This window comes from Simplicispira sedimenti, from assembly GCF_022760965.1.
In the GTDB taxonomy this organism is placed as follows: domain Bacteria; phylum Pseudomonadota; class Gammaproteobacteria; order Burkholderiales; family Burkholderiaceae_C; genus Simplicispira; species Simplicispira sedimenti.
This window is the reverse complement of record NZ_JAKVIJ010000003.1, coordinates 113855-286782: the sequence shown is the minus strand read 5'-3', so window position 1 is coordinate 286782 and position 172928 is coordinate 113855. Positions and strand designations below refer to the sequence as shown.

The following is a 172928-nucleotide window of genomic DNA, read 5'->3' as shown; positions in this document are numbered from 1 at the left end:
GCACAGCGTAAAAAGGCCGCGTGAATCGTGGGTTAAGAGCTACACGAAACAGGGGCAAGGTCAGCAAAGGCAGCGCCGCTTGCGTGGCAGGCGGTGCGGCCACGGCGTGCATGCTGCACCAGGTACAGGGCTTCTTGAGATCGGCCAGGGTGCTGCTGCCCTCGTCGGGCAGCACATCGCCATCGGCCTGCACCCACAGCATGCCCGAGGCGGTACAGACCATCACAGCGCCCTCGGGGGCGGCACCCCCAGCCACCACGGCCTGCGCCAAGGTGGGCGCCAGTGCTCCAAATGCCACAGCCAGCATGGCCAGCAAGGCAATGCAGCGACGGCGGAGCTGGGAGGCGAACGTCGCGGCAGTGTAATCAAACGCTCGGCGCCGACCTTTGCGCCAGCGCAAGAGCCTGCGGCGCTATTTGCGCCGCGCCCGTGGGTGCGCCTGGTCGTACACCTTGGCCAGGTGCTGATAGTCCAGCCGGGTATAGACCTGCGTGGTGGTGATGCTGGCGTGCCCCAGCAGCTCCTGCACGGCGCGCAGGTCGCCGCTGCTTTGCAGCAGGTGGCTGGCAAAGGAGTGGCGCAGCATGTGCGGGTGCACCGGCGTGCTCAGCCCGGCGCGCTGGCTGCGCTGACGCAGGCGCAGCCAGATGGATTGGGCCGACAGGCGCGTGCCGCGCTGGCCCAGGAACAGCGCAGCGTCCAGCCGGCCAGGTGCAAACGGCGTGGCGCGCTGCGCCAGCCAGGCCTGCAGCGCCTGCAGCGCTGCCGCGCCCAGGGGCAGGCTGCGGCGCTTGCTGCCCTTGCCGCGCACATGCACTTCGGCGGCCTGCAGGTCGATCCAGCCGCGCCCCAGGCGCTCGGTGTCGGGGCCAGGGGCCACGTCCAGGCCTTCGAGCTCGCCCACGCGCAGGCCGCAGCCGTACAGCAGTTCGACCATGGCGGCATCGCGCGCCTCCAGCCAGGGGTCGGCGCCGTCTTCGGCATGGTCGGCCAGACGCACCGCATCGTCCACGCCCAGTGCCTTGGGCAAGGGCTTGGGGGCCTTGGGCGCACGCACGCCCTGCACGGGGTTGTGGTCGCTCAGGCCCTGGCGCGCCGCCCACAGGTAAAAGCCACGCCAGCCCGAGAGGATGAGCGCTATGCCGCGCCCGCTGCGCCCGCCCGCATGCATCTGCGCCACGGCGCGGCGGATGTGCGCGGTCTGCAGCTGCAACAGCGGCAAACCGACCTGTTCGGCCACCTGCTGCAGGCGCTGCAGATCCAACGTGTAGAGGGTGACGGTGCGCGCGGCCAGGCGCTTTTCCACGCGCACATGCTCGAGGTAGCGCAGGGTTTCGGGGGGCAGTGGCGCGGGGGCGGTCATGGGCTGGCCGCTTTGCAGGCCGCCCACGGCCCACGAATCCGGCGCGGCCCAGGCCAGCAGCCACCGCGCAAGGGCCGCCAGAATTCCACTGTGCAGGCGCTGGTGGCGTCCCCCTGCCCGCATCGCCCAGCGATGCGAGAGCGGGGGGAAGGCGCAAAGCGCCACAGGGGGGTGGTCACATCACCTCAAGCGCAGCAGCGCTGCGCTGGCGAGTTCTGCCATGCGCGCGAGGAAGTCGGTGCCCATGGTGGCGTCAAAGCGCTGCGGGTCGGGCGAGCCCAGCACCAGCAGACCGAAGGCGGGGGTGGCGCTGTCGATGGGGCCTTCGCGCAGGGGCAGCAGGGCCACGGACTGGGCGCTGTGCGCCACGGGTTCGGTCTCGCCCTCGGGCGTGACCAGCGCCTGGGGCAGCCACTGCGTGGGCTCGAAGCCCAGGTTGGGGCCGCAGAAGGGCATGGTCAGCGAGCTGGCAAAAGCCTGCGCATCTTCGCTGGCGCCCAGCGCAAAGTCGCAGTCGATGTAGGGCCCGGCCACGCCCCACACGCGCACGGCGGCCAGGGGCACGTCAAACAGGGCGCGGATGCTCTCGGTCACTTCGGTGGGCAGGTCGAACGGGTCGCGCACGGCGAGCAGGCGACCGGTCCACTGGTGCACCTTCTGGCCGATGGCGGCGTTTTCGGTGCCATGGCGCACCATTTCGATGATGCGCTGCTCCAGGCCCTTGATCTTCTCGCGCAGCATTTCGGCCTGGCGCTCCTGCAGGCTCACGGCGCGCTGGCCGTGCGGGCTGGTGAGCTGCACGCCCGCCAGCACCTCGGCATGGCGCTCGAAGAAGCCGGGTGTGCGCAGCAGGTATTCGGCGATGTCGTCTTCGGTGATGGGGGGAATGGCGTTGCTGGTGGTCATGGTGCGTCGGGAATGTCGATCTGGCCTTCGAACACGGTCACGGCGGGGCCGGTGAGGAACACGGAGTCGGCCTCCTGGCCGCTCCAGGCGATGGTGAGCAGGCCGCCGCGCGTCTGCACGTCCACGCGCGCATCGAGCAGCCCCAGGCGGATGCCCGCCGCCACGGCCGCGCAGGCGCCGGTGCCGCAGGCCAGGGTTTCGCCCGCACCGCGCTCGTACACGCGCAGGCGCACATGGCTGCGGTCCACCACTTGCAGGTAGCCCGCGTTCACGCGCTGCGGAAAACGGGTGTGGCACTCGATGAGCGGGCCGGTCTGCGCCACCGGGGCGGTGTCCACGTCCTCCACCAGTTGCACGGCATGCGGGTTGCCCATCGAGACAACTGCTATCAAAACAGTAGCTGCTGGCGCTTTCCCATCCAGCGCAAGAGGCCATTTTTTCCCTAAACCCTGGGGCACAGGCACCAGGCCTGCAGCGTCGAAGGGCACGCGCGCCGGATCGAACTGCGGGCGGCCCATGTCCACGGTGACGCGGCCGTCGGGGGTGAGTTCGGGTGCGATCACGCCCGACAGCGTCTGCACGCGGATGCGGTCCTTGGCGGTGAGCCCCTTGTCGCGCACATAGCGCGCAAAGCAGCGCGCGCCGTTGCCGCACTGCTCCACCTCGCCGCCGTCGGCGTTGTGGATCACGTATTCAAAGTCCAGGCCCGGCGCGGGCGCGGGGCGCACGGTCAGGATCTGGTCGGCCCCCACGCCGAAGTGGCGGTCGGCCAGAAAGCGGTAATGCGCGGGCGTGAGCCCCAGGCGTTCCTGGGTCTCGTCGAGCACGACAAAGTCATTGCCCGCACCCTGCATCTTGGTAAAGCGGATCTGCATGGCTTGGATTATCGTAGCTGTCGCAGCACCGTGGCACGGTGCCTTGTCCGGCTGTGTTTTTTCCGCAAGGAGCTTTCCGATGAATGACCTGAGCGCTTTCCCCATCACCCGCAAATGGCCGGCCCAGCACCCGGACCGCATCCAGCTCTACTCCCTGCCCACGCCCAACGGCGTGAAGGTGTCGATCATGCTGGTGGAAACCGGCCTGCCCTACGAGCCGCACCTGGTGAGCTTCGAGACCAACGACCAGCTCTCGCCCGAGTTCCTCTCACTCAACCCGAACAACAAGATCCCCGCCATCATCGACCCGCACGGCCCGGACGGCACGCCCTTTGCACTGTTCGAGTCGGGCGCCATCCTGGTGTACCTGGCGAGCAAGAGCGGGCGCTTTCTGCCCGCAGACACTGCCGCGCGCTTCGAGACGCTGCAATGGCTGATGTGGCAGATGGGCGGCGTGGGGCCCATGTTCGGCCAGCTCGGCTTCTTCCACAAGTTTGCGGGCAAGGACTACGAAGACAAACGCCCGCGCGACCGCTACGCAGCCGAATCCAAGCGCCTGCTGGGCGTGCTGGAGCAGCGCCTGACGGGCCGCCGTTGGGTCATGGGCGACGAGTACACCATTGCCGACATCGCCATCTTTCCCTGGGTGCGCAACCTGGTGGGCTTTTACGGCGCGGGCGAGCTGGTGGAGTTCGAGCGCTTCCCGCAGGTGCAGCGTGCGCTGGCGGCGTTCGTGGAGCGCCCGGCCGTGCAGCGCGGGCTGGCCATTCCCGCACGCGACTGAACTCACTCGATCCGCAGCACGTCGATCCGGGGCACTACGGCCAGCCGCGCAGGCAGGCCAATGGTGCCCACCCCCGCCGTCACGAACAGCGGCCCGGCCGGCGTGGTGTTCAGCCCCTCAAACCAGCCCTGTGCACTCATGCCGGGCAAGACCCAGTGGCGCGTGATCCAGGGCAGCATGATCTGGCCGCCGTGCGTGTGTCCGCTGAGCACCAGGCGGGCGCTGCCCGCAGGCAGCAGCGCTGCGGTGTCGGGCTGGTGCGCCAGTACCAGCCGCGGCACGGTCGGCGTCCCCGGCGGCAGCAGGCGGGCCACGTCGCCGCGCGAATCGCCGCCCCACAGGTCGCCCAGGCCCAGCACCTCCCAGCCCCGGAACAGCAGGCGCTGCCCTTCGAGCAGTTGCACGCCGTGGCCTTGCAACGCCTGGCGCAGCGCCGCCGCCAGCGGTGGCCCGGGCGCCCCGGTGTCGTGGTTGCCCAGCACGCCCCAGACCGGATGGCGCAAACGCGCAAACGGCGCCAGCAGCACGTGCAGATCGCGCGGCGGCTCGTAGGTCCAGTCGCCCGCCACCACCACGGCATCCACATCCAGCGCATTGAGCCGATCCACCAGCCGCTCGATCTGCCAGCCGCGCATGAACAGGCCGGCATGCACATCAGCCACCAGCGCCAGCCGCAGCGGCTGCGCCTGCACCGATGGCGACAACGGCAAGCGGTGCTCGCGCACGGTCAACAGGCGCGGCTCCACCAGGCCGCTGTAGGCCACCAAGGCCAGCGCCCCCAGCCATGCCAGCCGCGGCGCGCTGCGCCCTGCGGGCTGGCGCAGGCCCAGCAGCGCAGCGCCACACCAGGGAATCACCGCCCATACGGCCCAAAAAATCCACAACTTGACCAGCACGACGGTCTCTCGCCCGGGGTCGATCCAGCGCCCCTCCCGGTCCAGCCAGGCCAGCACCAGCGCAAGCGCCAGCCACACCCCGCCCAGGCCCAGCAACGCGCGCTGCAGCCGCGCAGTGCGGGGGCAAATACGCAATGATGGTGAGGAACGGTGCATCGTGGGGTGTTTGGGGTAGGCCCGGCATTGTGCCGCTGGCTCCTGCCCATAATGCAGCCATGACACGCCCCAGCCAGCTCCTGCACCCGCCCCGCCCGCCCGTCCCCGCCCTGCCCGCCGCCACCGTGCTGCTGCTGCGCGATGGGGCGCAGGGGCTGGAGGTGCTGATGACGCGCCGCTCGACGAAAGCCAGCTTCGCGCCCGGTGCCTACGTGTTCCCCGGCGGCGGCATCGACGCGCTCGATGCGCAATCGCACGCCACCGCCGCGCGCCGCGCCACGCAGAGCGACGAGCAGCTCACCGAGGCCATCGCCGCCATCCGCGAGAGCTTCGAGGAGCTGGGCGTGCTGCTGGCGCGCCACCCTGACGGCCGCTGGGCCGATGCCGACGACATCGCCGCACTCGATCGCCACGCCCCCTTCGCCGCGCAGTGCCAGGCGCGCGGCCTGCAACTGGCGGCCGACGCCGTGTTCACCCTGGCGCGCTGGATCACCGACCGCGACCTGCCCAAGCGCTTCGACGTGCCCTTCCTCGTGGCGCGCATGCCCGAGGGCCAGACGCCCGTGGCCGACGAGGCCGAGCAGTTCGAGCCCCAGTGGGTGCGCCCGCAGGAGGCGCTGGATCGGCACGCGGCTGGCGGCTTCTTCATGATCTTCCCGACCATCCGCACGCTGCAAAGGCTGGCGCAATTCAAGCGCGTGGACGACGTGCTGGCCGCCTGCGCCGTGAGCGAAGCCCCGCTGTGGACGAGCTGCCCGCGCGCCGGTCTGCTGGCCGGCAAGGAAGCGCGCTACATGGAAGACGAGATGCCCTTCGGCGAGCTGGCCCTGGTCTGCCCCGACGGGCAGATCGCCCACGCGCTGGACTGGCAGAGCGAGCGCCCGGTGCAGCTCTTGAAGAACGTGCAGCGCCTCACCGCCCCCAACCCCGGCGTGATGACCGGCCCCGGCACCAACAGCTACCTCGTGGGCGACCCGGCCACGGGCTACGTCGCCATCGACCCCGGCCCGGCGGACACCGAGCACCTGGAGCGCCTGTGGCGTGCGGCGGGCGGCGACATCCGCTGGATCGTCTGCACGCACTCGCACCCCGACCACTCGCCCGGCGCCGCGCCGTTGCAGCAGATGTGCCTGCGCGCGGGGCGCGCCGCGCCGCCCATCCTGGGCCGGCCCTCGGCCCCCACGGCGCGTGCCGACAGCCAGTTCACTCCCGACCGTTCGCTATCGAATGATGAGCTGCTAACGCTCACCGGTAAAGGGCTGGACGGCGAAATCACCCATACCCTGCAGGTGGTGCACACGCCAGGCCACGCGGCCAACCATGTGTGTCTGCTGCTGCGGGAAGACGGTCTGCTGTTCAGTGGCGACCACATCCTCAACGGCAGCACGACCATCATCAACCCGCCCGACGGCAACATGGCCGACTACCTCGACGCGCTCGACCGGCTCGACCAGCTGTGCGCCGAACACGGCGTGGAGTTCATCCTGCCCGCGCACGGCCATGTGCTGGGCGAGGCCCGCGCCGCCATCGCCCAACTCAAGGGCCACCGCCTGGCGCGCGAGGCCAAGGTCGTCGCCGCCATGCAGGCACTGCCCGAAGGCACGGTGGAGCAGTGGGTGGAACTGGCCTATGCCGACGTGCCGCCGCGCATGTGGCCGCTGGCGCAGCGCTCGCTGATCGCGCATGTGGAACGCATCCGCGCGCAGCAACCCGGCAACAACTGAACACCCCACCCTCTCCATTCAATGACCGACAAGAACCCTGACCCCAGCCACATCCGCCTGGCCAAACGCGTGGCCGAACAACTGGCCTGCTCGCGCAGCACCGCCGAGCAGTACATCGAAGGCGGCTTTGTGCGCGTGGAAGGCCAGGTGGTGGAACTCCCTGGCGCGCGCGTGCGCCCCGACCAGACAGTGACGGTAGAGAAAGACGCCAGCCTGCTGGAGCTCACCCCCGTCACCCTGCTGCTGCACAAGCCCCCAGGCTACGAAGCCGGACTGGGCCTGGACACCGGCGCGCCAGCGCACGGCAGCCGCAGCCAGGGCGCACCATCCGCCCTCACGCTGCTGAACGCGCAGAGCCACCTGCCCGAGGACGCTGCCGGCATCCGCGTGCTGCTGCGCCACTTCAAGCAGCTCGAATGCTTCACGCCGCTGCCCACGCCGGCCAGCGGGCTGGTGGTCTACACGCAGGACAAGCGCATCGCGCGCAAGCTGCAGGAGGACATCGAGACGCTGGAGCAGGAGTGCATCGTCGAGGTGGCGGGCCAGATCGCCGACAACGGCCTGAAAAAGCTCCGCCACGGCCTCTCGTTCAACGGCCGGCCGCTGCCCCCCATCAAGGTGAGCTGGCAAAACGAAACCAAGCTGCGCTTCGCGCTCAAGGGCATCCGCCCCGGCCAGATCCCGGCCATGTGCGAGGCCGTGGGCCTGCAGGTGCTGGCCATCAAGCGCATCCGCCTCGGCCGCGTGCCGCTGGCCAAGGTGCCCGAGGGGCAGTGGCGCTATCTGCAGCCGTGGGAAAAATTCTGACACCCCCCTGTGGCGCTGCGCGCCTTCCCCCCTCTCTCGGCTTCGCCGGGAGGGGGGACGCCCCCAGCGCGGCGGGGCGGCCCTTGCGCGGGGGCCGCTGGCCTGGGCCGTGGCAGAACCATCAAAAACCATAGCTAACCGCGCTGTGGACACAAGCGCTGCGGGCGCTTTCAGATCAAAATTCACACGCCACTGCTACACTGCCCGGCCATCCTGGAGGGAGACCATGGAACACCCACCCCGCAGCAACGCATCGGCGCAGGCGGCACCCTTGGAGTCAGCAGCCATCGACGCCCACCCGCTGGAGTTTTCCGGCCGCGGTGGGGAGTATTTCCGTGTCTGGATCGTCAACATACTGCTCAGCATCGTGACGCTGGGCCTGTACACCCCCTGGGCGCGCAGGCGCACGGTGCAGTATTTCTATGGCCACACGCTGGTGGCCGACAGCCCACTGGAATTCACGGCGCCGCAGCGCAAGATGGTGACAGGTTTTGTGCTGCTGGTCCTGCTCACGCTGGCCTACAACATCGCCGTGGACACTGGGCAGGACACGGCCGTGGCCTTGCTGCTGCTGGGCGGCGCAGTGCTGGCGCCCTACCTATGGGCCAGCGCCATGCGGTTTCGGTTGGGCAACACGCGCTGGCGCGGGCTGCGCCTGCGGTTTGCGGCGAGCTGGCGCGAGGTGTACAGCGCCAGTTGGCCGGTGTTTGCCATTGCGTTGGTGTGGATTGGGGTGGTGTTCGGGCTGCGCTGGGTGGCCCCCGAGCTGGCCCAGGCCCTGGACGGCGCCACCCCGGACGGCGACGAAAAAAGCAGCGCCATGCCCGCGCTGCCACCGGCGCTGTGGGCCTTGCTGCTGCTGGGCGTGGTGCTGTCGCTGCTGTTCTTCATTCGGCTGGAATACAACTACCAGAGCCTGCTGGTGCTGCGCACCCACCTGGGCGCCGAGGCCGGACGCTGGAAGCCGGTGTACATGGATTTCGTCAAGATCTGGCTGGCCACGGTGGGGGTGTTCCTGCTGTGCGTGCTGGGCATGGTGGCTCTGGTGACGCTGGCGGCGGGGGGCTCGGTGGCGCTGCTGGCGGGCCTGGGCAAGAACGCCGGGGTGTGGGTGTTCTTCCTGTTCCTGTTCGGCTTATTTGCACTGTTCATGCTCTTGCTGCTGGCCTCGGCACCCGCACGCGCCTACCGCGAGGCGCGCATGTTCCTGCTGCAATGGAACAACATCGGCGTGAGCCAGGTGGCCCGCTTTCGCTGCACGCTGAGTGTGCGCGGGTTTGTCTGGCTGCGCGTGCGCAACCTGCTGCTCACGCTGCTGACGCTGGGTTTTTACCGGCCCTTTGCGCGGGTGAGCGAGTACGCCATGAAGCTTGAATCGGTCACGCTGCACGTCAAAGGGGGCGTGGACCAGCTGGCAGGCCAAATGCTGCGCCACCAGGAGGGCGGGCTGGGCGATGCGCTGGCCGATGCGGCGGGGCTGGACCTGATCGGGTGATGGAGAACACCCCCCTGTGGCGCCTGCGGCGCCTTCCCCCCGCTCTCGAATCGCTGCGCGAATCGGGCAGGGGGACGCTCCCAGCGCTGCGGGGCGGCCCTTGCGCGGGAGCCCTGGGATGGGGCACGCCCGCTTCCAGCGGTGAGGGTGATGCACATCGCTGAGGAGGCAAGCAAGTGAACAGCTCTCACCAATACACCAGCGCGCCTCGACACCTGCTCCCGGGGCGCTGGTTTGACGGACGCAGCAGCCAGGCGCGGCCGGTGCTGGTGGGCTTGCGGGCCACGGCCCGGGGGCCGTCGCTGCACCTGCATCCGCTGTCGGCACCGGGCGCGGCGCCGGTGGTGTTTGCCCACCAGGACGTGGGCTGGCCCGAGGCCTGGAATGCGCGCCGCCCCCAGGCACGCGTGGTGGTGGACCTGCGCGATCACGGCAGCCTGGAAATCGACGCCGTGTCTGCCTGGCACGCGGCCCTGGCCGCAGCGGGCGCGCGCCCCGGCCTGGCCCAGCGCATGCAGACGCGCTGGAGCGTGCTGCTGGCCGTGCTGCTGGCCGCTGCCATCGGCCTGACCCTGTTCTACCGCTATGGCACACCGTGGATGGCCACACAGCTCACGCGCTGGGTGCCCGTGGGCTGGGAAGCCGCGCTGGCCGACCAAGGCCTGCAGCAGATGGACGATGGCCTGCTCAAGCCGAGCAAGCTGCCTCCCGAGCGCCAGGCGCAGCTGCGTGCACGTTTTGATGCGCTGGCCGGGCAGATCCCGCCCGCGCTGCAGCGCTACCCCGGCTACGCACCGCGGCTGCAGCTGGAATTCCGCTCCGGCCTGGGCGCCAACGCCTTTGCCCTGCCCGGCGGGCAGGTGGTGATGACCGATGGCCTGGTGCAGGCGGCCGCCAAGCAGGGCCTGGACGACGACGCGCTGGTGGGCGTGCTGGCGCACGAGATCGGCCATGTGGTGCACCGCCACACCACGCGCATGGTCGTGGAGCAAGGCGTGCTGCAAATGGGCCTGGGGCTGGCACTGGGCGATGTGTCGGGCGTGCTCTCCACGGGCGGCGCGCTGCTCACCGGGCTGCACTACCGGCGCAACCACGAGCGCGAGGCCGACTGCTTTGCCATCGACCTGATGCGCCACGCCGCCCTGCCCACGGCGCCCATGGGCACGCTGCTGCTGGCCATCGCGCACGACGAGGACGACGCTGAAGGCAGCCAGAAGTCCGGCGCGAGCCAGACCGCGCCCCAAAAGCAGGGCAAGGCCGAAGCCGCGCACCCGATCTGGTCGCTGCTGAGCAGCCACCCCGACACGGTGGAGCGCGCCCACGCGCTGCAGCAGGGGCAGTCGCCCCATTGCTCAGCGCCGTGACACATCAAAAATGAGAGCTGCCAGCGCTTGCCCCATAAGCGTTGGAGCCATTTTTGGCTAAAAAAGTGTGAAGCGCGCCGATAAGCCGGATTCTGTGCACTGCGGTTGCCCGCAGCGTGACCGCCATTACTCTGGGCCGGGGGTCGCCCACCCGGCTCGATGCTACCTACCCGCCAGCTCTGCGGAACCACATCAACGCTGGCCTACTTGGTATTGCTGCGCGTAGAGATTGCCCGTTTCACCCCCAGTGGTCTGCCTTGCGGCACTCCCCCGGGACTCGTCTCTGTTGCTCTGATCCTCACCTCACGGTGGGCAGCCGTTAGCTGCTACGCTGTCCTGTGCAGTCCGGACGTTCCTCCAGTGCCTGGTTTCCCAGATTGCACCAGCGGCGGTCTGGCGCGCTTCACGGGCGTGATTATCCTTGAACGCGATGCCCACAGCAGGTTTTGCCATGTGCGTTGGGCCGAGGCAGCGGGGGCACAGGCCGTCCTCTGTGCACTCTGGCTATCGAACCTCCATGGTTACAGCACCCGAACACCTCTACCTTCACAGCAACATCCAGAAGGCAATATTGAGCAATGACATCATCTATCACAAGCTACGCCCAACTCGAAGAGTTCGGCCGCACACGCCTATCGCCCAATTTCTTCATGCGCGAATTCCTGCAGAGTGAAATCGCCACCTGGCATGGCATGCGCAACGTTCCGGAAAACCCGGAGCGCGCCGTCTGGGCCGGACAGCAGTTGTGCAACCACCTGCTGGAGCCACTGCAAGCCACGTTTGGTCGTATCCACGTGCGCTCCGGGTACCGCTCGCCCGAAGTCAATGCTTTTGGCAACCAACACAAGCTCAATTGCGCAAGCAACGAGAAAAACTACGGCAGCCACATTTGGGACTACCCCACGGTCGAGGGGCACTATGGCGCCACGGCCTGCATCGTGATGCCTTGGCTGGTGGACTATGTTGAACGTGGTGGTCACTGGACGGCAATGGCTTGGTGGATACACGATCACCTGCCCTACAGCAGCCTGTATTTTTTCCCCAGACTGGCTGCCTTCAACATCAACTGGAGCGAGGCACCCGTGCGCCGGGTGGACAGCTACGCCGCACCCAAAGGCTGCCTGATTGCACCCGGCACCCCGGGCAAACCTGGGCTGAACGCGCAGAGCTACCCAGGATTTCCCGAGTTGCTGGGCAAGGTCATGCCATTCACGCCCACAAAATCACCTGCCGCTTCGCTGTGTGCCCCGCCTGCGGCCGCGCTGGCAAGCAGCATCGACAGTACAGCCAAGCCCTTGCACGCAACGTCGGCAGCGCCTGCTGCCGACAGCACCCCAGCACGAAGCTCGGCCGCCGGCGAGAAGGTTTATTACCGTGCGGTGCATACGATAACCAAGTGGCGAAAAGCAGCCAACCACAGCACCCTCGAATCCGCCATTCGTGGCCCCAATGGCGCAGCCGCACTATTTCGCGGCAAGGTGCGTATTGACTACGCAAAGCATGGGGAGCCGCTGTTCGCACTGGTGTGGCAAGAAGGATCATCCACCGGCTCTCTCATTCGTGCAGAAGCAGGGCAACCTGATGGCATCCGTGTGGTTTCCATTCCTGTGGGAAAGCTCAAGGAATTCGATGACCTTGACGGAGTGAGCGAACGGGAGCTCGCCTCATATTTCAGCCGCACTTGAAACAGCAATCCTTCCAACAAGGTACCGTATCCAGGCGAAAGAACCAGCACGACATCATCGGGCCAACGACAAGACCCAGGACGTGACGCTGAAGAAGCTCACCCGCAACAACCCTACTATGACGGCCAAGTTCTCTGAGCTGAAATACCCAGGCGAGGCGGACGAGCAATTGACCGGCCTCTTTGCTGGGTTGATGCGGCAACCCCATTGGTCGCATCCCAGACACTTGACGAATGAACACCTCTGCCTCCACCACCACGGCCTCCCACTTCGACACCGCCGCCCGCGACTGGGACCAGCGCCCCATGTCCCAACAACTGGCCGCCGTGCCGCCGCGCCTGCTGGCACACCTGCCCCTGGCGCCCACCGACCATGTGCTGGACTTTGGCGCGGGCACCGGCCTGCTCGCCACACAGATTGCGCCGCGGGTGGCGCAGGTCACGGCGCTGGACATGTCTGGCGCCATGCTGCAGGTGCTGGCCGACAAGGGCTTTGCCAACATCACACCGCACCAGGGCGACATCTTTGCCGGCCTGCCGGGGCGCTACCACGCCATCGTCAGCTGCATGGCCCTGCACCACGTGGCCGACACCACCGCACTGATGCAGGCCTTTGCCAGCGCCCTGCACCCCGGCGGGCGCGTGGCCCTGGTCGATCTGTACCAAGAAGACGGCAGCTTTCACGGCGACAACGAAGCCAAGGGCGTGCACCACTTCGGCTTTGGCCCTCAGGCCCTGCAGGCACAAGCCGAGCACGCAGGCCTGCGGGACGTAGCGTTCACCGAAATCCTGCGCATGCAGCACCGCAATGGGCGGGAGTACCCCTTGTTCTTGATGACGGCGCGCAAGCCCTGAAGCAGCTCACGCGCCCGCCACTTGCTCCCACGTCAGCCCAAACCGCGCCAGGTACTTGCGCAGGCGGTCGGCATCATTGACCACGGAACGCTGCGTGCGCGAGGCCTGGAACAGCACCCGCCCGGCATCCGACAGGCTGCGCGCACGCCGGCACACCCCGGCCACGGCCTGCAGTTGCAGGCGGTCAAACAGGTCCATGGCATCCCACACAGCAGCGCCCACCAAGGCCGGCAGCGCCGCTTCGCCATCGGGTGCGGTGGCAGCCCCCGCGCCCTGCGGTTGCCATAGCCAGCGCAGCCGTGCCACTTCGGCCTGCACCAGCGATTCGCCAATGCGGCCCGCTTCTGCCAGCGTGGCCAGCCGGGTCACACTGGCGGCCAGGTCGCGAAAGTTACCGCTCCACAGGGCTTCGGGGCCCGTGGCAAAGCGCAGGTACGCGGCCTTGGCCTCTTTGGTGAACCGCACCGCGCCGCCCAGCTCGGCGGCCACGCGCATAAGCAGGTAGTCCACATTGGGCTCGATGTCCTCGGGCCGCTGCGCCAGGCCGGGCAGCACATAGCTCCACAGGTTGATGCGCGCAAACAGGTCTTCGCGGAAGCGCCCGGCCGCCACCTCGGTGCGCAGGTCGCGGTTAGTACCCGCCACCAGCTGAAAGTCGCTCTCCACCTCACAGTCGCTGCCCATGGGGTAGAAGCGCTTTTCTTCCACGGCCTTGAGCAGCATGGCCTGCTCGTCCAGACCCAGCTCGCCTATTTCGTCGAGGAACAGCACACCCTGGTGCGCCGCACGCAGCAGGCCGGGCCGGTCAGCCGCCGCACCCGTGAAGGCGCCCTTCTTGTGGCCAAACAGGGTGGATGCCGCTCCGTCACCGCGCAGCGTGGCACAGTTCACTTCGACGAACTCGCCTGCCACCTGGTGGCGGGCTTTCTTCAGCTCAAACATGCGCCGCGCCAGATGCGACTTTCCGGCGCCCGTGGGCCCGGTGAACAGGATGGGCGCACGCGAGCGCACGGCCACGCGCTCCACCTCGTCGATCAGTCCGTTGAAGCGCGCATTGCGCGTGGCAATGCCGCTTTTCAAGAACTGCACCGCATCGCGCTGCTCTGCGCCAAAGCGCTGGGCAATCACGTCGTAGCGCGAGAGATCCAAGTCGATCAGCGCAATGCTGCCGGGGTTGCCCGCCTGCTGGCGCTTCGGGGGCGAAGTCTGCGCCAGCACGCCCGGAATACGGCGCGACTCCACCAGCAAGAACAGGCAGATCTGCGCTACGTGCGTACCCGTGGTGATGTGCGTCCAGTACTCCTCGCGCTCGGTGTCGAAGCGGTAGGTCTGCACCCAGTCAAACAGCTGCGCATACACCTCGCCAAAGTCCCACGGGTCGGCAATGGGCATGGGCACCAGGTTCACCGTGGTCTCGGGCGAGGCAAGAGCCATGTCGGCCTGCACGAGCTGGGCCAGGTCTTGGTGCGCAAGGGTGTAGAGCAACTCCAGCCGATCAATCACCACGTCTTCGTGCTGCACCAGCGACACGGTGGGGCGCCACTTCTCCCACCGCCCCGCGCCCCGGCCGGAGTCAAGCTGCGTGCCCAGAAAGCCGATCACCACCTTGCTTTTACGCATAGATATCAATCTATTTATTTAGTTTTAATTCTAGTACTCCCACATCACATAAATCAAAAGAATCCCTTTCAGGATTTTTTATCCATTCAAATCAACAAGTTACAAACCAGCGACACCCTAGCCACCCACCTGGCACGCATCTGGCAATAGACAAGGCATCCAGCGCAAGCGGTGACCGCTCACAGGCCGGGGTTGGGACAGAAGTCCGCCCCGCCGGTGCCGGAAATCCGGGACCTTCGGGCCCTGTCGATGCCCTGCATGCCGCACACCGCAAACACTGGATGACGGCACGGCTGCAGTAGCCACTCCGAAAGGACGTGCCTGGTGCGACTCCCGGCGTGTCACCACTGGTAGCTCAGTCTGGTAGAGCCCCGCCGAAAGGCGGTTGTCGCAGGTTCGATTCCTGCCCACGGTCGCAAGACCTTGATTGGAAGTACCGGTCGAAAGACCACCCGCCGAACGCGGGGAGCGGCCCCAGGGTTGCGTTTATCTGGACGCCGCCGCAAGACCCCGCCCCGTCAGCCGGTGGCGGTTTGTGCCAGCACCCGGCACAGCCCGCGCCCGCAGCCAGCCACGCTGCCGCCCCGCCTGCGGGGCAGCAGACAAGGCGCACTGCAGGGCCCTGGCTGTGCCCCCTGGCACCCCGCCATCGCTGTAACGGCAACCCGATACGACAACAAAGAAGAGAGAGAGGAAAAGAGATGCTGAAGATGTTTCAACGAGCCGTCGTGAAGAAAACCGAACGCGCCCTGCTGCTGCGTAACGGCAGCTTTGATCGCGTGCTGCACAGCGGTACCTACTGGCTCTTTGCGGGCACCGACGAGCTGCGTGTGGAGACCTTCGCCCTCGAACAACCCGCCTTCACCCACGGCCTGGCCGAATACCTGATGGCGCAGGAGCCTGCCGTGGTGGCAGCCGAGTTTGTGCAGGTGAAACTTTCGGAAACCGAAGTGGGCCTGCGCAGTGAAAACGGCGTGCTGGTCGAGATCCTGCCCCCCGGCACCCGCCGCCTGTATTGGAAAGGCCTGGTCGATGTGAGCGTGCAGGTGGTGGACCTGCAAGCTGGCGCCGATCTGCCCGCCGCGCTGGTGGCGCGATTGACGCAAACCCAGCTGCGCCAGCGCAGTGTGACCGGATTGGCCGGCGTGCTGCAGGTGCAGGTGCCCGAAGGCCAGTGCGCGCTGCTCACGGTGGACGGCAAGGTGGAGCGCCTGCTGACCGCTGGCACCTACGCGTTCTGGAAGTACGGCCGCACCATCGCCGTGGAGCTGGTGGACCTGCGCCTGCAAGCCGTGGAGGTATCGGGCCAGGACATCATGACCCGCGACAAGGTGGGCCTGCGCCTGAACCTGTGCGCCACCTACCGCTATGCCGATGTGCTGCGCGCCTTTGCCCAGTTGCAAAAGCCTGCCGATCACCTGTACCGCGAGCTGCAGTTTGCGCTGCGCGCCGCCGTGGGCACCCGCACGCTCGACGAACTGCTGGAGAACAAGACGGTGATCGACGAGGTGGTGACCGCACACATGGGCGCCAAGCTGCAGCCCTACGGCATGCAGCTGGAAAGCGTGGGCGTGAAGGACATCGTCCTGCCCGGCGAGATGAAAACCATCCTGACCCAGGTGGTGCAAGCCCAGAAGCAGGCCGAGGCCAACGTGATCCGCCGCCGCGAGGAAACCGCCGCCACGCGCTCGCTGCTCAACACCGCCAAGGTGATGGAGGACAACCCCGTCGCCCTGCGCATGAAGGAGCTGGAGACGCTGGAGCGCGTGGCCGAGCGCATCGACAAGATCTCGGTGTTTGGTGGCCTGGACCAGGTGCTGAATGGCCTGGTGAAGATGCACTGAAGCCCATGGCACAGTGCCAGGATCATGCAGACAAGATAAGAACAAGCAAGACGAAAGAACACCATGAACAACTACGAACAGTACGAAGTCCCGAACGGCGTCCCCGTGAAGATGTGGACCAACGGCGTGCCTGTGGAGGAAGACGCCAAGAACCAGCTGCGCAACATTGCCCGCCTGCCCATCGTCTTCAAGCATGTGGCGGTGATGCCCGATGTGCACTTGGGGATTGGCGCCACCATCGGCTCGGTGGTGCCCACGCTCAAGGCCATCATCCCCGCCGCAGTGGGCGTGGACCTGGGGTGCGGAATGATGGCGTGCAAGACCACGCTCACGGCCAGCGACCTGCCTGACAACCTGTCCGGCGTGCGCGCCGCCATCGAGCGCGCCGTGCCCGTGGGAATGACCCCCAAGCGCTTCGGCCGTGACAAGGGAAGCTGGGATACGCCGCCTGCAGAAACCGACCGCGCCTGGGCCGCGCTGGTGGATGAGTTCGACGAGATTTGCGAAGCGCACCCGCGCATCAAGAACACGAACAACTACAAGCACCTGGGAACGCTGGGAACGGGGAACCACTTCATCGAGATCTGCCTGGACGAACAGCAGTCCGTGTGGGTGATGCTGCACTGCGGCTCACGCGGGGTGGGGAACGCCATCGGCACCCACTTCATCGAACTGGCCAAGAAGGACGCTGAGCTGCACCAGCGCAACCTGCCGGACAAGGACCTGGCGTACTTTGAAGAAGGCGCGCAGTACTTCGGCGACTACGTGAAGGCCGTGGGGTGGGCGCAAAAGTTCGCCGCCGCCAACCGCGAAGTGATGATGGGCCGCGTGATTGCCGCGCTGCGCCAGGTCATCACCAAGCCGTTCGAGACCCACGTGGAAGCCGTGAACTGCCACCACAACTACGTGCAGCGCGAAACGCACTTCGGGCAGGACGTGTTCGTGACCCGCAAGGGCGCGGTGAGTGCCGAGCAAGGCAAGCTGGGGATCATCCCGGGGAGCATGGGGGCCAAGAGCTTCATCGTGCGCGGAAAAGGCAACCCCGAGAGCTTCAACAGCTGCAGTCACGGCGCAGGGCGAACCATGAGCCGCACCAAGGCCAAGAAACTGTTCACCGTGGAAGACCAGATCAAGGCGACCGAAGGCGTGGAATGCCGAAAGGACGCCGACGTGATCGATGAGATCCCGATGGCGTACAAGGACATCGACGCGGTGATGGCTGCGCAGGAAGACCTGGTGGAGGTGGTGTACACGCTCAAGCAGGTGGTGTGTGTGAAGGGGTGACCAAACATGAACGTCTACAAAGAGCAGGTAGAAACGCTCCAGAACCTGATGGTTGCACGAGCAACCGGCAACGACGAAAACGACGCCGACTATGTGAGGCTACGACAGGTCGTTTTGTCGGAGAAGCGATTTGACTCCCTGGCTCCAGGCTTCGTGAGAACCTGCCGAAGCCTGCCTCAGTTTTGGCAATTTATAAAAAGCAAGTACGCCACGTATGCCGAGCGAAGAGAGTACATATGGAGTGAGTTTCGCCCCCTTTTGGACTTGATTGAATCTGACCAGAACCATCCCGCTGATTCATTGGTCTCTGGGGCCGTGAAAAAAATGAACTCGGCGTACGCCCAAGCCGTATGGTCAAAAGCCCTTGATCGGAGGGCAGCAGATCCAGAGGGTGCAATTACTGTAGCTCGGACACTTCTTGAGTCGGTGTGCAAGCAAATTCTTGATGACTGCAACGTTGCACATGACGACAACCCCGACATGAACAAGCTGTATCGACTCACAGCAGAGGAGTTGCGAATAGCTCCGTCCCAACACACCGAACAAGTTTTCAAACAAATATTGGGAGGTTGCACGGCAGTCGTTGAGGGCCTAGCAGCGCTTCGAAATCGCTTGGGCGATGCCCATGGAAAGGGGAAGGTAGGCGTTCGACCCGCTGCGAGGCATGCAGAACTGGCAGTCAATCTCTCAGGCGCGTTAGCCATCTACTTACTTGCTACGCATGAGGCTCGCAAGGATGTACCGACCTAACGTGATCGGTGTCAAACCAGCCTTGATGAGAACAAAAAATATTGAATGAAGGTGCACTCACTAAACCTCGACGGCTCCACCGGCGAAGGCGGCGGCCAGATTCTGCGCACGGGCCTCGCCCTGTCCATGGTCACCGGTCGGCCGCTGCACATCACGCGCATTCGCGCCGGGCGGCCCAAGCCGGGCCTCATGCGCCAGCACCTGGCCTGCGTGCAGGCGGCCGTGGCCGTGTGCGGTGGGCGGGCTGAGGGGGCGGAGCTGAACTCGCAAACACTGCTGTTCACGCCCGGCGAAGTTCGATCGGGCGACTACCGTTTTCAGATCGCCACCGCAGGCAGTTGCCTGCTGGTGCTGCAAACCGTGTTGCCCGCGCTGATGCTGGCCGAAGCCCCCAGCAAGGTCGAATTGATGGGCGGCACGCACAACCCGATGGCGCCGCCGTTTGATTTTCTGGAGCGCGCCTTTGCCCCGTTGGTGCGGCGGCTGGGCGTGGGGCTGGAGCTGGATCTCAAACGCCGTGGCTTCTTTCCTGCGGGCGGTGGCGAGCTGGTGGCGCACATCGCGCCCGACCCGCAGGCGCTGGCTCCGGTGGATGTGCAGGAGCGCGGACCGCTGCTCGACGCCTGGGGCGAAGCGCTGGCGCCCGGCCTGGCACGCAGTATCGCGCCGCGTGAACTGGAGACGCTGGGCCAGCGCATGGGCTGGACGTTTGAGGCAGGCCAGCTGCGCCAGCCCCCCACGCGCCAGAACGAAGGTCCAGGCAACGCGCTGCTGGCAACGCTGGAGCATGCCCATGTCACCGAAGTCTTTTGCCAGCTGGGCGAACGCAGCCTGTCGGCCGAGCAAGTGGCCAAGCGCCTGGCGAATGAAATCCGTACCTACCAACGCAGCCACGGCGCGTTGGGCCCGCACCTGGCCGACCAATGGATGCTGCCCCTTGCGCTGGCCGTGTGGCGCAGTGGCCGGGCCGCCAGCTACACCTGCACCGAGGTCACGCTGCACACAGCCACCAATGCGCAGACCATTGCACTGGGTTTGCCCCTGCAGGTGCGGATCATCCCCGTGGAACGGGCGATGCGGGTAGAGATTGCCCCAGCGTAGCCTTGCCACGCCCTGGCATCGGCCTGCACTCCTGACGCACAGGCATATCCATATCGCCATGGCGGTAGAACACCTGGTTCAAAATGCAGGCCACACCCCTTGTCGCATTTCACTGGAGACGCCATGAAAGTTGAAAACGTTCTGCAAACCATTGGCAACACGCCGCACATCCGCATCAACCGCCTGTTTGGCGCGGGGGCCAATGTGTGGGTCAAGTCCGAGCGCGGCAACCCCGGTGGCTCGATCAAGGACCGCATCGCGCTGGCCATGATTGAAGACGCCGAGAAATCGGGCGCGCTGCAGCCCGGCGGCACCATCATCGAGCCCACCAGCGGCAACACTGGCGTGGGCCTGGCCATGGTGGCGGCCGTCAAGGGCTACAAGCTCATCCTCGTGATGCCCGACAGCATGAGCATCGAGCGCCGCCGCCTGATGCTGGCCTACGGCGCCAGCTTCGACCTCACGCCGCGCGAGAAGGGCATGAAGGGCGCCATCGCCCGGGCCGAGGAACTCAAGGCCCAAACACCCGGCGCCTGGATTCCGCAGCAGTTCGAGAACCCGGCCAACATCGACGTGCACGTGCGCGCCACGGCGCAGGAGATCCTGGCCGACTTCCCCGACGGGCTGGACGCGCTCATCACCGGCGTGGGCACGGGCGGCCACCTCACGGGCACGGCGCGCGTGCTGAAGGCCCGGTTCCCGCAGCTCAAGGTGTTCGCCGTCGAGCCCACGCTCTCGCCCGTGATCTCGGGCGGCCAGCCCGCGCCCCACCCCATCCAGGGCATTGGCGCGGGCTTCATCCCCAAGAACCTGGACACCGGCCTGCTTGATGGCGTGATCCAGGTCGATGCCGAAGCGGCACGCGAATTCGCCCGCCGCAGCGCACGCGAAGAAGGCATGCTGGTGGGCATCTCCAGCGGCGCCACGCTGGCCGCCATCGCCGCCAAACTGCCCGAGCTGCCGGCAGGTGCCCGGGTGCTGGGTTTCAACTACGACACGGGTGAGCGCTACCTCTCGGTGGAAGGCTTCCTGCCGACCTGAACAGGCCCGGAGCGCGGGCGTCCGCGCTCCCAAAATTCCTCCGGTCGGTAAAATTCGCGTCTCCGCATTGCCCTTGCCCGATCACCACGGGCCCGCAAGACCATGATCCGTCTCTCTGAAATCCGGCTGCCGCTGGGCGCGCTGCCCACCGATCCCGAAACCCACCCCGAGGCTGCGCTGCGCGCCGCTGCCGCTCAGGCGCTGGGCATCGCACCCGCCGGCATCGCCCACGTCCACGTCTTCAAGCGCAGCTTCGACGCGCGCAAGGTGGATCTGCTGGCGGTCTATATCGTCGATATCACCCTCACCGAGCCTGCCCAGGAAGCTGTGCTGCTGGCCCGGCACGCAGACCACCCCCACATCCAGCCCACCCCCGACATGGCCTGGCGCCCGGTGGGCCAGGCACCGGCCGGGCTGCGCGAGCGCCCGGTGGTGGTGGGTTTCGGGCCCTGCGGCATCTTCGCGGCGCTGGTGCTGGCGCAGATGGGCCTGCGGCCCATCGTGCTGGAGCGCGGCAAGACGGTGCGCGAGCGCACCAAGGACACCTGGGGCCTGTGGCGCAAGCGCGAACTGAACCCCGAGAGCAACGTGCAGTTCGGCGAAGGCGGCGCGGGCACGTTCTCGGACGGCAAGCTCTACAGCCAGATCAAGGACCCGCGCCACCTGGGCCGCAAGGTGATGGAGGAGTTCGTGCAGGCCGGAGCACCGCCCGAGATCCTGTACGTGGCGCACCCGCACATCGGCACCTTCAAGCTCGTGAAGGTGGTCGAGACGCTGCGCGAGCAGATCATCGCGCTGGGTGGCGAGGTGCGCTTCCAGCAACGCGTGACCGATGTGCTGATCGAGCAGGACGGCACCGGCCAACGCCAGCTGCGCGGCCTGCGCGTACTCGATCTGGCCACGGGCCAGACCCACGAGCTGGAGGCGCGCCATGTGGTGATGGCGCTGGGCCACAGCGCGCGCGACACCTTTGCCATGCTGCACGAGCGCGGCGTGCACATGCAGGCCAAGCCGTTCTCGGTGGGCTTTCGCATCGAGCACCCGCAGGGCGTGATCGACCGCGCGCGCTGGGGCCGCCACGCGGGCCACCCGCTGCTGGGCGCGGCCGACTACAAGCTGGTGCACCACGCCAGCAATGGCCGCACGGCCTACAGCTTCTGCATGTGCCCCGGCGGCACCGTGGTGGCCGCCACCAGCGAACCCGGCCGCGTGGTGACCAACGGCATGAGCCAGTATTCGCGCAACGAGCGCAACGCCAACGCGGGCATGGTGGTGGGCATTGATCCGCAGGACTACCCCACCGATCCCGCGGCCTTCGAGGCCGCGCTTGGCGCCACCCATGGCGTGGAGGCACTCCAGGATGGCCAGTACCACCCGCTGGCGGGCATCGTGCTGCAGCGTCAACTGGAATCGAACGCCTACGTGCTTGGCGGCGGCTACTACAACGCGCCGGGCCAGCTCGTGGGCGACTTTATCGCGGGCCGCCCCTCCAAGGCACTGGGCAGCGTGGAGCCCTCATACAAGCCCGGCGTGACGCCCTGCGACCTGCGCGAAGCCCTGCCCGGCTACGCCACCGAGGCGCTGCGCGAGGCCCTGCCAGCCTTCGGCCGCAAGATCAAGGGCTTCGACATGCACGACGCCGTGCTCACCGGCGTGGAGACGCGCACCTCGTCACCGCTCAAGATCGGTCGGGGCGAGGACTTCCAGAGCCTCAACACCGCCGGCCTGTACCCGGCGGGTGAAGGCGCGAGCTATGCGGGGGGCATCCTCTCGGCGGGGGTGGACGGCATCAAGGTGGGTGAAGCGGTCGCGCGGAGCATTCTGACAACCCCCTGAGGCGCTGCGCACCTTCCCCCTTCTCTCGGCTATCGCCGGGAAGGGGGGCGCCACCAGCGCCTGGACTCGGAGCACTGGCGGCCCTTGCGCGGTGGCCGCTGGCCTGGGCCGCGCCAGTAGCATTCGCTGCAGGAGGTGCGAAGCGCCAAGCAAAAGCGCCAGGGGCCGAAGCCACCTGGCGCTTGTTGGGGTATCGGAGCGGCCGGGCCGCCATCAACCCTGGTTCTGCATGTTCTGCAAGGCCGCAATGCGCTCTTCGATGGGCGGGTGGGTGCTGAACAGTTTGCCAATGCCCCCGGCAATGCCCATGGCGGCCATGCTCTTGGGAAGCTCTTGCGTGTGCACGCCGCCCAGGCGGGCCAGGGCATTGATCATGGGCTGGCGGCGGCCCATGAGCTGGGCGGCACCGGCGTCGGCACGGAATTCGCGCTGGCGCGAGAACCAGGCCACGATGATGGCTGCCAGGAAACCAAGCACGATGTCCAGCACGATGGTCGTGACCATGTAGCCGATGCCGGGGCCGGAGCTGTTCTCGTCGTTCTTGCGCAGAAAGCTGTCCACGGCATAGCCAATCACGCGCGAGAGGAACACCACGAAGGTGTTCATCACACCCTGGATCAGCGTCATGGTGACCATGTCGCCGTTGGCGATGTGCGCTACCTCGTGGCCGATGACGGCCTCGACTTCCTCGTGCGTCATGTTCTGCAGCAGGCCGGTGGACACCGCCACCAGGGCCGAGTTCTTGAACGCACCGGTGGCAAAGGCGTTGGGGTCGCCCTCGAAGATGCCGACCTCGGGCATGCCGATGCCTGCCTTGTCGGCAAACTTGCGCACGGTCTCGACGATCCAGGCCTCATCGGCAGAGCGCGTGCCGTCAATGATCTGCACCCCGGCGCTCCACTTGGCCATGGGCTTGCTCATGAGCAGCGAGATGATGGCGCCGCCAAAACCCATGATGAAGGCGAAACCCAGCAGCGCGCCAAGGTTCAGCCCGTTGGCGGTGAGATAGCGGTTCACGCCGAGCAGGCTGGCCACGATGCCAAGCACGGCCACCACGGCGATGTTGGTCAGCAGGAACAGGATGATGCGTTTCATGGTGCTCCACAAAAAAGTGGTCGGTTGTCGGAACTGGATGGATCACATGGGGGTGGCCCGGCAATCCTTCAAGCCGCGCCGGACAAAGCCCGGAGCGCGGCTTACTAGAGACCCATCATAAAAGGAAAGGTTCGCCCAGGCAGGCCTGAGGATTTCAGTTTGCTATAATTTTTATAGCTACTTGCGCTTATAAATAGGGCACCGCAGCGTGATTTCGTTTAAACCTGAACACATTTCCAGGGCAGCGCCTCTCCGGCACGCAACGGCTTGAGTTCGGCCTCGCCGAAGGCGAAATGCTCGGGGGGCGTCCAGCTTTCGCGGCGCAGGGTGATGGTGCCCTGGTTGCGCGGCAGGCCGTAGAAGTCCGGGCCGTGGAAGCTGGCGAAACCTTCCAGCTTGTCGAGCGCCCCAGCGTTGTCGAAGGCCTCGGCGTACATCTCCATGGCCGCATGGGCCGTGTAGCAACCCGCGCAGCCGCTGGCGTGCTCCTTGAGGTGCGCAGGGTGCGGCGCGCTGTCGGTGCCCAGGAAGAACTTGGGGCTGCCGCTGGTAGCGGCCTGCACCAGCGCCTGGCGGTGGGTTTCGCGCTTGAGCACCGGCAGGCAGTAGTAGTGCGGACGGATGCCGCCGGTGAAGATGGCATTGCGGTTGTACAGCAGGTGGTGCGCGGTGAGCGTGGCCGCGGTGAAGCGGTCCGCCTCCTGCACGTACTGCGCGGCTTCCTTGGTGGTGATGTGCTCGAAGACGATCTTCAGCTCGGGGAAGTCGCGGCGCAGCGGGATGAGCTGCTGCTCGATGAACACGGCCTCGCGGTCGAACAGGTCGATGTCGGGGCTGGTCACTTCGCCGTGCACCAGCAACAGCAGGCCGGCCTTCTGCATGGCTTCGAGCGTCTTGTAGGTCTTGCGCAGGTCGGTCACGCCCGCATCGCTGTTGGTGGTGGCGCCTGCGGGATACAGTTTGGCAGCGACGACGCCCGCGTCCTTGGCGCGCGCAATCTCATCGGGCGGCAGGTTGTCGGTAAGGTAGAGCGTCATCAGCGGTTCGAACGCCACGCCCTGCGGCACGGCCGCCAGGATGCGCTGCTTGTACTCCAGCGCCTGCTGCGCCGTGGTCACGGGCGGGCGCAGGTTGGGCATGATGATGGCGCGGCCGAACTGAGCGGCGGTGTGCGGCACCACGGTGTGCAGCGGCGCACCGTCGCGCACATGCAGATGCCAGTCGTCGGGGCGGGTGATCGTGAGGGTGTTTGGGGCAGCGGTCATGTCTGCCATTGTCCCATCACTGCCCCCGCCACGGCATCTGGCGGGGCCGCCATGCGTCGCTCGGGTCGGGCCTATTCGGGGTCGAACCCGGCCAGATCCAGGGCTTCGCGCAGCGAATCGAGCGCGTCGCGCACGAGGAAGGTTTCCGCATCGTCGCGGGAGCATGCCCGGATGGCCTCATGGCTGATGCGCTTGACGAACTGCGCCAGCGCCTGGGCATTTTCGGGCGTGAGTTCGGCGGTGATGACCACGGGTTGCGACATATTCAAGTTCTAGTTCTGGCCCGGAGGCCTATGCCGGGAGATTCCGGCCCTGCACATCTTACTGGCCCAAAACACAGCGGCACCCGAAGGTGCCGCCGAAGCATGGTGCCAGGTGCTCAGTGCTGAAGGATCTTGTTGAGAAAATCCTTGGTGCGCGGCTGGCGCGCGTCGGGGTTGCCGAAGAACTCCTCCTTGGAGCAGTCCTCCAGAATCTTGCCGCCTACGTCCATGAAGATCACGCGGTTGCTCACGCGCTTGGCAAAGCCCATTTCGTGCGTCACGCACATCATGGTCATGCCCTCGTTGGCCAGGCCCACCATCACGTCCAGCACTTCGCCCACCATCTCGGGGTCGAGCGCGGAGGTGGGCTCGTCGAACAGCATGACGATGGGGTCCATGCTCAGTGCACGGGCAATCGCCACGCGCTGCTGCTGACCACCCGAGAGCTGACCGGGGAACTTGTCCTTGTGGGCGATCAGGCCCACGCGCTCCAGCATCTTGAGGCCGCGCTTCTTGGCGTCGTCGGCACTGCGGCCCAGCACCTTGATCTGCGCGATGGTGAGGTTGTCCGTCACCGACAGGTGGGGAAACAGCTCGAAGTGCTGGAACACCATGCCCACGCGCGAGCGCAGCTTGGGCAGGTCGGTCTTGGGGTCATGGATGGCCGTGCCGTCCACCCAGATCTCGCCCTTCTGGATGGGTTCGAGCGCGTTGATGGTCTTGATGAGCGTGGACTTGCCCGAGCCCGACGGGCCGCACACCACCACCACCTCGCCCTTGCTGATGCGGGTGGAACAGTCGTTGAGCACCTGGAAGGAGCCGTACCACTTGGAAACGTTCTTGAGTTCGATCATTGTTGAAATTCCTCACGCGGTGGCCATCAGCGAATGATGGCGATCTTTTGGTGCAGTCGCTTGACCGTCCAGGACAGGGCGTAGCAAATGATGAAGTAGAGCACCGCCGCCGCCAGATAGGCTTCGATGGGGCGCCCGAAGTTCTTGCCAGCCACCTCGAAGCCCTTGAGCATGTCGTAGGCGCCGATGGCATAGACCAGCGAGGTGTCCTGGAACAGGATGATGGTCTGCGTGAGCAGCACCGGCAGCATGTTGCGGAAAGCCTGTGGCAGGATCACGAGCTTCATGTTCTGGCCATAGGTCATGCCCAGTGCCTGGCCCGCGAACACCTGACCACGCGGGATGGACTGGATGCCCGCACGCATGATCTCGCTGAAGTAGGCCGCCTCGAAGGCAATGAAAGTCACCACGGCCGAGACCTCGGCCCCGATGGGCTTGCCGATGATGGCGGGCACGAGCAGGAAGAACCACAGGATCACCATCACCAGCGGAATGCTGCGCATGCCGTTGACGTAGATGGTGGCCGGAACGACCAGCCATTTCTTGCCGGACAGACGCATGAGTGCCAGCACCGTACCGAACAGAATGCCGCCGATGGTCGCCACCACGGTGAGCATCACGCTGAAGTACAGGCCCTTGAGCACGAAGTTGCTGATCAGGTCCCAGTTGTAGAAGGAAAAGTCCAGAGCGAGGTTCATGTCAGTGGCCTCCCGATCCGCCAGCCACGATCAGGCCGGGCACGCGCGAGCGCTTCTCGACAAAGGCCATGACGCGGTTGATGGCAAAGGCCGAAACGATGTACAGACCCGTGACGGCCAGGTACACCTCGATGCCGCGCGAGGTCTCTTCCTGCGCCTGCATGGCGAACATGGTGAGTTCCGCCACCGACACGGCGAAGGCCACCGAAGAGTTCTTGAAGATGTTCATCGTCTCGCTGGTCAGCGGCGGAATGATGATGCGAAACGCCATGGGCAAGAGCACATAGCGGTAGGTCTGAAAGGTGGTGAAACCCATGGCCATGCCCGCATAGCGCTGGCCACGCGGCAATGCCTGAATGCCCGAACGCACCTGCTCGGCGATACGCGCCGAGGTGAAGAAACCCAGCGCCAGCACCACAAGAACAAAACCGGACACACCCCGCATCACCGGGAACAGCGTGGGTACCACGTGGTACCACAAGAAAATCTGCACCAGCAGCGGGATGTTGCGAAACAGCTCCACCCACGCGTTCCCCAGGCGAACGACCATGGGTCTGTCCTGCAGGGTACGCAAAGTGCCCACCAGCGAACCCACCACCAAGGCCAAAGCCAAGGCCAGCACCGATACCGACACCGTCCAACCCCATGCTGACAGCATCCAGTCCAGGTAGGTGATGTCGCCGCCCTTGCCAAAGCAGCCTTGAATCGCCTCCCTTGTCAGCGTGTCCTCGCAGAACACCTGCCAATCCCAGCTCATAGGATGATTCCTTATTCAATATGACGCTGCAGGCATCTCGGCCCGCATGCGCCCAACAAAAAAGCCCCTTCAAACCGGTGGTCCGAAGGGGCGGCTCCTACCCAGGATTACTTCTTGGCGTAGTCTTCCATGGGCTTGTCGTTGGGGTTGGCCCAAGCGTCCTTGGTGGCTGCGGACAGGGGCAGGCCAATGGCCAGGTTGGTGGGAGGCACGGGCTGCATGAACCACTTGTCATACAGCTTGGCGAGCGAACCGTCCTTGATCTGGCGCTTGATGGAGTCGTCCACAGCCTTCTTGAAGGCGGGGTCGTCCTTGCGCAGCATGCAGGCGATGGGCTCGACGTTCAGCACTTCACCCACAATCTTGAAGTCGGCGGGGGTCTTGGCCTTGGAGATGTTGGCGGCCAGGATGGAACCGTCCATCACGAAGGCGTCGGCACGACCGGTTTCCAGCATCAGGAAGCTGTCTGCATGGTCCTTGCCATAGACTTCCTTGAAGTCCACGCCACCGGCACGCTCGTGCTTGCGCAGGGTCTGCACCGAGGTGGTGCCCGTGGTGGTGGCCACGGTCTTGCCGTTCAGGTCCTTGACCGAAGTGATGCCCGAATTGGCCTTGACGGCCATGCGCACTTCTTCCACGTAGGTGGTGACGGCAAAGGCCACGTCCTTCTGGCGCGCCGCGTTGTTGGTGGTGGAGCCACACTCCAGATCCACCGTACCGTTGGTCACCAGCGGAATACGGTTCTGCGAGGTCACGGGCTGGTACTTGATCTCCAGCTTGGCCAGGCCGAGCTGCTTTTGCAGGTCGGCAATGATGACTTCGGCCATTTCGGTGTGGAAGCCGACGTACTTGCCACCACCCAGGGTGTAGGACAGGCCCGAGGACTCGCGCACGCCCAGGGTGATGCTGCCAGCGCCTTTGATCTTGGCCAGTGTGTCGTTGGCTTGCGCCATGGCAGTGCCAGCGGCCAGCAGGGTGATGGCAGCAGCAAGCAGGGGTTTCTTCATGATTGTCTCCTTGTGGGTCAACGAAAAAAACGGATGGGTCGGTGCGATTATCTGCCCAGGCCCGCCAAGCCTGCGCAAACGCCACACCATCGTAACCGGCAACGCGCTAAGCGCGGCGCCCGGATTCAGAAAGGAACATGGTCGGTCGGGTACTTCCAGAAGTCGCGCAGCAGGTAGCTGACGGGCATGTTCAGAGCCGTGCCCTTGGGCGGGATGGGGCGCAGAAACCACTTGTCGTAGATGTCATAGATGTCACGGCTGGTGATCAGGCGACGCATCTCCTCGTCCACCACCTTCTTGAACGCGACATCGTTCTTGGGCAGCATGATGGCCAGGGGCTCGGTGGTCAGGAAGCGCCCCACCACCTTCAGCGCCTTGGGATCAGGCCGGTTGGCGGCCAAACCGAACAGCAGCACATCGTCCATCAGAAACGCATCGGCCTCGCCTTTTTCTACCATTTCAAGCGCTCTGGCGTGGTCCGGCGCCTCCACGATGGTCAGGCCCATCAGGCGCTCGCGGTTGGCCTGCTCTACCGCCTTGAGCGGCGTGGTGCCCTTGGTGGACACCAGTTTTCTACCCGTCAGGTCTTCAATGCGGTCCACCGGGCTGGACGCCTTCACCAGGAGGCGCGCCCCGGTGATGAAGTGGGGAATGGTGAAACCGACCTTCTGGCGCCGCTCGGCATTGTTGGTGGTGGAGCCGCATTCCAGGTCGGCCTTGCCCTCTTCCACCATGGTGATGCGGTTGGCCGGCGTGACCATGAGGAACTCCACCGGCATGTCCTTCATGCCTGTTTTCTTGCGCACCGCGTCGGCAATGCGCAGGCACAGGTCCACGGCGTAACCGACCGGTTTGCCATCCACCATGTAAGAAAACGGCACCGAGGATTCACGGTGCGCCACCACCAGCTTGCCGCCTCCAGCGACACGCTCCAGCACCGTTTGCGCAGGCACCGCAGCGGCGCTGCACAGCAGCGCAAGACAAGCGGCAAAGGTCCTGATGGTGGTCATGCTGACTCCCCGTCGGATGGTGAATGGTGCAGCGCCAAGGCACTGCGGATGCGCTCAGACACAGAGCAGCACAGCCTGCTCCGGTCCCCGAAAAAAACCCAAGGCGCGGATGGTAAGTCCCGCATTCACGCATTGCCAATGCTGAATCCGCGCACAACTATGAAAAATATTTATACAAGCCCCGCACCCGCCTGCACCTGCAAATACTCCCACAGAGCCTGGGCAGTGCCCTTGGCGGTTTCCTTGCCCGAGGGTTTCTCTCGGTAGGCGCGTACATCCATCACCATCTGCAGTTCTGTCGCACCCGGCGGTACAGCGCTGACCAGACGGCGCGCCTTCAATTCCTTTTTGACCGCGCTGTAGGGCAAGAAGGCCACGCCCTGCCCCTCCAGCGCCATGGCCTTGAGGCCTTCGGCCATGTCGGTCTCGTACACCCGGTCCAGATGGATGGGCGTGCCCGACTGCTTGAGGATCAACTCCGTCACACGCCCCAGGTACGCCCCTGGCGCATAGCCCAGGTAGGGCAAGGGCTGGCCCGGCTTTCCGGGCAAGCAATGCAAGGGCTTGCCGTCCGCATCGGGACGACTGTAAGGCGCCAGCACCTCCTGCCCCAAGCTGACCATCTCGTAGCGATCGGCGTCCAGTTGGAAGGGCTGAGAATCATGGTGGTAGGTGATGAGCAGATCGCAACTGCCTTCGACCAGGCGCATCAGCGCATCGTGCACGTTCAGGGCAATGAGCCGGCTCTTGAACGGCCCGAACTTCGTGCGCAGGCTCGACACCCAGGCCGGGAAGAAGGTGAACGCCAACGTGTGCGGCACGGCGAACTCGATCATGTCCTGGCTTGACGTGCTGTGTGCGCGCAGCATGGCGCGGGTGTTCTGCAGCGCCTGCAGGATTTCCAGCGACTGGTCGTACAGCGTCTTGCCGGCCCCCGTCAGCCGGGTGGGGTAGGAGCTGCGGTCCACCAGATCGGTCCCCGCCCAGGCCTCCAGCGCCTGGATGCGGCGCGAGAAAGCCGGTTGCGTGACATGCCGCAGTTGCGCCGATCGGCTGAAACTGCGCGTCTCGGCCAAGCTCACAAAATCCTCAAGCCATTTGGTTTCCATGGGTGGATTATCTGCCTGCGCTATGCCACAGCCATAGGTGCAAGCGCGCATGCTCCGGGATGCGGAGCATCGCGCTGCAAGTCGCCGCATAATGGCCACGCAGCATCTGCAGCGCTCACCACGCGCACCCAGCGCTTCCTGCACCACCGAAACATGGTCGGTCACGGCAGCGCCGCTTTTCCGCGCTCTCCCTGACTTTCCGACACCATGTCCACCACACCCTCCCCCGGGCCCGATCCCGCTGCGCCGGCAGCGGACACCCCCTCCCCCGACGAGCCCCGCTCGCTGCGCATCGAAGACTGGCTCACCGTGATCGTGATGGCGCTGCTGGCCCTGATCACCTTCGCCAACGTGCTGGTACGCTACTTCACCAGTTCCTCGTTCGCCTGGACGGAAGAAATCTCTGTGTTCCTGATGATCGTGCTGGCCCTGGTGGCCGGTTCGGCCGCCGTGGCGCGCGACATGCACATCCGCATCGAATGGTTCGCCGAGGGCGGCTCGTTCGCGCGCCGCCGTGCCCTGGCGCGCTTTGGCGCGCTGATGGTGGCGCTGCTGTTCGGCACCATCGCCGTGCTGAGCGTGCGCGTGGTCTGGGACGACTACCGCTTCGAGGAAACCTCTCCCGGCATCGGCGTGCCCCAGTGGTGGTACTCGGCGTGGCTTCCGGTGTTCTCGGCATTGATCACCTGGCGCGCCCTCGGCCTGTTCTGGCGGCGCGGCAAGAAGCCTCCCGTGGAGTTTCTGGACACCGCAGGCTCTGCCGGGCCAGAGGAGCGCCAGCCATGATCGCCACCCTGCTGTTCGTGGCCTTCCTGGCCATGATGTTCGTGGGCGTGCCCATCGGTGCCGCCCTGGGCCTGGCGGGCGCGGCCGCCATCGCGCTGGCCAATGCCGAGACGCAGTGGTTCGGCCTGCTGGCCGTGCCGCAGAACTTCTACGCCGGCCTGGGCAAGTACCCGTTGCTGGCCATTCCCATGTTCGTGCTCGTGGGCTCGATCTTCGACCGCTCGGGCGTGGCGCTGCGCCTGGTGAACTTTGCCGTCTCCATGGTCGGTCGCGGCCCCGGCATGCTGCCGCTGGTGGCCATCGCCGTGGCCATGTTCCTCGGCGGCATCTCCGGTTCGGGCCCGGCCAACGCAGCCGCCGTGGGCGGCGTGATGATCGCCGCCATGTCGCGCGCGGGTTACCCCGGCAGCTTCTCGGCCAGCGTGGTGGGCGCGGCGGCAGCCACCGACATCCTGATCCCGCCCTCAGTCGCCTTCATCATCTACTCGGTGCTGGTGCCCGGCGCCTCGGTGCCCGCGCTGTTCGCCGCCGGCATGGTGCCCGGCGTGCTGGCGGGCGTGGCATTGATCGTGCCGGCCGTCTGGATGGCGCGCAGGCACCGCATGGGCGCCCTGGAGGCCGATATGCCACGCCCACCGTTCTGGAAGAGCCTGCGCGAAGCCTCCTGGGGCCTGGCCGCGCCGGTACTGATCCTCGGGGGCATGCGCGCGGGCTGGTTCACGCCCACCGAAGCGGCCGTGGTGGCCGTGTTCTACGGCCTGTTCGTGGGCATGGTGATCCACCGCACGATCTCGGTGCGCGACCTGTTCCCCATCCTGCGCGAAGCGGGCGAACTCTCGGCGGTGATCCTGATCGTGGTCTCGCTCGCGGGCATCTTCGCGTATTCGCTCTCCACGCTGGGCGTGATTGACCCGGTGGCCACGGCCATCGTGAACTCGGGCCTGGGTGAGTACGGCGTGCTGGCGCTGCTGATCCTGCTGCTCATCACCGTGGGTATGTTCCTTGATGGCATCTCCATCTTCCTGATCTTCGTGCCGCTCTTGCTGCCCATCATGCAGCACTACCAGTGGGACCCGGTGTGGTTCGGCGTCATCCTCACGCTCAAGGTGGCGCTGGGCCAGTTCACGCCGCCGCTGGCCGTGAACCTCATGGTCTCGTGCCGCATCGCTGGCGTGCGCATGGAGTCCACCGTGCGCTGGGTCGGCCCCATGCTGCTGGCCATGTTCCTCGTGATGGTGGCCGTGATCGCCTTCCCGCAGCTCGCGCTGTGGCTGCCCGCCCAACTGGGCTATTGAATTTTTCCCAAGGAGACTGAAAGCATGAAACTGCGTACCTTCCTCACCACCGCCGTGGCCGCCGCCGCGGCCCTGGCCTTCACCGCGCCCGCCGCCCTGGCGCAGACCGCCTACAAGAGCGAATACCGGATGTCGCTCGTGCTCGGCCCGGCCTTTCCCTGGGGCAAGGGCGGCGAGCTGTGGGCCAACAAGGTGCGCGAACGCACCCAGGGCCGCATCAACATCAAGCTCTACCCCGGCGTGTCGCTGATCCAGGGCGACCAGACGCGCGAGTTCTCCGCACTGCGCCAGGGCGTGATCGACATGGCCGTGGGCTCGACCATCAACTGGTCGCCCCAGGTCAAGCAGCTCAACCTGTTCTCGCTGCCCTTCCTGATGCCCGACTATGCCGCCATCGACGCCCTGACCCAGGGCGAGGTGGGCAAGAGCCTGTTCCAGACGCTGGACAAGGCCGGCGTGGTGCCCCTGGCCTGGGGCGAGAACGGCTACCGCGAGATCTCCAACTCCAAGAAGGAGATCAAGAGCCCGGCCGACCTCAAGGGCATGAAGATCCGCGTGGTGGGCTCGCCGCTGTTCCTTGACACCTTCACCGCGCTGGGCGCCAACCCCACGCAAATGAGCTGGTCGGATGCCCAACCCGCCATGGCCAGCGGCGCCGTGGACGGCCAGGAAAACCCCCTGTCCATCTTCACCGCCGCCAAGCTGCACACTGTGTCGCAAAAGTACCTGACGCTGTGGGGCTACATCGCCGATCCGCTGATCTTCGTGGTGAACAAGGACATCTGGAACAGCTGGACGCCCGCCGACCGCGAGATCGTGAAGCAAGCCGCCATCGACGCCGGCAAGGAACAGATCGCCCTGGCCCGCAAGGGCGTGGTCGAGGCCGACAAGCCGCTGCTCAAGGACATCGCCGCCAACGGCGTGACCGTGACCCAGCTGACCCCCGCCGAGCGCGAGGAGTTCGTCAAGGCCACGCGCCCGGTGTACGCCAAGTGGAAGGGCCAGATCGGCGCCGACCTGGTGAATGCCGCCGAGAAGGCGATTGCCGCCCGCAAGCCCTGAACGGCTCGCACCGCGTCAACCCCAAGCCCCGCATAGCGGGGCTTTTTGCTACATTTTTAATAGCTGTTAGCGCTTATATTACGGGCGCCAGAGGCCAAAAACACCTCAAACCTCCAGCGCCTCGCCGGACTGCTGCAGCGCCCACATGCGTGCATAGCGCCCGCCCGCCGCCAACAGCGCGGCGTGCGTGCCGCGCTCGACAATGCGGCCCGCGTCCATGACCAGAATTTCGTGCGCATCCACCACGGTGGAGAGGCGGTGCGCGATCACCAGCGCGGTCTTGCCCTGCGCCACCTGGCGCAGCTCGGCCTGGATGGCGCGCTCGTTGGCCGAATCCAGCGCGCTGGTGGCCTCGTCGAAGATCAGGATGGGCGGGTTCTTCAGCAGCGTGCGCGCAATGGCCACGCGCTGCTTCTCGCCGCCCGAGAGCTTGAGCCCGCGCTCGCCCACCATGGTGGCGTAGCCCTTGGGCGTGGCGGCGATGAAGCCATGGATGTGCGCCGCGCGTGCGGCCTGCTCCACCTCATCCTGCGAGGCGTCCGGGCGACCGTAGGCGATGTTGTAGGCCACGGTGTCGTTGAACAGCACCGTGTCCTGCGGCACGATGCCGATGGCGCGGCGCAGGCTTTCCTGCGTCACGCTGCGGATGTCCTGCCCGGCAATGCAGATGCGCCCGGCCTGCACGTCATAGAAGCGGAACAGCAGGCGCGAGAGGGTGGACTTGCCAGCGCCCGAGGGCCCGACCACGGCCACCGTCTTGCCTGCCGGAATCTCGAAGCTCACCCCATTGAGGATAGGGCGGCTGGGCTCATAGGCAAAGTGCACGTCCTCGAACCGCACCGTGGGCGCAGCCAGCCCTGTCAGCGCGGTGGCGCCTGGGGCGTCGGCCACTTCGCGCTCCCGGTCCATGAGGGTGAACATCTTGTCCAGGTCGGTCAGGCTCTGCTTGATCTCGCGGTAGATCACGCCCAGGAAGTTGAGCGGGATGTAGATCTGGATCATGAAGGCATTGACCATGACCAGATCGCCCAGCGTCAGCCGCCCCTCGGCCACGCCCTGCGTGGCGCGCCAGAGCATGGCCACCAGCCCGATGGCGATGATGAGCTGTTGCCCGGTGTTGAGCAGGGACAGCGTGCTCTGGCTCTTGAGGCGCGCACGCCGCAGGCGCTCCAGGCTCTCGTCGTAGCGCCGCGCCTCGAACTGCTCGTTGTTGAAGTACTTGACCGTCTCGTAGTTGAGCAGCGAATCGACCGCCTTGGTGTGCGCGGCCGAATCAAACTCGTTGGCCTCGCGCCGGAACTGGGTGCGCCACTCGGTCACCAGCACGGTGTAGGCGATGTAGCACAGCAACGCCGTGAGCGTGATGACGGCAAACCCCACATCGAAGCGCGTGCCCAGCACCGTGAGCACCAGCAGCACCTCGACCAGGGTGGCCAGAATGTTGAACAGCGCAAACGACACCAGCGACTCGATGCCGCGCACACCGCGCTCGATATCGCGCGTCATGCCGCCGGTCTGGCGCTCCAGGTGAAAACGCAGGCTCAGCCCATGCAGGTGTTGAAAGGTCTGCAGCGCAATGCTGCGCGCCGCGCCGTGCGTGGCCTTGGCAAACACCAGTTCGCGCAGCTCATTGAACAGCGAGGTGGACAGGCGCAGCATCCCGTAGGCCAGCAGCAGGCCCACGGGCACCACCAGCAGCGCCGTGGCGGCCCCCGCAGGCACATCCATGGCATCCACCAGTTGCTTGAGCAGCAGCGGCACGCCCACGTTGGCCAGCTTGGCGCCGACCATGAAGGCGATGGCGGCCAGCACCCGGCCCTTGTATTGCCACAGGTAGGGCAGCAGGCGGCCCAGTGTGGCCCAGTCGGAGCGCGGGCGGGCGGGTTCGAGGGGCGAAGGGGGGGGAGCAGATTCGCCGTGGCGGCGCATGGGAGACAATCCAAAGATCAGACAACACCCGAGATTGTGCCCATGTCCCAGCATTCCGACCGTCCCGCTGCCACTTTACCCACCGACAAGGAGCTGGTGCTCAAGGTCATCCCCATGCCCGCCGACACCAACGGCAATGGCGACATCTTTGGCGGCTGGGTGATGGCACAGGTGGACCTGGCAGGCTCTGTTCTGCCCGCGCGGCTGGCCCAGGGCCGCATGGCCACGGTGGCGGTCAATGAATTCATCTTCAGGCACCCGGTGCGCGTGGGCGACATCCTGTCGCTCTACGCCAGCGTGACGCGCGTGGGCCGCACCTCCATCACCGTGGAAGTGGAGGTGTTTGCCGAGCGCTTTGCCCAGCAGGGTGACTACGTGAAGGTGACCGAGGCGCGCCTGACCTATGTGGCCATTGACAGCGAAGGGCGCCCACGCCCAGTGCCGCAGGCGCAGGCGCAGGCGCAGGCGCAGGGCACAGCCTAAAACCGCGAAAAATCCGGCGGGCGCTTCTCGATAAAGGCCATCACCGCCTCGGCCAGTTCGGGCGACTGCACGCTGTGCTGCAGGGCTTCGCCCTCGGCAGCCAGCGCGGCCTGCAGCGCCGCCTGGTGGCCCTGGCGCAGCAGGCGCTTGGCGCTTGCCACGGGGCCCGGTGCCAATTGCGCCAGGGCCTCTGCCGTCTGGCGCGCACGGGCCAGTTCCTGGCCTGCGGGTTCCACAGTGGTGAGCAAACCGGCGCGCAGCGCGGTATCGGCGTCAAACGGCTCACCCAACAGCACGAGCTGGCTGGCCAGGCGCATGCCGGCATTCATGGGCAACAGGTAGCTGGAGCCGAACTCGGGCACCAGCCCCAGGCGCGCGAAGGGCAGTTGAAAACGCGTGCCCTGGGCCGCATGCACAAAATCGCAATGCAGCAGCAGCGTGCTGCCGCCGCCAATGGCCAGGCCATGCACCGCCGCCACGATGGGCTTGTCGAACGTCGTCAGGCGGCGCAGCAGGCGCGAGAGCGCCGATTTCTCGTAGCCCTCGGCCAGCAGGCCGTGCTGCACGCTCTTGAGGTTGGCACCCGAGCAAAAGGCATCGCCCTCGGCGCTGAGCAGCACCACGCGCACGCCGGGGTCTTCGGCAGCGCGGGCCAGGTGGGCCTCCAGCGCGTCGAACCAGGCATCGTCCATGAGGTTGCGCACACCTGCCTGGCCAAAGCGCAGGTGCAAGACCTTGTTCTCGGTGGTGGTCTGGAAGGAAAGGCTCATGCCGGGGTCTCCAAGGGTTGGGCGGAAAGGTGGAAGGGCTCTGCGGCGGGCGGCCCCAAAAACAAGGCCAGCGCCTGCTGCGCCAGCGCATCGAGCGACAGGGGGCCATCGGGCCGGTACCACTGCACCGCCCAGTTGAGCGCGCCCAGAATGAACAGGCGCGCCAGCGGTGGCGCTGTGCACAGCCGCCCCTGCTGGTGCAAGGCCTGCAGCACGGGCATCCAGGGGGCCTCGTACACGGTCTTGAGGCGTGCGATGGAGTGGCGCTGCTCCGGCGTGAGCGAGCGCCATTCGTACAGCATCACGGGGATGAAGTCGCCCTCGGGGCCGAACAGGATTTCAAAATGGTGGCGCACCAAGGCAGCCAGGCGCTCTTGCGGCAGCGCATCGGCGCACACGCCATCGAGTGCCGCCTGCTGGCTGCGCACGGCATGCTCCATGCCTTCGTGCATGACGGCGTGCAGCAACGCGCTCTTGCTCTCGAAATGGTAGAAGGGCGAGCCGCTTTGCATGCCCGCTGCGGCCGCGATGTCGCGCGTGCTGACGGCGGCGAAGCCCCGGCTGCGGAACAGGCGGGCCGCGCCGCGCAGCAATTCGCGGCGGCGGTTGCCTTCGTCGCGCGCATCGGGCAGCTTGCGCGGACGCCCCCGGGCGCGCCGGGGCGCCTCGGGAGAATCTGTGCCCTGCGCATCCATGCCCGGCACCTTAGCCGGGTTTCAGGATTTCAGCAAGCAAATGCTTGGCAAAAACCCGTCATGCGGCCAGGGCGCTGGCAGGCTCGGGCCGGGCGCGGGTCAAGGCAGCGCCCGTGCCCATTTCCACCTCGCCGCTGAGCTGGCCGCCCTCCTCGATCACCAGCTTGCCATAGCGCACCTTGCCGCTGACCTTGCCGGTGCCGTGGATCACGAGCTTGTGGCGTGCCGTGAGCGTGCCGCTGAACTCGCCCCGGATCTCGGCAATATCGATCTCTGCGGCGCCACGGAATGCGCCCTGCTCGGCGATCTGGATCACGCGCGAATCCATGGTGGCCTCGACCGTGCCCTCCACCACCAAGGTGTCGCAGTCGGTGATCTCCACCCCCTTGAGCTTGATGTTGGGGCCTACCGTGAGCTTGCTGCCCACGGGTTCCGTGCTGCTTTTGGGGGCGCTGCTGGCCACCGGCGCAGTCGCTGTTGGCGCGCTGGTGGATGGCGCCACCCCATTGCTGTGGTGGTGCGGCTGCGCCGCAGAGGGTGAGCGGGGGGCCAGGGCGTCGGGTTCGCGCCTGCCGAAGAAGGGGTTTTGCACAGCCATCGTTTCTCCTTGGGACAAAAGTCCATCCTAGAAGCCACGCACTGGTAAAACACCGCGCATTGCGCAAGATCGGTAACCAGGTGGTTCAGGCGTTGCATGCGCTTGCAACGCTTGCAGCCCCATACAGTTGTGGCGGGGTCAGGACACGATGTACGCCGCTGCGCCCGAAGACAGCAGTTTGCCGTCGGCGCCCAGAAACTCCATGCGCGTGGTGGCCACGCGCGAGCCCAGGCGCAGCACTTCGGCGCGCAGCTCAAAGTGCGTGCCGATGCCAGGGCGCAGGTAGTCGATGCGCAAATCGATGGTGCCCAGCTTGGCAAAGCGGTGCAGGCGCTGCAGGGGCTCTTCGTCCATGTGGCGCGCGCCGATGGCGGCCATCACCGCCAGGCCGCCCATGGCGTCGAGCCCGGCGCTGATGACACCGCCGTGGATACGGTTGTGCGCGAAGTGCCCGATCAGCTCGGGCTTCATCTCGATGCGACCCGCCACGCGCTCGGCCTCCATGCGGACAATCTTGAGCCCCAGCACCTGATTGAACACGATACGTTCCTCGAAGATCGTCTTGAGCCCGGCGATGAACTCGGGCTCGAACGGCGGCGGGGTGGCGGTGGATTTGGTCATGGAGGTATTGGCTTGTGCCCGGTGCTGCAATTGCTATTATTTTAATAGCTGCTTACGCTTTATTGGCGGGCGCAAACGGCCAATTTTCCTTGAATGACTGATTCAGCACTGGCTGAAGTCTGGCTTGCGCTTCTGCATGAACGCGGTGAAGGCTTCACGGGCAGCGGGTTCGCCCAGCATGCGCCCGAAGCTGTCCCCCTCGATGGCCATGCGTTCGAGCACGGGGGCGGTCTGGCCCAGCTTCATCAGGCGTTTGGTCTCGACCAGCGAAGACAGTGGTTTGCCCGCGAGCTTGCGCGCCTGCGCTTGCGCCACGGCGTTGCATTCGGTGGGCGGCACCACGCGGTTGACCAGCCCGACCTCCAGCGCTGCCTCGGCCATGAAGGGCTCGCCCAGCAGCAGTGCCTCTGCGGCACGGTGGTAGCCCAGCAACTGCGGCGCCAGCAGGCTGGACGCAGCCTCGGGGCACAGGCCCAGGTTCACGAAGGGCATGGAGAAGGCTGCGTTGTCCCCCGCATAGACCAGGTCACAGTGGAACAGCATGGTCGTACCGATGCCCACGGCCGGGCCGCACACGGCGGCGATCACCGGCTTGGGGAAGCTGGCGATGGCGCGCAGGAAGCGGAACACCGGCGAATCCTGCGAGGACGGCGGCTGCTGCAGAAAGTCGCCAATATCGTTGCCCGCGCTGAAGACCGTGGGGTCGCCCTGCAGCACCACCACGCGCACGCTGGCGTCCTGCGCAGCAGCTTCCAGCGCATCGGCCAGCGCCGCATACATGGCGCGGGTGATGGAGTTCTTCTTGTCCACACGGTGGAAGGTCAGGGTCATGACGCCTGCATCGGCGTGCACGAGGATGTCGTTCTGCGGTTCGCTCATGGGAAATCCTTGCGAGGGCGCGCTGGCCTTATTCTTTGTAATAGACGATCTGGTGGCTGGTGGCGAGCATGGTGCCCGCCTCGTTCCACAGCTGGGCGGTCTGGTCGAAAAAGCCGTTGCGAAACTCCTGCGCGCGCGCCTGGCCCAGCACATAGCCCGTGCCCGTGGCCTGCAGTTGCGGCGCGCTGGCATGGAAGTACACCGTGATGGACACGGTGCCTGCGGGCACATGCACGGCGCGGCGCAGCCATACGCGCGGAAAGAACACGTCGGCCAGCGCCGCCAGCCCACAGAAGTCAAGCACACGCTCGGGCGTGTTGCGCATCCACAGCTGCGTGAGGCTGCTGTCGCCCTGGCCGTTCCACTGCCGGGGCAAGGCACCGGCCACGGGCCGCAGGTCGTAACGGTTGAACCATTCGACGCCCGGCACCGGCGGCACGGGCTGCAGCGTGTCGGGCCGGGGCACCTCGGGCATGGGCATGTCGGCCAGGCTCCAGGTGTCGCGGCGCGCCGCCGTGACCGCCGTGGCCGTGGTGGTGACCACGGGCTCGCCGTCGGCACCGGTCTGCACGATGGACACGTTCCAGTGCTGGGTCGAACGGTTGGTGCGCACCGGAGTCGCATCAACCGTGAACGGCCCGGTGGTGGGCGCCCCGGCGTAGTTGACCGTGAGCGACAGGGGCTCACCCAACAAGCGGGGATGCAGCAGGATGGCGCGCAGCGCCGTGGCCGCGGTGATGCCGCCAAAGGGCCCGACCATGTTCCAGTAGGCTGGGTGTGTCTGGCCCCGGTAGTGGCCCTCGGCCAAGGTGTCGAGCACCAGGGCCTGATCAAAGGAATGGGGTGTCGTCATGGTGCCGAGTGTGCCGTGAAATGCGCCGTCCCACCGTCATGCCGGTGACTGCGCCGCCGGGCGAGCCAGCGCCGCCAGGTCGGCCGCCGCACGCGGCCACAGGCTTTGGCGGAACTGCTCGCGGAAAAACCCGAAATGCCCGATGCGCAGCGCCTTCACGTCCTGCGGTGCGATGCGCTCGACGCGCGTGGGCGCGTTGCTGTAGAGGTTGACGAGGGCCTGCGTGCCGCGCAGCGTCATCAGTTCGTCGTCGCTCATCGACAGCGCCAGCACCGGAAAGCGCACTGCGCCATAGCGCTGTGCCACCTCGGGGCCCTCGGCGCCCACGCTGTAGGTGGGGTTCAGGCACCAGCGGCGCCATTGCAGGATCACGCCGGCAGGCAGGTCGCCCACTTTGCGCAGCTTGCGGCCAGGGAAGTAGCCGCACAGGCGAGTAGCCAGCGGCACCAGCACCCACCAGAAGTACGGCACCATGCGCTTGAGGCGCGGGGCGTTGTCGCGCCAGTAGCCGCTGCCGGCCGCCACGCTGAGCAGGCCGTCCACCTGGCCGGGGTTGCGCAGCAGGCCGGGCAGTTGCGCGCCCAGGCTGTGGCCCAGCAGGTACAAAGGTTGTTCAGGCAGCGCCGCGCGGGCCGCCGCAATCACGGCCTCGTAGTCACGCGCCCAGTCGAACAGGTCGGCGCGCACCTCGCGCATGGGGCCGACGAGCGAATCGCCATGACCCCGGTAATCGAACGTGGTGACGCGAAAGCCCTGCTGCGCCAGCCACTGGGCGAACGATGCGTAGTAGTCCTGCCGCACCCCCATGGCCCCGCCGATGACCACGCTGGCGCGCGCTGTGCCCTCGGGCTCGAACACGCACAGCGCCACGCTGACGCCTTCATCGACCCGCAAGGTCTGTTTGTTCATGCTGTGTCTCCTTGTGTCACACCGTTCTGCGCCGGTTTGATGCCAGAAACCATGGAGGAGCAGGTAGCTCCCCTCAGCCCTTGAGAGTGTTCATACCCTGCCCTCAAGGGCGTAGCGAGCGGGATCAGCTGCTAGGCGGACGGAGCACAGGAACCGGAACGTACTTGCGGTACGTGAGGATTCCGAGCACCGCCCAACGACGCAGATGACCCGCGCAGTAGCCAGTTAAACCGCTTCAAAAATTCCTGCGGCGCCTTGGCCTGTTCCCACGCACATCGTGACCATGCCGTACTTCAGCTTGTGGCGGCGCAGTGCGTGCACCACGGTGGCGGCGCGGATGGCGCCGGTGGCGCCCAGCGGGTGGCCCAGGGCGATGGCGCCGCCCATGGGGTTGACCTTGGCGGGGTCCAGGCCCAGGGTGTTGACCACGGCAAGCGACTGGGCGGCAAAGGCTTCGTTCAGCTCGTACCAGCCGATGTCCTCGCTCTTGAGGCCGGCGTAGCGCAGCGCGGCGGGAATGGCCTCGATGGGGCCGATACCCATGATTTCGGGCGGCACGCCGCGTGCGGCGTAGCTCACGAAGCGCGCCAGCGGCGTGAGGCCGAACTGTTTGACGGCCTTCTCGCTGGCCAGGATCAGCGCACCTGCGCCGTCACTGGTCTGCGAGCTGTTGCCGGCCGTCACGCTGCCGCGCGCGGCGAACACGGGCCGGAGCTTGGCCAGGCCTTCGAGCGAGGTGTCGGGGCGGGGGCCTTCGTCCAGGTTCACGGTGCGGGTCTTGGTGATGACTTCCCCGGTGGCCAGGTTGGGCACGCGCTCCAGCACTTCGATGGGGGTGATTTCGTCGGTGAATTCGCCCGCCTGCTGCGCCTTGATGGCGCGCATGTGCGACTCCAGCGCGAAGGCGTCCTGCATCTCGCGCGTCACCTTCCACTGCTGGGCCACCTTCTCGGCCGTCAGGCCCATGCCGTAGGCAATGCCGACGTTCTCGTCCTTGGCGAACACCTCGGGATTGAACGAGGGCTTGCCACCACCCATGGGCACCATGCTCATGGACTCGGCACCACCGGCGATCATCACGTCGGCCTCGCCCACGCGGATGCGGTCGGCGGCCATCTGGATGGCCGTGACGCCCGAAGCACAGAAACGGTTGACGGTGACGCCGCCCACCGGGTGGCTGAATGCCAGGCCGGTGGCGATACGTGCCATGTTCATGCCCTGCTCGCCTTCGGGGAAGGAGCAGCCGATGATGGCGTCTTCGATCGCCTTGGGGTCCAGCGTGGGGACTTGCAGCATGGCGCTCTTGATGGCGGCGACCAGCAGCTCGTCAGGACGGGTGTTGCGGAAATAGCCGCGGCCCGAACGCCCGATGGGCGTGCGCGTGGCGGCAACGATGTAGGCGTCTTGGACTTGTTTCATGATGGGATCCTTACCTTTGGGGTGTGGCGGCAGGGGCCGCCGGGGCACTGGTTTTGCTCTTGCTGGCGGGCACCCAGGCCCAGATGAATTCGCACTCAATGGGCTGCGCGCCGGATTCGTCGCTCACCTGCACGGCCACGGTGACTTCGCCTTTGTCGCTTTGCTGCATGAGCGTGCGCTGCTCATCGGTGAGCGTGGCCACTGCGCGCAGGGCGCCCTGGGCACGCCGCTTGAAGGCCACACGCAGCTCCTTGGCCAGGGGCAGGCAGTCGTCGCGCACGTTCATGCCCACCACCATGCCGGTGGCCGTCTCGGCCAGCAGCGTCATGGCGGCGGCGTGCACGCCGTGGATGTGGTTCTGCACCCGGCGCTGGTTGGCCACGGCCACTTCCACGCGCTGGGGCGTCAGCTCAAGGTACTGCAGGCCTGCCGTGCCGGTGAAGGGCACGGCGCGGCGCAGCACCAGGTTGCGCGCCCAGGGCCGCACTGCGGCGGGCACCCGGTCGAGCTGGCCCATGGTGCGGGCCAGCCGGTTGGGCCGCGCGGTGGAAGGGGTGGCTGCAGCGCTCATGTCAGTTGCGAACCGGTTTGCCGGTGGACAGCATGCCCATGATGCGTTCCTGGGTCTTGGGGTGGTCGAGCAGGCTGCAGAAGGCCTTGCGCTCCAGCGCCATGAGGTATTCCTCGTTCACCAAGGTCCCGGCCTCGACCTCGCCGCCACACACCACACCCGCGATCAGGCTGGCAATGTGGAAGTCGTGCGCGCTGATGAAGCCGCCGTCACGCATGTTGACCAGCTGCGCCTTGATGGTGGCAATGCCGCTGCGACCGGCCACGGGGAACAGGCGCTTGTGCGGTGCACGGTAGCCGCTGGCAAACATGGCCTTGGCTTCGTTGATGGCAACGAACAGCAGCTCGTCCTTGTGCGCCACAACCACGTCGCTCTCCAGCAGGTAGCCGAGCTTGCGCGACTCCAGCGCACTGGTGCCCACCTTGGCCATGGCCGCGGCGGTGAAGCCTTCGGTCAGGAAGGGCAGTACGTCCTTGGAGGTGGACAAGGCCATGTTCTCGGCGGCACGGCGGGCGATGTAGGTCAGGCCGCCCGCGCCGGGCACCAGGCCCACGCCCACTTCGACCAGGCCGATGTAGCTTTCCATGGCCGCCACGCGCTTGCTGGAATAGATGGCCAGCTCACAGCCACCGCCCAGGGCGATGCCACGGATGGCGGACACCACGGGCACGTTGGAGTAGCGCAGCGCCAGCATGGCCTTCTGCAGCTCGGCCTCGGCACCTTCCACGGCCTTGGAGCCGCCCATCATGAAGGCGGGCAGCATGGACTGCAGGTCGGCACCGGCAGAGAACATCTCGTCCGGCGACCAGACCACCAGACCCTGGTAGCTTTCCTCGGCCATGGCCTGGGCCTTGAGCAGGCCCTCGATCACGCCGCCGCCAATGGCGTGCATCTTGGTCTTGATGGAGGCGATGAGCACCGCCTCGTCCAGCGTCCACAGGCGAATGGATTCGTCCTCGAACAGCGTGGTGCCCGCCGTCTTGGCGCTGGGTGCGTTGGCGCCCAGCACGCTCTCGGGGAAGTGCTGGCGCGCATACACGGGCAGGCTGCGCGGGGCCACGAACTGGCCGGTGGTGGGGTTGAACGAGCCCTCGGGCTGGTGCACACCGCCGCGCTCGGCCACGGGGCCCTTGAACACCCACTCGGGCAGGGGCGCCTTGCACAGTGCCTTGCCAGCGTCGATGTCCTCCTGGACCATCTTGGCGACTTCCAGCCAGCCTGCTTCTTGCCACAGCTCGAAGGGGCCCTGCTTCATGCCAAAGCCCCAGCGCATGCAGAAGTCCACATCGCGGGCGTTGTCGGCGATCGAAGCCAGGTGTACGGCAGCGTAGTGGAAGCTGTTGCGCAGAATGGCCCACAGGAACTGGCCTTGCGCGCCTTCGGCGTTGCGCAGGAGCTTCAGGCGCTCGGCTGCGGGCTTCTTGAGCATGCGGGCATAGACCTCGTCGGCCTTCTGGCCTGCGGGCACATAGTCCTTGCTCGCCAGGTCGAAGCGCAGCACATCGCGGCCCACCTTCTTGAAGAAGCCGGCCTTGGTCTTCTGGCCCAGGTTGCCCATTTCCAGCAGGGTCTTGAGCACTTCGGGCGTGGCAAAGCTGGCGTAGAAGGGGTCGGTCTCGGCCGAGAGCGTGTCCTGCAGCGTCTTGATGACGTGGGCCATGGTGTCCAGGCCCACCACATCGGCGGTGCGGAAGGTGCCGCTCGATGCGCGGCCCAGCTTCTTGCCGGTGAGGTCATCGACCACGTCGTAAGTCAGGCCGAAGTTCTCGACCTCCTTCATGGTGGCCAGCATGCCGGCGATGCCCACGCGGTTGGCGATGAAGTTGGGCGAATCCTTGGCACGCACCACGCCCTTGCCCAGCGTGCTGGTGACAAAGGCCTCGAGCGCGTCGAGGTAGCGCGCTTCGGTCGTGGGGGTGTTGATCAGCTCCACCAACGCCATGTAGCGCGGCGGGTTGAAGAAGTGGATGCCGCAGAAACGCGGCTTGATCGCGTCGGGCAGCGCCTCGGACAGCTTGGTGATCGACAGGCCCGAGGTATTGGACGCCACAATGGTCTGTGCGCCAATGAAGGGTGCGATCTTCTTGTACAGGTCCAGCTTCCAGTCCATGCGCTCGGCAATGGCCTCGATGATGAGGTCGCAGTCGCGCAGTTGCTCCAGATGCTCTTCATAGTTGGCCTGACCGATCAATGCGGCGTCGTCCGCCACACCCAGCGGTGCGGGCTTGAGCTTCTTGAGGTTGTCGATCGCCTTGGTGACGATGCCGTTCTTCGGGCCTTCCTTGGCCGGCAGGTCGAACAGCACCACCGGCACCTTGACGTTGACCAGGTGCGCAGCAATCTGCGCGCCCATCACGCCAGCGCCGAGCACGGCGACTTTCTTCACTTGAAATCGGGACATGGTTTTCGTTCCTTGTTGATGGCCCGACCGCGCTCTGCGCAGGCCAGGCCTGTGCCCTTACTGCACCCGGGTCCAGGTCTGCGTGCGGCCAAACGGCCCAAAGGAGCCACGCACTTCGAGCTTCTTGCCGCCCTCGGTGGGCGTAAGGCGCAACGTGTAGTTGCGGCCGTTCTCGGGGTCGAGAATCTTGCCGCCTTCCCACACGTCCTTGCCCTCGGCCTTCTTGGCGCCACGGATGATCTCCAGGCCCAGGAGCGGCTTGTCCTTGCGATCGTCATCGCATTCCTTGCACACGTCCTCGGGCTTGGCGTCCTTGGTCAGGCGCTTTTCGATGGTGCCATTCAGCACACCCGCACCATTGGCCTGGATGCGGATCTCGGCCTTGGCCTCGCCGGTCTTGTCATCCACGTTGCGCCAGAGGCCTTCGGGCGTCATCTGCGCCCATGAAGGGGCGGAAGTTACTACAAAAATGATAGCTGCTATCGCTTTATTCATGGGCGTCTCCTTAGGTTTATATATCGATTTCAGGCCAGTGCCAGGTCGGTATCCATCAGCACCTTGCTGCCAGTGCGGGCGGTGCGCATGGCCGTCGCCGTCTCGGGGAAGAGCTTGGCGAAGTAGAAGCGCGCCGTCTGCAGCTTGGCCTGGTAGAACGGATCCTGGTTGCCTTCGGCAATTTTGCGCAGCGCGACCTGGGCCATGCGTGCGAAAAAGTAACCAAACACCAGGTGACCCATCACACGCAGGTAGTCCACGGCGGCGGCGCCCACTTCGTCGGGGTTCTGGAAGCCCTTGAAGCCGATCTCGGTGGTGAACTTGGTCATCTGGTCACCCAGGTAGGCGATGGGATTGACGAACTCGGCCATCTTTTCGTTCACGCCCTCTTCGGCCACCAGTTGTGCCACCAGCTTGCCGAACTTGCGCAGCGTGGCGCCGTTGTTCGACAGCACCTTGCGGCCCAGCAGGTCCAGCGACTGGATGGTGTTGGTGCCTTCATAGATCATGTTGATGCGGTTGTCGCGCACATACTGCTCCATGCCCCATTCCTTGATGAAGCCATGGCCGCCGAAAACCTGCATGCAGGCGTTGGTGGCGATGTGGCCGTTGTCCGTCAGGAAGGCCTTGGCGATGGGGGTGAGCAGCGCGAGCAGGTCACCGCTGTCCTTGCGCACCTTCTCGTCGGGGTGGTGGTGCTCCTTCTCCAGCAGCATGGCGCAGAAGGCTTCCAGTGCACGGCCACCTTCGGCGTAGGCCTTGGCCGTGAGCAACATCTTGCGCACGTCGGGGTGCACGATGATGGGGTCGGCAGGCTGGTCCTTGGCCTTGGGGCCGGTCAGCGAGCGCATCTGGATGCGGTCCTTGGCGTAGGCCAGTGCGTTCTGGTAGGCGACTTCGGTCAGGCCCAGGGACTGGTTGCCCACGCCCAGGCGGGCGGCGTTCATCATCACGAACATGCCCTGCATGCCCTTGTTGGGCTGGCCAACCATGGTGCCCACGGCGCCTTCGAGCGTCATCTGGCAGGTGGCGCTGGCCTTGATGCCCATCTTGTGCTCCAGACCGGAGCAGTAGATGCCGTTGCGCTCGCCGACGGAGCCGTCCTTGTTCACATGGAACTTGGGCACGATGAACAGGCTGATGCCCTTGATGCCGGGAGGCGCATCGGGGAGGCGGGCCAGCACCAGGTGGATGATGTTCTCGGCCATGTCATGCTCGCCGGCGCTGATGAAGATCTTGTTGCCGGTGATCTTGTAGGTGCCGTCGGCCTGGGGTTCGGCCTTGGTGCGCATCAGGCCCAGGTCGGTGCCGCAGTGGGGTTCGGTCAGGCACATGGTGCCGGTCCACTCGCCGCTGGTCATCTTGGGCAGGTAGGTGGACTTTTGCTCGGGCGTGCCGTGCGCTTCCAGCGCGGCGTAGGCGCCGTGCGTCAGGCCGGGGTACATGGTCCAGGCCTGGTTGGCGCTGTTGAGCATTTCGTAGAACAGCGTGTTGACCACGAAGGGCAGGCCCTGGCCGCCGTATTCCGGATCGCAACCCAGTGCCGCCCAGCCACCCTCGACATACTGCGCGTAGGCTTCCTTGAAACCCTTGGGCGTGGTCACCGCGTGGGTGGTGTTGTCCAGGGTGCAGCCTTCGGCGTCGCCCGAAGCGTTGAGCGGGAAAGTCACCTCGGCCGCAAACTTGCCGCCTTCTTCCAGCACCGCATTGATGGTGTCGGCGTCAATGTCCGCGTGCTTGGGGATCTGCTTGAGCTCGTCCACGACGTTGAACACTTCGTGGATCACGAACTGCATGTCGCGCAGCGGCGGCGTGTAAGAGGGCATGGGACTACTCCTTGGAGGTTGGGTGAGAAACAGGGGAAGGCACCGCCGCAGGCGCAGCTGCGCTGAAGCGGGCCAGGATGTTGTCGAAACCGGTGAGCGCACGGGCGATCGAGCCGGGGTTCTTGAGGAAGCGCGCCTCGTAGTGCAGCGCCAAAATCAGGCCATGGACCTCGAACAGCATCTGGTCTTCGACCACATCGCTGCGGATCTGTCCCAGATCCTTGGCCTGGGTGATGGCACGCTTCATGGCCGCGTGCCAGGTCAGCACCGAATGCGCGAGCGCATCGCGCACGGGCCCGGTACGGTCATCGAACTCGATGGCACCGCTGATGTAGATGCAGCCCGAGTCGATTTCGATGGAAGTGCGCTTCATCCAGTTGTCGAACAGCGCGCGCAGGCGCTGCACGCCGCGCGGCGCCGACATGGCGGGGTAGAACACTTCCTGCTCGAAGCAGTGGTGGTATTCGCGGATCACCGAAACCTGCAGCTCTTCGCGCGAACCGAAATGGGCGAACACGCCGGACTTGCTCATGCCCATCACGTCGGCCAATGCACCGATGGACAGGCCTTCGAGCCCGATGTGGGTGGCCAGGCCCAGCGCGGCCTCGATGATGGCCTGCTTGGTCTGCTGGCCCTTCTGCAGCGCGCGCGCACCGCCCGAACGCGTACGTGTCGCGCGGGGTTTGGCACTGGTAGGTTCGGTGGCAGGCATGCTTCAGATAAAAACGAACGATCGTTCTATTCTGCAGCAATTTCTTACCAGCGCCTATCCCCCCCCGAAAAATAGAGAGACTCCTCCAACCGAACGTGGCAGGCCTGCCACCCACCGCGCTCACAGCAGTCGGGCCAGACTCTCCTGCAAATGCTCGGTCGGCAGGCGGCGCTGCCCCGTGCGCACAAAGCGCTGCAGCCGCCCCAGCGCAAAGGCCACCCAGACACTGGCGGCCACCTGCGCATCCACCGTAGGCGTGGCCGATCCCGCCTGCCCGGCGGCAGGCCGCAGGCACTGGCGCAGGTGGGACTCGATGCGATCAAAGAACTGGTTCATGCGGGCCTGCAGGCGCTCATGCTCCAGCACCAGGGCATCGCCCACCATCACCCGGGCCAGGCCAGGGTTGCGCTCGCCAAACTGCAGCAGCAGGGCCACCACGCGCGCGGCCTGCTGGGGGCCATCGGCCGATGCGGTCGCGGGGGCATCGCCCTCGCGACCCACGATCTGCACCACGCGCGTCAACACCGCGTCCTCGATGTAGTCGATGAGTGCTTCAAACATCTGCGCCTTGCTGGCGAAATGGCGATACAGCGCCGCTTCGCTCACGTCCAGGCGGGCGGCCAGCGCGGCGGTGGTGATGCGCTCCGCGCCCGGTTGCTCCAGCATGGCGGCCAGTGCCTGCAGGATTTGCTCACGCCGCTCGCCGGGGCGTGGTCTGCGCCGAGGCTCCGCCTCACGCGCCGCAGAGTCAGTGGGATCAAGGCCAGCGGGCGTAGGGTCAGGGCTGTTCATGGCGGTGTGGGAAAAACACGTCGGGGCATTCTCGCACGCTCATGTCGGCACACTCCCCCTCTCGACCGCAGCGAACACCAAGGTCACGCGCAGGCCCTTGCCTCCCGCTCCCGGCTCCAGCACCAGAGAGCTGCCATGGGTGCGTGCAATCTCCTCGGCAATGGGCAGCCCCAGGCCCGAGCCCTCGCCCCCGGTCCCCGGAACGCGGTAAAAGCGCTGCAGCACATGGGATACCTCCTGCTGGGGTACGCCAGGCCCGTCGTCTTCCACCTGCAGAAAAGCCGCAGGCCTTCCCGCCAGGTCGGTCAGTGTGGCGCAGCGAATGGTCACCGAGCCTGCGGCCGGGGTGTATTTGATGGCGTTGTCCACCAGGTTGGACAGCAGCTCGCGCAACAACCAGTCGTGGCCGGACACATGCACCGGCTGCGCATCCAGGCCCAGGTCGATGCCCTTGCCGGTTGCGGCGTCGAGGTACAGCTCCAGCATGTTTTCACACAGATCCTTGAGATCCACGCGCTGCATGGGCTGGGCGTTCATGCTGCGTGCGTCTGCCCGGGACAGGGCCAGCAACTGGTGCGCCAGTTGCGAGGTACGGCGCGTGGCATCGCGCAGCTTCTCGATCTCGGACGCTTTCAAAGTAATAGCACCTTGCGCTTGCCCCACCTGCCCTGGGAGCACTTTTTTATCTACCAACCGGGCATTTGCAGGCGCCTTGGCGGCCGAGCGGGCCAGCAAGGCCCAGGCTTCCACCTGCGCCTGCAAGCCCGCCAGCGGAGTGCGCAACTGGTGTGCGGCATCGGCCACGAACCGGCGCTGGCTGTCGGCCTGGGCGTTGACCAGGTTGAACAGCCGATTGAGCGAATGCACCAGGGGCCGTACCTCGGCGGGTGACGCCGCCTCGTCGATGGGACTGAGGTCGCGCGGAGAACGCCGCTCCACCGCATCGGCCAGATCGACCAGGGGCTTGAACGCCCGCCCCACCGCCCAGTGGATGGCCAGCCCTGCGGCCACCACCAGCAGCAGGTTGGGCAGGAGCACGCGCAGCAGCAGTTGCTGCGCCCATTGCTGGCGTGGGTCCGTGCCGTCGGCCAAAGCCACCACCAGCTCCCCCGCCCCCGTACGCCCGCGTTGCACCGCCACGCGGTAGGTCACGCCCCCCTCCTCGACGCTGTGAAACTCCGGCTCGCCGGTTTCAGGCACGGTGGTGCGCACCCAGTCATCGCCCAGCAGCAAATTGCCGGAGAGGTCGCGCACGCTGTAGCCCGTATAGGAGGCATTGCTGCGCAGAAAGTCTTCGATCGGGGGCGCCATCAGCCACACCACGGGCTGCGACTCACCCACCCCCGGTGCCAGCACCGAATCGGCCAGCGCCGGCAACAAGCGCAAGAGGCGTTGATCGTGCCGCATGGCGGCCTCGTCGGCCGAACGGTAGTCCATCCACACCCCCAGCAGCGCCAGAGTGCACAGCGGCAGCAACAGCAGCAGCAGCAGCCGGTTGCGCAGATCGGAGGTCATGCCCTGCAGGCGTCGGCGCAGCATGGCCAAACTTGCGGTCCGCGGCTCAAGAAACTTGCAGTTCCAGCCGGTAGCCAAAGCCCCGGATGGATCGCAGCGCCACGCCATGCGGTTCGAGCTTGCCGCGCAGGCGCGAGACATACACCTCGACCGCATTGGGGGTGATTTCCTTGTCCCAGCCGGTCAGTGCCTGCAAGAGCTTGTCCTTGCTGGCGGGCTTGGGAGCGTGGACCATCAGGTACTCCAGCACCGTCCACTCACGCGGCCCGAGCTCAATGGGCTGCAGTGGCGCATCGGGCTGCAAGCGGATGCCCACCCAGCGGTTGGCTGTATCCAGCTCCAGCGGACCAAAGTTGAGCACTGCCGAATTGGCCGCCTGCGAGCGGCGCAGCAGCGCCCGCAGCCGCGCCAGCAACTCGGGCAGCTCAAAGGGCTTGACCATGTAGTCGTCGGCGCCCAGGTCCAGCCCCTGCACCCGGTCGTGCAAGGCGTCGCGCGCCGTGAGTATCAGCACCGGCATGTCCCTGCTGGCCATGTCCGGGCGGCGCATGCGCCGCGTCAGCTCCAGCCCATCCATGCCTGGAAGCCCGATATCGACCACCGCCACATCGAAGGTTTCCCGCTGCAGCACCTCTTCGGCCCGCTCGCCGCTGCCCACCCAATCGACGGCATAACCCGCCTCGGTCAGCCCCAGCTTGATGCCGCTGGCCACCATGATGTCGTCTTCGACCAAAAGAAGGCGCATGGTTCATCCTCAGCGTTCAAAGAGGTGCATGGGGAAGGCCCATGCACCAGGCACAGCGCTTGCACTGGGCGCCCCCAGGCCAGGGCCGCCGTGCAAGGGCCGCCCCGCCGCACGGGCGGCGTCCCCCTTCCCGGCTCGCGCAGCGAGACGAGAGAAGGGGGAAGCGGCGCAGCCGCACAGGGGGTTGTTCATGCTAATGACTACGGATCATCGTGCCATAGGCCTGCTCGGTCAGGATCTCCAGCAGCATGGCGTGCGGCACACGGCCGTCGATGATGTGCACGGCGTTCACACCTGCCTTGGCGGCATCCAGCGCGCCCGCAATCTTGGGCAACATGCCGCCGCTGATGGTGCCATCGGCAAACAGCTCGTCAATACGGCGCGCTGTCAGATCGGTCAGCAGCTTGCCCTCCTTGTCCAACACGCCAGGCGTGTTGGTCAGCAGCAGGAGCTTCTCGGCCTTGAGCACCTCGGCCAGCTTGCTGGCCACCACGTCGGCGTTGATGTTGTAGCTTTCGTTGTGCTCGCCAAAACCGATGGGGCTGATGACCGGGATGAAAGCATCGTCCTGCAGCGCCTTGACCACGCTGGGATCGATGGACACGATATCGCCCACCTGACCCACGTCGTGCTCCACCTCGGGGTTCTTGTTGTCCACCATCTTGAGCTTGCGCGCGCGGATCATGCCGCCATCCCGCCCCGTCAGGCCCACGGCCTTGCCGCCCACCTGGTTGATCAGGCCCACGATGTCCTGCTGCACCTCGCCCGCCAGCACCCACTCGACCACCTCCATCGTCTCGGCGTCGGTCACGCGCATGCCCTGGATGAACTGGCCCTTTTTGCCCAAGCGGTTGAGGGCGGTCTCGATCTGCGGCCCGCCACCATGCACCACCACGGGGTTGATCCCCACGAGCTTGAGCAGCACCACATCCTCGGCAAAGTCCTGCTGCAGGGCCGGGTCGGTCATGGCGTTACCGCCGTACTTGATGACCATGGTCTTGCCATGGAACTTGCGGATGTAGGGCAGCGCCTGCGCCAGGATCTCAGCCTTGTCGCGCGGTGCAATCGAAAGAAGGGTTTCAGTGGTCATGGATACGGCCGCTTTCAGCACGAAGAGGGAATCGTGCAAATTGTGCCGCAAACCAGACCCACGTCAGTGGCGCAGCCAGGCAGGCACCTTGAAGCGCACAATGGCCAAGTATGCGGTCACATAGGTCACCACAAACAGTGCGCAAAACACCATCAGCACCCAGGTGTTGCTCCAGAACAGCACTGCAGGCACCACGGTGAGCAAGGTAAACCCCCACAGGTACGGCGAAGTGCGGTTGTTGCGCATGAGCATGCGGCGCGACTCATCGTCGTGAAACACGCTGCGCACGATACGGCGGTAGATCAACTGGTGGAAATGCAGCGCATCGGCCACGCCGGGCGACACTCCGCGCACCCACTTGCGGTATATCGAAAACACCGTCTCCCACACCGGGTAGATCAGCAGCAGCATGGGAAACCAGGGAGATACCGCCGGATTGCGCTGCACCAGAGACAGACTCGCCAGCGCAATCACCACACCCCAGATGTAGGCCCCCCCGTCGCCGGCAAACAACATGCCTCGCGGGTAGTTCCAAAGCAAGAACCCTGCCGTGGCCGCCGCCGTGGTCACCAGCAGCGCTGCCAGGGCCCGGTCACCCACCTGCAGCGCCACATGCGCCAGCGCCAGGCACACGATCAAGGCCACCATGCCTGCCAGTCCGTTGTATCCGTCGATGATATTGAAGGCATGCGGCAGGCCCGCCACCGCAAGCAGCACCACCAAGCTCCCCACCCAGGGGACCATGGGCAGCCAGGCATCCAGCCAGTCGAGACCAGTACGCGGCACCTCCAAACCCACCAATAGCAACGCCAGAATTCCGGAGGCTGCGGTGAGCGCAAGGCGATATCGAACGGCCAGACGCTGCGTCAGGTCCTCGGCAATCCCTCCCACGGCCGATGGCAACAAGGCGGCCATCCAAGCATAGACCCAGGTGTCCAGGCGCACTGACGCGTAGTCACCCAACAGGGTTTGAACCACCCCCAAGGACCACGCCACCAGCGCACCCAACAAGATGGCAACCCCTCCAAGCCGGGGTACGTCTCCATGATGAAACCGCTGAGGCATGCCGTTGCCATAGACCGCCGCATGACTGCGCACCCACCGGACGATAAAACCCGCAGCCAGCGCCGCGACGACAAATGCCACCAGAGAGAGCCAAATCATGGAGCGCCGATGTTACCTGCACCCGCCCCAGACGCAGGTAACGCATTGCAAGCCCAACGGTACGCCGGCGACCGCCACAAACGCAGCAGACTGGCTACATGCCACCGCAAATGATCCCATCGCCTACGGCTGGCCCTTTGCCCGGCATGCACGATTTGCACAGGCGCCCTCACCAAGGAATAGCCCGCCTGACGCAGGCGCAGGCACAGATCCACATCCTCGCAGTACATGAAATAGCGCTCGTCAAACCCGCCCACAGCCACCCAAGCTTCCCTGGGCAGCACCATGCATGCGGCGTTGACCCAATCCACACGCGATTCCTTCTTTCCCAATACACGACGTCGCCAAAGCGCTGTTGGTGTAGGTAATTCACGTTCGCTGTCCTGCATCACCCCCAGCTCATTTACCTGAACCGGATAGGCACAGCCCACCCCCGGCTTGGCGGCGTACATCGCGAGCCAATAAAAGAGCTGTGAATCCTCAAGTCGGACATCCGGATTGAGCAAGCATACATAGCCCTCCGGAACATCCTGGAGCGCTCTGTTGTGATTACGTCCAAAGCCAAGTGGAAGCTCATTCCGTCGGACTTCCAAAACAAACGGGAAGCACTCTTCCGAAAGAGCCTCCAGCATTGGCTCCGGCACATTCAAAGTCAATACCACTCTGGATATCAGACCGCCTTCCACCTGAGACAAATCCGCCAACAGTTGCCGAACCTGTGAACCATGTCCGTGGCTCACAACCGACAGAACCAGGTCACCCTGGAAGGGCATTTCAATAGAGGACATCCGCAGCATTGTCTACCAGCGCAGCCTCGAGGACGCATCGACACTTTCCCATGCAGATTCCGTCAAAGCCATAATTTGACAATATGACGACCCCCCACTCAGAACACCATGTGTATCGGCGAAGCATCACAAGCGCCGAAAGATCCTCGCTGACGGTACTGGCAAGCCATGTTTCACCAAGATCCATGGTGCTCGATCTGGGTTGTGGTAGCGGCGCACTTGGTGAGCACCTGTCTTCGGTGAAATTCTGCACTGTCGATGGCGCCACGTTCAACCGGGAAGAAGCGGCCTGCGCCCAAAAACACTATCGCCGAGTCGATGTCATCGACCTTGAGGTCGCCGATTTGACCACCCTGTTCCCTCAGGGACACTACGACGCCGTGGTTTGCGCCGACGTTCTGGAGCATCTCCGACATCCTGAAAAGGTGCTGACAGCAATCCGCAGCCTTCTGAAACCTGATGGGAAACTGCTGATCTCGGTTCCCAATGCTGGCTATTGCGGGTTGCTGGCCGAGCTGTTGCAGGGTGAATTTAAATACCGAGAAGAGGGCTTGCTGGATCGAACTCACCTGCGGTTTTACACCCGGCAGTCGCTGCTTCGGTTCCTGTCGGAGGAGCACTGGACGGTGGATCTTCTGGATACCATCACGCTCAAAGTACCGGACTCCGAGTTCTCGGTGGCGTTTGATCTGCTCCCACCCGCCGTATCGCGGTATCTTCTGGCGACGCCCGATGCGCAAGTCTATCAGTTCATCGGGATTGCAAGCCCCCGCACGACAGCGGGGCGCCAGGCCATTCCCACCCAGCACCCCTGCCAAACCTCGCCCGTCCAGGCCTACTTCACCGCCCAGCTGTATCTGGGGCGAAGTGGCACCTACAGCGAAAACGAGAAAATCACCGGGCGTGGTGAGATGGGTCGGAGCAGACAAACACTGATCTTCCCCTTGCCACACTCCGGCGATGGGCTGACCGAATTGAGACTGGATCCGGCCGACCGCCCAGGTTTCATGCATCTGTACCGACTAACGCTACGCGATGCGCACGGCAATCCCCAGTGGCAATGGATGGCCGAAAGCAACGATGCGAGTCTACTCAAGCAAGCGCGGCACGACCAGATTGTCTGGAACCTGCCGATGCCCGGCGTCAGCAATGCCGCCCTGCTGCTTCTGGTGGGAGACGATCCGTGGATCAAACTCCCCATCCACCCTGGCATTCTGAAGCAGTGCCTGGAAACACCAGGCGCCCAACTGGAAGTGGACGCAGGCTGGCCCATGTCAGCAGACTATCTGGCGCTGTCTTCGACGGTGCGCTCGCTCACGGAGCGCAGCACACACCTCGAAGCAAGCCTGAGCAAGGCGCGCACCGAAGCCACAGTGGCGACAACCACAGTGCAGCAACTCAGGCTGTCACTGCAAGCAGCGCTTCAGCAGCCAGAAATCCTGTTGCACGAACTGGAACACTCACGCGCACTGTATTCAGCGCTGGAGGAGCACGTTCGCCGTATTGAAACATCAACAGCCTACCGCGCGACTCGCCCATTGGTGCGCGCAAAAATGCGCCTCACGCAGTGGCGGCACGCAAACGATCCGACGCCTCCCATGGAGGCCACCAGCCCTGCCCCACAGCACACCGAAGCCCCCCCCGAAACGCATAGTGAGGCTCCAGCGCCGGCACTCGCCCCTGCGGAGCCTGCCAGCATGGTGGACATCATCGTCCCTGTGTACCGAGGCCTTCGGGACACCCAGGTTTGCATCGAATCGGTGCTGCAAAGCACTGTGCGCACCCCGTTCCGGCTTGTCATCATCAACGACGCCAGTCCAGAGCCGGACATTCAATCCTGGCTGGAGCGCAAGGCCCAGGAAGACGGTCGCATCCTGCTCCTGAAAAACGACAGAAACCTGGGTTTTGTGGGAACCGTGAATCGAGGAATGTCTCTCGATCAGCGCAATGACATCCTCCTGCTCAACAGCGATACGGAGGTCGCCAACGACTGGCTCGACCGGCTGCGCCATGCAGCGTATTCGGCGCCCAACGTGGCAACCGTCACACCTTTTTCCAACAACGCTACCATTTGCAGCTACCCAAGATTCTGTGCGGACAACGAACTGCCCCCAGGATACGACACCCGATCGCTGGACCAGCTGTTTGCTCAGACCCACGCACACACCGCGCTGGACATTCCCACCGGCGTGGGTTTCTGCATGTACATCCGTCGGGACTGCCTTGAGCAGGTTGGCCTGTTCGATGCCGAACGATTTGGCCTGGGCTATGGAGAGGAAAACGACTTCTGCCAACGTGCCTTGCAAAACGGATGGCGCAATCTGCACGCACTCGACATCTTTGTGCGCCACACCGGAGGCGTGAGTTTTGGCGACGCCAAGAGCCCGCGCGAGCTGCAGGCACAGAAAACGCTGCAGCAACTCCACCCACACTACGAGAGCAGCGTCCAGGCCTTCGTGTCCAGCGACCCCGCACGACCATTCCGAGAAGCCATAGACCTGCAGCGTCTGCAGCGCCACCCCTCCCCCAGAGTGCTGTTCATTGTGCATTCGCTGGGCGGCGGCACGCTGCGACACACCAAAGAACTGGCGGAATATTTCCTGGGCAGACTGACCACGTTGCAGCTCATGCCCCTGGAAAACCACCACCTGCAACTCGAATGGCTTGCGCCTGGCGAAAGCATGCAGTGGATATTCCATTGGCCAACCCAATCCGAGAGGCTCCTGGAGCTACTGCGCACACTGCACATTGAACGCGTGCACTTCCATCACATCCTGGGCCTTGACCCGGAAATCATGTGCTTGCCCAACCACCTGGGGGTTCCCTACGACTTTACCGCCCACGACTACTACACCGCATGCCCGCAGATCGCCTTGGTGACCAGCGCAAAGACATACTGCCAGGAACGGGGCACAGAGCAATGCAACGGCTGCCTGCAGGAGCGCCCTGCCCCCACCGGAGAAGGCATCATGGACTGGCGCCTTCGCCATGCTTGCTTCCTGCAGGGGGCCGACAACGTACTTGCGCCCAGCCGCGACGCGGCCCGCAGATTGGCTCGGTACTTTCCCACTGCCAAGGTTCGGTTCGCACCGCACCTGGACATCAGTGACGCCACCCCACTGCCCAAGCCTTGCCCCCACCCCATCGCAGAAACCGCAAACCTGCGCGTACTGGTACTGGGCGCCGTGGGAGAAATCAAGGGTGCAGACGTCTTGGAAGCCACTGCACTGGAAGCAGCGCGACAGGACGCGCCTATCGAATTTCACCTGATGGGCTACGCCCACCGCAAACTCCAGACCCAGCCCCACGCCAGCCTGAGCGTCCATGGAGCCTACAACGATGCCGATCTCCAGCGTCTGCTGGTGCGAATGAAGCCCGACCTGGTATGGTTCCCCGCTGTGTGGCCAGAAACCTACAGCTACACACTCAGCGCCTGCCTGTTGGCGGGCGTTGCCGTGGTGGCTCCAAACCTCGGTTCCTTCCCGGAGCGCCTGAACTGCCGACACTGGACCTGGCTGATGCCCTGGAACACCCCCCCACTGGCCTGGCTCGATTTCTTTCTGCGTTTGCGCGAACAGCATTTTTGTACCGCACAAGAACCCCCAGTGGCGCCCGCCTTCCCCCCTGCGCCTGAAGACGCGTTCATCCAAAGTTGGTCTTACGACCAAGACTATCTGCGCCCGTTCGAGCGACTCCGCAAGAACAGCGACAATCCAGCCTGAAAAATTCCAAAGCAGCCGCACAGCAGCCCCCCCGAGGGGCCGCGGAGCGGCTGTTGCCGCATTGCGAAATCGGAGAACCTGAACGTGACCCCCCCCCTCAAAACCTTGCTGGACGCACCACGCAAGGCCTTTCTATTGGCGCGCAGCTTTCTTCGCCTCGCTCAGAACAGGCCCATGCTGCGCAGCAACCTGCGACACATGCGCAACGCATGGCGCGAAGGTGGCCTGCAACACTTCAAGGGTGCACTGCTGAGCATTCCCCCCAAGGTTGACGCCGATACCTGGCGCATGTACCAGCACCTTTTGCAAACCCATGTCCGGCCCAAGATTGAACAGCACCTCCTGGACCACGGTGCACCGGTCAAGATATCGATCATCCTGCCCACCTACAACACACCGGCCGCGCTGCTCAAGGCAACCCTCAAATCCGTCAAGACCCAGCTCTACCCCAACTGGGAGCTGTGCATCGTGGACGACTGCTCCACCCAGCCCCATGTGCACAAAATCCTGCAAGAATTTGCCGCCCACGACCCGCGGGTGAAGCTCCACCTGAGTTCCAAGAACCAAGGCGTATCCAGAACCTCCAACCAGGCCATTGCCATGGCCACGGGGCCCTTTGTGGTGCTGCTGGACCACGACGACCTGCTGGAGCCCCAGGCCTTGTTCCGGGTGGCACAGGCCGTGCTGCATGACGACCCTGACCTGCTCTACTCCGACGAGATCATGATCTCCGAAGACGGCAAGAAGATGCTCTACCACGCGCATCGGCCGGCTTTTTCTCCCGAATACCTGCGCGGACACCCCTATATCGTGCACCTTGCGGGCTTTCGCACCCAACTGCTGCGGGATCTGGGCGGCTTCGACGAAAAACTGAGCATCTCGCAAGACTACGACCTGATCCTGCGCGCCAGCGAACGCGCCCAGACCATCGTGCATCTGCCAGAAATTCTCTACCAATGGCGCGTGGTCGAGTCCTCATCCGGGCACACCAAATCCAGCGAAGTCATGGACACCTCCGTGCAGATACTGCAACGCCACCTGGACCGCACCGGCACCCGTGGCAAGGTGGCGCCGGGCGCAGGATTCAACTTCTTTGAAACACGCTACCCGCTGCAAGACGGGCTGCGCACCGCCATCGTCATTCCCACCAAGAACCACGGCGAACTGGTGCGCCAGTGCATTGACAGCATCCGCCGTACGGTGCTTGAAGCCGACTACGAGATCATTCTCGTGGACCATGCCTCCACCGACCCCGAATCGGTTGCCTATTTCGAGAGCCTGAAGAGCCAGCCACACATGCGAGTGATGCGCTATGAAGGCCCCTTCAACTTTTCCACCATCAACAACTGGGCCATTGCGCAGTTGGAGCCCAGCTTCAGCCACTACCTGCTGTGCAACAACGACATCGAGGCGCTGGAGCCCGGGTGGCTGGAGCGCATGCTGGAACTGGCCCAGGATCCCACGGTGGGCATCGTGGGCGCCGAACTCCTGTACCCCGACCACCGCAGCATCCAGCACGCGGGCGTCTGCGTAGGCGCCTTTGGCATTGCCGAACACTACGGAAAATTTCTGGAAGTGGACCCCAAACAGCCGGACATCCGCTACCTGGGACGGCTGGCCATCCCCCACGAAATATCCGCCGTGACCGCTGCCTGCATGCTCATTCGCAAGGACGCTTTCGGCGCCGTGCAAGGGCTGGACCCCCAACTGGCCGTAGGGTTTGGCGACGTGGACCTGTGCCTGCGCGTACTGCAAAAGGGCTGGCGCATTCTGCAGTGCCCCCCGGCCATCCTGATCCACCACGAATCCTTCACCCGCGGCAAAAGCGTGGGCGAAGACCCGCACCCGGAAGACTCGGCAGCCTTCGTGGCGCGCTGGAGGGGCTTCCTGGACCAGGGCGACCCCTACCACAACCCCTGCCTGCTGCTGACCCAACACTCCTGGCACGTCAAGACCCCCATGCACTGCAGCTACGAGAGCCGCCGCAGGGTGTTTCGCCGCGATGGCGCCACAGGGCGGCAGCAACTCTCGCACCAGTGGCAGGCGTGACCCCCTCGCCCGGCAGCCCTGCGCAAGCCCCCCCCCTGGTACAAGGAGGGGTCACTGTGATTGTGGTCAACTGGAACAGCGGCCCCCTGCTGGTTCAGTGCATCCGGTGCCTGCAGGACCAGAGCCTGCCGCCCGAAGCCGTGCTGGTGGTGGACAACGCCAGCACCGACGATTCCCTGGCACAACTACCCACATGGGACCGGCTGACCGTGTTGCGCATGGACTGCAACCTCGGCTTTGCCGCCGGCAACAACCGCGCCCTGGAACTGTGCCAGACCGAATGGGTGGCACTGCTCAACCCCGACGCCTTCGCCGCACCCCAATGGCTGGAACAATTATTGCTTGGCGCCGCCCGACACCCCGACGCCGCCGCCCTGGGCTCGCGCCAGCTCTGCCACGAAAACCCCCACCTGCTGGACGGAACCGGCGATTGCTACCACCTGAGCGGCCTGGCCTGGCGCGAACACCATGGCCAGGCACAAACCCCCGCCCACCTGCACGAGCGCGAGATCTTTGCCCCCTGCGCCGCTGCCGCCCTGTACCGGCTGGCCGCCGTGCGCCAGGTGGGCGCTTTCGACGAAAGCTATTTTTGCTACTTTGAGGATGTGGATCTGGGTTTTCGTTTGCGCCTGGCCGGGCACACCGCCTGGTACCTGCCCCAGGCCGTGGTGCAACACGTAGGCAGCGCCACCACCGGCGGGCAACGCAGCGGCTTTGCCACCTACCACGGCCACCGCAACATGGCCTGGACCTTTGTAAAGAACATGCCAACCCCCCTGCTGTGGGCCCTGCTGCCCCTGCACCTGGGCGCGCATGCCGCCGCACTGGCTGTGCTGGCCCTGCGCGGACAGGCCGCCGTAGGGCTGCGCGCACGCTGGCACGCCCTGCGCGGCCTGCCAAGGGCCTGGCGCCAACGCCGCGCCATACAACACCAGCGCAAGGCCAGCCTGGGCAGCCTGTGGCGCGCCCTGGACAGGCGCCTGTGGCCCCGCCCACGTTGAGCCCGCAACACCACCGCGGCAGGAGTGTGCAAAAAACCACGCCCCAGCCACAAAACCCGCACCCCGCCACCCCGCAAGCCGCGCACCAACACCCCCTTGGGATACACTGCCCCTACCCGCGCAAGGCCAGGTGGTAGGCGCTGCCCCAAAGGGCGCAAACCACCCACCTCAGAAAATGTTGTTTTTTACAAACATCGCTTTCACAGGGTGCGGCACGGGTGTTGTACCCTTATTTGGCTGTGCTACCATGACGGAGCGTAATCAATCTTGGTAGTTGCGCTTTCAATTTTTAACTGGAGTTCATACATGAGAAAAAATCTTCTCGCCCTGAGCATTGCTGCCATGGTTGGTGGCCTGTCTGGTGCGGCCAACGCAGCTGTTTTGGTTAACACTGGCGCAGACTTGGCAGCCACCGCCACCACGCTGGCTGCTGCAGTCACGCCGGCTGTTGCCCTGAACCCGACGGTTACCGGTGTCGGTCACATCTTGGTTGTGCCCTATTTCACCACGCAAGGCACCAACGCCACGCTGCTGAACCTGGTCAACACTGACACCGTGAACGGCAAGGCAGTGAAGCTGCGCTTCCGTGGCGCCTCGAACTCTGACGACATTTTCGACATCACCATCTTCCTGTCGCCTGGCGACATGTGGACGGCCAACGTGTCGGCCAGCGGCGAACTGTCGGCGCTGACCACCTCTGACAACAGCTGCACGCTGCCATCCAAGGCTGACATCGTTGCACAGGGTGGCCTGTTCAAGACCGGTCGTGTCCTGGGTGCCGCCGCTTCTGAGACCCGCGAAGGCTACATCGAAATCCTGAACATGGCCGACATTCCGCCGGCCGCTGGTGCTACTACGCTGTTCACCGCCATCAAGCACGTTCCCAACGCCAGCGGCGTGGGCGTGGCTCCTTGCACGGCGGCAACGATGAACAATCAGGAATTCGACCTGCTTGCTGGTGACGCAACCCACGACCCCGTCGTGCGTGGTTACAGCTGGCCTACCGGCACGCTGATGGCCAACTGGACCATCGTGAACTTGGCCGACAAGGCTTCGTTCTCCGGTGAAGCCATTGCTGTTCGCGCCGAAACGGCTGGTGGCCTGCCTGCACAGGGCAACATCGTGTTCTTCCCACAGACCACCGACACGCCCACCTACCCCGCAGCTATCACTGTGGCCAACTACACGGCTGACCCCGTGCTGCGTCTGCCTGCATTCGCTGCTCAAGTCGCCAACTACGACTTCCCGGATCTGTCCACCCCCTATGCTGGCAACCCTGCTCCTGTCGCTCCTGCCGGGAACAGCGCCGACATGCAGGCTACGGCTCTGGCTGGTGCTCTGCAAACCACCCAAGTGGTCAACGAGTTCCTGACCGGCGGCATTGCCGACTTCGCGACCGACTGGGTGTTCTCCATGCCCACCCGCCGCTACGCTGTGGGTTTGAACTACGCTGCTGCTCCTGCTGCACGTCTGACGCTCAACGCTGGTGTGGTCAACCACTTCACCGCTGCCAACACGCTGTTGAACGCTACCGGTACGCAAGCCTGCGTGCTGCCAGGCGGCCCGCTGCGCGCATACGACCACGAAGAAAACACGAAGACCACCTTCGTGATTTCTCCTGATGTCGCTCTGCGCTTCTGCGGCGAAACCAGCGTGCTGTCCTTCAACAGCACCACCGGCTCGCAAGTGCTGGGTGCGAAGATCGCCACGATGAACATCAACGCAGGCTACGCTGCTGGCTGGTTGCGCATCAGCACCGCTGGTCTGGGCGCTGGTAACGGTCTGCCCATCGTGGGTTACGCTGCTGCCAAGGCCAAGGGTGTGAACCTGGGTGGCACTTGGGCTCACCGCACCGCCCGTTAATCCGGTCGGCTGCCTCTCAAAAAAGGCGGGGAATTTCCCCGCCTTTTTTTTATCCGATGCCCTGTGTTCACCATCTTCATCGTATTTGCACATGAATGCTGTCTCCCTTCATCGATTCTTGGCACGACTGAGCGCTGTGGGTTTGCTGCTCTCCCCTATAGTCCTGCGGGCAGAGGACAACGCCGTACTCATCAAAGGCGCTCAGGGCGTGACCGTTTCTGCACAAGATCTGCGCAATGACTTGCAGCGCATGCCAGCCGAAACTCAAGTGAAGTTACTCACCAACCTCTCGCAACTTCAGCAGCTTTTGGACAATATCTATCTGCGCCGAGCCGCCGCGCTGGATGCTGAAAAATCTGCTTTGGATAAACAGCCCGCCACGCAGGAAAAGTTGAAGCAGGCCCGCGAGAATGTCCTGGCAGAAGCCTGGGTTGGACAGGTGGACGCCTCTGTTCAGCCGAACGAAAAAGACCTGGATGCCTACGCGCGAAGCACCTACAAGGCCGAGCCCAAGCGCTTTGAAAACCCAGAGCAATTCCAGGCGCGGCATATTCTGATCATGGGCGCCTCCGACGATAACAAGGCCAAGGCGGAAAAGCTGCTGACAGATCTGAAAGCCGGGGCCAATTTCGAGGAACTGGCCAAGCAGCATTCCGGCGACCCGGGCAGCGCCGCAAAGGGTGGCGATTTGGGCTGGTTTCCCAAAGGCCGCATGGTCAAGGAGTTTGATGACGCACTGGACAGCCTGAAAAATCCTGGTGATCTCAGCGCTGTGGTGCAAACCCGTTTTGGTTACCACATCATCAAACTGGAAGGGCGCAAGTCGGCTGCAATGCGCGAGTTCAGCGAAGTGCGCTTGCAACTGCACAACGAGGCCAAGGTCAAGCTGACGCAGGAGGCGCGTGAGAAGGCCATTGGCAAACTACGAAGCCAAGCCCAAGGCGACACCGATGCGCTCAAGGCGTTTGTGGATGCGGAAAAGGCCAAGCGCAACTGATCCCGCTTTGGCACCACCAATCGTTCCGCTGGCACTTGCCAGCGGTTTTTTAGCAACCTTCTTCGCTAGCTCGGCACCATGCTCCTGGCCCAATTTCAGGCCTTGTGGCGCGCCCGCAGCCTGTGCTGGGTGATGACGCGCCGGGAAATCTCGGCGCGCTATGCCGGCACCGCCGCCGGTGTGTTGTGGGCCTATGTGCAGCCGCTGCTCACGGTGGCTGCCTATTACATAGTGTTTGACATCGTGTTTGCCATGCGCCTGGGCGAAAATGCGCCCACGCGCGCCGTGGGGGCCTTCCTGATCGTCGGCGCCTTGCCCTGGATGGCATTCTGCGACGCACTCGCCCGCGGAATGTCCAGCCTGGTGGAAGCCGGGGGTGTGCTGCAGAAGAATGCCCTGCCCCCCGTGCTCTTCCCCGCCCGCTCGGTGCTGGCCAGCATGCTGGTGCATGGCCCCCTCTTGCTGGCCCTGGCACTGGCCTATGGTCCCCAGCATCGGTATGGCGTTGCGCTGGTGGCGCTGCCTGCCCTGGTGGGCCTGCAGTTTCTGCTGTGCCTCGTTCTGGGTTACGCGCTGGCCATTCTTATGGCCGCCTTGCGCGACACAGCGCAAGTGGTGGGTTTCATGCTCTCCATCGGCATTTTCATGAGCCCTGTGCTGTTTCCCATGGCCATGTTTCCGGCCGATTGGCGCTGGGTCTTGTGGCTCAACCCCATGACCAGCCTGGTGCTGGGCTACCAATCGGTGCTGCTGCAAGGTCTGTGGCCTGATGCGCAGGTATGGCTGGGGGTACTGGCATGGTTGACAGTGTCGGCCGCTGCGCTGGCTGTGCTGCTGCGGCGCAGCCGCGACCAGTTGGTGGATTGGCTATGACACCGCCGGCAGCCACCCCAGGCAGCCCGGTGCTGCAGGCCCGGCATTTGGGCAAGGAATACAAGCTGTACGACTCTCCCCGGCAACGCCTTTGGTCCCTGTTGACTGGCGGCACACACCATCGCAGCCATTGGGCGCTCAAGGACGTCTCATTCACATTGGGGCGCGGGCAGTGTTTGGGCGTGGTGGGCAACAACGGTGCAGGCAAAAGCTCGCTGCTGAAACTGATTGCGGGCACCATGCAGCCATCGACCGGCACGGTGGAGCGCCAAGGGCGCATTACCGCCATTCTGGAGCTTGGCGCCGGCTTTCATCCCGACTTCACTGGCCGGGACAACCTGTACTTCGGTGCAAGCCTGATCGGCATTTCGGCTGCGGAGATGCGTGCCCTGGAGCCCGAGATTATTGCCTTCTCGGAGCTGGGCGAGGCCATTGATCGCCCCGTCAAAACCTATTCGTCCGGCATGACGGTGCGCCTGGCGTTTGCACTGGTGACGGCTGTCGAGCCCGATGTGTTGATCATCGACGAGGCTCTTGCGGTGGGGGACCAGCACTTCCAGAAGAAGTGCATCGAGCGCATCGACTCGTTCCGACGCAGTGGTTGCACCATTCTTTTCTGCTCTCACAGCCTTTACCACGTGCGTCAGTTGTGCGACGTGGCTTTGTGGCTCGATGGCGGACAGCAGAAAGCCTTTGGAGATACCGAGAGCGTGCTCTCGGTGTATGAAGCCCATGTGCGGGCCCAGGACAAGGCCACGCACGAAGCGGCATCCGCTGCGGCACAGGGCAGCGACGCGTCTGGACGCACTGCATCAGAACGCATGGACGATGCCACCGGGCCCGCGCGCATGGTGTCCGTGGAGGTGGCAGACTTGGCCGAAGGAACCCCCCCCCGCCTTGATGCAGAGGATTTGGTCATCACCCTGGTGGCCCGCGTACCCGCTGGGGAGCAACCCCATTTCGGCGTGATGCTGGAGCAAGCACACGGCGCAGGCATTACGTCGGCCGGCACGCTGAACGACGGCGTGAACCCCACACCGCTGGGTAATGGCCTGTGGCAAGCCAGGATACGGTTTACCGAGCTGCCGCTGCATTCTGGCGAGTACCTGGTCAGCGCCTTCCTGTTCGACTCGCAGGGGCTCATCGTTTACGAACAGTGGCTGCATTGCGCCAGTTTCAGGCACATCTACGCCCTGAGCACGCCAGGGCTGGTGCGTCTGCCACACCGCTGGGAGTAAGCCTGTGAGCCTTGCATCCCTGGTCCATCAGGCGCGCGTCAACGCCCGCGATGCCGTGGAGTTGGTGCTGATCCCGGCGTTGGCGGCCGTGTTGCCCTGGCCTCTGTGTTTCCGCATTTTCCGCTCGCTTGCCGGGCGCTTTTCCTGGCTGTACCGTGCATCCTGCGAATCGGCCTTGCGAGAAGCGCATGCCAGGGGCTGGGTGCCCGACGACCAGCAAGGCCAGTGGATTGCACGGCGCCGACTGGTGACCCTGGTGGATCATGCCGACATGTATCTGTCGGCCACGCGCTCCGATGCCTGGATGGCACGCCACCTGAAGGTGACCGGCACGTGGCCGCAGGCGAACGAGGCAGGTATCTTCTGCACCTTCCATTGGGGCGCAGGCATGTGGGGCCTACGCCATGCCGGAGTGGCCGGCATGCATGCCCATGCACTTGTGGCGGCGCTGGATGGAGCACACTTTGCTGGCAGGCCGGTACTGCACTGGTACGCACGCCGACGTACCGCTATGGTTGCACGCGCGTTGTGCGGGCCGGTGCTGGATGTGTCAGCCAGCCTGCGCCCCGCTTTGCGCGCGCTGCGCAACAAGGAACAGGTCATGGCTGCAATGGATGTGCCATCGGACCAGGTAGCTGCCAGCATCCCCGTGCGGATTGCGGGGCTGGAGGCCTTGGTTCCCAAGGCGCTGCTGCGTCTGGCGGTGGACCAGAAGGTGCCTGTGGCAATCTATCTCACAGGGCTTGATGCTGGTACGGGCCAGCGCTTTCTTTCCATTGAGCCGTTGGGTACCTTTGCTGACTTGGATGCACTGGCCCAGGCCGTCTTTGAGCGCCTGGATGAAGCCATCCGGACCGACAGCGCCGCATGGCATTTCTGGAGCGAGGCACCGAGATTCTTCGACCACGCTCGTTAAGCACTGTACAGTGCCGCATTTCACCCTGATATGCCCATCCTGCCATGAATGAACAACCCAACAGTGCCATCGCGGCCCGATCACCCACACTGGGTGATGTGCTGCGGGCCCACAAGGGACTGGGGCCAGGTTTTGACACGATGCGACTCGCGCTGTCACTTGCCATCATGGTGGTACACAGCGTCACGCTCATGCAGGGCATTGCATATTTTGACTACAGGCAGTGGTGGGGCTATCCGCTTTTTCTGGCACTGCTGCCCATGTTCTTTGGTTTGAGTGGCTTCCTGGTCACAGGCAGCGCAGTGCGCCTGCGCTCGACATCCAGGTTCATGCTCAATCGAGGGTTCCGCATCATTCCCGCGCTGGCAGTGGAGGTCACTTTATCGGCCATCGTTCTGGGGGCCATCGTGACCACGCTGCCCTTGGCAGAATACTTCACACATCCACAGTTCTGGGCCTATTTTCAGAACATCGTCGGAATCATTCACTTTGAATTGCCTGGAGTGTTTCTCGACAATCCGTTTCCGGGCACAGTGAATGGTAATCTCTGGACTTTGCAGCCAGAATATTATTGTTACCTGCTGCTGGGAGCACTGATGTGGAGCCGGGTTTTCTTTCGCACGCGTCTCTATCTATCGGTCATTGTATTTTTCTCTGCCGCGCTGATTCTTGCCGATGTCGGATGGAAATTCGGCCAACCCTTCTATGCCGTGTCCAGCACCCTGTTGGTTTTTTGCTTTTTTATCGGCAGCCTTATATTTTTGCTTTCTGAGCATATACCTTTCAATGGGCGCTTGGCCATTGCTGCAGCAGTGATCTACTGGATGCTGTCTGAGGTGCCAGGTGGTACGGCGCTTGCAATGTTACCGCTCTGCTATGTGATCGTATATTTGGGCATGTGCAAGATCCCGAAAATCAAGTATCTGGACCGGGGCGACTATTCCTACGGTATCTACCTCTACGGCTTCCCAATCCAACAAACACTGGCACATTACTTTCCGCAGGCTCTACCGTGGTGGGCCATGGGCGCCATTTCTATTGGCATCACTATTTTCTTTTCCATGCTTTCATGGCACTGGATAGAAAAACCAGTTCTTGCACTGAAAAATAAATTTTAATCTCTCGCAGGCCGCATATCCGATGTCAATACAGCTGAGCCTTCTGACCTTTTTGTGTGTGCTCGGCATTTCCGTTGGTCAACTGTTGTTCAAACTAGCTGCGCACGCACTTCCTCCCCATACGCAGGTGCTTGACTGGATTATGAATGGCTGGTTGATCGCAGCGCTCGTTATATATGGGTTGACCACGGTGGGATGGGTTTGGATACTGCGTCACGCTCCGCTTCACTTGGCCTATCCGTTCATGGGATTGGCGTTTTTGATTGTGCCAGTCTTGGCTTGGTTGTTTCTCGGTGAACCATTGCACTGGCGCACATTGGCTGGGGGCGCTTTGATTCTTGTCGGTGTGGCGCTGGCTTCGAATTGAGTAACGGGGGAGAGGAAATCGAGATGCGTATCGCTGTCGCCATTCCCTGCTTCAAGGTCACTCAGCATGTATTAAAAGTGATCGCCGCCATCGGCCCCGAAGTCGAAACGATCTATGCCGTTGACGACGCCTGCCCGGACGGTAGTGGCCGCCTCATTCAGGAGCAATGCCTTGATCCCCGTGTACGTGTGCTATTCAATCCTGAAAACCGCGGGGTAGGTGGAACCATGGTTGCCGCTTATGTGGCCGCCATTGCTGATGGCATGGATATCGTGGTGAAAATCGACGGTGACGGGCAGATGCCCCCGGCGATTCTCCCCTTGTTCATACGCCCCATTGTGCGTGGGAAAGCCGACTACACCAAAGGAAACCGCTTTTACCGACCGGAATCACTGCGCGGCATGCCAACCGTACGGTTGTTTGGCAATGCCGCGCTATCTTTCCTGACGAAGCTCAGTTGTGGCTACTGGAACGTGATGGACCCGACCAATGGCTACACTGCCATACATACTGGCGTACTGCGAAAATTACCACTTTCCAAAATAGAAAAACGGTATTTTTTTGAAACCGATATTCTCTACCATCTCAATACCATTCGCGCAGTGGTGCATGACGTCCCAATGGATTCAGTTTATGCAGACGAAAGCTCCAACCTAGAAGTAACCAAGGTACTCCCAGAATTTCTGTGCAAACACTTCTTGCGCCTTGCCAAGCGTTACGCCTATCTATACCTGCTGCGTGATTTCAATATCGGTAGCCTTTATAGTATTTTAGGCGCAGTGCTCTGTATGACAGGGCTTGTTTTCGGTGGAATACACTGGCTGCATAGCATTTCCACTGGGCAACCCGCTTCCAGCGGAACCGTCATGTTTGCGGCCCTGCCACTGATCATCGGCGTCCAGTTTTTGATCGCCTTTTTGCATTATGACGTGAGCAATGTGCCACGGGATCCCCTGAGTGCCGATCTCATTGAGGAACATTAACTGTCGTACGGCCAAATGCTCGGCCTCGCTTTGTTCTCAGGCCCGGGCAGCAATCGGGACCGCCCAGTCCATGGGCCAGAGTATTCCGTATTCCTCTACACGATCCGTATAAATACGGGTAGAGCGATAGCCAGCATCTTTCAAATTGCGCAGCAGATCAGATTCGGAAAACATACGCATTTCAAGCGTCATGCCATCTCCGCCGTGGAAGACGAGGTTTTCAAAGGTTTCGTGCTGACCGTCACGCGTGACGTTGTGCAGAACCCGCTTGCCATCGATTTCGCGAATATCGAACTGGTGCAGGTTCGGGAAATGCTCAACCGTTTCACCTTCTTTGACATAAGGAACGGTAAATATAAAAACACCATCGCTATTGAGCAAACGACGGCTGTTGCGAAAAGCTTGATCGAGCAAGAAAACAGGAATGTGCTCGAACACATCACTGGAAATCAAAAACCTCTGTCTTGCACAATCTTCATCTCGGATGTCCGTGATGTCCAATCGGGGGTGGGCATGGTAAAACGTGTTTTGATAGGCCAAACGCTCGGCCAGCGGCGTGGCGTACCCCTCCCAGTCGCTCATGCCCAAACCTGTGATCGTCTTGTCTGCTGGGAACTCAGGCAGAACCAACGGGCGGCCAAAAAGCTCCACGGACAAAGCATGAACAACCGCACGCATGCGCAAGCTGCTTCGGCAATGCACGCACGACTGGAATTCCCGATTCTGTACGTGGTGCAGCAGCACCCTGTGGTTTTCCTTGCCACAAACGTTGCACAGGAAATCAACCGAAGGTACTTCTCCAGCTTCCGGTGGCCTGCGGGTGGGTGCTGGCTTGCCGAACAAGCCCATGCAGCCATCCCGCAGCCGCCGGGCGGCGGTCTTCAGGGATTTTGATGGAACCACCAATTACCTTCGTCGTTGACCCAGATTTCCGTTACTTTTGTGGAAATTGGGGACGTAAATCCTCTGGCCACGACCTGCGTCTCGATTTGCAGCACGGCCTTGCAACGCTCGGCGCTTTCGCAGCTCACGGACTGCAGTTTGGCGGACAGCCACTGAGCGCCTTCACCAAAGCGGTTGATGTAGCTCTGTTGGCTGGTGATGGCACGCTGCGCCGGGCTGAGATAAGTGTATGCCTTGGCGTAGTCGCTTTTCAACAGCAAATCCCAGCGCTCCTGCGCACGTTTGCCGACCAGTTGGTCTGGCGCAGTGGTACCCATGCTGGCACAGCCAGCCATCAGGGTGGCGGCCACCATAACGGCGGCCCATAGTCCTGGGCGATGGGAAGTGACGGAAGTCTGACTCATGTTGATGGTTTCCTGTAGTGGTTATTGGTGTAACACAGAAGACTGCGGTGTTTCCGCATTGACAGGCGCCAGTTTGGGAAAGCGAGAAGGATCGAACTCACGCACCTGCGTCAGCCCTCGCATGCGATCACGCAAATCGTCGCTGACCTCTCGGATATCGATATCAGATCGAACCACCCTGGGGGTGATAACGACAAGAAGCTCGGTCCGAGCACCTTCGTTCGTGGTTGTGCCAAAAAGGTTCCCCACCACCGGAATAGCATGGAGCAATGGCACCCCAGACTTGGAGCTGGAACCGCGCTCCTGAATCAGCCCCCCCATGACGATGGATTCCCCAGAGCGTACCGCCACCTTGCTGGACAATTGCCGCTGCAAAAATGCACGCTGTTTGGTCACGTCATCGGGTGCACCGACATCGGTGACGGACTGATCGACCTGCAGGGTAACAATGTTTCCTGAATTGACGGAAGGTGTGACCAGCAGGTTCACCCCTGTGTCTTTGTATTGAATGTTGGTGGTGGTGACGGTGCCTTCCAGGTTGGTGGTCGTTCCTGACTGGATTGGCGTCTGTGTTCCCACCACAATTCCGGCGGTATGGTTGTCCAGTACCATCAAAGAGGGGCTGGCAAGCACTTTGACCGAGGTCTTGGCAGACAGCGCACTGAGAATGGCTCTTACGTTTCCTGCAGGGTTCTTCAGGGTGTAGGAAAAACCGCTGGTCGGTTTCAGGAAGTCTGTGGATGAACTCTGGTTGCTGCTCAGGCGCCCCAAACCGGAGTATCCCGAGGAAGATCGGCTGTCGCTGAACTCCCACTGCAATCCAAACTGCAAGTCGTCCGACAGCGTGACCTCGATGATGCTGGCCTCGATCATCACTTGTGTGGGCGGCAGATCCAGGCGCTTGAGAGTTGCCTCAATTTTTTTGTACTCGGAACGAGTGCCCCACACCAGTACGGAATTGTTGAGTTCGTCCGCCATCACGCGTACCGAACCCAGCGTGGCAGCTGCCGCAACCTGGCCTGCGGCGGTTTGGTTGCTGCGCCCAGCAGTCAGGCCCAAACCGCTGCCGGTGTTGCCGCCCAGCAATCCCGTGCCCGCACGATTACCCGTAGCCTGCCCAGCGGAAGAACCACCACCAAACATGCCCAGGCCTCCTGCCTGTCCCACGGTGCTGGCCGAGGTACTGGCGAGTCCGGGTGCCACACCTGTGGTTGCCGGTGTCACACCTTGGGCTCGGGCATCTCCAAATATACCCCCCAGCACCGTGGCCAGGTGCCGGGCATTGACGTTCTTGACCTGGTAAATGAAGAGTTGCGGCTCGGCGCTGTTGTCGTTGGGCTGATCAAGCCGCTCGATCCAGCGGCGTGCTTCATCCAGATAGGACGCACGCGGAGTGACCACAAGAATGCTGTTCAGGCGCTCGATGGGCATGATGCGCAACGCCCCGAACAGAGGGTTGGTATCGCCCAGCGACACGGCGGCTGGTGCAGTTCCTGACGCTTGCCCGGCGACACCTGCCGGGGTGGAGGACGCGGACGGAACGGTATTACCTGCACCCACGCTCATCAATCGCAGCGCCGACTCTACCTCTTTGATGGTTGCATGCTTGAGCGGGAACACCCCTACCGACATGCCCTTGAGCAGGTCCACATCGAATGTGGAAACCAGATCCAGCCAGCCTTCGGCTTGCGTTCGATTACCCGTGAGCACCAGGAGATTGCGCACGGTATCCACCCGCACTAACGCCTCAGGCTGCATGAGAGGCTTCAGGATGGCGGCCATTTCCGCAGCTCCAATGAACTGCAGCGGAACGACGATGGCGCCATGTCCGGGTGGCAAGGAGGCGCCTCCCGCAAGCCGCACCGCGCTGCCAATTCCTTTGAGAGCTTCGGCCTTGCCTACATGATAGGTGCCCCGGGCATCGCGCAACATCGCCAGACCATTGGCTTGCAGCGCGCTTTCCAGAAGGAAGGCGGCCTGGTCGGGCGCCACTGCTGCACGGGTGGACAGCGTCACCGCTCCATTCAATGGCGGGTGCAGCACGTAATCTGCTTTCAGCACATCGCCAAGGATGGTTCTAACCACCTCGGCCACCGGGGCCTCTTCGAAGTTGAACGCAATCGGCGCGCCATCAAAGACCTGTGCAGCCTTGGGCGTGGCAATGACGCGGTCCGTGCCGCGAAGAATGCGAGGTTCGGCGGGGGCATCGGGCATTTTCGAAGCATCTGCCTGTGGAGCCGATTCGGGCACAGGCATTTCCCCGGAAACAGCGCCCCCATCCCTTGCGGCAGCAGGCTGTGCCACCTGCGCCTGGGCCAGATGGCATGCAACTAAAGCGACAGCGGCAAATATGTATCGGTAGTAATTCATAGCAAACCAGGGTTGTCTCAAGGCGGCAGGCGCCTCATGGGCCAAATCGCCGCGTCATGGGCGCTGGGGCTGGAGTTGTAGCAGAAGCCGCACCCGTAGCCATGGGCGATGTTTGGGATGGCGAGGATGAGGTAGAGACAGGCTCCGTGGTTGACGGACTGGTGTTCACGGACGCCCGTACCAATGACAGGGTGCGCGTTTGATCACCGCTGACAAAGGTGACTGCACGCCTCTGGACCGACTGAAGCACCCAGCCATCCACGGCTTCATTCAGCCGGACCCGGCGATTTTTGCCTGCCACCTGAAGGATGGCGCCGCTGGTCTGTGCACCTTCGAAAACGCCCAGCAATCGCGCCGTGCTCAAATTGTCAGCGGGTACTGGCACTTCCGATGCCGCTGGAGGCGGTGGTCTGCGAGTGGAAGAAAACAGGGGGCGCTCAAGCATTGCCATGAGGCGCCCTGTTTCCACCGGCTTGCGGGCGGGCAACGAGGGCACCATGGCAAGGTAATCGGCAGTCACAGGTTCCGGGGGCTGCCAGTGCGCGTTGCGCAAGGTGCCATCGGGCTGGAACCACAGGGCCGCGAGGCCCACAGCCAGCAGGGCATTGATCACACATAGCAAAGCAAGCGCGTGCCGCTTCATGGCTTGCCTCTCAGAATCACCAAATTCAATTGGACTGCGAGTTTCTGCACGCCTTTCACAGGAGCGGCGGCGGCCTGAAGGACGAATCCTTCGGTGAGGATGGCGGGCTTCTGTTCATCCAGAGCCGCCAGAGCCAACTGCACGGCCATCATGTCCCCTTCTGCCCGTACTGCCAGGGGAATACGCTCAAAACTCATTTCTTCCTTGGCTGCCAGCACCTGGGTGCTGACGATCGACAGGCCCGCCGTGCTCAGCACACTGCGAATGCGTTGCTGAACATCATTGCCCACTTGGTTGGCATCCTGTCCTGCCGGGTGCAGGTATTGCGCCAAACGGTCCACCGCCTGGGTCTGGGCAAGGGCAAGGCTGTCCTTGTGGGCCATCAGGCCACTCAGCCGTGCATGGCGAGGCTCCACCTCCATGATGCGCTGCGTCGCCCACTGGTGCTTGTTATACAGATACCCCCCGACGAGGATCAAGGGCATCAAAACCAAGCCCAGCGTGGCAAGCACGACTGCCAGGTCGCGGCGTGCGATTTTCTTCATGGCTGTGCCTTGCTTGGGGTACTGATGGGCGCTGGCCGAGGGGTTTCAGAACCCGATGAAAACCTGCTCTTGCGGGGTGCGCTGGCACTGTCGGCGGCAGGTGTGGGAGAACTGGCTGCCGCAGGCGCAGTTGGCGCCGTTCCTGAAACGGACGCCGCCGGAACCAATGCAGCCGGGATAACAGGCGTCACCGCGCCACTAGATGCCACGGCTTGCACAACACTCGCACCCGCGACAGACCACACCGCAGGGTCAAGCTGAAATTCGATATTGAAGCTATCCAGGGAGGCCCCTGGATTGCGCACTGCCGCCACGGGCGCACGCACATCCTTGAAACCGGACTGCAAGCCCAGTTGCTGCATGAGAACCGCGGCATTGGCCGTCAGTCCGGTGATTCGAACCTTAAGCCCCTTGACCTCCATGCTCTGCAGCGATGTATCGTCAGGCAACACTTGTGTCAGTACTTCCAGCAGGCGAATGCCATCGGCCTGTTCAGACAGAACCTCACGCAACAGACCCATGCGCTCAATGGCCTGCATGAATGCTTCCCGCTGGGCCACCACAGGCATGGCACGGCTCTGAAGTTCCGAGTACCCGACCGCAGCCTCGATGGCACGCAGTCGTAACTGCGCTATGGGCGTCACTGCCATGGCCCCCACCAGCAGCAACGCTCCTAGCACCAAGCCATAACCGATACGCCGACGCAGTGCGGCATGCCGGGCTCGGCGGACCTCCCCCCAGCCAGCAAAGGCAATGGGGGTGCCTGCTCCGGAAAATGCCCAAACTTCCGGCACACCGTCTTTCAGACGCTCCTGCTGTTGCTCAAGAAAGCCCTGCACCTGCTTGCGCGAAGCAAGTACGGCGTCTACCAGCAGCCCACCCTCCGGGCGCACATGCACCACAAGACCCCACACCAGATCGGCAGCGGGAAATGGGCTGACGGTGGAAATCTCCAGCGCCACCGCCTGCGCGACTTGTGCGTCCGCCATGGTCGGCAGGCTCAGCGAGCGATGCAGCAGGCTATCGGCGGGTATTTCGATGGCAACGAATTGGGTTGAAGGAGCATGGTCCATTCCCACCAGCCGCACGCCATCCCAAACGGCCTCGGTACCGTCCGCCCGCAATACCCGCACCGGTACATCCGGCGTCAGCCACGCCAGCAGGGGCCAATGGTGCGCGCGTTGCCAAGTAGCCCGGAAATCGGACCAGAACTCGGCCAAGTCAAGACCGAATAGCTGCGGGGAGGTGGACATTGAGGGCATTGTCTGTGTTCTGCCGCACGTTCAGCGCGGTGCGATCATCCAGTGTTCAGCGTTGAAAATTCGCCACGGCATACCCGACACACTGTCTGGCCTCAAATCCACAAACCGCACTACCGCAACACCTCCGCCATCGGAAGATGCCACGCGGGCGTGGATGCGGTAGCGGGTGGTGGCGGATACGCTGATGAATTCACCATTCAGGACAGTGGTGTCTATTTCGCTGGGTCCTGCTCCGGCGTCTCGGCGCGACCGAATAGCCTGGGCATGTGAAACATTTCCTCCAGCAAGGACCACGAGCACTTCTTCCGGAGCCGCAAGGGGGTTGACCTTGCCGCTACCCTGTGCCTCAACGGTCATGAGCGGCGAAAGTCTAGCATACAGGTCGTAGTTCACTCCTGGCACTTGTAACAGGTCCTGGATGGCCTCAAAGCCCTGCTCACGACCAAAGATGTCGCGCCGGGTGCGCGCCTGGACCGTAGCGCCGGCCAGGTCCGTGGCCACCTGGGGTGAAAGCCCGCCGCCAACGGCATACATGCTGGCCAGCAAGAGCTCGGAGGCACGGTTGATGTCGATCAAACCATTCAAAGGGGTGATTTCGACAGGGATTGTTTTTCCAAGATAGCCGTACTCACGCACCACCTGCCTCGTCAGACGCTCACCAACCGCCACCATGTCCTGCAAGGCCAGCATGACGGCGGCTTCGCCCAGCGCCACGGACTCGACGGTCTGGCGCGAGGCACCCACGATACGCAACTCACTGCGCACGGACAGCTGCACGCCTCCGACCACGATGGCGAGCGCGGCAATGATCCAAAGCACGGCCACGAGCGCGATGCCCCCGATCGCCCTTGGTTCTGAGCGCGGTCGCATGGTCAATCGGTCCCCGAGGAGAAAGCACCACCACCCGAGCGTTCGCTGGACGGCAAGGCACGCATGACGATCACCCACAGGGGCCAGGCGCCATCCCATGTCTCAACATCAATCCGAATACGCGAAGGCAGGCTATCGACACGGCTCCAATTCGAAATCCATGTTGGAGCTGGCTGGCGACTGTCCTCGTAGCCAAGGACCAAGGACTTGACCCTGTTTGCCAACACCCGGCTTTCTGCCTGGCTCCAATCGAGCGGCAAACCACCACCATTCCAGGGCACAAACCGGATGACGAGTGCGGACGGGTCTTCTTGGGCGGCTTCAAGCGCCAGACGGAAAAAGTAACGTCCGCCAGCACCATGCCGCGCGGGCATGATGCCCACCCAGGCCACGGCATTGGCCTGTCCAGTGAAAAAATAGGGCGTGTCGCCCTCGCGCTGCACCTCTTTCATCCGCCGCATGGAAACCCTTCCGAGAGTGGCGCGCAAGAATCCATTGGCAATGCGGATCTCGTCCGCGCGCTCCGATCGGAGATCCATGCGCTCCTCAGTCTGCGCCATGGTCCGCAGCGCGGACACCATGCCCAGCATGAGCAGGGACAGCAAGGCCATCGCCACGAGCATTTCCACCAGGGTAAATCCACGAATACCCCCTCCATGCCTGCTCGCCAATGAGCTCATCGAGCGCCTCCAGCGACCAGGGGCTTCCGCTGTGGGCGCAAAGTACTCAGATGGAGCGAGCGTATCGCGTCGCGTTCGCCAATCCAGTCGATACGGATGTCCACCTGGTGCAGAACGGGCGCGCCAGGGTTGCGCCGACCCGCCTCCGTTTCCAGCGGAGCACTGCGCACGCTCCATGCATACCCAGCGGATTGCCCTTCTTCCGACCAGCCCTCGGCCGTGACGGCATCACGCACAGCCAATAGCGATTCGCCCAGCAACACGGCACGCTGGTAACGCTCGGCATCGGCCACATTGCGCGCACTGCCTCCAATAGCCTTGTAAAGGACACCCAGGCTCAGGGACAGAATGGAAAAGGCGACGAGCAATTCCAGCAAGGACATGCCCCGCATCCGGGAACGCAGAGAGGAGGTCATGGCGCTAGGGGGGTCTGGATCACGCGACCCGAAAGCCAGTCCACACGCAACCGCACCCCTGAGCCAGAAGCGGCGCGCACGACATCCACGCTTCCGCCCGTAGTACCGCCGTCGGACAGAAACCGGATCGCCGCCACGCCCGAGCGCATTTCGACATCCGCCACCGTTACCCCCAGTTGCACGGCTTCGGGGATGGCATGCCGCGCCCCGCCGTCGATCCCATAGGTCCGATGGCCCAGGTCTACTACAAAGCGCACATCGCCACGCCCCGTCATGGCCTGGTGGCGCGCGGTCCGCAGTTCGGAAACAATCGTCCGCACTGCATCGCGGTATTGCGCTGAATCCCGCAGGCGACCAAATGCCATCGGAGCCAGGCCGACCACCAGCGCCATAATGGCAAAAACCACCAGGAGCTCAACCAGCGTAAAGCCCCGCTCACGCCGCATAGTGCCCTAACCTTCTGCCTTGCTCAGTGCTTGTTCCGGATATCGGCCGCCTCGCCTTCACCGCCGGGAGCACCATCGGCACCCAGAGACAGAATCTCCATGCCCCCCTGGGAGCCCGGATTGACGTAGCGATAGGGATTGCCCCAGGGATCCTTGGGCAACTCCCCCTTGATGTACGGACCGGCCCAGCCGTTGGCGCTGGCTGGGCGCTTGATCAACGCATCCAGCCCCTCTTCGGTGGTGGGATAGCGACCCACATCCAGCTTGAACACCTCCAGGGTTTTATCAAAATCGGCAATCTGAATGCCTGCCGCCTTGACCTTGGCACTACCAAATTTGTTCATCACGGCCGGGCCGACCAGCCCCGCCAGCAGCGTGAGGATGGCCAGAACCACCAGCAATTCGATCAAGGTGAAGCCGCGGGCACGGCGGGCGACACTGCGGACAGAGGCTGCACGAAAAGGTGCCATGGGAGAAAACTCCTTCAATTGAGACATGTTATGCGGCAAGGTCATTGATCGACAGAATGCCCATCAGAATGGAAATGATGATGGCGGCGATCAGAAGCCCGAGAACCAAGATGAGGATCGGTTCGACCAGTGTAAGGAGGCGTTTGATACCTATTTCCACCTCACGGTTCAATATGGCAGCCAATTCCAACATCATCGGGCCGACACGGCCTGTTTCCTCGCCCACGCGGATGAGGTTGATGGCCAGTGGCTCGAAGATGCCCGCGGCCGAAATGGCCTGGACCACCTTACCGCCCTCCTTCACGATAGGAACGACACGTGCCAGCGACTGCTGCAACACCGTGTTGCCCACAGTTTCCGTGGCGATGTTCAAGGCTGCAAGCATGGGCACGCCATTGCCAAGCAGGGTGCCCAGCGAGCGGGAAAACAGCGTCAACTGGTATTTGAGCGCCAGACGACCCATGAAGGGCAGTCGCAGCAGGCGCGATTGCCACCAATGCCGCCCTGCCGGCGTCTTGAGCCACCGGAAAACCGACGCACCAGCCACCAGCAGCCCCATGCTGATGGGCAGGCCGTAACTGGAAAAAAGATGCCCTAGTTCCATGATCACGCGCGTGGGCAATGGCAATGCATCCCCCATATCCATGAACATTTTTTCGAACTGTGGAACCACGAAGCCCAGCATAGCCACCAGCGACAAAACCGCCACGCCCAGCAGAATGGCGGGATAGATGGTGGCCGAAACTACGCTGTCACGCAGCGCACGCTGGCGCTCCATATGCTCCACGAGGCGCGTCAGCACGGTCGCCATCTGCCCGCTGGCCTCACCTGAACGAACCATATTGACGTAGAAGTCGCCAAACAGATCTTTATTCTGGGCCAGCGCACGGCTGAGCGGCGTCCCGCCCTTGACGGCATCGAGCACGCCCTGCAGCAATGTGGTGACCGATGGCTTGTAGCTCATGTCGATGAGCACACGCAAGGAATTGTCGAGCGCCAGACCAGCACGCAGCATTATGGCCAGTTCGGAGGTGAACGCCAGAACATCGGCCTGTTTCACCGGCCCCTTGCCTGCGCGCCCCTGCGGCGCACCCGCCATCAGTTGCGCGGCGCCTTTGCCCGTGGCCTGCGACAGCGCGCCGGCACTGAGCACATCCTCGATGTACAGAGGCGTCAGCCCCTGCTCGCGCAATTGCTTCATGGCCAGGGCCTGCGTGGCGGCGCTCAGGCGACCATCGACCATCTGCCCCGATGTCGAGGCGGCGCGCCAGGTGAACTCAGGCATCGCTCTGGTCCTGCGTCACCCGGGCCAGCTCTTCCAGACAGGTATGACCCGCAGCCACCTTGCGCAGCCCATCCTCGTGCAGGCTGAGCATGCCGCCCTCTGCGGCCACCGCATTGAGCGCATTGGCATCCCTCCCATCCATGATGGCCTTGCGCATGGGCTCATCGAGCACCAGCAATTCATGGATACCCGTGCGCCCCCGATAGCCAGACTGGCGGCAATGTTCGCAGCCACGGGCCCGATAGATGGGCTGCTCAGGCGGGCAGAAACGAGCCAGCCCTGTACGCTCTCGCACCTCGGCCGAGGGCTCGTAAGGTTCCTTGCAATGGCTGCACAGGGTTCGCACCAGCCGCTGCGCCAACACACCATTGACCGCCGAGGTGATGAGATAACGCTCGACCCCCATGTCCTGCATGCGGATCACCGCTCCGGCCGCCGTGTTGGTATGCAATGTGGACAACACCAGATGCCCTGTCAGTGCCGATTGCACAGCGATCTGCGCAGTTTCGCCATCGCGCATTTCGCCGATCATGATGATGTCGGGATCCTGCCGCAGGATGGACCGCAACGCATTGGCAAATGTCAGATTGATTTGCGAATGCACCTGAATCTGATTGATTCCCTCCAGCTGGTACTCTACCGGATCCTCAACCGTGATGATTTTCTGCGTCTCCGCATTCAGCTTCGACAAGGCCGCATAGAGCGTGGTGGTCTTGCCAGAGCCAGTAGGTCCGGTGACGAGTAGGATTCCATGGGGCCGCACCAGCAAGGTATTGAAGCGTTCCAGCGTATCCGGAGCAAAGCCCATCTCTTCCAGCCCAAAACGCACACTGGCGCGATCGAGCACCCGCATGACCACGCTTTCACCATGCACCGTGGGCACAGTGGAAACACGCAAATCAAGCTCCCGTCCCTTGACACGGGTCTTGATGCGTCCATCCTGCGGCAAACGCCGCTCGGCAATGTCCAGATGGGCCAGCAGCTTGACCCGGGAGTTCACCGCCGCACTATGGCGCGGCGGCACGATCTCCCCCGCATGAATCACGCCATCGACCCGGTAACGCACATGCAAGCCGTCGTCAAAGGGCTCCAGATGGATGTCGGAAGCACGAAGGTCGATCACGCGGCCAATGATCGTATTGACCAGGCGGATGACAGGAGCCTCGCTGGCCAGATCCTTGAGGTGTTCGACAAAATCACCCGCATCACCGTCGCCCAGCCCCTCTGCGTCCTCCTCTACCACGGCATCTTCCATGGGCTGCGTGAGGGCCTTCTCTATATCGGAGTCTGTTCCTATATGGGGCCGGACCTGCAATCCGGTGGCCAGGCGAAGGGCCTTGATGACAAAGGCATCCTGTGGAACGGCCATGACCACATCCAGCAGGCCATCCTGTATGCCCAGCGGATATACCGCATTGGCATGCAAGAACCCTGGGAGCAGGCCAGGCACCTCCGGCATGAAATCCGGAAAGGCATCCGCTGCCACCAAAGGCACGGCCAACTGGCTGGACAACGCATGCACCACGTCCAGCTCGGAAACCAGCCCCAACCGCACCAGCACCCGCCCGAGCATGCTCCCCATTTCCTGCTGCGCAGCAAGGGCACGCTCCAGGTCGCGCGCACTGAGTTTGCCGGCGCGCACCAGCAACTCACCTATGCGCAGACGGCCCGAGGGCTCGGCAGGTTGTACAGGTACGGCTTGTGCGCTAAAGAGTTCGGTCATGAAAAGAGAAGCTGACATTGCCACCGTGCGACGGCATGGGCACGCAATCATAGCGACACGCAGACCAGATGGCCCCAGCCGCAGGAGGGTACGTTAGACTTTGTCGCCTCCTTCTGGCAACCGCTGCTATTCTCCGCAACCCCCATCAGCCCATGCACGCCAGCTCTCGTCAACTTCTGTCCATCACATTTGGCATGCTGGCCATCGTAACGCTCCCGCTGGCCATCTGGGAGTCTATCCAGCGGCTCTCGGCGCCGCCGCCCCTGCTACTGGCCCCCATGATGAACCTGACCGACCCGTGCATCCTGCCACGGGCAAGTTCGTCCCAGGAGCCACACGCTCTCGTAGCGCCCGGTTGTGATGGCACTCAAGGCTCGGCCGCACGTCTGGTCGAGTCCACGCTCGCACGGTCTTTCAAGCCCGATCAGCCCCTGAAACCATCCTACGAACTAGGCTACACACTGCAGATACCGTTGTTACGCCTATTTGACAAAAAAGCAGATGAATGGGTCATCAACCAGGGAGCGGTGCAGCGCTATGTGCGCACTTTGCGCGACACCGACCGCCCTGCCATCCTCTATCTATTTTCGACCCACTTCGGCGTCCACGCCCCTATAGAGCAGACATTGGCGCAATCCCCCGCCAATCTGGCCTCGACCCCCGAAGGCCCACTGCCCGCCGACAGCTATTACACGCTGCCGATCTTTCCCTGGAGCGTGGCCCGAATCGATAACGGCATCACCCATCGCCGCACCCAGGCCGTTGAAGCCATCCTTCAGGAGCTGTGCCTGCTGCAACCTGCGCATCGGGAGAAAATCCGGGGTATCACGCTCTTGGGCGAAGTGCACCACCTGTTCCCGAAGTTTGAAACCGGCATGGGCTTCGCTACACCCTACCTCGTTTCAGACTACAGCCAGGTTTCCCAAGAGGGTTTTCGGCATTTCCTGGCAAAGCGCTTTGGCGATATCGGCAAAATGAATGAGGCCCTGGCCGCTGACTACGCGGACTTTGCCGAAGTGTTCCCCCCATCCCGTGATATCCGCACGCAACCCCTGCGCCGCCGACAGGAACACATGGACTCTTATGCCCACGGATCTTTGCCGGTATCCGGCTGGGCACGGATTCTGGGGGGCCACAATCCGGCCTGGATACACATCTACCGCAATGGCGAACACCTGGGCCGGGTGCGCGCCAACCTGGGGCGCCAGGACGTGGTCGCCGCCCTTCCGGAGTTTGGATCGGCCGATGTGGGTTGGCGTTTCGATATGGACTTTACCTCCCTGCCCCCGGGAGTCCACCGCATTGATGTGGCCCTGGAAGAAGCGCCAGACCGGCTCGTCCACCTGGGTACACGGCATATCTCCATCCGAGACAAGGATCCGGCCCGCACCACTTCCTTGCCCATGAAGCCGCTGCCGGCCTTCGCAGCAATTCGCCCAACCACCCGCGCGCACATCGACACTCCCGTAGACCAGTCGACCTACTATTTCAATCCATTGGCGCCGCTGTGGCATGAGTTCCGTGGACGGCAGGTTCAACATTACCTTGAACACTTCGCGCGTGTGGTGAAGCGCTCATGCTTGGCCAAGGTTCCGACCTATGCGCACCAGATCATGCCCATGACCAACCCCAGTTGGGACGCAGAGAAGTTCGCCATTGACGCATCTCTCCAAGCATCAGCACTCCTGAAGCCCGGCGTCAGCCTGTATGGCGGTCCGACCCACGGCATCACCCTGTTTGACTGGCTTGCACGGACACGGCAGCAACACTATGGCATTACCGAATTCCACCCCCTGCGCCCCATGGCAGCACAGGATCTACACCACGCATTGATGGACCACCGGCAGCGCGGTGCACAGTTTCTGTCTTTCTTTCTCGAATCGGACTGGCCAGGCAGACCCAGCCACGCGGTGGAGAATATGTTCTCCATCGACGAGCGGAATCCGCAATTTGGCTCCGACCAGTTGCTCGGCGCCTTTCGGGAACTGGCCACGCAGAATTCCGGCACGCCCCTCCTCCGCCTTATCAATCCTTAGGACTTTTCATTCCCACTGACCACATGCGCTTCTGCAGAGTTGGCATACACCGTGCCCTGAAATTCCTGGCTTTGCTGCTTCTATGCCCATGGGCCTGGGCCCAGCAAGCCCCAGGCCAGGGCGCCCTCGATGTGGTGCGTTATCTGCCTGCAACGCATGAACTGTTCGTCAGTGGCTGGGCCGGGTCGACTCAGCCGAATGTTTTTGTCACAAGCGCCCGAATCGATGTGGGCGCTGCAACGGTCTACCGCGGGCGCATGCTGCCCATCGAACGTCCCGATGTGGTGGCCAACACGGGCCGCAATGACTGGCTCCCCTCTGGCTTCCAGGTTCAGGTGGGCTTGCCTACCTCTCTTCCATCCGGCGAACAGCCCATCGCCGTCTGGATACGCCTGAGCAACGGCATCGAGTTCTTGCTGTCGGCAACGAAAGCGACCCAGTCCATCCAGATCACGGGGCAGACGCCACCCTCCAGAGGCATCATGCTGATGCTCCTGGCCGCCATCCTGGCTCCCTTGCTGGCCCTTCTGACTCTCTCACGGATAGCCGCCTGGTCACCACGCCCCTGGGTTGCAACCTATGCCCCCTCTCTGTTCGGACTCACCGTACTTTTTTCGTTTTCCATCCTGGTGGCCACCGGCACCACAGGCTCCTCGCTGCCGCTGCTGCTTCACGAGGCACGTATTGCCCAAAGTGATACGGCCCGGTGGCTGGGCGATCTTCGCCCAATCCGCAGTGATGAATGGGAAGTGATCACGCCCATGGCCATCAGCCAGTCCACACACACCCCTCCCTTTCCCATGGTGAACCGCCATTACGGAGCCGATGGCCAGAACATGATGGTGATTGGCATGACAGGGGTGCCTGTCTGGCACATTTCCTCACTGGCCAAGCCCGCCACATGGGGATTCTTTCTGTTCGATCTGCGCTATGCGTTGGCATGGTATTGGTGGTTTCCTTTCTTCGCCTGCTTCACTGCCGTCTGGCTTCTTCTGCAGCGCTTTTTCGCCATGGACTGGCGGCAGGCGGCTGGCTGGTCCGCCAGCCTGGCCCTGGCTCCCTATTCGGTTGGCTTCTCGGGATGGCCCGCATACACCGTCTTTTTCCCTTTACTCTGCATGGTGGCCATGGAAAGGGTGCTGCACTCTCAACGCATGGCCAACGGCCTAGCCTGGGGAGGGCTACTGGGAACCGCGCTCACGGGTTACGTCCTGACGCTTTATCCTGCGTGGCAGATCGCCCTTGCCTATCTGCTTGCTCCTCTGGCGCTGGCGTGGCTCTGGCAACAACGCAGCATCCTCCGGTTCCAATCAGCCCAATGGGCAGGCCTAGCGGCCTCGCTGGGCATGACCGTGTTCCTGCTGGGATCCTGGTGGTTGGATGCCCAGGAAGCCGTGCACTGGGTGCGCGAGACCGTCTATCCCGGGCGACGCACGACGGGGGCAGGCGGTGACATCGATCCGTGGTTCCTGATCAAGGGTTTGATGAGCCCCGCTACCATGTATGGACCATCTCCATTGATGAATCCCAGCGATGCCGGCTCCTTCATCTTTCTCTTCATCCCCACCACAGTATGTGCACTGCTCGCGTGGTGGCACCGCCGCAAATTGGATACCATCGGAATCGCGCTGCTGGGTTATACCGCTCTTGCGTTCCTCTATCTGTTCATGGGAATGGACGCCACTGTGGCACGCCTCTCTCTCTGGGGCATGGTCCCCACCTACCGGATAGATATTGCACTGGCACTTGCCCAGGTGCTGACCATCGGATGGGTTGTGCATGCTCGCCCAGACGTCTCCCTCGCCTCAGCCCCACCCATCAAGAACCTCGCAATAGCCATAGGAGTTTTAACTGCCGCATTGGGTTGGTACCTGTTCCAAAAGCTGCCGACCTTGATTGCTATGGAGATCCCTCCCCCGATGGTGTGGATTTCATGCCTGGGTTGGGGAGGGCTCGGCTATCTGCTTATCGTACGCCAATATGGCCTGCTGGCTTTTCTTTTCTGCCTCTGGACCCTCTCCACCTCGCTACCATTCAACCCATTGGTCCACGCGCCCACAAGAATTGCGCTTGACCCAGCATTGTCTGCGTCGCTCCAGGAGAGCCATACCGCCCCCCGCGCCATGACCGCTGTGGTGGGAGAGCGTGCCTGGTCCATGCTTCTGCCCGCAGCAGGAGTGCCGGTGCTGAACAGCGTGCACTACCATCCGCCCCGCACGCTGTGGAAGGATCTGGACCCCACAGGTGAACACGCTGCACTGCACAACCGCTACCAGCGGTTGTTCCTGCGGGTGCAGGCCCTGCCCTCGGAAACAACCGCATACCGCATCCACACCCCCCGACTGGACGAGGTGGTGTTGACGTTGGACCCGGACCACTTTGATTTCAACCGGCTCAAGGTGCACACCGTAATCGCCGGACCTGCGGACAGCGCACTGTTGTCACGCAACGCAAGTCTGGAGCACGCAGGCTCAGGCCCTGACTGGACAGTGTTCAAGGTTCGGCCAGGCAAAAACCCTTGAAAAGAAATTCTCATTCAGCGAATGCGACCAGCGCTGCGGAAATTCGAGTAAACCCCGACGGACGCGCCTCAAGCGAACAATTCAGCGAGCTGCAATGACAATCCTGCGGCGTCTTTACCCGATAAAGCGGGTGGCAAGGCCAGGCCGGGCCACTCAATCCCAAGGGAAGGATCGTTCCACACAATGCAACGCTCATGCTGCGGCGCGTAGTAATCGGTGGTCTTGTAGAGGAAGTCTGCCGACTCGCTGAGTACCACGAAGCCATGGGCGAAGCCGGGCGGCACCCAGAGCTGGTGCTGGTTGTCCTCAGTCAGTTCCGCGCCCACCCATTGCCCGAAGGTGGGCGAGCTGCGACGGATGTCCACGGCCACATCGAACACGGCACCGCGCGCCACGCGCACCAGCTTGCCTTGGGGCTGCTGGATCTGGTAGTGCAGGCCGCGCAACACGCCCCGGCTGGAGCGGCTGTGGTTGTCCTGCACAAACTGGTGGTTGGTGCCTGTGGCTTCGTTGAAGGCTTTCTGATTGAAGCTCTCGAAGAAGAAACCGCGCGCGTCGCCGAACACCTTGGGTTCGATCAGCACCACCTCGGGGATGGACAACCGGGTCGCTTTCATCAGTACACCGTCTCTTTCAGCAGGCGCTGCAGGTATTGGCCGTAGCCGTTCTTGGCCAGTGGCTGGGCCAGGCGCTGGAGCTGTTCGTCGCCAATCCAGCGGCTGCGCCAGGCGATTTCCTCGGGGCAGGCGATCTTCAGGCCCTGGCGGTGTTCCAGCGTGGCGATGAACTGGCTGGCTTCGAGCAGGCTTTCGTGCGTGCCGGTGTCCAGCCAGGCGTAGCCCCGCCCCATGATCTCAACGTTGAGCTGGCCCTGCTCCAGGTACAGGCGGTTGAGGTCGGTGATCTCCAACTCGCCGCGCGGGCTGGGCTTCAGGCTCTTGGCGAGCTCCACCACCTGGTTGTCGTAAAAGTACAGGCCGGTGACGGCGTAGTTGCTTTTGGGCACCGGGGGCTTTTCTTCGAGCGAGAGCACCTTGCCCTGCGCGTCGAACTCCGCCACGCCATAGCGTTCGGGGTCGTGTACGTGGTAGGCGAACACGCTGGCGCCAGTACTGCGGCCATGGGCGTTGGCCAGCAGCTCGTGGAATTGGTGGCCGTAAAAGATGTTGTCGCCCAGCACCAGGGCGCTGGGTGCGTCACCCACAAACGACTCGCCGATCAGGAACGCCTGCGCCAGCCCGTCGGGACTGGGCTGCACGGCGTATTGCAGGCTGATGCCCCACTGGCTGCCGTCGCCCAGCAACTGTGCAAAGCGCGGGGTGTCCTGCGGCGTGCTGATGACCAGGATCTCGCGGATGCCCGCCAGCATGAGCGTGCTGAGCGGGTAGTAGATCATCGGTTTGTCGTACACCGGCAGCAACTGCTTGCTGATGGCCAGCGTGGCGGGGTGCAGGCGCGTGCCGGAGCCGCCAGCGAGGATGATGCCTTTGCGTGCTGTCATGGTCATGGGGGAGGTCAGAGGATTTCGGCGAGCATGCGCGCCACGCCGGTTTGCCAGTGCGGCAACTGCAGGCCGAAGGTGGTTTGCAGCTTGGCGGTAGCCAGCCGCGAGTTGTGCGGGCGCTTGGCGGGCGTGGGGAAGGCACTGGTGGGCACAGGCGCGACTTCTTTTGCTATGATTTTTATAGCTTGCTGCGCTTTGCTGGCGTGCTCCAGAACGAATTTCGCATAAGAATGCCAAGTGGTCTCACCCGCCGCCACGCAGTGGTACAGGCCGCCGTCCTGCGGTCGGTGCTGCAGGTGACGGATGGCGTGGGCCGTGACGTCGGCGAGCAGGTCGGCCCCCGTGGGCGCACCCCACTGGTCGTCGATGACGGTGAGGCGTTCGCGCTCCTGGCCCAGGCGCAGCATGGTCTTGGCAAAGTTGCCGCCGCGTGCGGCATAGACCCAGCTGGTGCGCAGAATCAAATGCTGGCAACCCGATTGCTGGATGCGTTGCTCGCCTTCCAGCTTGGTGGCACCGTACACCGACAGTGGTGCGGGCGTGTCGGTTTCGACCCAAGGCCGGGTACCGCTGCCGTCGAACACATAGTCGGTGCTGTAGTGCACCAGCCAGGCACCCAGGCGCGCGGCCTCCTCGGCCACGAGGCCGGGGGTGGTGGCGTTGAGCAGGCGCGCGAATTCTGGTTCGCTCTCGGCCTTGTCCACGGCGGTGTGGGCGGCGGCGTTGACGATGACCTGAGGGCGCAGCTGGCGCACGGTGTCGCGCACGCCCTCGGGGTTGGCAAAGTCACCGCAATGCGCTTGGCTGTCGAAATCCAGCGCCGTGACCTGGCCCAGCACGCTGAGGCTGCGCTGCAGCTCCCAACCGACCTGGCCGCCTTTTCCGAGCAGGAGGATGTTCATGCTCATGCGACGCTGCCCTCGCCCTCGTACTGCTTGGCCACCCAGTCGCGGTAGGCGCCGCTTTGCACCTGCGCCACCCAGTCGGGGTGGTCCAGGTACCACTGCACGGTCTTGCGGATGCCGGTGTCGAAGGTCTCGGCAGGTTTCCAGCCCAGCTCACGCTCGATCTTGCGCGCATCGATGGCATAGCGCCGGTCGTGGCCGGGGCGGTCCTTCACGTAGGTGATCTGGCTGCGGTAGCTCTGGCCGTCGGCACGCGGGCGCAACTCGTCCAGCAGGGCGCAGACCGTGTTCACGATGTCGATGTTGGGCTTCTCGTTCCAGCCGCCGACGTTGTAGGTTTCGCCCACAGTCCCGGCCTCCAGCACCCGCCGGATGGCGCTGCAGTGGTCCTTGACGTAGAGCCAGTCCCGGATCTGCATGCCGTCGCCGTACACCGGCAGGGGTTTGCCGGCCAGGGCGTTGACGATCATCAGCGGGATGAGCTTTTCCGGGAAGTGGTATGGCCCGTAGTTGTTGCTGCAGTTGGTCGTGAGGACCGGCATGCCATAGGTGTGGTGCCAGGCGCGCACGAGGTGGTCGCTGGCGGCTTTGCTGGCGCTGTAGGGGCTGTTGGGCTCGCAGTTGTGCGTTTCGGTGAACGCGGGCGCATCGGGTGCCAGGGTGCCGTACACCTCGTCGGTGCTCACGTGCAGGAAGCGAAATGCTTCTTTTTTTGTAGCATCCAGCGCTTGCCAGTAGTGCCTTGCTGCCTCCAAAAGCCTGAAAGTGCCGACCACGTTGGTCTGGATGAAGTCCTCGGGGCCGTGGATGGAGCGATCCACATGCGATTCGGCCGCAAAGTTGACGATGGCACGCGGCTGGTACTGCGCCAGCAGGCCATCGACCAGGGTGCGGTCACCGATGTCGCCCTGCACGAAGACATGGCGCGCATCGCCCTGCAGGCTGGCCAGGTTGTGCAGGTTGCCGGCATAGGTGAGCTTGTCGAGGTTGACGACGCCCTCCGGGTTGCCGGCAAGCCAGTCGAGTACGAAGTTGGCGCCGATGAAACCGGCGCCTCCGGTGACGAGGATCATGGGATGAACCAAAAATGTGCCGAGGGCAAAGTTTCGGATTATCCCACCGCACCTTGTTGCTGCTCGTAACCGCCAGCCCTGGGCGTGACGCTCAGAAGTGAATGCCGCGCATCATCTGCTGCAGCGCAACGGCTTCCGCCGACAGCTGCGGCTTGGCGCCCTTCTCTCCCTTGGCCGCGGACGAATCGGGGAACATGCGGAAACTGGCGTTCATGCCGATCTGCGCCACACGCGGCACCAGGGCATGCATTACCTGGCCCAGGATGCCCAGGCGCGTGGCGATGCGCACCGGCTTGAAGATGCAGGCCTGCGCCACCATGTCGGCCGCCTCCTCGGGGCTGAGCGTGGGCACGTTGTTGTAGATCTGCGTGGGCGCGATCATGGGCGTGCGCACCAGCGGCATGTTGATGGTGGTGAAGGTGATGCCCTGGTCGGCGAATTCGCTGGAGGCGCAGCGCGTCCAGGCATCCAGCGCCGCCTTGCTGGCCACGTAGGCCGAGAAGCGCGGGGCATTGGTCAGCACGCCGATGGAGCTGATGTTGACGATGTGGCCCTTGCGCTTTTCCACCATGGCAGGCAGCAACCCCATGGTCACACGCAGGCAGCCAAAGTAGTTGAGCTGCATGGTGCGCTCATAGTCGTGGAAGCGGTCGTAGCTGCTCTCGATGGCGCGGCGGATCGAGCGGCCCGCATTGTTGATCAGGAAGTCCACCCCGCCGTGGTCGGCAACGAGTTGCTGCACGAAGCGGTCACAGTCCTGCATGTCGGCAATGTCCACGGCGTAGGCGATGAACGCATGGCCCTTGTCCTTGGCTTCCTGGCAGGCGGCGTCGAGCTTGTCCTGGTCGCGTCCGCAGATGATGGTGGTGGCGCCCGCCTCGGCAAACTTGTGCGCCGTGGCCAGGCCAATGCCCGACGAGCCCCCCGTGACCAGCACCACCTTGCCCGCCACCGTGCCCTTGAGCGAGCGGTCGATGAACAGCTCGGGGTCCAGGTGGCGCTCCCAGTAGTCCCAGATGCGCCAGGCATAGTCGTTCAGGCTGGGGCAGGAAACGCCTGAGCCCTTGAGCGCCGCCAGCGTCTCGCGGCAGTCAAAGCGCGTGGGGTAGTTCACAAAGGTGAGCATGTCCTCGGGCAGGCCCAGGTCCTTGAGCACGGCATTGCGCACACGGCGCACGGGCGCAATGGCCATGAGGCTCTTCTTGATGCCCTTGGGAATGAAGCCCAGCAAGGCCGCATTGACGAACAGGTTCATGCGCGGCGCATGGGCAGCACGCGAGAAGATATCGAGCACATCACCCACACGGTAGCCTACCGGGTCCACCAGGTGGAAGCACTTCTTGCCAATGGAAGCCTGGTGGCTGATCACGTTGATCGCGTTGACCACGAAGTCCACCGGCACGATGTTCACGCGCCCGCCTTCCAGGCCCACGGAAGGCATCCAGGGCGGCAGGATCTGGCGGATGCGCTGGATGAGCTTGAAGAAGTAGTACGGCCCGTCGATCTTGTCCATCTCGCCGGTTTGGCTGTCGCCCACCACCATGGCGGGGCGATAGACCGTCCAGGGCATCTTGCATTCCTGGCGCACGATCTTTTCGCTCTCGTGCTTGGTCATGAAGTAGGGGTGGTCCAGCCCCTCGGCCTCATCGAACATGTCTTCGCGGAAGACACCTTCGTACAGACCCGCTGCGGCGATGGACGACACATGGTGGAAATGCCCGGCATCGATGGCGCGGGCAAACTCCACCGTGTTGCGCGTGCCTTCCACGTTGACGGCCACCTGGCTTTCAGTGTCGGCAGACAGGTCGTACACCGCCGCCAGGTGATGGAAATGGTCGATCTGGCCCTTGAGCTTTTTCACGTCCTCGGCCGCCACGCCCAATTTCTTGCTCTTGAGGTCACCAAACACCGGAACAGCTCGCGCGGCGCTCACGCCCCAATAGCTGCGCAGTTCGGCCACCTTGTCCGCGCTCTCCTTGCGCAGCAGGAAGTACACCACGGTGCCCTTGCGCTCCAGGAGTTTTTTGACCAGACGCTTGCCGATGAACCCTGTGGCTCCTGTCACGAAATACTGCATGCTCAAGACTCCTGTTGGTTGTGCTGTGAAATCGCTCCCATTCTTGCTCAGGCCCGCCAGTGCAGGCTTCAGCAAAAACCCGCGGCGATGCTACCCACCAAATCCATCGCTAGACCCCACCCTCTATGTTTTTAGGAGCGGCCACCTACACGCGGGCCATTGCACGGCGTACATTCCCATTCATGCCCAGCGCGGTTGCTGCGGCGCATCTTCAACCCCTTCCACGGAGGCCGTATGGTCAAGAAACTGCAGAAACTCAGCAACGACAAGAAAAAGCCGGGCGCCCAGCTCTCGAGCACCGTCAAGGACTCCGCCCAGCAAATCTGGCTGGCCGGCCTGGGCGCTTTTGCCAAGGCCCAGGAAGAAGGCAACAAGGTGTTCGAGGCCCTGGTGAAGGAAGGCCTCTCGCTGCAGCGCAAGACCCAGGCCGTGGCCGAAGAGAAGATCTCGCAAGCCTCCAGCCGCGTGACCGGCATGGCCACCGACATTGGCTCGCGCGCCGCTGGTCAGTGGGACAAGCTGGAAACCATTTTTGAAGACCGCGTGGCCACCGCTCTGTCCAAGCTGGGCGTGCCCACCTCGCGCGATCTGGACGTGCTCAACGCCCGCATCGACGCACTGGCCAAGAGCCTGGGCAAGACCCCTCCGGCCACCAAGCCTGCGCCTGCCAAGAAGGCCGCCGCAAAGCCTGCAGCCAAGCCCGCTGCCAAGAAGGCCGCCGCAAAGCCCGTGGCCAAGAAAGCTGCTGTCAAGCCCGCAGCCAAACCGGCTGCCAAGCCCGCCGCCAAGAAGACTGCTGCCAAGCGCGCGCCCTTCCCCAAGGTAGCACCCCGCAGCACCCCCGAAGCCGCAGCGGTCGCAGACGCAAACCCCAGCGCCTGATCGCACGACGCCACCGCCGCCCGAGGCGGCGGCAGGCATCGGCCCCTCAGCGGCTGTCACGCCCATGGCGTGGCAGCCGTTGTGCTTTGCTGCACGTCAACATGCCGCAGTGCAGCATGAAATCTGCCTGAAACGTCGGTTAGAGTAGCCCCAGGGAACCCATTGATTCGATGCATGAGGACCAGCACCCATGGTGAAAAAAGCGCCGCGCCGCACCGCTGAACGCATACTGGAAGTCACGCTCGAACTGTTCAACCGATTCGGCGAACCCAACGTCTCGACCACCCTCATTTCCGCAGAACTGCGCATCAGCCCGGGCAACCTGTATTACCACTACCCGGCCAAGGATGAGCTGATCAACGCACTATTCGACCGCTACGAGCGCTCGCTCACCGAGTTGCTCGGCGCCAGCGGCAGCGTGCGCAACGTGGAGGACGCCTGGTTCTTCATGCACACGCTGTTCGAGCTGATCTGGCAGTACCGCTTTCTGTACCGCGACCTCAACGACCTGCTGTCCAAGAACCGGCGGCTCGAAACCCATTTCCAGACCGTGCTGCAGCACAAGACCGCTTCGGTACGCACCCTGCTGGACGGCATGCAACGCGCGGGCAGCCTGCAGATCGACACCCGCGAGATCGAACCCACCGCCACCAGCATGGTGGTGGTGCTGACCTACTGGCTGAGCTTCGAGTACGTGCGCGACCCGCGCCGCGCCCTGGAGCCCGAGAGCGCACAGGCGGCCCTGCTGCGCGGTGCCCACCATGTGCTGAACCTGCTCATGCCCTACCTGGAACCTGGGCAACGCAGCCACCTGTTGCAACTGGCCAGCGCCTACCAGCGCCCCTGAACCCCCTACAGACACCCCAACGGAGACAATGATGGCGAAATGGACCCCCTTCCCCCACGCTGGCGAATTCGACTACACCCCCGCCAGCCTCAAGAAGCAATGGGCGCGCCTGCATGCCGGCGACGCTGAGCCCCTGCCCAAGGACGCCGCCGTGCTGCAGGCCTGGGCCCATTACCACAATGGCAACTTCCAGCAGGCGGCCGAGGAAGGGCTGGCCGCCGGCGGTGACGGCATCACCGTGGCCAACAAGGCCACCGCCATCTACGCCACCTACCTGGAGAAGAAGGAAAAGACCCGCCTCGACCTGTTCATGCAGGTGGCCGAGCGTGCCCAGGCCCAAGCCCAGGCGGAACCACAGAATGCCAACGCGTGGTACTGGAACGCCTACGCACTGGGCCGCTACAGCCAAGGCATCAGCGTGGCCAAGGCCCTGGCGCAAGGGCTGGGGGGCAAGATCAAGGAGTCGCTAGAGAAAGCCATCGCCCTGGCGCCCAAACATGCCGACGCACGCATTGCGCTGGGCGCCTTCCACGCCGAGGTGATCGACAAGGTCGGCGCGCTCATCGGCGGCATGACCTACGGTGCCAAGAAGGACGTGGGACTCAAACTGTTCCAGGAAGCACTCAAGCTCAACCCGGGAAGCGCCATTGCGATGATCGAGTACGCCAACGCGCTGGTCATGCTCGAAGGCGACAAGAAGATGCAGGAAGCGACCAAGCTCTACGAACAGGCCGCCGCCACGGAACCCCAGGACGCCATGGAGCGCCTGGACGTGGAAATGGCCCAGGCGGAACTGGAGGACTAAACGCCCTGCTGCGGCCCGAACCGCCGGGCCGCAATCTCCAGCAGGCCATCAAAAATCAGGTTGTCCACCAGCTCGAACGGCCGCGTCATGCTGGGGGCCATCTTCCAGCCTGCACCGCCCGTCATCATGCACACGGGCTCCTGGCCACAGTGCTGCAGCAGGTGCTGGTAAATGCGCTCGACGGCACCGGCAATGGCAAAGGTGCCGCCGCTGGTGAGAGCATCGCTGGTGTTGGTGGGGAACGACCGCACCTCGCCCGTGGGCACGTGCAGACCGGCCGTGCCGGACTCCAGCGCGCGCAGCATGATGCCGTGGCCCGGCAATATCAGCCCACCCAGAAAGCGCCCCTGCGCGTCGATGGCCTCCACCGTGACGGCCGTGCCCACCATCACCACCACCAGCGGCCGCGCCGGGCCCCGCGCCAGCACGCGCTGGCGGGCGCCGATCATGGCCACCCAACGGTCACAACCCAGGCGTGAGGGATGGTCGTAGCCGTTGGTGAGACCCGACTCCTGCAGCGAGGGCACGACCCATTGCGGGTCCACGCTCCACAGCTCCATCTGGTCTTCCACGCGCCTGCGCACCGCGTCGCCCGCCACCACACAGCCCAGCATGCGCGTGGGCGCCGCCAGGTGCGCCCAGGCGGTTTCGGACAGGCGATCGATGTGGTCCAGAAACTCGGCGCCCTGCGCCAGCAGGGCCGCGCCAGGGCGCGGTGCCTCGTACATCGCCCACTTGAGGCGGGTATTGCCCACGTCGATGGCCAGAAAGCTCATGGCGCGCATTATCAAGGGATTTGCCTTCGCCACACGTCACCTTTGCGGCAAAGTCACCCCTGCCGCCAGGGCAGACCATGAAAGCGCCAGCCGCCCACACGCCCGCGGTGGGCGTGCTCATCAGGGTCGCCTTCAAAGCCTTCGAGCACGTTCCAGGCCTCCAACCCCAGGGCCGTGGCGCGCTGCGCGGCAGCGATGGAGCGCACGCCGCTGCGGCACAGCAGCAGGGCCTTGCGGCCCGGCGGCACAGCAGCCTGGATCTGCGCATCGAACTGGGGGTTGAGCGCCATGCCCGGCCACTGCTTCCAGGCCACGGCCACGGCGCCCGGCACCTCGCCAACCCACGCGCGCTCGGCGTCGGTGCGCACGTCCACCAGCACGGCCTGGCCTGACTGCACCCACTGCCAGGCCAGGGCCGGGCTCACGTCGCCCGCATAGCCCTGGGCGCTGCGTTCCTGGGCCTGCACGGCGGCTGCTGCGGCATCGTGGCGCAGGCCCGAGTGGCGGTTGGCCGGCAGGGTCTCGTGCATGCGCTCGGGCGCGGGCAGGTGCAGTCCTTGCATCAGCGCGACAAACTGCTCCTCGGTACGCCCGGCCAGGCGCGGGTTGTGCGCCTGCTCAGCAGCAATGCTGGAGTGGCTGCGCCCCTCGTAGTCATGGCCTGGCCAGACCAGGGTGTCGGGTGGCAGCGCGAACAGCACCTGGGTGATGCTGCGCCACAGGGTGCGCGCGTCGCCGGACTGGAAGTCGGTACGTCCACAACTGCCGATGAGCAAGGTGTCCCCGGTGAACACATGGTCGCGCCACAGGTAGCTCATGCTGCCCGCCGTATGGCCAGGGGTGTGCAGGGCGCGCAACTGCTCACCGCCAAAGTGCAGCACATCACCATCCGCCAGTTGCACCTGCGCCGTGCCGATGCCGCAGGCCGCAGGTGCCGCCGTGCGCGCGCCGGTGTGCTCGGCCAACAGGGCGGCACTGGTGATGTGGTCGGCATGGTTGTGCGTTTCCACCGCCCAGCACAGCCGCAGGCCCCGCGCCTGCAGCACGGCCAGGTCACGCTCGATCTGTGCATCGACAGGATCGATGATCAGGGCCTCGCGTGTGTGCGGGTCGTGCAGCAGGTAGGTGCAGGTGCCGGAGGCGGGGTCCAGGAGTTGCAGAGGGTGCATGGCGGTGGCTCAGAACTTTTCAAAATAAAAACTGGCTACAGCGCCCGTCCATATTGCGCAAGCAGCTATTATTTTTATAGCATTTATTCCCACTGCGGTGCGGGTTCGTCGCGCAGTTGGCGGCGCAAGCGGGCGTAGTCGGGCACCACGCTGGCCACGGTGTCCCAGAAGCGAGGGCTGTGGTCCATGACGCGCAGGTGCGCCAGTTCGTGGACGACCACGTAGTCGATGACGGCCTGGGGGTAGTGCAGCAGGCGCCAGTTCAGGCAGATGGAGCCATCGGCACGCGCACTGCCCCAGCGGGTTTGCGCGCTGGACAGGCGCAGGCGGGTCCAACGCACGCCCAACTGCGGGGCAAAGTGGTCCAGCCGGGCGCTGAAATGCAGGCGTGCATTGCGCATGAGCCAGGCCTGCACAGCGTCGCGGATCTGCACGGGCTGGGCCGATGCACTCAGACCGATGCGCAGTTGGCGCTGGGGGCCGCAGGCAGCGGCGGGTTCGCTGGTGACAGCCACATCGTGCAGCACACCACGTGCGCTGTGGCGCGCATCGAGCACCACCTGCAGCGGCGCGCCCAAGTAGGGCAGCACGGTGCCGTCGTGCCAGGCAATGCGTGCATGCTCCAGGCGCTGGCGACGTTCGTGCGCCTCGTGCAGTTTGCGCAGGATCCAGTCCGACTTGTCGCGCAGTGCGGCATCCACGGCACCCAGCGTGACCCAGGACGGCGCGCGCACGGCCAAGCCGTCAGGTCCCACAGTGAAGCCGATGCTGCGCCTGCGTGCACGCTCCAGCCGATAGGCGACCACGGCATCGCCCAGGCGCAGTTCGCGGTTGGCCTGCGGATGGGCAAAGGCGGCGGCAGGCAGCACCTGTGACAGCGGGATGCTGGGCTGCATGACCGAATTCGCTATCAAATGAATAGCATCTTGCGATTTATCAACGGGCATTTGAGCCCCATTTTTGCCTGAAGAAGGCAACGCAGGCCGTGGGTCGAACAAATCCAGTGCCAGTTGCACAAAACGCTGCATGCGGCACCTGTCAGGCGGCGGCGCTGGCGTTGCTCAGCAGGTGCTCGGCAAAAGCGGCCAGATCGGCATGGATCTGAACGCCCACAGGCCAAGTGGGGGGCAAGGCCTGGCCCGGCTCCATGGCGGCCGACTCGCCCGTGCACAGCAGGTGCAACCGCGCGCCCAGGGCCGCGCCCGCGAGCAGATGCACACGGCAGTTGCCGGCCACCACCACGTCCTCGGCGTCCACCCCGTAGCGCTCGCAGATCTGCTCCAAGAGCCCGGGTTCCGGCTTGCGGCAGTGGCAGGCGTCGTCGGGCGCATGGGGGCAGAAGAACACCGCGTCGATGCGACCGCCCACCGCCGCCAGTTGCTTGTGCATCTTGGCGTGGATGGCGTTGAGCGTGGCCATGTCGAACAGCCCCCGCCCCAGGCCTGGCTGGTTGGTGGCCACCACCACATGCCATCCAGCGTGGTTGAGCCGCGCAATCGCCTCCAGCGCGCCGGGCAGCGCGGTCCAGTCGTCAGGCGACGCCACGAACGCATCGGGCTCCAGGGCATTGATCGTGCCGTCGCGGTCGAGGATGGCGATTTTCATGGCTGCATTATGGCAACACTGGACACCTCCCTCGCGCACCACCGCAATGCACGCGCTCGCTGATTCAGCGCCGCGGAATCAGTCGTTCGGCAACTGCCAACCCGTGACGTACAGCCCATGGGTACGCCCCCGCGCCCACTGGAGCTGCAGACGCTGGCCCGGCCGCCAGGTGGCGGCCTGCGGGTCGGAAATGATGGATTGCTGGGGCTGCGCCAGGCCTTCGATGCGCAGGATCAGCTCGGTGCCCCCGGTGCCGCGCAGACTGGGCGGCACGGCGCGGCTGCCCAGCACCTGGGCCTGTACCGGCGGCTGGGCCTGTAGATTCTGCAGGTTGTGCGTGCGCAGCAACAGCGCACCAGCGCCGCCCAGGCAGGCCAGCACCCAGGCGCCCAGCAGCCCTGCGCGCACCCCGCGCCCATGGCCCCGGCGCGCCAGCCACCACAGCCCCGCTGCCAGCAGCGCCACAAGCGCCAGGCCCACCAATGCTGGCAGGAACAAATCCAGCGCCGTGGCCTGCGGCGGCGGCAGCGGCGTCAGCGGCCAGGCGGCTGGCAAGGGTGCACGTTCAGCCTGCCATTGTTGCCAGGCACGCAGCGCCGCCAGCAGCGCCGGTGGACCAAACAGCAGCCAGGCCGTGCGCTGACTGCGGGCGGAATCAGTGGTCATGGGCATAAAACCAACGGCTACTCCGCACAATCACGGCCCATGAAAATGGCGCGGCCGCCCGATCAGGGCTCCCGCGCAAGGGCCGCCCCGCCGCGCAGGGAGCGTCCCCTCTCCCCCTGCCCCTCTCCCACCAGGGGACAGGGGTAATACCTCCCCTCCCCCCTCGCGGGGGAGGGGTCGGGGGAGAGGGGGCGCCGAAGGCGACAAGGGGGAGTTCTCAAGCCAGCCGCGCGAGATCCGCCACGCGGTTCATGGCAACGTGCAAGGTCTTGAGCAAGCCTTGGCGGTTCAGGCGCAAATCGAGCTGCTCGGCGTTGACCATCACGTCGTCAAAGAACGCATCCACCGGCGCGCGCAACACGGCCAGGGTTTGCAGGCTGGCGGTGTAATCGCCCGCGTCGAACTGCGCATTGGCCTCAGGCACGAAGCGCTGCAGCGCAGCGTACAGGTCTTTCTCGGCCAGCTCCTGCAGCAGGGCGGGGTTGACGTGGGCATCCACCGCACCTTCGGCCTCGGCCTTTTTCAGGATGTTGCCCACGCGCTTGTTGGCTGCCGCCAGCGCGGGGGCTTCGGGCAGTGCGGCGAAGGCACGCACCGCTGCGAGCTGCTTCTCAACCAGGGCCAGGCGCTGGGGGCGCAGGGCCAGCACGGCGTCCACTTCCTGGGCGCTGTAGCCTTGCTCGCGCAGGCTGCCGGCGAGGCGGTCATAGATGAAGTCGGCCAGCTGCGCCGTGGCGTCCTGGGTCTTGTCGCCGAACGCGGGCACGGCGCCCTTCAGCAGCGCCAGCAGGTCCAGCGGCAGGTTCTTCTCCACCAGCATGCGGATCACCCCCAGCGCATGGCGGCGCAGCGCGAACGGGTCACGGTCGCCCGTGGGCAGGTTGCCGATGCCGAACATGCCCACCAGGGTTTCGAGCTTGTCGGCCAGCGCCACGACCACACCGGCCATGTTGCGCGGCAACGCGTCGCCCGCAAAGCGCGGCTTGTAGTGGTCTTCGATGGCCTGGGCCACCGTCTCGCCCAGACCGTCGTTGAGGGCGTAGTAGCCGCCCATGATGCCCTGCAGCTCAGGGAACTCGCCCACCATGTCGGTCACGAGGTCGGTCTTGGCCAGTTGCGCGGCCAGGTCGGCGTCCTGTACCAGTTGCGCATCGCCCAGCTGCTGCGCGATGGCCTTGGCGATGGCGCGCACGCGCTCCACACGCTCGCCCTGCGTGCCCAGTTTGTTGTGATAGACCACCTTGGCCAGGCTGTCCACGCGCGAGGCCAATGTCTTTTTGCGGTCCTGGTCAAAGAAGAACTTGGCATCGGCCAGGCGCGGGCGCACCACGCGCTCGTTGCCGCCAATGACGAAGCAAGGGTCTTCGGGGCAGATGTTGCTCACCACCAGGAACTTGTGGGTCAGCTTGCCTGCCGCATCGAGCAGCGGAAAGTATTTCTGGTTGGCCTTCATCGTGAGGATGAGGCATTCCTGCGGTACGTCCAGGAACTGCTCCTCGAACGCGCAGACCAGCACATTGGGGCGCTCGACCAGTGCCGTCACCTCGTCGAGCAGGGCGTCATCCTCGATGGGGCGCACGCCACCACCCAGGCGCGCCGCAGCGGCTGCGAGCTGGCGGGCGATCTCGGCCTTGCGCTCGACAAAGCTGGCGATCACGGCGCCGTCACGCGCCAGGGTCTCTGCGTACTGGTCGGCGTGGGCAATCTCCACCACAGGCTTGGCCGCCTCGAAGCGGTGGCCCTGGGTGGTGCGCCCTGCCGTCAGGCCCAGCGCCTTGACCGGCACCACCGTGCTGCCATGCAGGGCCACCAGGCCATGCGCGGGACGCACGAAATGCACGCTGCTCCAGCCGGGCAGCTCGCAATCCGTCTCCAGCTGGTAGCTCATGACCTTGGGGATGGGCAGCTTGGCAATGGCTTCGTCCAGCGCTTTTTGCAGGCCGGTGTCCAGCGTGGCGCCGCTGACCAGGCTGTCATAGAACAAGGCTTCAGCCTTGCCATCGGGCGCGCGCTGCAGGCGGGCCACTGCGGCGGCGGGGTCGGACAGATCGGCGCCCAGGGCCTGCAGCTTTTTCAGCAACGCGGGCGTGGGCTGGCCCTCGGGCGTCAGGCCCACGGCCACGGGCATGAGTTTTTGGCGCACGGCCTTGTCTTCGGCCTTGAGCCAGACATGGCGCACATGCGCGGCCAAGCGGCGCGGCGACGCGTAGGCGGTGACGCCCGAGTCGTCGCCCGTCAGGCCCTGGGCCTGGAGCTGGTCGAACAGCACGCCGGCAAAGGCGTCGCCCAACTTTTGCAATGCCTTGGGGGGCAGTTCTTCGACAAACAGTTCTACGAGAAGGTTTTGCGTGGTCATGTGATCGACTCTATTCCGTTATCCGTTGGGCATTCGCTACGCCAGAGATGCCTGAAACAGGCGCGGCCCATGCGCAGGCAGCCGCGCAAGGGCCGCCCCGCAGCGCAGGCTGCGTCCACCTGCCCGCATTGCGCAGCAATGCGAGAGCGGGGGGAAGTCGCGAAGCGGCTCAGGGGGGTGTCTCACTTCAGGCGGTCTTCTTGGGCATGTTTGCCACCCATTCGCGCGGAGCCATGGGGAAGCCCAGGCGTTCGCGGCTGTCGTAGTAGCTTTGGGCCACGGCACGGGCCAGGTTGCGGATGCGGCCGATGTAGGCGGCACGCTCGGTCACCGAAATGGCACCGCGCGCATCCAGCAGGTTGAAGCTGTGCGCCGCCTTGAGGACTTGCTCGTACGCGGGCAGCGCGAGTTGCTGCTCCATCAGGTACTTGGCCTGCTTTTCGTGGGCGTTGAAAGCGGTGAACAGGAAATCGGCGTCGGAGTGCTCGAAGTTGTAGGTGGACTGCTCGACCTCGTTCTGGTGGTACACATCGCCGTACTTAAGCGTGTCGGTCCACTGCAGGTTATAGACGTTGTCCACGCCCTGGAGGTACATGGCCAGGCGCTCCAGGCCGTAGGTGATCTCGCCCGTGATGGGCTTGCAGTCGATACCGCCCACCTGCTGGAAGTAGGTGAACTGCGTCACCTCCATGCCGTTGAGCCAGACTTCCCAGCCCAGGCCCCAGGCGCCCAGCGTGGGGTTTTCCCAGTCGTCCTCGACGAAGCGGATGTCGTTCTTCTTGAGGTCAAAGCCCAGCGCTTCCAGGCTGCCCAGGTACAGCTCCAGGATGTTGGAGGGCGCGGGCTTCAAGACCACCTGGTACTGGTAGTAGTGCTGCAGGCGGTTGGGGTTCTCGCCGTAGCGGCCGTCCTTGGGGCGGCGGCTGGGCTGCACGTAAGCGGCCTTCCAGGGCTCGGGGCCGATGGCGCGCAGGAAGGTGGCGGTGTGCGAGGTGCCCGCGCCCACTTCCATGTCGTAGGGCTGCAGGAGCGCGCAGCCCTGGGCGTCCCAATAGGACTGCAGCTTCAGGATGATTTGCTGGAAGGTCAACATGAGGTTCGGGGCACTGGCAAGGCCAGAGCCGGGCAATGAGGAAGGTGAAACAACAACGGGATCTCGCCGAAGCCCAGGCGCGCCACCCTCCAGGAAGGAGGTCGCGTGGCGCCAGGGCCAAACCAGTGATTTTACGGCGCCCCGCCAAGAACAAAGGCCGGGGCCCTTGTGGAGCCCCGGCCTTGGCCACCGGTGTCGCATGCGGATCGCAGAGGCAAACGATGGGCGCGCCTCCAGAAGATCAGTATTCCCAGAAGATTCGCTGCAATTCCTTGCTGTCCTGGGTCTTGGTCAATGCCACCATGGCCAGGATGCGGGCCTTTTGCGGGCGCAGGTCATGCGCCACCACCCAGTCGTATTTGTCGTCGGGCTGCTCGGCATTGCGCAGCACAAAGCCATCGGGCACGCGGGCCGAGCGGACGATCTGCACACCCTGGCTGCGCAGGGCCTTGAGCGATTCCACCGCCTGCGCAGCCACCGAGCCATTGCCCGTGCCGGCGTGGATCAGCGCCTTGACGCCCACCTTGCCATAGGCTTCGATGCCTGTGGTGTTCATGTTGCCGTAGCCGTACACAATGTCCACTGCGGGCAGGGTCTTGATGTCATCGATGTTGAATTCGGACTGCGTGGTGTGCCGCTTGACCGGCGCGCGGAACCAGTAGTTCTTGCCCTCCACCACCATGCCCAGCGGCCCCCACTGGCTCTTGAAGGCCTCGGTCTTGATGTTGATGTGCTTGTGCACATCGCGGCCACTCTGGATCTCGTCGTTCATGGTCACCAGCACGCCTTTGCCCGCAGCGTCCTTGCTGGCGGCCACGCTGACGGCGTCATACAGATTCAACGCACCATCGGCCGACAGGGCCGTGCCAGGACGCATGGAGCCCACCACCACGATGGGCTTGTTCGTGCGCACCGTGAGGTTCAGGAAGTACGCGGTTTCTTCCAGCGTGTCGGTACCGTGGGTGATGACGATGCCGTCCACGTCGGCCTGCTTGGACAAGGCGGAAACACGCTGACCCAGCTTGAGCAGGTGCTCGTTGGTAAAGCTCTCCGACGCAATCTGGAACACCTGCTCCCCCGACACCTTGGCCACATTGGACAGCTCTGGCAGCCCTGCCAGCAGTTTGTCCACCGGCACCTTGGCAGCAGCATAGGTGGCGCTGTTGGCCGCCGATGCACCGGCCCCGGCGATGGTGCCGCCGGTGGCCAGTACCACCACATGGGGTTTGGCCGCCTGTGCCAGTGCCACGGTGGACAGCGCGGAAAGCACCACCCCCGCAAACCAGCGGCGGGTGATGAAGGAAGGTGTCAATAACTTGTGCATGAAGTTGTCTCCGAAGGGTTCTTCTGGTACCACCACTTGCTGTGGTGCACTCCCCCTTCCGGCTGGGCCGGAGCTTGGGGGGTGATCCATCGTATGAGAAATCAAAGCACAACCAAATGGAATAATTACCTTTACCTTATGAATCCAATTCACACCACATCAGCATGAATCTGCGCCAGATCGAAGTCTTTCAGGCGGTGCTGCAGACGGGCAGCATGAGCGCTGCCGCGCGCTTGCTGTGCATCACCCCCTCCGCCGTCAGCAAGGCCGTTGCGCACGCAGAGCTCCAACTGGGATACCGGTTGTTCGATCGCACCCCGGCAGGCCTCACGCCCACACCGGAAGCGCAGGTGCTGGCCGTGGAGTCCGGCAACATCCACCGTCAACTGGATGCCCTGCAACGCACAGCACGCAACCTGGCCACGGCAGAGCAAGGAGAGGTGCGGTTGGCGGCGATTCCATCCATCAGCCACGAATTCCTGCCCACCCTGCTGTGCCGGCATGCCCAGCAGCACCCCCAGGTGGGCGTGGAGGTGCGCACCATCCACCAGGACCAGATGACCCAGGCGCTGCTTACGCGCGGGGTGGACTTTGGCTTGGGCTTTTTTGAACACCCGCACCCCCAGATCCACAGCGACCTGCTGGTCAGCGGCCGCCTCTCGCTGGCTGTGGCACGCAGCCTGTGGGAAAGCGCTCCCCGCGCGGCCAGCATGGCTGCGCGGCTGGCTCAGGTGCCGGTCATCCGACTGGTGGGCGATGACCCCATGCGCCGTTCGATCGATGACACAGCACGGCGCCTGGGCTCTCCCAGCACCCCAGGCATTCAGGTGCAGACCTCGCGTCTGGCGCTGGAGCTGGTGCGTCTGGGCATGGGCTGGACGGTGGTGGACTTCCTCACCGCCACCCGGCTCGACCCGGCCCAGATGGTGGCCATGGAACTGCCCGATTTACCGCCCATGTCGCTCTACAGCTACCATGCCAGCGCCCATCCGCCGGGGCTTCATGCGACACGCATGCTCACCATGCTGCCGGGTCTGCTGCACGCAGCGCTGTCACCCCACACACGCAAATGACGTAAAAAAACCCGCCCCCACAGTTGCAGAGGCGGGCAGACTGGCTCAAGCCAGCGGGGGGATCAGGCGCCCTGCCAGCGACGCAGCACCAGGCTGGCGTTGGTGCCGCCAAAGCCAAAGCTGTTGGACAGCACGGTATTCAGAATGGCGTCGCGCGTGCGGGTGACCAGCGGCATGCCGCCCAGCAACGGGTCGGGGGTTTCGACGTTGACCGAACCGGCGATGAACTGCTTGCCCAGCATGATGAGGCAGTAGATGGCCTCCTGCACGCCCGTGGCGCCCAGCGAGTGGCCGGTGAGCGATTTGGTGGACGAGAACGGCGGCACCTGGTCGCCGAACACGGCCTGCATGGCGCGCACTTCCTGCATGTCGCCCACGGGGGTGGAAGTGCCATGGGTGTTGATGTAGTCGATGGGCGCATCCAGCCCTTCCATGGCCTGCTTCATGCAGGCCATGGCGCCGTCGCCCGAGGGGGCCACCATGTCTTCACCGTCGCTGGTGGCGCCAAAGCCCACCACTTCGGCCAGGATGGTGGCGCCGCGCGCCTGGGCGTGCTCCAGGCTCTCCAGCACCACGGCGCCGCCGCCACCGGCGATGACGAAGCCGTCGCGGTTGGCGTCGTAGGCGCGCGCAGCCTTCTCGGGTGTGGCGTTGTACTTGCTGGACATGGCGCCCATGCCGTCGAACAGCAGGGCCATGCCCCAGGACAGTTCCTCGCCGCCACCGGCGAACATCACGTCCTGCATCCCCCAGGCGATTTGCTGCGCCGCCGCGCCGATGCAGTGCGCCGAGGTGGAGCAGGCCGAGGTGATGGAGTAGTTGATGCCCTTGACCTTGAAGTTGGTGGCCAGGCATGCCGACACGGTGCTGCTCATGCAGCGCGTGACCTGGTACGGGCCCACGCGGCGGATGCCTTTTTCACGCAGTGTATCGGCCGCCTCGATTTGGTTGGCGGGCGAACCGCCCCCCGAGCCCATGATGAGGCCGGTGCGCGGGTGGCTGACTTGCTCGGGCGTCAGACCTGCCTGCTTGATCGCGTCTTCGAGCGCAATCTGCGCGTAGGCTGCGGCATCGCCCATGAAGCGCAATTGCTTGCGGTCGATGCGCGCCTCGATGTCGATCTCGGGCACGCCCGCGACCTGGCTGCGCAGTCCCAGTTCGGTGAACTTCTCCACGGCCTTGATGCCGCTCGTGCCCGCGCGCAACGAGGCCTCCACCGTGGCCCAATCGTTGCCAATGCACGAGACGATGCCCGCGCCCGTGATGACTACGCGCTTCTTGGTCATGCCGCTTCCTTGCTGTCGCCTTCGCGCAGAAACAGGCCCACGCGCAGGTCATTGGCTACGTAGATTTCCTTGCCGTCGGCGAGCAGGCGTGCGTCGCCGATGGCCATGTTGAGTTTGCGCTTGATGACGCGCTTGATATCGATCTCGTAGGTGACGAGCTTCACATCGGGGCCCACTTCGCCCGTGAACTTGACCTCGCCCGCGCCCAGCGCGCGGCCCCGGCCCGGCAGGCGCAGCCAGGTGAGGTAGAAGCCGATGAGCTGCCACATCGCGTCCAGCCCCAGGCAACCGGGCATGACCGGGTCCCCCTGGAAATGGCAGGCAAAGAACCACAGATCCGGCTTGACGTCCAGTTCGGCCACGATCCGGCCCAGGCCATGGGCCCCACCGTCGCTGTCGATGTGCGTGATGCGATCGAACATCAGCATGGGCGGCAAGGGCAGGCGTCCGCTGTCGGGGCCGAACAGCCGGCCTTCGCCCGAGGCGATCAGTTGGTCATAGGAAAAGGATTCGGCCATTGTCAGTCTTGCTCCGCATCGGCGGCTGGGCCGCCCTGGTTTTCATCGTGCCCGCCCCCGGGATGTCATGGCGGACCCCCATTATCCCGTATGCCTTGGGCCCTTTGGCACTCGCTTGCGCAGGGCAGCCATCATCAGCACCAACCCACCCAGAGCCCACAGCGGCCAGAGCCGCCAGCGCCCGGCCCAGTGGGCATAGGGTGTGGGCGCACCATCGCGCCCTTCCACCTGCCCCACCAGCACACCACGCTCGTGGCGTGCCAACTGGTGCATGACCACGCCCCGGTGGTCGATGATGGCCGTGGCGCCGGTGTTGGTGGCACGCACCATGGGGCGCTCGAACTCCAGCGCACGCATGCGCGCAATGGCCAGGTGCTGATCGATGGCCAGCGTGTTGCCAAACCAGCCGATGTTGCTCAGGTTCACCAGCACGGTGGGCGCTGGCCTGCCGGGCTGGACGAACAGCGCAGCCAGTTCCTCGCCAAACAGGTCCTCGTAACAGATGTGGGGCGCAAAGCGCTCCCCGCGCCAGTCGAACGTAGGCTGGACCAGCGCGCCCCGGTTGAAGTCGCCCAGCGGGATGCGCATCAGATCGGTGAACCAGCGGAACAGAGGCGGGATGAACTCGCCAAAAGGCACAAGGTGGTGTTTGTCGTAGCGGTACGCCTCGCTCTGCCCTGCGCGCAGCCCCATCACCGAGTTGGTGTAGCCCTCTTCCATGCTGCCCAGGGGCAGGCCAATGAGAGCCGCGCGCTCAGGCTGGGCAAAGTGGTCTTGCAGGCCCTGGAGGTAGCCCTCAGGCAGTTGCTGGGGCAACAGCGGCAAGGCGGTTTCGGGTGCCACGACCAGCGCCCGGTGCGGCTGCAGGAGCAGGTCGCGGTACCACTGCAAGGCCATGGGCACACCGGAGCCGGGTTCAAACTTCTCGTCCTGCGGGATGTTGCCCTGCAGCAGAACCAGGGGAACTGGCGTCTTGCGCCCCTGGATGGGGGTGTGGCACGCCTCCACGGCGCAGTGTCGATCCAGGGCGGCTGCTACGCCAATGGCACCGAGCAACAACACCAGCGCCCAGGCCCGCAGGCTGCGCAGATCGGACATGCGTACCTGCACCAGCAACATGGCCAACGCAGCCGCCACCGCGCCCACGCCGTACACACCGACCCAGCGCGCCAGCGCCGCCAGCGGCCCCTGCACATGGGCATAGCCGCCTGCGCCCCAGGGAAAGCCCGTCCACCAGACGCCACGCGCCAGCTCGGCCAACAACCAAAACGCTCCGAAAACAATAGCACTTTGCGCCCGTCCCTTGGTCGCAAAGTGCACAAAGAGCCCTGAAATCAGCGCATAGTAGCTGCCCAGAAACATTGCCAGCGCCAGCACCGCAGCCGCGGCCAGGGGCGCCGCCAGGCCCCCGTAGGTGTGCATGGAGACATAGAGCCACCAGAAGGTACCCGTGAGCCAGGCCGTGGCAAACATACCGCCCAGCAGTGCACCGCGTCGCCAGCCCTGCGAAACGCTCAGGAGCCAGGCGAGCACGGCCAACGAGGCCATCTGCAACCACCACAAGGGCTGGCCGTTGCCCGGCCACGCGAGCGACGCGGCCTGAAGCCCCCCAGCCGCGGCCGCCCACCACAGCGCCAGCCAGCGCCTGGGCTGCGCTGGCGCGTACCGTGGGGAAGTCATCCGGCAGCCGCTGCCGAATCGGGCGGCAATGGCGCCACCTTGAACCAACGCACCGCCCCGCCCTTGGTGTGCAGCACCACGAACTGCAGGCCGCACAGCGCGAGTTGCTCGCCCCGGCGCGGCACATGGCCCATTTCGTGGGCGATCAGACCGCCGATGGTGTCGAATGCTTCGTCGGCGTCACTGCCCACAACCTGCACGCCGAAAGCCTCGCTGACGCGCTCCACCGGCGTATCGCCGCTGACGCGGTAAGTGCGGTCGGCCAGCGCGAAGATGTCGCCTTCTTCCTCGGGAATATCGAATTCGTCCTCGATCTCTCCCACGATCTGTTCCAGCACATCCTCGATGGTGACCAACCCGGCCACGCGGCCGAATTCGTCGATGACCACAGCCAGGTGGTTGCGATTGCCGCGGAATTCGCGCAACAGATCGTTGAGGCCCTTGCTCTCGGGCACAAACACCGCCGGGCGCAGGAGTGCACGGATGTTTAGCTCGGGCGCGCGCTGCAGCTTGAGCAAATCCTTGGCCATGAGGATGCCGATGATGTTCTCGCGCTCACCCTGGTACACCGGAAAACGCGAATGCGCGGTGCTGATGATGAGGTGCAGCATCTCGTCATACGGCGCATCGATGTTGATCAGGTCCATGCGCGGCGCCGCCACCATCACGTCGCCCGCCGTCATGTCGGCCATGCGGATCACGCGTTCGAGCATGACGCGCGAATCGGCGCCAATCACGTCGTTGCTTTCGGCCTCGGCCAGGGTTTCAATCAGCTCTTCGGCCGAGTCGGGGCCAGGGTGGATGAACTCCACCAGTTTTTGCAGAAGCGTGCGCTTGTCTTCGCGTTCAGGCGAGCGCGCAGGGTGTGGTTCGGACACAGCCTAGGGTGCAGGACGTGCGGTAGTGGGACAGGCCCCTAGTGTAGTGCTTCACTCTGATTGGCACTTTCAGCCAGTGGCCAAGGGGTCAGCTGCTAGGCGCAGGGGCGCAGGCATAGCGGGTTACGTCAAGCCACTGCAACAACGCAGATGGCCCCTTGGCCACTGGCCCGAAGGGAGCCCCGAAAAAGCCGCCCAGCGTCGTTGCAGCGCTTGACAAGGGCACCACCATTGCCCGCGCGCTGCGCCTAGCCGGGCAGCTTTTTCGGGGCTCTGAAAGTACCAATCAGAGTGAAGCACTACACTAAGATAACGGTTTGCCATGACGGCACGGATCGTGTGCCGAGGTCCGCGTTCAGCGATCGGTGGACCCCAGCGCCTTGCGCACACCTTCGCGCACTTCATCCCCCATGCCGCGCACGCTGGCCAGGAAGGCCCAGAACTGCTTGGCCTGGCGCTTGAGTTGGTAGTCCACCTCGCCGTACTGCTGCTCGACCATTTCGGTCATGCGGGAGTCCAGATTGGGGGGCGGCAGTTGCAGAAACGCCTCTGATTCGGAGCCATCGCGCTGCACCACGGCCCCGGCATTGCTGGCGATGCGCAGCATGGCCGTGTTTTCGGTCAGCGCATGGATGAAGACCATGCGCACACCCGCGTTGCGCGCGTGCATGACGGCCCGGTCGAACAGCCGCGCCCCGTAGCCGCGCCCGCGTGCACAGCGCGCCACCGAAACACCGAACTCGGCGCAGTTCGCATGCTCGGGCAGGGGCGTATAGGCCAGGTGCGCCATCGCGATGAGTTCGAGCCGACGGTTGTAGATACCGAAGATGTCATCACGGTCAAAGTCGAGCTGATCCACATAGCGCCGGATCTGCTCGTCACTGGCCGGGTAGCCAAAGCGCAGATAGCGATCTTCCGCATCCAAAGCGAACAAATGCCTGGCGATGCGCTCGCGGTGGCTGGGCCCCAGCGAACGGATCGGCACCATCAGATGCTTGGCGGCGCCAGGCGGGCGCCCGCCCTTTCCCCGTGTCGATACGGGATCGGCAGTGTCCAAGGCGGCCTGAAGCCATTCGTTGTTTGCGGTCATGGAACCAATATAGGGGTTTTCCCTGGCAATTCCAAGACATTTTTGCTGCATTGCAACAGTTCAACACAAGCCCGAATTTAGTGCATGAAATCAATGACTTGCAAAAGAGCCCGCTTGCCCACACCAGCACAAGGTGTCGGCACGGAGACAGGTTGGGAGTCTCCGATGCGCTGCCCGTGACCCTTCACCAGGCCACGCGCGGTGTTGGCCTTTACACCGGTACCGCCGTGGTGGTCTTCACACGGTCGAGCACGAAGCTGGTCTTGCAATCCTGCACGCTGGGGTGCTTGAGCAAGGTGTCCATGATGAAGCGGCTGTAGTGCGCCATGTCGGCCACCACCACGCGCAGCAGGTAGTCCATTTCGCCGGTCAGTGAAGCGCACTCCACCACCTCGGGCCAGGTCTGCACGCTGGCGCGAAACACATCCATGGGGTTGCGCTTGTGGGTTTCGGTGTGCTTTTCCAGCCGCACATTGAGGTAGGCCGTGAGCCCCAGGCCCACCGCCTCGGGGCGCACCAGTGCCACATAGCGATCGATCACGCCGCTCTCTTCCAGGCGCTTGACACGGCGCAGCACGGCACTGGGCGACAGGCCCACCTGCTCGCCAATCACCTCGTAGGTTTCCCGGCCGTTGTGCTGCAAACAGCGCAATATAGCCCTATCCAGCTTGTCCAATGCGTCAGAAGTATTCATGACGCAATTATTACGCGCCACCCATCCACGGAGATCACTTTGCCCTTGTATCGGGTATGTCCCGATAGTGATAACCCATGGATTACCCAACAATAAATCCCACAAAAACGCACGGTCGTTCGTTTTTGTGCAATACAAAATCCACAGGAGACATTCATGACCGGTTTCATTCGCCGCGCGCTGCGCGGCCTGGCGTTCGCGTGTGCGTCCCTCGCTCTGTTGCACGGCGCCCATGCAGGCACCTACACCCAGACGCGCTACCCCATCGTGCTGGTGCACGGGCTGTTTGGCTTTGATTCGGCGCTGGGCGTCGATTACTTCTACGGCATCCCCGAAGCGCTGCGCCGCGATGGCGCCAAGGTCTATGTGGCCCAGGTGTCGGCCGCCAACAGCACCGAGGTGCGCGGCGAGCAACTGCTGGCCCAGGTGAAGAACATCCTGGCCATCACGGGTGCGTCCAAGGTCAACCTGATCGGCCACTCTCACGGCGGCCCCACCACGCGCTACGTGGCCGGTGTGGCGCCGCAGCTCGTGGCCTCGGTCACCTCGGTGGGTGGCGTGAACCGCGGCTCGCGCGTGGCCGACATCATGCGTGGTGTGGCACCTGCAGGCAGCGTCAGCGAGAGCGTGGCGAACGGTGCCGCCAAAGCCCTGGTCACCCTGATCAACCTGACCTCGGGCGGCAGCAGCCTGCCGCAAATGCCCACGGCCGCGCTGGATTCGCTCACCACGGCTGGTTCCGCCAAGTTCAACCAGCGCTTCCCCGCCGGTGTACCCACCAGCGGCTGCGGCAACGGCGCCGAACTGGTGAATGGCGTGCGCTACTACTCCTGGACCGGCACCAAGACGCTGACCAACCTGCTGGACGTGAGCGACGCCCCCCTGGCCGTGCTGGGCCTGGTGTTTGGCGAAGCCAACGACGGCCTGGTGTCTGCCTGCTCGTCGCGCCTGGGTAAACACCTGGGCGACTACTCGCAAAACCATTTGGACGAAGTCAACCAGGTGCTGGGTCTGCGCGACTGGTTCGCTACCGATCCCGTCACGGTGTACCGCCAGCAGGCCAACCGCCTGAAGAACCTGGGCCTGTGATGCACAAGGCGGTGTGGGCCGGTGGAGCAGTCGCCGCCCTGGCCGGTGCGGGCGCACTGTGGTGGTTTCTGGGCGGGGACACCTCGCCCACCGACACCGCACCGCCCGCCGCCCAGGGCCAGGGGCCTGCACAGGCCCTGGCCCGCGCAGCCCCACCGCCCCACCCCCTCGGCCAAGGACGCACAACCCCAGGCGCAGCGGGCAACGACCCGCTGCTGACCCCAGGCCTGCGGGACGCCATCGAGGCCATGTTGCACGACGCCGGCGAAGCCGGCAGCCCCGATGCGTTGAAGCTGCGGCTGGAGGCGCTGGTCGGCCAGCACTTTGCGCCAGAGCTGACCACCCGCGCCCTGGCCCTGGCGCGGCGTTATGTGGACTACCGGGTGGCGCTGGGACAACTGCGTCCCCCCGCCGATCCGCTGGACCCCCATGCCATGCGACAGGCGCTGGAGCAGCGCCAGAAGCTGCGCCTGCAGCACTTCGACGGCGACGAGTACGAGGCCTTGTTCGGCCAGCAACAACTGCTGGACCAGGCCCTTCTGGCCCGCTTGGAGATCGAGCGCAACACCGCGCTGAGTGCCGAGGAGAAGCGCAAGGCCCTGGCCGAGACCGAAGCCCAGTTGCCCGCCCCGCTGCGCGCGCAGCGCAGCGAATCTGTGGCCCATGTCGGCGCCGCCCAGCAAACCGCCGCCTTCAACGCCCAGGGGGCGGACGATGCCACCCGCTTTGCCCAGCGCAGCGCCACCTACGGCGCCGAGGCCGCAGAGCGCCTGGCACGCCTGGACCGCGAAGAGCGCGACTGGAACGCCCGGCTGGACCAATACCAACAAGCGCGCAGCGCCGGGCAGGATGCCGCCCGCCTGGATCAACTGCGTCAGACCCTGTTCACCCCCGAAGAACAGCTGCGCCTGGAAGGCGCCCTGGGCCTGCGCAGCCCTGCGCAAAACCGCTGATACAGCACCCGTTTTGCGCACATGGATTTGATGTGACGCAAAATTCCTGCAAACACCTTGTTTTATGAGGCCCATTTCGCGCGAACACTGATCTCCCTGGCGCCTACAGTGCATGACTCAGAGGCTGAAAGTTTTTTGCCCGTGCCCGAAAGGCGCGTCAAAGCGCCGCTGATCGAGGCGCAAAGCGCAGCCATAACGCGGGCTATGGCGAGCATTTGCAACGACGAGCAGGGGTGTTTTGGCGTGCAAGGCGGGCATTGGCAAAAGACTCTCAGCCTCTCAGGTCAAGCAACTACGGAGACACCATGAACGCTGCACTGCCGGAAACGGCCACCGCCCCCCAAGACGCCTGGGACAACCCCATGGGCACCGACGGCTTCGAATTCATCGAGTACGCCGCACCCGATCCAGCCGCACTGGGACGCAGCTTTCAGGCCATGGGCTTCCAACCCGTGGCACGGCACCGCCACAAGAACGTGCTGCTGTACCGCCAGGGGAGCATCAACTTCATCGTCAACGCCGAGCCCGACAGCTTTGCCCAGCGCTTTGCGCGCCTGCACGGGCCCAGCGTCTGCGCCATTGCCTTTCGCGTGCACGACGCCAAGGCCGCCTACGAGCGCGCCATCTCGCTGGGCGCCTGGGGCTATGCCGGCAAGGCGGGCCCTGGCGAACTGAACATCCCGGCCATCAAGGGCATTGGCGACAGCCTGATCTATTTTGTGGACCGCTGGCGCGGCAAGGGCGGCGCACAGCCCGGCGACATCGGCAACATCGGCTTTTATGACGTGGACTTCGAGCCCCTGCCGGGCGTGAGCGCGCAAGAAGCGCTCAACCCCGTGGGCCATGGCTTGACCTACATCGACCACCTCACGCACAACGTGCACCGCGGCCGCATGGCCGAGTGGGCCGACTTTTACGAACGCCTGTTCAACTTCCGCGAGATCCGTTACTTCGACATTGAAGGCCAGGTCACGGGCGTCAAAAGCAAAGCCATGACCAGCCCCTGCGGCAAGATCCGCATCCCGATCAACGAGGAAGGCAAGGACAAGCCGGGCCAGATCCAGGAATACCTGGACATGTACAAAGGCGAGGGTATCCAGCACATCGCCATGGGCTCAGATGACCTCTACGCCACCGTGGACAAGCTGCGCGCCAGCGGCGTGCGCCTGCTCGACACGCCCGACACCTACTACGAGCTCGTGGAAAAGCGCATCCCCGGCCACGGCGAGCCGCTCGCCGCATTGCGTGACCGCAAGATCCTGATCGACGGCAAGAAGGACGCACTGCTGCTTCAGATCTTCAGCGAGAACCAGCTCGGCCCCATCTTCTTCGAGTTCATCCAGCGCAAGGGTGACGAAGGCTTTGGCAACGGCAACTTCAAGGCCTTGTTCGAGTCCATCGAGCTGGACCAGATCCGGCGCGGCGTACTCAAGGCTCCGGGCCAGGCCTGAGCGGACTGCCCCCGACACAGGCCGCCACCGAAGCGGCCTGTACGCACCATGACAAAAAACCAGGAGACACACCATGGCCGCCGAACCCGTCGTCTATGGAGCGAGCGAGCGCCCCCCGCGGGGTGACTACGCCCGCGCCCGCCCCGACTACACCTGCACCCAGGACTGGAACGCCTATACCGCGCAGGACCACGACACCTACCGCCGCCTGTACGAACGCCAGAGCGCACAGCTGCCCGGACTGGCCTGCGATGCCTTCATCGCCGCCCTGCCCCGGCTGGGCGCGCGCGAGCGCATTCCGCGGCTGGACGACATCAGCGAGCACCTGCACCGCGCCACCGGCTGGGAGCTGGTGGCCGTGCCCGGCCTGATCCCCGAGGTGCCCTTCTTCACCCTGCTGGCCCACCGCAAGTTCCCGGTCACCGACTGGATTCGCACCCCCGAGGAGTTCAACTACATCGTCGAGCCCGACATCTTCCACGACCTGTTCGGCCATGTGCCGCTGCTGTTCGACCCGGTGTTTGCCGACTACGTGCAGCGCTATGGCGAAGGGGGGCTCAAGGCCGAGCGCCTGGGCGCGTGCGAGATGCTCTCGCGGCTGTACTGGTACACCATCGAGTTCGGTCTGATCCGCCAGCCCGAGGGGCTGCGCGCGTATGGCGCAGGCATCCTCAGTTCGGCCGGCGAACTGCGCTACGCCGTGCAAAGCCCCGAGCCACAGCGCCTGCCGCTGCGGCTGGAGCGCACCATGCGCACGCGCTACAAGATCGACAGCTTCCAGCAGACCTACTTCGTCATCGACAGCTTCGAGCAGTTGTTTGCCATGACCGACCCGGACTTCGGCCCGATGTACGAGCGCCTGCGCAAGCAACCCGAACTGGCAGCCAATGCGCGCGATCCGGACGATGGCGACAACGCCACGGACGCCGAAAGCTACCCCGGTTTTCGCTGCATGCTGGAGCGCTGAACGCCCTCAATTCGCCTGCGCCATTTCTTCCAGGCATTCAGCCATCACCTGTTCATCACAGGCCATTTCCACATGCGCCAGGCCCGCCACGAAGCGCTGGCGGGCGCCGGGCAACGCCGCCGTGCGTGCCGGGAAAACGATGTTGTCGCAGTTGGAATACCAGCAGGTGAACAGGTGGGCGCGGGTGAGGGGTTCGTCAAGCTGTAGTTGCTGCAGCCACGGGCTGGCCTGTTGCATCTGGCGCCCGTTGGTAGCCTGGCTCCAGCGGCCCAGCCAGGTGCCGCCGTGCGGCGTGCCCAAGGTGATGACCCGGTGCACCCGCGCATCGGCAGAAAACGCCCGCAACCAGGCCCGCGTGGCCAGGCCACCCATGCTGTGCGCCACGATCACGGGCGGCAGGCCGGTGGCCTGCGTCACACGGCGCACCGCATCGTCCACCGTGGAGGCATAGGCATCGATGGAGCCGAACACTGGCTCCAGATTCACCGCCACGTAGGCATGTCCGCGCGACCGCAGCAGCGGCATCCAGGACAGCCACAGCCCACGGTTGCACAAAAAGCCGTGCACCAGCACCACGCCACGATGGCCGGTGGGGGCATCGGGCAGCCAGTCGGGCACGCTGGTGCTGCGCAGTGGCTGGCGCCAGCCAAACACCACCAGCGCCCAGCGCGCCTCGGCCACGGCCGCCCGCAACACCTGCGCCAGCGTGGCCCGGGGCGCCACATCAGCCTGGTTGACGGCATGCATCAGCACAAAGGGCAGGCCCAGGCCCAGCACATACATCCCCGCAAAAACACCCATTCCTGCCCAGGCCAGATCCAGCCCCTGGGGCAGCGCCCAGGCCCACCAGGCCGCCAGGGATAGCACCAGAAACACCAGCGCCAGCAATTGCATGCGCGCGATCATGGTGCACCTGCAGCGAAGTGAAGAGAGGGAAGACTATTCATGCGGGCTTTCGAGGTGGCGCAAGGGGGGAAACGCCGTTTTTCGGTGTAATGGTGAAAGCATAGACCATCCCCTCCAGCCATGGACGCTGCCGACACCATCCGCCACAGCCTTGCCGACGTGACCGCGCTGCGCGTGCAGCAGCAGGCCGACCCATCGCTGGCCCAGGCCGTACTGGCCGTCAAGCAATGGCAGTCGCGCCGCTTCGCTGGCACCTATGCCGACCTGATGGCCGACCCCCTGTACCAGGGTGCCACGCGATTTTTCCTGGAGGAGCTGTACAGCCCCGGCGACTACAGCGAGCGCGACACGCAATTCGGTCGCATCGCGGGCACCTTGCAGACGGTGTTTCCGCAGGCGGTGGTGCAGACCGCCACCGACCTGGCGCTACTGCACATGCAAACCGAGCGGCTGGACCACGCCATGGGGCTGGCCTGGGTGCACCTGCCCCCCACCCCCGCCGACGCCGCCCGCTACGTGGCCGCCTGGCGCGGCGTGGGCGAGCGCGCCGAGCGCGAACAACAACTGGCCAGCGTGATGAAGCTGGGCCAAGACCTCACCCGCTTCACGCGCATGCCCGGCCTGCGCATGATGCTGCGCATGATGCGCAAACCCGCCCAGGCCGCCGGCCTGGGGGCCTTGCAGCATTTTCTGGAAACGGGGTTTGACACCTTTGGCGAGATGGCGCGCAGGCGCGGTGCGGTGGAGCACTTTCTGAGCACCGTGCACGAGCGCGAAGCCACGTTGATGCAGGCGCTGTTCGACGGCGACCCTGTCGCCTGCGGGACGCAATTGGAGGCCACCCTAGGACTTGCCCGGTAGCCCTTGCGCACTGCAACACAGAGAATGAGGCCTCCTTTTTTCCCCATCCTGACTGCAGAACAACGCATGGACAAGATCTGGCTCAAGAACTACCCCGCGGGCGTACCGCACGACGTGGACCCCGATCAGTACCGCTCGGCCGCGCACCTGCTGGAAGAGGCGATGCGCAAGCATGCCGCCAGCCCCTTCTCGGTGTGCATGGAACGCTGGATGAGCTACGGCGAGCTGGACCGCCATTCCGCCGCCCTCGGCGCCTGGCTGCAGGGCCAGGGGCTGGAGCCAGGCGCGCGCGTGGCCATCATGCTGCCCAACGTGCCGCAGTTCGCCGTGACCATGGCCGCCGTGCTGCGCGCGGGCTACACCTGTGTGAACGTCAACCCGCTCTACACCGCACGCGAACTGGAGCACCAACTCAAGGACTCTGGCGCCACGGCCATCGTCATCCTGGAGAACTTCGCCCACACGCTGGCCGAGGTCATCGACCACACCAACGTCAAGCATGTGGTCATGGCCTCCATGGGCGACATGTTGGGCTTCTGGTACGGCCAGTGGATCACCTTCGCCGTGCGCCACCTGGCCAAGATGGTGCCCGCCTATGAGCTTCCGCTCACCGGCGGCCGCCAGGTCACCAGCTTCAAAAAGGCGCTGGCGATGGGCGCGCGCCGCACGCTGCAACCCAGCCAGGCCAACCACGACTCCATTGCCTTCCTGCAGTACACGGGCGGCACCACGGGCCTGTCGAAAGGCGCGGTGCTGACCCACCGCAACATCATTGCCGCCACGCTGCAAGCCGAGGCCTGGTTCACGCCGGCGCTCGCCAAAATTGGCGACCTGAGCAAGGCCAACAGCATTGCCGCGCTGCCGCTGTACCACATCTTCGCGCTCACGCTGTGCCTGCTGGCCATCCGCCAGGGTTCGCGCCTGACGCTGATCCCCAACCCGCGCGACATTCCGAAGTTCGTCGAGGTGCTCAAGAAACGCCCCTTCCACATGCTGCCCGCCGTGAACACGCTGTTCAACGCCCTGCTGCAGAACCCACAGTTCCGCACGCTCGACTTCTCGCACCTGTGCGTGTCACAGGCCGGCGGCATGGCGGCGTCCGAGGGCACGGCCAAACAGTGGCAGAAGGTCACGGGCAGCACCATGATCGAGGGCTGGGGCATGAGCGAGACCTGCGCCATCGGCACCAACAACCCGGTCAACAACACCACCTTCACCGGCACCATCGGCCTGCCGCTGCCGGGCATCGAGATCGCCATCAAGGACGATGACGGCAACAGCCTGCCCCAGGGCGCCTCAGGCGAGATCTGCATCCGTGGCCCCAACGTCATGCCGGGCTACTACAACCAGCCCGAGGAGAACGCCAAGGCCTTCACGCCCGACGGCTTCATGCGCACGGGCGACATCGGTATCATGGACGCCGAGGGCTACACGCGCATCATCGACCGCAAGAAGGACATGATCCTGGTCAGCGGCTTCAACGTCTTCCCCAACGAGATCGAGAACGTCATCTCCACCTGCCCCGGCGTGCTCGAATGCGCCGCCGTCGGCATCCCCGACGAGAAGTCGGGCGAGGCCGTCAAGGTGTTCGTGGTGCGCAGCGACCCCTCGCTCGAAGAAAGCGACGTGGAACGCTTCTGCCACGAGAACCTCACCGGCTACAAACGGCCCAAGTACATCGAGTTCCGCGAAGACCTGCCCAAGACCAACGTGGGCAAGATCCTGCGCCGCGAGTTAAGGACAACCCCCTGAGCGGCTGCGCCGCTTCCCCCTTCTCTTGCAGCGCTGCGCGCTGCGGAAGGGGGACACCGCCAGCGCGGCGGGGCGGCCCTTGCGCGGCGGTCGCTGGGCTGGGCCGCGCGCATGGCAACCACCACGGGCAGCAAATTCTCATTGGATAGCTTATGACGCAACATCCATCGGCCCTTCCGCCCGAAGTCACTGTTTTTGAACGCGGCTGGCTGTCGTCGAACAACATCCTGTTCACCGGACAGCATTCGGGCGCCGCGCTGGTGGACACGGGCTACTGCACGCACAGCGCGCAGACGCTGGCGCTGGTGCAGTCCGCGCTGGGCGGACGGCCGCTGGAGCGCATCCTCAACACCCACCTGCACAGCGACCACTGCGGCGGCAACGCCGCGCTGCAGCAGGCCTGGCCGCAGGTGCACACCGCCATCCCGCCCGGCCAGGCAGCGCATGTGCGCCACTGGGACCCCTACGCCCTGAGCTACACGCCCACGGGCCAGGAATGCCCGCAGTTCCGCTGCGACGCCCTGCTGCAACCCGGCACCGAGGAGCTGCTGGGCGACCGCCCCTGGCAGGTGCATGCCGCGCCGGGGCACGACCCGCACTCCATCGTGCTGTTCGAGCCGCAGGACCGCACCCTCATCTCGGCCGATGCACTGTGGGAGAACGGCTTCGGCGTGGTCTTCCCCGAGCTCGATGGTGCCGACGCCTTCGAGGAAGTGGCACGCACGCTCGACCTGATCGAGCACCTGGCTCCGCGCACCGTGATCCCCGGCCACGGCCCGGTGTTCCACGATGCCCCGCGCGCCCTGGGCGTGGCACGCAGGCGCCTCGACGGCTTCGCCAGCAACCCCGGCAAGCACGCGCTCTATGCCGCCAAGGTGTTGCTCAAGTACAAGCTGCTGGAATGGCAGCGCATCAGCCTGCCCGACCTGCGCGCCTGGACCGACGCCACGCCCTACTTCGGCACCATGCACCAGCGGCATTTCGGCGACCGCGGCCAGGCCGAGTGGCTGGAGGGGCTGATGGACGAACTGGTGCGCTCGGGGGCGGCGCGGCGCGAGGGGGATGTGCTGGTGAATATTTGAGGTGTTTTTGGCCTCTGGCGCTTATCTGATAAGCGCAAACAGCTATATTTTTTATAGCAATCATCATGTAATTGCATTCGGCAGCTGGCCGGGTCTCGCCCCGGCGGGCGACTCACTTTCTTTCGCTTCGCCGAAAGAAAGTAAGCAAAGAAAGGGCGACCCTGCCGCCCGTGACCCCCACGCTGCGCGCGGGGGCAACCTGCGATGCTCGTTCGCGGGGCATGCTGCGGAACTCACTGCGCGCCTGCGGCGCTCCGTTCGAACAACCGCAGCAAGTCAGACCACAAAGGCGTGTGTCCTGCGGCACACGCCCGCCCCGCGCTCTGCGCTTCTCGGCACGTGCAGAAGGGCTTGGTAGGTTTCGGGCCATCGCGGCGCTCGGCCCCCAGGGTCGCAGGCGCTGCGCGCCGCGCAAGCCGGGCCGAGCGCAGCGATGGCCCGTGTGGATTGCGGCCTTCAAACCCCTTCTGGCTGCGCCTGCGGCGGGGCGCTTGCGGGGTGGGCATGCGCGTCGCAGCGCGCATGCTTCGTCCACTGACTCGCCGGGGTTGTCCGAACGGAGCTGCGCAGCAGCGCAGTGAGTTCCACGGCGCACCCCGCAAGCGCCCCTACGCAGGTTTGCCCCTTCGCACAGCGCAGGGGTCGCAGACAGTGGGTCGCCTTTCTTTTGGGTACTTTTCTTTGGCGAAGCAAAGAAAAGTACCTCGCCCCCCGGGGCGAGACCCGGCCAGCCACCCTCAAAAACAGCCCCCAAGAACCATCAAGGCAGTTCCTTGTTCACCTCCGGCTCCGCAACCCCCCGCGGCCCCACCGTCCCCAGCCGCGCCTTGAGCGACTGCGGCTGCCCCGTGATCAGCGCCGCGTAGTTGGTGGTGTTGGCCAGCACCTTCTTCACGTAGTCACGCGTTTCGCTGAACGGGATGTTCTCGGCCCAGATGGCAGCGTCCAGCACGGTGCCGTTGCGCCACACCCGTGGGCGGCCGGGCCCCGCGTTGTAGGCGGCAGCGGCCATGGGCATAGAGCCGCCGAAGTCGTCCAGCGCCAGCTTGAGGTAGGCCGTGCCGATGGCGATGTTGGTGTCGCGGTCGGTGATCTGCTCGGCACGGAAGTCCGTCAGCCCGATGCGCTTGGCCGTCCAGCGTGCGGTGGCGGGCATCACCTGCATGAGACCCGAGGCACCCACGTGCGAGCGGGCGTCCATGATGAAGCGGCTTTCCTGCCGGATCAGGCCATAGACGTAGGCCGGGTCGAGTCCGATGGACTTGGCACGCTCCACCACCGCGTCGCGGAAGGGCATGGGGAAGCGCTGCACCATGTCGATGGTGCCGCGCGTGCGTTCGCTGGTGTTGATGCAGCGGTCCCACACCTCGCGCTGGCAGGCAAAGTCGGCGGAGGCCAGCAGTTCGCGGTCGTTCATGCCGCCGGGGCGGTGCAGGTTGGTGGTGTAGTTCCACTCGCGCACGCCCTCGCCACGCAGGCCGATGAGGATGGCGTACAGCCCCCGGTTGAGGCCGGGGTTGGCGCGCGCGGCGGCTTTCTCTTCCTCGGTCAGCGGTGCGGGTGCGGGGGGCAGCGTCACGCGCTGGCCCAGTTCTTCCAGCGCCAGTTGTTCGTAAAAGCCGCGTGTACCGGCAATGCCTTCGAGCAGGCGCTGGGCCTGGGCGCGCTCATGGTCGTTGGGGCGGCCGGCCAGCAGCGCGCGGGCCTTCCAGTACACCCAGGTGGCGTCCTGGCGCTGTTCCTCGCCCATGGCGTCGATGGCATGGCGCACCTCCCTCCACTGCCCGGCGCGCAGGGCGGCACGCACCTTCCAGGCCAGGAGGTCGTCGTTCAGGTCCGTATCGCGCGATACGTTGGCGTAATAGCCCATGGCACTGGGCGAGAGCTTTTGCGCCGCCACCTTGCCCATCACGCCCCAGGCCCAGTTGCGTTCTTCGGGCGACAGGTGCACGCCCCACTTGGCATCCAGCTGCGACGCGGCGGATTCGATATCGCTGCCCGCCAGCTTGATGAGGGCCAGCAAGACCAGCTCCTGCCGCATCCGCCCGCGGGCCGTGGAGTGTGCGCGCAGGAACTTGCTGGGCGCGTCCAGGGCCTCGCGCAATGTGGGCAGCGCATCGGGCGCCACGATTTCCACCGCCTTGCGCGCCACACCGGGGCGGTTGGCTTCCACCGCCAGGCGTGCCTTGCGCCACACATCCAACGCACTGAGCTTGCGCGCCGCCAGCAGCTCAGCCGCAGCGTGGGCGCAGCCGTCATCGGCGTCGCGCTGGCTGTGCCATAGGCGGCGTACCTCATCCCCCACGTTGGGGCTGGCAGTGCCCTTGATGTCTTCGATCAGCAGCGCGTAGCAGCGCACCTCCTTGTCGTCCTGCATGCGGTACTGGGCGTGGTGCTCGGCAAACTGCGCCCAATCGCGGCGCTGGCCCAGCAATTGCAACCAGTCGTTGCGCAGGCGGTCTTCGTGGTAAGTGCCCGCCCAGCGCTGCAGAAAGCCCTGCACTTCCTGTGCCGAGGCGTCGTTCAGCCGGGCCTTGAGCTCCCAGTAGGCCGCCCAGGGCTCCAGCGCATGGCCCTTGGCCTGGGGAAGGAGCTGTTCGAGCCTTTTGCGGTCGCCCTTGCGAAAAGCCTGCTGCATGTCCAGCAGCACCTGGTCCCCCTTGGGCTGGGCCAAAACAGGGGCCGTGGGCGTAGCCAGCAGCGCACAGGCCACCAGCGGTGTCAGAATCTTCGATAAATACATTCGGGGAATTATGTGATGGACAAAGCAGCCCTGCGGCGCACTCTGGTGGAACAACGCCTGAACCTGCCCGATCGCCTACAGCGCGCCGACCTATTGCAACAGGTCATGCGCATCTGGCTCGTGAACCGGCCCGACACCATCATCGGCGCCTACTGGCCCATCAAGGGCGAATTCGACCCCCTGCCCGCCCTGCACCGCTGGAAGGAAGACGGCGAACTGCTCGACGAACCGCAGTTGCGCCGCATCGGCCTGCCCGTGGTGAACAAGCAGCACAAGACCCTCACCTTCCACGCCTGGTACCCCGGCTGCCCTATGGAGGAAGACGCCTACGGCATCCCCAAGCCCAAGGACACCGAGCTGATCGTGCCCACGCTGCTCTTCGTGCCCTGCGTGGGCTACGGACCGGGCGGCTACCGCCTGGGCTACGGTGGCGGCTTCTACGACCGCACCCTGGCCACCCTGCAGCCCCGCCCAACTACCGTGGGCCTGGGCTACACCCAGGGCTACCTCGACGACTTCGAGCCCGAGGCGCACGACCTGCCGCTGGATGCGATCCTGAACGACAACGGGGTGGTGTGGCCGGTGTAAGGCACATCCCCCTGAGTCGCCTGCAGCGCCCCCTCCCCCCCTGCCCCTCTCCCACCAGGGGAGAGGGGTAACACCTCCCCTCCCCCCTCGCGGGGGAGGGGTCGGGGGAGAAGGGGACGCCCCCAGCGCGGCGGGGCGGCCCTTGCGCGGTGTCTGCTGGCCCCCGCTGCTGACGCCGCTGCATCGATAAGCAAAAACCGACGAGCCCGCAGTGGCTTCGCACGCGCCGCGTTATTACACATATTTGCTTTGATGTGATATTTGTGTAATATTTAACACATGCATTCTTCCCTCGACGCCAAAGTCCAACCCAAACACCTGCTGCTGGAATTGCTGCTCGCCAGCGGCGACGACGCGCTGCCCGTCAGCCATGCCGTGGCGGCGGGGGCGGTGTTTGGCATCAGCGAGAACCATGTGCGCGTGACGCTGGCGCGGCTGGCCGCGCAGGACATGGCGCAGGCCACCGAGCGCGGTGCCTGGCGCCTGGGGCCGACCGCGCAGAGCCTGGCGCAGGATGTGTCCCACTGGCGCAGCACCGCCGAGCGCCTGCGCCCCTGGAACGGGCAGTACGTGGCGGTGCACTGCGGCGCGCTGGCGCGCAGCGACCGCGCCGCCACGCGGCAGCGCGAGCGCGCCCTGCACCTGCTGGGCTTTGCCGAGCTGCAACGCGACTTCTGGCTGCGGCCGGACAACATCGAGGCCGACATCGCCGCCATCCGCGCGCGCCTGCACGCACTGGGCCTGGAGGCGCAGGCCGTGGTCTGCGGCTGCACCTCGCTCGATGCCGCCACCGAGGCCGCCGTGGACGCGCTGTGGGATGGCGTCGCCCTCAACCAGGGCTACCGCGCCACGCAGGAGCAGTTGCAACGCTGGCTGGATGGCGCGGCGCGCCTGCCCATCGACCAGGCGGCGCGCGAGTCGTTCTTCCTGGGTGGCGCGGCCATCCGCCAACTCGTGTACGACCCGCTGCTGCCCGAACCCATGGTGGACGGCGCGTTGCGCGCCGCCTTCATCGACAGCGTGCACGCCTTCGATGCGGCGGGCCGCGCCATCTGGGACCGCTTCTACGACACCCTTTCCACCCCCGACACCACCACCCGCAAGGCCCGCCTGCGCGTGGCCTGACGCCCCTTTCACACCGGAGACCCCGCCATGAACGCGCCGAACGACACCACCGCCCTGCACACCCGCTACCTGGCCGACACCCACCAGGTCGAGAACGTGTCCTGCGAGCTCGCCGACTACAACATGTACGCCCAAGACACCGCGCTGCGCGAGGCCGTGCAGCGCGAGGGCGCGGCCTGGGCCGATGCGGATTTGCTCCGCTTTGGCGAGTTGACCGGCTCGGCCGAGTACCTGGAGCAGGGTCATCTCGCCAACAAGCATCTACCGGAGCTGGAGACACACGACCGCTTCGGCAACCGCATCGATCTGGTCAAGTTCCACCCGGCTTACCACCGCTTCATGGGCACGGCCATTGAACACGGCTTGCATTCCTCGCCCTGGACCGACCCACGCCATGGCGCCCATGTGGCGCGCGCCGCCGGCAACTACCTGCAGACCCAGGTGGAGGCGGGCCACGGCTGCCCCATCACCATGACCTTCGCCGCCATTCCCGCGCTGCGCCTGCAGCCCGACCTGGCCGCGCTGTGGGAGCACAAGATCACCGCGCGCGTGTACGACCCGCGCAACGTGCCAGTGGAGCAAAAAACCGGCGTGACCATCGGCATGGCCATGACCGAGAAGCAGGGCGGTTCGGACGTGCAGGCCAACAGCACGCGCGCCTACCCCGTGGGCCAGGGCGGCCCCGGTCAGGCGTATGAACTGGTGGGCCACAAGTATTTCGTCTCGGCGCCCATGTGCGATGCCTTCCTGGTGCTGGCACACACCGACAAGGGCCTGTCGTGCTTTCTGCTGCCGCGCTGGCGACCCGACGGCACCAAAAACCCGCTGCAGGTGCTGCGCCTGAAGAAGAAGATGGGCAACGCCTCCAACGCGTCGAGCGAGACCGAGCTGCGCGGCGCGCTGGCCTGGATGGTGGGCGAGGAAGGGCGCGGCGTGCGCAACATCATCGAGATGGTGGCCATGACGCGCTTCGACTGCATGGTGGGCTCCAGCGCGGGCATGCGCATGGCGCTGTCGCAGGCACTGCACCACTGCGCGCACCGCAGCGCCTTCGGCGCCCGCCTCAACCAGCAGCCGCTGATGCAGAACGTGCTGGCCGACCTGGCGCTGGAGAGCGAGGCAGCCATGACCCTGTCGATGCGCGTGGCGCGGGCGCTGGACCACCGCGACAACCGCCACGAGGACCTGCTGGTGCGCCTGGTGACCGCCGTGGGCAAATACTGGATCTGCAAGCGCACGCCCGGCCACGCCTACGAGGCCATGGAATGCATCGGCGGCAGCGGCGTGATGGAGGACAGCATGTTCCCGCGCCTGTACCGCGAGGCGCCGGTCAACGCCATCTGGGAAGGCAGCGGCAACATCCAGTGCCTGGACGTGCTGCGCGCCATGTCCAAGACACCCGAGGTGGTGGACGCCTTCTTCGCCGAACTGCGGCTCGCGCTGGGCCAGAACACCTTGCTCGACCAGCATGTGCGCGATCTGGGCAAGGAATTCGCCGACCCCACCGATCTGCAGTACCGTGCCCGCCACGTGGTCGAGCGCATGGCGCTGGCGCTGCAGGCCTCGCTGCTGGTGCGCGGCGCGCCCGCCTTCGTGGCCGACGCGTTCTGTGCCTCGCGCCTCGCGCCCGAGGGCAGCTTTAACTACGGCGCGCTGCCGCGCGGCGTCGATGTGGCCGCCATCATCGAGCGGGCCACGCCACGCCTGGTCTGAAAACCCTGGCCGGGGCACCGGCATGCAATTGCTGCCTTTCGCGCCCTCTACACTTTGCCGCACAATGGGCCGCTCTTTTGCGGCCCCTTTTCTTCAGCAGGTGAACCATGCTCCAGCTCTACATCGGCAACAAGAACTACTCCTCCTGGTCCATGCGCCCCTGGGTGCTGCTGCGCCAGGCGGGCATTCCGTTCGAGGAAGTGCTCGCGCGCTTCGACAGCTTCGACGCTGACTCGCACTTCAAGGCCACGATCGCCGGCATCTCGCCCACCGGCAAGGTCCCGGTGCTGGTCGATGGCGATCTGGCCATCTGGGACACCCTGGCCATCGCCGAATACCTGGCCGAAACCTACCCGGAAAAGAACCTCTGGCCCCAGGACAAGACCGCCCGCGCCCGCGCCCGCAGCGTGTGCGCCGAGATGCACAGCGGCTTCACGGCCCTGCGCGGCGCCTGCCCCATGAACATCGAGGCCCACCTGCCCGAGGTGGGCGCACTGATCTGGCGCGACAAGCCTGCCGTGCGCGCCGACGTGCAGCGCCTGGTGGAGATGTGGAGCGGCCTGCTGGAACAGCACGGGGGCCCCATGCTGTTCGGCGCATTCACCATCGCCGACGCCTTCTACGCCCCGGTCTGCATGCGCCTGCACAGCTACGGCCTGCCGGTGCCGGAGCACATCCAGGCCTTTGTGCAGCGCGTGCGCGCACTGCCCGGGGTCAAGGCCTGGATCGACGATGCCCTGGCCGAGGCGGATTTCCGCGAATTCGAGGAGCCGTACCGGCTGCGGCGCTGACACGCTGATTCGGTCCCGGCATGGCACTTGTAGCACTTGTGTGCTACATTGATTCGCCACCGGAGCCGCCATGCCCACCACCACCATCCGCCTCGAAGACGAGCTCAAAGCCCGCATCAACGCCGCTGCCGCGCAAGCGGGCAAAACGGCCCATGCCTTCATCCTGGACGCCCTGGCCCAGACGGTGGAGCAGGTGGAACTGGACAACGCCTTTCACGCCGTGGCCGACGAGCGCTGGGCACGCATCCGCGCCACGGGACAGACCGTGGCCTGGGACGATGCCAAGGCCTACCTGGCCTCCCGCGCCCAGGGCAAACGGCCACGCAAACCCTCCGCCCGTACCCCAGGCAAGTAAACGCCAGCGCCTGCCTTCGCATGACCCGCATCGAGCTGGCCCCGGAAGTCCTGGACGATTTCGACCGCTTCTTCGACCACATCGCCCAACACGACCCCGAATCCGCACCCGAGCGCATTGACACCATTCTGGAGGCCCTGCAGATCCTCACCCTCAGCCCGCTGATCGGGCGCCCTGTGCGGGGCGGCAAGCGGGAGCTGGTGATAGGTCAATCCTCGCGCGGCTATGTGGCGCTGTACCACTACGTGGCTGCCATCGATACCGTGTTCGTGCTGGCGGTGCGCAGTCAGCGGGAGGCCGGTTTCAAGCGCTGAGGCCCGGCCTCACCCCTGCCGGAATTGCTGGCGCAAAAACGGTTTGTGCCGCCCGATGTGCGCCAGTTGCTCGGAGGTGATGCTGCTACCGAGGGATCGCCCACGGCGGCTGGATGGATACTTAAATGGCGAAGCCATCACGGCAACACATCCCCCGGACCTGCCGGAACATCAGGCACCAGATCCAGTGCAGCCGCATATTTTTCAGCGCTGGCGCGCTGGCCACGCTGGGCGATGTAGTCCTCGGCGGCGAGCGCTGCCAGTTTTTCAGCCAATGCCGTCGCCGCCAACTGATTGACGGAAATGCCCTCTCGCTGGGCATAGAGCTTGGCGTTCTGGTGGATCGATTGCGGTAAACGCAGGCTGAGTATGCTCATAGTGCTCCTCCATCCAATAGCTTCAAGAACTGGCCGGGTGTGACCACCTGGACTGCGAACCCACCTGCGGCAGCAAAGTCGCGCAGGTTGTGCGTCACCAGATAGTCTGCCGAGGCATTGACTGCGGCCTCCAGCACCAGTTCATCGCGGGGGTCACGCAATTGAGGCCGCCACAGAAAATGAACCGGCTGTTGAACCGCGACGGCACACACCATGTCCAAAACAGCGTCGATCGCGTCCACAGGCAAGGGCAACAGCCCGGAACGGTGCAAGACATCCTCGTACTCCATGGCCAATGGCACCGTCAGATGCAAGCGATATTGCCCTGTAGGCAAGCGCCGGAGCAATTCAAACGACGCACCATTGCGTGAACGCAGCCCCGCCACCAACACATTGGTGTCCAGCACAATCTGGGGACAAGCTTTCATGGTATTACCTATGATACCGTATCACATCCGGCGAGGCGACCTACCGCCCTCCTCACCCCTGCCGGAACTGCTTGCGCAAAAACGCCTTGTGCCGCGCAATGTGCGCCAGTTGCGCCGGGGCGATCGAGCCGCCCAGGGTCTCGTCCTCGGTGTTGAGCACCGCGTTGGCATAGCGCATGGCGCGCGCCACCACCTCGGCTTCGCTCAACTCCTGCTGCGCGGCCAGGTCCATGGCCACGCGGCGCATGGCGCGCTGCGACAGCACCCACATGGCACCGAAGGCATCCCATGCGCCAGCAGCCTCCAGAGCTTTTTCACGGTCGGCCAGGATTTCCGACAGAGGCTTGTTCAGGATTTGCTGCAATCCCTCCAGTTGGTTCTGCAGTTCCTGTGCCCGCGCCTGCAAGGCCTGCGCGGCCTGCTCGGTGGCGGCCACTTGCTCTGCCGAGGGCGCTGCCTGCGGCACCGGAATGCTCCCATCGGGTTGGGGCTGCACAATGGTCAATGAATCAGACAAGGACATGATGGGCGTACTGTAGCAACGCATGCCTGCAACCAACACACCCGCCACGCACCCATGAAGACGATCTACCAAGCGGCCAACGCCATCGAAGCGCATATGTTGCGCGACCTGCTGGCCCAGGAGGGGCTTTCGCCCGTCATCCAGGGCGAGCATCTGCAGGGCGCCATGGGCGAACTGCCTGCTGCCGGGCTCGTCCGACTGGAGGTTCCAGAGCCAGAACAAGCGAAAGCCCGCGAAATCATCGCGCGCTGGGAGGCGGACCAGCCCAGCGAAACTGCCCCCATACCGCAGCACTCCCGGCGCGCCGGTGGGTTGTGGTACTTCGTGGGCGGCATGCTCCTGGGGGCGGGTTTGTTGTACGCCTTCGTGCGGACACCGGTCTCCAGCGATGGCATTGACCACAACTGGGACGGAGTGTTGGATGAGCGATGGAGCTACACCGCGCGCGGCAATCTGCTACGCACGGAAGTGGACCGTAACCTGGATGGCAAGATTGACTACATCGTGCAGTACGACAAACGAGGGTTGGCAGAGTCCGCAAAAAGCGACGACAACTTTGACGGAACATACGAGACCACGACGAGCTTTCGTGACGGCAACGCCGTGACTACAAGGACAGACACCAACGGAGACGGTCTCCCGGATCTGGTAACCCACTTTGTCCATGGCGTTCAACGGTCCACGCAATACATCAACCCCACCTCGGGCCTGCCCGTGCGGGTGGAGTATTTCAATCTAGGCGTGATGCTGCATGCCGACTTGGACACCGACAAAGACAGCAAACTGGACACCCGCGTGACCTACACCCCCCTGGGGGAGGAGGCTTCACACGGCCCTATTCCCCGGTAGGTACACAAACGCCCCCCACCACCGATACACTGCCCCCATGCAAATCTACATGGTGGGGGGCGCCGTGCGCGACCGGCTGCTGGGCCGCCCCGTGAACGACCACGACTGGGTGGTGGTGGGCGCCACGCCCGAGCAGATGGTGGCCCAGGGCTACCTGCCCGTGGGGCGCGACTTTCCGGTCTTTTTGCACCCGCAGACGCGCGAGGAATACTCGCTGGCCCGCACCGAGCGCAAAAGCGGGCGCGGCTACCGGGGCTTCGTGGTGCAGACCTCGCCCGACGTGACGCTGGAGGAAGACCTCTCGCGGCGCGACCTTACTATCAATGCGATAGCTATTGGCGCTGATTCCACGGGCGCCGAAACCGTTTTTGACCCCCATGGCGGTGCGCGCGACCTGCGCGACAAGGTGCTGCGCCACGTGACCCACGCCTTCCACGACGACCCGGTGCGCATCCTGCGAGTGGCGCGTTTCGCGGCGCGCTTCACCGACTTTTCGGTGGCGCCTGAAACGATGGCGCTGATGCGCTCCATGGTGGCGCACGGCGAGGCCGACCACCTGGTGGCCGAGCGCGTGTGGCAGGAGCTGGCGCGTGGCCTCATGGAGGAAAAGCCCTCGCGCATGTTCGAGGTGCTGCGCCAGTGCGGCGCGCTGAAGGTGGTGCTGCCCGAGGTGGACCGCCTCTGGGGCGTGCCCCAGCGCGCCGACTACCACCCCGAAATCGACACCGGCGTGCACCTGATGATGGTGCTGGACATGGCCGCGCGCCTGCAGGCGCCGCTGGGCGTGCGCTTTGCCTGCCTCACGCACGACCTGGGCAAGGGCACCACGCCCCAGGATGTGCTGCCACGCCACATCGGCCACGAGCAGCGCAGCGCCCAGTTGCTCAAGGGCCTGTGCGAGCGGCTGCGCGTGCCCACGGACTGCCGCGAGCTGGCCGACGTGGTGGCGCGCGAGCACGGCAACATCCACAGGAGCGGCGACCTGGGCGCGGCCGCGCTGGTGCGGCTGCTGGAGCGCTGCGACGCCATCCGCAAGCCGGCACGGCTCGACGAGATCCTGCTCGCCTGCGAGTGCGACGCGCGCGGGCGCCTGCATTTCGAGGAAAAACCCTATCCCCAGCGCCCGCGCATCAACGCCGCGCTCACGGCGGTGCAATCGGTTGCTACCAGTGTGATAGCTGCTCACGCAGCATCCAAGGGCGTTACAGGCCAAAAAGTGGGTGAACTGATCCACGCCGCGCGCGTGGAGGCCGTGGCCGCCTGGCTGGCCCAGCCCGCCAGCTGACAACCGGCTACCAGCGCAGCACGCGCGGCCCCAGCCAGGCACCCGCCAGCGTGGGCAAGGCCATGCCCGCCAGGTACCACACGGCCAGGAAGGGCGCAGCCATTTCCGGACAGTGCAGCGCATAGGCCAAGGTGCCCAGGGCGCCCGCCAGCAGCCCGGCCCCGGCGCCCGCCCAGGCCAGGCGCGTGGGCGCCGCGCCGCGCAGCGCCCACAGGCTGGCCACCAGGGCAGGCAGCGACAGCGCCGCGATGTTGAAGGCACAGCTGCGCCAGGTGCTGCCCAGCACCAGAGGCAGGCGCTCGCCGGGCCCGGCCTGGCCCAGCGCCACGGCGGCCAAACCCCACAGCACCAGCGGCGGCAGGGCCAGCAACGCCAGGCTGTGCCCCAGGCCCATGCCGGGCCTCGCCAGACGGCGCAGCACGGCCAAGCCGCCAGCTGCCAGCAGGCCGGCAAACACCAGCTTGCCCCAGAACATGGGCAGCGCCATGTCCTGCGCCACCCCAGGGCGCACACCAAACAGCAACAGCATCAGCACCAGGCCCCCGCCCAAGCCGGCCAGCACCGCCACCGCAAAGCGCCGCTCGATGCCATGGCGCGGCACCGGGCCGGGATCGTTGGCCAGCATGGCAATCAAATCATCGGTTTTCATGTCGCTCCCCTGATCCGGGCGGCCAGGGCCTTGAGCCCCCGGTGCACGCCCACCTTGACCGCCGATTCCGACAGCCCCGTCAGGCGCGCCGTCTCCACCACCGACAGGCCTTCGAGCTTCATGTGCACGATGGGCAGGCGCTGGCGGTCGGGCAGCGTCTGCAGCAACTGGCCCAGGTCGCGCCGGGCCTGCGCGGCCTCGGCATCGCTGCTGGAAAACAGCTCCTGCACGTCGTCCAGCGGCACGTCGAGCGCGCCTTTCACCGCGTGCGAGCGCAGCCAGTCGATGAGCTTGTAGCGCGCGATGGCATGCGCCCAGGCCGTCACCGGCAGGTCGGGCCGGTAGGTGTGGCGCTGGTTGTGCACGGCGAGCAGGGTCTCCTGCACGAGGTCCTCCACTTCATCGGGCCGCTGGGCCAGGCGGCGGCGCAAAAAGGCCCGCAAATGCGCGCTCAGCTCCTTCAGGAAGCGCTGGTAGGCGTTGCTATCGCCCTCCAGGCCCTGCAGCAGCAGCGGGCGCAGCCGCTGTTCTATCTCCATGGCGTCTCCCTCGCTGGTATTCGGGGCCGCTGCGCGGCCGGTTACACGGGGGCCGAAAAATAAATTTTCAACCACAGCGTAACCCGCACCGCCGTGCCCGCGAATTTCAGCGCAGACCGGCCGGGTGCGTTGGCATTGCAGGCAGAGGTCTCGTTCATCACCCAAGGAGCTATCAGCATGACCACCCGTTCCCTCACCCTCGGCGCCCTGGCTTTTGCCGCCCTCGCTTCTGGTGCTGCCCTGGCGCAGTCGGACAACAAGTCCGGCGACATGGCCAAGCCCGCCATGGAAAAGTGCTACGGCGTCTCCATGGCCGGCAAGAACGACTGCGCCGCCGGCCCCGGCACCACCTGCGCGGGCACATCCAAGGTGGACTACCAGGGCAACGCCTGGAAGTATGTGCCTGCGGGCACCTGCACCAGCATCCAGACGCCCAAGGGCATGGGCTCCCTCAGCGCCATCAAGGCCTGATCCCCGATAGGACCGCACCATGCCCCACCTTCTCACCGCAGGCCTGGGCCTCAAGCCCCAGCATTACGACGAGGCCCTGCACTGCACCGCCAGCGGCCTGTGGTGGGAGGTGCACCCCGAGAACTACCTGGCCGACGGCGGCCCGCGCCTGGCCTGGCTCGAAGCCATCCGCGCGCGCCACCCGGTGTCGCTGCATGGCGTGTCGCTCTCGCTCGCGGCCGACGCGCCGCCCGATGCGGAGCATCTGCGGCGCCTGGCGCAACTGGTGCGGCGCATCGAGCCCGCGCTGGTGTCCGAGCACCTGGCCTGGTCGGCCTGGCGCGGGCGCTATCACCCCGACCTGCTGCCCTTCCCGCGCACGCACGAGGCGCTGGCGCGCATCGCGGCCAACATCGCCGCCACGCAGGACGCCCTGGGCCGCACCATCGCCATCGAGAACCCCACGCACTACCTGCACATCGAGGGGCACGATTGGTCCGAAACCGATTTCCTGGCCGAGCTGGCGCGGCGCACCGGCTGCAGCCTGCTGCTGGACGTGAACAACGTGGTCCTCAGCGCGCACAACCTGGGCACCAGCGCCCACGACTACCTGGACGCGTTTCCGGTGCAGGCCATCACCGAGATCCACCTCGCGGGCCACCATGCCGACCCGCGCCTGGGCGAGGCGCTGCTCATCGACAGCCACGACGCCCCCGTGGCCGAGCCCGTGTGGGCGCTGTACGAGCACCTGATCGCACGCACCGGCCCCCAACCCACGCTGATCGAGCGCGACGACGCCATCCCGCCCCTTCTCGAGCTGCTGGCCGAGCGCGAGCGCGCGCACCGCATGCTCGCGAACCTGGAGGCCCTGCCATGCACCTGAGCGATTTCCAGGACGGCCTGGCCGGCGCCCTGCTGCCCCCGCCCGGCGCCAGCACGCCGCCGCCCGCCTGGCTGGATGCGCTGCTGGCCCAGCCCGGCTTTGCCGTGTACCGCAACACCGTGGCCAAGGGCTGCATCGACGCGCTGCAGGCCAACTACCCCGCCGTGCACGCCCTGGTGGGCACCGACTGGCTGCGTGCCACGGCACATGCCTTCGTGCACCAGCACCCGCCGACGGATGGGCGACTCATGGGCTATGGCGCGGGCTTTGCCGATTTTCTGGAAGGCTTTGGCCCGGCTGCCGACCTGCCCTACCTGGGCGCCGTGGCACGGCTGGACCGTTGCTGGACCGAATCCCACCTGGCCGCCAACGCGCCCGCGCTGCAAGCCGCCTGGCTGGCCCAGCAAGCGCCCGAGGCCCTGGCGCGGCTGCGCCTGCTGCCCCACCCGGCCGCGCGCTGGCAGTGGTGCGCGGAGCACCCGGCCTACCGCCTGTGGCAATGCCAGCGCGAGGGGCTGCCCTGGGACGCCCGCCTGCCCTGGCAGGGCGAAGGCGCGCTGCTGACGCGCCCGCACGACGCCGTGCAATGGGCGCCCCTGCCGCGCGCGGGCTGCGCGCTGCTGGACGCCTGCGCCGCAGGCGCCACTTTTGAAGACGCCGCCGCCCAGGCCTTGCAAGCCGACCCCGCCGCCGACCTGCCCGCACTCGTCGCGCTGCTGCTGCGCACCGGCGCCCTGCGCGCGCCCGAACCCTGTTGAACGAGGAGTACCCCATGCACACCACCCATTCCCCTGTCGGCTCTGCGCCCGCATCCCTCCCCGGCGTGCGGGGGCTGTGGAACGGCCTGGCCCAGCGGCTGGAGCAGTGCACGCCGCACGGCCTGATCGCGCTGGCCGCGCGCCTGGCGCTGGCGGGCATTTTCTGGATGTCGGGCCGCACCAAGGTGGAGGGCGTTTTCACGATCACCGACACCACCTACCTGCTGTTCCGCGAGGAATACAAGCTGCCGCTGATCCCCCCGGAATGGGCGGCGCCCATGGCCACCCTGGCCGAGCACCTGTTCCCGGTGCTGCTGGTGCTGGGACTTTTCACGCGCCTGTCGGCGCTGGCGCTGCTGGGCATGACGCTGGTGATCCAGGTCTTTGTGTACCCCGACGCCTGGCCCACGCACCTGTCGTGGGCGGCGCTGATGCTTTACCTGGCCGGGCGCGGCGCGGGCCGCCTGTCGCTGGACCGCTGGCTGGGACTGCGCTGAGGTCTTTGGTTCAGAGCACGCTGCGCACCCAGCGCTCGATGTCCGCCGCGCCCAAGGCGCCCGAAATGCGTGCCACCTCGCGCCCGCCCTGGAACAGCACCATGGTCGGAATGCTGCGGATGTTGTAGGGCGCCGCCACCTGCGGGTGCGCCTCGGTATCGAGCTTGGCCAGCCGCACCTGGGGCTCCAGCGTGCGCGCCGCCTGGGCAAAGGCCGGCGCCATCTGGCGGCACGGCCCGCACCAGGGCGCCCAGAAGTCCACCAGCACCGGAATGTGGCTGCGCTGCACATGCTTGGCAAAGCTGGCGGTATCCAGCGCCAGCGGCGCGCCCATGAACAGGGGCTGGTGGCAGCCGCCGCAGTCAGGCTGGCTGGTGAGCTGCGCCGCCTGGACGCGGTTGGTGGTGTGGCAGTGGGGGCAGACGATGTGCAGGGCTTCGGTCATGCCCCAGACATCGGGCCGCACCCCGAAAAAATCAAGTCAGAGCCACTTGACGATCAGGCTCAGCACAAAGCTGAGCAGCACGGTGCTGGCCAGCGGGATGTACCACTCGCGCCCGAACAACCGGAAATGGAAATCCCCCGGCAGCTTGCCCAGCCCCAGGCGCTGCAACCAGGGCGTGAGCCCGTTGATGAGCACCAGCGCGAGGAAGACGACGATGAGCCAGCGGATCATTGCAATGCAAAAGTTGAATCGGAGGGAGTCGCTCTGATGATCACAAACAAAACCTGCTGATCAAACTTAATCATTGCCTTGCTGTGCTGCATCACTATCCAACAGCTCCATCTCGATTGATTCAAGGGCAATAGAGTGGGAGTGGCACTTTCCTTCCTCATTATTCGGCCAGGACTTTCGAACCCACGGATGGCCATATTCATCAATTTCTTCGATTGCAAATACTTCACCGATCATGGACAGAACGTCTTGCTTTTCGTCTGGTGGCAATTCGTCGAGCCATCTTCCAGATAGTCCGATAAGGCGTATCCGGTCGCCTACGCGAACGATACGGCCCTTGCAATCACGCGACGCAGAGAGTGGTTCAGCCATTGGATTCTTGTTTCTTGTCTGCTGCCATCAAGACAACCCACGCAACGATCTCAAAAAAGACACCGAAGATCGCCAAACCGTACGCGACGCGCGACCACGCGCACGCGTAGAAGGCAGACGCCAACAAGAAACAGGCAATGGCCCCGAGGTGCATAGACAGCTACCCTGCATTAAAGCCTGTGGCTGCGGTCGCCGTGCGCAAAGCCCACGGCCTCCCAGGGCGCGCCCTTGGCCAGCAGCAGCACCTGGAACAGCTCACCCATCTCGTGCTCCATCAGCAGCTTGGCCGCCAGGGCGCGCTCTTGCAGCGGCGCCTGCTCCATGGCCTGCGGCAGGCCGCAGTTGATGAGGAAGTGCGCCTGCGAGGTGTAGCCCAGCAACTGCCATTCCTGCCCCACGGGCAAGGGCTGCTCCTGCGCGGCCAGCACGATGCCGGTGAAGTTGACGTGCGCCGTGATGTCCTTGGCACCCACGTCCATCAGCGGGTTGTCGTCGGCCTGGTGGGCGCGGTGGCACATCAGGGTGCCCATGTGGCGCTGCGGGTGGTAGTACTCGCGCTCGCCAAAGCCGTAGTCGATGAGCAGCAGTGCGCCGCGCCGCAGCTTCTCGCCCAGGGTGCGCACAAAGGCTTCGGCCTGGGGGTGGATTTCGGTGAGGTAGTCGTGCGTGCCTTCGATGGGAATCGGCGGCGCCAGGGGGGTAGGCCGGTCTTGCCAGACGAACGCACCCTGCTCCAGCGTCACACCGCGCTCATGCCACTGCCCGCCCTGGCGCAGCAGCAGTTGCACGGGCATGGCGTCCAGCAGTTCATTGCCCACGACCACGCCTTCCATGGCGTCGGGCAGGGCGTCCAGCCAGCGCAGCTTGTGCGCGTGCGCGGCCAGGCGCTCCTGCTGGCGCGCGCGCAGGCTGCCCGACAGGTCCACGATGGTGTAGCGCTGCACCGCGTCGCCCAGTGCGTCCAGCAGTTGCAATGCCAGCGCCCCCGAGCCCGCGCCAAACTCCCACAGCTCGCGGGTCTGCGTGCGCTCCAGCGCCTCGCGCACCTGCACGGCCAGTGCCTGGCCGAACAGCGGGGTCAGCTCGGGTGCGGTCACAAAGTCGCTGCCCGACTGGGGCAGGTGGCCAAACTTGGGCAGGCCGCCCGCGTAGTAGCCCAGGCCCGGCGTGTACAGGGCCAGCGCCATGAAGCGGTCGAATCCGATCCAGCCGCCCGCGGCGCCGATGGCCTGGGCGATGTGGGAATGCAGGGCGGTCGTTAAACTTGGTGGTTCTGTCATCACGCTCTGCATTGTCCCCGAATGCCCACCCCCACCCGCCCGCGCACCGTTCTGGTCACCGGCGCTGCCAAGCGCCTGGGCCGTGCCATTGCCCTGACGCTGGCCGAAGGCGGCTGGCAGGTGGCGGTGCACTACCGCAGCGCAGAGCAGGATGCTATCGAAACAGTAGCTGCTTGCGCCCGTATTTCGGGCGTTAGTGGCCATTTTGATGCTGATTTTTCAGACGAAGCCGCCGTGCGCGCCCTGTTGCCGCGCGTGGTGGCGCACTTTGGTGCGGTGGATGCGGTGGTCAACAGCGCCTCGCTGTTCGAACACGACGACCCCGCCACCTTTGGCTACGCCCGCCTGCAGCAGCACCTGGCCAGCAACACGGCGGCGCCGATTGTGCTGGCGCAGGCCCTGCACGCGCACCTGAACGAACGCGCTGCCCAGGGCGAGGCCGATGCCCAGGGCGCGGTGGTCAATCTGCTGGACCAGAAGCTCTGGAATCAGAACCCCGATTTTTTGAGCTACACGCTCTCCAAGGCCGCCCTGGAAGCCGCGGGCACCATGCTGGCGATGGCGCTGGCGCCGCGCGTGCGCGTGGTGGGCGTGGCGCCGGGGCTCACGCTCACCAGCCACTACCTCAGCGAGGAGCAGTTTCAGCGCCTGCACGCGCTCAGCCCGCTGGGGCGCTCGTCCACCGCGCAGGACGTGGCCCAGGCCGTGCGCTTTGCGCTGGAAAACCGCGCGCTCACCGGCACCACGCTGCTGGTCGATGGCGGCCAGCACCTGATGCGCTTTGAGCGCGACTTTTCCCTCATGCAAGACACCCCCACCCCGCCATGAAACCCACCACCGGCCTGCAGACCCTGACCCTGACCGGGCTGCGCTTTGACGCCAACCTGGGCATCCTGGCGCACGAGAAGAGCTCTCCCCAACCCATCCAGGTCGATGCCGAGCTGAGCCTGGGCGCACAGCCCCTGGAGCCGCACGACGACGACATCGCCCATGTGCTGGACTACCGCAAGGTGCGCCAGATCATCATCGACGAGTGCACGGCCGAGCATGTGAACCTGCTGGAGACGCTGATCGGCAAGCTCGCACACCGGCTGCTGCAACTGCCTGGCGTACAGGGCGTGCGCGTCAAAATCGCCAAACTCGAAATCTTTGAAGACTGCGAAGTCGCCATCCGCATGGAAGCCGGGCAGTGGTGAGAACCTGTTCACGATCTTTTCATGGGGTACGTTGCCCCGCAAAAGCAGTGGATGCAAGGCGCAAACCGCAGCCGGGCTGGTGGCCCGGAGAGGATTTGCAACGCCGCAGACGCTGCTTTTGCGGGGCAACCCTTCGGGCAAGGCAGCAAACCGCCACGCTCGTTGTTGCCCGCCTTGCCCAGGCCGCCAGCATGGGCTGCGGCAGGCGCCTAGATCGTGACGGTTTGCTGCCTTGCGTACCCCATGAAAAGATCGTAAACAGGTTCTACACAGCAACACAATGAACACCTGGACCCCCGACACCGACACCGACACCCCCGCCGCCGACGCACCGCAGGCTGGCCCCACGCCCCACAGCTTCAAGATCGAGCGCGAGGCGCACAAGCTCGAAAAGCGCCTGTGCCGCGAGGTGGGCAAGGCCATCGTGCAGTACAACATGATCGAGGAAGGCGACAAGGTCATGGTCTGCATGTCGGGCGGCAAGGACAGCTATGCGCTGCTGGACATCCTGCTCAAGCTGCAAAAGCGTGCGCCCATCCACTTCGACCTTGTGGCCGTGAACCTGGACCAGAAGCAGCCCGGCTTCCCCGAGCATGTGCTGCCCGACTACCTGACCAGCGTGGGCGTGCCCTTCCACATCGAGAACGAGGACACCTACAGCATCGTCAAGCGCCTCATCCCCGAGGGCAAGACCACCTGCAGCCTGTGCTCGCGCCTGCGCCGCGGCATTCTGTACCGCGTGGCCGACGAACTGGGCGCCACCAAGATCGCCCTGGGCCACCACCGCGACGACATGCTGGCCACGCTGCTGCTCAACATGTTTTTTGGCGGCAAACTCAAGAGCATGCCCCCGAAGCTGGTGAGCGACGACGGCCGCCACGTGGTGATCCGCCCCCTGGCCTTTGTGGCCGAGAAGGACACCACCCAGTGGGCCAAGGTGCGCCAGTTCCCCATCATCCCCTGCAACCTGTGCGGCAGCCAGGAGAACCTGCAGCGCAAGCAGGTGAGCGAAATGCTGCGCGAGTGGCAGAAAAAATACCCCGGCCGCGTGGAAAACATGGCCAACGCCCTGCAAAACGTGGTGCCCAGCCATTTGCTGGACGGCGCGCTGTACGATTTTGTGAACGCGCGTGCCACCGGCGTTGCCAGCGAGGACGGCGACAAGGCCTTTGACGAAGAAGAGTTCCCTGTGCCGCCCCCGCTGCCCGGCATGCAGGTGGTTCGCATAGGCTGAACAAGGCCCGCCCGCCGACCGGCCACACCCCCAAGGAGGACAGCATGCTTTCCCGCCGCTCTCTCGGTCTCGCACTGCTGGGCACCGCGCTGGTCGCAGGCTGCTCCACCACCCGCGTGGTGGACAGCCAGGTGCAAAGCTGGTCCACCCTCACCACCCCGCCTGCGCCGCCCACCTACCGGCTCGACAAGCTCCCCTCACAACAGGCGGCGGCCCAGGCCTTTGCCCCCATCGAGGCGCTGGCCCATGCCGCGCTGCAACGCGCCGGGCTGCAGCGCGACGACGCACAGCCCCGCCTGATTGCCGAAGTGGGCGTGCGCTCGGGCCAGGCCCTGCCCGACTGGCCGCACTACCCGCCCGCCTGGTGGGGCTGGGGCCCTGGCCGTGGCTGGCGGCCCGGCATGCGCGCGGGCGCCATGCTGCGCGAGATGCCCCCCACCCTGCACCGGCGCGAAGTGAGCGTGGAACTGCGCGACGCGCGCACGCAGCAGGTGGTGTACGAGACCTCGGCCCTGTTCGAGGACGTGTGGACCGACGACCCCGCCGTGTTTGGCGTGCTGTTCGACGCCGCGCTCAGCGGCTTCCCGCAACCGCCCCAGGGCCCGCGCCAGGTGCGCCTGCCCCTGGCCCCCACCGGCGCCCCGCGTTGAGCGTGCCGATGCAGGCCACCCGCATCATCGCCGTGCGCCACGGCGAAACCGCCTGGAACGTGGACACGCGCATCCAGGGCCACCTGGACATCGCCCTCAACGACACCGGCCACTGGCAAGCGCGCCAGGTGGCCCGTGCCCTGGCAGACGAGCCGCTCGCCGCCGTGTACACCAGCGACCTGCAGCGCGCCCACGCCACGGCCCAGGCCATCGCCCAGGCCAGCGGCGCCCCGTTGGTGGCTGAGCCCGGCCTGCGCGAGCGCAGCTTTGGCGAACTCGAAGGCCGCACCTTTGCCGAGATCGAGGCCGAGCTGCCTGAACAGGCCCGGCGCTGGCGCCAGCGCGACCCGCACTTTGCGCCCACGGGCGGCGAAACCCTGGTGCAACTGCGCGAACGCATTGCCGCCACCACACACCGGCTGGCAGCCCAGCACACGGAGCAGCTCATCGTGCTGGTGGCGCACGGCGGCGTGCTCGACATGCTCTACCGCATGGCCACGGGCCTGGACCTGCAGGCGCCGCGCACCTGGCTGGTGACAAACGCCTCCATCAACCGCCTGCTCTGGACGCCTCAAGGGCTGACCCTGGTGGGCTGGGCCGACACACAGCACCTTGACACGGGCTCCCGCGATGAAACCGTCACCTGACACCGCACTGCAACACCCACTGGTCGGCCAGCGCGTGGACCTGATCGACAGCCCCGCGCTGGTTGTCGATCTGGACGCGATGGAGCGCAACATCACCCGCATGGCCGACTTTGCCCGCAAGCACCAGGTGCAGTGGCGCCCCCACGCCAACGCCCACCGCAGCGCCGAGCTGGCCCTGCAAATGCAGCGCGCCGGTGCCGTGGGCGCCTGCGTGCAGAAGATTGCCGAGGCCGAGGTGCTGGCCGCAGGCGGCGTGCGCGACATCACCCTGACCAACCAGGTGGTCGCCTACCCCAAGCTGCTGCGTGTGGCACGCCTGGCCGCGCGCCTGCAGGCCCAGGGCGGGCGCCTGGCGCTGGCCGTGGACAGCCCCGAGGGCATCACCCGCCTGGCCGAGGCCATGGCCCAGGCCGCACCGCAGACGCGCATCGACGTGCTGGTGGAAATCGACGTGGGCCACTGGCGCTGCGGCGTACCGCCCGGCGAGCCCGCGCTGGTACTGGCCCAGGCCGTGGCGCGGCTCACACAGTTGCGCTTTGCCGGGCTGCAGGCCTTCCAGGGCCGGGCGCAGCACATGCGCAGCGCGGCCCAGCGCCGCAGCGTGGCCACGGCCTGCGTGCAGTCGGTGCGCGCCACCTGCGAGCGCATCCAGGCCGCCGGCCTGAGCGTGCCATTGGTGACCGGCGGCGGCACCGGCACGCTGGTGCACGAGGCCGCCAGCGGCGTCTATGGCGAACTGCAGGCGGGCACCTTCCTGTTCATGGATGCCGACTACGCGCGCAACGAACGCGAGACCGCCCAACCGGCTTTCGAGCATGCGCTGTACGTCAAGACACAGGTGATCTCGCGCCAGGGCGAGCGCGCCGTGTGCGACGCAGGCCACACCAGCCATGCCATCGACGCGGGCGTACCCTGGGTGGCCCACCTGCCCGAAGGCCAGGGCCTGGCCTACCACAGCGCGGGCGACGAGCACGGCATCCTCACCGCCGAAACCGACGAAACCCCGCTGCCCACCATTGGCAGCATGCTGTGGCTGGTGCCCAGCCACTGCGACCCTACGGTGAACCTGCACGACACGCTGATCGGCGTGCGCGGCGGGCTGGTGCGCGGTGTGGTGGAACGCATCATCGCGGTCGATGCGCGCGGCGCGCTGAGCTGAACCCCGTTGCCCATGACCATGTCCCACCCAACACTCCACCCCCAACACCGCACCCTGCTGACGCTGATGGTGCTGTGCGCAGCACTGGCCACCATCACCAGCGAGGCCGGTCTGCTGCACTGGCACTGGCTGTTCAAGCCGCTCACCATGGTGATTGCTATTGTTTTAGTAGCTACCAGCGCTTATCCCATAAGCGCTAGGGGCCAATTTGATTCAAAATCCTGGTGGCTGCTCGGCGCGGCGCTGGTGGGCTCGCTGGCGGGCGACGCCTTCCTCATGGTCGAGGGCTTCTTCATCCCCGGGCTGGTGAGCTTTCTGCTGGCACACATCGCCTACATCGTGCTGTTCCGCCAGGGCGTGGCCTGGCTGCCCCGGCCTGGCGCCTTGGCCGCCACGCTGGGCGTGGGCGGCGCCATGTATGCGTATCTGTGGCAAGGCGGACTGCCCGCCGAACTGCGCATTCCGGTGGCGGTGTATGTCACCGCGATCGCGCTCATGGCGGCGCAGGCCCTGGGCCGCGCCAGCGTGCTGGGCGACCGCGCGGCGCGCCAGGTGGCGCTGGGTGCCTGCTTCTTCATGCTCAGCGATTCGCTGCTGGCCACCAACCGCTTCGTGCAGCCGCTGCCGCTGGCGCAGGTGGGCGTGCTGGCCACCTACTACGCGGCGCAGGCCTTCATCGTGCACGGCATGGTGGCTGGCCTGCGCAGGAAGTGAAGCACCCCCTGTGTCGCTTCGCTCCTTCCCCCCTCTCTCGCACCGCTGCGCGCTGCGGGAGGTGAGACGCCACCAGTGCCTGCATGCGGGATTTCTGGCGGCCCTTGCACGGTGGCCGCTGGCCTGGGCCGTGCCAACTTGATGCGCTGCGCGTACAGCGCAACGCGATGGGTCACGAAGACCTCTATTCGGCGTCGGGCTGGCGCGCTGGGTGCGCGGCCTGGAAGGGCGCGAGGCCCTCGCAATGCTCCGCAATGCGCCGCACCGTGGGGTACGGCGCCAGGTCCAGGCCGAAGCGGCGCGCGTTGAACACCTGGGGCACCAGGCAGCAGTCGGCCAGCGTGGGCGTGTCGCCATGGCAGCACAGGCCGGTCTGCGCGTCGCGCGCCAGCTGCACCTCGATGGCTTCCAGGCCCAGCGCCATCCAATGGTGTATCCAGGCGGTGCGCTGCGCGTCGGTGGCCTGCAAGGTGCCGGTGAGGTAGTTCAGCACGCGCAGGTTGTTCAGCGGGTGGATGTCGCAGGCCACGCTCAGCGCCAGCGCGCGCACGCGGGCGCGGCCCACGGCGCCCTGCGGCAGCAGCGCGGGCGCGGGGTGCGTCTCTTCCAGGTATTCGAGGAGGGCGAGCGACTGCGTGAGCGTGGCGCCCCCGTCCTGCAGCGCGGGCACGAGCGCGGCCGGGTTCACGGCGCGGTAGGCGGCCTGGAGCTGCTCGCCGCCGCCGCGCAGCAGGTGCACGGGCACGCTGTCATACGCCAGCCCCTTGAGCGCGAGCGCGATGCGCACGCGGTAGGCGGCCGAGCTGCGGAAGTAGGTGTAGAGCCGCAGCATGGTCACTCGGGCGCTGGCACGCGGCGCACGGTCTGGTCGATGGCGCCAAAGATGCTCTGGCCGGTGGCGTCGAACATCTCGATGCGCACGCGGTCGCCAAAGCGCAGGAAAGGTGTGACGGGCGCGCCGCCCTCGATGGTCTCGACCATGCGCAGCTCAGCCAGGCAGGCGTAGCCCACGCCGCCGTGCGCGATGCGCGAGCCATGCAGGCTGCCATGCTTGTTCGACACCGTGCCCGAACCGACGATGGAGCCCGCCGCCATGGCGCGCGTCTTCGTCACATGCGCCACGAGCTGGGCGAAGCTGAAGGCCATGTCCTGGCCCGCGTCGGGGCAGCCGAAAGGCTGACCGTTGAGCTGCACGTTCAGGGGGCGGTGCAGCTTGCAGTCCTGCCAGGCGTCACCCAGTTCGTCCGGCGTGACGGCCACGGGCGCGAAGCTGCTGGCGGGCTTGGACTGGAAGAAGCCGAAGCCCTTGGCCAGCTCAGCCGGGATGAGATTGCGCAGGCTCACATCGTTCACCAGCATGACGAGGCGGATCGCCTGCGCGCACCGCGCCACGCCCGCGCCCAGCGGCAGGTCGCCCGTGACCACGGCCACCTCGGCCTCGAAGTCGATGCCCCAGTCCTCGGTGAGCGCGTCGATGGGAGCCTGCGGCGGCACGAAGCTGTCCGAGCCGCCCTGGTACATCAGCGGGTCGGTCCAGAACGATGCGGGCATCTCGCTGCCGCGCGCCTTGCGCACCAGTTCCACATGGTTGAGGTAGGCCGAGCCGTCGGCCCACTGGTAGGCGCGCGGCAGCGGCGCATGGCATTGCGCCGGATCGAAAGGCTGGGCGCCGGGCGCCTGGCCCCCATTGAGCGCATCGGACACCTGCTGGAGCTGGGGCGCGCAGCGCTCCCAGTCGTCCAGCGCGGCCTGCAGCGTGCGCGCTATGGCGGGGACGGGCTGGCAGCGGGTGAGGTCGCGGCTGACGACGACGAGCGTGCCGTCGCGGCCGCCTTGCTGGAGGGTGGCGAGTTTCATGGTGGCGGTTCCGATCGGTCAGGCGTTGGCGCGGTGGCTGCCGTCGTGCATCCACGCAGCGTGTTTGGGGGCTTTCTTGGTGCGCGCCCATTCGTTGAGCATGTCCCACTTCACCTCGTCGAGCTTTTGCAGCATCTCGGGCGTGCCGGTGTTCACGGCCAGCTCCAGGCGGTGGCCGCTGGGGTCGAAGAAGTAGATGGACTGGAACAGCGTGTGGTCGGTCGGGCCGATGACCTCGATGCCGTCGGCCTGCAGGCGCGCCTTGGCGGCGAGCAGTTCCTCCATGGTGTCCACCTGCAACGCCAGGTGCTGCGTCCAGACGGGGGTGTTGCGGTCGCGGTCCATGGGCGGCTGGCCCGGCAGCTCGAAGAAGGCCAGGATGTTGCCGTGGCCCGCGTCCAGGAAGATGTGCATGTACGGGTCGGGCTCGCCGGTGGAGGGCACGCTGTCCTCGGCGATGGCGAGCACGAAGCCCATGTTCAGGTACTTGCCGTACCACTCCACCGTCTGCTTGGCGTCCTTGCAGCGGTAGGCCACGTGGTGAATATTCTGGATCTGCATGGCGGTGTCTCCTGTGCCGTTCATGGCACCTTGGACGCCATTACACGGCCTTTCGATCTATCATTCAAACGGTATTTATTAATTCATTTATCAGTTTTTCATATGAATGTGACCCTGCGGCAGTTGCGCGCCCTGGTGGCGCTGGTGCGCACCGGCAGCTTCACCCAGGCCGCCGCCTCGCTGCATGTGACGCAATCGGCGCTGAGCGGGCAGATCAAGGAACTGGAGCAGGCGCTGGGCGTGCGCCTGGTCGAGCGCAGCACGCGGCGCATCGGGCTGACGGAAGCGGGGCGCGGCTTCTATCCGCTGGTGGACAAGATCCTGCAGGACCTCGAAGGCGTGCTGCACGGCATCGACGACCTCAAGGCGCTGAAGAAGGGCGTGGTGCGCATCGCCGCGCCGCAGCTGATGGCCTGCACGTTGCTGCCCGACGTGATCGCCGCGTTCAACCAGGCCCATCCAGACGTGCAGGTGCGGCTGGCCGACTGCGAGGTGGACAGCGTGCTGGCGCGCGTGGCCAGCGGCGAGGTGGATTATGGCGTGGGGCCCGAGCGCCCGACGGGCGCGGACATCGCCGCACAAGCGCTGTTCGAGCTGCCCTTCATGGTGGTCTTCCCGCCGGGCCATGCACTGGAACCGTTGCCGCGCATTGGCTGGAACGATGTGGTGCAGCACCCCTTCATTGCCCTGCAGGGGCAATTCACCGAGCTGCTCACGCACGACCTGCACGGTGCGCTGCGCGACCTGACACTGCGCCCCAGCCACGAGGTGGCCTTCATGTCCACGGCGCTGAGCCTGGTGCACGCCGGCCAGGGCATCACGACCTGCCTGCCCTACGCGGACTCGCTGGTGAAGCTCTACCAGTTACGGATGCGCCCGCTGCTGGGCCCCGAGCTGCGGCGCAAGTTCCAGGTCTACCAGCGCGCCAGCGCCTCGCTGGCACCCGCAGCGGCGGAGTTCGCTCGGTTCCTCCATGCGCAGGTGGCGTCCCGAGGCTGGAGCGCTTCTGGTGAATGATTCCTGCCGCTCTGCATTCCGTCAGGGCGCATGAACGGGCACGGCCCAGGCCAGCGACCACCGCGCAAGGGCCGCCCCGCTGCGCTGGCGGCGCCCCCTCCCGCAGGCGAGGGGGAAGGCGCGTAGCGACACAGGGGGAGTTATCTCAGCGCCGGCCCGCCGATGCGCTCCTGCAGCGACACGGTGTCGCCGATCATGATGAGCGCCGGGGGGTGCACGCCATGCTTCACGCTGAGCGCGGGCAGGGTTTCGAGCGTGCCGACGATGGTGCGCTGGTCGGGCCGGGTGGCGCGCTCGACCAAGGCAGCCGGGGTGTGACCCGGCAGGCCGTGCTCGACGAGCTTGGTGCAGATCACCGGCAGGGTGCCTACACCCATGTAGATCACCACCGTCTGGCGCGGCCGGGCCAGCGCGGCCCAGTCGAGCGCGACGCTGCGCTCCTCGCCCTCGCCCTGCAGGTGGCCGGTGGCGAACACCAGCATGCCGGTGTGGTCGCGGTGCGTGAGCGGGATGCCGGTGCTGGCCGAGGCGCCTTGCGCGGCGCTGATGCCGGGCACGGTCTCGCAGGCAATGCCTTCGGCCACCAGGGCCTCGGCCTCCTCGCCGCCACGGCCAAAGATGTAGGGATCGCCACCCTTGAGGCGCACGATCGACTTACCGGCCTTGGCCAGGCGCACCATGAGTTCGATGATGCCTTCCTGGGGCAAGGTGTGGTTGCTGCTCTGTTTGCCGACGTAGATGCGCTCGGCATCCTGGGGAATCTGGCGCAGCACATCCTCCGACACCAGATTGTCGTAGAGCACCACGCGCGCGCTGGCCAGCACGCGGGCGGCCTTGAGGGTCAGCAGTTCGGCGTCACCGGGGCCAGCGCCCACCAGCGTCACCCGCCCCCATTCGGAAGGCGAAAGGGCGGGGGTCGCAGGGGCGTCTGGCTGAACGGCGGCGTGCGCGGGAGGGCGGGCGGTATCCATCAATGCTCCGGAAATAACGGGATGCGGTGTCGAGTGCTCCCATTGTCAAAAGCCCTCGCCATAACGCCCTTGACTAACATCAAGGACATGCGGGGCCATTGCGGTGAACATCGGCACATGTCGGCGGCCTTCTGCTGCCGACAGATCCCCACCATGGTAAACCTCCCGATCTCTACTCGGCGCCCCCGATCCTTGGCTCGCACCCTGCAGTCCTGCGGCGTGTCGCTGCTTCTGTGCCTTGTCGCCCATCAAGTCCATGCGCAGGCCCCGGACGCTGCGCGCCAGCGCGAGCTGATCCGCATGGTGCGCCAGGACTGCGGCTCCTGCCACGGTCTGTACCTGACGGGCGGCCTGGGCCCCGCGCTCACCCGCGAGGCACTGGCCGACAAACCCCTGGATTCCATGGCCTCCACCATCTACGGCGGCCGCCCCGGCACCCCTATGGCCCCCTGGAAGGCCATGCTCAGCGAGGCCGAGGCCTTGTGGATTGCCCAACAACTGATGGCTGGTTTTCCCGAGCCAGAGAAGGATTCCCGATGAAACGCCGTGACTGCCTCGCCCTGCTGGGCGCCTCCTCCCTGCTGCTCGGGGGCTGTGCCAGCTCCGGCCCGGCGCCCTCCCTGGTCGGCACGGGCGACCTGGGCGTCGTCGTGGCGCGCTCCACGGGCACGCTGGCCATCGTCAACACCAGCCAGCGCAAGCTGCTGGCCGAGGTCAAGGGCCTGGGCGACCTCTCGCATGCCTCGGTGGTGTTCTCGCGCGATGCGCGCCATGCCTTTGTCTTCGGGCGCGATGGTGCGCTGACCAAGGTGGACCTGCTGACCCAGCGCATCGTCGGCCGCGTGATGCAGGCGGGCAATTCCATCGGCGGCGCCATCAGCGCCGACGGCAGCCTGGTGGTGGCGCAGAACTACACGCCCGGCGGCATCAAGGCCTTCGACACTGCCACGCTGGAACTGGTGGCCGACGTGCCCGCCGAGTTCGAACCCGGCCGCCTCTCACGCGTGGTGGGCTTGGTGGATCTGCCGGGCCGCCGCTTCGCCTACAGCCTGTTTGACGCCGACGCCATCTGGATCACCGACCTGTCCAACCCCGCGCGGCCCGTCACCACCAAGCTGCCGAACATCGGTCGCCAGCCCTACGACGCGCTGGTCACGCCCAACGGCCGCCACTACATCGCCGGCCTGTTTGGCGAGGACGGCCTGGCCATGGTGGACCTGTGGGAGGAAAAGCCCCAGGTACGCCGCATCCTCGCGGGCTACGGCCGGGGACAGGAGCCGCTGCCGGTCTACAAGATGCCGCACCTGCGCGGCTGGGCCGTCGCCGGGCGCCGCGCCTACCTGCCCGCCATCGGCCGCCACGAGGTGCTGGTGGTGGACACCGACACCTGGCAGGAGGTCGGCCGCATCCCGGTGGCGGGCCAGCCCGTGTTCGTGATGGCCCGGCCCGACGGTCGCCAGGTGTGGGTCAACTTCTCGGTGCCCGACTACCACCGCGTGCAGGTCATCGACACCACCACGCAGAAGATCGTGCGCACGCTGGAGCCCGGCAAGGCCGTGCTGCACATGGAGTTCACGCCGCGCGGCGAATCGGTCTGGATCAGCTCGCGCGACGACCACCGCGTCAGCGTGATCGACACCCAGAGCTTTGCCACACAGGCCACCATGACGGTGGATTCCCCGAGCGGCATTTTCTTCACCTCCCGCGCAGCGCGGGTGGGGTTCTAGATGGACCCCCACCCCGACCTGCGCCTGACCTTGCTCAACCCTTGGCAGCGTGGCTTTCCGCTCGAACGTGAGCCCTTTGCGCACATCGCAAGCATCCAGGGACTGACCACCGATGAAGTCCTAGCCGGCTATGCCCGGCTGCAGAGTGATGGCGCTCTGAGCCGCATCGGCGGCGTGTTCGCGGGCAATGCCGGCGGCGCTGCGCTGCTGGCTGCCATGGCCGTTCCGCCCGAGCGCCTGGACGCCGTTGCCGCCGTGGTCTCCAGCCACCCCGGCGTGAACCACAACTACCAGCGCGAGCACCACTTCAACCTCTGGTTCGTGATGACCGGGCAGGACGATGCCGCCGTGCGTGCCGCCATGCGTTCGCTCGAAGAGGCTACGGGCCTCCCCGCCCTGCAGCTGCGCATGCAGCGCGCCTACCGCATCGACCTGGGCTTCGACCTGCGCGGCAGCACCGCCCCCGCGCCCATGGCGGCCGCGCGCGAGGCCACGCCGGTGCTCGATGCCGACCGGCCGCTCGCCGCCCTGCTCGAAGACGGCCTGCCGCTGGTGCCGCGCCCCTACGACGCCTGGGCACAGGCGCTGGGCCGCACGCCCGAATCCGTGCTGCACACGCTGCAACAGTGGCTGGACCAGGGCACGGTGCGGCGCATCGGCGCCATCGTGCGCCACCACGAGCTGGGCTTCGACGCCAACGCCATGACCGTGTTCAACATTCCCGACGCGCAGGTGGACGCCTTTGGCGAGGCCCTTTCCCGCATCAGCGGCGTGACGCTGGCCTACCGGCGCGAGCGCGCCGAAGGTTGGCCCTACAACCTGTACTGCATGGTGCATGGCCGCGGCCGCGCCGCCGTGCGGGACGTGATCGCGCGCGCCATCGCCGAGGCCGGCCTCGGCGGCTTTCCGCACGAGGTGCTGTTCTCGTGCCGCCGCTTCAAGCAGACTGGCCCGTGGCGCTTCCGCGCCCTGCCCACCGCCACGGCCCCGGACGCCGCCGCCACACCGGAGGTGCTCGATGCTGTCGCCGGATGACACCCGCCTGCTGGAGCGCCTGCACGGCGACCTGCCGCTGACGGAGCGGCCCTTCGCCGATGTGGCGGCCGAGTTCGGCTGGACCGAGGAATATGTCATCGGTCGGCTCTCGGCCCTGCTGGAAAGCGGCATGCTCACGCGCTTTGGGCCGCTGTTCCAGATCGAACGCGCGGGCGGTTTGTTCGTGCTCGCCGCCATGGCCGTGCCCGAGGAGCGCTACGAGGCTGTCACGGCCCAGGTCAACGCCCACCCCGAGATCGCGCACAACTACCGGCGCGACCATGCGCTGAACATGTGGTTCGTGCTCGGCACCGAGACGCCGGCGCAGTGCGCGGCCGCGATTGAACGCATCGAGGCCGAAACGGGCCTCCCCGTGCTGGCTTTCCCCAAGGAACGCGAGTTCTTCGTTGAACTCAAGCTCCCCCTGACCAGCGGAGTGCAGCATGGCGCTTGACGATTTTGACCGCCAGCTGATCGCTGCCACCCAGGGCGGCCTGCCGCTGGTACCCCGCCCCTACGATGCCGTGGGCGAGCGCCTGGGCGTGAGCGGCCAGCAGGTGCGCGAGCGCCTGGCGCAGATGCTGGAGAGCGGCCTCATCCGCCGCATCGGCGCCGTGCCCAACCACTACCGCCTGGGCTTCACCGCCAACGGCATGAGCGTGTGGGACGTGGACGACGCGCTGGTGGACCAGCTTGGCGAACGCATCGGCCAACTGCCCGGCGTGAGCCACTGCTACCGCCGCCCGCGCCGCCTGCCCAGCTGGCCGTACAACCTGTTCGCCATGCTGCACGGCCGCACGCGCGCTGAGGTCGAACAGCAGGCCGTGCAGTTGCAAGAACTGCTGGGCTCCGCCTGCCGGGGCCACGACATTCTTTATTCCACCGCCATCCTCAAGAAGACCGGCCTGCGTCTTCGGCAAAGCCAAGAAAGCTAACCATGTTCCGCATCAGCCAATACATGCGCGAGCTCGCGCAAGCCCAGGCGACTGGCACCTACCCCGTTCCCGCACGCCGGGGCAGCGGTCAGCCGCCCGGCCCGGTGGTGATCTGGAACCTGATCCGCCGCTGCAACCTCACCTGCAAGCACTGCTACGCGCTGTCGGCCGACCACGACTACGAGGGCGAGCTGTCCACGCAGGAAGTGTTCGGCGTGATGGACGACCTCAAGGCCTACCGGGTGCCGGTGCTGATCCTCTCGGGCGGCGAGCCGCTGATGCGGCCCGACATCTTCGAGATCGCCGAGCGCGCCCGGGACATGAAGTTCTACACGGGCCTGTCGACCAACGGCACGCTGATCGACGAGCCCATGGCCGACCGCATCGCCACCATGGGCTTCGACTACGTGGGCATCAGCCTGGACGGCCTGCGCGAGACACACGACTTCTTCCGCCGCCTCGATGGCGCCTTCGACCGCAGCCTCGCTGCCGTGCGCTACCTGCACCAGCGCGGCGTGAAGGTGGGCCTGCGCTTCACCATGACGGCCATGAACGCGCACGACTTCCCGGCGCTGCTCGACCTGATGCGCCAGGAGGCCGTGGACAAGTTCTACTTCTCGCACCTCAACTACGCCGGGCGCGGCAACATCCACCGCGGCAAGGACGCGCAGTTCCAGGCCACGCGCGATGCGCTCGACCTGCTGTTCGAGCGCGCCTGGCAGTCCGCGCTGGAAGGCCGCGAGGAAGACTACGTCACCGGCAACAACGACGCCGACGGCCCTTACCTGCTGCAATGGGTGCGCGAACGCATGCCGCAGTGGGAGGCACCGCTGCGCGAGCGCCTCATCGCCTGGGGCGGCAATTCGAGCGGCGTGAACGTGGCCAACATCGACAACCTGGGCACCGTGCACCCCGACACCATGTGGTGGCACCACGACCTGGGCAACGTGCGCCAGCGCCCGTTTTCAAGCATCTGGTCCGACACCTCCGAGCCGCTGATGGCCGGTCTCAAGGCCAAGCCGCGCCCGGTGGGCGGGCGCTGCGCCAGCTGCAATTATTTCGAAATCTGCGGCGGCAACACGCGCGTGCGCGCCCAGCAGCTCACCGGCGACGCCTGGGCCGAAGACCCCGGCTGCTACCTGCGCGACGATGAAATCGGCCTGGCCTCGGGCAGCGACGCGCAGCGCGTGGCGGTCACGCCGTTCAGCAACCGCCGCCGCACCATCGAAATCCACCCTGAGTCCGAGGGTGTGTGAGCGCCTACGGCACTGGCTGGCTGGCGCCGGCCAGTTGGCCCTGAGTGCGGGGCTGCTCTGGATGGGCGTGGATCTGGCCCACGCGCAAAACACGCCACCAGCTCCTGCCGCGGCCGTCGCCATTGATGCGTCAGCGCTGTACCAGCAGCATTGCGCTGCGTGCCACGGCACGCAGCGCACGGGGGGCATGGGCCCAGCCTTGCTGCCCGAAAGCCTTGAACGCCTGCGCCGCGCCGAGGCGCTGAAGGTCATCGGCACAGGCCGCGCGGCCACGCAGATGCCGGGCTTTGCCGCCGCGCTGTCGGCCGCCGAGATCGCCGCGCTGGCCGGCTGGATCTACCAGCCCGTGGAGCCCGCGCCCGCCTGGAGCGACGCCGACATCCGCGCCTCGCGCGCCGCCCCTGCACCCACGAAGCCGCTGGCCGACAAGCCGGTGTGGCAAGCCGACCCAATGAACGTGTTCCTGGTCGTCGAGGGCGGTGACCACCATGTCTCGGTGCTCGACGGCGACCGTTTCGAGGTCATCCACCGCTTCGCCAGCCGCTACGCACTGCACGGCGGCCCCAAGTTTTCGCCCGACGGGCGTTACGTGTTTTTCGGCTCGCGCGACGGCTGGATCACCAAGTACGACCTGTGGAACCTGGCCGTGGTCGCCGAGGTGCGCGCCGGCCTGAACATGCGCAACGTGGCCGTGAGCGGCGACGGCCGCTGGGTCATGGCCGCCAACTACCTGCCGCGCACCGTGGTGCTGTTCGACGCCGACCTGCAACTGGTCAAGCGCTATGACGCCACCACGCTCGACGGCAAGAGCGCCTCGCGCGCCTCGGCGGTGTACGACGCCGCGCCGCGCAAGAGCTTCGTGGTGGCACTCAAGGACATCCCCGAGGTCTGGGAAATCTCCTACGACCCCCAGGCCGAGCCCATTTACGACGGCCTGGTGCACGACTACAGGATGGGCGAGGGCCTGCCCAAGCCGGGCTTCCAAGGCGTGCGCCGCACGCCGCTGGACGAGCCGCTGGACGATTTCTTCTTCGACCAGAGCTACCGCCATGTGCTCGGTGCCACGCGCCCCAAGGCCGGGAGCAGCGAGGGCGCATCCGCCCAGGTGGTGAACCTGGACGCGCGCCGCAAGATCGCCGACCTGCCCATCGCCGGCATGCCGCACCTGGGCTCGGGCATCACCTTCGCCTGGAACGGCACCACGGTGCTGGCCAGCCCGAACCTCAAGGACGGCGCCATCGACGTGATCGACATGAAGACCTGGCGCACGGTCAAGACCATCCCCACGCCGGGTCCGGGCTTCTTCATGCGCAGCCACGAGAACACGCGCTACGCCTGGACCGACTCGATGATGAGCCCGAAGGCCAAGGACACGCTCACGCTGATCGACAAGGCCACGCTGGAGCCCGTGGCCAGCCTGCGCGAGCCCGGCAGGACGCTGGCGCACATCGAGTTCACCAAGGACGGCCGTTACGCCCTGGCCAGCGTGTGGGAGATGGACGGCGCCCTCATCGTGTACGACGCGCAGACGCTCAAGGAAGTCAAACGCCTGCCCATGAGCAAGCCTGTGGGCAAGTACAACGTGTGGAACAAGATCACGCGCTCAGAGGGCACGTCTCACTGAGGAACACCCCCCTGTGGCGCTGCGCGCCTTCCCCCCGCTCTCGCATTGCTGCGCAATGCGGGCAGGGGGACGCTCCCGGCGCGGCGGGGCGGCCCTTGCGCGGGAGCCCTGGTCTGGACCGCGCCTGTTTCGAGGGCATGGACAATGCGGCCTGTCTTGGAGCAACTGATATGGAATCCAACACCATCACCCGCATCAATCCCCAGTCCCAATGGTCGGACGCCGTGGTGCACCAGCACACGGCGTACTTTGTGGAGGTGCCCGAGAGCGGCGCCGACATTGCCAGCCAGACGCAGGCCCTGTTCGCGCAGGCCGAGCGCACCATGGCGCTGTGCGGCACCGACAAGCGCCATATCCTGATGGCGACGATCTACCTCAAGCACATGGCCGACCGCGCCGCCTTCAACGCGCTGTGGCAGGCCTGGCTGCCCGAAGGCTGCGCCCCGGCGCGGGCCTGCGTGAGCGCCGAGCTGGCCAGCCCGGACTATCTGCTGGAGATCGTGTTCACCGTGGCGGTGCCGCGGGTCTAGCCTGCACCACCGCCTCATCGCGCGCGATGCGGCCATCGACCAGCTCCACCAGCCGGTCGCAGCGCGCCGCCAGGCGCGGGTCGTGGGTGACAACGATGAAGGCCGTGCCGCGCTCGGCGTGGATGTGGCGCAGTAGCGCAAACACGTCATCGGAGGACGCAGTGTCCAGGTTGCCCGTGGGCTCGTCAGCCAGCACCAGCGGCGGGTCCATGACCAGCGCGCGCGCAATCGCCACGCGCTGCTGCATGCCGCCCGACAGCTCCGAGGGCCGCTTGTGCAGGGCGGCCGCCAGGCCGACGGCATCGAGCAGTTCGCGTGCCTTGGCCTCGGCTGGGGCGCTGACCCGGCCCGCGTGCATCAGCGCGGGCAGCGTGACGTTTTCCAGCGCCGTGAAGGCGGGCAGCAGGTGGTGGAACTGGAACACGAAACCCAGCGTGCTGCGCCGGCGCAGCGTAAGCTCGGCATCCGGCAGGCCACGCACCGAATCGCCCAGCAGCCGATAGTCTCCCTCGGTCATGCGTTCGAGCAGGCCCAGGATATTGAGCAGCGTGCTCTTGCCCGAGCCCGAAGGACCCATCAGCGCGAGAAACTCGCCGCGCTGCACGCGCAGATCGATCCCGTGCAACACCTCGGCCTCGTTGGGCTGGCCCAGGTTGTAGCGTTTGCGCAGGCCCTGCAGTTCGATCAGCATCGCCGCACCCCGTCACATGCGGATGGCCTGCGCCGGATCCATGGCCGCCGCTCGGCGCGCCGGCGCCACGGCGGCGAGCACCCCGCAGAGCGTGGCGATCAGCGCCACGCGCAGCGCGGTGGGCACCGGCACGGTGATGGCAAACAGCGGCAGCCCATCCGAGCCGCGCACAAACGTGGTGAAGGCCCAGACCAGCGCCACCGCCAGGGCGATGCCCAGCAGCGAGCCCAGCGCCCCCACCACCGCGCCCTGCAGCAGGAAGACACGCTGCATCTGACCGCGCGTGGCGCCCATGGCGCGCAGGATGCCGATCTCGCGCCCCTTTTGCACGACAGAAACCACCAGCACGCTGGCAATGCCCAGCACCACCACCACGAGCACCACCGCGCGGATGATGGTGGTGCTGACGCTCTGCGCGTTGAGCGCCGAAACGAGTTGGGCGTTGCTCTCCTGCCAGCTTTCCACGCGCAGCGGGTGCTGGCGGCGCAGGCTGTCGGCCAGGGCCTGCGCGGCCCAGACGTCGGCCACCGTCAGGTCCAGGTGCGTAGCGCCGCCGGGCAGTCCCTGCAGGTTTTGCGCGGCGCGCAGGGGCACGATCACGGTGCGGCGGTTGAGGTCCTTCACGCCCAGGTCCACCAGCGCGGTCACACGCGCAGCGTCACTCACCAGGCCGGTGCGCAGGGTGAGGCGGTCGCCCACGCGCAGGCCCAGGTCGGCGGCCAGCTCGCGGCCGATGATGGCCTCGCCCGGCTGCAGGCTGGCGCGCCCCGCCACCACCTTGGAACGCAGGTTGACGATGCGGTCGTAGCGCTCCAGCTCCACCCCCATCAGCGCAATGGCCAGAGCCGCCTCGCCGCGCAGCGCCAGGCCCGCGCCTGACACCATGGGCGACACCGCTGCCACGCCCGGCGTGGACTGCAGCACCGGCAGCAGCGCCTGCCAGTTGGCCACGGAGCGCAGGCGCTGGGCGCGCGGCTGGGTATCGCTGAGCACGGCCGTGCCGGCCTCCAGGCGGGCGGCTGGCGTTACCATATCCTCAGGCGCGCGCAGGCTGATGTGCGCCTGCGCGCCCAGCGTCTTGGCCAGGGTGTTGGCCTGCAGCCCTTCGATGAGCGCAGAGATGTAGGCCACCACGGCGACCCCAGCCGCCACGCCCACGATGATGAGCAGGGTCTGCATGCGCCCCTCGCGCAGGAAGCGCCAGGCCACCTGCCACTCGAAGCCCGGCCAGTAGCGCCGCATCAGCGCCCCATGCCTTGGGCCAGGGCCGCACCGGCCGCGCCGCCCTCACCCATGCGCACCCCGGCAGCCGGCTCCCAGGGCACGGGCCGCGGGCGCACGCGCTGGCCTGGTTGCACGGCAGCGGCGCGCAGCACCCAGTCCTCGGCCGAGAGCCCCTCCTGCACCGCGAAGGCGTCGAGCGTGCGCAGGCCCACGCGCACACGGCGCAGTTCGGCCCGGCCGTCGCGGGCCACCAGCAGTTGCGCCACATCGCCGTCGATGGGCGTGCGCAGCACCGACAGCGGCAGCGCCAGGGCGCGCTCGCTGCGGCCGGTTTCCACCTCCACGGAGAGCGTCATGTCTTCGCGCAAAAAATCGGGTGGCGCCTTTTCCAGTGCCAGTTTGACCTCGATGGCACCGCGCTGCGCGTCTACCCCCGGAGCCAGGGACTGCACCCGCGCCGCGAACGGCTGACCGGCAAAGGCGTCGGCCAGCACGGCGGCACGCTGGCCCGGCTGCAACTGCTGCAGAAAGCGCTCGTCCACCTGGGCCACGAGCTGCGTGGGGCCGTCCAGCGCCAGCGTCAGCAGAGCCTTGCCGGGCTGCACGATCTGGCCCGGCTCCACGCTGCGCAGGATCACGCGCCCATCGCCGCCCGCGCGCAGCGCGGTCTGCGCCAGCCGGGCCTGGGCTGCCTGGGTGGCGGCGCGCGCGGCGTCCCACTGGGCCTGGGCCTGCGCGGTATCGGCACCGGCATCGCCCTGGGCCTGCCACTGGGCCTGGGCAGCGGCCTGCTGGGCCAGCGCCACATCGAGCGCACGGCGCGCTTCGTCGCGCTGGGCCGGGCTGTAGAAGCCCTGGGCCACCAACGGCTCCACGCGCTCGAACTGGGCCCGTGCGGCGCGCACGCTGGCGTCGGCCTGGGCCAGCGCCGCCTGCGCCGCCTGGCGGCCCGTGCCGCGCAGGCCCGCCAGACGCGCACGCGCCTGCTGCTCGACCGCCTGGGCCTGCGCCAAGGCGGCCTGGGCCTCGTCGGATTCAAGCTGCACCAGCACCTGGCCGGCGCGCACGTGCGCGCCCTCATCCACCGCCACGCGCGCCACGCGTGCCGTCACCGTGCTGCCCAGCTCCACCCGCGTGAGGCTTTCCACGCGCGCGGAGAACTGCAGGCTGCGCACCAGCAGCCCCTGGCGCGGCTGCACGGCATCGACCGGCGCGGGCCGGGCGGCCAGCCAGGCCGCGCCCACCAGCAGCAGCACCAGCGCGCCCGCCACGAGGGCGCGGCGCCCGTGCAGCGCTGTCATGCGCCGGCCCCGAACAGATCGGCCCCACCCCGCCCCGCAGGCGGCTGCAGCCCCAGGTGACGCCACGCAGCCTGGGTGGCGATGCGCCCGCGCGGCGTGCGTTGCAGATAGCCCTGCTGGATGAGGTAGGGCTCGATCACATCCTCGATGGTGCCGGCCTCTTCGCCAATGCTCGCAGCGATGTTGTCCAACCCCACCGGGCCGCCGTCAAAGCGGTGGATCACGGCCTCCAGGAGCTTGCGATCCATCACGTCGAAGCCCTGCGGGTCCACGTCGAGCATGGCCAGCGCGCGGTGGGCCATGTCCTGCGTGATGCGGCCGTCGCCCTTGACTTCGGCATAGTCGCGCACGCGGCGCAGCAGGCGGTTGGCGATGCGCGGCGTGCCGCGCGAGCGGCGCGCGATCTCGAAGCCGCCCGCGTCGTCGATGGGCGCGCCCAGCAGCCCCGCGCTGCGCATCACGATGCGCGCCAGCTCCTCGGGCGTGTAGAACTCCAGCCGCGCCACGATGCCGAAGCGGTCGCGCAGCGGGTTGGTGAGCATGCCCGCGCGCGTGGTGGCGCCCACCAGCGTGAAGGGCTGCAGGTCGAGCTTGATGCTGCGCGCCGCCGGCCCCTCGCCGATCATGATGTCGATCTGGTAGTCCTCCAGCGCGGGGTACAAGATCTCCTCGACCACGGGCGAGAGGCGGTGGATCTCGTCGATGAACAGCACATCGTTGCGCTCCAGGTTGGTCAGCAGCGCGGCGAGGTCCTTGGGCTTTTCCAGCACCGGGCCGCTGGTCTGGCGCAGGTTCACGCCCAGTTCGGCGGCGATGATGTGCGACAGCGTGGTCTTGCCCAGCCCGGGCGGGCCGAACAGCAGCACATGGTCCAGCGCCTCCGCGCGCTTTTTCGCCGCACCGATGAAGATTTCGAGCTGCTCACGTGCCTTGGCCTGGCCCACGTACTCCTGCAGCAGCTTGGGCCGCAGGGCGCGCTCCAGGGCTTCCTCCTGAGGCGAAGAAGGCGCTGCAGACACGACCCGCTTGGGGGGGGCGGGAGTGAAATCGTCGGTGTGGATGGTCATGCTTGACTGCACGACGCTCTATTTAGTGGTCCAAGCGTAATAAACCGGACCTTCATAGGAAAATTCTTTATTATATGCAATCACGAAATCTCTTTCCAAAGTATTGATCGTATAAAAATGCGCGCCAGTTTTGGAATTAAAAAACCTATACATTGCCACACTGTCATTTCCACCTCCCTGCTGCGCATACCATTGCGAGCCTTCAAAATTATAGTTTTTCAAAAGTGCGATAACATTATCGCGCTCCGAAGGACTGATGGTATAAAAGTGCGCTCCTGAAACAGAATTGTAAAATCGATAGACTGGACTGAGTCCCGACCCCGCCCCTGCATAAGCATAAAACAAGGCCCCTTCATAATTGAATTCCTTAAGAGACGCAATGATATTGTCTCGCTCCGGAACGCTCATAGTATAAAAATGTGCACCAGTTTTTGTATTATAGAACCTATAAACCGGAACCCGCTTGTATCCTTCTGTTGCAGATGCAAGCCATTCTTTTATTTTTGCAGCGTATGCAACGTCAAACCGTCCGTAAATATCCAAGGAATTGGTTGTCGTGCATGCTGCCGCTCCGCCATACAAGGTGCCAATCACATAGCCATCCTTCCATATCGCAGAACCACTACTACCACCCTCAGTTGTGCCTTGAGACCAGTTAACTGTGTAGAATTTTCCAGTAGTTCCAAAACAACTGAATTCACTACCTTCTCCCGGAAAGCACGAAGTGAAGCCCCTCAAACTGCCAAAACTGATTTTTTGCAAATCCCCTCGAGGATGATGTATCCCTACCACCGAAGCGCCAAAACCCTGCGCACTTGCATCCCACCCCGCAAAGGTGGCACCCGCTGGCGGTGTGTCTGTCAAGCGCATAAACGATATATCTGTTTCCGTGGACGCATAAAGAAGAGTAGCCCCATTAAATCTTCTAGAAGTGCTATTAGAAAGCGTCAAATTATTACAACTAGGAGATCTATAAAACCAGTCTGTTTGGAGTGTGCTAGCAACCGTCTGACTGGAAATACAATGATTTGCGCTCAAAAAATAGGGCGTGCCACTCCCTTCTTTGTCGTTCAACAAAGTCCCTGAGCAGACATAAGTCTGCCCGTTTCGGGTGAATAACATGCGCGCAACAGCATTGCGTTTACTGGCATGCTCGTCATAACAATTTGAATCGAGATGGCAACTCGCAGATTCACCAATCTTTGCGAATCTTAACTCCCGTTCGGTAGGCAACGAAATATTTTCGAAAATTTCAGATACTGCTGGAATAGTGAAACTAACATTATTTACGTCAATCCCTGGCGGCAATTCTATTTCGAGGACAACATGCGCGTGCCCAATATCCGGAGTCCACCATGTGCGCCCTTCGTCAGAAAGGTCGCCAGAATCTAAATTGATCTTTATCATCTGCAGAATTTGCGCACCAGACAATTGAAAGACCATCTCCGGGCGCTCTGGAGAATATACACGCACAATAGCCTCCCCTGGAAGCATGGAAATACGCACCCCCATGCGCAGTCCAAAGGCGTCATTTAGTTTGAAACCCAGGGCAGATTTCCATCCATTAGATGGGGTTTTCTCCCATTGCAAGTGGTTTTTTATACCCTGCACAGTTCGAGTTTGCTCAACAGTACGGGAATGCCCAATCAAACGAGCGCCTCTCATCTCCACAAGCTGCACCTTAGGCTTTGCCACATTGCCCAAGCCAATGATGCTGGGCTTCACGCGGTCAGAAACCGGCGCTGACTTGACACTGCTAGGTTCCTGAACAGCATCTGCGGATTGCACGCGTGACTCCACACGCGTGACCATGGAAACTTGCTCCCCAGAACCTCCGCCACATCCTGCGATCAATACTGAAAGCAAGATCCCGCCCAACTGTCTCTTGTTACGTTGCTCCATAAATGAAACCATATTTTTCCTTTCGGTGGGTGGCTGAACAGGTCGCCACTATTTCGCCAGCGCCTTGAGCGCCAGCTTGATCCCCTCACTGACCGCCACATCCCCAGGCAAAGCCTTGAGTGCAGCCGCCGCTTCCTTGTCGTTGTACCCCAAAGCGAGCAGCGCCTGAAGAATATCGCCCTGCGCACCGCTGGCCTGGGCAGCGCTTGCCGTACCCAATGTATCGCCCAATTTGCCCTTGAGTTCCAGTAACAAGCGCTCGGCGGTCTTCTTGCCGATACCCGGCACCTTGACCAGCCGCCCGGCCTCCTGCAAGGCCACGGCCTGGGTCAGATCGTCCACGTCCATGCCGCTGAGGATGGACAGCGCTGTGCGCGGCCCCACGCCGGATATCTTGATGAGTTCACGAAACGCCGCGCGCTCGCGCGCCGTGGCAAAGCCATACAGCAATTGCGCATCCTCGCGCACGATGAACTGGGTGAGCAGGCTCACCGTCTGGCCCACCGCAGGCAGGTTGTAGAACGTGCTCATGGGCACCTGCACCTCGTAGCCCACGCCATGACAGTCCACCAGCACTTCGGGCGGGTTCTTTTCCAGCAGCTGGCCGGTCAATTTGCCTATCATTGAAATCCTTTGCCGCGACGAGGCGGCCAACGACTGGGATTATCCGCGTGATACTGCGCCACACCTTCACCCCCCACAACAACATCCGCCTCACGCACCTGTGCGGCCCGGCCGACAGCCACCTGCGCACCATCGAGGCGGCGCTGCAGGTGAGCATTGCGCACCGGCACGAGCAGTTCAAGGTGGACGGCCCGAAGGCCCGCGCCACGCAGGCGCTGGAGGTGCTGCAGGCCGTCTACGAACTGGCCGACCGCCCCATCACCGAAGAGCACCTGCAGCTCATGCTGGTGGGCGACAGCGCCCTGGCCGCCGAAACCGAGGGCGGCCCGGCGCCGCTGAACACCCGCCGCGCCGACCTGCGCGCGCGCACACCCACGCAGGCCCTGTACCTCGACAACATCGCCACGCACGACATCACCTTCGGCATCGGCCCGGCGGGCACCGGCAAGACCTACCTCGCCGTGGCCTGCGCGGTCGATGCCCTGGAACGCAGCAACGTGCAGCGCATCGTGCTCACGCGACCGGCCGTGGAAGCAGGCGAGCGCCTGGGCTTCCTGCCCGGCGACCTCGCGCAGAAGGTGGACCCCTACCTGCGCCCGCTGTACGACGCCCTCTACGACCTCATGGGCTACGACAAGGTACAGAAGGCCTTCGAGCGCAATGCGCTGGAAATCGCGCCGCTGGCCTTCATGCGCGGGCGCACGCTGAACAACGCCTTCGTCATCCTCGACGAGGCGCAGAACACCACGCCCGAACAGATGAAGATGTTCCTCACGCGCATCGGCTTCGGCTCGCGCGCCGTCGTCACCGGCGACGTGAGCCAGATCGACCTGCCCAAGGGGGCGCTGAGCGGCCTGGTCGACGCCGAACGGGTGCTCAAGCGCGTCAAGGGCATCGCGGTGACACGCTTCACCAGTGCCGACGTGGTGCGCCACCCGCTGGTGGCGCGCATCGTCGATGCCTACGACGCCCAGCGAGGCCGCCGCAGCGCCGACTGACACCCACAAATACTCATAAATCAATAGCTGCTCGCGCAATCAGGACGGGCGCTGGAGGCCAAAATGGCTCTAAACCACCTCACCCTCTCCCTGCAGTTTGCCCGCAGCGACGACACAGCGGCCCACCGCGCCGTGCTGCCGCGCCACAAGGTCGCGCGCTGGATCCGCCACGCCCTCGCCCAGGACGCCGAAATCACCGTACGCATCGTCGGCGAGGACGAAGGCCGCCAGCTCAACCGCGACTACCGGCACAAGGACTACGCCACCAACGTGCTGACCTTCGACTACACGCAGGAGCCGGTGGTCACCGCCGACCTGGTGCTCTGCGCCCCCGTGGTCGAGCGCGAGGCACGCGAGCAGAACAAAAGCCTGGAAGAGCACTACGCCCACCTGCTGGTGCACGGCACGCTGCATGCCCAGGGCTGGGACCACGAAACCAGCGAGCAGGATGCACAGGAGATGGAGGCCTACGAAACTTCCATCCTGCAGGAACTGGGCTACGCCGACCCCTACGCCCCATAGCCTGCCCCGCGACCGCACACCCTCCGGCAAAGCAGTTGGTACTTTTGAGGTGCCAATCTACCCATCAGCTTCAAAAATCTCCACCTAAGATAGCCGCAATAGCCCGCAATCATCTTTGAACAGGCCCTTACGGACCCGGGCCTGAAGGAGACCCCTTGGACACCATCCTGCTGCTCGCCGCCGCCTTCATCGCTGGCGCCCTCAACGCCGTCGCCGGAGGCGGCAGCTTTCTGACCCTGCCCGCGCTCGTGTTCACCGGCGTGCCGCCCGTGGCAGCCAATGCCACGGGCACGGTGGCGCTGCTGCCAGGGTATATCGCCGGGGCCTGGGGCTTTCGTGAAGACACCGCGCCGCCACCGGGCCTGTCGATGCGGCTGCTGGTGGTGCTCTCGCTGGTAGGCGGTGCAGCCGGCGCGGCGCTGCTGCTGGTCACCCCCGACGCCACCTTCCGCAAGGTGGTGCCCTGGCTGCTGCTGGCGGCCACGGCGCTGTTCGCCTTCGGGCCCTGGCTGCGCGCGCGGCTCGCGGGCGGCAAGCCCTCCACCGCCCGCGCCACCGTCGGCGTGCTGGCCGTGGCGGGCTACGGCGGCTACTTCAACGGCGGGCTGGGCATCCTGCTGCTGGCTCTGTTCGGCCTGCTGGGCCAGACCAACCTCAACGCCATGAACGGGCTGAAGAACTGGGTGTCGGCCTTGCTGACAGCCATCGCCGTGGCCATCTACGCCGCAGGCGGCGTGGTGCATTGGCCCCAGGCACTGCTGATGATGCTGGCCGCCACGGCCGGCGGCTACGGCGGCGCGCGCGTGGCGCGCAGGCTGCCCGCGCCGGTGCTGCGCTGGGGCATTGTGGCCACAGGCCTGGTGATGGCGGGGCTGTTCTTCTGGCGGCAGTGAACAACCACACAACGCCTCCCCCCGGCCCAAGACACACAAACGAGCGCGCGCTCTGGGTCATGCTGCTGGCGCTGCTCAGCGGCTTCGCGCTCAGCCAGGCGTTCCGCACCACCACCGCCATCCTGGCCCAGGGGCTGACGGCGGAGTTCGGGCTGTCCGCCCAGTCGCTGGGCGCCTTCGCCGGGCTGTTCGGTCTTTCCTTCGGAGTGGCCCAACTGTTGATGGGCGTGGGCCTGGACCTGTACGGTCTGCGCCGCACCGTGCTCACCGCCTTTCCGCTGGCGATTGCCGGTGCGACACTCTCCGCTCTGGCACCTGGCTATGCCGGGCTGATGGCGGGCCAGTTGCTGATCGGCATGGGCTGCTCGCCCGCCTTCCTGGCGTGCACGCTGTTCATCGCGCGGCACTTTCCGGCGGATCGCTTCGCTTTTCTCTCGGGCGTGGCCATGGGCGTGGGCGGGCTGGGCCTGCTATTCACCGGCACCCCGCTCGCCTGGCTGGTGCAGCACGGCGGCTGGCGCACCGGATACGCAGCGCTGGCCGGCTTGAGCGCGCTGTCGTGGCTGCTGATCTACCTGCGCGTGCACGAGCCCCCACTGCCCACCCCGCCCGCAGCCGCGCAAGAAACCTGGGGCCAGGCCCTGCGCGGCTTTGCCGAGCTGCTGCTCCTGCCCCACACCTGGGGCATCCTGCTGCTGGGCATGTCGGGCTACGCTGCCTTCCTGTCCCTGCGCGGCCTGTGGCTGGCGCCGCTGCTGATGGACCGCTTCCACTTCACGCTGGTGGACAGCGGCAACGTCGCACTCGCCCTGTCGCTCATCGCGCTGTTCGCACCCGGCCTGTCGGGCCGGCTGGACCCCGGCACCGCAAAGCGCCGGCCATGGATCGCCAACGCCTCGCTGCTGATGGCCGCGCTGTTCGTGGCGCTGGCACTGCTGCGTCAGCAGGCCGGCGCCAGCGTGGCGCTGATCCTGCTGATGGGCCTGCTGTCGGGCTATGGCGTGCTGCAGTACGCCGACGTGCGCGCCTCCTACCCACCCGCGCTGACGGGCCGCGCCCTGTCGGCCTTCACCATGGCCATGTTCCTGGGCGTGGCGCTGATGCAGTGGTTCACCGGCATCGTCGCCACCTGGGCCGAGCAGCGCGGCACCGACCCGCACACCGCCGTCATGCTGGCCATTGCGGGCTGGCTGGCGCTGGCTTCGCTGGCGTTTCGGGTACTGCCGAAGTCACCATTGCTGGCCAACCAAAAATAAAAAAACAACCTCAGCGCATATCTATCAAGCGCCAGCAGCTATCATTTTTGAATCGAACCCGGGCATGGTTCCATGCGCATCGGAATCGTCACCGGCCCGTCGTTGACCAGGTGCACCTGCATGTCGGCGGCAAACCGGCCCGTCTGCACCACGGGGTGCGCGGCGCGCGCCTGGGCGACCACGTAGTCGAACAGCCGCCGCCCCTCATCGGGCGCGGCGGCCTGGCTGAAGCCGGGGCGGTTGCCGCTGGAGGTGTCGGCGGCCAGGGTGAACTGGCTCACCAGCAGCAGGCCGCCACCGATGTCCTGCACGCTGCGGTTCATCTTGCCAGCCTCGTCGCTGAAGATGCGCAGCTTGAGGATCTTGGACAGCAGCCTGTCGGCCTCCTGCTCGGTGTCGCCGCGCTCGGCGCACACCAGCACCAGCAGGCCCGCGCCGATGGCGCCCACGGTCTCGCCCGCCACATCCACGCGCGCCTGGCTCACCCTTTGCAGAATCGCAATCATTTCAGTGCTCCAAGGCACATGCAACCGGCGCGGCCCAAGCCAGCGGCCACCGCGCAAGGGCCGCCCCGCCGCGCTGGTGGCGTCTCCCTGCCCGCATTGCGCAGCAATGCGAGAGCGGGGGGAAGGAGCGCAGCGACACAGGGGGGTGTTCCATCACACATCCTTCGGGTCGTCAAAATGGGCCTCTACGTCGGTGGGCAGCAGCTCGATGGTGGCGCGCAGGCCGGGCACGGCGGCCATCAGGGCGCGCTCGACCTGGCCGCGCAGCTCGGCGGCATGGTGCAGGGTCCAGTCGGCCGGCATGTGCATGTGCATATCGACAAAGCGGCGCTGCCCGGCGCGGCGCGTGGACACATGGTCGAAGCGCAGCGCCCCCGGCGGCTGGCCCTGCACGAAGCCTTGCAGCGTGGCCTCGATGGTGGCCTGCACCTCGGGTTCGGCGGCCTCGTCCATCAGGCCCTGCGTCGAGCGCCAGACCAGTTCCAGGCCTTCCTTGAGGATGTTGAGCGCCACCAGGATGGCTGCCGCGGCATCCAGCCACAACCAGCCTGTGAGGGCCGCGCCCACCAGACCCACCAGCACGCCGGCCGAGGTCCAGACATCGGTGACGAGGTGGCGCGCATCGGCCTCCAGCGCGATCGAACGGTGCTCGCGCGCGGCGCGGAACATGGCCCAGGCCAGCAGGCCGTTGAGCGCCGAGCTGAGCACCGACAGCCCCAGGCCCCAGCCCACCTGTTCCAGCGGCTGCGGGTCGAACAGCCGGTGCCCGGCCGCCCAGAGGATGCCGCCGGCCACGCCCACGATGAGCAGGCCCTCGAAGCCCGAGGAAAAGTACTCGGCCTTGTGGTGGCCATAAGGGTGGTTGTCGTCGGCCGGCAACTGCGCCACCGTCACCATGGCCAGGGCGAACACCGCGCTGGCGAGGTTGACGAAGGACTCCATGGCGTCCGACAGCAGGCCCACCGAACCCGTCACGTACCAGGCCAGGGTCTTGAGCGTGATGGTGAGCAGGGCCACGCCCACCGAGGCGCGCAGCAGGTTGGCGGGCGTCAGCCAGGGGCGAGGGAATGGGGCATTGGAAGACATGGCCCGGATTACACCAGACCCGCACCACCCCACCCCGTGCCAGAATCGCCGCCATGAACAAGGCATGGCACCGCCGCACCGCCGCCGCGCTGGCCTGCATCCTGGCCGCCGGTGGTGGTGCCGGGTGGCTGGCGCACGCGCGCCTGCAGCAGCTGCAGGCGTCCTTCGAGACCGACGCGCGCATCGTGCACCGCCTGCTGAGCCAGCGCGCGGTGCAGCACGACGCCATCCTCTCCACCCTGGCGCTGCTGCAGCCCGCCGAGCCCGGCCAGGGCGGCGCCGACGCCGCGCTGCCGCGCCTGCCCTCGGTGTACCCGCAGATCCTCGACGTGCTGCGCCGCCCGGCCGATGGCGCCTGGCCCGCCGCCGCGCCCGGGCTCGACACCGCCGAGGCCGCCTCGCGCGCCGCCGGCCACGCCACGCTGGCCCGGCCCGACCTCGCTGCAGGGCGCTACCACCTGGTGCTGGCCAGCACGCCGGCCAGCTACGCGCTGCACATCGACCTGCACGCCACCGTGCCGCGCGACGAATGGCCCATGGACCGCGCCGCCAGCCCCGTGCGCGTGACGCTGGAGCACGCCGGCCAGGCCTTCACCATCCAGAGCGGCCGCACGCCGGAGCGGGGCTGGGCCTACGGATTTCGCAAGACCCTGGCCTCACCGAGCCAGCCGCTCGATGTCGTGGCACGGCGCGTGGTCGGTTGGGACGAGCTGCCCTGGTTCGCCATGCTGGGCTGGTGCGCGGCCACCGCCGCCGCCGCCGTGGCCATGCGCATGCTGTGGCGCCACCGCGTGGCGCGCCGGCGTGCCGAGGAGCTGCTGCGCCTGGGCCAGGTGGCGCGCCTGAACACCCTGGGCGAGCTCGCCGCCGGCATGGCGCACGAGCTCAACCAGCCCCTCACCGCGCTGCTCTCGGGCACGCAGGCCGCGCAGCGCCTGCTGTGCGACGACCCGCCCGACCTGGAGACCGCGCGCACCGCCATGGCGCGCGCCGTGGAGCAGGCGCGCCGCGCCTCCGACGTGGTGGGCCGGCTGCGCCGCCTGGTCGAGCGCCCCGACCTCGCCAGCCAGGCGCAGCCGCTGCAGCTGCCCGCCGCCGTGCACGACGCGCTGCACCTGCTGGAACCCGAATGCCGCGCCCGCGCCGTGGTGCCCGAGGTGCACGCCGAGCCCAACCTGCCCGCCGTGCTCGCCGAGCCCGTGGCGCTGCAACAGATCGTGCACAACCTCGTGGTGAACGCGCTGCAGGCGCTGGAACAGGTGCCTGCCGCCGAGCGCCGGCTGGAACTGCACCTCACCGCACCCACCCCCGGCCAGGTGCAGCTCACCGTGCGCGACCACGGCCCGGGCATCCCGCCCGAGGCGCGCGAGCGCCTGTTCGAGCCCTTCTTCACCACGCGCGCAGGCGGCCTCGGCCTGGGCCTGCCGCTGTGCGAAAGCCTGGCCCAGGCCATGGGCGCCAGCCTCCAGCTCGCCCCCGGCCACGGCCGGGGCGCGGCCTTCGTGCTCCGCCTGCCCGCCGCCACCTCCAAGCCATGAACGACAGCGCCCCGTCCCTCTCGCCCCTCATCCACCTCGTGGACGACGACGCCGCCGTGCGCGAGGGTCTCTCCCTGCTCATCGCCACCGTGGGCCTGCGCGTGCAGGCCTGGGCCGATCCGCAAGCCTTCCTGGCGGGCTTTGACCGCGCCAGCATCGGCGCCGTCGTGCTCGACGTGCGCATGCCCGGCACCAGCGGCCTGGCCGTGCTGGAGCAGCTCCAGGCCCGGGGGGCGGACCAGCCCGTGGTCCTGCTCACCGGCCACGGCACGGTGGACATGTGCCGCCGCGCCTTCAAGGCCGGCGCGGCCGAGTTCCTCGAAAAACCGGTGCACGACGAGGTGCTCATCGAGGCCCTGCAAAACGCCGTGCGCCAGCATGTGCGCTCGCGCGAGCGCCACCAGGCCGACCAGCAGGCGCGCGAGCGCCACGCCCAGCTCTCGGCGCGCGAGCGCGAGGTGCTGGGCCTGATCGTCGAGGGGCTGACGAACAAGGAGATCGGCCGCGCGCTCGAACTCTCGCCCCGCACGGTGGAAACGCACCGCGCCAACCTGTTCGCCAAGCTGGGCGTGGACTCTCTGGCCCAGCTCATCCGGCGCTACGCCGCGCTCGTAGATACCCACCCAGACCCGTGAAACGCTGTTGACTTCGCCAGTGGCCGCCGCGCAAGGGCCGCCAGCATTCCCACGTGCGGGCGCTGGGAGCGTCCCCCTTCCCCATCGCGCAGCGATGCCAGAGAAGGGGCTGAGGGGCGCGGCTCCAAGCCTGCCTGCGCAGGCTTGGACGTCCCCGAAGGGTTGCCGTCTCTGGCGGCCGCATGGAGGCGCGCAGCGCCACAGGGGGTTGCCTCCTCAGTATTTCTACGGAGCCTTGCGCGTAGCCGTCCGCATGGCGCCGCACGGCGGCTTTTTCTACAGTTCTCCCACGGCGCCGCAACGGGTGGCGCCGAAGCACAAACACCGGAGAACACCATGCACCACATCCTCAAGACCACCGCCTTCGCCCTCGCCTTCATCGCCACGGCCGCCAGCGCCGAAGGCGTGCGCACCGAGCGCAACATGTCGCTCGACCTGGCCAACCAGATCGCCGCGCACACCGTCGCCGCCTGCACCGCCGGCGGCTACAACGTGACGGCCACCGTGGTCGACCGCGCCGGCACCGTGCGCGCCGTGCAGCGCGCCGACAACGCCGGCCCGCACACGCTGGAGGCCAGCCGCCTCAAGGCCTACACCTCGGCCTCGGCCAAGAACACCACGCTGGCCATCATGGAAGGTTCGCAGAAGAACCCCGCCGCGGCCAACCTGGGCCAGATCCCTGGCTACCTGCTGCTGGGCGGCGGCGTGCCGGTGAAGGTGGGCAACGAGGTCATCGGCGCCGTGGGCGTGGGCGGCGCGCCCGGCGGCCACCTGGACGAGCAGTGCGCCATGGCGGCCCTCGCCAAGGTCCAAGACCAACTGAAGTGAAACACCCCCCTGTGGCGCTACGCGCCTTCCCCCTTCTCTGGCATCGCTGCGCGATGCGGAAGGGGGACGCCACCAGCGCGGCGGGGCGGCCCTTGCGCGGTGGCCACTGGCCTGGGCAGCACCAGCAGCCAAGGCCGCAGATCCTGTGCAGCACAGAGATGATGAATTGAGAGGAACATGCCGTGTTTCGATGCCCTACCTTGCCGCTGGCACTGACCGCCGCACTGCTGCTGACGCCGCTGGCACAAGCCCAGGTGCCCCCCACGGCCAGCGAGATTGCCGCCTACCAGGGCCTGCACGCCGCCGCCGCGCGCGGCGATGTGCCGGCACTGCAGCGCCTGCTGGCCGCGCAGCCCGGCCCGGGCACCCTGAACGCACGCGATGCCCACGGGCGCACGCCGCTGCACGTGGCCACCTTCGCGCGCCAGCGCGAGGCGGTGCGCCTGCTGGCCCAGGCCGGCGCTGCGCTCGACCTGCTGGAGAACGACCGCTACGACGCCGTCACCATCGCCGCCGTGGCCGATGACGAGGACACGCTGCGCCTGCTGTTGCAGCTGGGCGCCAGCGCGAAGCAGGTGACCAGCCGCTACGACGGCACGGCGCTGATCGCCGCCGCCCACCTGGGGCACGCGGGCGTGGTGCGCCAGCTCATCGCGGCCGGCGCGCCGCTGGACCATGTGAACAACCTGCACTGGACGGCGCTGATCGAGTCCATCGTGCTCGGCGACGGCGGGGCGCGCCACCAGGCCACGCTGCAGGCGCTGCTGGACGCGGGCGCCAGCACCCGGCTCGCCGACCGCCATGGCAACACGCCACTGCAACTGGCGCGCCAGCGCGGCTATGACGCCATGGTGAAGATGCTGGAGGCGGCCGGCGCACGCCCGTGAAGGCGCGGAATGCTATTAAATCAGTAGCTGCCAGCGATTGATAGATAAGCGCTACAGGCCAATTTCATTCAGAGAATTCGCCGTCGGTCACCAGCCGCGCCTTCACGCTCTTGCCCTTGACGCGGCCGCTGTTGAGGCGCTGCACGGCTTGGGCGGCGATGGCGCGGTCCACTGCCACGTAGGTGGAGAAGTCGTTCACATTGATCTTGCCGACCTGCGCGCGCGTGAAGCCCATTTCGCCGGTGAGCGCACCCAGCACGTCGCCGGCGCGGATCTTCTCCTTGCGGCCGCCGATGATCTGCAGCGTGGCCATGGGCGGCAGCAGCGGGCCACTGCCGGTGGGCGTGAGTTCGGCCAGCGGGTACCAGCGCGACTCGCGGCCCTGCAGCTGCTCGATCTTGCCCACGCTGCCCATCTCGTCCAGGCTCGCCAGGCTCAGCGCCAGGCCCTCGGCGTCGCCCCGGCCGGTGCGGCCGATGCGGTGGATGTGCACCTCGGGGTCGGGTGTCACGTCCACGTTGATGACGGCGGCCAGGCTGGCGATGTCCAGCCCACGTGCGGCCACATCGGTGGCCACCAGCACCGAGCAGCTGCGGTTGGCAAAGCGCACCAGCACCTGGTCGCGTTCGCGCTGCTCCAGTTCGCCGAACAGCGCCAACGCGCTGTAGCCCTGCGCCTGCAGCACGGCCACGAGGTCGCGGCACTGCTGCTTGGTGTTGCAGAACGCGATGGACGACTCGGGCCGGAAATGGCCCAGCAGCAGCGACACCGCGTGCAGGCGCTCGGAATCCTTCACCTCGTACCAGCGCTGCTCGATCTTGGCCTCGGCGTGCTGCGCCTGCACCGTGACCTGCTGCGGGTTCTTCATGAACTGCGCGCTGAGCTTGGCGATGCCCTCCGGGTAGGTGGCCGAGAACAGCAGAGTCTGGCGTTCCTTGGGGCACTGGCGCGCCACGGTGGCGATGTCGTCGAAGAAGCCCATGTCGAGCATGCGGTCTGCCTCGTCGAGCACCAGGGTGTTCAGGGCTTCGAGCGTGAGGCTGCCACGCTCCAGGTGGTCCATCACGCGACCGGGCGTGCCCACCACGATGTGCGCGCCGTGCTCCAGGCTGGCGATCTGGCCGCGCAGCGGCACGCCGCCGCACAGTGTCACGACCTTGATGTTCTCCTCGGCGCGCGCCAGGCGGCGGACCTCGGTGGCCACCTGGTCGGCCAGCTCGCGCGTGGGGCACAGCACCAGCGCCTGCACGGCGAAACGGCGTGGGTTCAGGCGCGCCAGCAGGGCCAGGCCGAAGGCGGCCGTCTTGCCGCTGCCGGTGCTGGCCTGGGCAATCAGGTCCTGGCCCCGCAGCGCCAGCGGCAGGCTGGCCGCCTGGATGGGGGTCATCTGGGTGTAACCGAGCTGCTGCAGGTTGGCGAGCTGGGCGGCGCCCAGGGCCAGCGTGCTGAAGGCCGCGCCGGCTTGGTGGTCTTGGGAAGTCATGGGCAGGATTATCCGGCCCGGCGCCTCCGCGCCGTCACCCCCACAGCGCCATCACCCCCACGAAGGCCAGCGTATGCGCCACGATGCCCGGTGCCACGGCCAGCGCGTAGCGCCAGCCGCCGCTGGCCAGCGCCACCGCGCTCTTGCTGCCGGCATGCACCAGCAGCGCCGCCATCAGGGCCTGCGCCACGGCCGGCGCCATGGGGCTGGCGGGGCCGCCCTGCACCAACAGGGCCGCCGTCGCGGCGTGCACATCGGCCAGCGCGGCGAGCAGCGCGCCCGCCAGCATGCCGGCGTCGCCCTGCCAGCGCGTGAGCAGCTGCACGCCCAGTTGCACGGCCGTCAGCAAGGCGGCGATGAGCGCCGCGTCGCGCAGCTTGAACATGGCCGTGTCGGGCGGGAGTTGAGGACGGGTCGTTCCATCCTCCGGGCCGCCCGTCGCACCACGCACCCGCCACCAGCCCCAGGCCCCTGCCACCACGGCCCCGGCCAGCGCTGGCGCCCACAGCCGCGCCAGCCAGGCAGGCTGCACGGCGGCGGCCACCACGACGATCTGCGCCATGGTGGCCACACACGACAGCACGGCCGCGCCCGCCTGCGCGCGCACGGCCACGGTGCCCTCGCGCGCATCCATGCCCAGGCTGGCGATGGTTGCCGTGCTGGAGACAAACCCCGAAGCCAGCGCCGACAGCGCCATCGCCTGGCGTGCCTGCAGCAGGCGGCGACCCACATGCGCCAGCGACTGGATCACCAGCAGCACCAGCAGCAGGCGCATGACGACATGCGGGTTCAGCAGCCCCTGCCACAGCGCCTGATCGGGCACCAGCGGCGCCACCAGCAGCAGCAACGCCGCCAGGATCAGGCCGCTGCGCACCTCGACCGGCTGCAACCAATCGCGCGAGAACTGGTGCAGGCTGTCGCGCGCCGCCAGCAGGCCGGTGGCGGCAACGGCCAGCGCGGCGGCCAGCAACTGGTCGCTCGCGCACAGCACGCCGATCAGGTAGGCCAGCAGCAGGGCGATCTCGGTCGTCACGCCAGGGTCGCCCGAGCGGTCGCGCGCATAGGCCGTGACCGCCAGCGCCGCGATGAACACGCCCACCACGGCCACCAGAGCCGTGGAGCCGATCAACGCCGCCGCCGCGCCGCTGAGCGCGGCCAGCGCGAACGAGCGCACCCCCGCCAGCGAACGGAACGGCCCGTCCCCCTTGCGCCGTTCGCGCTCGATGCCCATGAGCAGCCCACAGCCCAGTGCACTGGCCAGCACCGCCATGGCG

167 protein-coding genes, 1 tRNA gene, 1 other RNA gene and 2 pseudogenes are annotated in these 172928 nt (G+C 65.6%); 78 read left to right on the top strand and 93 right to left on the bottom strand.

Features of this window, described 5'->3' with window-relative positions; genetic code table 11:
- The 4 genes from MJ602_RS05590 to dapF all read right to left on the bottom strand — a co-directional run.
- Nucleotides 1–307: DUF2946 family protein (locus MJ602_RS05590; protein WP_243019891.1), on the bottom strand; the 307-nt coding region annotated here is incomplete at its 3' end.
- A 105-nt stretch (nucleotides 308–412) separates the two neighbouring features.
- Nucleotides 413–1363 (bottom strand): tyrosine-type recombinase/integrase, encoded by a 951-nt coding sequence (locus MJ602_RS05585; protein WP_243019908.1) that lies wholly within the window; start codon nucleotides 1361–1363, stop codon nucleotides 413–415.
- A gap of 180 nt (nucleotides 1364–1543) precedes the next feature.
- Entirely contained in the window at nucleotides 1544–2269 is a 726-nt protein-coding gene (locus tag MJ602_RS05580; protein WP_162017395.1) for a DUF484 family protein, read from the bottom strand.
- A complete protein-coding gene (gene dapF / locus MJ602_RS05575; RefSeq protein ID WP_243019889.1) occupies nucleotides 2266–3144 on the bottom strand; it encodes a diaminopimelate epimerase in 879 nt (292 codons plus the stop codon). The genes MJ602_RS05580 and dapF overlap by 4 nt, the downstream gene beginning before the upstream one ends.
- A gap of 79 nt (nucleotides 3145–3223) precedes the next feature.
- Here dapF and MJ602_RS05570 point away from each other — a divergent pair, with 79 nt between their 5' ends.
- Complete coding sequence (locus MJ602_RS05570; RefSeq protein ID WP_243019887.1) at nucleotides 3224–3928, top strand: glutathione S-transferase N-terminal domain-containing protein; 705 nt, start codon at nucleotides 3224–3226, stop codon at nucleotides 3926–3928.
- 2 nt (nucleotides 3929–3930) lie between these two features.
- Here MJ602_RS05570 and MJ602_RS05565 read toward each other — a convergent pair whose 3' ends face one another.
- Nucleotides 3931–4980: a metallophosphoesterase gene (locus MJ602_RS05565; protein ID WP_243019886.1), complete on the bottom strand. Its 1050-nt coding sequence runs from the start codon at nucleotides 4978–4980 to the stop codon at nucleotides 3931–3933.
- Between the two features lie 59 nt (nucleotides 4981–5039).
- Between MJ602_RS05565 and MJ602_RS05560 the strand changes: the two genes are divergently transcribed.
- The 4 genes from MJ602_RS05560 to MJ602_RS05545 all read left to right on the top strand — a co-directional run bounded on the left by MJ602_RS05560 (nucleotide 5040) and on the right by MJ602_RS05545 (nucleotide 10370).
- Entirely contained in the window at nucleotides 5040–6704 is a 1665-nt protein-coding gene (locus MJ602_RS05560; protein WP_243019884.1) for an MBL fold metallo-hydrolase, read from the top strand.
- A 21-nt stretch (nucleotides 6705–6725) separates the two neighbouring features.
- Complete coding sequence (locus tag MJ602_RS05555; protein WP_243019882.1) at nucleotides 6726–7511, top strand: rRNA pseudouridine synthase; 786 nt, start codon at nucleotides 6726–6728, stop codon at nucleotides 7509–7511.
- A 226-nt stretch (nucleotides 7512–7737) separates the two neighbouring features.
- Nucleotides 7738–9006: a YjgN family protein gene (locus MJ602_RS05550; protein ID WP_243019880.1), complete on the top strand. Its 1269-nt coding sequence runs from the start codon at nucleotides 7738–7740 to the stop codon at nucleotides 9004–9006.
- A gap of 176 nt (nucleotides 9007–9182) precedes the next feature.
- Nucleotides 9183–10370 (top strand): M48 family metallopeptidase, encoded by a 1188-nt coding sequence (locus MJ602_RS05545; RefSeq protein WP_243019879.1) that lies wholly within the window; start codon nucleotides 9183–9185, stop codon nucleotides 10368–10370.
- A gap of 65 nt (nucleotides 10371–10435) precedes the next feature.
- Here the strand turns inward: MJ602_RS05545 and rnpB are convergent.
- An RNA gene (gene rnpB, locus MJ602_RS05540) (RNase P RNA component class A) lies at nucleotides 10436–10775 on the bottom strand.
- A gap of 173 nt (nucleotides 10776–10948) precedes the next feature.
- On the opposite strand from rnpB, the gene MJ602_RS05535 reads away from it, so the two are divergent.
- Both MJ602_RS05535 and MJ602_RS05530 read left to right on the top strand, forming a co-directional pair.
- Nucleotides 10949–12055: a hypothetical protein gene (locus MJ602_RS05535; RefSeq protein WP_243019877.1), complete on the top strand. Its 1107-nt coding sequence runs from the start codon at nucleotides 10949–10951 to the stop codon at nucleotides 12053–12055.
- A 233-nt stretch (nucleotides 12056–12288) separates the two neighbouring features.
- Nucleotides 12289–12909 (top strand): class I SAM-dependent methyltransferase, encoded by a 621-nt coding sequence (locus tag MJ602_RS05530; RefSeq protein WP_243019875.1) that lies wholly within the window; start codon nucleotides 12289–12291, stop codon nucleotides 12907–12909.
- Nucleotides 12910–12915: 6 nt separating this feature from the next.
- Here the strand turns inward: MJ602_RS05530 and rtcR are convergent, their stop codons facing one another.
- Nucleotides 12916–14529, bottom strand: a complete 1614-nt coding sequence (gene rtcR / locus MJ602_RS05525; RefSeq protein ID WP_243019873.1) for an RNA repair transcriptional activator RtcR — start codon at nucleotides 14527–14529, stop codon at nucleotides 12916–12918.
- 343 nt (nucleotides 14530–14872) lie between these two features.
- On the opposite strand from rtcR, the gene MJ602_RS05520 reads away from it, so the two are divergent.
- From MJ602_RS05520 to MJ602_RS05490, 7 genes are all read left to right on the top strand, one after another.
- Nucleotides 14873–14945: transfer RNA gene (locus MJ602_RS05520), tRNA-OTHER, on the top strand.
- A gap of 285 nt (nucleotides 14946–15230) precedes the next feature.
- Nucleotides 15231–16373: a slipin family protein gene (locus MJ602_RS05515; protein ID WP_243019871.1), complete on the top strand. Its 1143-nt coding sequence runs from the start codon at nucleotides 15231–15233 to the stop codon at nucleotides 16371–16373.
- Between the two features lie 63 nt (nucleotides 16374–16436).
- Entirely contained in the window at nucleotides 16437–17657 is a 1221-nt protein-coding gene (locus MJ602_RS05510) for an RtcB family protein (protein WP_243019869.1), read from the top strand.
- Between the two features lie 6 nt (nucleotides 17658–17663).
- Nucleotides 17664–18407 carry an abortive infection family protein gene (locus MJ602_RS05505; protein WP_243019867.1) on the top strand — a complete coding sequence of 248 codons (744 nt, stop codon included), beginning with the start codon at nucleotides 17664–17666 and terminating at the stop codon, nucleotides 18405–18407.
- 45 nt (nucleotides 18408–18452) lie between these two features.
- Nucleotides 18453–19508, top strand: a complete 1056-nt coding sequence (rtcA, locus tag MJ602_RS05500; RefSeq protein WP_243019865.1) for an RNA 3'-terminal phosphate cyclase — start codon at nucleotides 18453–18455, stop codon at nucleotides 19506–19508.
- A gap of 123 nt (nucleotides 19509–19631) precedes the next feature.
- The gene (gene cysK, locus MJ602_RS05495; protein ID WP_243019863.1) at nucleotides 19632–20549 is read left to right on the top strand and encodes a cysteine synthase A; all 918 of its coding nucleotides are present in this window, start codon (nucleotides 19632–19634) and stop codon (nucleotides 20547–20549) included.
- Between the two features lie 102 nt (nucleotides 20550–20651).
- On the top strand, nucleotides 20652–22385 hold the full coding sequence (locus tag MJ602_RS05490; protein WP_243019861.1) for an NAD(P)/FAD-dependent oxidoreductase: 1734 nt from the start codon (nucleotides 20652–20654) through the stop codon (nucleotides 22383–22385).
- Nucleotides 22386–22598: 213 nt separating this feature from the next.
- Here the strand turns inward: MJ602_RS05490 and htpX are convergent, their stop codons facing one another.
- The 9 genes from htpX to MJ602_RS05445 all read right to left on the bottom strand — a co-directional run bounded on the left by htpX (nucleotide 22599) and on the right by MJ602_RS05445 (nucleotide 30443).
- A complete protein-coding gene (gene htpX, locus MJ602_RS05485; protein WP_162017408.1) occupies nucleotides 22599–23480 on the bottom strand; it encodes a protease HtpX in 882 nt (293 codons plus the stop codon).
- Between the two features lie 218 nt (nucleotides 23481–23698).
- The gene (pyrC, locus tag MJ602_RS05480) at nucleotides 23699–24745 is read right to left on the bottom strand and encodes a dihydroorotase (protein ID WP_243019859.1); all 1047 of its coding nucleotides are present in this window, start codon (nucleotides 24743–24745) and stop codon (nucleotides 23699–23701) included.
- Nucleotides 24746–24816: 71 nt separating this feature from the next.
- Entirely contained in the window at nucleotides 24817–25008 is a 192-nt protein-coding gene (locus MJ602_RS05475; RefSeq protein WP_243019857.1) for a DUF7706 family protein, read from the bottom strand.
- Between the two features lie 116 nt (nucleotides 25009–25124).
- Nucleotides 25125–25862 (bottom strand): amino acid ABC transporter ATP-binding protein, encoded by a 738-nt coding sequence (locus MJ602_RS05470; RefSeq protein ID WP_162017411.1) that lies wholly within the window; start codon nucleotides 25860–25862, stop codon nucleotides 25125–25127.
- Between the two features lie 26 nt (nucleotides 25863–25888).
- On the bottom strand, nucleotides 25889–26560 hold the full coding sequence (locus MJ602_RS05465) for an amino acid ABC transporter permease (protein WP_243019856.1): 672 nt from the start codon (nucleotides 26558–26560) through the stop codon (nucleotides 25889–25891).
- Between the two features lies 1 nt (nucleotide 26561).
- Entirely contained in the window at nucleotides 26562–27317 is a 756-nt protein-coding gene (locus MJ602_RS05460; RefSeq protein WP_162017413.1) for an amino acid ABC transporter permease, read from the bottom strand.
- A gap of 107 nt (nucleotides 27318–27424) precedes the next feature.
- The gene (locus MJ602_RS05455) at nucleotides 27425–28324 is read right to left on the bottom strand and encodes an amino acid ABC transporter substrate-binding protein (RefSeq protein WP_162017414.1); all 900 of its coding nucleotides are present in this window, start codon (nucleotides 28322–28324) and stop codon (nucleotides 27425–27427) included.
- Nucleotides 28325–28449: 125 nt separating this feature from the next.
- The gene (locus MJ602_RS05450; RefSeq protein WP_162017415.1) at nucleotides 28450–29334 is read right to left on the bottom strand and encodes an amino acid ABC transporter substrate-binding protein; all 885 of its coding nucleotides are present in this window, start codon (nucleotides 29332–29334) and stop codon (nucleotides 28450–28452) included.
- Nucleotides 29335–29504: 170 nt separating this feature from the next.
- Nucleotides 29505–30443, bottom strand: coding sequence for a LysR substrate-binding domain-containing protein (locus MJ602_RS05445; protein ID WP_243019854.1), 939 nt, complete (start codon nucleotides 30441–30443; stop codon nucleotides 29505–29507).
- 207 nt (nucleotides 30444–30650) lie between these two features.
- Between MJ602_RS05445 and MJ602_RS05440 the strand changes: the two genes are divergently transcribed.
- The 3 genes from MJ602_RS05440 to MJ602_RS05430 are packed head-to-tail and all read left to right on the top strand — an operon-like array spanning nucleotide 30651 to nucleotide 33586.
- Entirely contained in the window at nucleotides 30651–31229 is a 579-nt protein-coding gene (locus tag MJ602_RS05440; RefSeq protein WP_243019852.1) for a TRAP transporter small permease, read from the top strand.
- On the top strand, nucleotides 31226–32524 hold the full coding sequence (locus tag MJ602_RS05435) for a TRAP transporter large permease (RefSeq protein ID WP_243019850.1): 1299 nt from the start codon (nucleotides 31226–31228) through the stop codon (nucleotides 32522–32524). Before MJ602_RS05440 ends, MJ602_RS05435 begins: the two co-directional genes overlap by 4 nt.
- A 24-nt stretch (nucleotides 32525–32548) precedes the next feature.
- A complete protein-coding gene (locus MJ602_RS05430) occupies nucleotides 32549–33586 on the top strand; it encodes a DctP family TRAP transporter solute-binding subunit (protein ID WP_162017419.1) in 1038 nt (345 codons plus the stop codon).
- Nucleotides 33587–33691: 105 nt separating this feature from the next.
- Here MJ602_RS05430 and MJ602_RS05425 read toward each other — a convergent pair whose 3' ends face one another.
- Nucleotides 33692–35515, bottom strand: a complete 1824-nt coding sequence (locus MJ602_RS05425; RefSeq protein WP_243019848.1) for an ABCB family ABC transporter ATP-binding protein/permease — start codon at nucleotides 35513–35515, stop codon at nucleotides 33692–33694.
- Nucleotides 35516–35557: 42 nt separating this feature from the next.
- Here MJ602_RS05425 and MJ602_RS05420 point away from each other — a divergent pair, with 42 nt between their 5' ends.
- Entirely contained in the window at nucleotides 35558–35998 is a 441-nt protein-coding gene (locus MJ602_RS05420) for an acyl-CoA thioesterase (protein WP_243019847.1), read from the top strand.
- Here MJ602_RS05420 and MJ602_RS05415 read toward each other — a convergent pair.
- The 19 genes from MJ602_RS05415 to MJ602_RS05325 all read right to left on the bottom strand — a co-directional run bounded on the left by MJ602_RS05415 (nucleotide 35995) and on the right by MJ602_RS05325 (nucleotide 54841).
- A complete protein-coding gene (locus MJ602_RS05415; protein WP_243019845.1) occupies nucleotides 35995–36768 on the bottom strand; it encodes an enoyl-CoA hydratase/isomerase family protein in 774 nt (257 codons plus the stop codon). The two genes, MJ602_RS05420 and MJ602_RS05415, sit on opposite strands and share 4 nt — an antisense overlap.
- Nucleotides 36765–37463: a TetR/AcrR family transcriptional regulator gene (locus MJ602_RS05410; protein ID WP_243019843.1), complete on the bottom strand. Its 699-nt coding sequence runs from the start codon at nucleotides 37461–37463 to the stop codon at nucleotides 36765–36767. The genes MJ602_RS05415 and MJ602_RS05410 overlap by 4 nt, the downstream gene beginning before the upstream one ends.
- 58 nt (nucleotides 37464–37521) lie before the next feature.
- A complete protein-coding gene (locus tag MJ602_RS05405) occupies nucleotides 37522–38061 on the bottom strand; it encodes a bactofilin family protein (protein WP_162017424.1) in 540 nt (179 codons plus the stop codon).
- Between the two features lie 138 nt (nucleotides 38062–38199).
- The gene (locus MJ602_RS05400; protein ID WP_162017425.1) at nucleotides 38200–38682 is read right to left on the bottom strand and encodes a thioesterase family protein; all 483 of its coding nucleotides are present in this window, start codon (nucleotides 38680–38682) and stop codon (nucleotides 38200–38202) included.
- A 102-nt stretch (nucleotides 38683–38784) separates the two neighbouring features.
- Nucleotides 38785–39561 (bottom strand): enoyl-CoA hydratase, encoded by a 777-nt coding sequence (locus MJ602_RS05395; protein WP_162017426.1) that lies wholly within the window; start codon nucleotides 39559–39561, stop codon nucleotides 38785–38787.
- A 28-nt stretch (nucleotides 39562–39589) separates the two neighbouring features.
- Complete coding sequence (locus tag MJ602_RS05390) at nucleotides 39590–40414, bottom strand: acyl-CoA thioesterase (RefSeq protein WP_162017427.1); 825 nt, start codon at nucleotides 40412–40414, stop codon at nucleotides 39590–39592.
- Nucleotides 40415–40450: 36 nt separating this feature from the next.
- Nucleotides 40451–41323 carry an alpha/beta hydrolase family protein gene (locus MJ602_RS05385; RefSeq protein WP_243019842.1) on the bottom strand — a complete coding sequence of 291 codons (873 nt, stop codon included), beginning with the start codon at nucleotides 41321–41323 and terminating at the stop codon, nucleotides 40451–40453.
- A gap of 225 nt (nucleotides 41324–41548) precedes the next feature.
- Entirely contained in the window at nucleotides 41549–42742 is a 1194-nt protein-coding gene (locus tag MJ602_RS05380; RefSeq protein WP_243019840.1) for an acetyl-CoA C-acyltransferase, read from the bottom strand.
- A 10-nt stretch (nucleotides 42743–42752) separates the two neighbouring features.
- Complete coding sequence (locus MJ602_RS05375) at nucleotides 42753–43313, bottom strand: DUF4442 domain-containing protein (RefSeq protein WP_162017430.1); 561 nt, start codon at nucleotides 43311–43313, stop codon at nucleotides 42753–42755.
- A gap of 1 nt (nucleotide 43314) precedes the next feature.
- Nucleotides 43315–45714, bottom strand: coding sequence for a 3-hydroxyacyl-CoA dehydrogenase/enoyl-CoA hydratase family protein (locus tag MJ602_RS05370; protein WP_162017431.1), 2400 nt, complete (start codon nucleotides 45712–45714; stop codon nucleotides 43315–43317).
- A 57-nt stretch (nucleotides 45715–45771) separates the two neighbouring features.
- The gene (locus tag MJ602_RS05365; protein ID WP_162017432.1) at nucleotides 45772–46209 is read right to left on the bottom strand and encodes a DUF2147 domain-containing protein; all 438 of its coding nucleotides are present in this window, start codon (nucleotides 46207–46209) and stop codon (nucleotides 45772–45774) included.
- A 29-nt stretch (nucleotides 46210–46238) separates the two neighbouring features.
- Nucleotides 46239–48035 (bottom strand): acyl-CoA dehydrogenase C-terminal domain-containing protein, encoded by a 1797-nt coding sequence (locus tag MJ602_RS05360; protein WP_243019838.1) that lies wholly within the window; start codon nucleotides 48033–48035, stop codon nucleotides 46239–46241.
- Between the two features lie 4 nt (nucleotides 48036–48039).
- Nucleotides 48040–48747: a TetR/AcrR family transcriptional regulator gene (locus tag MJ602_RS05355; protein ID WP_243019837.1), complete on the bottom strand. Its 708-nt coding sequence runs from the start codon at nucleotides 48745–48747 to the stop codon at nucleotides 48040–48042.
- 120 nt (nucleotides 48748–48867) lie between these two features.
- Nucleotides 48868–49539 carry a nucleoid occlusion factor SlmA gene (slmA, locus tag MJ602_RS05350; RefSeq protein ID WP_162017435.1) on the bottom strand — a complete coding sequence of 224 codons (672 nt, stop codon included), beginning with the start codon at nucleotides 49537–49539 and terminating at the stop codon, nucleotides 48868–48870.
- A 39-nt stretch (nucleotides 49540–49578) separates the two neighbouring features.
- Nucleotides 49579–51054, bottom strand: a complete 1476-nt coding sequence (locus MJ602_RS05345; protein ID WP_243019907.1) for a sensor histidine kinase — start codon at nucleotides 51052–51054, stop codon at nucleotides 49579–49581.
- A gap of 46 nt (nucleotides 51055–51100) precedes the next feature.
- Nucleotides 51101–51799 carry a response regulator gene (locus tag MJ602_RS05340; protein WP_243019836.1) on the bottom strand — a complete coding sequence of 233 codons (699 nt, stop codon included), beginning with the start codon at nucleotides 51797–51799 and terminating at the stop codon, nucleotides 51101–51103.
- 193 nt (nucleotides 51800–51992) lie between these two features.
- A complete protein-coding gene (gene argB / locus MJ602_RS05335) occupies nucleotides 51993–52889 on the bottom strand; it encodes an acetylglutamate kinase (protein WP_162017437.1) in 897 nt (298 codons plus the stop codon).
- 63 nt (nucleotides 52890–52952) lie between these two features.
- Complete coding sequence (locus MJ602_RS05330) at nucleotides 52953–54053, bottom strand: MraY family glycosyltransferase (RefSeq protein WP_243019834.1); 1101 nt, start codon at nucleotides 54051–54053, stop codon at nucleotides 52953–52955.
- On the bottom strand, nucleotides 54050–54841 hold the full coding sequence (locus tag MJ602_RS05325) for a glycosyltransferase (RefSeq protein WP_243019833.1): 792 nt from the start codon (nucleotides 54839–54841) through the stop codon (nucleotides 54050–54052). Before MJ602_RS05325 ends, MJ602_RS05330 begins: the two co-directional genes overlap by 4 nt.
- A gap of 83 nt (nucleotides 54842–54924) precedes the next feature.
- Between MJ602_RS05325 and MJ602_RS05320 the strand changes: the two genes are divergently transcribed.
- The 11 genes from MJ602_RS05320 (at nucleotide 54925) to MJ602_RS05270 (ending at nucleotide 69968) form a co-directional block, all read left to right on the top strand.
- Entirely contained in the window at nucleotides 54925–58563 is a 3639-nt protein-coding gene (locus tag MJ602_RS05320) for a methyltransferase domain-containing protein (protein ID WP_279235815.1), read from the top strand.
- 84 nt (nucleotides 58564–58647) lie between these two features.
- Nucleotides 58648–60612 carry a glycosyltransferase family 2 protein gene (locus tag MJ602_RS05315; protein WP_243019830.1) on the top strand — a complete coding sequence of 655 codons (1965 nt, stop codon included), beginning with the start codon at nucleotides 58648–58650 and terminating at the stop codon, nucleotides 60610–60612.
- A gap of 56 nt (nucleotides 60613–60668) precedes the next feature.
- Nucleotides 60669–61613 (top strand): glycosyltransferase family 2 protein, encoded by a 945-nt coding sequence (locus tag MJ602_RS05310; protein ID WP_243019828.1) that lies wholly within the window; start codon nucleotides 60669–60671, stop codon nucleotides 61611–61613.
- Nucleotides 61614–61919: 306 nt separating this feature from the next.
- Nucleotides 61920–63476 carry a cell surface protein gene (locus MJ602_RS05305; protein ID WP_243019826.1) on the top strand — a complete coding sequence of 519 codons (1557 nt, stop codon included), beginning with the start codon at nucleotides 61920–61922 and terminating at the stop codon, nucleotides 63474–63476.
- A 118-nt stretch (nucleotides 63477–63594) separates the two neighbouring features.
- Complete coding sequence (locus MJ602_RS05300) at nucleotides 63595–64473, top strand: peptidylprolyl isomerase (protein ID WP_243019825.1); 879 nt, start codon at nucleotides 63595–63597, stop codon at nucleotides 64471–64473.
- Nucleotides 64474–64551: 78 nt separating this feature from the next.
- Complete coding sequence (locus MJ602_RS05295; RefSeq protein WP_243019823.1) at nucleotides 64552–65346, top strand: ABC transporter permease; 795 nt, start codon at nucleotides 64552–64554, stop codon at nucleotides 65344–65346.
- Nucleotides 65343–66584, top strand: a complete 1242-nt coding sequence (locus tag MJ602_RS05290) for an ABC transporter ATP-binding protein (RefSeq protein WP_243019821.1) — start codon at nucleotides 65343–65345, stop codon at nucleotides 66582–66584. The genes MJ602_RS05295 and MJ602_RS05290 overlap by 4 nt, the downstream gene beginning before the upstream one ends.
- Before the next feature lie 4 nt (nucleotides 66585–66588).
- On the top strand, nucleotides 66589–67500 hold the full coding sequence (locus tag MJ602_RS05285; protein ID WP_243019820.1) for a lysophospholipid acyltransferase family protein: 912 nt from the start codon (nucleotides 66589–66591) through the stop codon (nucleotides 67498–67500).
- Between the two features lie 44 nt (nucleotides 67501–67544).
- Complete coding sequence (locus tag MJ602_RS05280) at nucleotides 67545–68618, top strand: acyltransferase family protein (RefSeq protein WP_243019817.1); 1074 nt, start codon at nucleotides 67545–67547, stop codon at nucleotides 68616–68618.
- 22 nt (nucleotides 68619–68640) lie between these two features.
- Nucleotides 68641–68985: an EamA family transporter gene (locus tag MJ602_RS05275; protein WP_243019816.1), complete on the top strand. Its 345-nt coding sequence runs from the start codon at nucleotides 68641–68643 to the stop codon at nucleotides 68983–68985.
- Between the two features lie 23 nt (nucleotides 68986–69008).
- Nucleotides 69009–69968 (top strand): glycosyltransferase, encoded by a 960-nt coding sequence (locus MJ602_RS05270; protein WP_243019814.1) that lies wholly within the window; start codon nucleotides 69009–69011, stop codon nucleotides 69966–69968.
- 36 nt (nucleotides 69969–70004) lie between these two features.
- On the opposite strand, the gene MJ602_RS05265 is transcribed toward MJ602_RS05270, so the two are convergent.
- The 12 genes from MJ602_RS05265 to gspE form a co-directional block, all read right to left on the bottom strand.
- Entirely contained in the window at nucleotides 70005–70871 is an 867-nt protein-coding gene (locus tag MJ602_RS05265; RefSeq protein ID WP_243019812.1) for a class I SAM-dependent methyltransferase, read from the bottom strand.
- A complete protein-coding gene (locus MJ602_RS05260; protein WP_243019810.1) occupies nucleotides 70850–71275 on the bottom strand; it encodes a hypothetical protein in 426 nt (141 codons plus the stop codon). The genes MJ602_RS05265 and MJ602_RS05260 overlap by 22 nt, the downstream gene beginning before the upstream one ends.
- A 21-nt stretch (nucleotides 71276–71296) precedes the next feature.
- A complete protein-coding gene (gene gspD / locus MJ602_RS05255; protein WP_243019808.1) occupies nucleotides 71297–73645 on the bottom strand; it encodes a type II secretion system secretin GspD in 2349 nt (782 codons plus the stop codon).
- Nucleotides 73646–74284: 639 nt separating this feature from the next.
- The gene (gene gspM / locus MJ602_RS05250) at nucleotides 74285–74833 is read right to left on the bottom strand and encodes a type II secretion system protein GspM (RefSeq protein ID WP_243019807.1); all 549 of its coding nucleotides are present in this window, start codon (nucleotides 74831–74833) and stop codon (nucleotides 74285–74287) included.
- Nucleotides 74830–76086, bottom strand: a complete 1257-nt coding sequence (locus MJ602_RS05245) for a PilN domain-containing protein (RefSeq protein WP_243019805.1) — start codon at nucleotides 76084–76086, stop codon at nucleotides 74830–74832. Before MJ602_RS05245 ends, gspM begins: the two co-directional genes overlap by 4 nt.
- 30 nt (nucleotides 76087–76116) lie before the next feature.
- Nucleotides 76117–76914, bottom strand: coding sequence for a type II secretion system protein GspK (locus tag MJ602_RS16800; RefSeq protein ID WP_243019804.1), 798 nt, complete (start codon nucleotides 76912–76914; stop codon nucleotides 76117–76119).
- 53 nt (nucleotides 76915–76967) lie between these two features.
- Nucleotides 76968–77645 (bottom strand): prepilin-type N-terminal cleavage/methylation domain-containing protein, encoded by a 678-nt coding sequence (locus MJ602_RS05235; RefSeq protein WP_279235811.1) that lies wholly within the window; start codon nucleotides 77643–77645, stop codon nucleotides 76968–76970.
- Complete coding sequence (locus MJ602_RS05230) at nucleotides 77642–78061, bottom strand: type IV pilus modification PilV family protein (protein ID WP_279235810.1); 420 nt, start codon at nucleotides 78059–78061, stop codon at nucleotides 77642–77644. The genes MJ602_RS05235 and MJ602_RS05230 overlap by 4 nt, the downstream gene beginning before the upstream one ends.
- Nucleotides 78058–78507: a pilus assembly FimT family protein gene (locus MJ602_RS05225; RefSeq protein ID WP_243019801.1), complete on the bottom strand. Its 450-nt coding sequence runs from the start codon at nucleotides 78505–78507 to the stop codon at nucleotides 78058–78060. Before MJ602_RS05225 ends, MJ602_RS05230 begins: the two co-directional genes overlap by 4 nt.
- 23 nt (nucleotides 78508–78530) lie before the next feature.
- Nucleotides 78531–78977, bottom strand: a complete 447-nt coding sequence (gspG, locus tag MJ602_RS05220; RefSeq protein WP_243019800.1) for a type II secretion system major pseudopilin GspG — start codon at nucleotides 78975–78977, stop codon at nucleotides 78531–78533.
- A 28-nt stretch (nucleotides 78978–79005) separates the two neighbouring features.
- A complete protein-coding gene (locus tag MJ602_RS05215; protein ID WP_243019798.1) occupies nucleotides 79006–80262 on the bottom strand; it encodes a type II secretion system F family protein in 1257 nt (418 codons plus the stop codon).
- Nucleotides 80255–81985 (bottom strand): type II secretion system ATPase GspE, encoded by a 1731-nt coding sequence (gene gspE, locus MJ602_RS05210; RefSeq protein ID WP_243019796.1) that lies wholly within the window; start codon nucleotides 81983–81985, stop codon nucleotides 80255–80257. Before gspE ends, MJ602_RS05215 begins: the two co-directional genes overlap by 8 nt.
- Nucleotides 81986–82137: 152 nt before the next feature.
- Here gspE and MJ602_RS05205 point away from each other — a divergent pair, with 152 nt between their 5' ends.
- The gene (locus tag MJ602_RS05205; RefSeq protein WP_243019794.1) at nucleotides 82138–84021 is read left to right on the top strand and encodes a hypothetical protein; all 1884 of its coding nucleotides are present in this window, start codon (nucleotides 82138–82140) and stop codon (nucleotides 84019–84021) included.
- Between the two features lie 131 nt (nucleotides 84022–84152).
- Complete coding sequence (locus tag MJ602_RS05200; protein WP_243019792.1) at nucleotides 84153–86543, top strand: DUF7657 domain-containing protein; 2391 nt, start codon at nucleotides 84153–84155, stop codon at nucleotides 86541–86543.
- A gap of 68 nt (nucleotides 86544–86611) precedes the next feature.
- Here the strand turns inward: MJ602_RS05200 and rfbC are convergent, their stop codons facing one another.
- The 5 genes from rfbC to MJ602_RS05175 all read right to left on the bottom strand — a co-directional run bounded on the left by rfbC (nucleotide 86612) and on the right by MJ602_RS05175 (nucleotide 92102).
- Nucleotides 86612–87160: a dTDP-4-dehydrorhamnose 3,5-epimerase gene (gene rfbC / locus MJ602_RS05195; protein ID WP_243019790.1), complete on the bottom strand. Its 549-nt coding sequence runs from the start codon at nucleotides 87158–87160 to the stop codon at nucleotides 86612–86614.
- Nucleotides 87160–88044, bottom strand: coding sequence for a glucose-1-phosphate thymidylyltransferase RfbA (rfbA, locus tag MJ602_RS05190; protein WP_243019788.1), 885 nt, complete (start codon nucleotides 88042–88044; stop codon nucleotides 87160–87162). Before rfbA ends, rfbC begins: the two co-directional genes overlap by 1 nt.
- Nucleotides 88045–88058: 14 nt before the next feature.
- Nucleotides 88059–88949 carry a dTDP-4-dehydrorhamnose reductase gene (gene rfbD, locus MJ602_RS05185; protein ID WP_243019786.1) on the bottom strand — a complete coding sequence of 297 codons (891 nt, stop codon included), beginning with the start codon at nucleotides 88947–88949 and terminating at the stop codon, nucleotides 88059–88061.
- 2 nt (nucleotides 88950–88951) lie between these two features.
- Nucleotides 88952–90025 (bottom strand): dTDP-glucose 4,6-dehydratase, encoded by a 1074-nt coding sequence (rfbB, locus tag MJ602_RS05180; protein ID WP_243019785.1) that lies wholly within the window; start codon nucleotides 90023–90025, stop codon nucleotides 88952–88954.
- A 91-nt stretch (nucleotides 90026–90116) separates the two neighbouring features.
- A complete protein-coding gene (locus MJ602_RS05175; RefSeq protein WP_162017462.1) occupies nucleotides 90117–92102 on the bottom strand; it encodes an SDR family oxidoreductase in 1986 nt (661 codons plus the stop codon).
- Between the two features lie 234 nt (nucleotides 92103–92336).
- Here MJ602_RS05175 and MJ602_RS05170 point away from each other — a divergent pair, with 234 nt between their 5' ends.
- The 3 genes from MJ602_RS05170 (at nucleotide 92337) to MJ602_RS05160 (ending at nucleotide 94636) form a co-directional block, all read left to right on the top strand.
- A complete protein-coding gene (locus MJ602_RS05170) occupies nucleotides 92337–92984 on the top strand; it encodes a phasin family protein (RefSeq protein WP_162017463.1) in 648 nt (215 codons plus the stop codon).
- Between the two features lie 190 nt (nucleotides 92985–93174).
- On the top strand, nucleotides 93175–93831 hold the full coding sequence (locus MJ602_RS05165; RefSeq protein WP_162017464.1) for a TetR/AcrR family transcriptional regulator: 657 nt from the start codon (nucleotides 93175–93177) through the stop codon (nucleotides 93829–93831).
- A 31-nt stretch (nucleotides 93832–93862) separates the two neighbouring features.
- Nucleotides 93863–94636: a tetratricopeptide repeat protein gene (locus MJ602_RS05160; RefSeq protein ID WP_243019782.1), complete on the top strand. Its 774-nt coding sequence runs from the start codon at nucleotides 93863–93865 to the stop codon at nucleotides 94634–94636.
- On the opposite strand, the gene MJ602_RS05155 is transcribed toward MJ602_RS05160, so the two are convergent.
- The 9 genes and pseudogenes from MJ602_RS05155 to MJ602_RS05120 form a co-directional block, all read right to left on the bottom strand.
- Nucleotides 94633–95412: a type III pantothenate kinase gene (locus tag MJ602_RS05155; RefSeq protein WP_243019780.1), complete on the bottom strand. Its 780-nt coding sequence runs from the start codon at nucleotides 95410–95412 to the stop codon at nucleotides 94633–94635. The two genes, MJ602_RS05160 and MJ602_RS05155, sit on opposite strands and share 4 nt — an antisense overlap.
- A gap of 53 nt (nucleotides 95413–95465) precedes the next feature.
- Nucleotides 95466–95942, bottom strand: a complete 477-nt coding sequence (locus tag MJ602_RS16795) for a rhodanese-like domain-containing protein (protein ID WP_341474732.1) — start codon at nucleotides 95940–95942, stop codon at nucleotides 95466–95468.
- Between the two features lie 138 nt (nucleotides 95943–96080).
- A pseudogene (locus MJ602_RS16790) lies at nucleotides 96081–96581 on the bottom strand (MBL fold metallo-hydrolase); the annotation flags it as partial.
- A gap of 83 nt (nucleotides 96582–96664) precedes the next feature.
- Entirely contained in the window at nucleotides 96665–97609 is a 945-nt protein-coding gene (locus MJ602_RS05145) for a M48 family metallopeptidase (protein WP_243019776.1), read from the bottom strand.
- Between the two features lie 10 nt (nucleotides 97610–97619).
- Nucleotides 97620–98186, bottom strand: a complete 567-nt coding sequence (gene gmhB / locus MJ602_RS05140; RefSeq protein ID WP_243019775.1) for a D-glycero-beta-D-manno-heptose 1,7-bisphosphate 7-phosphatase — start codon at nucleotides 98184–98186, stop codon at nucleotides 97620–97622.
- A 78-nt stretch (nucleotides 98187–98264) separates the two neighbouring features.
- Nucleotides 98265–98852: a hypothetical protein gene (locus tag MJ602_RS05135; RefSeq protein WP_243019773.1), complete on the bottom strand. Its 588-nt coding sequence runs from the start codon at nucleotides 98850–98852 to the stop codon at nucleotides 98265–98267.
- Between the two features lie 217 nt (nucleotides 98853–99069).
- Nucleotides 99070–101208: a glycine--tRNA ligase subunit beta gene (gene glyS / locus MJ602_RS05130; protein WP_162017471.1), complete on the bottom strand. Its 2139-nt coding sequence runs from the start codon at nucleotides 101206–101208 to the stop codon at nucleotides 99070–99072.
- 187 nt (nucleotides 101209–101395) lie between these two features.
- Nucleotides 101396–102301, bottom strand: coding sequence for a glycine--tRNA ligase subunit alpha (gene glyQ / locus MJ602_RS05125; protein WP_162017472.1), 906 nt, complete (start codon nucleotides 102299–102301; stop codon nucleotides 101396–101398).
- A gap of 241 nt (nucleotides 102302–102542) precedes the next feature.
- On the bottom strand, nucleotides 102543–103625 hold the full coding sequence (locus MJ602_RS05120; RefSeq protein ID WP_243019772.1) for a type II asparaginase: 1083 nt from the start codon (nucleotides 103623–103625) through the stop codon (nucleotides 102543–102545).
- Between the two features lie 164 nt (nucleotides 103626–103789).
- Here MJ602_RS05120 and MJ602_RS05115 point away from each other — a divergent pair, with 164 nt between their 5' ends.
- The gene (locus tag MJ602_RS05115) at nucleotides 103790–104698 is read left to right on the top strand and encodes a LysR family transcriptional regulator (RefSeq protein WP_243019770.1); all 909 of its coding nucleotides are present in this window, start codon (nucleotides 103790–103792) and stop codon (nucleotides 104696–104698) included.
- A 62-nt stretch (nucleotides 104699–104760) separates the two neighbouring features.
- Here the strand turns inward: MJ602_RS05115 and fabB are convergent, their stop codons facing one another.
- The 6 genes from fabB to MJ602_RS05085 form a co-directional block, all read right to left on the bottom strand.
- On the bottom strand, nucleotides 104761–105984 hold the full coding sequence (gene fabB / locus MJ602_RS05110) for a beta-ketoacyl-ACP synthase I (RefSeq protein ID WP_243019768.1): 1224 nt from the start codon (nucleotides 105982–105984) through the stop codon (nucleotides 104761–104763).
- Nucleotides 105981–106502, bottom strand: coding sequence for a 3-hydroxyacyl-[acyl-carrier-protein] dehydratase FabA (gene fabA / locus MJ602_RS05105; protein WP_162017474.1), 522 nt, complete (start codon nucleotides 106500–106502; stop codon nucleotides 105981–105983). The genes fabB and fabA overlap by 4 nt, the downstream gene beginning before the upstream one ends.
- A gap of 81 nt (nucleotides 106503–106583) precedes the next feature.
- On the bottom strand, nucleotides 106584–108182 hold the full coding sequence (gene lnt, locus MJ602_RS05100) for an apolipoprotein N-acyltransferase (protein ID WP_243019766.1): 1599 nt from the start codon (nucleotides 108180–108182) through the stop codon (nucleotides 106584–106586).
- Entirely contained in the window at nucleotides 108179–109060 is an 882-nt protein-coding gene (locus MJ602_RS05095; RefSeq protein WP_162017476.1) for a transporter associated domain-containing protein, read from the bottom strand. Before MJ602_RS05095 ends, lnt begins: the two co-directional genes overlap by 4 nt.
- Before the next feature lie 355 nt (nucleotides 109061–109415).
- The gene (locus MJ602_RS05090) at nucleotides 109416–110150 is read right to left on the bottom strand and encodes a GNAT family N-acetyltransferase (protein WP_243019764.1); all 735 of its coding nucleotides are present in this window, start codon (nucleotides 110148–110150) and stop codon (nucleotides 109416–109418) included.
- Nucleotides 110151–110361: 211 nt separating this feature from the next.
- The gene (locus tag MJ602_RS05085) at nucleotides 110362–110844 is read right to left on the bottom strand and encodes an Lrp/AsnC family transcriptional regulator (RefSeq protein ID WP_162017478.1); all 483 of its coding nucleotides are present in this window, start codon (nucleotides 110842–110844) and stop codon (nucleotides 110362–110364) included.
- Between the two features lie 156 nt (nucleotides 110845–111000).
- On the opposite strand from MJ602_RS05085, the gene MJ602_RS05080 reads away from it, so the two are divergent.
- The 4 genes from MJ602_RS05080 (at nucleotide 111001) to phhA (ending at nucleotide 115304) form a co-directional block, all read left to right on the top strand.
- Nucleotides 111001–111933 carry an esterase/lipase family protein gene (locus MJ602_RS05080; protein WP_162017479.1) on the top strand — a complete coding sequence of 311 codons (933 nt, stop codon included), beginning with the start codon at nucleotides 111001–111003 and terminating at the stop codon, nucleotides 111931–111933.
- The gene (locus MJ602_RS05075; protein WP_243019762.1) at nucleotides 111933–112886 is read left to right on the top strand and encodes a lipase secretion chaperone; all 954 of its coding nucleotides are present in this window, start codon (nucleotides 111933–111935) and stop codon (nucleotides 112884–112886) included. The genes MJ602_RS05080 and MJ602_RS05075 overlap by 1 nt, the downstream gene beginning before the upstream one ends.
- Before the next feature lie 305 nt (nucleotides 112887–113191).
- The gene (gene hppD / locus MJ602_RS05070; protein WP_162017481.1) at nucleotides 113192–114337 is read left to right on the top strand and encodes a 4-hydroxyphenylpyruvate dioxygenase; all 1146 of its coding nucleotides are present in this window, start codon (nucleotides 113192–113194) and stop codon (nucleotides 114335–114337) included.
- 73 nt (nucleotides 114338–114410) lie between these two features.
- Nucleotides 114411–115304: a phenylalanine 4-monooxygenase gene (gene phhA, locus MJ602_RS05065; protein ID WP_243019761.1), complete on the top strand. Its 894-nt coding sequence runs from the start codon at nucleotides 114411–114413 to the stop codon at nucleotides 115302–115304.
- Between the two features lie 6 nt (nucleotides 115305–115310).
- On the opposite strand, the gene MJ602_RS05060 is transcribed toward phhA, so the two are convergent.
- A complete protein-coding gene (locus MJ602_RS05060; protein ID WP_243019759.1) occupies nucleotides 115311–116210 on the bottom strand; it encodes an esterase/lipase family protein in 900 nt (299 codons plus the stop codon).
- A 120-nt stretch (nucleotides 116211–116330) separates the two neighbouring features.
- On the opposite strand from MJ602_RS05060, the gene MJ602_RS05055 reads away from it, so the two are divergent.
- The 3 genes from MJ602_RS05055 to MJ602_RS05045 all read left to right on the top strand — a co-directional run bounded on the left by MJ602_RS05055 (nucleotide 116331) and on the right by MJ602_RS05045 (nucleotide 119905).
- Nucleotides 116331–117071 (top strand): FFLEELY motif protein, encoded by a 741-nt coding sequence (locus tag MJ602_RS05055; protein ID WP_243019757.1) that lies wholly within the window; start codon nucleotides 116331–116333, stop codon nucleotides 117069–117071.
- Nucleotides 117072–117137: 66 nt separating this feature from the next.
- Nucleotides 117138–118823: an AMP-binding protein gene (locus MJ602_RS05050; RefSeq protein ID WP_243019756.1), complete on the top strand. Its 1686-nt coding sequence runs from the start codon at nucleotides 117138–117140 to the stop codon at nucleotides 118821–118823.
- 152 nt (nucleotides 118824–118975) lie between these two features.
- Entirely contained in the window at nucleotides 118976–119905 is a 930-nt protein-coding gene (locus tag MJ602_RS05045) for an MBL fold metallo-hydrolase (protein WP_243019754.1), read from the top strand.
- A gap of 760 nt (nucleotides 119906–120665) precedes the next feature.
- On the opposite strand, the gene MJ602_RS05040 is transcribed toward MJ602_RS05045, so the two are convergent.
- A complete protein-coding gene (locus MJ602_RS05040) occupies nucleotides 120666–122648 on the bottom strand; it encodes a lytic transglycosylase domain-containing protein (RefSeq protein ID WP_243019752.1) in 1983 nt (660 codons plus the stop codon).
- 15 nt (nucleotides 122649–122663) lie between these two features.
- On the opposite strand from MJ602_RS05040, the gene MJ602_RS05035 reads away from it, so the two are divergent.
- The 6 genes from MJ602_RS05035 to MJ602_RS05010 all read left to right on the top strand — a co-directional run bounded on the left by MJ602_RS05035 (nucleotide 122664) and on the right by MJ602_RS05010 (nucleotide 127534).
- Complete coding sequence (locus MJ602_RS05035; RefSeq protein ID WP_162017488.1) at nucleotides 122664–123236, top strand: 5-formyltetrahydrofolate cyclo-ligase; 573 nt, start codon at nucleotides 122664–122666, stop codon at nucleotides 123234–123236.
- A gap of 279 nt (nucleotides 123237–123515) precedes the next feature.
- Entirely contained in the window at nucleotides 123516–124361 is an 846-nt protein-coding gene (locus tag MJ602_RS05030; protein ID WP_243019750.1) for a PaaX family transcriptional regulator C-terminal domain-containing protein, read from the top strand.
- A gap of 27 nt (nucleotides 124362–124388) precedes the next feature.
- Nucleotides 124389–126074: an acyl-CoA dehydrogenase family protein gene (locus MJ602_RS05025; RefSeq protein WP_243019749.1), complete on the top strand. Its 1686-nt coding sequence runs from the start codon at nucleotides 124389–124391 to the stop codon at nucleotides 126072–126074.
- A 107-nt stretch (nucleotides 126075–126181) separates the two neighbouring features.
- Nucleotides 126182–126865 (top strand): glutathione S-transferase family protein, encoded by a 684-nt coding sequence (locus MJ602_RS05020; RefSeq protein WP_243019747.1) that lies wholly within the window; start codon nucleotides 126182–126184, stop codon nucleotides 126863–126865.
- 70 nt (nucleotides 126866–126935) lie between these two features.
- Nucleotides 126936–127220 carry a ribbon-helix-helix protein, CopG family gene (locus MJ602_RS05015; protein WP_243019746.1) on the top strand — a complete coding sequence of 95 codons (285 nt, stop codon included), beginning with the start codon at nucleotides 126936–126938 and terminating at the stop codon, nucleotides 127218–127220.
- A 20-nt stretch (nucleotides 127221–127240) separates the two neighbouring features.
- On the top strand, nucleotides 127241–127534 hold the full coding sequence (locus MJ602_RS05010) for a type II toxin-antitoxin system RelE/ParE family toxin (RefSeq protein WP_243019744.1): 294 nt from the start codon (nucleotides 127241–127243) through the stop codon (nucleotides 127532–127534).
- A 137-nt stretch (nucleotides 127535–127671) separates the two neighbouring features.
- Here MJ602_RS05010 and MJ602_RS05005 read toward each other — a convergent pair whose 3' ends face one another.
- From MJ602_RS05005 to MJ602_RS04995, 3 genes are read right to left on the bottom strand one after another with little or no spacing between them, the layout of a single operon-like run.
- Entirely contained in the window at nucleotides 127672–127911 is a 240-nt protein-coding gene (locus MJ602_RS05005) for a toxin-antitoxin system HicB family antitoxin (protein WP_243019742.1), read from the bottom strand.
- Nucleotides 127908–128339, bottom strand: coding sequence for a putative toxin-antitoxin system toxin component, PIN family (locus MJ602_RS05000; RefSeq protein WP_243019741.1), 432 nt, complete (start codon nucleotides 128337–128339; stop codon nucleotides 127908–127910). The genes MJ602_RS05005 and MJ602_RS05000 overlap by 4 nt, the downstream gene beginning before the upstream one ends.
- Before the next feature lie 52 nt (nucleotides 128340–128391).
- On the bottom strand, nucleotides 128392–128862 hold the full coding sequence (locus tag MJ602_RS04995; RefSeq protein ID WP_243019739.1) for a hypothetical protein: 471 nt from the start codon (nucleotides 128860–128862) through the stop codon (nucleotides 128392–128394).
- A 54-nt stretch (nucleotides 128863–128916) separates the two neighbouring features.
- On the opposite strand from MJ602_RS04995, the gene MJ602_RS04990 reads away from it, so the two are divergent.
- Nucleotides 128917–129711, top strand: coding sequence for a putative signal transducing protein (locus MJ602_RS04990; protein ID WP_243019737.1), 795 nt, complete (start codon nucleotides 128917–128919; stop codon nucleotides 129709–129711).
- A 37-nt stretch (nucleotides 129712–129748) separates the two neighbouring features.
- Nucleotides 129749–130996: a multifunctional CCA addition/repair protein gene (locus tag MJ602_RS04985; RefSeq protein ID WP_243019735.1), complete on the top strand. Its 1248-nt coding sequence runs from the start codon at nucleotides 129749–129751 to the stop codon at nucleotides 130994–130996.
- Between the two features lie 7 nt (nucleotides 130997–131003).
- On the opposite strand, the gene MJ602_RS04980 is transcribed toward MJ602_RS04985, so the two are convergent.
- Nucleotides 131004–131645 carry an NrsF family protein gene (locus MJ602_RS04980; RefSeq protein WP_243019733.1) on the bottom strand — a complete coding sequence of 214 codons (642 nt, stop codon included), beginning with the start codon at nucleotides 131643–131645 and terminating at the stop codon, nucleotides 131004–131006.
- Nucleotides 131642–132184 (bottom strand): sigma-70 family RNA polymerase sigma factor, encoded by a 543-nt coding sequence (locus MJ602_RS04975; RefSeq protein WP_243019732.1) that lies wholly within the window; start codon nucleotides 132182–132184, stop codon nucleotides 131642–131644. The genes MJ602_RS04980 and MJ602_RS04975 overlap by 4 nt, the downstream gene beginning before the upstream one ends.
- A 177-nt stretch (nucleotides 132185–132361) precedes the next feature.
- Here MJ602_RS04975 and MJ602_RS04970 point away from each other — a divergent pair, with 177 nt between their 5' ends.
- Genes MJ602_RS04970 through MJ602_RS04955 form a run of 4 tightly spaced genes read left to right on the top strand, consistent with a single transcriptional unit; the run spans nucleotide 132362 to nucleotide 134772 of the window.
- Complete coding sequence (locus MJ602_RS04970; RefSeq protein ID WP_243019731.1) at nucleotides 132362–132655, top strand: BufA1 family periplasmic bufferin-type metallophore; 294 nt, start codon at nucleotides 132362–132364, stop codon at nucleotides 132653–132655.
- Between the two features lie 19 nt (nucleotides 132656–132674).
- The gene (gene bufB, locus MJ602_RS04965; protein ID WP_243019729.1) at nucleotides 132675–133517 is read left to right on the top strand and encodes an MNIO family bufferin maturase; all 843 of its coding nucleotides are present in this window, start codon (nucleotides 132675–132677) and stop codon (nucleotides 133515–133517) included.
- Complete coding sequence (locus MJ602_RS04960; protein WP_243019727.1) at nucleotides 133508–134275, top strand: HvfC/BufC N-terminal domain-containing protein; 768 nt, start codon at nucleotides 133508–133510, stop codon at nucleotides 134273–134275. The genes bufB and MJ602_RS04960 overlap by 10 nt, the downstream gene beginning before the upstream one ends.
- 14 nt (nucleotides 134276–134289) lie before the next feature.
- Nucleotides 134290–134772: a DoxX family protein gene (locus MJ602_RS04955; RefSeq protein ID WP_243019725.1), complete on the top strand. Its 483-nt coding sequence runs from the start codon at nucleotides 134290–134292 to the stop codon at nucleotides 134770–134772.
- Nucleotides 134773–134782: 10 nt separating this feature from the next.
- Here the strand turns inward: MJ602_RS04955 and trxC are convergent, their stop codons facing one another.
- The 4 genes from trxC to MJ602_RS04935 all read right to left on the bottom strand — a co-directional run bounded on the left by trxC (nucleotide 134783) and on the right by MJ602_RS04935 (nucleotide 137100).
- A complete protein-coding gene (gene trxC, locus MJ602_RS04950; RefSeq protein ID WP_243019724.1) occupies nucleotides 134783–135217 on the bottom strand; it encodes a thioredoxin TrxC in 435 nt (144 codons plus the stop codon).
- 36 nt (nucleotides 135218–135253) lie between these two features.
- Nucleotides 135254–135448: a DUF2905 domain-containing protein gene (locus MJ602_RS04945; protein WP_162017506.1), complete on the bottom strand. Its 195-nt coding sequence runs from the start codon at nucleotides 135446–135448 to the stop codon at nucleotides 135254–135256.
- Nucleotides 135449–135514: 66 nt separating this feature from the next.
- Entirely contained in the window at nucleotides 135515–135820 is a 306-nt protein-coding gene (locus tag MJ602_RS04940) for a hypothetical protein (RefSeq protein ID WP_243019723.1), read from the bottom strand.
- Nucleotides 135821–135990: 170 nt separating this feature from the next.
- A complete protein-coding gene (locus MJ602_RS04935) occupies nucleotides 135991–137100 on the bottom strand; it encodes a class I SAM-dependent methyltransferase (RefSeq protein WP_243019721.1) in 1110 nt (369 codons plus the stop codon).
- A 21-nt stretch (nucleotides 137101–137121) separates the two neighbouring features.
- Here MJ602_RS04935 and MJ602_RS04930 point away from each other — a divergent pair, with 21 nt between their 5' ends.
- The 7 genes and pseudogenes from MJ602_RS04930 to MJ602_RS04900 all read left to right on the top strand — a co-directional run.
- A complete protein-coding gene (locus tag MJ602_RS04930) occupies nucleotides 137122–137928 on the top strand; it encodes an SDR family oxidoreductase (RefSeq protein ID WP_243019719.1) in 807 nt (268 codons plus the stop codon).
- A complete protein-coding gene (locus MJ602_RS04925) occupies nucleotides 137925–138296 on the top strand; it encodes a dihydroneopterin aldolase (RefSeq protein WP_243019717.1) in 372 nt (123 codons plus the stop codon). The genes MJ602_RS04930 and MJ602_RS04925 overlap by 4 nt, the downstream gene beginning before the upstream one ends.
- Nucleotides 138297–138576: 280 nt before the next feature.
- On the top strand, nucleotides 138577–139530 hold the full coding sequence (gene ttcA, locus MJ602_RS04920) for a tRNA 2-thiocytidine(32) synthetase TtcA (RefSeq protein ID WP_243019716.1): 954 nt from the start codon (nucleotides 138577–138579) through the stop codon (nucleotides 139528–139530).
- Between the two features lie 44 nt (nucleotides 139531–139574).
- On the top strand, nucleotides 139575–140180 hold the full coding sequence (locus MJ602_RS04915) for a DUF4136 domain-containing protein (protein ID WP_243019715.1): 606 nt from the start codon (nucleotides 139575–139577) through the stop codon (nucleotides 140178–140180).
- An 8-nt stretch (nucleotides 140181–140188) separates the two neighbouring features.
- Nucleotides 140189–140827 carry a histidine phosphatase family protein gene (locus MJ602_RS04910; protein ID WP_243019714.1) on the top strand — a complete coding sequence of 213 codons (639 nt, stop codon included), beginning with the start codon at nucleotides 140189–140191 and terminating at the stop codon, nucleotides 140825–140827.
- Nucleotides 140811–141986 carry a DSD1 family PLP-dependent enzyme gene (locus tag MJ602_RS04905; protein ID WP_243019713.1) on the top strand — a complete coding sequence of 392 codons (1176 nt, stop codon included), beginning with the start codon at nucleotides 140811–140813 and terminating at the stop codon, nucleotides 141984–141986. The genes MJ602_RS04910 and MJ602_RS04905 overlap by 17 nt, the downstream gene beginning before the upstream one ends.
- A gap of 57 nt (nucleotides 141987–142043) precedes the next feature.
- A pseudogene (locus tag MJ602_RS04900) lies at nucleotides 142044–142700 on the top strand (lysoplasmalogenase); the annotation flags it as partial.
- Between the two features lie 184 nt (nucleotides 142701–142884).
- Here the strand turns inward: MJ602_RS04900 and maiA are convergent.
- Genes maiA through MJ602_RS04885 form a run of 3 tightly spaced genes read right to left on the bottom strand, consistent with a single transcriptional unit; the run spans nucleotide 142885 to nucleotide 145118 of the window.
- The gene (gene maiA, locus MJ602_RS04895) at nucleotides 142885–143529 is read right to left on the bottom strand and encodes a maleylacetoacetate isomerase (RefSeq protein ID WP_243019905.1); all 645 of its coding nucleotides are present in this window, start codon (nucleotides 143527–143529) and stop codon (nucleotides 142885–142887) included.
- Nucleotides 143530–143534: 5 nt separating this feature from the next.
- On the bottom strand, nucleotides 143535–144557 hold the full coding sequence (locus tag MJ602_RS04890) for a fumarylacetoacetate hydrolase family protein (RefSeq protein WP_243019711.1): 1023 nt from the start codon (nucleotides 144555–144557) through the stop codon (nucleotides 143535–143537).
- An 18-nt stretch (nucleotides 144558–144575) separates the two neighbouring features.
- Nucleotides 144576–145118, bottom strand: coding sequence for a VOC family protein (locus MJ602_RS04885; RefSeq protein ID WP_243019710.1), 543 nt, complete (start codon nucleotides 145116–145118; stop codon nucleotides 144576–144578).
- Between the two features lie 102 nt (nucleotides 145119–145220).
- Here MJ602_RS04885 and MJ602_RS04880 point away from each other — a divergent pair, with 102 nt between their 5' ends.
- Complete coding sequence (locus MJ602_RS04880) at nucleotides 145221–146135, top strand: LysR family transcriptional regulator (protein ID WP_243019709.1); 915 nt, start codon at nucleotides 145221–145223, stop codon at nucleotides 146133–146135.
- Nucleotides 146136–146275: 140 nt separating this feature from the next.
- On the opposite strand, the gene cobA is transcribed toward MJ602_RS04880, so the two are convergent.
- Nucleotides 146276–147106, bottom strand: coding sequence for a uroporphyrinogen-III C-methyltransferase (gene cobA / locus MJ602_RS04875; RefSeq protein ID WP_243019707.1), 831 nt, complete (start codon nucleotides 147104–147106; stop codon nucleotides 146276–146278).
- A 192-nt stretch (nucleotides 147107–147298) separates the two neighbouring features.
- Between cobA and MJ602_RS04870 the strand changes: the two genes are divergently transcribed.
- The 8 genes from MJ602_RS04870 to MJ602_RS04835 all read left to right on the top strand — a co-directional run bounded on the left by MJ602_RS04870 (nucleotide 147299) and on the right by MJ602_RS04835 (nucleotide 154213).
- Nucleotides 147299–147646 (top strand): c-type cytochrome, encoded by a 348-nt coding sequence (locus tag MJ602_RS04870; RefSeq protein ID WP_423246688.1) that lies wholly within the window; start codon nucleotides 147299–147301, stop codon nucleotides 147644–147646.
- Nucleotides 147643–148833, top strand: a complete 1191-nt coding sequence (locus tag MJ602_RS04865; protein WP_243019706.1) for a cytochrome D1 domain-containing protein — start codon at nucleotides 147643–147645, stop codon at nucleotides 148831–148833. The genes MJ602_RS04870 and MJ602_RS04865 overlap by 4 nt, the downstream gene beginning before the upstream one ends.
- Nucleotides 148834–149868: a siroheme decarboxylase subunit beta gene (gene ahbB / locus MJ602_RS04860; protein WP_243019704.1), complete on the top strand. Its 1035-nt coding sequence runs from the start codon at nucleotides 148834–148836 to the stop codon at nucleotides 149866–149868.
- A complete protein-coding gene (locus tag MJ602_RS04855; RefSeq protein WP_243019702.1) occupies nucleotides 149852–150322 on the top strand; it encodes an Lrp/AsnC family transcriptional regulator in 471 nt (156 codons plus the stop codon). The genes ahbB (MJ602_RS04860) and MJ602_RS04855 overlap by 17 nt, the downstream gene beginning before the upstream one ends.
- Complete coding sequence (gene ahbB, locus MJ602_RS04850) at nucleotides 150312–150803, top strand: siroheme decarboxylase subunit beta (protein ID WP_243019701.1); 492 nt, start codon at nucleotides 150312–150314, stop codon at nucleotides 150801–150803. The genes MJ602_RS04855 and ahbB (MJ602_RS04850) overlap by 11 nt, the downstream gene beginning before the upstream one ends.
- 2 nt (nucleotides 150804–150805) lie before the next feature.
- The gene (gene nirJ / locus MJ602_RS04845; protein WP_243019699.1) at nucleotides 150806–152059 is read left to right on the top strand and encodes a heme d1 biosynthesis radical SAM protein NirJ; all 1254 of its coding nucleotides are present in this window, start codon (nucleotides 150806–150808) and stop codon (nucleotides 152057–152059) included.
- 61 nt (nucleotides 152060–152120) lie between these two features.
- Entirely contained in the window at nucleotides 152121–153683 is a 1563-nt protein-coding gene (locus MJ602_RS04840; RefSeq protein ID WP_243019902.1) for a nitrite reductase, read from the top strand.
- A gap of 170 nt (nucleotides 153684–153853) precedes the next feature.
- Nucleotides 153854–154213, top strand: a complete 360-nt coding sequence (locus MJ602_RS04835; RefSeq protein WP_243019697.1) for a RidA family protein — start codon at nucleotides 153854–153856, stop codon at nucleotides 154211–154213.
- On the opposite strand, the gene MJ602_RS04830 is transcribed toward MJ602_RS04835, so the two are convergent.
- From MJ602_RS04830 to ruvA, 6 genes are read right to left on the bottom strand one after another with little or no spacing between them, the layout of a single operon-like run.
- Nucleotides 154188–154904, bottom strand: coding sequence for an ABC transporter ATP-binding protein (locus MJ602_RS04830; RefSeq protein WP_243019696.1), 717 nt, complete (start codon nucleotides 154902–154904; stop codon nucleotides 154188–154190). The two genes, MJ602_RS04835 and MJ602_RS04830, sit on opposite strands and share 26 nt — an antisense overlap.
- Nucleotides 154905–154916: 12 nt before the next feature.
- The gene (locus tag MJ602_RS04825) at nucleotides 154917–156146 is read right to left on the bottom strand and encodes an ABC transporter permease (RefSeq protein ID WP_243019694.1); all 1230 of its coding nucleotides are present in this window, start codon (nucleotides 156144–156146) and stop codon (nucleotides 154917–154919) included.
- The gene (locus MJ602_RS04820) at nucleotides 156146–157429 is read right to left on the bottom strand and encodes an efflux RND transporter periplasmic adaptor subunit (protein ID WP_243019692.1); all 1284 of its coding nucleotides are present in this window, start codon (nucleotides 157427–157429) and stop codon (nucleotides 156146–156148) included. Before MJ602_RS04820 ends, MJ602_RS04825 begins: the two co-directional genes overlap by 1 nt.
- Nucleotides 157426–158496, bottom strand: a complete 1071-nt coding sequence (gene ruvB, locus MJ602_RS04815) for a Holliday junction branch migration DNA helicase RuvB (RefSeq protein ID WP_243019691.1) — start codon at nucleotides 158494–158496, stop codon at nucleotides 157426–157428. The genes MJ602_RS04820 and ruvB overlap by 4 nt, the downstream gene beginning before the upstream one ends.
- A gap of 18 nt (nucleotides 158497–158514) precedes the next feature.
- Entirely contained in the window at nucleotides 158515–160398 is a 1884-nt protein-coding gene (locus tag MJ602_RS04810) for a trypsin-like peptidase domain-containing protein (protein ID WP_243019690.1), read from the bottom strand.
- Between the two features lie 48 nt (nucleotides 160399–160446).
- On the bottom strand, nucleotides 160447–161022 hold the full coding sequence (ruvA, locus tag MJ602_RS04805; protein WP_162017535.1) for a Holliday junction branch migration protein RuvA: 576 nt from the start codon (nucleotides 161020–161022) through the stop codon (nucleotides 160447–160449).
- 47 nt (nucleotides 161023–161069) lie between these two features.
- Between ruvA and MJ602_RS04800 the strand changes: the two genes are divergently transcribed.
- From MJ602_RS04800 to MJ602_RS04785, 4 genes are all read left to right on the top strand, one after another.
- Entirely contained in the window at nucleotides 161070–162020 is a 951-nt protein-coding gene (locus MJ602_RS04800; RefSeq protein ID WP_243019688.1) for a PhoH family protein, read from the top strand.
- Nucleotides 162021–162083: 63 nt separating this feature from the next.
- Complete coding sequence (gene ybeY / locus MJ602_RS04795; protein ID WP_243019686.1) at nucleotides 162084–162542, top strand: rRNA maturation RNase YbeY; 459 nt, start codon at nucleotides 162084–162086, stop codon at nucleotides 162540–162542.
- A 155-nt stretch (nucleotides 162543–162697) separates the two neighbouring features.
- Nucleotides 162698–163435 carry a sulfite exporter TauE/SafE family protein gene (locus tag MJ602_RS04790; protein WP_243019684.1) on the top strand — a complete coding sequence of 246 codons (738 nt, stop codon included), beginning with the start codon at nucleotides 162698–162700 and terminating at the stop codon, nucleotides 163433–163435.
- The gene (locus MJ602_RS04785) at nucleotides 163432–164691 is read left to right on the top strand and encodes an MFS transporter (RefSeq protein ID WP_243019683.1); all 1260 of its coding nucleotides are present in this window, start codon (nucleotides 163432–163434) and stop codon (nucleotides 164689–164691) included. The genes MJ602_RS04790 and MJ602_RS04785 overlap by 4 nt, the downstream gene beginning before the upstream one ends.
- 41 nt (nucleotides 164692–164732) lie before the next feature.
- Here the strand turns inward: MJ602_RS04785 and dtd are convergent, their stop codons facing one another.
- Nucleotides 164733–165197: a D-aminoacyl-tRNA deacylase gene (gene dtd, locus MJ602_RS04780; protein ID WP_243019681.1), complete on the bottom strand. Its 465-nt coding sequence runs from the start codon at nucleotides 165195–165197 to the stop codon at nucleotides 164733–164735.
- 153 nt (nucleotides 165198–165350) lie between these two features.
- Nucleotides 165351–166283: a cation diffusion facilitator family transporter gene (locus tag MJ602_RS04775; RefSeq protein ID WP_243019679.1), complete on the bottom strand. Its 933-nt coding sequence runs from the start codon at nucleotides 166281–166283 to the stop codon at nucleotides 165351–165353.
- A 53-nt stretch (nucleotides 166284–166336) separates the two neighbouring features.
- Here MJ602_RS04775 and MJ602_RS04770 point away from each other — a divergent pair, with 53 nt between their 5' ends.
- The 4 genes from MJ602_RS04770 to MJ602_RS04755 all read left to right on the top strand — a co-directional run bounded on the left by MJ602_RS04770 (nucleotide 166337) and on the right by MJ602_RS04755 (nucleotide 170171).
- A complete protein-coding gene (locus tag MJ602_RS04770; RefSeq protein ID WP_243019677.1) occupies nucleotides 166337–167821 on the top strand; it encodes a sensor histidine kinase in 1485 nt (494 codons plus the stop codon).
- Complete coding sequence (locus tag MJ602_RS04765; RefSeq protein ID WP_243019675.1) at nucleotides 167818–168456, top strand: response regulator transcription factor; 639 nt, start codon at nucleotides 167818–167820, stop codon at nucleotides 168454–168456. Before MJ602_RS04770 ends, MJ602_RS04765 begins: the two co-directional genes overlap by 4 nt.
- Nucleotides 168457–168792: 336 nt before the next feature.
- Entirely contained in the window at nucleotides 168793–169284 is a 492-nt protein-coding gene (locus MJ602_RS04760; protein ID WP_243019673.1) for a GlcG/HbpS family heme-binding protein, read from the top strand.
- Between the two features lie 182 nt (nucleotides 169285–169466).
- Complete coding sequence (locus MJ602_RS04755) at nucleotides 169467–170171, top strand: ankyrin repeat domain-containing protein (RefSeq protein ID WP_423246687.1); 705 nt, start codon at nucleotides 169467–169469, stop codon at nucleotides 170169–170171.
- A 64-nt stretch (nucleotides 170172–170235) separates the two neighbouring features.
- Here MJ602_RS04755 and dbpA read toward each other — a convergent pair whose 3' ends face one another.
- Nucleotides 170236–171654: an ATP-dependent RNA helicase DbpA gene (gene dbpA, locus MJ602_RS04750; RefSeq protein ID WP_243019671.1), complete on the bottom strand. Its 1419-nt coding sequence runs from the start codon at nucleotides 171652–171654 to the stop codon at nucleotides 170236–170238.
- Nucleotides 171655–171688: 34 nt separating this feature from the next.
- Nucleotides 171689–172924: a DUF4010 domain-containing protein gene (locus tag MJ602_RS04745; protein WP_243019670.1), complete on the bottom strand. Its 1236-nt coding sequence runs from the start codon at nucleotides 172922–172924 to the stop codon at nucleotides 171689–171691.
- Nucleotides 172925–172928 lie beyond the last annotated feature (4 nt).

Bases quoted from the DNA above. Each gene is read 5' to 3' on its own strand.
- MJ602_RS04975 (WP_243019732.1), bottom strand. From the start codon at position 132,184: ATGGAGATAGAACAGCGGCTGCGCCCGCTGCTGCTGCAGGGCCTGGAG.
- MJ602_RS05470 (WP_162017411.1), bottom strand. From the start codon at position 25,862: ATGATCGAACTCAAGAACGTTTCCAAGTGGTACGGCTCCTTCCAGGTG.
- MJ602_RS05505 (WP_243019867.1), top strand. From the start codon at position 17,664: ATGAACGTCTACAAAGAGCAGGTAGAAACGCTCCAGAACCTGATGGTT.
- MJ602_RS04945 (WP_162017506.1), bottom strand. From the start codon at position 135,448: ATGATCCGCTGGCTCATCGTCGTCTTCCTCGCGCTGGTGCTCATCAAC.
- MJ602_RS05415 (WP_243019845.1), bottom strand. From the start codon at position 36,768: ATGAGCCTTTCCTTCCAGACCACCACCGAGAACAAGGTCTTGCACCTG.
- MJ602_RS04765 (WP_243019675.1), top strand. From the start codon at position 167,818: ATGAACGACAGCGCCCCGTCCCTCTCGCCCCTCATCCACCTCGTGGAC.
- MJ602_RS04840 (WP_243019902.1), top strand. From the start codon at position 152,121: ATGGGCGTGGATCTGGCCCACGCGCAAAACACGCCACCAGCTCCTGCC.
- MJ602_RS05395 (WP_162017426.1), bottom strand. From the start codon at position 39,561: ATGAGCGAACCGCAGAACGACATCCTCGTGCACGCCGATGCAGGCGTC.
- MJ602_RS04985 (WP_243019735.1), top strand. From the start codon at position 129,749: ATGCAAATCTACATGGTGGGGGGCGCCGTGCGCGACCGGCTGCTGGGC.
- MJ602_RS05455 (WP_162017414.1), bottom strand. From the start codon at position 28,324: ATGAAGAAACCCCTGCTTGCTGCTGCCATCACCCTGCTGGCCGCTGGC.
- ybeY (WP_243019686.1), top strand. From the start codon at position 162,084: ATGGCTCTAAACCACCTCACCCTCTCCCTGCAGTTTGCCCGCAGCGAC.
- MJ602_RS05270 (WP_243019814.1), top strand. From the start codon at position 69,009: ATGCGTATCGCTGTCGCCATTCCCTGCTTCAAGGTCACTCAGCATGTA.
- MJ602_RS05420 (WP_243019847.1), top strand. From the start codon at position 35,558: ATGTCCCAGCATTCCGACCGTCCCGCTGCCACTTTACCCACCGACAAG.
- MJ602_RS05385 (WP_243019842.1), bottom strand. From the start codon at position 41,323: ATGAACAAACAGACCTTGCGGGTCGATGAAGGCGTCAGCGTGGCGCTG.
- argB (WP_162017437.1), bottom strand. From the start codon at position 52,889: ATGACCACTGAAACCCTTCTTTCGATTGCACCGCGCGACAAGGCTGAG.
- dtd (WP_243019681.1), bottom strand. From the start codon at position 165,197: ATGATTGCGATTCTGCAAAGGGTGAGCCAGGCGCGCGTGGATGTGGCG.
- MJ602_RS05375 (WP_162017430.1), bottom strand. From the start codon at position 43,313: ATGAGCGCTGCAGCCACCCCTTCCACCGCGCGGCCCAACCGGCTGGCC.
- MJ602_RS05000 (WP_243019741.1), bottom strand. From the start codon at position 128,339: ATGAAAGCTTGTCCCCAGATTGTGCTGGACACCAATGTGTTGGTGGCG.
- MJ602_RS05225 (WP_243019801.1), bottom strand. From the start codon at position 78,507: ATGCGGCGTGAGCGGGGCTTTACGCTGGTTGAGCTCCTGGTGGTTTTT.
- MJ602_RS04760 (WP_243019673.1), top strand. From the start codon at position 168,793: ATGCACCACATCCTCAAGACCACCGCCTTCGCCCTCGCCTTCATCGCC.
- MJ602_RS04915 (WP_243019715.1), top strand. From the start codon at position 139,575: ATGCTTTCCCGCCGCTCTCTCGGTCTCGCACTGCTGGGCACCGCGCTG.
- MJ602_RS04930 (WP_243019719.1), top strand. From the start codon at position 137,122: ATGCCCACCCCCACCCGCCCGCGCACCGTTCTGGTCACCGGCGCTGCC.
- MJ602_RS05400 (WP_162017425.1), bottom strand. From the start codon at position 38,682: ATGACCAAATCCACCGCCACCCCGCCGCCGTTCGAGCCCGAGTTCATC.
- MJ602_RS05260 (WP_243019810.1), bottom strand. From the start codon at position 71,275: ATGAGTCAGACTTCCGTCACTTCCCATCGCCCAGGACTATGGGCCGCC.
- lnt (WP_243019766.1), bottom strand. From the start codon at position 108,182: ATGACTTCCCCACGGTACGCGCCAGCGCAGCCCAGGCGCTGGCTGGCG.
- MJ602_RS04905 (WP_243019713.1), top strand. From the start codon at position 140,811: ATGAAACCGTCACCTGACACCGCACTGCAACACCCACTGGTCGGCCAG.
- rfbB (WP_243019785.1), bottom strand. From the start codon at position 90,025: ATGATCCTCGTCACCGGAGGCGCCGGTTTCATCGGCGCCAACTTCGTA.
- MJ602_RS04825 (WP_243019694.1), bottom strand. From the start codon at position 156,146: ATGCGGCGCTACTGGCCGGGCTTCGAGTGGCAGGTGGCCTGGCGCTTC.
- glyQ (WP_162017472.1), bottom strand. From the start codon at position 102,301: ATGTTGACCTTCCAGCAAATCATCCTGAAGCTGCAGTCCTATTGGGAC.
- gspE (WP_243019796.1), bottom strand. From the start codon at position 81,985: ATGACCGAACTCTTTAGCGCACAAGCCGTACCTGTACAACCTGCCGAG.
- MJ602_RS05550 (WP_243019880.1), top strand. From the start codon at position 7,738: ATGGAACACCCACCCCGCAGCAACGCATCGGCGCAGGCGGCACCCTTG.
- pyrC (WP_243019859.1), bottom strand. From the start codon at position 24,745: ATGACCGCTGCCCCAAACACCCTCACGATCACCCGCCCCGACGACTGG.
- MJ602_RS05465 (WP_243019856.1), bottom strand. From the start codon at position 26,560: ATGAACCTCGCTCTGGACTTTTCCTTCTACAACTGGGACCTGATCAGC.
- MJ602_RS04775 (WP_243019679.1), bottom strand. From the start codon at position 166,283: ATGTCTTCCAATGCCCCATTCCCTCGCCCCTGGCTGACGCCCGCCAAC.
- MJ602_RS05535 (WP_243019877.1), top strand. From the start codon at position 10,949: ATGACATCATCTATCACAAGCTACGCCCAACTCGAAGAGTTCGGCCGC.
- MJ602_RS04935 (WP_243019721.1), bottom strand. From the start codon at position 137,100: ATGACAGAACCACCAAGTTTAACGACCGCCCTGCATTCCCACATCGCC.
- MJ602_RS05120 (WP_243019772.1), bottom strand. From the start codon at position 103,625: ATGCACAAGTTATTGACACCTTCCTTCATCACCCGCCGCTGGTTTGCG.
- cysK (WP_243019863.1), top strand. From the start codon at position 19,632: ATGAAAGTTGAAAACGTTCTGCAAACCATTGGCAACACGCCGCACATC.
- MJ602_RS05215 (WP_243019798.1), bottom strand. From the start codon at position 80,262: ATGCCTGAGTTCACCTGGCGCGCCGCCTCGACATCGGGGCAGATGGTC.
- MJ602_RS05435 (WP_243019850.1), top strand. From the start codon at position 31,226: ATGATCGCCACCCTGCTGTTCGTGGCCTTCCTGGCCATGATGTTCGTG.
- MJ602_RS04745 (WP_243019670.1), bottom strand. From the start codon at position 172,924: ATGGCGGTGCTGGCCAGTGCACTGGGCTGTGGGCTGCTCATGGGCATC.
- MJ602_RS05075 (WP_243019762.1), top strand. From the start codon at position 111,933: ATGCACAAGGCGGTGTGGGCCGGTGGAGCAGTCGCCGCCCTGGCCGGT.
- MJ602_RS05320 (WP_279235815.1), top strand. From the start codon at position 54,925: ATGACGACCCCCCACTCAGAACACCATGTGTATCGGCGAAGCATCACA.
- MJ602_RS05440 (WP_243019852.1), top strand. From the start codon at position 30,651: ATGTCCACCACACCCTCCCCCGGGCCCGATCCCGCTGCGCCGGCAGCG.
- MJ602_RS05565 (WP_243019886.1), bottom strand. From the start codon at position 4,980: ATGCACCGTTCCTCACCATCATTGCGTATTTGCCCCCGCACTGCGCGG.
- MJ602_RS05170 (WP_162017463.1), top strand. From the start codon at position 92,337: ATGGTCAAGAAACTGCAGAAACTCAGCAACGACAAGAAAAAGCCGGGC.
- MJ602_RS05165 (WP_162017464.1), top strand. From the start codon at position 93,175: ATGGTGAAAAAAGCGCCGCGCCGCACCGCTGAACGCATACTGGAAGTC.
- MJ602_RS05245 (WP_243019805.1), bottom strand. From the start codon at position 76,086: ATGTCCACCTCCCCGCAGCTATTCGGTCTTGACTTGGCCGAGTTCTGG.
- MJ602_RS05365 (WP_162017432.1), bottom strand. From the start codon at position 46,209: ATGAATAAAGCGATAGCAGCTATCATTTTTGTAGTAACTTCCGCCCCT.
- MJ602_RS05010 (WP_243019744.1), top strand. From the start codon at position 127,241: ATGACCCGCATCGAGCTGGCCCCGGAAGTCCTGGACGATTTCGACCGC.
- MJ602_RS05295 (WP_243019823.1), top strand. From the start codon at position 64,552: ATGCTCCTGGCCCAATTTCAGGCCTTGTGGCGCGCCCGCAGCCTGTGC.
- gspM (WP_243019807.1), bottom strand. From the start codon at position 74,833: ATGAAGAAAATCGCACGCCGCGACCTGGCAGTCGTGCTTGCCACGCTG.
- fabB (WP_243019768.1), bottom strand. From the start codon at position 105,984: ATGACCAAGAAGCGCGTAGTCATCACGGGCGCGGGCATCGTCTCGTGC.
- rfbA (WP_243019788.1), bottom strand. From the start codon at position 88,044: ATGACAGCACGCAAAGGCATCATCCTCGCTGGCGGCTCCGGCACGCGC.
- MJ602_RS05405 (WP_162017424.1), bottom strand. From the start codon at position 38,061: ATGGCTGTGCAAAACCCCTTCTTCGGCAGGCGCGAACCCGACGCCCTG.
- MJ602_RS05155 (WP_243019780.1), bottom strand. From the start codon at position 95,412: ATGAGCTTTCTGGCCATCGACGTGGGCAATACCCGCCTCAAGTGGGCG.
- MJ602_RS04970 (WP_243019731.1), top strand. From the start codon at position 132,362: ATGACCACCCGTTCCCTCACCCTCGGCGCCCTGGCTTTTGCCGCCCTC.
- MJ602_RS04980 (WP_243019733.1), bottom strand. From the start codon at position 131,645: ATGAAAACCGATGATTTGATTGCCATGCTGGCCAACGATCCCGGCCCG.
- MJ602_RS05085 (WP_162017478.1), bottom strand. From the start codon at position 110,844: ATGAATACTTCTGACGCATTGGACAAGCTGGATAGGGCTATATTGCGC.
- MJ602_RS05290 (WP_243019821.1), top strand. From the start codon at position 65,343: ATGACACCGCCGGCAGCCACCCCAGGCAGCCCGGTGCTGCAGGCCCGG.
- MJ602_RS05050 (WP_243019756.1), top strand. From the start codon at position 117,138: ATGGACAAGATCTGGCTCAAGAACTACCCCGCGGGCGTACCGCACGAC.
- MJ602_RS04885 (WP_243019710.1), bottom strand. From the start codon at position 145,118: ATGCAGATCCAGAATATTCACCACGTGGCCTACCGCTGCAAGGACGCC.
- gspD (WP_243019808.1), bottom strand. From the start codon at position 73,645: ATGAATTACTACCGATACATATTTGCCGCTGTCGCTTTAGTTGCATGC.
- MJ602_RS04925 (WP_243019717.1), top strand. From the start codon at position 137,925: ATGAAACCCACCACCGGCCTGCAGACCCTGACCCTGACCGGGCTGCGC.
- rfbD (WP_243019786.1), bottom strand. From the start codon at position 88,949: ATGAACATCCTCCTGCTCGGAAAAGGCGGCCAGGTCGGTTGGGAGCTG.
- MJ602_RS04890 (WP_243019711.1), bottom strand. From the start codon at position 144,557: ATGAAACTCGCCACCCTCCAGCAAGGCGGCCGCGACGGCACGCTCGTC.
- MJ602_RS05235 (WP_279235811.1), bottom strand. From the start codon at position 77,645: ATGAGCTCATTGGCGAGCAGGCATGGAGGGGGTATTCGTGGATTTACC.
- MJ602_RS05490 (WP_243019861.1), top strand. From the start codon at position 20,652: ATGATCCGTCTCTCTGAAATCCGGCTGCCGCTGGGCGCGCTGCCCACC.
- MJ602_RS05035 (WP_162017488.1), top strand. From the start codon at position 122,664: ATGGACAAAGCAGCCCTGCGGCGCACTCTGGTGGAACAACGCCTGAAC.
- MJ602_RS05005 (WP_243019742.1), bottom strand. From the start codon at position 127,911: ATGAGCATACTCAGCCTGCGTTTACCGCAATCGATCCACCAGAACGCC.
- MJ602_RS04820 (WP_243019692.1), bottom strand. From the start codon at position 157,429: ATGACAGCGCTGCACGGGCGCCGCGCCCTCGTGGCGGGCGCGCTGGTG.
- ahbB (WP_243019704.1), top strand. From the start codon at position 148,834: ATGGACCCCCACCCCGACCTGCGCCTGACCTTGCTCAACCCTTGGCAG.
- MJ602_RS05570 (WP_243019887.1), top strand. From the start codon at position 3,224: ATGAATGACCTGAGCGCTTTCCCCATCACCCGCAAATGGCCGGCCCAG.
- MJ602_RS05450 (WP_162017415.1), bottom strand. From the start codon at position 29,334: ATGACCACCATCAGGACCTTTGCCGCTTGTCTTGCGCTGCTGTGCAGC.
- MJ602_RS05115 (WP_243019770.1), top strand. From the start codon at position 103,790: ATGAATCTGCGCCAGATCGAAGTCTTTCAGGCGGTGCTGCAGACGGGC.
- MJ602_RS04955 (WP_243019725.1), top strand. From the start codon at position 134,290: ATGCACACCACCCATTCCCCTGTCGGCTCTGCGCCCGCATCCCTCCCC.
- gspG (WP_243019800.1), bottom strand. From the start codon at position 78,977: ATGGCACCTTTTCGTGCAGCCTCTGTCCGCAGTGTCGCCCGCCGTGCC.
- MJ602_RS05515 (WP_243019871.1), top strand. From the start codon at position 15,231: ATGCTGAAGATGTTTCAACGAGCCGTCGTGAAGAAAACCGAACGCGCC.
- MJ602_RS05160 (WP_243019782.1), top strand. From the start codon at position 93,863: ATGGCGAAATGGACCCCCTTCCCCCACGCTGGCGAATTCGACTACACC.
- MJ602_RS05040 (WP_243019752.1), bottom strand. From the start codon at position 122,648: ATGTATTTATCGAAGATTCTGACACCGCTGGTGGCCTGTGCGCTGCTG.
- MJ602_RS04940 (WP_243019723.1), bottom strand. From the start codon at position 135,820: ATGGCTGAACCACTCTCTGCGTCGCGTGATTGCAAGGGCCGTATCGTT.
- MJ602_RS05355 (WP_243019837.1), bottom strand. From the start codon at position 48,747: ATGCCTGCCACCGAACCTACCAGTGCCAAACCCCGCGCGACACGTACG.
- MJ602_RS05530 (WP_243019875.1), top strand. From the start codon at position 12,289: ATGAACACCTCTGCCTCCACCACCACGGCCTCCCACTTCGACACCGCC.
- MJ602_RS05460 (WP_162017413.1), bottom strand. From the start codon at position 27,317: ATGAGCTGGGATTGGCAGGTGTTCTGCGAGGACACGCTGACAAGGGAG.
- MJ602_RS05060 (WP_243019759.1), bottom strand. From the start codon at position 116,210: ATGATCGCGCGCATGCAATTGCTGGCGCTGGTGTTTCTGGTGCTATCC.
- MJ602_RS05585 (WP_243019908.1), bottom strand. From the start codon at position 1,363: ATGACCGCCCCCGCGCCACTGCCCCCCGAAACCCTGCGCTACCTCGAG.
- MJ602_RS05020 (WP_243019747.1), top strand. From the start codon at position 126,182: ATGCTCCAGCTCTACATCGGCAACAAGAACTACTCCTCCTGGTCCATG.
- glyS (WP_162017471.1), bottom strand. From the start codon at position 101,208: ATGACCACGCAAAACCTTCTCGTAGAACTGTTTGTCGAAGAACTGCCC.
- nirJ (WP_243019699.1), top strand. From the start codon at position 150,806: ATGTTCCGCATCAGCCAATACATGCGCGAGCTCGCGCAAGCCCAGGCG.
- ahbB (WP_243019701.1), top strand. From the start codon at position 150,312: ATGGCGCTTGACGATTTTGACCGCCAGCTGATCGCTGCCACCCAGGGC.
- MJ602_RS04995 (WP_243019739.1), bottom strand. From the start codon at position 128,862: ATGTCCTTGTCTGATTCATTGACCATTGTGCAGCCCCAACCCGATGGG.
- hppD (WP_162017481.1), top strand. From the start codon at position 113,192: ATGAACGCTGCACTGCCGGAAACGGCCACCGCCCCCCAAGACGCCTGG.
- fabA (WP_162017474.1), bottom strand. From the start codon at position 106,502: ATGGCCGAATCCTTTTCCTATGACCAACTGATCGCCTCGGGCGAAGGC.
- ruvA (WP_162017535.1), bottom strand. From the start codon at position 161,022: ATGATAGGCAAATTGACCGGCCAGCTGCTGGAAAAGAACCCGCCCGAA.
- MJ602_RS05135 (WP_243019773.1), bottom strand. From the start codon at position 98,852: ATGACCACTGATTCCGCCCGCAGTCAGCGCACGGCCTGGCTGCTGTTT.
- MJ602_RS04960 (WP_243019727.1), top strand. From the start codon at position 133,508: ATGCACCTGAGCGATTTCCAGGACGGCCTGGCCGGCGCCCTGCTGCCC.
- MJ602_RS04810 (WP_243019690.1), bottom strand. From the start codon at position 160,398: ATGGAGCAACGTAACAAGAGACAGTTGGGCGGGATCTTGCTTTCAGTA.
- MJ602_RS05175 (WP_162017462.1), bottom strand. From the start codon at position 92,102: ATGCAGTATTTCGTGACAGGAGCCACAGGGTTCATCGGCAAGCGTCTG.
- slmA (WP_162017435.1), bottom strand. From the start codon at position 49,539: ATGAACAGCCCTGACCCTACGCCCGCTGGCCTTGATCCCACTGACTCT.
- gmhB (WP_243019775.1), bottom strand. From the start codon at position 98,186: ATGAAAATCGCCATCCTCGACCGCGACGGCACGATCAATGCCCTGGAG.
- MJ602_RS05560 (WP_243019884.1), top strand. From the start codon at position 5,040: ATGACACGCCCCAGCCAGCTCCTGCACCCGCCCCGCCCGCCCGTCCCC.
- MJ602_RS05325 (WP_243019833.1), bottom strand. From the start codon at position 54,841: ATGTCCTCTATTGAAATGCCCTTCCAGGGTGACCTGGTTCTGTCGGTT.
- MJ602_RS05305 (WP_243019826.1), top strand. From the start codon at position 61,920: ATGAGAAAAAATCTTCTCGCCCTGAGCATTGCTGCCATGGTTGGTGGC.
- MJ602_RS05430 (WP_162017419.1), top strand. From the start codon at position 32,549: ATGAAACTGCGTACCTTCCTCACCACCGCCGTGGCCGCCGCCGCGGCC.
- ruvB (WP_243019691.1), bottom strand. From the start codon at position 158,496: ATGACCATCCACACCGACGATTTCACTCCCGCCCCCCCCAAGCGGGTC.
- rfbC (WP_243019790.1), bottom strand. From the start codon at position 87,160: ATGAAAGCGACCCGGTTGTCCATCCCCGAGGTGGTGCTGATCGAACCC.
- MJ602_RS05340 (WP_243019836.1), bottom strand. From the start codon at position 51,799: ATGCGCCTTCTTTTGGTCGAAGACGACATCATGGTGGCCAGCGGCATC.
- MJ602_RS16795 (WP_341474732.1), bottom strand. From the start codon at position 95,942: ATGCACGAGACCCTGCCGGCCAACCGCCACTCGGGCCTGCGCCACGAT.
- MJ602_RS05555 (WP_243019882.1), top strand. From the start codon at position 6,726: ATGACCGACAAGAACCCTGACCCCAGCCACATCCGCCTGGCCAAACGC.
- MJ602_RS04770 (WP_243019677.1), top strand. From the start codon at position 166,337: ATGAACAAGGCATGGCACCGCCGCACCGCCGCCGCGCTGGCCTGCATC.
- rtcR (WP_243019873.1), bottom strand. From the start codon at position 14,529: ATGCGTAAAAGCAAGGTGGTGATCGGCTTTCTGGGCACGCAGCTTGAC.
- dbpA (WP_243019671.1), bottom strand. From the start codon at position 171,654: ATGACTTCCCAAGACCACCAAGCCGGCGCGGCCTTCAGCACGCTGGCC.
- MJ602_RS05510 (WP_243019869.1), top strand. From the start codon at position 16,437: ATGAACAACTACGAACAGTACGAAGTCCCGAACGGCGTCCCCGTGAAG.
- ttcA (WP_243019716.1), top strand. From the start codon at position 138,577: ATGAACACCTGGACCCCCGACACCGACACCGACACCCCCGCCGCCGAC.
- MJ602_RS05345 (WP_243019907.1), bottom strand. From the start codon at position 51,054: ATGACCTCCGATCTGCGCAACCGGCTGCTGCTGCTGCTGTTGCTGCCG.
- MJ602_RS05080 (WP_162017479.1), top strand. From the start codon at position 111,001: ATGACCGGTTTCATTCGCCGCGCGCTGCGCGGCCTGGCGTTCGCGTGT.
- MJ602_RS04855 (WP_243019702.1), top strand. From the start codon at position 149,852: ATGCTGTCGCCGGATGACACCCGCCTGCTGGAGCGCCTGCACGGCGAC.
- MJ602_RS05015 (WP_243019746.1), top strand. From the start codon at position 126,936: ATGCCCACCACCACCATCCGCCTCGAAGACGAGCTCAAAGCCCGCATC.
- MJ602_RS05045 (WP_243019754.1), top strand. From the start codon at position 118,976: ATGACGCAACATCCATCGGCCCTTCCGCCCGAAGTCACTGTTTTTGAA.
- rtcA (WP_243019865.1), top strand. From the start codon at position 18,453: ATGAAGGTGCACTCACTAAACCTCGACGGCTCCACCGGCGAAGGCGGC.
- cobA (WP_243019707.1), bottom strand. From the start codon at position 147,106: ATGGATACCGCCCGCCCTCCCGCGCACGCCGCCGTTCAGCCAGACGCC.
- MJ602_RS05030 (WP_243019750.1), top strand. From the start codon at position 123,516: ATGCATTCTTCCCTCGACGCCAAAGTCCAACCCAAACACCTGCTGCTG.
- MJ602_RS05580 (WP_162017395.1), bottom strand. From the start codon at position 2,269: ATGACCACCAGCAACGCCATTCCCCCCATCACCGAAGACGACATCGCC.
- MJ602_RS05410 (WP_243019843.1), bottom strand. From the start codon at position 37,463: ATGGATGCGCAGGGCACAGATTCTCCCGAGGCGCCCCGGCGCGCCCGG.
- MJ602_RS04830 (WP_243019696.1), bottom strand. From the start codon at position 154,904: ATGCTGATCGAACTGCAGGGCCTGCGCAAACGCTACAACCTGGGCCAG.
- MJ602_RS05090 (WP_243019764.1), bottom strand. From the start codon at position 110,150: ATGACCGCAAACAACGAATGGCTTCAGGCCGCCTTGGACACTGCCGAT.
- MJ602_RS05145 (WP_243019776.1), bottom strand. From the start codon at position 97,609: ATGCAGCGTTTTGTGCAACTGGCACTGGATTTGTTCGACCCACGGCCT.
- htpX (WP_162017408.1), bottom strand. From the start codon at position 23,480: ATGAAACGCATCATCCTGTTCCTGCTGACCAACATCGCCGTGGTGGCC.
- MJ602_RS04835 (WP_243019697.1), top strand. From the start codon at position 153,854: ATGGAATCCAACACCATCACCCGCATCAATCCCCAGTCCCAATGGTCG.
- phhA (WP_243019761.1), top strand. From the start codon at position 114,411: ATGGCCGCCGAACCCGTCGTCTATGGAGCGAGCGAGCGCCCCCCGCGG.
- MJ602_RS04910 (WP_243019714.1), top strand. From the start codon at position 140,189: ATGCAGGCCACCCGCATCATCGCCGTGCGCCACGGCGAAACCGCCTGG.
- MJ602_RS05370 (WP_162017431.1), bottom strand. From the start codon at position 45,714: ATGTCCCGATTTCAAGTGAAGAAAGTCGCCGTGCTCGGCGCTGGCGTG.
- MJ602_RS05230 (WP_279235810.1), bottom strand. From the start codon at position 78,061: ATGACCTCCTCTCTGCGTTCCCGGATGCGGGGCATGTCCTTGCTGGAA.
- MJ602_RS05330 (WP_243019834.1), bottom strand. From the start codon at position 54,053: ATGATTTGGCTCTCTCTGGTGGCATTTGTCGTCGCGGCGCTGGCTGCG.
- MJ602_RS05360 (WP_243019838.1), bottom strand. From the start codon at position 48,035: ATGCCCTCTTACACGCCGCCGCTGCGCGACATGCAGTTCGTGATCCAC.
- MJ602_RS04865 (WP_243019706.1), top strand. From the start codon at position 147,643: ATGAAACGCCGTGACTGCCTCGCCCTGCTGGGCGCCTCCTCCCTGCTG.
- MJ602_RS05390 (WP_162017427.1), bottom strand. From the start codon at position 40,414: ATGACGACACCCCATTCCTTTGATCAGGCCCTGGTGCTCGACACCTTG.
- MJ602_RS04880 (WP_243019709.1), top strand. From the start codon at position 145,221: ATGAATGTGACCCTGCGGCAGTTGCGCGCCCTGGTGGCGCTGGTGCGC.
- MJ602_RS05205 (WP_243019794.1), top strand. From the start codon at position 82,138: ATGCACGCCAGCTCTCGTCAACTTCTGTCCATCACATTTGGCATGCTG.
- MJ602_RS05280 (WP_243019817.1), top strand. From the start codon at position 67,545: ATGAATGAACAACCCAACAGTGCCATCGCGGCCCGATCACCCACACTG.
- trxC (WP_243019724.1), bottom strand. From the start codon at position 135,217: ATGACCGAAGCCCTGCACATCGTCTGCCCCCACTGCCACACCACCAAC.
- MJ602_RS05025 (WP_243019749.1), top strand. From the start codon at position 124,389: ATGAACGCGCCGAACGACACCACCGCCCTGCACACCCGCTACCTGGCC.
- dapF (WP_243019889.1), bottom strand. From the start codon at position 3,144: ATGCAGATCCGCTTTACCAAGATGCAGGGTGCGGGCAATGACTTTGTC.
- MJ602_RS05055 (WP_243019757.1), top strand. From the start codon at position 116,331: ATGGACGCTGCCGACACCATCCGCCACAGCCTTGCCGACGTGACCGCG.
- MJ602_RS05275 (WP_243019816.1), top strand. From the start codon at position 68,641: ATGTCAATACAGCTGAGCCTTCTGACCTTTTTGTGTGTGCTCGGCATT.
- MJ602_RS05445 (WP_243019854.1), bottom strand. From the start codon at position 30,443: ATGGAAACCAAATGGCTTGAGGATTTTGTGAGCTTGGCCGAGACGCGC.
- MJ602_RS05380 (WP_243019840.1), bottom strand. From the start codon at position 42,742: ATGAAACAAGTCCAAGACGCCTACATCGTTGCCGCCACGCGCACGCCC.
- MJ602_RS05475 (WP_243019857.1), bottom strand. From the start codon at position 25,008: ATGTCGCAACCCGTGGTCATCACCGCCGAACTCACGCCCGAAAATGCC.
- bufB (WP_243019729.1), top strand. From the start codon at position 132,675: ATGCCCCACCTTCTCACCGCAGGCCTGGGCCTCAAGCCCCAGCATTAC.
- MJ602_RS04990 (WP_243019737.1), top strand. From the start codon at position 128,917: ATGAAGACGATCTACCAAGCGGCCAACGCCATCGAAGCGCATATGTTG.
- MJ602_RS05425 (WP_243019848.1), bottom strand. From the start codon at position 35,515: ATGCGCCGCCACGGCGAATCTGCTCCCCCCCCTTCGCCCCTCGAACCC.